The sequence below is a fragment of the Flaviaestuariibacter amylovorans genome (assembly GCF_039541815.1).
In the GTDB taxonomy this organism is placed as follows: Bacteria; Bacteroidota; Bacteroidia; order Chitinophagales; family Chitinophagaceae; genus Flavisolibacter; species Flavisolibacter amylovorans.
The window spans coordinates 115,344-346,029 of the sequence record NZ_BAABGY010000009.1; the positions used below are offsets into that span (position 1 = coordinate 115,344).

194 protein-coding genes, 1 tRNA gene and 1 pseudogene (1 of these 196 running past the window's edge) are annotated in these 230,686 nt (G+C 59.7%); 139 read left to right on the top strand and 57 right to left on the bottom strand.

Annotated features, from left to right (window positions below; genetic code table 11):
• Positions 1-118: 118 nt before the first annotated feature.
• From ABD937_RS15835 to ABD937_RS15860, 6 genes are all read left to right on the top strand, one after another.
• Positions 119-1,312: a thiolase family protein gene (locus tag ABD937_RS15835; protein ID WP_345256741.1), complete on the top strand. Its 1,194-nt coding sequence runs from the start codon at positions 119-121 to the stop codon at positions 1,310-1,312.
• The gene (locus ABD937_RS15840; RefSeq protein WP_345256742.1) at positions 1,312-1,776 is read left to right on the top strand and encodes a hypothetical protein; all 465 of its coding nucleotides are present in this window, start codon (positions 1,312-1,314) and stop codon (positions 1,774-1,776) included. The genes ABD937_RS15835 and ABD937_RS15840 overlap by 1 nt, the downstream gene beginning before the upstream one ends.
• 4 nt (positions 1,777-1,780) lie before the next feature.
• A complete protein-coding gene (locus tag ABD937_RS15845; protein WP_345256743.1) occupies positions 1,781-2,221 on the top strand; it encodes a hypothetical protein in 441 nt (146 codons plus the stop codon).
• 402 nt (positions 2,222-2,623) lie between these two features.
• Positions 2,624-4,255: a DUF4836 family protein gene (locus ABD937_RS15850; RefSeq protein WP_345256744.1), complete on the top strand. Its 1,632-nt coding sequence runs from the start codon at positions 2,624-2,626 to the stop codon at positions 4,253-4,255.
• A gap of 56 nt (positions 4,256-4,311) precedes the next feature.
• Positions 4,312-4,953, top strand: a complete 642-nt coding sequence (locus ABD937_RS15855) for an ATP-binding cassette domain-containing protein (RefSeq protein WP_345256745.1) — start codon at positions 4,312-4,314, stop codon at positions 4,951-4,953.
• Between the two features lie 9 nt (positions 4,954-4,962).
• Complete coding sequence (locus ABD937_RS15860; protein WP_345256746.1) at positions 4,963-6,165, top strand: hypothetical protein; 1,203 nt, start codon at positions 4,963-4,965, stop codon at positions 6,163-6,165.
• A 394-nt stretch (positions 6,166-6,559) separates the two neighbouring features.
• On the opposite strand, the gene hisS is transcribed toward ABD937_RS15860, so the two are convergent.
• Entirely contained in the window at positions 6,560-7,981 is a 1,422-nt protein-coding gene (gene hisS / locus ABD937_RS15865) for a histidine--tRNA ligase (protein WP_345256747.1), read from the bottom strand.
• A 157-nt stretch (positions 7,982-8,138) separates the two neighbouring features.
• Positions 8,139-8,621 (bottom strand): low molecular weight protein-tyrosine-phosphatase, encoded by a 483-nt coding sequence (locus ABD937_RS15870; protein WP_345256748.1) that lies wholly within the window; start codon positions 8,619-8,621, stop codon positions 8,139-8,141.
• Positions 8,622-8,811: 190 nt separating this feature from the next.
• Here ABD937_RS15870 and ABD937_RS15875 point away from each other — a divergent pair, with 190 nt between their 5' ends.
• From ABD937_RS15875 to ABD937_RS16030, 32 genes are all read left to right on the top strand, one after another.
• The gene (locus ABD937_RS15875; protein WP_345256749.1) at positions 8,812-9,624 is read left to right on the top strand and encodes an energy transducer TonB; all 813 of its coding nucleotides are present in this window, start codon (positions 8,812-8,814) and stop codon (positions 9,622-9,624) included.
• Between the two features lie 227 nt (positions 9,625-9,851).
• Positions 9,852-10,100 carry a hypothetical protein gene (locus ABD937_RS15880; RefSeq protein ID WP_345256750.1) on the top strand — a complete coding sequence of 83 codons (249 nt, stop codon included), beginning with the start codon at positions 9,852-9,854 and terminating at the stop codon, positions 10,098-10,100.
• Positions 10,097-11,035: a PstS family phosphate ABC transporter substrate-binding protein gene (locus tag ABD937_RS15885; RefSeq protein WP_345256751.1), complete on the top strand. Its 939-nt coding sequence runs from the start codon at positions 10,097-10,099 to the stop codon at positions 11,033-11,035. The genes ABD937_RS15880 and ABD937_RS15885 overlap by 4 nt, the downstream gene beginning before the upstream one ends.
• Positions 11,036-11,145: 110 nt before the next feature.
• On the top strand, positions 11,146-12,831 hold the full coding sequence (locus ABD937_RS15890; protein WP_345256752.1) for a tetratricopeptide repeat protein: 1,686 nt from the start codon (positions 11,146-11,148) through the stop codon (positions 12,829-12,831).
• A gap of 166 nt (positions 12,832-12,997) precedes the next feature.
• Entirely contained in the window at positions 12,998-13,408 is a 411-nt protein-coding gene (locus tag ABD937_RS15895; RefSeq protein ID WP_345256753.1) for an NADH-quinone oxidoreductase subunit A, read from the top strand.
• Between the two features lie 118 nt (positions 13,409-13,526).
• Positions 13,527-14,111, top strand: coding sequence for an NADH-quinone oxidoreductase subunit B (locus ABD937_RS15900; protein ID WP_345256754.1), 585 nt, complete (start codon positions 13,527-13,529; stop codon positions 14,109-14,111).
• 93 nt (positions 14,112-14,204) lie between these two features.
• Positions 14,205-14,768 carry an NADH-quinone oxidoreductase subunit C gene (locus ABD937_RS15905; RefSeq protein WP_345256755.1) on the top strand — a complete coding sequence of 188 codons (564 nt, stop codon included), beginning with the start codon at positions 14,205-14,207 and terminating at the stop codon, positions 14,766-14,768.
• Positions 14,769-14,893: 125 nt separating this feature from the next.
• On the top strand, positions 14,894-16,123 hold the full coding sequence (locus ABD937_RS15910; protein ID WP_345256756.1) for an NADH-quinone oxidoreductase subunit D: 1,230 nt from the start codon (positions 14,894-14,896) through the stop codon (positions 16,121-16,123).
• A 168-nt stretch (positions 16,124-16,291) separates the two neighbouring features.
• Positions 16,292-16,789 carry an NADH-quinone oxidoreductase subunit NuoE family protein gene (locus ABD937_RS15915; protein WP_345256757.1) on the top strand — a complete coding sequence of 166 codons (498 nt, stop codon included), beginning with the start codon at positions 16,292-16,294 and terminating at the stop codon, positions 16,787-16,789.
• A 12-nt stretch (positions 16,790-16,801) separates the two neighbouring features.
• The gene (locus ABD937_RS15920) at positions 16,802-17,209 is read left to right on the top strand and encodes a VOC family protein (protein ID WP_345256758.1); all 408 of its coding nucleotides are present in this window, start codon (positions 16,802-16,804) and stop codon (positions 17,207-17,209) included.
• Between the two features lie 17 nt (positions 17,210-17,226).
• Positions 17,227-17,661 (top strand): nuclear transport factor 2 family protein, encoded by a 435-nt coding sequence (locus ABD937_RS15925; RefSeq protein ID WP_345256759.1) that lies wholly within the window; start codon positions 17,227-17,229, stop codon positions 17,659-17,661.
• Between the two features lie 248 nt (positions 17,662-17,909).
• Positions 17,910-19,262, top strand: a complete 1,353-nt coding sequence (gene nuoF, locus ABD937_RS15930; RefSeq protein WP_345256760.1) for an NADH-quinone oxidoreductase subunit NuoF — start codon at positions 17,910-17,912, stop codon at positions 19,260-19,262.
• Between the two features lie 83 nt (positions 19,263-19,345).
• Complete coding sequence (locus ABD937_RS15935) at positions 19,346-19,723, top strand: four helix bundle protein (protein ID WP_345256761.1); 378 nt, start codon at positions 19,346-19,348, stop codon at positions 19,721-19,723.
• A 76-nt stretch (positions 19,724-19,799) separates the two neighbouring features.
• Positions 19,800-20,969, top strand: coding sequence for an NADH-quinone oxidoreductase subunit G (locus ABD937_RS15940; RefSeq protein ID WP_345256762.1), 1,170 nt, complete (start codon positions 19,800-19,802; stop codon positions 20,967-20,969).
• A gap of 121 nt (positions 20,970-21,090) precedes the next feature.
• Complete coding sequence (nuoH, locus tag ABD937_RS15945) at positions 21,091-22,143, top strand: NADH-quinone oxidoreductase subunit NuoH (protein ID WP_345256763.1); 1,053 nt, start codon at positions 21,091-21,093, stop codon at positions 22,141-22,143.
• 103 nt (positions 22,144-22,246) lie between these two features.
• Positions 22,247-22,762, top strand: a complete 516-nt coding sequence (gene nuoI / locus ABD937_RS15950; protein ID WP_345256764.1) for an NADH-quinone oxidoreductase subunit NuoI — start codon at positions 22,247-22,249, stop codon at positions 22,760-22,762.
• Between the two features lie 13 nt (positions 22,763-22,775).
• On the top strand, positions 22,776-23,342 hold the full coding sequence (locus ABD937_RS15955) for an NADH-quinone oxidoreductase subunit J family protein (RefSeq protein ID WP_345256765.1): 567 nt from the start codon (positions 22,776-22,778) through the stop codon (positions 23,340-23,342).
• A 31-nt stretch (positions 23,343-23,373) separates the two neighbouring features.
• Positions 23,374-23,694 carry an NADH-quinone oxidoreductase subunit NuoK gene (nuoK, locus tag ABD937_RS15960; RefSeq protein ID WP_345256766.1) on the top strand — a complete coding sequence of 107 codons (321 nt, stop codon included), beginning with the start codon at positions 23,374-23,376 and terminating at the stop codon, positions 23,692-23,694.
• Positions 23,695-23,847: 153 nt separating this feature from the next.
• Positions 23,848-25,740 (top strand): NADH-quinone oxidoreductase subunit L, encoded by a 1,893-nt coding sequence (nuoL, locus tag ABD937_RS15965; protein WP_345256767.1) that lies wholly within the window; start codon positions 23,848-23,850, stop codon positions 25,738-25,740.
• Positions 25,741-25,820: 80 nt separating this feature from the next.
• Positions 25,821-27,296, top strand: coding sequence for a complex I subunit 4 family protein (locus ABD937_RS15970; protein WP_345256768.1), 1,476 nt, complete (start codon positions 25,821-25,823; stop codon positions 27,294-27,296).
• Between the two features lie 3 nt (positions 27,297-27,299).
• On the top strand, positions 27,300-28,676 hold the full coding sequence (locus tag ABD937_RS15975) for an NADH-quinone oxidoreductase subunit N (RefSeq protein ID WP_345256769.1): 1,377 nt from the start codon (positions 27,300-27,302) through the stop codon (positions 28,674-28,676).
• Positions 28,677-28,901: 225 nt separating this feature from the next.
• On the top strand, positions 28,902-30,179 hold the full coding sequence (locus ABD937_RS15980; protein WP_345256770.1) for an ABC transporter permease: 1,278 nt from the start codon (positions 28,902-28,904) through the stop codon (positions 30,177-30,179).
• Positions 30,180-30,343: 164 nt separating this feature from the next.
• Positions 30,344-31,207 carry a MotA/TolQ/ExbB proton channel family protein gene (locus tag ABD937_RS15985; RefSeq protein WP_345256771.1) on the top strand — a complete coding sequence of 288 codons (864 nt, stop codon included), beginning with the start codon at positions 30,344-30,346 and terminating at the stop codon, positions 31,205-31,207.
• A 62-nt stretch (positions 31,208-31,269) separates the two neighbouring features.
• On the top strand, positions 31,270-31,920 hold the full coding sequence (locus ABD937_RS15990) for an ExbD/TolR family protein (RefSeq protein WP_345256772.1): 651 nt from the start codon (positions 31,270-31,272) through the stop codon (positions 31,918-31,920).
• A 30-nt stretch (positions 31,921-31,950) separates the two neighbouring features.
• Positions 31,951-32,502, top strand: a complete 552-nt coding sequence (locus tag ABD937_RS15995) for an ExbD/TolR family protein (protein WP_345256773.1) — start codon at positions 31,951-31,953, stop codon at positions 32,500-32,502.
• 60 nt (positions 32,503-32,562) lie between these two features.
• Positions 32,563-33,390: an energy transducer TonB gene (locus ABD937_RS16000; RefSeq protein ID WP_345256774.1), complete on the top strand. Its 828-nt coding sequence runs from the start codon at positions 32,563-32,565 to the stop codon at positions 33,388-33,390.
• Positions 33,391-33,665: 275 nt separating this feature from the next.
• Positions 33,666-35,051, top strand: coding sequence for a tRNA uridine-5-carboxymethylaminomethyl(34) synthesis GTPase MnmE (mnmE, locus tag ABD937_RS16005; RefSeq protein ID WP_345256775.1), 1,386 nt, complete (start codon positions 33,666-33,668; stop codon positions 35,049-35,051).
• A gap of 410 nt (positions 35,052-35,461) precedes the next feature.
• The gene (locus tag ABD937_RS16010; protein ID WP_345256776.1) at positions 35,462-35,665 is read left to right on the top strand and encodes a helix-turn-helix domain-containing protein; all 204 of its coding nucleotides are present in this window, start codon (positions 35,462-35,464) and stop codon (positions 35,663-35,665) included.
• Between the two features lie 49 nt (positions 35,666-35,714).
• Positions 35,715-36,773 carry a tyrosine-type recombinase/integrase gene (locus ABD937_RS16015; protein WP_345256777.1) on the top strand — a complete coding sequence of 353 codons (1,059 nt, stop codon included), beginning with the start codon at positions 35,715-35,717 and terminating at the stop codon, positions 36,771-36,773.
• Positions 36,774-36,776: 3 nt separating this feature from the next.
• The gene (locus ABD937_RS16020) at positions 36,777-37,424 is read left to right on the top strand and encodes a helix-turn-helix domain-containing protein (RefSeq protein WP_345256778.1); all 648 of its coding nucleotides are present in this window, start codon (positions 36,777-36,779) and stop codon (positions 37,422-37,424) included.
• Between the two features lie 659 nt (positions 37,425-38,083).
• Positions 38,084-39,070, top strand: a complete 987-nt coding sequence (locus ABD937_RS16025; protein ID WP_345256779.1) for a hypothetical protein — start codon at positions 38,084-38,086, stop codon at positions 39,068-39,070.
• Between the two features lie 17 nt (positions 39,071-39,087).
• Positions 39,088-39,591: a hypothetical protein gene (locus ABD937_RS16030; RefSeq protein ID WP_345256780.1), complete on the top strand. Its 504-nt coding sequence runs from the start codon at positions 39,088-39,090 to the stop codon at positions 39,589-39,591.
• 773 nt (positions 39,592-40,364) lie between these two features.
• On the opposite strand, the gene ABD937_RS16035 is transcribed toward ABD937_RS16030, so the two are convergent.
• On the bottom strand, positions 40,365-40,973 hold the full coding sequence (locus ABD937_RS16035) for a hypothetical protein (protein ID WP_345256781.1): 609 nt from the start codon (positions 40,971-40,973) through the stop codon (positions 40,365-40,367).
• A 99-nt stretch (positions 40,974-41,072) separates the two neighbouring features.
• On the opposite strand from ABD937_RS16035, the gene ABD937_RS16040 reads away from it, so the two are divergent.
• The 11 genes from ABD937_RS16040 to ABD937_RS16085 all read left to right on the top strand — a co-directional run bounded on the left by ABD937_RS16040 (position 41,073) and on the right by ABD937_RS16085 (position 54,007).
• Complete coding sequence (locus ABD937_RS16040; protein WP_345256782.1) at positions 41,073-41,636, top strand: helix-turn-helix domain-containing protein; 564 nt, start codon at positions 41,073-41,075, stop codon at positions 41,634-41,636.
• Positions 41,637-41,722: 86 nt separating this feature from the next.
• Complete coding sequence (locus ABD937_RS16045; protein ID WP_345256783.1) at positions 41,723-44,143, top strand: heavy metal translocating P-type ATPase; 2,421 nt, start codon at positions 41,723-41,725, stop codon at positions 44,141-44,143.
• A 79-nt stretch (positions 44,144-44,222) separates the two neighbouring features.
• Positions 44,223-44,432 (top strand): heavy-metal-associated domain-containing protein, encoded by a 210-nt coding sequence (locus ABD937_RS16050; protein ID WP_345256784.1) that lies wholly within the window; start codon positions 44,223-44,225, stop codon positions 44,430-44,432.
• Positions 44,433-44,510: 78 nt separating this feature from the next.
• Positions 44,511-45,077 (top strand): DUF2911 domain-containing protein, encoded by a 567-nt coding sequence (locus tag ABD937_RS16055; protein WP_345256785.1) that lies wholly within the window; start codon positions 44,511-44,513, stop codon positions 45,075-45,077.
• Between the two features lie 67 nt (positions 45,078-45,144).
• Positions 45,145-45,810, top strand: coding sequence for a DUF305 domain-containing protein (locus ABD937_RS16060; protein WP_345256786.1), 666 nt, complete (start codon positions 45,145-45,147; stop codon positions 45,808-45,810).
• Positions 45,811-45,893: 83 nt separating this feature from the next.
• Complete coding sequence (locus ABD937_RS16065; RefSeq protein ID WP_345256787.1) at positions 45,894-46,400, top strand: urease accessory protein UreE; 507 nt, start codon at positions 45,894-45,896, stop codon at positions 46,398-46,400.
• Between the two features lie 72 nt (positions 46,401-46,472).
• Positions 46,473-47,645, top strand: a complete 1,173-nt coding sequence (locus ABD937_RS16070; RefSeq protein WP_345256788.1) for a TolC family protein — start codon at positions 46,473-46,475, stop codon at positions 47,643-47,645.
• 2 nt (positions 47,646-47,647) lie between these two features.
• A complete protein-coding gene (locus ABD937_RS16075; RefSeq protein WP_345256789.1) occupies positions 47,648-49,315 on the top strand; it encodes an efflux RND transporter periplasmic adaptor subunit in 1,668 nt (555 codons plus the stop codon).
• Positions 49,316-49,469: 154 nt separating this feature from the next.
• Positions 49,470-49,670 carry a heavy metal-binding domain-containing protein gene (locus ABD937_RS23910; RefSeq protein WP_425185812.1) on the top strand — a complete coding sequence of 67 codons (201 nt, stop codon included), beginning with the start codon at positions 49,470-49,472 and terminating at the stop codon, positions 49,668-49,670.
• 54 nt (positions 49,671-49,724) lie between these two features.
• Complete coding sequence (locus ABD937_RS16080; protein ID WP_345256790.1) at positions 49,725-50,708, top strand: heavy metal-binding domain-containing protein; 984 nt, start codon at positions 49,725-49,727, stop codon at positions 50,706-50,708.
• Between the two features lie 68 nt (positions 50,709-50,776).
• Complete coding sequence (locus ABD937_RS16085; RefSeq protein WP_345256791.1) at positions 50,777-54,007, top strand: efflux RND transporter permease subunit; 3,231 nt, start codon at positions 50,777-50,779, stop codon at positions 54,005-54,007.
• A gap of 4 nt (positions 54,008-54,011) precedes the next feature.
• Here the strand turns inward: ABD937_RS16085 and ABD937_RS16090 are convergent, their stop codons facing one another.
• Together ABD937_RS16090 and ABD937_RS16095 are read right to left on the bottom strand one after the other, a co-directional pair.
• The gene (locus ABD937_RS16090) at positions 54,012-54,509 is read right to left on the bottom strand and encodes a DUF4411 family protein (RefSeq protein WP_345256792.1); all 498 of its coding nucleotides are present in this window, start codon (positions 54,507-54,509) and stop codon (positions 54,012-54,014) included.
• An 8-nt stretch (positions 54,510-54,517) separates the two neighbouring features.
• Positions 54,518-55,645 (bottom strand): ImmA/IrrE family metallo-endopeptidase, encoded by a 1,128-nt coding sequence (locus tag ABD937_RS16095; RefSeq protein ID WP_345256793.1) that lies wholly within the window; start codon positions 55,643-55,645, stop codon positions 54,518-54,520.
• Between the two features lie 252 nt (positions 55,646-55,897).
• On the opposite strand from ABD937_RS16095, the gene ABD937_RS23915 reads away from it, so the two are divergent.
• The 8 genes from ABD937_RS23915 (at position 55,898) to ABD937_RS16130 (ending at position 66,977) form a co-directional block, all read left to right on the top strand.
• Entirely contained in the window at positions 55,898-56,215 is a 318-nt protein-coding gene (locus tag ABD937_RS23915) for a DUF6660 family protein (RefSeq protein WP_425185811.1), read from the top strand.
• A gap of 71 nt (positions 56,216-56,286) precedes the next feature.
• Entirely contained in the window at positions 56,287-60,603 is a 4,317-nt protein-coding gene (locus tag ABD937_RS16100; protein WP_345256794.1) for a CusA/CzcA family heavy metal efflux RND transporter, read from the top strand.
• A 5-nt stretch (positions 60,604-60,608) separates the two neighbouring features.
• Positions 60,609-61,841: an efflux RND transporter periplasmic adaptor subunit gene (locus ABD937_RS16105; protein WP_345256795.1), complete on the top strand. Its 1,233-nt coding sequence runs from the start codon at positions 60,609-60,611 to the stop codon at positions 61,839-61,841.
• Positions 61,831-62,301, top strand: coding sequence for a Fur family transcriptional regulator (locus ABD937_RS16110; RefSeq protein ID WP_345256796.1), 471 nt, complete (start codon positions 61,831-61,833; stop codon positions 62,299-62,301). Before ABD937_RS16105 ends, ABD937_RS16110 begins: the two co-directional genes overlap by 11 nt.
• A 25-nt stretch (positions 62,302-62,326) precedes the next feature.
• Complete coding sequence (locus ABD937_RS16115) at positions 62,327-62,932, top strand: methyltransferase family protein (protein WP_345256797.1); 606 nt, start codon at positions 62,327-62,329, stop codon at positions 62,930-62,932.
• 84 nt (positions 62,933-63,016) lie between these two features.
• The gene (locus ABD937_RS16120) at positions 63,017-64,969 is read left to right on the top strand and encodes a heavy metal translocating P-type ATPase (RefSeq protein WP_345256798.1); all 1,953 of its coding nucleotides are present in this window, start codon (positions 63,017-63,019) and stop codon (positions 64,967-64,969) included.
• A gap of 134 nt (positions 64,970-65,103) precedes the next feature.
• Positions 65,104-66,243: a three-Cys-motif partner protein TcmP gene (gene tcmP, locus ABD937_RS16125; protein WP_345256799.1), complete on the top strand. Its 1,140-nt coding sequence runs from the start codon at positions 65,104-65,106 to the stop codon at positions 66,241-66,243.
• 17 nt (positions 66,244-66,260) lie between these two features.
• Positions 66,261-66,977, top strand: coding sequence for a DUF5131 family protein (locus ABD937_RS16130; protein ID WP_345256800.1), 717 nt, complete (start codon positions 66,261-66,263; stop codon positions 66,975-66,977).
• A gap of 311 nt (positions 66,978-67,288) precedes the next feature.
• Here ABD937_RS16130 and ABD937_RS16135 read toward each other — a convergent pair whose 3' ends face one another.
• Positions 67,289-67,465, bottom strand: coding sequence for a hypothetical protein (locus ABD937_RS16135; RefSeq protein WP_345256801.1), 177 nt, complete (start codon positions 67,463-67,465; stop codon positions 67,289-67,291).
• A gap of 191 nt (positions 67,466-67,656) precedes the next feature.
• On the opposite strand from ABD937_RS16135, the gene ABD937_RS16140 reads away from it, so the two are divergent.
• The 3 genes from ABD937_RS16140 (at position 67,657) to pulA (ending at position 70,781) form a co-directional block, all read left to right on the top strand.
• Positions 67,657-67,884, top strand: a complete 228-nt coding sequence (locus tag ABD937_RS16140) for a hypothetical protein (protein ID WP_345256802.1) — start codon at positions 67,657-67,659, stop codon at positions 67,882-67,884.
• A gap of 88 nt (positions 67,885-67,972) precedes the next feature.
• Entirely contained in the window at positions 67,973-68,713 is a 741-nt protein-coding gene (locus tag ABD937_RS16145; RefSeq protein ID WP_345256803.1) for a phosphatase PAP2 family protein, read from the top strand.
• A gap of 79 nt (positions 68,714-68,792) precedes the next feature.
• On the top strand, positions 68,793-70,781 hold the full coding sequence (gene pulA, locus ABD937_RS16150) for a type I pullulanase (protein WP_345256804.1): 1,989 nt from the start codon (positions 68,793-68,795) through the stop codon (positions 70,779-70,781).
• A gap of 260 nt (positions 70,782-71,041) precedes the next feature.
• On the opposite strand, the gene ABD937_RS16155 is transcribed toward pulA, so the two are convergent.
• From ABD937_RS16155 to ABD937_RS16165, 3 genes are all read right to left on the bottom strand, one after another.
• A complete protein-coding gene (locus ABD937_RS16155; protein ID WP_345256805.1) occupies positions 71,042-72,055 on the bottom strand; it encodes an LLM class flavin-dependent oxidoreductase in 1,014 nt (337 codons plus the stop codon).
• 339 nt (positions 72,056-72,394) lie between these two features.
• Positions 72,395-74,623, bottom strand: coding sequence for an alpha,alpha-trehalose-phosphate synthase (UDP-forming) (locus ABD937_RS16160; protein WP_345256807.1), 2,229 nt, complete (start codon positions 74,621-74,623; stop codon positions 72,395-72,397).
• A gap of 438 nt (positions 74,624-75,061) precedes the next feature.
• On the bottom strand, positions 75,062-76,390 hold the full coding sequence (locus ABD937_RS16165) for a DEAD/DEAH box helicase (protein ID WP_345256808.1): 1,329 nt from the start codon (positions 76,388-76,390) through the stop codon (positions 75,062-75,064).
• A gap of 144 nt (positions 76,391-76,534) precedes the next feature.
• Between ABD937_RS16165 and ABD937_RS16170 the strand changes: the two genes are divergently transcribed.
• From ABD937_RS16170 to ABD937_RS16195, 6 genes are all read left to right on the top strand, one after another.
• A complete protein-coding gene (locus ABD937_RS16170) occupies positions 76,535-76,972 on the top strand; it encodes a hypothetical protein (protein ID WP_345256809.1) in 438 nt (145 codons plus the stop codon).
• Between the two features lie 113 nt (positions 76,973-77,085).
• The gene (locus ABD937_RS16175) at positions 77,086-77,529 is read left to right on the top strand and encodes a hypothetical protein (RefSeq protein WP_345256810.1); all 444 of its coding nucleotides are present in this window, start codon (positions 77,086-77,088) and stop codon (positions 77,527-77,529) included.
• Between the two features lie 166 nt (positions 77,530-77,695).
• Complete coding sequence (locus tag ABD937_RS16180) at positions 77,696-78,694, top strand: LLM class flavin-dependent oxidoreductase (RefSeq protein ID WP_345256812.1); 999 nt, start codon at positions 77,696-77,698, stop codon at positions 78,692-78,694.
• 587 nt (positions 78,695-79,281) lie between these two features.
• Positions 79,282-80,223 (top strand): NADP-dependent oxidoreductase, encoded by a 942-nt coding sequence (locus tag ABD937_RS16185; RefSeq protein WP_345256813.1) that lies wholly within the window; start codon positions 79,282-79,284, stop codon positions 80,221-80,223.
• A gap of 296 nt (positions 80,224-80,519) precedes the next feature.
• On the top strand, positions 80,520-82,466 hold the full coding sequence (locus ABD937_RS16190; RefSeq protein WP_345256815.1) for a sensor histidine kinase, YfiR-like protein-associated: 1,947 nt from the start codon (positions 80,520-80,522) through the stop codon (positions 82,464-82,466).
• A 124-nt stretch (positions 82,467-82,590) separates the two neighbouring features.
• On the top strand, positions 82,591-84,051 hold the full coding sequence (locus tag ABD937_RS16195; RefSeq protein WP_345256816.1) for a BON domain-containing protein: 1,461 nt from the start codon (positions 82,591-82,593) through the stop codon (positions 84,049-84,051).
• Between the two features lie 195 nt (positions 84,052-84,246).
• On the opposite strand, the gene ABD937_RS16200 is transcribed toward ABD937_RS16195, so the two are convergent.
• Positions 84,247-86,721: a GAF domain-containing sensor histidine kinase gene (locus ABD937_RS16200; RefSeq protein ID WP_345256817.1), complete on the bottom strand. Its 2,475-nt coding sequence runs from the start codon at positions 86,719-86,721 to the stop codon at positions 84,247-84,249.
• Positions 86,722-86,812: 91 nt separating this feature from the next.
• On the opposite strand from ABD937_RS16200, the gene ABD937_RS16205 reads away from it, so the two are divergent.
• From ABD937_RS16205 to ABD937_RS16215, 3 genes are all read left to right on the top strand, one after another.
• Entirely contained in the window at positions 86,813-87,241 is a 429-nt protein-coding gene (locus ABD937_RS16205) for a response regulator (RefSeq protein ID WP_345256818.1), read from the top strand.
• 106 nt (positions 87,242-87,347) lie between these two features.
• On the top strand, positions 87,348-87,548 hold the full coding sequence (locus ABD937_RS16210; protein ID WP_345256819.1) for a hypothetical protein: 201 nt from the start codon (positions 87,348-87,350) through the stop codon (positions 87,546-87,548).
• Between the two features lie 48 nt (positions 87,549-87,596).
• Complete coding sequence (locus ABD937_RS16215) at positions 87,597-87,773, top strand: hypothetical protein (RefSeq protein ID WP_345256820.1); 177 nt, start codon at positions 87,597-87,599, stop codon at positions 87,771-87,773.
• Positions 87,774-87,880: 107 nt separating this feature from the next.
• Here ABD937_RS16215 and ABD937_RS16220 read toward each other — a convergent pair whose 3' ends face one another.
• The gene (locus ABD937_RS16220; protein WP_345256821.1) at positions 87,881-88,099 is read right to left on the bottom strand and encodes a hypothetical protein; all 219 of its coding nucleotides are present in this window, start codon (positions 88,097-88,099) and stop codon (positions 87,881-87,883) included.
• Positions 88,100-88,277: 178 nt separating this feature from the next.
• Between ABD937_RS16220 and ABD937_RS16225 the strand changes: the two genes are divergently transcribed.
• Positions 88,278-88,838 (top strand): HD domain-containing protein, encoded by a 561-nt coding sequence (locus tag ABD937_RS16225; protein WP_345256822.1) that lies wholly within the window; start codon positions 88,278-88,280, stop codon positions 88,836-88,838.
• A gap of 140 nt (positions 88,839-88,978) precedes the next feature.
• On the opposite strand, the gene ABD937_RS16230 is transcribed toward ABD937_RS16225, so the two are convergent.
• The 3 genes from ABD937_RS16230 to ABD937_RS16240 form a co-directional block, all read right to left on the bottom strand.
• Positions 88,979-89,194, bottom strand: a complete 216-nt coding sequence (locus ABD937_RS16230; RefSeq protein WP_345256823.1) for a hypothetical protein — start codon at positions 89,192-89,194, stop codon at positions 88,979-88,981.
• An 81-nt stretch (positions 89,195-89,275) separates the two neighbouring features.
• Positions 89,276-89,497, bottom strand: a complete 222-nt coding sequence (locus ABD937_RS16235) for a hypothetical protein (protein WP_345256825.1) — start codon at positions 89,495-89,497, stop codon at positions 89,276-89,278.
• Positions 89,498-89,625: 128 nt separating this feature from the next.
• Positions 89,626-89,701 (bottom strand) — tRNA-Thr (locus tag ABD937_RS16240).
• A 140-nt stretch (positions 89,702-89,841) separates the two neighbouring features.
• On the opposite strand from ABD937_RS16240, the gene ABD937_RS16245 reads away from it, so the two are divergent.
• From ABD937_RS16245 to ABD937_RS16270, 6 genes are all read left to right on the top strand, one after another.
• On the top strand, positions 89,842-90,981 hold the full coding sequence (locus ABD937_RS16245; RefSeq protein ID WP_345256826.1) for a glycosyltransferase family 2 protein: 1,140 nt from the start codon (positions 89,842-89,844) through the stop codon (positions 90,979-90,981).
• 392 nt (positions 90,982-91,373) lie between these two features.
• Complete coding sequence (gene recG, locus ABD937_RS16250) at positions 91,374-93,458, top strand: ATP-dependent DNA helicase RecG (RefSeq protein ID WP_345256955.1); 2,085 nt, start codon at positions 91,374-91,376, stop codon at positions 93,456-93,458.
• A 51-nt stretch (positions 93,459-93,509) separates the two neighbouring features.
• A complete protein-coding gene (locus ABD937_RS16255; RefSeq protein WP_345256827.1) occupies positions 93,510-97,100 on the top strand; it encodes a DUF7948 domain-containing protein in 3,591 nt (1,196 codons plus the stop codon).
• 15 nt (positions 97,101-97,115) lie between these two features.
• Positions 97,116-98,144: a PorP/SprF family type IX secretion system membrane protein gene (locus ABD937_RS16260; protein WP_345256828.1), complete on the top strand. Its 1,029-nt coding sequence runs from the start codon at positions 97,116-97,118 to the stop codon at positions 98,142-98,144.
• A 241-nt stretch (positions 98,145-98,385) separates the two neighbouring features.
• Positions 98,386-99,810: an FAD-binding oxidoreductase gene (locus tag ABD937_RS16265; RefSeq protein ID WP_345256829.1), complete on the top strand. Its 1,425-nt coding sequence runs from the start codon at positions 98,386-98,388 to the stop codon at positions 99,808-99,810.
• The gene (locus ABD937_RS16270; RefSeq protein ID WP_345256831.1) at positions 99,807-100,463 is read left to right on the top strand and encodes a hypothetical protein; all 657 of its coding nucleotides are present in this window, start codon (positions 99,807-99,809) and stop codon (positions 100,461-100,463) included. The genes ABD937_RS16265 and ABD937_RS16270 overlap by 4 nt, the downstream gene beginning before the upstream one ends.
• Before the next feature lie 282 nt (positions 100,464-100,745).
• Here the strand turns inward: ABD937_RS16270 and ABD937_RS16275 are convergent, their stop codons facing one another.
• A complete protein-coding gene (locus tag ABD937_RS16275; protein WP_345256832.1) occupies positions 100,746-101,282 on the bottom strand; it encodes an LOG family protein in 537 nt (178 codons plus the stop codon).
• Between the two features lie 100 nt (positions 101,283-101,382).
• Here ABD937_RS16275 and ABD937_RS16280 point away from each other — a divergent pair, with 100 nt between their 5' ends.
• The 5 genes from ABD937_RS16280 to ABD937_RS16300 are packed head-to-tail and all read left to right on the top strand — an operon-like array spanning position 101,383 to position 107,057.
• A complete protein-coding gene (locus tag ABD937_RS16280; protein WP_345256834.1) occupies positions 101,383-102,852 on the top strand; it encodes a sodium:solute symporter in 1,470 nt (489 codons plus the stop codon).
• A complete protein-coding gene (locus tag ABD937_RS16285) occupies positions 102,852-103,499 on the top strand; it encodes an O-methyltransferase (RefSeq protein ID WP_345256835.1) in 648 nt (215 codons plus the stop codon). Before ABD937_RS16280 ends, ABD937_RS16285 begins: the two co-directional genes overlap by 1 nt.
• A gap of 51 nt (positions 103,500-103,550) precedes the next feature.
• A complete protein-coding gene (locus ABD937_RS16290; protein WP_345256836.1) occupies positions 103,551-104,735 on the top strand; it encodes a glucosaminidase domain-containing protein in 1,185 nt (394 codons plus the stop codon).
• On the top strand, positions 104,735-105,277 hold the full coding sequence (gene hpt, locus ABD937_RS16295; protein ID WP_345256837.1) for a hypoxanthine phosphoribosyltransferase: 543 nt from the start codon (positions 104,735-104,737) through the stop codon (positions 105,275-105,277). Before ABD937_RS16290 ends, hpt begins: the two co-directional genes overlap by 1 nt.
• 40 nt (positions 105,278-105,317) lie before the next feature.
• Complete coding sequence (locus ABD937_RS16300; protein WP_345256839.1) at positions 105,318-107,057, top strand: vWA domain-containing protein; 1,740 nt, start codon at positions 105,318-105,320, stop codon at positions 107,055-107,057.
• Between the two features lie 184 nt (positions 107,058-107,241).
• Here ABD937_RS16300 and dnaJ read toward each other — a convergent pair whose 3' ends face one another.
• Together dnaJ and ABD937_RS16310 are read right to left on the bottom strand one after the other, a co-directional pair.
• The gene (gene dnaJ / locus ABD937_RS16305; RefSeq protein WP_345256840.1) at positions 107,242-108,408 is read right to left on the bottom strand and encodes a molecular chaperone DnaJ; all 1,167 of its coding nucleotides are present in this window, start codon (positions 108,406-108,408) and stop codon (positions 107,242-107,244) included.
• 68 nt (positions 108,409-108,476) lie between these two features.
• A complete protein-coding gene (locus ABD937_RS16310) occupies positions 108,477-109,028 on the bottom strand; it encodes a nucleotide exchange factor GrpE (protein ID WP_345256841.1) in 552 nt (183 codons plus the stop codon).
• A gap of 238 nt (positions 109,029-109,266) precedes the next feature.
• Here ABD937_RS16310 and ABD937_RS16315 point away from each other — a divergent pair, with 238 nt between their 5' ends.
• The gene (locus ABD937_RS16315) at positions 109,267-110,439 is read left to right on the top strand and encodes a class I SAM-dependent rRNA methyltransferase (RefSeq protein WP_345256842.1); all 1,173 of its coding nucleotides are present in this window, start codon (positions 109,267-109,269) and stop codon (positions 110,437-110,439) included.
• Positions 110,440-110,746: 307 nt separating this feature from the next.
• Here ABD937_RS16315 and ABD937_RS16320 read toward each other — a convergent pair whose 3' ends face one another.
• From ABD937_RS16320 to ABD937_RS16350, 7 genes are all read right to left on the bottom strand, one after another.
• Positions 110,747-111,082: a T9SS type A sorting domain-containing protein gene (locus ABD937_RS16320; protein WP_345256843.1), complete on the bottom strand. Its 336-nt coding sequence runs from the start codon at positions 111,080-111,082 to the stop codon at positions 110,747-110,749.
• A gap of 85 nt (positions 111,083-111,167) precedes the next feature.
• A complete protein-coding gene (locus tag ABD937_RS16325) occupies positions 111,168-111,644 on the bottom strand; it encodes a redoxin domain-containing protein (RefSeq protein WP_345256845.1) in 477 nt (158 codons plus the stop codon).
• A gap of 182 nt (positions 111,645-111,826) precedes the next feature.
• A complete protein-coding gene (locus ABD937_RS16330) occupies positions 111,827-112,762 on the bottom strand; it encodes a hydrogen peroxide-inducible genes activator (protein ID WP_345256846.1) in 936 nt (311 codons plus the stop codon).
• Between the two features lie 300 nt (positions 112,763-113,062).
• The gene (locus ABD937_RS16335; protein WP_345256847.1) at positions 113,063-114,106 is read right to left on the bottom strand and encodes a PorP/SprF family type IX secretion system membrane protein; all 1,044 of its coding nucleotides are present in this window, start codon (positions 114,104-114,106) and stop codon (positions 113,063-113,065) included.
• A gap of 12 nt (positions 114,107-114,118) precedes the next feature.
• On the bottom strand, positions 114,119-118,465 hold the full coding sequence (locus ABD937_RS16340) for a PKD domain-containing protein (RefSeq protein WP_345256848.1): 4,347 nt from the start codon (positions 118,463-118,465) through the stop codon (positions 114,119-114,121).
• Positions 118,466-118,564: 99 nt separating this feature from the next.
• Positions 118,565-118,978 (bottom strand): hypothetical protein, encoded by a 414-nt coding sequence (locus tag ABD937_RS16345; RefSeq protein ID WP_345256849.1) that lies wholly within the window; start codon positions 118,976-118,978, stop codon positions 118,565-118,567.
• A 15-nt stretch (positions 118,979-118,993) separates the two neighbouring features.
• On the bottom strand, positions 118,994-120,472 hold the full coding sequence (locus ABD937_RS16350; protein ID WP_345256850.1) for a carboxypeptidase M32: 1,479 nt from the start codon (positions 120,470-120,472) through the stop codon (positions 118,994-118,996).
• Positions 120,473-120,679: 207 nt separating this feature from the next.
• On the opposite strand from ABD937_RS16350, the gene ABD937_RS16355 reads away from it, so the two are divergent.
• From ABD937_RS16355 to ABD937_RS16365, 3 genes are all read left to right on the top strand, one after another.
• A complete protein-coding gene (locus ABD937_RS16355; protein WP_345256851.1) occupies positions 120,680-121,456 on the top strand; it encodes a TlpA family protein disulfide reductase in 777 nt (258 codons plus the stop codon).
• Positions 121,457-121,483: 27 nt separating this feature from the next.
• The gene (locus ABD937_RS16360; protein WP_345256852.1) at positions 121,484-122,086 is read left to right on the top strand and encodes a hypothetical protein; all 603 of its coding nucleotides are present in this window, start codon (positions 121,484-121,486) and stop codon (positions 122,084-122,086) included.
• A 235-nt stretch (positions 122,087-122,321) separates the two neighbouring features.
• Complete coding sequence (locus ABD937_RS16365; protein ID WP_345256853.1) at positions 122,322-123,206, top strand: MerR family transcriptional regulator; 885 nt, start codon at positions 122,322-122,324, stop codon at positions 123,204-123,206.
• Here the strand turns inward: ABD937_RS16365 and ABD937_RS16370 are convergent.
• A complete protein-coding gene (locus tag ABD937_RS16370; RefSeq protein WP_345256854.1) occupies positions 123,196-124,188 on the bottom strand; it encodes a YitT family protein in 993 nt (330 codons plus the stop codon). The two genes, ABD937_RS16365 and ABD937_RS16370, sit on opposite strands and share 11 nt — an antisense overlap.
• Before the next feature lie 390 nt (positions 124,189-124,578).
• Between ABD937_RS16370 and ABD937_RS16375 the strand changes: the two genes are divergently transcribed.
• Both ABD937_RS16375 and ABD937_RS16380 read left to right on the top strand, forming a co-directional pair.
• Positions 124,579-125,679, top strand: a complete 1,101-nt coding sequence (locus ABD937_RS16375) for a Nif3-like dinuclear metal center hexameric protein (protein WP_345256855.1) — start codon at positions 124,579-124,581, stop codon at positions 125,677-125,679.
• A gap of 51 nt (positions 125,680-125,730) precedes the next feature.
• On the top strand, positions 125,731-126,486 hold the full coding sequence (locus tag ABD937_RS16380) for a zinc ribbon domain-containing protein (protein ID WP_345256856.1): 756 nt from the start codon (positions 125,731-125,733) through the stop codon (positions 126,484-126,486).
• Between the two features lie 5 nt (positions 126,487-126,491).
• Here ABD937_RS16380 and ABD937_RS16385 read toward each other — a convergent pair whose 3' ends face one another.
• Positions 126,492-126,767 carry a hypothetical protein gene (locus ABD937_RS16385; protein WP_345256857.1) on the bottom strand — a complete coding sequence of 92 codons (276 nt, stop codon included), beginning with the start codon at positions 126,765-126,767 and terminating at the stop codon, positions 126,492-126,494.
• Positions 126,768-127,152: 385 nt separating this feature from the next.
• Between ABD937_RS16385 and ABD937_RS16390 the strand changes: the two genes are divergently transcribed.
• A complete protein-coding gene (locus ABD937_RS16390; RefSeq protein WP_345256858.1) occupies positions 127,153-129,111 on the top strand; it encodes an outer membrane protein assembly factor BamB family protein in 1,959 nt (652 codons plus the stop codon).
• 103 nt (positions 129,112-129,214) lie between these two features.
• Here ABD937_RS16390 and ABD937_RS16395 read toward each other — a convergent pair whose 3' ends face one another.
• The gene (locus tag ABD937_RS16395) at positions 129,215-129,496 is read right to left on the bottom strand and encodes a hypothetical protein (protein ID WP_345256860.1); all 282 of its coding nucleotides are present in this window, start codon (positions 129,494-129,496) and stop codon (positions 129,215-129,217) included.
• 23 nt (positions 129,497-129,519) lie between these two features.
• Here ABD937_RS16395 and recN point away from each other — a divergent pair, with 23 nt between their 5' ends.
• The 3 genes from recN (at position 129,520) to ABD937_RS16410 (ending at position 132,397) form a co-directional block, all read left to right on the top strand.
• The gene (gene recN / locus ABD937_RS16400) at positions 129,520-131,181 is read left to right on the top strand and encodes a DNA repair protein RecN (protein ID WP_345256861.1); all 1,662 of its coding nucleotides are present in this window, start codon (positions 129,520-129,522) and stop codon (positions 131,179-131,181) included.
• A 182-nt stretch (positions 131,182-131,363) separates the two neighbouring features.
• Entirely contained in the window at positions 131,364-131,561 is a 198-nt protein-coding gene (locus ABD937_RS16405; RefSeq protein ID WP_345256862.1) for a hypothetical protein, read from the top strand.
• A gap of 14 nt (positions 131,562-131,575) precedes the next feature.
• Positions 131,576-132,397 (top strand): enoyl-ACP reductase FabI, encoded by an 822-nt coding sequence (locus ABD937_RS16410; protein WP_345256863.1) that lies wholly within the window; start codon positions 131,576-131,578, stop codon positions 132,395-132,397.
• Positions 132,398-132,696: 299 nt separating this feature from the next.
• Here ABD937_RS16410 and ABD937_RS16415 read toward each other — a convergent pair whose 3' ends face one another.
• Both ABD937_RS16415 and ABD937_RS16420 read right to left on the bottom strand, forming a co-directional pair.
• Complete coding sequence (locus tag ABD937_RS16415) at positions 132,697-133,461, bottom strand: hypothetical protein (protein ID WP_345256864.1); 765 nt, start codon at positions 133,459-133,461, stop codon at positions 132,697-132,699.
• An 88-nt stretch (positions 133,462-133,549) separates the two neighbouring features.
• Complete coding sequence (locus ABD937_RS16420) at positions 133,550-133,771, bottom strand: DUF2795 domain-containing protein (RefSeq protein ID WP_073045655.1); 222 nt, start codon at positions 133,769-133,771, stop codon at positions 133,550-133,552.
• 356 nt (positions 133,772-134,127) lie between these two features.
• On the opposite strand from ABD937_RS16420, the gene ABD937_RS16425 reads away from it, so the two are divergent.
• Complete coding sequence (locus tag ABD937_RS16425; protein WP_345256868.1) at positions 134,128-135,222, top strand: ATP-binding cassette domain-containing protein; 1,095 nt, start codon at positions 134,128-134,130, stop codon at positions 135,220-135,222.
• A 122-nt stretch (positions 135,223-135,344) separates the two neighbouring features.
• Here ABD937_RS16425 and ABD937_RS16430 read toward each other — a convergent pair whose 3' ends face one another.
• Positions 135,345-135,905: a cob(I)yrinic acid a,c-diamide adenosyltransferase gene (locus ABD937_RS16430; protein ID WP_345256869.1), complete on the bottom strand. Its 561-nt coding sequence runs from the start codon at positions 135,903-135,905 to the stop codon at positions 135,345-135,347.
• A 207-nt stretch (positions 135,906-136,112) separates the two neighbouring features.
• Complete coding sequence (locus ABD937_RS16435; RefSeq protein ID WP_345256870.1) at positions 136,113-136,826, bottom strand: ABC transporter ATP-binding protein; 714 nt, start codon at positions 136,824-136,826, stop codon at positions 136,113-136,115.
• A gap of 161 nt (positions 136,827-136,987) precedes the next feature.
• On the opposite strand from ABD937_RS16435, the gene trpS reads away from it, so the two are divergent.
• The 3 genes from trpS to ABD937_RS16450 all read left to right on the top strand — a co-directional run bounded on the left by trpS (position 136,988) and on the right by ABD937_RS16450 (position 139,305).
• Positions 136,988-137,989: a tryptophan--tRNA ligase gene (gene trpS / locus ABD937_RS16440; protein ID WP_345256872.1), complete on the top strand. Its 1,002-nt coding sequence runs from the start codon at positions 136,988-136,990 to the stop codon at positions 137,987-137,989.
• Between the two features lie 71 nt (positions 137,990-138,060).
• The gene (locus ABD937_RS16445) at positions 138,061-138,696 is read left to right on the top strand and encodes a deoxynucleoside kinase (RefSeq protein ID WP_345256873.1); all 636 of its coding nucleotides are present in this window, start codon (positions 138,061-138,063) and stop codon (positions 138,694-138,696) included.
• Positions 138,697-138,846: 150 nt separating this feature from the next.
• Positions 138,847-139,305 (top strand): energy transducer TonB, encoded by a 459-nt coding sequence (locus ABD937_RS16450; protein ID WP_345256874.1) that lies wholly within the window; start codon positions 138,847-138,849, stop codon positions 139,303-139,305.
• Between the two features lie 368 nt (positions 139,306-139,673).
• Here ABD937_RS16450 and ABD937_RS16455 read toward each other — a convergent pair whose 3' ends face one another.
• Entirely contained in the window at positions 139,674-140,285 is a 612-nt protein-coding gene (locus tag ABD937_RS16455) for a DUF922 domain-containing protein (protein WP_345256875.1), read from the bottom strand.
• Between the two features lie 429 nt (positions 140,286-140,714).
• Complete coding sequence (pckA, locus tag ABD937_RS16460) at positions 140,715-142,319, bottom strand: phosphoenolpyruvate carboxykinase (ATP) (RefSeq protein WP_345256876.1); 1,605 nt, start codon at positions 142,317-142,319, stop codon at positions 140,715-140,717.
• Positions 142,320-142,724: 405 nt separating this feature from the next.
• Between pckA and ABD937_RS16465 the strand changes: the two genes are divergently transcribed.
• The 9 genes and pseudogenes from ABD937_RS16465 (at position 142,725) to ABD937_RS16505 (ending at position 151,198) form a co-directional block, all read left to right on the top strand.
• On the top strand, positions 142,725-144,014 hold the full coding sequence (locus ABD937_RS16465) for an aminopeptidase P family protein (protein WP_345256877.1): 1,290 nt from the start codon (positions 142,725-142,727) through the stop codon (positions 144,012-144,014).
• Between the two features lie 159 nt (positions 144,015-144,173).
• On the top strand, positions 144,174-144,986 hold the full coding sequence (locus ABD937_RS16470) for a CDP-alcohol phosphatidyltransferase family protein (protein WP_345256878.1): 813 nt from the start codon (positions 144,174-144,176) through the stop codon (positions 144,984-144,986).
• An 81-nt stretch (positions 144,987-145,067) separates the two neighbouring features.
• Positions 145,068-145,292 (top strand): annotated as a pseudogene (locus ABD937_RS23920) (Imm53 family immunity protein); the annotation flags it as partial.
• A gap of 66 nt (positions 145,293-145,358) precedes the next feature.
• The gene (locus ABD937_RS16480) at positions 145,359-145,670 is read left to right on the top strand and encodes a hypothetical protein (RefSeq protein ID WP_345256881.1); all 312 of its coding nucleotides are present in this window, start codon (positions 145,359-145,361) and stop codon (positions 145,668-145,670) included.
• 122 nt (positions 145,671-145,792) lie between these two features.
• Positions 145,793-146,032 carry a phosphoribosylformylglycinamidine synthase subunit PurS gene (gene purS / locus ABD937_RS16485; protein ID WP_345256882.1) on the top strand — a complete coding sequence of 80 codons (240 nt, stop codon included), beginning with the start codon at positions 145,793-145,795 and terminating at the stop codon, positions 146,030-146,032.
• A 151-nt stretch (positions 146,033-146,183) separates the two neighbouring features.
• Positions 146,184-146,849 (top strand): 16S rRNA (cytidine(1402)-2'-O)-methyltransferase, encoded by a 666-nt coding sequence (gene rsmI, locus ABD937_RS16490; RefSeq protein ID WP_345256883.1) that lies wholly within the window; start codon positions 146,184-146,186, stop codon positions 146,847-146,849.
• A 33-nt stretch (positions 146,850-146,882) separates the two neighbouring features.
• Positions 146,883-147,332 (top strand): hypothetical protein, encoded by a 450-nt coding sequence (locus ABD937_RS16495; protein WP_345256884.1) that lies wholly within the window; start codon positions 146,883-146,885, stop codon positions 147,330-147,332.
• A 559-nt stretch (positions 147,333-147,891) separates the two neighbouring features.
• Complete coding sequence (locus tag ABD937_RS16500) at positions 147,892-149,820, top strand: M1 family metallopeptidase (protein ID WP_345256885.1); 1,929 nt, start codon at positions 147,892-147,894, stop codon at positions 149,818-149,820.
• Positions 149,821-150,283: 463 nt separating this feature from the next.
• Complete coding sequence (locus ABD937_RS16505; protein WP_345256886.1) at positions 150,284-151,198, top strand: DNA/RNA non-specific endonuclease; 915 nt, start codon at positions 150,284-150,286, stop codon at positions 151,196-151,198.
• Between the two features lie 228 nt (positions 151,199-151,426).
• On the opposite strand, the gene ABD937_RS16510 is transcribed toward ABD937_RS16505, so the two are convergent.
• The 3 genes from ABD937_RS16510 to ABD937_RS16520 all read right to left on the bottom strand — a co-directional run bounded on the left by ABD937_RS16510 (position 151,427) and on the right by ABD937_RS16520 (position 153,400).
• Positions 151,427-151,819, bottom strand: a complete 393-nt coding sequence (locus tag ABD937_RS16510) for a nuclease A inhibitor family protein (RefSeq protein ID WP_345256887.1) — start codon at positions 151,817-151,819, stop codon at positions 151,427-151,429.
• 74 nt (positions 151,820-151,893) lie between these two features.
• Entirely contained in the window at positions 151,894-152,787 is an 894-nt protein-coding gene (locus ABD937_RS16515) for an alpha/beta fold hydrolase (protein ID WP_345256888.1), read from the bottom strand.
• A 25-nt stretch (positions 152,788-152,812) separates the two neighbouring features.
• The gene (locus ABD937_RS16520) at positions 152,813-153,400 is read right to left on the bottom strand and encodes a hypothetical protein (RefSeq protein ID WP_345256889.1); all 588 of its coding nucleotides are present in this window, start codon (positions 153,398-153,400) and stop codon (positions 152,813-152,815) included.
• 103 nt (positions 153,401-153,503) lie between these two features.
• On the opposite strand from ABD937_RS16520, the gene ABD937_RS16525 reads away from it, so the two are divergent.
• On the top strand, positions 153,504-154,034 hold the full coding sequence (locus ABD937_RS16525) for a hypothetical protein (protein WP_345256890.1): 531 nt from the start codon (positions 153,504-153,506) through the stop codon (positions 154,032-154,034).
• Positions 154,035-154,240: 206 nt separating this feature from the next.
• Here ABD937_RS16525 and ABD937_RS16530 read toward each other — a convergent pair whose 3' ends face one another.
• Positions 154,241-156,061: a DNA polymerase III subunit gamma/tau gene (locus ABD937_RS16530; protein ID WP_345256891.1), complete on the bottom strand. Its 1,821-nt coding sequence runs from the start codon at positions 156,059-156,061 to the stop codon at positions 154,241-154,243.
• Positions 156,062-156,394: 333 nt separating this feature from the next.
• Between ABD937_RS16530 and ABD937_RS16535 the strand changes: the two genes are divergently transcribed.
• Positions 156,395-158,395, top strand: a complete 2,001-nt coding sequence (locus tag ABD937_RS16535; RefSeq protein ID WP_345256892.1) for a YVTN family beta-propeller repeat protein — start codon at positions 156,395-156,397, stop codon at positions 158,393-158,395.
• A gap of 150 nt (positions 158,396-158,545) precedes the next feature.
• Here ABD937_RS16535 and ABD937_RS16540 read toward each other — a convergent pair whose 3' ends face one another.
• Positions 158,546-159,721 carry a hypothetical protein gene (locus tag ABD937_RS16540; protein ID WP_345256894.1) on the bottom strand — a complete coding sequence of 392 codons (1,176 nt, stop codon included), beginning with the start codon at positions 159,719-159,721 and terminating at the stop codon, positions 158,546-158,548.
• Between the two features lie 442 nt (positions 159,722-160,163).
• Positions 160,164-161,843: a L,D-transpeptidase family protein gene (locus tag ABD937_RS16545; protein ID WP_345256895.1), complete on the bottom strand. Its 1,680-nt coding sequence runs from the start codon at positions 161,841-161,843 to the stop codon at positions 160,164-160,166.
• Between the two features lie 215 nt (positions 161,844-162,058).
• On the opposite strand from ABD937_RS16545, the gene ABD937_RS16550 reads away from it, so the two are divergent.
• The 4 genes from ABD937_RS16550 (at position 162,059) to atpC (ending at position 166,039) form a co-directional block, all read left to right on the top strand.
• Positions 162,059-162,550, top strand: coding sequence for a DUF4385 domain-containing protein (locus tag ABD937_RS16550; protein ID WP_345256896.1), 492 nt, complete (start codon positions 162,059-162,061; stop codon positions 162,548-162,550).
• A 329-nt stretch (positions 162,551-162,879) separates the two neighbouring features.
• Entirely contained in the window at positions 162,880-163,797 is a 918-nt protein-coding gene (gene uvsE, locus ABD937_RS16555; RefSeq protein WP_345256897.1) for a UV DNA damage repair endonuclease UvsE, read from the top strand.
• A 392-nt stretch (positions 163,798-164,189) separates the two neighbouring features.
• Positions 164,190-165,689 (top strand): F0F1 ATP synthase subunit beta, encoded by a 1,500-nt coding sequence (gene atpD / locus ABD937_RS16560; protein ID WP_345256898.1) that lies wholly within the window; start codon positions 164,190-164,192, stop codon positions 165,687-165,689.
• Positions 165,690-165,781: 92 nt separating this feature from the next.
• Positions 165,782-166,039 carry an ATP synthase F1 subunit epsilon gene (atpC, locus tag ABD937_RS16565; RefSeq protein ID WP_345256899.1) on the top strand — a complete coding sequence of 86 codons (258 nt, stop codon included), beginning with the start codon at positions 165,782-165,784 and terminating at the stop codon, positions 166,037-166,039.
• A 215-nt stretch (positions 166,040-166,254) separates the two neighbouring features.
• Here atpC and ABD937_RS16570 read toward each other — a convergent pair whose 3' ends face one another.
• Positions 166,255-166,806 (bottom strand): YqgE/AlgH family protein, encoded by a 552-nt coding sequence (locus ABD937_RS16570; protein ID WP_345256900.1) that lies wholly within the window; start codon positions 166,804-166,806, stop codon positions 166,255-166,257.
• A gap of 128 nt (positions 166,807-166,934) precedes the next feature.
• On the opposite strand from ABD937_RS16570, the gene ABD937_RS16575 reads away from it, so the two are divergent.
• A complete protein-coding gene (locus ABD937_RS16575) occupies positions 166,935-168,269 on the top strand; it encodes a sensor histidine kinase (protein WP_345256901.1) in 1,335 nt (444 codons plus the stop codon).
• A gap of 105 nt (positions 168,270-168,374) precedes the next feature.
• On the opposite strand, the gene ABD937_RS16580 is transcribed toward ABD937_RS16575, so the two are convergent.
• The gene (locus tag ABD937_RS16580) at positions 168,375-169,577 is read right to left on the bottom strand and encodes an S-adenosylmethionine:tRNA ribosyltransferase-isomerase (protein ID WP_345256902.1); all 1,203 of its coding nucleotides are present in this window, start codon (positions 169,575-169,577) and stop codon (positions 168,375-168,377) included.
• Positions 169,578-169,792: 215 nt separating this feature from the next.
• Between ABD937_RS16580 and mraZ the strand changes: the two genes are divergently transcribed.
• The 17 genes from mraZ (at position 169,793) to ABD937_RS16665 (ending at position 189,758) form a co-directional block, all read left to right on the top strand.
• Positions 169,793-170,266, top strand: coding sequence for a division/cell wall cluster transcriptional repressor MraZ (gene mraZ / locus ABD937_RS16585; protein WP_345256903.1), 474 nt, complete (start codon positions 169,793-169,795; stop codon positions 170,264-170,266).
• A 139-nt stretch (positions 170,267-170,405) separates the two neighbouring features.
• Complete coding sequence (rsmH, locus tag ABD937_RS16590; protein WP_345256904.1) at positions 170,406-171,287, top strand: 16S rRNA (cytosine(1402)-N(4))-methyltransferase RsmH; 882 nt, start codon at positions 170,406-170,408, stop codon at positions 171,285-171,287.
• Between the two features lie 85 nt (positions 171,288-171,372).
• Positions 171,373-171,708: an FtsL-like putative cell division protein gene (locus tag ABD937_RS16595; RefSeq protein ID WP_345256905.1), complete on the top strand. Its 336-nt coding sequence runs from the start codon at positions 171,373-171,375 to the stop codon at positions 171,706-171,708.
• An 82-nt stretch (positions 171,709-171,790) separates the two neighbouring features.
• The gene (locus ABD937_RS16600; protein ID WP_345256906.1) at positions 171,791-173,935 is read left to right on the top strand and encodes a penicillin-binding protein; all 2,145 of its coding nucleotides are present in this window, start codon (positions 171,791-171,793) and stop codon (positions 173,933-173,935) included.
• Positions 173,935-175,401 carry a UDP-N-acetylmuramoyl-L-alanyl-D-glutamate--2,6-diaminopimelate ligase gene (locus ABD937_RS16605; protein ID WP_345256907.1) on the top strand — a complete coding sequence of 489 codons (1,467 nt, stop codon included), beginning with the start codon at positions 173,935-173,937 and terminating at the stop codon, positions 175,399-175,401. The genes ABD937_RS16600 and ABD937_RS16605 overlap by 1 nt, the downstream gene beginning before the upstream one ends.
• 160 nt (positions 175,402-175,561) lie before the next feature.
• Entirely contained in the window at positions 175,562-176,833 is a 1,272-nt protein-coding gene (gene mraY, locus ABD937_RS16610; RefSeq protein ID WP_345256908.1) for a phospho-N-acetylmuramoyl-pentapeptide-transferase, read from the top strand.
• Between the two features lie 96 nt (positions 176,834-176,929).
• Positions 176,930-178,270: a UDP-N-acetylmuramoyl-L-alanine--D-glutamate ligase gene (gene murD, locus ABD937_RS16615; RefSeq protein WP_345256909.1), complete on the top strand. Its 1,341-nt coding sequence runs from the start codon at positions 176,930-176,932 to the stop codon at positions 178,268-178,270.
• Positions 178,271-178,274: 4 nt separating this feature from the next.
• Positions 178,275-179,624: an FtsW/RodA/SpoVE family cell cycle protein gene (locus ABD937_RS16620; protein ID WP_345256910.1), complete on the top strand. Its 1,350-nt coding sequence runs from the start codon at positions 178,275-178,277 to the stop codon at positions 179,622-179,624.
• Positions 179,625-179,626: 2 nt separating this feature from the next.
• A complete protein-coding gene (gene murG, locus ABD937_RS16625; protein WP_345256911.1) occupies positions 179,627-180,727 on the top strand; it encodes an undecaprenyldiphospho-muramoylpentapeptide beta-N-acetylglucosaminyltransferase in 1,101 nt (366 codons plus the stop codon).
• Positions 180,728-180,729: 2 nt separating this feature from the next.
• Positions 180,730-182,172, top strand: a complete 1,443-nt coding sequence (gene murC, locus ABD937_RS16630) for a UDP-N-acetylmuramate--L-alanine ligase (protein ID WP_345256912.1) — start codon at positions 180,730-180,732, stop codon at positions 182,170-182,172.
• Positions 182,172-183,428 (top strand): cell division protein FtsQ/DivIB, encoded by a 1,257-nt coding sequence (locus tag ABD937_RS16635; RefSeq protein ID WP_345256913.1) that lies wholly within the window; start codon positions 182,172-182,174, stop codon positions 183,426-183,428. The genes murC and ABD937_RS16635 overlap by 1 nt, the downstream gene beginning before the upstream one ends.
• 70 nt (positions 183,429-183,498) lie before the next feature.
• Positions 183,499-184,878 carry a cell division protein FtsA gene (ftsA, locus tag ABD937_RS16640; protein WP_345256914.1) on the top strand — a complete coding sequence of 460 codons (1,380 nt, stop codon included), beginning with the start codon at positions 183,499-183,501 and terminating at the stop codon, positions 184,876-184,878.
• Positions 184,879-185,030: 152 nt separating this feature from the next.
• The gene (gene ftsZ, locus ABD937_RS16645; RefSeq protein WP_345256915.1) at positions 185,031-186,914 is read left to right on the top strand and encodes a cell division protein FtsZ; all 1,884 of its coding nucleotides are present in this window, start codon (positions 185,031-185,033) and stop codon (positions 186,912-186,914) included.
• 171 nt (positions 186,915-187,085) lie between these two features.
• Positions 187,086-187,517 (top strand): hypothetical protein, encoded by a 432-nt coding sequence (locus tag ABD937_RS16650; RefSeq protein ID WP_345256916.1) that lies wholly within the window; start codon positions 187,086-187,088, stop codon positions 187,515-187,517.
• 57 nt (positions 187,518-187,574) lie between these two features.
• Positions 187,575-188,048 carry a YciI family protein gene (locus tag ABD937_RS16655; RefSeq protein WP_345256917.1) on the top strand — a complete coding sequence of 158 codons (474 nt, stop codon included), beginning with the start codon at positions 187,575-187,577 and terminating at the stop codon, positions 188,046-188,048.
• 160 nt (positions 188,049-188,208) lie between these two features.
• Positions 188,209-189,096, top strand: a complete 888-nt coding sequence (locus tag ABD937_RS16660; protein ID WP_345256918.1) for a bestrophin family protein — start codon at positions 188,209-188,211, stop codon at positions 189,094-189,096.
• Positions 189,097-189,131: 35 nt separating this feature from the next.
• Positions 189,132-189,758, top strand: a complete 627-nt coding sequence (locus ABD937_RS16665; RefSeq protein WP_345256919.1) for a carbonic anhydrase family protein — start codon at positions 189,132-189,134, stop codon at positions 189,756-189,758.
• A gap of 222 nt (positions 189,759-189,980) precedes the next feature.
• Here ABD937_RS16665 and ABD937_RS16670 read toward each other — a convergent pair whose 3' ends face one another.
• Together ABD937_RS16670 and ABD937_RS16675 are read right to left on the bottom strand one after the other, a co-directional pair.
• Positions 189,981-190,403, bottom strand: coding sequence for a response regulator (locus ABD937_RS16670; protein ID WP_345256920.1), 423 nt, complete (start codon positions 190,401-190,403; stop codon positions 189,981-189,983).
• Positions 190,404-190,408: 5 nt separating this feature from the next.
• Complete coding sequence (locus ABD937_RS16675) at positions 190,409-191,872, bottom strand: sensor histidine kinase (protein WP_345256921.1); 1,464 nt, start codon at positions 191,870-191,872, stop codon at positions 190,409-190,411.
• 124 nt (positions 191,873-191,996) lie between these two features.
• Here ABD937_RS16675 and ABD937_RS16680 point away from each other — a divergent pair, with 124 nt between their 5' ends.
• Positions 191,997-192,935, top strand: coding sequence for a TIGR01777 family oxidoreductase (locus ABD937_RS16680; RefSeq protein ID WP_345256923.1), 939 nt, complete (start codon positions 191,997-191,999; stop codon positions 192,933-192,935).
• A 178-nt stretch (positions 192,936-193,113) separates the two neighbouring features.
• Here ABD937_RS16680 and ABD937_RS16685 read toward each other — a convergent pair whose 3' ends face one another.
• From ABD937_RS16685 to ABD937_RS16695, 3 genes are all read right to left on the bottom strand, one after another.
• Positions 193,114-194,427: a M16 family metallopeptidase gene (locus ABD937_RS16685; protein ID WP_345256924.1), complete on the bottom strand. Its 1,314-nt coding sequence runs from the start codon at positions 194,425-194,427 to the stop codon at positions 193,114-193,116.
• Between the two features lie 19 nt (positions 194,428-194,446).
• The gene (locus tag ABD937_RS16690; protein ID WP_345256925.1) at positions 194,447-195,808 is read right to left on the bottom strand and encodes a M16 family metallopeptidase; all 1,362 of its coding nucleotides are present in this window, start codon (positions 195,806-195,808) and stop codon (positions 194,447-194,449) included.
• Between the two features lie 165 nt (positions 195,809-195,973).
• On the bottom strand, positions 195,974-196,618 hold the full coding sequence (locus tag ABD937_RS16695; protein WP_345256926.1) for a peptidase M10: 645 nt from the start codon (positions 196,616-196,618) through the stop codon (positions 195,974-195,976).
• A 109-nt stretch (positions 196,619-196,727) separates the two neighbouring features.
• On the opposite strand from ABD937_RS16695, the gene ABD937_RS16700 reads away from it, so the two are divergent.
• A complete protein-coding gene (locus ABD937_RS16700) occupies positions 196,728-197,339 on the top strand; it encodes a DedA family protein (RefSeq protein WP_345256927.1) in 612 nt (203 codons plus the stop codon).
• A 700-nt stretch (positions 197,340-198,039) separates the two neighbouring features.
• On the opposite strand, the gene ABD937_RS16705 is transcribed toward ABD937_RS16700, so the two are convergent.
• The 9 genes from ABD937_RS16705 to ABD937_RS16745 form a co-directional block, all read right to left on the bottom strand.
• Complete coding sequence (locus ABD937_RS16705; protein WP_345256928.1) at positions 198,040-199,104, bottom strand: adenylate/guanylate cyclase domain-containing protein; 1,065 nt, start codon at positions 199,102-199,104, stop codon at positions 198,040-198,042.
• A gap of 222 nt (positions 199,105-199,326) precedes the next feature.
• Entirely contained in the window at positions 199,327-201,702 is a 2,376-nt protein-coding gene (locus ABD937_RS16710) for a 3-hydroxyacyl-CoA dehydrogenase/enoyl-CoA hydratase family protein (RefSeq protein ID WP_345256929.1), read from the bottom strand.
• A 471-nt stretch (positions 201,703-202,173) separates the two neighbouring features.
• Positions 202,174-203,064 carry a DUF5777 family beta-barrel protein gene (locus ABD937_RS16715; protein WP_345256930.1) on the bottom strand — a complete coding sequence of 297 codons (891 nt, stop codon included), beginning with the start codon at positions 203,062-203,064 and terminating at the stop codon, positions 202,174-202,176.
• A 111-nt stretch (positions 203,065-203,175) separates the two neighbouring features.
• On the bottom strand, positions 203,176-203,733 hold the full coding sequence (locus tag ABD937_RS16720; RefSeq protein WP_345256931.1) for a YceI family protein: 558 nt from the start codon (positions 203,731-203,733) through the stop codon (positions 203,176-203,178).
• Between the two features lie 138 nt (positions 203,734-203,871).
• On the bottom strand, positions 203,872-204,306 hold the full coding sequence (locus ABD937_RS16725) for an OB-fold protein (RefSeq protein ID WP_345256932.1): 435 nt from the start codon (positions 204,304-204,306) through the stop codon (positions 203,872-203,874).
• Positions 204,307-204,395: 89 nt separating this feature from the next.
• Positions 204,396-204,770 (bottom strand): hypothetical protein, encoded by a 375-nt coding sequence (locus ABD937_RS16730; RefSeq protein WP_345256934.1) that lies wholly within the window; start codon positions 204,768-204,770, stop codon positions 204,396-204,398.
• A 3-nt stretch (positions 204,771-204,773) separates the two neighbouring features.
• On the bottom strand, positions 204,774-205,514 hold the full coding sequence (locus ABD937_RS16735; protein ID WP_345256935.1) for a c-type cytochrome domain-containing protein: 741 nt from the start codon (positions 205,512-205,514) through the stop codon (positions 204,774-204,776).
• A gap of 369 nt (positions 205,515-205,883) precedes the next feature.
• A complete protein-coding gene (gene metG / locus ABD937_RS16740) occupies positions 205,884-208,082 on the bottom strand; it encodes a methionine--tRNA ligase (protein WP_345256936.1) in 2,199 nt (732 codons plus the stop codon).
• A 174-nt stretch (positions 208,083-208,256) separates the two neighbouring features.
• Positions 208,257-209,018 (bottom strand): hypothetical protein, encoded by a 762-nt coding sequence (locus ABD937_RS16745; RefSeq protein WP_345256937.1) that lies wholly within the window; start codon positions 209,016-209,018, stop codon positions 208,257-208,259.
• 682 nt (positions 209,019-209,700) lie between these two features.
• Here ABD937_RS16745 and ABD937_RS16750 point away from each other — a divergent pair.
• The gene (locus tag ABD937_RS16750; protein ID WP_345256938.1) at positions 209,701-210,732 is read left to right on the top strand and encodes a S66 peptidase family protein; all 1,032 of its coding nucleotides are present in this window, start codon (positions 209,701-209,703) and stop codon (positions 210,730-210,732) included.
• Positions 210,729-211,643: a S66 peptidase family protein gene (locus ABD937_RS16755; RefSeq protein ID WP_345256939.1), complete on the top strand. Its 915-nt coding sequence runs from the start codon at positions 210,729-210,731 to the stop codon at positions 211,641-211,643. The genes ABD937_RS16750 and ABD937_RS16755 overlap by 4 nt, the downstream gene beginning before the upstream one ends.
• 371 nt (positions 211,644-212,014) lie before the next feature.
• Here the strand turns inward: ABD937_RS16755 and ABD937_RS16760 are convergent, their stop codons facing one another.
• Positions 212,015-214,060, bottom strand: a complete 2,046-nt coding sequence (locus ABD937_RS16760; protein ID WP_345256940.1) for a KUP/HAK/KT family potassium transporter — start codon at positions 214,058-214,060, stop codon at positions 212,015-212,017.
• 161 nt (positions 214,061-214,221) lie between these two features.
• Between ABD937_RS16760 and ABD937_RS16765 the strand changes: the two genes are divergently transcribed.
• The 6 genes from ABD937_RS16765 to ABD937_RS16790 all read left to right on the top strand — a co-directional run bounded on the left by ABD937_RS16765 (position 214,222) and on the right by ABD937_RS16790 (position 221,240).
• Positions 214,222-215,742: a hypothetical protein gene (locus ABD937_RS16765; RefSeq protein ID WP_345256941.1), complete on the top strand. Its 1,521-nt coding sequence runs from the start codon at positions 214,222-214,224 to the stop codon at positions 215,740-215,742.
• 9 nt (positions 215,743-215,751) lie between these two features.
• On the top strand, positions 215,752-216,735 hold the full coding sequence (locus ABD937_RS16770) for a DUF6427 family protein (RefSeq protein WP_345256942.1): 984 nt from the start codon (positions 215,752-215,754) through the stop codon (positions 216,733-216,735).
• Positions 216,736-216,916: 181 nt separating this feature from the next.
• Positions 216,917-217,591, top strand: coding sequence for a phosphoribosylformylglycinamidine synthase subunit PurQ (gene purQ, locus ABD937_RS16775; RefSeq protein ID WP_345256944.1), 675 nt, complete (start codon positions 216,917-216,919; stop codon positions 217,589-217,591).
• Positions 217,592-217,739: 148 nt separating this feature from the next.
• Entirely contained in the window at positions 217,740-218,192 is a 453-nt protein-coding gene (locus tag ABD937_RS16780) for a protein-disulfide reductase DsbD domain-containing protein (RefSeq protein WP_345256945.1), read from the top strand.
• A gap of 124 nt (positions 218,193-218,316) precedes the next feature.
• Positions 218,317-220,266 (top strand): protein-disulfide reductase DsbD family protein, encoded by a 1,950-nt coding sequence (locus tag ABD937_RS16785; protein ID WP_345256946.1) that lies wholly within the window; start codon positions 218,317-218,319, stop codon positions 220,264-220,266.
• A gap of 383 nt (positions 220,267-220,649) precedes the next feature.
• Positions 220,650-221,240 carry a hypothetical protein gene (locus tag ABD937_RS16790; RefSeq protein ID WP_345256947.1) on the top strand — a complete coding sequence of 197 codons (591 nt, stop codon included), beginning with the start codon at positions 220,650-220,652 and terminating at the stop codon, positions 221,238-221,240.
• A 71-nt stretch (positions 221,241-221,311) separates the two neighbouring features.
• Here ABD937_RS16790 and ABD937_RS16795 read toward each other — a convergent pair whose 3' ends face one another.
• Positions 221,312-222,532 carry a GAF domain-containing protein gene (locus ABD937_RS16795; RefSeq protein ID WP_345256948.1) on the bottom strand — a complete coding sequence of 407 codons (1,221 nt, stop codon included), beginning with the start codon at positions 222,530-222,532 and terminating at the stop codon, positions 221,312-221,314.
• 339 nt (positions 222,533-222,871) lie between these two features.
• On the opposite strand from ABD937_RS16795, the gene ABD937_RS16800 reads away from it, so the two are divergent.
• On the top strand, positions 222,872-230,686 hold the 5' portion of the coding sequence (locus ABD937_RS16800; protein WP_345256949.1) for a beta strand repeat-containing protein. Its footprint extends 4,620 nt past the window's final position; the window shows 7,815 of its 12,435 coding nt (coding positions 1-7,815); it begins with the start codon at positions 222,872-222,874; its stop codon lies beyond the right edge, outside the window.

Here is a 230,686-nt window from a genome sequence, read left to right on the forward strand (position 1 = left end):
GTTTAGGAGGTCTAGAAGGTTCGTTTGCGTGCGCCAATTTTTATCAAGCGCTTTTGTCCGACAGCGGCACAACCTCCTAAACCATCTAAACCTCCTGAACCTCCTAAACCTTGCTTTTATGAACGAAGTATTCGTAATCGATACCCTGCGTACGCCCATCGGTAAATACGGCGGCGCGCTTGCGTCCGTAAGGCCCGACGACCTGCTGGCCGGTACCCTGAAGGCCCTGCTGGCCCGTAACCCGGGGGCCGACCCCGCCGCTATCGAGGACGTTATCGCCGGCGACGCCAACCAGGCCGGGGAAGACAATCGCAACGTGGCCCGTATGGCCGCGCTGCTCGCCGGCCTCCCCGCCACCGTTCCCGGCAACACCGTCAACCGCCTCTGCGCCTCGGGCCTCCAGGCCATCATGGACGCCGCCCGCCAGATCATGACCGGCGACGCCGAGCTCATGATCGCCTGCGGGGTCGAGAGCATGAGCCGTGCCCCCTTCGTGATGGCCAAGGCGACGTCGCCCTACCAGCGCACCACCGAGATCGTGGACACTACCCTCGGCTGGCGCTTCGTCAACAACAAGCTTTCCGATGTTCATTATCCCTACAGCATGGGCGAAACGGGTGAGAACGTGGCGAGGCAATGGAACATTTCAAGGGAAGCGCAGGATGCCTGGGCCCTCCGCTCGCAGGAGCGCTACTTCGCCGCCCTCGAGGCGGGTAAGTGGGCCGGCGAGATCGTGCCCGTGGAGGTCGCCGACGGCAAGGCCACAAAGCTGGTGGATACCGACGAGCATCCCCGCCGCACCTCGCCCGAAAAGCTCGCGACCCTGAAGCCCGCATTCGTGAAGGACGGCACCGTGACGGCCGGCAACGCCGCCGGGCTCAACGACGGCGCCGCCGCGATGCTGCTTGCCTCGGGCGATGCCGTCAAGCGCTACGGCCTGACCCCGATGGCCCGGGTGGTATCGATGGCCGTGGCCGGCGTAGACCCCGCCATCATGGGCATCGGCCCGGTGCCGGCTACGCAGAAGGCCCTGAAGCGCGCCGGACTCTCCGTAGCCGACCTCGACCTGGTGGAGCTCAACGAAGCCTTCGCTGCCCAGGTGCTTGCCTGCGTGGGCGACCTGGGCCTTGACCCGGAGCGGGTGAACGTAAACGGCGGCTCCATTGCGCTGGGGCACCCGCTGGGCTGCTCGGGCGTGCGCCTCAGCACCACCCTGCTGCACGAGTTGCGCCGCCGCGGCGGCCGGTACGGCCTGGCCACCATGTGCGTCGGCGTAGGGCAGGGGGCGAGTGTTATATTTGAAAAGATGTGATGCGTACCCTGCTCCTGATATGGCTCCTGGCAACCGGCTGCGCCGGGCACCGCGGCGGTTTCCACCAGCGTAAGTTCCTGCGCGACGTGAACGGGCAGGAGATCAGGATGCGCGTGCCGGCAGGCTACCTGCGGGAGCTGCTCTACCAGGAGTCGTCCGGCGGCTTCACCCAGTTTTACACCTACCGCAACGGCTCCGTCTTTTACGTGTCGTGGAAAGTGCCGATGCCCGATTTCAATGCCGCCAACATCCGCCGTGCCTACCCCGACAGCGCCGCTGCGGCCAAGCTCGACATCCTCCAGGGCATCGATGCAAGCTCGCTGTACTGGAAGCAGTCGCATGCCGACGACCTGAAGGTGGGTTACCTGAACGTACCCAAGGTTTACCGCAACGATTTCGGCGCGGCGCTGCAGTCGGTGCGGGTACGGAAGCGTCCGTTCGTCCAATTTTTGCCTGCCAACTGATCCCATGCGTTACCTCATCTCCCTGCTCCTGTTACTCTGTGTTGCCTGCTCGCCCTACCGCGGCATGCGGCGCGCCTCCTTTACCTATACGGCTGGCGGCAGCTCCAAAACGGTGCCGATGAAGGTCCCGCGCGGCTGGCGCGACGTGCGTTCCGAGGCAGGAGCCGAAGGCGCGCAGAGCCGCGTGTACCGCTACCGCGACGGCTCCGTTTTCTACGTGCAGTATGCTCCCTCGGGCGGCGACGTGCAGCCCATCGACCGCGCGGCACATATACCCAGCCTACGTGCCAACGGCGATACGAGCTACAAGCAGCAGACCGGCGAGCGCTACTGGCGTGAAGACAAGAAAGGCCTCCTCCGTGCCGGGTACATCAACGTGCCGGAGGGGACGCCGGAGATGCGTTTCGATTCGGCGGTGAATTCGGTGAAGCGGGTGAATGGGTGAGCGGCTGAGCAGGTGAGCAAGTGAATGAGTGAGCGGGTGAGCAGGTGAGCGGTATTAGGACTGTTCCTTTTTTTGAACAGGCTCTGTAAGGGTTCGGCACCACCCCAAAAAAATCAAACCTTTTCCGGCAGCGAATTTTTTGAAACAAAGTGTTCCCCGGTGCACCTCTACTCTGGTGCATGGGACCGCGATTCGCGTCCGGTGGCCGGGCGGTCGAAAGGGAAACGGAATCGCCCGGTGGAGCCATTGCGTCGCCACCGGCGTGCACCCCCATACCCCATGCCCAAAACGTCAAACGGCCCCCCGCTCACCAGCTCACCCGATGACTTGCTCACCGTTCCAAATTTGCCTGTTTCCATAGATTGTCGTTTATTTGAATATCACAACAACCTAAAACTGACAATGAAACGAACGTCCGCCCTCGTTGGATTCGGCGCTGCCCTGATCCTGTTCGCCTCCTGTTCCTCCAAAAACAACGCGCTCCCGATTCCCAAAGACGCCATGATGGTGGTTGAGGTGAACACGGCTTCCCTGAAGTCGAAGCTCACCTGGGAAGAGATCCGCAAGTCGGCCTGGTTCGAGGAAGTTTCCAAAGAAGCCAACGACTCCACCGCCCAGAAGCTGCTCCAGGATCCCGCTACTTCCGGCGTTGATACCGACGGCAACCTCGCCTTTTTCATGCAGAAGCAAGGCTCCGCCAACCTGGGCGTGTTCGAAGGCTTCCTGAAAGACGCCGACGCCTTTGCCAAGTTCGCCGGTAAGGACGCCCCCGTAAAAAAGGACGGCGACCTGTCGTACCTCGATAAGTCGGGCGAAGGCTTCGTGGCCTGGACAGGCAAGCAGTTCATCTGCCTCATGGAAATGCCGAACACCAACCCGATGAACCCGACGGCGGCCCCCGCTCCTAAAGACAGCCTCCGCAAGTGGGCCCAGGCCATCCTCGCCACCAAGGGCTCCGACGGCCTCGCCGAAGACAAGCGCTATGCCGACCTCCAGAAGGAAGAAGGCGACGTGCACTTCTGGATGAACTCCGGTTCCTTCTACAACAACCTCGGCGGCGGCATGATGTCGATGCTGAAGGTCGGCTCCCTCATGAACGGAAACGTCTCCACCTACTCGCTCTCCTTCGTAGAAGGCAAGATCGCTGTGAAGATGAAGCAGTACTACGGTAAAGAGCTCACCGAGCTGATGAACAAATACAAGCCGAAGGAAGTGACCGAGGCACTGGTGAACCGCATCCCCTCCAACGACGTGGTGGCTGCCTTCGCCATGAACTGGTCGCCCGAGGCCATGACCGAGATCATCAAGATGGCTGGCATCGACGGTATGGCCAATGCCTTCCTCGGCCGCTACAACCTGTCGCTTCAGGAGATCGTAGGCGCCTTCAAGGGCGAGATGCTCTTCGCGGTTTCCGACTTCAAGATGGAGCAGAAGCCCCTCTTCGAAGGCTCTACCTACATGACCACCAAGCCCGACGCCAAGATGCTCTTCGCGGCTTCCGTGACCAACAAGACCGCCTTCGAAAAGCTGATCGGCGCCGTGGAGAAGGAAATGCCCGCCGCGGCCGCTACCCAGGTCTCCTTCCAGGTCAACAACGAGTGGTTCGCCGTAGGCTCCGCCAAGGAGCACGTGGACGCCTTCCTCGCCGGTGGCACGCACAAGGTGGCCTTCGCCGACAAGATCAAGGGGCATCCCTTTGGCCTCTACATCGACCTGCAAAAGATCATGAAGGTGTCGAAAGGCGCTACCACCGAGTCGCCCAACGCAGCCGCCATGATGGACGCTTCCCTCGCGGTATGGCAGGATGTGCTGATGATCGGTGGTGAGTACAAGGATGGTGTGCTGACCGCTACCGCCGAAGTAAACCTCGTCGACAAAAAAGGCAATGCCCTCAAGCAGATGAACGCCTACCTCACGAAGCTCCACTCCCTGAAGCCGAAGCGCAACCCCGCACAGGACATGATGGAGCAGGGTGATGTTGCCATGCCCCCGATGGAAGGCATGGACTCCGTTGCCGCTCCCGTTCAGGAATAATGCATCACGAATAAAAAGCCCGGCCCGTTATCGCGGCCGGGCTTTTCTTTGCACCCATGTCGCTCCACCTCCAGCAACTGCTTCCTACCTATTTCGATGCGAGCCGCAGCGAGACCTCCGAAGTGTGGGGTAAAGACCTCCGCTTCGACAAGGGTCAGCGGGTCAAGATCGTGGCGCCCTCCGGCTCGGGCAAGACCTCGCTCATGCACTTTCTCTACGGCCTGCGCCGTAGTTATACGGGTTCCGTCCACATCGGCGGTACCACCCTCGGCAACCTCGATGCCGAAGGGCTGGCGCTCGTGCGGCAGCAGCAGCTGAGCGTGGTGCTGCAGGACCTCCGGCTCTTCCCCGACCGCACCGTGCTCGAGAACCTCGAGATCAAGCGGCAGCTGGCCCCGTATCACGAAGCGGAAAAGATCACTGAAATGGCGGCCCGCCTTGGCCTTTCCGGCAAGCTGGGCGCCCGTTGCGGCACCTGCTCCTATGGCGAGCAGCAGCGGGTGGCCATCATCCGCGCCCTCCTGCAGCCCTTCGATTACCTCCTGCTCGACGAGCCGTTCAGCCACCTCGATAACCGCAATGCCGAGATCGCGATGGGCCTGATGCTCGAAGAGGCCGAGGCCCGGGGCGCAGCCATCCTGTTCGCCGACCTCGAGCGCGTCGAATTCTTTCCCTACAGCACTCTTCTTCACCTCTAAACGTATCGCGTGGCGCTCTCTTTCCAGACCATCCGGCCCCTTTTCCAGACGGGCAGCAGTGCTTCCTCGCGCTGGCTTTCCTATGTTGGCCTCGGCATCGGCGTGCTCCTGCTGCTCTGCTCGGCGCAGATGTTCGTCAACATCCAGCTGCTGCTGCAGCGCAACAACGTCCAGAAAAGCGGCTACGACTTCATCTCCGTCACCCGCACCGTCACCAATGCCACCATGGGCCAACCCGACAAGAACCTGTTTCACGAAGGGGAGATCGCAGAGGTGCGGAAGCAGCCCTTCGTGGAGGGCGTGGCGCCGCTGCTCGCGAACCGCTACCGTGTGCAGATGGGCGCCGGCGCCATGATCCCGATGCGCATCGACCTCTTTCTCGAAACCCTGGAGAACGAGTTCATCGACACGCTCCCGCCCACCTTTACCTGGGCGCCCGGGCAGGAGCAGGTGCCGCTGATCGTTTCGTCGGATTTTCTTGAAGCCTACAACGTATTTGCGCCGGGGCAGGGACTGCCGCAGCTCTCCTCGGAGACCGTTACGACTATTCCGCTGTTGCTTACCTGCAGCGGGCGCGGGCGGCAGCTCCAATTCTACGCGCGCATCGTCGCCTTTTCCGACCGTATTAATTCGGTGCTGGTGCCCAAGACCTTCCTCGACTGGACCAACAACGAGATCGGGGAGGGCCCCGACCAGGGCAGCGCGCGCCTTTTTGTGAAGACCAAGGATGCCAACGATCCGAAGCTGCTGGCCTTCCTCGACGAGCGGGGCTATAAGGTGAACTCCGACAAGACCAAGTTCGGCCGCACCAAGGGCGTGCTGCAGGGCATCTTCACCGGCCTCGGCATTTTTGGATTGCTGGTGGTAGTGCTGGCGCTGATGCTCTTCTCGTTCTACCTGCAGCTCGTGATCGCGCGGAGCCGGGAGAGCCTGCAGTTGCTGCTGACGCTGGGCTACTCGCCAAAGTGGCTGAGCCGCAAAGTGTCGAACCGCTTCGTGCCTGTGTATATCGGCATCGTGCTCAGTACCGTGGCGGCCACACAGGCCATCCAGTGGGCCTTTCACCACCTCGCCATGTACGACCGGCCCGAGCTGCAAACTTTAGTGCACTGGAGCGTGCCTGCGCTGGCGGTGCTGCTGATCGGCGTGTCGGTGCTGACGAACTATCGCCTCGTGCGGAAGCTGGTGGCGCAGCTGGGGGAGGGGGCCTGAGGTCGGGAATCGGCAATCGGCAATCGTGAAAGGGGCAGTGTAGCCGGCAGCGCGCTCCCATCTGGAGACCTGATTCGTTCGGCGTGCGCTGACCATTTCCTATGGTGCAACCGCTCCTCAAAGCTGGCTATTGATCACGTAGCGGCTACAAGCGCAGCCTGCATCCCGGAGGGATGCGCGTTAGCGAAAGATGTTGGAACAGGAGGCATCGAAGTCCCGATGCTTGTATTTCTACGATCAGTAATTTTGGTGCAGCGCGCCCGCAAAAGCCATGCGGGCGCACGATGGTGCGTAAAGAAATACGGCGCTCACGCCGGCCGGCGCAATGCGCACCATCCTGACGCTGACCTTTTCACGATTCACGATTCACGATTCCCGATTCCCGATTCACGATTCACGACCCTCCCAGCCGCTCTGCGAGCGCCGCAAACGGCACCGGCTCCTGCTTGCCCGTGGCGAGCTCCTTCAGCACCACGGTGCCGCTCTCGAGTTCGCGCGAGCCGATGATGGCGATGTAGGGAATGCCCTTCTTCTCGGCGTACTTGAACTGCTTATCCATCTTGGCGGACTCGTGGTACAACTCGCCGGCGATGCCCTCCGCGCGCAGGGCCTGCAGGAGGCCCCAGGCGGCCCGGCCTTCCTGCTCGCCCAGGTTGAAGAACAGTACCTTCGTGCCCTGCGCCACCGTATCCGGAAACAGCCGCAGCTCCTCCAGCACGTCGTAGATGCGGTCGACGCCGAAGGAGATGCCCACACCCGGCACGTCGGGAACACCAAAGAGACCGGTAAGGTCGTCGTAGCGGCCGCCGCCGCCGATGGAGCCGATCTTCACTTCAGCAGGCGCCTTTACCTCGAAGATGATGCCGGTATAGTAGTTAAGCCCGCGGGCAAGGGTGAAGTCGAGCGCGAGGTGGGGGCGGGAGGCTTGAGGGGTCAGGCGTGAGGAGGAGTCTCCGTTACCTGGTGCTTCCTGCATCATCGACCAGACGTGCCGTAATTCTTCAATGCCCTTATTTCCGATCTCGCTTCCTCCCAGCAGTTCTGTTATCGCAGCCAGTTTTTCCTCATTGGAGCCCTCGATCTGCAGGTATTTTTCGATCGTCGCGATCTGCGCTTCGTCGAGGCCGCGGGTCGCAAGTTCCTCCTTTACTTTATCGAGGCCGATCTTATCGAGCTTGTCGATGGCGATGGTGATGTCCATCATCTTTTCCGCGCCGCCGCAGGCTTCGGCGAGCGCCGCTAGCAGCTTGCGCGAGTTGATGCGCAGCTCGTAGCCGCTGAGGCCGAGCCGGGTAAATACGGTATGGTAGATCCAGCACAGGTCCACCTCGTTCATGAGCGAGCGGGAGCCCACCACGTCGGCGTCGCATTGGTAGAACTCGCGGTAGCGCCCTTTCTGTGGGCGATCGGCGCGCCATACGGGCTGTACCTGGTAGCGCTTGAAGGGAAAGGTGAGCTGCCCGTGGTTCATGGCCACGTAGCGGGCGAAGGGAATGGTGAGGTCGTAGCGCAGCGCGCGCTCGGTAAGGTCCTTCGTGCTCTTGCCCGTCAGCACCTTGTCGAAGGCTTCGCGGGAAGCCGCTTCCTTGGCGGGGTTGTCGAGGCCGTTGTTGAGGATCTTGAAAATTAGCTTGTCGCCCTCCTCGCCGTATTTTCCCATGAGGGTGTCGAGGTTTTCCATCGCCGGCGTCTCCAGCGGCTGAAAGCCATAAAGCTCGAACACGGTGCGGATCGTTTGCAAAATATACTGGCGCTTGCGCACCACTTCGGGGCCAAAGTCGCGGGTGCCTTGCGGGAGGGAGGGTTTGTTGGACATTTCTTTTTGTTCAAATCAGTTCTTAAAGGACGAATTCAAAAGTCAAAAGTCAAAAGCTCCACGTGCGCTATTCATCACAGGTCTTAAGAAACGTGCACTTTGGGCGGTAACGGATTCAGGGAAGCATGGCCGTACAGCGGACAACCCTTTTGAATTTTTACTTTTGACTTTTGACTTGCGCAAAGCGCATAATGATGGCATCGCAAGCGGAGTCGATCAGTTTATAGACATCATGATACCCGGGCTCTTCGCCGTACCAGGGATCGGGCACGTCCTGGTTGGAGCCGGCTTCGACCTCGTTGAGCAGCAGGTCCACTTTCGAAGGGTCCCACTGTTTTCCGGCGATGCGCTTCATATCGGTGATCACGTCGGCGGCCATGGCGTAGATATGGTCGTACCGCTCCAGGTCGGCGGCGGTAAAATTCCGCGCACGTTGCTGGCAGATGTCGACGCCATTGAGCCGCGCTACCTTCTGCGACAGCGGGTGCGGGGCCTCGCCCGTATGGTAGCCGTTGGTACCGGCGCTTTCCACCACCCAGTCGAGGCCGGCGGCCGCCGCCTTGTGCTTCAGGATGCCTTCCGCCAGCGGGCTCCGGCAGATATTGCCCAGGCACACCATCAGGAATCGCTTTTGTTTCATCGGGCGCGAAGGTAGAATGTTTATTAGTCTATTGGTCTATTTGTAAAGCGCGTTTCGAAGCCAGTTGTCGGTTGTCCGTAGTCTCCGACTACGCACCCGACTACGGACCCGGCTACGGACGCAAATAAATTTTTTGAAACCGGTATGGAAAAGTGAAACTGCGTTGCATCTCATAGACAAACCGATTGCCATGACGCACACCGACATCCTCCGCGCCTCGCTGCTCGACATCCTCTTCGAGCGCCGCAACAAACAGTACGGTGCCTACACGCTCCGCAAGTACTACCCCCGCCGCCTTTCCGTAGCCCTCCTGGTCACGTTCGGCAGCGTGGCGGCCGTAGTGCTGCTGTCGGCCTTTCTCCGCCCCGCCGAGTTCCGGAATGCAACCGCCTTCTTCGACGACTCCGTCGTGATCAATCCCGTTCACCTGCCGGAAGAGACGATTGAGCCTCCGAAGCCCATAGAGCCGCAGAAGGCGCAGGCCCAGACGGCGACGGTACACGCCACCTCGCGCATTGTCTTTACCCCCAATGAGAGCGACGTGCCGCGGGAGCAGGACCTCGCGCTGGCCGATCCGGGCACCGAAACGAGGGCCGGTCTTCCCTCCGACGGCACTGCCCAGGCGCCCCTTGTGGGCACCGGCACGATTGAGGGGGCGCCCGCTCCCGAAAAGCCCGTCGAAGCGGCCGCGCCTGCAGGTCCCACCATGGCTCCTTCCTTCCCCGGAGGCATGCCGGCCTGGATGCGCTTCCTGCAGGTCAACCTCCGCGAGCCCTCGGGCCTGGAGCCCGGCGAAAAGCGAACGGTGCGCGTACGGTTCTGGGTTGGAGAGGACGGCAACGTAAGCCGCTTCGAGATCGACCAGTCGGGAGGCGCCGAATACGACGCCGAGGTGCTGCGGGTGCTGAAGCGGATGGGGCGCTGGAATCCCGCGCTGCAGAACGGCCGGCCCGTAGCTACCTCCTTCGTGCAACCCGTCACCTTCCTGGGGGCGCAGGACTAGCAGTCGTTTCGAAATTGACCAGTGCTAAAGACATCGTGAGGCGTCAAGCGTGAGGCGTGAGCAGCAGACGCGACCATAGCAAGCACTCACTGCTCAGGCCTGACGCCTCACGCTTCACGAAAAGGACGGGCTTTTAAGTTTGGCGACCGCTTCGATCCCTCCCGGTCGGCTTTTGCAACTTTGAAGCGAAAATTCCTTAATTTGCCCGTCCCCGGTAAAATTTTGACATGAGCGTAACCGAGCAATACGAAGAAAGAAGGCGCCAGCAGCTGGGCAGGGCCCGCTCCCTCATGAATTACGTGATGGGAACGGTGTTCTGCGCCTTCGGCGCCTTCTTCGTCTACGTCTATTTAACCAAAACCAAGATCATCGGACGGCCTTCGACGGTCCTGGACCTCGTGATTGGCCTGCTCGTCGTTGGGTATGGTATTTGGCGCATTTATCGCGGGTACAAGAAGAACTATTTTAACGAATGAACGGGCATTTCTGCAGTAAGATCGGCAAGACGTTCGGCTGGGCCGGGCTCCTGGTGCTGGGTATCCTCGCCAGCTGTGGCGCCGGTGGCGGCAACAACGAGCCCACCGACAGCGCCGACAGCGGTACCATCCATATCTCGGTCGACGAATCGTTCAAGCCCGTGATCGACTCGGAGATCCGGGTTTACGAGGCGCTGCACCCGAAAACGCACATCATTGCCCACTACAAGCCTGAGGCCGACTGCCTGCGCGACCTCGTCGTAGACTCGGTCCGCATGGTGATCGCCACCCGCGGCGCCTCCGAAGCAGAACGGCGGTTCATCTCCGACTCCCTGTTGCTGGACGTAAAGTCGAAAGTGCTGGCCTACGACGCCATTGCCGTAGTGGTTCATCCCGACTCGCCCGACTCGCTGTTTACGGTGCAGGAGATCCGCGACCTGCTGACGGGCACCTCCACGAAAAAGCTGCGCCCGGTGTTCGACGGTCTGAAGGCAACCTCCACCGTACGCTTCGTGATCGACTCGGTACTCCGCGGGGCGCCGCTCTCTCCAAAGGTGACGGCGGCGGAAAGCAGCGAAGGGGTCATCGACTATGTCTCCAAAACGAGGGATGCCGTGGGCTTTATCGGGGTGAGCTGGGTGGGCAACCGGCAGGATACGACGCAGCTCAGCTACCTCAGCAAGGTGCGTGTAGCCTCCCTGGAGCACCCGCTGGTGCCGCGTAAGTTCGTGACGCCCGCACAGTTCAACATCTTTTACCGGCGCTACCCGCTCGTACGCGACCTCGTGGCCTCGCTCAAGGAGCGGCACCGCGGGCTTGGCCTCGCCTTTTACTACTTCCTCAGCGACCAGCGCGGGCAGCTCATCTTCAACCGGGCTTTCCTGATGCCGGCACAGATCGACTTCCGTACCCGGGAGGCAGAAGTAAGGGAGTAAGGATGGGATTAATTAACCGTTAGAAAGCCAACCTTAACAACCCGTAATCAAACTAAAGAACAATTTTTGACCTCTATATCCCAACAAGAAACCTACAAAAAGAAAGGATCATGAAGAAATCAGCCGTTGTTTTGTTTTTCTCCGTCTGCCTTTCGCTGGGCGCGTTCGCACAAACGGTACAAGAGGGGGTGAGCCACCTCTATGCCGAGCGTACGGCCAGCGCTAAGTCGACCTTCGAGAAGATCCTCGCAGCTAACCCCAACAACATCGAAGCGGTTTACTGGCTTGGTCAGACCCACCTCGAGAACAACCAGAATGCCGAAGCCCGCAACGTATACGCGAAGCTCCTCTCTACCAACGGTAATGCCCCCCTCGTGGTAGCCGGTATGGGCCATGTGCTGCTCGCCGAAGGCAAGACCGCCGAGGCCCGCCAGCAGTTCGAGCAGGCCATTACCCTCAGCCGCGGCAAGAAGGGCGACGACCCGGCCGTGCTCAACGCGATCGGCCGCGCCAACGTGGAAGTGCGTGAGGGCGACGTGGCCTACGCGCTTTCGAAGCTCCAGCAGGCTACCCAGCTCGCGCCCAACAACGGCGATATCTGGATCAACCTCGGCAATGCCTACCGCCGCAAGGGCGAGGGCGGCGAAGCCGTGAAGTCCTATATCAAAGCCCAGGCTTCGATGCCGGCTGTGGCCCTCTACCGCCAGGCCCGTGTATACGAAACCCAGCGCAACTGGGACGTGGTGACCGAGCACCTCAACCGCGCCATCCAGGCCGACCCGAAGTTCGCCCCGGCCTACCTGCGCCATTATACGTACAACCTCTTCACGAAGCAGGATTTCAACGCCGCCAACGAGTGGGCGCAGAAATACGTAGCCGTAGCCGACCCGAGCATCCAGAACGACGTGTTCAAGGGCCAGGCCGCCTATTTGCAAAAGAATTACGACGAGGCCATCAACATCGGCAACCGCATCATCCAGGCTTCCGGTAAGGAGTCAGCCGCTCCCGGCGTTTACCGCATGATGGCTTATTCTTACCTCGACGGTAAGAAGGACACCGCTACCGCCCGCCGCTACGCCGATATGCTCTTCGCCAACTCGAAGCCCGACCAGCGCGTGGCCAGGGACTATACCCTGAAAGCGACGATCTATTCGAAGGAAGACCCCACCCAGGTGGTAAATATCTACCTCGATGCGCTGGAAGGCGATACCACCCTCGGTGGCCGCGCCAAGATCCTGCAGGAGGCCATCGACTGGGCCAAGACCAACAACCGCAAGGTGGCTGAGGCCGAGCTCCGTATGGCGCTCTACCGCATCAACCCCAACGCCAACCCCTCGCAGTTCTTCCCCATCGGCCTCGCCTTCTACCAGGGCGGCTCCTACCAGAAGGCCGACAGCGCCTTCCAGGCCTACAGCCGCGCCAACCCTGACTCCGTGTTCGGATACCTCTGGAGCGCCCGCGCCCTCGGCCTCATCGACTCCACCGGCAAGCAGGGCCTCGCCATCCCGCAGTACGAGCAGCTGCTCCGCGTGGCGGGTACCGACAAGGTGCGCTTCAAGAGCTATGGCGTGGAAGCCTCGGGTATGCTGGCCAACTACTACGTAAATGAAAAAGGCGACCGCGAGAAGGGCGTCGAGTACCTGAACAAGGGCCTCGAGTTCGACCCGGGCAACCAGGCCTTCACCACCGCCATCGACCGGCTGACCAAGAAGCCGGCGGCCGCGCCCCGCGCGCAGCAACCGGCTAAGTCGGGATCGGCGCAAGGGTCCAAGACAAAGCCCAAGAGCGGTAAATAACGCATCGATACTACAGAGCCCCGGCCAGAGCGCCGGGGCTTTTTCATGCCCCTTTCTACCGGGTTCCGGAAGCTCCGGAAAAGGGCGCCTGGGCCGCTTTCGGAGGCTGAAATAATTGGGGAAAAGATATTGTAAGTGCTGTATTTTTGCGCCGATTCAACCGCCTATGTTCCACTTACTCCAGACCGATGTGACGCGCCTCGTACAGGATCATTCCGCCGCCGGCTCCTACCTGCCTGTGCTCCTGCAGTTCCTGTTTGCCGCCGGCATGATCGGTACCCTGATGGCCGTGACCCACCTGCTCGGGCCAAAGCGGGCCACGTCCGACAAGCTTGCCACCTTTACCTCGGGCATCGAAAGCCATGGCGATGCACGCCAGCCGATGGCCATCAAGTACTTCCTGGTGGCGATCCTGTTCGTGCTCTTCGACGTGGAAGTGATCTTTTTCTACCCTTACGCGGTTAACTTCCGTGGACTCGGCTGGAACGGATTCTGGGCGGTGCTGATGTTCGTCGGGCTCTTCCTTTGCGGGTTCATCTACATCGTGAAGAAGGGCGCCCTGAAATGGGAAGATTGAATTAAAAAGTCGGAAATCAAAAGTCAAAAGCGGCTGCCAGGCCAGTTCCGCACTGTTTTTGAACGCTTTTGTATGCGGATATCGGTTTTGACTTTTGACTTTTAAATTTTGAATTATTATGGCACGTCCCGTATCTTTTAATATCAACGAAAAGCCCCTCGAGCGCGACATCTCCGTAGTGGATATGCCCGAGGGCTACCAGGGCGAGGGCTTTTTCGCCCAGAAGCTCAGCGAAGCCGTGGGCCTCGCACGGAAGAACTCCATCTGGCCCCTTCCGTTTGCCACCTCCTGCTGCGGCATCGAGTTTATGGCCACGATGGCCTCGCATTACGACCTCGCCCGCTTCGGCGCCGAGCGCCTCGGCTTCTCGCCCCGCCAGTGCGACCTGCTGATGGTGATGGGCACGATCTCCAAGAAAATGGCCCCCGTGGTTCGCCAGGTATACCTCCAGATGGCCGAGCCCCGCTGGGTGATGGCCGTGGGCGCCTGCGCCTGCTCCGGCGGCGTGTTCGACTCCTACAGCGTGCTGCAGGGCATCGACCAGGTGGTGCCGGTAGACGTCTATGTGCCTGGATGCCCCCCGCGGCCCGAGGCCATCATCGACGGCATCCTGCGTATCCAGGACCTCATCGGCAAGGAAAACCTGCGCCGCCGCAACACCGATCAGTATAAAAAGCTCCTCGAGAGCTACGGCATCCATTAATTAAAAAGTCAAAATTCAAAAGTCAAAAACACATTCGACGCCAGATGGTTCCGTTTACGTTTTGACTTTTGAATTTTGAATTTTGACTTTGAAATGAGTAACGAACACGTACAACAGCTGCTCCAGGAGCGTTTCGGCGAAAGCGTCAAAGCTTTCGAGGAGCCTTATGGCATGCTGACCTTCGAAGTGGACCGGGAGCAGAACGTGGAAGTGCTGCGCTTCCTGTTCGAGAACGGCTTTCAGTTCCTGACCGACGTAACGGCGGTGCACTATCCGGCCTATGCCGGCCGCGAGCTCTGCGTGGTGTACCACCTGCACAACCTCGTCGACAACTGCCGCCTGCGCTTCAAGGCCTATGCGCCGATCAGCCAGCCCGACATCAACAGCGCCACGGCGGTGTTCGAGAGCGCCAACTGGCAGGAGCGCGAGGCCTACGACTTCTTTGGGGTCAACTTCGTGGGACATCCCAACCTGAAGCGCATCCAGAACGTGGACGAGATGGACTATTTCCCGATGCGCAAGGAGTTTCCCCTCGAAGACCAGACCCGCGTCGACAAGGACGACGAGATGTTCGGCCGCGGCGGCTCCTTCGACTTCGGCAACCGTAAGGAAGACGGCTCGCCCACGCCGCGTACGATCCCGGCCGGAAATGAGTGATGAATAATGAGTGATGAGCAGCGTTCACCCGCTCACTTGCTCACCCGCTCACCAAATAAAAACCAGTGACCCGTCGGTCGGAATGACCCATTCACGATTGACGATTCACGATTCACGACGATAGAATGGCAACACCAATTTCGCATATCCCGCTTCCCGAGGGAAGCATGGAAAAGGAAACCACCACGATCAACCTGGGGCCCACGCACCCGGCCACGCACGGCGTGTTCCAGAACATCCTGGAGCTCGACGGCGAGAAGATCGTATCGGCCGAGCAGACCGTCGGCTATATCCACCGCGCCTTCGAGAAGATCGCCGAGCGCCGCCCCCTGTACCAGATCACCCCGCTGACCGACCGCCTCAACTACTGCTCGGCGCCGATCAACAACATGGGCTGGCACATGACCTGCGAGAAGCTCCTCGGCATACAGACGCCGAAGCGCGTCGACTACCTCCGCGTCATCATCATGGAGCTCGCCCGCATCGCCGACCACATCATCTGCAACTCGGTGATCGGGGTGGATACGGGTGCCTTCACGGGCTTCCTCTACGTGATGCAGTACCGTGAGCTCATTTACGAGATCTGGGAAGAAGTGTGCGGCTCGCGCCTCACGACCAATATCGGCCGTATCGGCGGCTTCGAGCGCGACTTCAACGACATCGCCTTCACCAAGCTGGAGCGCTTCCTGAAGGAGTTCCCCGGCGTGCTGAAGGAGTTCGAAAGCCTCTTCACCCGCAACCGCATCTTCATGGAGCGTACCACCGGCGCGGGGCCCATCTCGGCCGAGCGCGCGCTCAACTACGGCTTTACGGGCCCTAACCTGCGGGCGGCCGGCGTCGACTACGACGTGCGCGTACACAATCCCTACAGCTCCTACCAGGACTTCGAGTTCAACATCCCCACGGGTACCACCGGCGATACCTATGATCGCTTCCTTGTACGCAACCAGGAAATGTGGGAGTCGCTCTCCATCGTGGAGCAGGCCTACCGCAAGCTCCAGGACATGAAGGGCGAGGCCGCCGGCGTGTACCATGCCGACGTGCCGGAGTATTACCTGCCCGACAAGAAGGATGTGTACACAAAGATGGAAGCGCTCATCTACCACTTCAAGATCGTGATGGGTGAGATCGACATCCCGCCGGGAGAGGTGTACCACTCCGTGGAGGGCGCCAACGGCGAGCTGGGCTTCTACCTCATCTCCGACGGTGGCCGCAGCCCGTACCGCCTGCACTTCCGCCGCCCCTGCTTCATCTACTACCAGGCTTACGAGGAGCTGGTGAAAGGCTCGATGCTCTCCGACGCCATCATCGTGATGTCGTCGCTGAACCTCATCGCCGGCGAGATGGATGCGTAAGCAATGTGCTAATGCGGTAATGTGCTAATGTGCTAAGAGGGATTGTAACGACGCACCATGGGCGTCGCTGATAGAAAAGAAAGGTTGGTTGATGGTGAGGTGAGTGATCGAACTAGAACGACCCTTACCAATAAACTAATAGACCAATAAACTAATAAACCTAAGACCGTGACCTTCTCAGAAGAACGACTGAATAAAGTACGCGAGATCGTGGCCCGCTACCCCGAGGGGAAGCAGAAAAGCGCCTTGCTGCCGGTGCTGCACCTGGCCCAGGACGCCAACGGCGGCTGGCTCTCCGCGGAGGCGATGGACTACGTGGCCGGCCTCCTGCAGCTTACCTCCATCGAAGTGTACGAGGTGGCAACCTTTTACAGCATGTACAACCTGAAGCCCGTAGGCCGCTACGTGTTCGAGGTGTGCCAGACCGGCCCCTGCATGCTGCGCGGGTCGGACGACATCATCGCTTACATCAAGGAGACCCTGAACATCGGGGTAGGGGAGACGACGGCCGACGGCCTCTTCACCCTCAAGCTCGTGGAATGCCTCGGCGCCTGCGGCTACGCCCCCATGATGCAGATGGGCCCGATCTATAAAGAGCACCTGACGAAAGAGAAGGTGGACGCCATCATTGCTGAATGCCGTGCCAACGCGGTTCAAAACAACTAACCAATCCTGCTTATGACACTGACTCCTTACATCATGTTCAACGGCACCTGCGAAGAAGCCCTGAACTTTTACGCCGGCGCCCTCGGCGGCCAGGTGGAGAACCTGATGCACTTCGAAGGCACACCTGCCGAAGGCATGACCGAAGACAAGAGCAAGGTGCTGCACGCACACTTCCGCGCCGGCGAGCTGTTCTTCATGGCCTCCGACGGCGACCAGAACGGAGGCAATCTCTCCAGCGCCGTGCACATGAGCCTCGATTTCAAGTCGGCCGAAGAGGAGCAGAAAGCCTTCGACGCGCTGGCTGAAGGCGGAACCGTGACGATGCCCCTGCAGGATACCTTCTGGGGCGCCCGCTTCGGGATGCTGACCGACAAGTTCGGCATTCCCTGGATGTTCAACTATGACGCTCCTAAATCCTGAGCCAGGCATCTGACCTTATGAAGAAGCTGTTCCTGATCGCAATACTTCTGATCTCCCTCGGGGCTACCGCCCAATCGAAGGCGGAGACCGGCGTACTCGCAGCGGCAAAGGCGTTTCATGAGGCGGTGTTCCTGAACAAGGACAGCGCCGCGCTCGATCGTCTCCTCGCTTCCGAAGTGACCTACGGCCACTCGGGCGGCAAAATCGAAGACCGGGCCGGGATGATCCAGGGCGCGATCCGGAATACGTCGACCTACTCGGGCGTGACGATGAGCCCTGTGCAGGTGCTGCTGAAGGGTAAAACCGCGGTGACCCGCCACGGCATGACCGGCACGGAAAACAAGGCCGACGGAACGAAATCGGAACTGCGGTTGAACATCCTGCAGACCTGGATCAAAGACGGAAGAAGCTGGAAGCTGATGGCCCGCCAGGCGGTGCGGCAGGCGCCCTAAGCCGGGATGGAGGCAACAACGTCAACGGCTGCAAGAACAACCTGCGCGGCTTTGGCAACTACGAAAAGCCGGAGCCGGCCGGGAACGAAGGGCACCTGCAGCCACGACGTAAACGATAAGATCCGTAGGGGTGACCCGAAGGATCCTGAAACCTAATTAAAAAGTAAAAAGTCGAAAATCGAAAACGGGCTGAACCCAACGAACACGGCCTTTTTTGAATTTTGCCTTTTGAATTTTGACTTGATACCATGGGCAGAAAAGTATTACTGGAGAAAGCGCACGTGGAAGGCATCCGCTACTACGACACCTACCGTCGTGAGGGCGGCTATGCCGCTGTGGAAAAGGCCTTCAAGATGGGCCCCGCCGACATCGTGGAAGAAGTGAAGAAGAGCGGCCTCCGCGGACGCGGCGGCGCCGGCTTCCCCACCGGCATGAAATGGAGCTTCCTGGCCAAGCCCGAGGGCGTGCCCCGCTACCTCGTGTGCAACGCCGACGAATCGGAGCCCGGCACCTTCAAAGACCGCTGGCTGATGGAGTTCATCCCGCACCTGCTGATCGAAGGCCTCATCATCTCCTCCTTTGCGCTGGGCTCCAACCGTACGTATATCTACATCCGCGGCGAATATGCCTGGATCGTGGACATCCTGGAAGAGGCCATCGCCGAGGCAAACCGTGCCGGCTTCCTCGGAAAAAACATTCTCGGCTCGGGCTTCGACTGCCAGATCTACGTGCAGCGCGGCGCCGGCGCCTATATCTGCGGTGAGGAAACGGCGCTGCTCGAGTCGCTCGAAGGCAAGCGCGGCAACCCCCGCATCAAGCCGCCCTTCCCGGCCATCCGCGGCCTCTACGACTCGCCCACCGTGGTCAACAACGTGGAGACGCTTGCAGCCGTGGTGCCCATCATCAATATGGGCGGTGAAGAATATGCCAAGATCGGGGTCGGCAAATCCACCGGTACGAAGCTCATCTCGGCCTGCGGCAACCTCAACAAGCCGGGCGTGTACGAGATCGATATGACCATTTCCGTAGAAGAATTCATCTACAGCGACGAGTTCTGCGGTGGCATCCCCAACGGCAAGCGGCTCAAGGCCTGTATCCCGGGTGGTTCCTCCGTGCCCATCCTGCCGGCCAACCTGCTGCTGAAGACGGCAAAAGGCGAGCAGCGGATGATGACCTACGAAAGCCTCGCCGACGGCGGCTTCCCCACGGGCTCCATGATGGGCTCGGGCGGCTTCATCGTGCTCGACGAAGACCAGTGCGTGGTGCGCCACACCTACTCGCTCGCACGCTTTTACCGCCACGAGAGCTGCGGCCAATGCTCGCCCTGCCGCGAGGGCACGGGCTGGATGGAGAAGATCCTGTATAAGATCGAGCACGGTAAAGGCGACATGCGCGACATCGACCTGCTGTGGGACATCCAGAGCAAGATCGAAGGCAACACCATCTGCCCGCTCGGCGACGCCGCCGCCTGGCCGGTGGCCGCCGCCATCCGCCACTTCCGCGACGAGTTCGAGTGGCACGTGCTCCACCCCGAAGAAGCGCAGCATCGCAACTTCGGTTTGGCTCATTACGCCGATCCGATCACGGTGGCAGTGAGCTAAAGCAAAAGTCAAAATTCAAAAGTCAAAAGCCTTCACTGTTCGCACAGTTTTATAGGTTTGAGACATACCAAAATTTTGACTGAATGAACTTTGAAGATCTTTATTTACTGGAAGACGGCGAGAAGCCTTACAATATCCGGCACCGGGCCTTTCATTTTTCGAAAGATCTGGTGTTGTTCATCAAAGGGGCTTCGTACGATCGCATATTCATTTCCATGTTCGATCAGCTGCTTCGTTCGGGAACTTCCATCGGGGCTAACCTGGTAGAGGGAAGAGCCGGAAGCAGCAAGAAGGATTGGAGGAATTATTACGCGATCGCGCTGAAATCTGCTAATGAAACGAAATACTGGCTTTGCCTGATCCGCGACACGCTTGATCAGGATAAAGTCAGATTAAATGAACTGCTCAAAGAAGCCGACGAGCTTTCGAAGATAATCGCCAGCATTATCATCAGTGAGTAGTTCGCATTACAGAACGTTGGCTGAAAAGCGGTGTCTTTGACCTGCTTTTTGAATTTTGACTTTTGAATTTTGACTTATGTCAGAAGAGAAGAAACTCTTTAAGGTCACCATCGACAATATCCAGGTCGAGGTAGAAGCGGGAACAACGATCCTGATGGCGGCGCGCAAAATTGGTGGGGACGTCGTTCCGCCTACGATGTGCTATTATTCCAAGCTCGATAAGACGGGCGGCTACTGCCGTACCTGCCTTGTGCGCGTGGCTGCCGGCTCCGCTGCCGACCCGCGCCCGATGCCCAAGCTCGTGGCCTCCTGCCGCACGCAGGTAATGGACGGTATGATCGTGGAGAACATCACCAACCCCGCGGTGCTCGAAGCCCGCAAGGGCGTGGTGGAGTTCCTGCTGCTCAACCACCCGCTCGACTGCCCTGTGTGCGACCAGGCCGGTGAGTGCGACCTCCAGGACCTCTCCTACGAGCACGGCAAGGAAGGCACCCGCTACGAGTTCAAGCGCCGCACCTTCGAGCGCATCGACCTCGGTCCCTATATCCAGCTGCACATGACGCGCTGCATCCTCTGCTACCGCTGCGTGCACACCGCCAACCAGGTGGCCGGCCAGCGCGAGCACGGCGTGCTCGACCGCGGCGACCACGCGCAGATCGCCACCTATATCCAGAAATCGCTCGACAGCAATATGATCGGCAATGTCATCGACGTATGCCCCGTAGGCGCCCTCACCGACCGCACCTTCCGCTTCAAGCAGCGCGTGTGGTTTACGAAGCCCGTGGACGCCCACCGCGACTGCCCCGAGTGCTCGGGCCGCGTGCGCCTCTGGTTCCGCGGCGACGACGTGCTCCGCGTAACGGCCCGCAAGGACCAGTGGGGCGAGGTGGAGGAGTGGATCTGCAATACCTGCCGCTTCGACAAGAAGGAGAAGAGCGACTGGACCATCGAGGGCCCGACACGCCTCGACCGCCACTCGGTGATCAACGCCGGCCACTATGTGGGCGTCGAAAAGCCGAAGGAAACGTTTAAGGAAGTGATGAACGGCCGCGATCCGAAGCTGCTGATGGACATCCACACGATCTCCGACGTGAACCAGGTGGACCTGCACGGGATCCCCGGTCCGGCCACCAGCGCCACCTTCAACGGCAACCCTACGGCCACCGGCACCAACATCACCGACGTGAAGGAAGGCATCGGCCGCAACCAGCACGGCACGGATTCGACGAACGCGAACACGCCCTAGCGGGAATCGGCAATCCGCAATCGGGAATCGGGCGCTCATTGCCGATTAGCGATTCCCGATTGCCGCAGGCACTTTAGTGAAGCAAACAAAAAAGGCGAACATTCGCCGGTAGATAAAGACCATGTACCTCTTACTGCAAGACTGGGTGATCACCCTCATCGAAAAGTTCGTCCTCATCGCCGCCATCGTAACGATCGCGCTGGTGGTGGCCATGTACAGCACCTACGCCGAGCGCAAGATCGCGGCCGTGCTCCAGGACCGCAAAGGCCCCAACCGCGCGGGTCCGTTCGGGCTGCTGCAGCCGCTGGCCGACGGCGTGAAGCTGTTCATGAAAGAGGAGATCATCCCGAACACCTCTTCGAAAGCGCTCTTCATCATGGGCCCCCTGCTCGCGATGATCACCGCCACCATGACGAGCGCCGTCATCCCCTGGGGTTCCGACGTCACGATCGGCGGCCGTACGATGCCCCTGCAGATCGCCGACATTAACATCGGTGTACTCTACATCTTCGGCGTCGTATCGCTCGGCGTGTACGGCATCATGATCGGCGGCTGGGCCTCCAACAACAAGTTCTCGCTGCTCGCCGCCATCCGCGGCGCCTCGCAGATGATCTCCTACGAGCTCGCCATGGGTCTTTCGCTGCTGGCCGTGCTCCTGATCGTGGGCGACCTCCGCATGAGCGCCATCGTTAACTTCCAGATGAAGCATACCTGGATCGTGCTGCTGCAGCCCCTCGGCTTCCTGATCTTTTTCGTGTGCGCCCTCGCCGAGTGCAACCGCACGCCCTTCGACCTGCCGGAAGCGGAGAACGAGCTCAACTTCGGCTACCACCAGGAGTATTCCTCGATGAAGCTGGGCTTCTACCTCTTTGCCGAATACATCAACATGTTCATCTCCGGGGTGGTGATGGCCACGCTGTTCTTCGGCGGCTACGACATCCCCTTCTTCAACGAGGCGGCGCACCAGGGCACCTGGTGGGTAGGCCTGCTCGGCTTCGCCTGCCTCATGGCCAAGGCCTTCTTCTCGATTTTCCTGTTCATGTGGATCCGCTGGACCATCCCGCGCTTCCGCTTCGACCAGCTGATGAACCTGGGCTGGAGGGGCCTGCTGCCGCTCGCGCTCGCCAACATGGTACTTACCGCCGCCGCCGTGCTGTGGTGGATCAATAAATAACCCCGCGGAACCGGGCCCATGCGCAAAATGGGCTAATTTCGCAGCCGTTAAAATCCAAGAGGAGTCAAACAGAATGCAATCACTAACGAATCGCAATAAACCGATGGAGCGCAAGCCGATGACGCTTGCCGAGAAGCTGTACCTGCCCTCGATCTTCAAGGGTATGGGCATCACCTTCTCCCATATGTTCAAGAAGACCCCGACGATCTCCTACCCGGAGCAGGAGCGTCCCTTCTCCGCCGTGTTCCGGGGCGTACAGATCCTGAACCGCGACGAGGAAGGCCGCGAGCGCTGCACGGCCTGCGGCCTCTGCGCCGTTGCCTGCCCGGCCGAAGCCATCACCATGGAGGCCGCCGAGCGCCAGACAGGGGAGGAGCACCTCTACCGCGAGGAGAAGTACGCCGCCAAGTACGAGATCAACATGCTGCGCTGCATCTTCTGCGGCCTCTGCGAGGAAGCCTGCCCGAAAGATGCCATCTACCTGTCGCAGACCTTTGCCCAGGCCAACTACGCGCGCCAGGGCTTTATCTACAAGAAAGACGACCTGCTTATTCCGAACCCCAAGACCGACCCCGAAGGATTCGCCAAGGCGAAGGGTACGATCCCGCAATCCAAATAAACCAGCACTGCACATGGGCATTACTCAGATACTCTTTTACATCCTCGCCTTCGCGTCGCTTTTCTGCGCCGTGGCGGTGATCACGAGCAAGAACCCTGTGTTCAGCGTGATCTGGCTCATCGCCACCTTCTTCACCATCTCGGGCCATTATATCCTGCTCAACGCGCAGTTCCTGGCGGTGGTCAACATCATCGTGTACGCCGGCGCCATCATGGTGCTGTTCCTCTTCGTGATCATGCTCATGAACCTGGATAAGAACCTCGAGTTGCCGAAGAACCGCTGGATCCGCCTTATCGGGGCGATCTCCGGTGGCTGTCTCCTGCTCGTGCTCATAGCCGCGCTCCGCACTACGGACGCCAACATGACGCAGCTCGGCGGCGGTAACATCGGCCTCATCAAGAACCTGGGCGATGTGCTGTTCAAGCAATACGTAGTGCCCTTTGAGCTGAGCTCCATTCTCTTCCTGAGCGCGATGGTAGGCGCCGTAGTGATCGGCAAGAGCGAGGGCAAGAGCCGTACGCCCGAAGCCGACAAGCGTGTGGCCGCGGCCCGCGCCTCGATGAACGTGAAATCCTTGTAACCGAACCGACAAACCGCCCCGAGGGGTACTTATGGATATCAGATACTACATCTTTCTTTCGATTGCCCTGTTCGTGATCGGCATCGTGGGAGTGCTTACCCGCCGCAACGCGATCATCATCTTCATGTGCATCGAGCTCATGCTGAATGCCGTGAACCTGCTGCTCGTGGCCTTTTCCAAGATGCATATGCTGGCAAAAGGGGGCGCCAACGGCACCGAGGGACAGCTCTTCGTGTTCTTCATCATGGTGGTGGCCGCGGCCGAAGTGAGCGTGGGCCTCGCGATCATCGTGATGCTGTACCGCAACACCCGATCCGTGGACGTGAACTTCCTGAACCGACTCAAACATTAATTCAAAAGTCAAAAGTCAAAAGTCAAAAATGTTTCCTTCGACACATACCGCCCTACAGGCCGCAGCACTCCGACCTACAGAGACGTTGGTACCTGCGGGCGGCGCTGCACGATGAAGGCTTTTTGAATTTTGAATTTTGAATTTTTACTTCTTATGAAGACATTGATCGCATTAATCCCCCTGCTGCCGTTCATCGGTTTCCTGATCAACGGGCTGGGCCGCAACCACCTCCCGAAAGGCCTCTCCGGCCTCATCGGCTCCGGTACGGTGCTGGGCTCCTTTATCATCTCCTGCATGCTCTTCGCTCAAGGCGAGTTCTCCGCCGTGCCGGTGAAATACTTCGATTTCATCAACGTGGGCTCGCTCAAGATCCCCTTCGCCTTCCAGGTAGACCAGCTCTCGACGCTGTTCCTCCTCATCATTACCGGCGTCGGCTTCCTCATCCACGTGTACTCCACTTCCTACATGCACGAGGAGAAGCGGGAGCACTTCGCGCGCTACTTCGCCTACCTCAACCTCTTCGTGTTCTCGATGCTGCTGCTGGTGATGGGCGCCAACTACATCATCATGTTCATCGGCTGGGAAGGCGTGGGCCTTTGCTCCTACCTCCTCATCGGCTACTGGTTCCGGAACGTCGACTATACCAAGGCCGCCAAGAAGGCCTTCGTCATGAACCGCATCGGCGACCTGGGCTTCCTGCTGGCCATCTTCTGGATGATCCAGCGCTTCGGCTCGGTCAACTACTACGACCTCTTCAACCCCAGCACCGGCATCATCGCCTCGCTGAAGACCGTCAATTCCTTCGAGATCGTGGGCATCACCATGCTCCTCTTCCTCGGCGCCACCGGCAAGAGCGCGCAGATCCCGCTCTACACCTGGCTCCCCGACGCCATGGCCGGTCCCACGCCCGTGTCGGCCCTCATCCACGCCGCCACCATGGTGACCGCGGGCATCTACATGATCGCACGCTCCAACCTGCTGTATAGCCTCGCGCCCACCACGCTTTCGGTGGTAGCCATCATCGGCGCCGCCACGGCGCTGCTTGCCGCCACCATTGCCCTGCGCCAGAACGATATCAAAAAGGTACTTGCCTATTCCACGGTAAGCCAGCTCGGGTACATGTTCCTCGCCCTCGGCACCGGCGCCTATGTGGCCGCCATCTTCCATGTGATGACGCACGCCTTCTTCAAAGCGCTCCTCTTCCTCGGCTCCGGCTCGGTGATCCACGCCATGCACCACGAGCAGGACATCCGCCGGATGGGCGGCCTCCGGGGCAAGCTGAAGATCACGTACATCACTTTCCTCATCGGCTGCCTCGCCATCGCGGGCATTCCGCCCTTCTCCGGCTTCTTCTCCAAAGACGCCATCCTGCTCAACGCCTTCCAGCACGACAAGTTCCTCTACGTGGTCGGCCTCATCACCGCCGCCCTCACGGCCTTCTATATGTTCCGACTCCTGTTCCTCACCTTCGGTGGTTCGTTCCGCGGCACCGAGGAGCAGCGGAAGCACCTGCACGAGAGTCCGGCGGCCATGACGATACCGCTGGTGGTGCTGGCGATCCTTTCGATCGTAGGTGGCTTTGTAGGCATCCCCGAGGTGTTCCTGCACGGCGGCGAGCGCCTGACGGCCTTCCTGGGCCCGGTGATCCGCACCGAGCATGCTGCAATCGACCACAGTACTGAATATATGCTGATGGGCCTCACCACGCTCATCGCCATCGGCGCCATCGTGTTTGCCTGGGTACGCTACCGCAACTACCGCGAGGAGCGGAGCGGCGGCTTCGGCAAGGTGCTCGAGAACAAGTGGTATGTAGACGAGCTCTACGACAGCGTCATCGTGAAGCCCGTGGGCGCCCTCGGCCGCTTCGCGCACACGTTCATCGAGAAGAGCGGCATCGACGCCCTCGTGAACGGCGTGGGCCGCGCCGTGAACTACAGCGGCCGCCAGCTGCGCTGGATCCAGAGCGGGCAGGTAGGGTCTTATGTGCTGCTGATGGTGGTGAGCATGCTGCTGTTCTTCGTACTGCAATTCTTCCTGAGAAAATAGGAGGAATGGTCAATGGTGAAGGGTCAATGCCCTTCACCGGTGCTGCTGCTTTTTGACTTTTGACTTTTGAATTGACGTTTATGATCGCATTACTACTGTTCCTGATACCCCTCATCGGCGGCCTGGTGGCCTTCTTCCTGAAGGAAGGCAACGCGGCGCGCGGCTGGTCGCTGCTCGTGGCCCTGGCTACAATGGCGCTCTCGATCGCCGGCATGAAGATGATCAACGACCCTTCGGCAGCTTCCTTCAGCCAGGAGTGGATGGGCTCACTGGGCTCCTCTTTCGCGCTGTCGCTCGACGGGCTTTCGGGACTGCTCTGCCTCCTCACCGGCATTGCCTACCCCATCATCCTGCTCGCCACCTGGCGCTCCACCTACCGCAAGCCGGGCAACTTCTTTGGGCTGATGCTCCTGGCGCAGGCCGGCCTCATGGGCGTGTTCCTCGCTAAGGATGCTTTGCTGTTCTACTTCTTCTGGGAGCTCGCGCTCATCCCGGTCTACTTTCTCTGCTCCGGCTGGGGCGGAGAGCGCCGGATCCCGGTCACGTTCAAATTTTTCATCTACACCTTTACGGCTTCCGTGCTGATGCTGATCGGCCTCCTGTATTTATACCTGCATACGCCCGACCGCTCCTTCTCCCTCGAATCGTTCTACGCGCTGCGCCTCACCAACGACAACCAGAGCTTCGTGTTCTGGCTGCTCTTCGTGGCCTTCGCGGTGAAGATGCCGGTATTCCCCTTCCACACCTGGCAGCCCGACACCTACGAGCAGTCGCCCACGGCGGCCACGATGGTGCTCAGCGGCCTCATGGTGAAGATGGGCGTATTCGGTCTGCTCCGCTGGGTAATGCCCGTGGTACCCACGGCCGCCTATATGTGGGGCGATACCGTAACCAGCATGGCGGTGATCGGAATCCTCTATGCTTCTTTCATTGCGCTGCAGCAAGACGACCTGAAGCGCCTCGTGGCCTATTCCTCCATCGCGCACATCGGCATCATCGCCGCCGCCATCTTCTCCGGAACACGCAGCGGCAACGAAGGCGCCGTGATCCAGATGTTCAGCCACGGCGTCAACATCATCGGGCTTTGGATCGTGGTGGAGCTCATCGAGCGCCAGTTCGGCACGCGGCGGATGTCGCAGCTCGGGGGCATCGCCCAGCAGGCGCCCGGACTCACCATCATGCTCGTGATCGTTTCGTTTGCCAATATTTCGCTCCCGCTCACCAATGCCTTCCCGGGCGAGTTCCTCATGTTCAACGGCATCTGGAACACGGTGGGCTCGAAGTTCTCGGCGCTCTTCACGGTGCTGGCCGGTCTTTCGATCATCCTGGGCGCCGCCTACACGCTCAATATGCTGCAGAAGGTGCTCTTTGGAGCGAGCAACGAGCGCACCGCCGCCGGCTACCGCATCCGCCCGGTGGAGACGCTTTCGCTGGTGCTGGTGGTGGGGCTGATCCTCGCCTTCGGCGTGTACCCGCAGCCGCTGCTCGACAGCGCCTCCGGCTTTGTGGACGGCCTCCTGAAGCAGGCCAATTTTTCAAACCTTGCGACCAAATAACGTATGAACTCCTTAATTCTTTCGGCGCTTAGCGGGATCGTGATGATGTTCAGCGGCTTCTTCCTGAAGCGCAATGCCGCCGTACGCGGGCTCGCCGTTGCCCTGCTGATCGTGCTGATCGGGGCCGCTGTGCTCGACCTGCGCGGCACGCAGCTGTTCCGGGTGAACACCTTCGCCACCATGATGGTCTTCGACCGCTTCGCTTCGCTCTTCATCATCGTGGCGCTCGGCTGCACCCTGGCGTACTTCCTGCTCTCCGGCCGCGACATGGAGCGGGTGGGCAACAGCTACAGCGACTACTTCGCCCTCATCTTCTTCATCCTTGCCGGTGTGGCCATGACGGCCGCGTTCCAGAACCTGCTCATCCTCTTCCTGGGCATCGAGATCATCTCCATCCCGCTGTATATCCTCGCGGGCTCCGAAAAGAACAACCTGAAAAGTAACGAGGCGGGCCTCAAGTACTTCCTCATGGGCTCTTTCTCCACCGGGCTCATGCTGATGGGCATCGCGCTTTGCTACGGCGCAGCGGGCACCTTCGACAACGATGGCCTGGCCGCCGCTGCCGCCAGCTCGCCGGTGCTGATGATCACGGGTATGATGCTGCTGCTCTTCGCCCTTTCGTTCAAGGTGTCCGCGGCGCCCTTCCACTTCTGGACGCCCGATGTGTACGACGGCACGCCCACGGTATTCACTTCCTTCATGGCTACGGTGGTGAAGGCCGCCGGCTTTGTGGCCTTTATGAAGCTCTTTGCAGAAGCTTTCGGCACCATCGCGCCGCAGTGGAAGCTGCTGGTAGGCATCATCGTAGCCGCGACGCTCTTCATCGGCAACATCACCGCGGTGTTCCAGCAAAGCGTGAAGCGCATGCTCGCTTATTCTTCCATCGCGCAGGCGGGCTTCATGATGATGGCGGTGTACAGCATCAACGACGATGCGCGCGAGGGCCTCATCCTGTATGCGGCTGCTTACTCGCTGGCCACCATCGGCATCTTCGCCGTGCTGGCCCGCATGGAAGACCAGAGCTTCGAAGGATTCAACGGCTTTGCGCGCCAGCAGCCGCTGGTGGCCGGCGCGCTCGTGATCTTCGTGCTGTCGCTCGCGGGCATCCCGCTCACGGCCGGCTTCATGTCGAAGTTCTACATGCTGCGCGCCACCATGAGCGGCGGCTCGCTGTTCCTCGCCCTCTTTGCGGTGCTGATGGCGGCGGTGTCGGTCTATTACTACTTCCGCCTCCTGCAGGCCATGTATTTCCGCGAAGGCGGCAGCGGCGGCACCCTGGTGCTGAATTCCGGCTTCAAGGCAACGCTGGTGGCCCTCGCCGCGATCACGATCCTCCTCGGCCTGTTTCCTTCGCTGCTTACCGGGCACCTGTATTTCTGACCTCACCCCCCGGCCCCCTCTCCGGGGAGAGGGGAGGGGAGAAGCCCCGATGCCGATGGCATCGGGGCTTTTTGTTGATACGATATAGCCGGAGAAGCGCGGTCGGGATGCTCCGGATATTTCAGACATCGATGATAGGCGGTGCAGCAATTAGGTGCATCTGCTTGCCTCACATAAAAAAACGGGTGCCTTCGCGGAGGGTGCACTAACTTAGGAGCCGTCTTTATGCGCTTTTTCGACGTTTACTCACTTGCCTCCCGCACCGTACGCGGCAACAAGCTGCGCACCGGTCTTACGGTGGCCATCATCGCCTTCGGCATCATGGCCCTTATCGGCATCATCACCGCCATCAAGGCCATGAACCAGAAGTTTACCGAGAGCTTCTCCACCATGGGCGCCAACGGCTTTTCGATCCGCTACAAGGAGCGCAACATCCGCATCGGCGGCGGTGGCGGCGACGAGCTGAAGGTGGAGAAGAAGAATGCGCGGCGCGAGAAGAAGTCGAGCCTGGGCAAGCCGATCTCGATACAGGAGGCCGAAGCCTTTGCGCAGAACTATGGGTTCGGCGCCGTCGTAGGCCTTTCGACGCTTGCCACCCGCAATGCCATCATCAACTTCGGTACCCGTAAGACCACGCCCAACGTATTCCTGTTCGGCGCCGATGAGAACTATGTAACGCTGAATGCCTTTTCGGTGCGCAGCGGCCGCAACTTCTCGCGCCAGGAGATCCAGAGCGCCGGCAACGTGTGCATCCTGGGCTACGATGTAGCGCGCCGTCTCTTCAAGCCGTCGATGGACGCCGCCGTGAATGCGATGGTGCGGGTCAACGGCATCCCGTACCGGGTGCTCGGCGTGCTCGACAGCCGCGGGTCTTCCTTCGGCTTCAGCCGCGACAATGTGGTGGTGCTCGGATACCGCAACGTGCGCCGCAACTTCAGCCAGAACGGCTCCTTTGCCATCGGCATCCAGGTCAACGACCTGCACCAGGTGGAGGAAGCAATGGGAGAGGCCGAGGGCGTGTTCCGCTCGGTGCGCCGGCTCAACACCACGGAGGAAAGTAACTTCGTGATGGACCGCTCCGACTCGGTGGCGGAGAAGGCGATGAACTCGCTCGGCTTCCTGACGATCTCGGCCACGGTGATCGGGCTCATCACCTTGATCGGTGCGGCCATCGGGCTGATGAACATCATGCTGGTGTCGGTAACGGAACGCACGAAGGAAGTAGGACTGGTGAAAGCGATCGGCGGAAAGAGTCGGACGGTGCGCCTGCAGTTCCTCATCGAAGCGGTGATCATTTCCGTGCTGGGGGCGCTGCTGGGTATCCTGCTCGGCGTGCTCGTGGGCAACGGCTTCAGCATCGTGCTCGAAACGGGCTTCGTCGTTCCCTGGGATTGGGTGGGTTATGGCATCCTGATCTGCTCCTTTGTTGGACTGGCAGCCGGACTCTATCCGGCAGTGAAGGCAGGACGGCTCAACCCGATTGAGGCACTTCGCTACGAATGAGGCCTGTAGCGGGTTCCGACGGATAAGCCCTTTAACTTATTCTTTCCACAAATGCCCAAAAAAAATGCAACACGGTAAACGTTTTATTCTTTTTTTGCTTAGAATTGTGACCTCGTAATCGCTCATTTCATTTTTCATACTTCAAAATCCAAAAAAACAGAATCATGGCAGAACAAAGACCCGCTGCAACTACGACGTCCACCAAGGCTACCTCTGTGCAACCTAAACGTAGCAGCAATGCCATTTCCTGGCTCGCACCGCTCCTGTGCGTTGTAGCCGGTTATATCATCTGGCGCTTCATCATGGGCGATCCCTCCGGCTTCAAGCAGCCCGATCCCAAAGGCGGCTTCTGGCCCCACCACGTAGGCCCCAAAGGTGCCTTCAGCGCCATCTATGAAGGTGGTATCATCGTTCCGCTCCTCATCGCCATGTTCCTGATGGTGATCACCTTCTCCATCGAGCGCCTGCTCACCATCCGCAAGGCCCTCGGTAAAGGCAATATCTCCGACTTCATCCGCAAGGTGCAGTACCACCTCGCCAACCGCAACGTGGACGCCGCTCTCGCCGAGTGCGACAAGCAGCGTGGCTCCGTAGCCAACGTCATGAAGGCCGGCCTGCGCCGCTACAAGGAAATGATCAACGAGACCGGTCTGGACACGGAGCAAAAAGTGATCTCGATCCAGAAAGAAGTAGAAGAGGCTACCGCGCTCGAGCTGCCCATGCTGCAGAAGAACCTCGTATTCCTTTCCACCATCACGTCGGTAGGTACGCTCGTGGCCCTGCTCGGTACGGTACTCGGTATGATCCGCTCGTTCTCGGCCCTCGGTGCTGAAGGCGGTGGCGGTAACGCCGGCGCGCTCGCCCAGGGTATCTCCGAAGCCCTCTACAACACCGCCCTCGGTATCGGTACCTCGGCCCTCGCCCTGATCATGTACAACGTGTTCACGACGAAGATCGACTCCATCACCTACGGTATCGATGAGTCCGGCTTTACCCTCACCCAAAGCTTTGCTTCCCTTTACAAGTAATCGGGTCGCTCTTTGTGGAATCAAGGCAAAAGCCGCATCTCATCTAAAATCACATTCCGAAAATGCCAAGTGTAAAAATTCCCAGGAAAAGCACGGATACGGACATGACGCCCTTCGTGGACGTCGCGTTCCTGATCCTGTCCTTCTTCATGCTGGCGACCAAGTTCAAGCCGCCGGAACCGGTAGAGATCCTGACGCCGAATTCGGTGTCGAGCGATAAGCTCGAGGACGAGAACGCCATGCAGGTAACGATGGACAAAGAAGGCCGGGTGTACTTCAACATGGTTACGACCAACAACGAGTTGAAGCGCCAGCTGATCGACAACCTCAACAAGACCCGTAATCTCGGCCTGACGCCTACGGAGATGAACCATTATATGGGCGCGGGTCCGATCGGTGTTCCGTTCAACCAGCTGAAGTCGCTGCTCGCCAAGTCCCCGGCCGACCAGGCCAAGGTGAAGCAGGACGGCATCCCGGTAAAGGACTCTGCCTCCAACGAGCTCTACTACTGGGTGCGCGACGCCGTCACCCTCATGGCCGGCAACAAGGTAAAGTACTACATCAAGGGCGACAACAACGCCAAGTACCCGGACTTCAAGAACGTCATTTCCGCCTTCAAGCGCAATGACATCTACAAGTTCAGCCTGATCACCACGCCTGAGGACGCCCCGATCGGCTCCCCCCTGTGGCGCAACCAGCAGGAGAAGAAGTAACCCAAGTATTCATTTTTTAAAACCAATCAGATGGCAAGTATAGATAGCGGTGGAGATAGTGGCCATAAGAAAGGCCCAGGCGTCAAGAAAGCCAAGAAACTTTCGACGCGCGTCGACATGACGCCGATGGTAGACCTGGGCTTCCTGCTGATCACCTTCTTCATCTTTACCACCACGATGAGCCAGCCGGCCGCCATGCAGCTGTTCATGCCCAAGGACACCGATAAGCCCGAGGAGCAGAACAAAGCCAAGGAATCCGGCGCCCTCACCCTCATGCTGGGCAAAGGCAACCAGGTGTACTACTACGAAGGTCAGCTGCTGCCCGACGGCTCCAACTTCAAGAGCACGAACTACGATCCCGAAACGGGAATCCGCTCGGTGGTGCTCCGCAAGCGCCAGACGACGCCCCCGGAAGACCTCGTGATCGTGATCAAGCCCAACGAAGACGCCACCTACAAGAACACCGTGGACATCCTCGACGAGATGAAGATCGCCGATGTGAAGCGTTTCGCCCTCATCGACATCACCCCGCAGGAGAATGAGCTGGTACTGGCCACCCAAAAGAACTCGGGTATCCAGTAACTGGTAAGAAAGTTGTGGAATGCCCGGTAGCGGTGCATCTTATTTAAACAAACTGAAATCATGGAAGCAAACAAGATTATGAACGCCGACCTCCTGGACCTCGTTTTCGAGGGCCGGAACAAGGAGTACGGCGCCTACGAGTTGCGCCGGAGCTATAACAAGCGCATCCGTACGGCACTGCTCGTAACGGCGGCCCTCTTCCTGCTGGCACTGCTCCTGTCCTTCGTATCCAACAAGCTCGCGCCTTCGGAGGAAGACAGAACGGTAGAAGACGTGGTGCTGGAGAAGATCGCCGAGCCGGAGCCGCCGAAGGCTGAGCCCCCGCCGCCCCCGCCGCCGAAGACCGAGCCGCCACCGAAGGTGGAAATGACCAAGTTCACGCCTCCCAAGATCGTTAAGGACGAAGAGGTGAAGAAGGAAGACATTCCGCCGGAAGTAGAAAAGCTCGAGGATACCAAGATCGCCGTAGTGAGCCAGGAGGGCGTTAAGGCCGATGTGGCCGTGCCGCCGGTAGACGAAGGCAAGGCTGTGGTAGAAGCCCCCAAGGACGAGACCAACTACGACCAGACCTTCACCAAGGTGGAAATCGAAGCCGAATTCCCCGGCGGTCAGAAGGCCTGGGCCAACTACCTCCAGCGGAACCTCAACGCCGATGTGCCGGGCCAGAACGGCGCTCCCGCCGGTACCTACACGATCCGCGTCCAGTTCATCGTGGACAAGGAAGGCAACATCTCCGAGGTAAAGGCCCTCAACGACCCCGGCTACGGCATGGGCGACGAAGCGGTCCGCGCCATCAAGAGAGGCCCCAAGTGGACGCCTGCCCAGCAGAACGGCCGCCAGGTAAAAGCCTACCGCACGCAGCCGATCACCTTCCTCGTATCTGAGTAACGTATCACTGTATCAAGTTATAAAACCCCTCTACGGAGGGGTTTTTTCTTTGGGTGGGGGAACAAGGAACAGTTGAACAGGGAACGGGAACAGGGAATATCGAATAACGAATATCGAAAGGAGGGCGACAACTGTCGATAGCTCCTCCACCTCCGACGGGCTCCGTGGGGACAAGTGTGCCTTGTGAGGCTGAGCGAAGCCACACCATTTTCCATTACCCCATTCTCCCATTTCCCCATTAGCACATTACCCCATTACCCCATTAGCTTTGCGCCATGTTGAACAAACTCTCCGGGTGGTCGGATACGATCGTGGCGCTTGCTACGCCGCCTGGCATCGGGGCCATCGGGGTGATCCGCCTCAGCGGGCCCGGGGCCATTGGCGTTACCAACCGGCTCTTCCCGTCAAAAGACCTTACCGCGCAGCCCTCGCACACCCTGCACGTGGGCCTGCTGAAGCAGGAGGGCGAAGCACTCGACGAGGTAGTGGTGGCGCTCTACAAGGGGCCGCGCTCCTTTACCGGCGAGGATACCACCGAGATCTCCTGTCACGGCTCGCCTTATATCCAGGGCCGGATCATCGAAGCCTGCATTGCCGCCGGCGCCCGGCTCGCCCGCCCCGGGGAGTTTACCCAGCGCGCCTTCCTCAACGGTAAGCTCGACCTTGCGCAGGCCGAAGCCGTGGCCGACCTCATCGCGTCCAACACCGCCGCATCCGCCAAGACGGCCCTGCACGCCATCCGGGGCGGCTTTTCGGCGGCCCTGCGCCAGCTCCGGGAGGGCCTGTTGCAGTTCTCCGCCCTCATCGAGCTCGAGCTGGATTTTTCGCAGGAGGACGTGGAATTTGCCGATCGCACCCGGCTGCGCGCCTTGCTCGGCGAAGCCCGCACGCTCACGACACAGCTGCTTGATTCCTTCCGGCTCGGCAACGTCATCCGCAACGGCATCTCGGTGGCCCTTATCGGGCGGCCCAACGCCGGCAAGAGCACCCTGCTCAACGCACTGCTCAACGAGGAGCGCGCCATCGTAAGCGCCATCGCCGGCACCACGCGCGACACGATCGAGGAAGTGCTCAACATCGACGGCATCCTGTTCCGGCTCATCGATACGGCCGGCATCCGCAGCCATAGCTCGGATGCCATCGAGAACGCGGGCATCGAAAAGAGCCGGCAGAAGCTGGCCGCTGCCGACCTCGTGCTCTGCCTTTTCGATGCCGTAGGCACCGAGCCCGTAGAACTACAGGAGCTGGAGGAGGAATTGCAGCGCGGCGGGAAACCCTGGCTGCTGGTAGCCAACAAGGTGGATACGGGCGCCTTGCCCGCTCTCCGGGAGAAGTGGGCGCACCGCGGGAACGTCGTCTTTATTTCGGCAAAGAGCGGGACCGGCGTGGATGCCCTCAAACAGGAGATGGTGGACCGCGTGCTTCAGGGCGCCGCCGAAACCGAGAGCGCGATCGTAACCAATGCGCGCCATTATGCGGCCCTGCAGGAGGTGCAGCGCTCGGTGGAAGACGTGTTGAACGGCCTCGACTCCGGCCTCCCCGGCGACCTGCTGGCGCTCGATATCCGGCGCTGCCTGCACTACCTGGGCGAGATCACCGGCGAGATCACGAACGAGGACCAACTTGATTATATCTTCAGTAAGTTCTGTATCGGAAAGTAGCTGCCAGTTTGATGGGGTTCGAGGGGAACCACTTCGTGTCCTCAAATTGCAGGAATAGCCCTTTTTTGTACGATTCACTGGGTTTTTCGAAGAATTTACTGGGATTTGCTACCAATTCACTGAGTTTTTATTTGTACCCGTTTTGTACCTGGTGCGCCAGGTACCGCACATATCCGAACAGATAAGGGAAATTATGCTACATGCCGCAACATTGTGCTACATTTGGCAACAGGTAGCACCACGGTATGAGTTCGAACATCAGAATCAAACGAATATGTGAGCAGTGTGGCAACGAGTTCACAGCACGTACCACCGTAACCAGGTGCTGCTCTGACGCCTGTGCTAAGCGGGCCTACAAAAGGCGGAAGCGAGAGGAGAAGGTACAGGCAAGTGATCAGCAGACCGTGATCATGTCTGCAGTGTCGCTGGCCGACTGGCGTTTACGGGAATACTTCAACATCACCGAACTGACTAAGTTGATGGGAGTAAGCCGCTGGACGTTGTGGCGGGCAATCAAGCGAAACGAGATAGCCGTGGGAAGGATTGGAGGTCGCGTGATCATTGCACGGAAGGAACTTGAAAAATTCTTCACCAACAATAATGCAAATGGTTAGTGTCAACCTGCGTAAACGAGCACTTGCAAACGGAAGAGAGCGACTGTACTTGGACTTCTGGCCGGGAATCCCAAACCCTGCTACCGGCAAGACCACCCGCCGCGAATTCCTGAACCTTGAATTGGTGAAGAAGCCGAAGAACGAGCTGGACAAGGCTTTCAATCGTGAGGTAATGCTGACGGCGGAAACGCTCCTCAACCAGCGCAAACTTCAACTCGCTAACCAGCAGTACGGCTTCGTCGATAAGTCGAAGCAGCGTGCTGATTTCATTGCTTTCTTCAAGGAGCTGGGAGCAAAGCGCCAGCGTAGCACCGCTGGGATCTGGACATCAGCCTTGAAGCACCTGGTTGACTTTGCCGGTGAGACCTACTTGTTCAAGGATGTCAATGAAGTCTGGTGCGACGATTTCAAGGACTACCTGAAAAAGGCGACCAGCCGACGCAGCTCAAAGCATGGGCTCAAGATAAATTCGGCGGTGAGCTACTACGGCAAGTTTATAGCCGCGATAAAACAGGCTCACGCAAAGGGCTTCTTGCAGGTCGACCTGGCCCGGAACCTCACACCTATCAAGGGAAAGGACACTCATCGTCAATACTTGACCCATGAGGAATTGCAGACTGCTGCTCGTACGCCCTGTTCCAACGAGGTACTGAAGCGAGCTGGGCTTTTCTCAGCATTGACGGGGCTTCGGTTCTCCGATATTCAAAAGCTAACCTGGAAGGAGATCGAATTGTCGAATGACGGCTGGGTGATCAAGTTCTGGCATAAGAAGACAACGAATGCCCAGACGCTCCCGATTTCCGAGGATGCATTAAAGCTGCTCGGTGACCGTGCGAAACCTGGTGATCACGTCTTCCCTGGGCTGAAGTATTCAACCAACACGAGTAAGCAATTACGAAGCTGGCTGCGTGCAGCCGGAATACCCAAAGACTGCACCTTTCACAGTTTTCGCCACACAAACGCAACACTGCTGCTGGATGAGGGTGTGGACTTGTACGTTATTTCCAAGCTACTCGGCCACAAGGACATCAGCAGTACTTCCCGCTACACCCAGGTGCTTGATCATCGTCGCCGGGAAGCGGCCAACAAAATCAAAATCAATCTCTGACACATGCGCAAGAGCCAACTGGTAAAGAAGCTTTTCGATGAGTTCAATGAACATTACGGACGGGAGTGGGAGAGCAGTGATGAGATGAAAGCTGCGTTCAGCCGCTTCATGATGGAGCGGCGCGTAAAGTTTTTCTTCAAGCATTACCGGTCGTTCTATCTGTCAAAGGAAGACAAGAACGAACATACCTTCAAAATGAGTTCAAGCTTGAGCAACTACATTGTCGGCTTGAAGCGCGATATCGCAGATCCATATATGAGCGAGGAGAACCGGCGAAGTGATCAGGAAATACTGAGTATCCTGACTGACTTTCATGGCTACGTGATCCAGGTGCACCAAGATTACCGTACAGCGTATCCTATAGGTACAGAGGCAAAGCTGGAACCACTGCCTGAAGAGGTTCAAGAGGATGCGGCAATTGCAATCCACCCCGATGATGACTATCTCAAGGTCGAGGATGTCGCCCAGATGCTTGGGCTGACCGTCGGAACAGTGTACGGCAAGGTGCAGAGACGCGACCTTCCTCATTACCGGCCAGGTCGGCAGATCTTTTTCAAAGCGAAGGACATCCAAGATCACATCGAGCGGTCGAAGCGGAAGTCAACCACCGAGATTCAGAAAGAAGCTGAGAAGCTCCGAAAGCGCCGCTAACCGGCGCTTTTTCGGCTTGGGGCTTACTCGCTGAAGCCTTTTGAAAATTTTTGACCAGACGCTTGGAATTGCGATCGGCGTTTCCTACTATTGTATGGATCACGATTTGATCCGCCGCATACGGCCTCTGCTTCACATTGAAGCTGGCCCGCACGCAGCATGCTGGTCTAACCAGCGGCAGTCGCTACCCAATGGCAGCACTGCTTAGAATAACCCACTGGCTGCCAATGGTCATTGGGACTAATCAAAAACCCCATTCATCAGGGTATTCTGTCGGTAGGGGAGGGGCAATTCCTGCTTCAGCGCAGCACGAGTCTCCAGCGGAACCGCTGAGTTAGGCCCAGCCCGTAGGCTTTGGGAACGTCTGTGAGACGGCTGAGAGTCCTACGACACCTTTCATTGCCGTACACCTCTGGGCGAACAAGCTCGGACTGCAGCGCTCAAACTGCAACTCTGAGAGCGAAATCTGGGAAAAGTTGGTAAGAGCCACTTCCTCATCCAGATTTCAGGTTGACTTTGAGCAAATCCCTACTATTTATAGGCGTAGAGCGGGTTACTCGGATGTGAAAAGAGACCGCCGGCTGCAAATCATCAGAGATGCGGCTTTGACCTTGGTGTGCGCCGACATGCCACAGGAAGTAAACAAAAGGAGGATAACCATGAAGCATATTGATGCAATGATCACATACGACAGAATGAAGCAAATGAAGGAGAGGAAGCCAGAACCAATCATCCAGGTGAATACCACTGATGGACTGGTGTACCTGGACATGACCTCATTCAGCAGGCGGTACAAACGGAGCTATGCGTCTCTGGACAGGGATATTGCCAAGCTACCAGCTGGAACAAAAACGCCGTATTTCATTGTTTTGAACAAGAAGAAGTACCTGAATACTTCCATCCTCAGTACGGCGAATGCTTTCGACCCGACGGATGCAGGACTTGAGGCAGCCAGTGCACACCAGGGGCTAACGATCACCATTGACCAGAAGCACCTGGCGAGCCAGGACCAAAACCAATTCGTACTCACTGGCACGACTGCCGACAATGCGATACTGTACTACGACATCAAAGCATTCAGCAAGCACTTTGAGATTTCGGAGGCAGCCATAAGAAGAGTAATCGCCTGCATCAAAACTCGCTGGCGGTACGAATACTGTCTTTCTTACGGCTATAAGCACTTTGTGTCGCCCATGATCCTACTGCTTCTGAAAAGGCGCCGGAAGGGCCTCAGGAATGCCGAATACGCCAGCTTCCTGCATCGGTACACCTGGTCGACGGTTGGTAGTATTCGCTTCAGAGAGCCGTTCTCAGCTGACCGGTGCAGGGTGATCATGGAGCGCCTGGGAAAGAAGCTGGCAGCTGCCTTTCCGACAGTCGTGAATTACTACTTCTACGTGACCGAAGAGAACTGCGGCAAGGATGGCTTTCACAACCACTTCGTGTACGGCAACCATGCGCTGCCAGAGAATGAGGCGGTGGTTTCCATCGTAAACAGGCACTTGGAGTACTACGGTGGCCGATACGAAAAGAAGTCGGTGGTCGAGAAGATGGACCAGAAGGATTACTTCCTGGAGTACCTGGTGAAGCAGATGCACCGCATGCCAGATCATTACAACTGGCTGCACTCAAATTTATTCAAATAACATAAAATCCAAAACAAATGCAATTACTTGAAATTCAACGCCAGCGCAACATGCATGGTATTATCACTTACCAAATCGAGATGGTGGCTAAGTCAGGGCAATCCAAATTTAGGAGCTTGAGTTTATGGGCACCAGCCTTCGCAGATCTGATCTGGGACTGCAACACTGAACGATTTTCACACGTCGGCGAATCTTACTGGTCAGCAGCTGGCAACAGTGACCTGGACCGGATCGAACGTTGGATCGAAGACGTGTTCGACGATTTTCCGGAAACCGAAGTAGTCCACCCGAATGCCATGATCGAGCATGTCTTTGCTGGGGTTACAGCAAAGGAGAATCAGTTTCGGGCCAGATTCACAGGAGAGTTTAGAAGGTGGAGACGGCTTACTCATATCAAGGGAGTAAGTATTGGAGGCCCATGGTATGATGGCCAGCCTGCATCTGAGTATTTTTCTGAGTTTCAACCAATTCCCGGATACCCTGAACAAGACTGCCGTGGGGTGGACGATTTGCCGTTCTGAGCTGCTGATCATTAAACTAAATTTCAGATGCGGCGATTGGTCCTACTATCGATGTGTTAGCGGGCAATGACCAGCGCCAGGTTCGCGAGATTCATGTTGTTAAGATTGATGACCCCGAAAGGCCCTGCAGAGAAAGGGCCTTTTTAGTGCGTTTTACGGCGGTAGAAGCCACAATAAGGAAGATGTTTACCGAGGTCAGGGCCTGGTCAGGGCTGGTGAACTAAGCGTCAAATGGGCGTTTAGCTGCCGGTGATTCTGACTCCAGCGTTAACGTCGGCTCGCTTTCTGAATTTTTTGGTAAGTATTCCCAATCTGGAATATTTATTCTTATATGAGCACACAAACCAATACTACGTCCGACCCCATGAAGATTCTGCGTGAGTTGGCGAACCCGACAAAGTGGGCCATCTTCCAGTACCTGTCACTGGCCAGATTCGCGTCAGCGCCGGTCATTCAAAAACGATGTATTATACGACAGCCCACAGTCAGTCGCTATTTGAAGTCCATGACCTGTGCAGGTCTTCTGTCCAGAACAAAAGTCGGGTCCTTGACCATTTACGAACTGAATCGTCCAGCGCTGAAGGGTATTGCCAAGAAGTTGTTAGTGGCATAACCCCCCCCCGGTATCCCCGCCGGGGGGCACTCCCAGTGGGGTGGGGGAGGTAGGTTCAATGGTTTTTCTGAAATCGACCCACCTCTTTTTTCTGAAGAGGCACCCTCAAAAAATTCTGGGGAAAATTTCGGCTTTGGAAAATTTGGGTGTTGAACTATGGTCAGTGCTTTATCGTACCGCCCGTCAAGTGTGACACAATGAGCAGCATGATCACGACAATCAAGATGACCAGAACGTAAAAGCTTGCTGGTTTCTTCGCTCGCTGGTCCGAGTTCTGCGGTTTTCGAGCGGTCAGTTTTCCCCAAGGCTTGTATACGGAGATCGTCGTAACAGCCAGAAGCCCCAGGAATGCTGCAGCAGCCTTTTTTATCAGATTGATTACCGACGAAGCCTCTTCTGCCGTACGCTGCGACTGTTCAAGCGCTAAGCCTTCCAGCTGGCCGATTGGTCCCATATGCAAGACCAGAAACGCCGTCATGGCCACGGTAAGCACAAGTTTCACCACGATCCAGTAATGCTTGAAAAGCCCCCACCTCGTACCCAGGGCCTGGAGCATACCAGTTGCCAGTGACGCGAAGCAGAAGGGAACGATAACGTACCGTGTGCTCACATCCATGGCGATGTAAGTAGCACGGGCTACCTGGATGCTATCTGTGCTCAATGCTGTAGTGGCCAGCGCAATGAATACGGCCACAGCTCCGAGCCAACCAACCGACGAAGTAACGTGACCGGTTAACACCAATTTACTGATTCGATTAGGCATCGCCATAGTGTATTGTTTTTCGTGTCGGGCAACCCGCTTGCGGATCTGGAGTGAAGGTACACCTGGTCTGGCCGATAGCGCTACCTTTGGACTCTTAGGATTCTTATGAAGTTGATGATCAAAAATATGGTCTGCCCGCGTTGCATTATGTCGGTAGAGCAGCTCCTGGGCCAGCACGGTTTCAATGCAAAGGCAGTTCGCCTCGGAGAGGTAGATCTGGCCGAGACACCGGAACCTCACCGCTTGCAGCAGTTCTCCGACGCCCTGCAGGCCATTGGGTTCGAGCTGCTGGATGACCAGAAGAAGCAGCTGATCGACCGTCTGAAGACGCTACTCCTGGAGAAAGTGCAAACTGGTTCTATCGAGGAGCACTTCAGTATGTCCAAGTACCTGGCCGGCGCACTTCACAAGGACTACTCCAACCTAAGCCGTCTATTCTCAGACGTTGAGGGTGTGACCCTCGAACAGTACTTCATCTTACAGAAGATCGAGAAAGCCAAGGAGTGGCTAATCTATGGCGAGCATACCCTCAGCGAGATAGCCTGGAAGCTCGGTTATAGCAGCACCCAGCACCTTTCCAGCCAGTTCAAGAAGATTACTGGCATGACCCCAAGCCAGTTTAAGGAGCGCGGCTCACCCCTTCGTAAGTCCCTCGACGACCTCGTCTGACCACAATTAAGTATACAACATAGCCATGAGGATGTAACAGTGAATCCGGTTGCCGGCGTCACCTTTGTGTGATCAAATCCATCGTTATGGCAACAAACACTGATCATACAATCGAACTCCCCCTGGCTGGCGTAGAGAGCGAGCACTGCGCGCTGATCGTCGACAAGGGCCTTGCCACTGTCCCTGGCATCCGGGAACACCATGTGGAACTCAACAATCACAAAGCCATCTTCAAAGCGGATGATGAGGAAGCTGTGGCCAAAGCGGTCACTACCATACGTGGCCTCGGCTACGACGTTGAAACGATCCGCCAAACCTTTCCGGTAACAGGGATGAGCTGCGCTTCCTGCGCTGGCAGCACCGAGTCGATGATCAAAGCTCAGGTGGGTGTGGTGGATGCCGCGGTGAACTTTGCCAACTCCTCCGTGAAGGTGGAATATGTACCTACGGTAGTTACTCCGGAAGCGCTAAAGGCCAGCGTGCAATCAATCGGTTTCGACCTGATGATTGAAGACTCAAAGGAAGCCAAAGAGGCCCTGGAGGATCTGCACCGCGAAAAGCTCCGTTCTCTGCGCCAGCGCACGATCTGGTCGGTGGTACTGTCGATGCCGCTGGTGGTGATCGGTATGTTCTTCATGGATATGCCCTACGCGAACTACATCATGTGGGCGCTCGCAACACCGGTGGTACTCCTGTTTGGCCGGCAATTCTTCATCAACGCCTGGAAGCAGGCCAGGCATCGTTCGGCCAATATGGATACGCTTGTGGCACTCAGCACTGGCATTGCCTACGCCTTCAGCGTCTTCAACACCTTAAACCCAGGTTTTTGGCACAGCCGCGGGCTGCATGCACACGTTTACTTCGAAGCAGCGGCGGTAGTCGTTGCCTTTATTCTGCTGGGCAAACTCCTTGAGGAAGGAGCTAAGGCATCTACCTCGTCTGCCATCAAGAAGCTCATGGGCCTTCAACCCAAAACCGTCACGGTCGTACATCAAGGCGGTCATATGATGGAAATGCCGATCGAGAAAGTGGCTGTGGGAGATACCCTCTTGGTCAAGCCAGGTGAGAAGGTGGCTGTAGACGGTACGGTGACCACGGGTGAATCGTACGTGGACGAAAGTATGATCTCTGGCGAACCCGTCCCGGTAGCCAAGAAAGCGGGGGAGAAAGTGTTTGCTGGTACTATCAACCAGAAAGGGAGCTTCCAGTTCCAGGCCGACAAAGTAGGCGGGGAAACCTTGCTTGCCCAGATCATCCGCGCTGTACAGGATGCCCAAGGTTCAAAAGCACCCGTTCAGAAGCTCGTCGACCGTATTGCCGGGATCTTCGTCCCGGTGGTGATCTTGATCGCTCTGGCAGCCTTCGGAGCCTGGTGGCTTTTGGGAGGCGAGAACGGACTGACGCAAGGCTTGCTCGCCCTGGTGACGGTACTGGTGATCGCCTGCCCCTGCGCGCTCGGCCTGGCGACGCCAACTGCGATCATGGTTGGAGTGGGCCGGGGTGCGGAGCAAGGTATCCTGATCAAGGATGCAGAAGCTCTGGAAGTGGCTCATAAAGTCAACGCCATTGTCCTGGACAAAACAGGGACCATTACAGCCGGTAAGCCGGAAGTGGTGGACACTTTGTGGCTCAACGACGCCCAGGGCCATAGAAACGTCTTATTTAGCCTCGAAAGCGCATCGGAGCACCCGCTGGCTGAGGCCATCGTAAAGAGCCTGAGGAATACAGCCCAGCCAGTTGCGATTGATCGGCTGGAGTCCATCACCGGAGCTGGTGTTCAAGGTGCGTTCGAAGGCAACGTCTACTACGCTGGTACGGCGAAGCTGCTGCAGGATGCCGGGATCGCCCTACCAGAAGCCGCAACTGCCTGGAGTGACCGGCAGCGAGCCGAGGCACGCACCGTAATCTATTTTGCTAAGGCGGGTCAGGTGCTGGCCGTGATCGCCATCGCCGATACGATCAAACCCTCGTCGGTCGCCGCTGTACAGCGCCTCAAAAACCTGGGTATCGATGTCTACCTGTTCACGGGCGACAATCAGCAAACGGCTGCCGCCGTAGCCCGCCAGGTCGGTATCGAGCACTTCAAGGGGGAGGCCCTCCCGCAGGATAAAGCAGCGTTTGTAAAGGAGTTGCAACAGAAAGGAAAGATCGTTGCCATGGTTGGTGACGGCATCAACGACAGCCACGCACTCGCCCAGGCCGACGTAAGCATCGCCATGGGTAAGGGTAGCGACATCGCCATGGACGTGGCCAAAATGACGCTGATCAGCTCTGACCTGGAACGTATTCCGACTGCACTGAGGCTTTCGCGGCTGACCGTACGTACAATCCGGCAAAACCTGTTCTGGGCGTTCATTTACAACCTGATCGGCATCCCGATCGCCGCTGGTCTGCTCTACCCGATCAACGGCTTCCTGCTGAACCCAATGATTGCTGGCGCCGCCATGGCTCTGAGCAGCGTGAGCGTTGTTGCCAACAGCCTCCGACTCAAGTGGGCGCGCCTGTGACCAATAAAGTGTACTTCAAAAACAAAATTCTATAACAATGAGGCTCCAGCTATACAGGAGCTTTGCAAAAACGAAAAAGATGAAACACGAATTCAAGACAAACATCAACTGCGGCGGCTGCGTTGCTGCGGTCACCCCCCACCTGAACGGAGAGAAAGCGATTACCAATTGGAAGGTGGACACACAAAACCCGCAAAAGGTGCTGACGGTTGAAACTGACGACCTGAATGTTGATCAGGTTTGTGCGCTGGTACATAAAGCCGGGTTTAAAGCGGAAAAGCTAAGTTGATATTCGGTTGGAAATGCTTCTTGGCGCTGTCACTGGTTAGAAACTTATCTTTGTTACCCTACCCAATTTGCATTTTCCATGATTCGAACATTATTGCTTGCGCTTGGTTTGTTTTCGTTCTCCGCACCGGCAACTGCCCAGGCCAAGGCCCAAGAGGAAGTATGCTACAACCCGAATAAGGTCAAAGACACAACCAAGAAAAGTCTGAACGCGGTCGCTGTCGGGGTCATCGGTCGGGATAGTCTAAAGATCAGTTATCACTCGCCCGGTGTGCGGGGCCGGATCATCTGGGGTGGACTTGTTCCCTACGACGAAGTCTGGGTAACTGGTGCTCACAATGCAACCAATTTAACTGTGAACAGGGCATTTATTATTGCTGGGAAAGAGATACCCGCTGGTAAATACGCCGTGTTCACGATCCCAGGAAAGAAAGAATGGATCGTAATAATCAACCGCCATTGGGACCAGCATTTAACCAATGAATACGACTCCAAAGATGACGTTGTTCGATTCAAGGTTAAGCCTCGGAAAAGTGCCCACACCGAGCGATTGCGGTACTTCATAGAGCCGGTTTCAGATAGGATAGGGACGATTTCGGTAGTTTGGGAAAAAACAAAGGTGACCTTTCCCGTCCAGCTGAAGTAAGCCTACAGGTGAGCTGTAATCTTTTGCGGTACAGTTTTTATGGCCCAACATCAAACTTCTACGACAAATGAAAAAGGTCTTCTTTACGTTTGGGACGGTGGTTGCCCTGGTTGCCTGTAACAGTGGCGGAGATAATACGACCACCACAACGAGCGATACCTCGACAGCGTCGACCACACAAACAACAGCGCCTCCGCCGGCTGCAGCCCCTGATACGGCTGGCACCGCCGGTAAGTCGATGATGGGCCTCATGCAGGCGAATATGGAACAAATGAAGGCTATGCCCTCAACCGGGAACCCAGATAATGATTTCGCCGGGCTGATGAAGATCCACCACATGGGCGCGATCGAAATGGCCCAGCTGGAGCTGGCCCAGGGCACTGATTCGGAGGTCAAGGCGATGGCGCAAAAGATGCTGGACGCCCAGCAGGGAGAGGTGGCCCAGCTTAATAGCTTCCTTTCTGGTCATAGTGCGCATGGTGGAGGTGAAGCCTTCTACAAGGAGGTGACGGCTGGCATGGGTAACATGAAGATGGATATGGATCACTCCGGCTCTGTGGACAAGCAGTTTGTTCAGATGATGATCCCGCACCACCTGGGCGCGATTGATATGGCCAAAGCCTACCTGAAAAGCGGTGCACATGAGGCTCAACTGAAAACGATGGCCAACAAGATCATCTCCGACCAACAGAAAGAGATCCAAGACCTGCAGGGCTGGCTGGCTAAGCAATAAGCTCAACAATGAAGTTAAATTGGTAATCTCCTGACGGTCGTCAGGCACAGAACTTGGACGGTCTCTATATTTGTAACGCTCTGATGAAGCAAAAACACAAAACATATTGGAAAGCCTTCTTCCTGCTGCTGGTGTTCAGCCTGAACACCGTGGTGAGCTTTGCCTGCTCATTAGGGGGTGTTTTCCACCAGTTGCATCATCAGAGCGCTACTTCTGCTCACCAGCATCCAACGGGCCATAGCCATGAGCATAGCAAGGGGCATTCCCACAGCCATAAGCAAGCGCATGCCGGTGGAAACCAGCACGACCACTCTGGTGCTCATAAGCATGATCACACTTCCTCCTCCAAGAGCGCTGCAGCTGACGAATGCTGTTCCGACGCCGTAGTCAAACTGGAAAAAACAGATAAGGCGACTACGACGGTGATCAAAGTACCGGCCCCGGCGCTGGAAGACGTCTTCCTTGGCAGCCTGGCGTTCTTCCTCCAGTCCGTTCAAGCCCCGAAGTCCATCTTCCCGCAACACTACCGATGGCGCCCTCCTGGCACCATACAAGACCTTCGGATCGCGATCCAGTCCTTCCAGATCTGATTTCTGTAAGCTAAAGGCATTCCCGCTTGTCGCGGGAACAGGTATCCTTTTGTCTTCACAGAAATCCCTTTCATGCTACGTAGTCTTCTCTTATTCTCCTTCCTGACGCTTTTGGCGCTAAGTGCCTCCGCGCAGACAGTCCTGACCCGCGACGAGGCAGTGGCCAGGGCGATCGGTAACCAGCGTAACCTGCAAGCTGCACGCCTCAACGTTACCCAGCAACAGCAACTCCTTCGTGGTGCGGCGGATCTGGCAAGCCCCCAGATTACGGCAGAATTGACACCGTATGAGCCGTTGATCGTTGGCATGCAGCAAACCTTCAACCTGCCCGGTGTATACCGCAACCGGCGCAACCTGCAAAGTGAGCGCATCCGGCTTGCCGAGCTGCAACTCCAGGGCACACAGTATGATCTCAAGCGCGAAGTGCGGCTTAGCTACCTGCAGGCACAGTTCCTCACTGAACGCATCCGCCTGCTTTCCTTTCAGGATAGCGTCTACCAAGCTATCAAGATCTCCTCGCAGCGATTCTTTGCGGCAGGCCAGATCAACAAGCTCGAAGAGCTGAATGCCACGACGCAGGCCGACCGGGTGCGCAATGAGCTGCAGCGGGCGCAAACAGACCTGTCGGCGGAGATGCAGATCCTGCGGTTCTACACAGCCGTAAATGACTCCATCCAGGTAGCCCGCTTCCAGCTCGATTCCCTTGTTGGGATTGCGGATACCGTTGGCGCGAACGTGCAGCAGCAAATCCTGCAACAGCATGTAGGGATTGCACAGCGAGAACTGCAGCTGCAGCAATCGGAACAAGGCCCCCAGTTCTACGCTGGTCCCCTGTTTCCAACCACGCAGAACTACGAGCGCTTCTTGGGCTTCCAGGCCGGCATTTCCATCCCCATCTGGGGCCGACAGAACCGTAGTCGTATTGCTGCTGGCCGAATGGCGGTGCAGGCGGCCCAAGCCCAGCAGGATCTGGAACGTCAGCGGCTGAACGCCCGGTACCGGCAGGCACTCCTTAACCTTACGCGAGAGCGCCAGAGCCTTGATTATTACAACCAAACCGCCCTCCCGCAGGCACAGGCGATCATGGAGGTTTCTCGCCGGCTCTTTCAGGGTGGTGAACTCAACTACATCGAATCCTTGCGGAATCTTTCCACTGCCTTCGACATACAAACCGGCCATCTCGATACCCACCGTGCATACGAAGAAGCATTGATCGAACTCCATTACTTAAACGGAACCTTATAAACATGAAACAGCTAATCACACTCTTGGTACTGATCGTTTTCGGGTTGACTTCATTTGCCCATGATGGCGAGGATCATAGTGCTGGTAAAGCCAAAGGAAACACGGGTACAAAATACTTCAGCGCCGAAGCGCTTTCGGATAAGTACGAAGTGCTCGTCAAGTACGGCGAACTGCAGAGCGGCCAGAAGTCGACATTCCAGCTCTTTCTTTCCAACGCAAAGACCAACCGCGCACTTGACTCTGCTACGATCACTATGAAAGTTGTCGGTCAGCCAGGCATACAGCTCCAGATCTCCCGCGTGGACACAGGTACCTACCAGGTATCTGGTGTCTTTCCTGCCAACAAGATCTATGACCTGCAGGTCAACATCAATAGTGCCTTGGGGCCAGATTTTCTGCAGGTAGCCAAGGTTGAAGTCGGAAAGAAGCTGGAAGCGCCAGCGACCGAAGCGCACAGCCATTGGTATGACAACCCATGGCTGATCGGGACAGCAGGTGTGCTCGCTGGCCTGTTGCTGATGTTTGCACTAATGCGTCGCCGCAACCGAAGGGTGGCCGTTGCGGTACTCACCATCGGGTTACTGGTGCCGACAGCCGTAGTCAATCCTGGCTACGCACACGACGGCGAGGATCATGGGGCAGGCGGCGCTTCCGGCGGGGGCATTTCCAACACGTTCATGGTCGAAAAGGAATCCCAATTCCTGTTTGATATTCTGACCGAAAAGGTTGGCCCTGGCTCGTTTTATAAGACCTCGGAGATCGTCGGCACTGTGACGGCAGCGCCACAAGGCCGAGCGGTGATCCAAACCCCACAGACCGGTAAGATCGTCGCCCTTCGCGTAACACCTGGGCAATCGGTCTCCAAGGGGCAGGTGCTGGCGCTGGTGGAACAGCAAGTAGATGCCGGCACACAGATCAATATCATCTCACAGCGTAACACGCTTAACGCAGAAGCAAAAGCTGCAAAAGTGCAATATGATCGCCTCCAGAGCATCGCGGACATCGCAGCTAAGAAAGACGTTACCGAGGCCCGTGCCCGCTACGAGTCAGCTGTCCAGAACCTACGCTTGTTTAATGCCAACGTCGGGGGCAATCTGGGTAACACGAAGACCATATCCCTGACAGCGCCGATCAGTGGTGTCGTGGGAACCTTTAATTATGCGATTGGCGCCGTTGTCAATTCGGGCGAAACTCTTTTCGAGATCACGAACCTCGACCGCCTCTACGTGGAAACACAGCTTTACGCCGCCGACCTGAATGCCGCTACCCGCAGCGGACGTTTTCAGGCATTCGCGGGGCAGGATACAACTGCCTTCGCATTACGCCTGGTGTCCACAGCGCAGGCCGTAAGTGCTGAGAACCAGTCTCAGCGCGTCATTTTTGAGATGGTGCAGCCTGCCGGCAGATTCCGCATCGGCGAGAACGTGCGCGTGCTGCAGTACGGTTCGGAGCGATTGTCCCAGCTGGTTGTCCCCACAGCGGCAGTAGTCGACATAGGCGGCAAGCCAGCTGTGTTCATCAAGGACCATGCGGAGCAGTACTCAGTCTCCTTCATCCAGAAAGGAGAAAGCAACCAATTGTATACAGCTGTTGCTAAAGGCGTTGAGGCCGGTGAGCGCGTCGTTACCGGTAATGTCTATCAAATGAAGATGATCTATTTAGGACAGTAACAAAACACACCAAAAACCATCAATAATGAGAACAATTAGATTTTTATTGGCCGCACTGATGGCGCTTACCCTCAGCACTGGCGCATATGCGCAGAAATCGAAAACCAGGTCGAAAACCAAGAAGCACGTTCCTGCCGCTGCATACCAATGCCCGATGAAGTGTGAGGGCGAGAAAACCTATGCGAAAGCCGGAAAGTGTCCGGAATGCAGAATGGCCCTGGCGAAAGTCAAGAAAATTGCTGTGGCCTACCAGTGTCCGATGAAATGCGAAGGGGAGAAATCGTATACGACGGACGGGAGGTGCCCAGTATGTAACATGAACCTAACACGCGCAGAAACGAAAAAGAAAGGATAGGTAGTCCAATCTCGACCAAGCAACCATATCTAAGAATAAAACAAAGCAACCATTATGTATTTCAAAACAACCCTCGCATCGGCTGGCCTGCTTTTTCTCTTAGCGGCCTGCAACAATGACGGAGCCACCTCCTCGAACACCAAGGACAGTACCGCGACATCAAAAATGGAGCAGTCGCATGAGCACCGATATGCATGTCCCATGCACCCGGAAGTCGTCGGAAAAGAAGGAGACACCTGTCCAAAATGTGGTATGAAGCTGGAACATAGTGACGCAGCGCCGGACGCCAGCGGCACCTACTTCATGCAGTTTGCCACAAACCCCTCCACCATTGCACCAGGAAAGGATGTTCAGCTTTCACTTACTCCAAAAAAGAAGGCGTCCGAAGGTGACCAGGTAGCGCTTGACGTGGAACATGAGAAGAAGATCCACCTGATTCTGGTCAGCGATGACCTTTCCTGGTTCGATCACATTCATCCTGAGTACACGTCAACAGGCGCGTACACGGTTCCTGCTCGTTTTCCTACGCCCGGCAAGTATAAAGCGTTCGCCGATTACAAACCGTCTGGCGGGTCACACGTCGTAGATAAGATCGACATCGATGTGCCGGGAGCCGCACCGGCAGCGAAGTCATTTACAACCGAAAAGCTCGTCGGCACCTCTGGAGCCTACACCTTCGAACTGCGCCCGGAAGGCGGGAAGCTGGTCACCGGCACACCACTGCATATCGCTGGTGTGATCAAAAAAGATGGCAAGGAGATCGACGCCAACACGCTTGATAACTACCTCGGTGCAAAGGCGCACTTCGTATTAATCTCCATAAATGAGAAGGAGTACCTGCATGTGCACCCTGAAGTGACGGATGGCAAGTTCGACCTGCATACCACCATCGACAAACCAGGCACCTACCGGGGCTGGGTACAGTTCAATGCAGATGGCAAGATCCATACTATTGATTTCACCTGGCTTGTTCAAAAAGGCAGCGGCCAGGCCGCAGCACCTGCTGGCCATGGCGCCGGCGACGGCCACAACCACTAAGATCCGGGCAGGTCGCCCGCCCGGCTGCTGGTCGGACGGGCTTCGGCGGCCTGCTTTAATTCACTTTTATGCTCAATAGGCTCATACAATTTTCCCTGCGGAACAGGCTGTTCGTAGTGGCATTCAGTGCCCTGATCATGGTATATGGCGTGATCACACTCATGAACCTACCCGTCGACGTTCTTCCCAACCTAAACCGACCCAGGGTAACGATCTTCCTTGAAGCAGGTGGAATGGCTCCTGAGGAGGTGGAAGCGCAGGCTAACCTTCCCGTAGAGACCGCACTCAACGGTGCGCCAGGCGTAGAGGCCGTGCGCTCTGTAGCCTCCCCAGGGTTGGGGATGGTCTTCGTAGAATTTGACTGGGAGACGGACATCTACCGTGCACGCCAACTGGTTTCAGAGAAGCTACAGACGGTGGAGATGCCGGAAGGGATCACCCCACAGCTTGGACCCATCTCGTCGATCATGGGACAGATTATGCTGTTGGCCGTAACCAGCGACACTACGTCGCCGATGGACTTGCGCACGATTGCTGACTTCACGTTACGCCGGCGGTTGATGAGCGTGAAAGGTGTTTCCCAAGTAATCCCGATTGGTGGAGAGCGTATGCAGTACCAGGTGCTGGTTTCCCCGCAGAAGATGCGCCAATTCGGTGTTACGATCGAAAACGTAGATGATGCGCTGCAGCTGGCTAACCAGAACACTACTGGCGGCTTTATAAACAACGCCGGTTCCGAGGTTCTGATCCGCAACATTGCACGTACGACGGACATTCGGGATATTGCCAACACGGTCGTTAAAGGTCAGAACGGAACCATAGTGACACTATCGCAGGTGGCTGAGGTACGCTTAGGAGGCGGGTTGAAACGCGGTGACGGATCGTTCAACGGGAAGCCTGCCGTGATCCTGAGCGTGGAAAAACAACCTACGGCCAGCACCGTGACGCTAACGGATGATGTTTTGGAAGCAGTAGCGGAGATGCAAACGACGCTGCCTAAGGACGTGAAGATCCATACCGACGTGTTCCAACAGAAGAACTTCATCGTCAACTCCATCACCAACGTGGAGCATGCGCTCCGGGATGGCTTTATCCTGGTCATCATCATCCTTTTCCTCTTCCTCCTGAACTTCCGCACGACGATCATCACACTTACGGCGATCCCATTGTCGCTGATCATCACGGCGATCGTATTCAAGATCTTCGGGATCTCCATCAACACCCTCACCCTGGGTGGCCTGGCCATCGCCATCGGCGAGCTTGTCGATGACGCGATCGTGGACGTGGAGAACGTATACCGCCGCCTGAAGGAGAACTGGACCCTGCCGCAGGAGCAGCAGCGGCCCCTGATCAAGGTTATTTACGAGGCCAGCAGCGAGGTCCGTAACTCGATTGTGTACGCCACCATTATTGTGGTTCTGGTATTCATCCCACTCTTCTACCTCCAAGGGATCGAAGGACGCATTTTCGCGCCCTTGGGTATTGCGTACATCACTTCCATTGTTGCTTCTCTGTTTGTGTCGCTGACGCTGACGCCAGCGCTCTGTAGCTATTTCCTGAACCGCCGCAGCCACCTGGCACACGTAAACCTGAAGTTCTGGAAACGTCGGAAGGACCCGGACGCAGCCGCCGTGGACAGCAGCCAAATGGCAGTCGATAGCCTATCCCTTCAAACAACCAAAGATGATGAGCACGATAGCCCACTGGTCCGCTGGTTAAAGAAGCAGGATCTGAAACTGTTGCACTGGAGCCTGAAGCGAACCGGACTGGTGATCGGAGGCTCGGTGGCACTGATTGTCCTGTCGTTCGTGCTGGTGCCCTTCTTTGGTACAGAGTTTCTACCAGCTTTCAATGAAGGCAGTTTTACCGTGACCGTGGTGGCTCCTGCAGGTACATCGCTGGAGGAGTCGAATAAGATCGGCACCATTGCCGAGAAGCAGATCCTGAAGGTGGAGGGTGTTGCGCTTACATCCCGCCGCACGGGCCGCGCTGAGCTGGACGAGCACGCAGAGCCACCGAGCTATTCTGAGATCGACGTAGCGCTCACTGACCAGGAAGGTGGTCGGAGCCGGGAGGCGATCCTGGAGGACATCCGCCACAACCTGGACGTCCTGAAGGGGGTAAGCGTGAATATCGGTCAGCCTATCTCGCACCGCCTGGATCACCTCCTGTCTGGAGTACGGGCACAGGTGGCCATCAAGATCTTCGGTAATGACCTGACTGCCCTGCGTTCAACGGCAGGCGCCGTCCGAAACACCATTTCTGGTGTGGAGGGCGTTGTCGATGCCCAGGTGGAGAACCAGGTCATGATCCCCCAGCTAATGATCCGAATCGATCGGACCCGGATTCAGCAGTACGGGCTGCGGGTGGGTGAGGTGGCTAATGAGCTGGAAACCTTCTACAACGGCCGTGTTGCCGGCCAGATCATCGAGGGACAGCAGTCTTTCGACCTGGTGGTACGTGTTCAGGACTCTGTGCGTATGGACCTCGACCAGGTGCGAAATACACCGATCGCAACCGTTGGCGGTGCACTTATCCCTTTAAGCCAGATCGCAACGGTTGACCTGGAGAACAGCATTAACGTGGTGAACCATGAAAACACCCAGCGTAGGATCGTCGTTTCTGCTAACGTCCAGGGACGTGATCTGGGAAGTACTGTAGCAGAAATGCGAGGCACCGTACAGAAGTCCATCAAGCTGCCGCAGGGGTACTTTATTGAGTGGGGAGGGCAGTTTGAAAGTCAGCAGGCTGCATCCCGGCTGATCCTGCTCCTAAGCCTCTTCTCATTCGCGGGCATCTTCCTGGTGCTATACAGCCACTTCAAATCCTGGCAGATCGCGGCGCAGATCATGCTGAACATACCCTTGGCTTTGATCGGAAGCGTGATCGCCGTACTGCTCACCGGTGGAGTGTTCTCAATCGCTACCTTGGTCGGGTTCATCACGCTTACCGGCATTGCGTCCCGCAACGGCATCATGATGATCTCCCACTACATTCACCTGGTGGAGCACGAAGGGGAGCGGTTCGGCGACCCTATGATCATCCGGGGTTCGCAGGAGCGCCTGGTACCGGTGCTGATGACAGCGCTGGTAGCTGCACTGGCCCTAATCCCACTTACCTTGGATGCGACGGCTCCCGGTAAAGAGATCCTCTACCCGGTGGCGACGGTGATCCTCGGAGGCTTGGTCAGTTCGACTCTGTTGGATATTATTGTGACACCCGTTGTTTTCAAGCGGTTCGGTAAGCGGTCCCTTGAAAAGTATCTTTCTTCCAAAAAGGCTGACAGTTTAGTAGATTGATTTTTCAAAAAGTCTCACCAAGCTCCCGGAGCATTCCAATTGGATTGCAGATCTGCACTCCATGCACTTGGCATGCATCTGGGAGCTTTACGCGCTTTTTGCAGTTTGGATCGGGAGTTTCGTGGGTGACCACTTTTAAGCCTCCTGGGTTGGAAAGCGCATAAGCCACGAGCCATGCGTCTGCCTCATCGGCATCAAGAAATTCATGCAACGCCGCAGCGGTGAAATGATCGCTTCGAGAACTTGCCCAGCCGATCACGGTGCCATAATGGCCCAGGTGTGGAGACGTATCGCAAAAGAAGGTATTTGCGAGGCTACCGCTGCACCAATGCTTCAAGGGGTCGTCTTGTCGGTAAATTTCGTTTTTCACCTTGTCTATGCTGCAAACGGCGCCTCGTGCCGCGAGTTCGCCGACTTTGCTCCAGAAGCTGGTTGCAACGTCAAACGGATATGATCTCTGATGAGCTTCGATGAAAAAGTTTGTATCAAGAACGTATACCATTGGCTGGGCTACAGATGTTGAGTGAAAAATGTTTGGAATGTGTCACCTTTCAACCCCGTAAGCCGATACGCGTCTCTGTAAAATAAACTGCCGCTCTTAACGGCTTGATTCACATGCGTAGCGAAAAGCAAGCCTATCCGCTTCTTGGTAGTCGCATAGAAGTTGCCCCCACTGTCTTGCTCCTTCTTTTTGGTGAACTCGCGCAGTATGTATTCTTTGTAGAATGCAAAAAAACGCTGTCTGCTGATCTTCCCAGTGTCAAGAGCACGTCGGGCGATCACCAGCTCGCTCACCTTGAAAAAACGGGCATATCGGGCAAAGCCATGATCTCCATCCCAAACTTCGTTAAAGAGGTCAGTTGGGACAAGGAGTTCTGCCGCAACTGCATTGCAAAAGCTCTCTGTCGGGTCGTCCGCCGGCTGAAGTCTCATCATGTCAAATCCAGCACTTTCACCAAGCCATACGTGCGCAACTTCATGCGCAATTGTAAACAATTGTGCGGCTTTGCTATCTGCATTGTTAACGAACATGAAGGGTGCATACTTGTCAACTAAGACAAACCCTCGACATTCGTCGACGCTGATTGCTCGGTTTGTACTGTTGCCGACCACGCCATTGAAGGAAACGTTTACGCCAGCCCCCTCGATTCGTTGCGTGAGGCGATCAAGAGCATTCTGCCAGTTGCTGCAATAGGACGCCCAGTTTCTCGCTAAGCCAAGGGTTTGCCGTATATCGTCGACCACCAACTGTACGTCTGCGTCAGCTGTGAAGCGTCCCACGAACGGCACTGGTTCAAAATCGTTTTCTTGCAGATAGTCGCTAAGCCATTCTTGGCGCTGCTGAATCATAAGCACCGTGTCATACACATTGATGCTTACTTTCTGGGTTGCCTTCCTGTTTGTTCGGAAAAATGGCATTGGAAGGGCTTCTTTCGGCGGCTCCGGCAGGAGGAGGTAGCCAAACGGTAAGTAGACTTTCTTAGAAAATTCCTCCAACTGCTTCAGAGTCGGCTGCTTTGTGCCGTTGAGCCAATGCTCCAGTTTAGGGTACTTGCCAATGAACTCCTGCAAATCGAAGCCAGCCCGGTCTACCGCCCAGGTCATCATGTTTGCATTAATGTTCAGTCCAGCACTCATAGCAACAGCAAAAGTAAAATTATTGATCGACAGCGATCGAATTTAGTGCGACGTGCTGGGATACAACAATTTATAGAATGTAATACTCTTGTGGGAAAATGCTCAGCCGAAGGAGTGAATTAAATTTCCTACTCTACCGAATAAAATTAAGGAGATACACATCGAGGAGGAGCAAAATCAAAGAGGTCGTCTGCAACGGAGGTTCAATTTTGTTTTGCTTTTTGCTATTCTTGTCTGCTACCTTTGCGACCGATGAGAATTTTTGCTTTTCTAATGGCCGTCCTCGTTCTGGCGCTGAGCATGATGCCCTGCGCTGACAGCGACATCACTGGAAAGCAAGATCCTTCTCATTCCCTGGTGAAGACCAGTGGTGACCATCAGAACGACGAACCAGAGGACAACTGTTCTCCGTTCTGCCAATGCACTTGCTGCGCTGGATTTTTCCTGAACCATGCTACGGCGGCAATCGCCTACCATCCAGTACTTCCACCAGCCAGCCGATTCCCGCATCCTCCAGCGGCAATCCTCGACAGATCGCTACCTGTCTGGCAGCCTCCTCAATTGGGATAGTTCCGTTTGACTCCGTGTGCCCGTATACCAACGGGATCGCTTTCATTTTCCCATTGAAAGGCTAATTTTCTATGCTTGACAAGATCATTCTGTTCAGCATACGGCACAAACTTGCCGTAGGCTTATTTACTCTTTTACTTGTGGTCTGGGGACTTTGGAGTGCATCCAGGCTCGCCATCGACGCCGTCCCCGACATCACTAACAACCAGGTGCAGGTGATCACTACCGCGCCGACCCTTGCCAGCCAGGAGGTAGAACAGTTCGTGACCTACCCCATCGAACAGGCCCTGGCCAACATTCCTGACCTGGTGGAGATCCGCTCCATCTCTCGCTTCGGGCTGTCCGTGATTACGGTTGTCTTTGAAGACAAGGTCGACGTCTACTTCGCCCGCCAGCTGATCAACGAAAAGCTCAAGGAGGCCGAGGAACAGATTCCAGAAGGGATGGGTAGTCCTGAGCTGGCACCCGTGAGCACAGGCTTGGGGGAGATCTTCCAGTACATGATCCACCCCAAAAAGGGTAGCGAGGACAAGTACACCCCGATGGACCTGCGCACGATGCAGGACTGGATCGTGGCGCGGCAGCTTTATGGCACAGCAGGGGTGGCCGAAGTCAACAGCTTTGGGGGGATGCTGAAGCAATATGAGGTCGCGATTGACCCCAACCGTCTCAAAGCCTTGGACGTGAGCATCGCCGAAGTGTACCAGGCCCTGGAGCAAAACAACGAAAACACAGGGGGCGCTTATATTGACCGTAAGCCCAACGCCTATTTCATACGCGGGGTTGGGCTGATCACCTCGTTGGAAGACGTCGCACGCATCGTCGTAAAGAACACCAGCGGCGTACCTGTACTGATTGGGGATGTGGCCAACGTGCGGTTCGGCAATGCAGTTCGCTATGGCGCTATGTCCCACAACGGAGAGCACGAAGTTGTTGGAGGTATCGTCATGATGCTAAAGGGTAACAACAGTGCTGAAGTAGTGGCCCGCGTGAAGGAGCGGCTGGAGACCATCAAAAAGTCCCTTCCAGCCGACGTGGAGATCGAGTCTTTCCTGGATCGCACTTCCTTGGTCAATCGGGCCATGTCCACTGTTAAGCGAAATCTGATTGAGGGTGCGCTGATCGTCATTTTTGTGCTGGTGCTTTTCCTCGGTAACCTGCGGGCGGGATTGATCGTCGCTTCCGCAATTCCGCTGGCCCTGCTCTTCGCGCTCGGTTTGATGAACATCTTCGGCGTCTCGGCCAACCTCATGAGCCTGGGGGCAATCGACTTCGGGCTGATCGTAGACGGCGCCGTGATCATCGTGGAAGCCACCATGCACCACCTGGCGCTGCGCAAAGGTGTCGGTCGGCTAACGCAAGGCCAGATGGATGAAGAAGTGTATGAGTCCGCCTCTAAGATCCGCACCAGTGCCGCATTCGGGGAGATCATCATCCTGATCGTTTATATCCCCATTTTGACGCTCGTTGGCATTGAGGGTAAGATGTTTCGCCCGATGGCCCAAACCGTCGCATTTGCCATCTTAGGGGCCTTGCTGCTGTCCCTGACCTATATCCCCATGATGTGCGCGCTGTTTTTACCCAAAACGCTCGGACACAAGCGGAACCTCGCCGACCGCATGATGGAATTTTTCCAGCGCCTGTATACGCCTGCACTTCGGTGGGCGATCCGAATGAAGTACCTGATCGTGGGCGTTTCCGTAGCCGTGATGGCATTAACGATCCTGGTGTTCTCCAGGCTCGGTGGTGAGTTCATTCCGCAGCTCCAGGAAGGGGACTATGCTTTTCACTGCATTCTCCCGCAGGGTTCCTCCCTCTCACAAAGTATCGAGACTTCCATGCAGGCGTCCAGGATCATCCGTTCCTTCCCTGAGGTGAAGGACGTCGTTGGTAAGACGGGAAGCGCCGAAGTTCCTACCGATCCCATGCCACCCGAAGCCTCCGACCTGATTATCGTGCTGAAGGACATCGATGAGTGGAAAACCACGAAAGACTACGACGAACTCGGTAAATTGATGGAAGAGAAATTGGAGGACATCCCAGGTGTCTTTTTTGAGGTGAACCAGCCGATCCAGATGCGCTTCAACGAGCTGATGACTGGGGTGCGGCAGGACGTGGCCATTAAGATATTCGGGGAGAACATCGATACCCTGGCGTCGCTGGCGCCACGTATTGCCAATGTGATCAACTCGGTGGAAGGAGCCACGGAGCCGCAGATTGAACGGACCGCTGGCCTGCCGCAGATCACGGTGGAATACGACCGCCGACGCATCGCCAGCTACGGCCTCAACATCGCAGAGGTAAACCGAGTCGTCAGTACCGCTTTTGCGGGTGGTACCGCAGGGGTCGTATTTGAAAACGAGCGTAAGTTCGACTTGGTGGTCCGCCTGGACAGCATTCACCGCAACTCCATCGAGGATGTCGCTAACCTTTTCATTCCGACCCCAACGGGCGCACAGATCCCGCTGAGCCAGGTAGCTACCGTTTCATTCAAGGAGGGACCTGCGCAGATCAGCCGCGAGGACGCCAAGCGTCGTGTTGTGGTCGGCTTTAATGTGGAAGGGCGTGATGTGCAATCTGTCGTGCAGGACATCCAGGGAAAGCTCAATCGAAGCAACATCCTTCCTACTGGCTACTACCTGACCTATGGCGGCACATTCGAAAACCTGGAGCAAGCCTCGGCTCGCTTGCAGATTGCAGTGCCTGTTGCTCTGCTCCTGATTTTCGCCCTGCTCTATTTCACCTTCCACTCGCTCAAGCAAGCCGCGCTGATTTTTACTGCGATTCCGATGGCAGCAATCGGCGGCGTATTCGCGCTGGTGCTGCGGGGAATGCCCTTCAGCATATCAGCTGGGGTAGGCTTTATAGCGCTGTTCGGCGTGGCCGTACTGAACGGCATCGTGCTGATCGGAACCTTCAACCAGCTTGAGAAGGACGGAATGACCAATGTGCTGGCCCGTGTGATCGAAGGAACGAAGATCCGCTTGCGCCCCGTGCTGATGACGGCCACGGTGGCCTCCCTGGGATTCCTTCCGATGGCGCTTTCGTCTGGCGCTGGTGCGGAGGTCCAAAGACCGCTGGCTTCCGTGGTTATCGGTGGGCTGGTCACTGCGACCCTGCTCACCCTTTTTGTACTCCCGTTGCTTTATATCATTTTTTCGAAGTCCAGGCCGACGGGTGGCGGCAAGGTCCCCAAGGTGGCCGTATTGCTGTTTGCCCTGCTCACGTCCCCGACACTCTTTGCCCAGGACACACGAATCACCTTTAAGCAGGCTTATGATACGGCCCTGCGGAACAACCTGCAACTGCGTTCATCCGACTTGCAGATCGAGCGCTCCAGGGCATTGGCGGGGTCTGGGTATGCCATCCCGCGCACGGGCATCTTTGCGGAGAATGAAGACATCAACCCTGAAGACCGAAAGGGGATTCTGAAAATCGGGGTTTCCCAGAACCTGGACTGGCCAGGCTTGTACAAGGCGCAGCGAAACCTTTTGCAGCAGCAAGTTGGGGCCGTAGAAGCTGCACGGCGGGTGCGTGAGCTGGAGATCCGCCGTGATCTGCAAGCGGCGTACTACCAGATCTGGTACCTGCAAAGCAAGCAGGAGCTGTGGCGGCGATTGGATAGCCTCTACACGTCTTTCGCACGCGCAGCCTCACTACGCGTCAGGACAGGGGAGAGCGCGGGTCTGGACTCGCTGTCGGCTTCAGCGCGGGCGCGTGAGATCAGCGTTCAGCTCGGATTGCTCCAGCGGGACATCCAGGCGAGCCAGGAGGCCCTGAAGCGCGTCCTGAACACACCAACTTCCTACCTGCCACCGCTGACACCACTGGAAAAGGTGTCGCTGCCAGCCCTGGTCGATTCCCTGGCCGCACATCCGTCTTTACAGGTGCAGACCCAGAACATCAACATCGCCGAGGCAGAGCTGAACGTGCAGCGTCAAAGCAACAAACCGAGCTTTGAGAGCCGCTTCTTCTCGCAGCGCCTCTACGGCGTATCGAATCCTTTTTCTGGGTTTTCGGTAACGGTTGGCATCCCCATCTTCGGGAGGGGGGCTTATCGAAGTAAGGTGCGCGCAGCACAGCTTGAACGGCAGTATCAGGAGTCCGTGTTGGGATATGACCGACTTGCTCTTGCAACCGCCTACAACCAGGCTTTGCAGCAGCTACGGAAAGACCAGGAACTGCTACGGTTCTACGAAGAGTCGGGGTTGGCGCAGGCGGAAGCGATCATCAAGGCGGCGAATCTGGCCTACCGTGGCGGTGAGATCAATTTCAATGACCTGTCGCAGTACCTGACCCAGGCCATCGACATGCAGAAGGCTTATCTCGACATGCTAAACGGTTACAACCAGGCAGCCATTCAAGTAAACTATTATCTAAATCGTTGATCGATATGAAAACACATTTGTTCGTAATACTGATTGCTGGCTTTTTCGCCAGCTGTGGGGGTAAACAGGCTGAACCCGCCAAAGAAGCGGAAGAGCACCATGACGAGGCGCCCTCCAACGTCGTCTCCCTCACAGAGGCGCAGATGAAGACAGCCGCAATCCAGCTCGGCGCCATCGAAATGAAGAACCTCACGACATCCATCAGTGCCAATGGCATGCTCACAGTCCCAAACCAGAACAAAGCGTTCGTGACCGCACTTTACAGCGGCGTAGTCCGCACGCTGACGATTCAGCCAGGTAACTACGTGCGGAAGGGCCAAACCATTGCTACCATTGTCAACCCTGAGATCGTGCAGCTGCAACAATCGCTGATCACCGTCAATGCGGAGATCAGCATGTCAGAGATCGAGGAACGAAGGCAGCAGGAGTTGGTGGAGGGCCAGGCCGCGCCCCTGAAAAACCTGCAACTGGTGCGGACCCGACTCAAAACCCTGCGGGCCGAGCGTGCTGGGGTGCAAAAACAGTTGGCGACGTTGGGTGTTTCTGCTGGCGGTGCGCTGACTTCGACTCTGCGTGTAGAGGCCCCGATCAGTGGTACCGTAAGCACGGTGCAAGCCCAGATCGGATCGAACGTGGATGCATCGACACCTATTGCGGAGATCGTCAATAATTCCCAGCTGCACCTGGACTTGTTCGTCTACGAAAAGGATCTTCCGAGGCTCCACGACAACCAGGTGATCCACTTTACGCTCACCAACAACCCAGGAAAGGAGTACGACGCTAAGATCTACTCTATCGGTACCGCGTTTGCTTCCGCCTCCAAGACCATCCCCGTACATGCTGTGGTAAGCGGCGATAAAGCGGGTCTCATTGAGGGAATGAATATTACGGCGCTGATCAGCATCGGTACAGCCGTTTTGCCCTCGGTCCCTTCGGATGCCATCGTTACGCACGGTGGCCTCGACTACATCTTCGTAAAGACTGCCGCTGCCGCCCCCGTAGAGCATCATGAGGGGGAGAAGGCGCATGCTGGGGAGGAGGAACACAAGGAAGAGGAGGGTCATGCTGAGGCGCCTGGAGTGAGCTTTGAGCGGGTTCAGGTGATCAAGGGTGCATCAGATGTAGGCTACACAGAGATAAAGCCCGTGAAGGCAATTCCGCCTGGCGCACAGATCATCACGAAGGGAGCGTTCTTCGTTCTGGCGAAAATGACAAATACGGGCGGCCATGAGCACTAACAAGCACCACACGGCTCTGGAGCTGGAGCAGCGCCTGAAGGACAAAGGCATCGCTCCAACGGCGATGCGTCTGCTGGTCTTCGAGTTCTTCCTGGATCAGACTTCCGCTCAAAGCCTGGTGGATCTGGAGCGGTATTTCAATCATGCGGACCGCACAACGCTCTACCGAACCCTGAAGACATTTGAAGAGAAGGGACTGATCCACTCCATTGAGGACGGTACGGAGGCCACCCGATATGCGCTTTGTGCCGAGGGCTGCCGTGCGGGTGATCACTATGACTTGCACCTGCACTTCTACTGCTATGGGTGCCAGCGGACGATTTGCCTCCCGCGCCACAAAGTGCCAGAGGTGACAGTGCCAGATCATTTCGCGTTGCAGGAACTGACATTGATCGCAAAGGGGCTATGCGACGCCTGCTCCCAAAACAATGCAATTCAGTTGCACGGGCCTACGAAATAGCTTTGTGACAACAAAAGCAACGGATATGGACACGATCACGCTTCGGTATTTCGCCCCTCTTTTCTTTATAGCCTACTTCGCGGCAGCCTTTGTCTGGCCGAGCCTGCGGGTTTACCGAAAGACAGGGAAGAACCCCGTCACGTTCGGCGGCGCCGATACTGCGCATGACTTCATCGGGACCAGCTTTAAAGTGCTCCTGGCGCTTGTTGCAGGGACGCTGGGCCTTTTTGCTTCTGGTTCCGAGAGCTACAACTATCTCTTGCCAGCCCACTACCTGGAACAGCCTTTTGTACGGTGGATCGGTGTCGGACTTTGCCTGATCTCGCTGGGTTGGACCCTGGTGGCACAGTGGCAGATGGGGAACTCCTGGCGGATCGGCATCGATGAGAAAGATCCAGGCGCTCTGGTCACCCAGGGGTTGTTCGCCCGCTCGCGGAACCCAATCTTCCTCGGTATGCAGGTAACACTGTTGGGATTGTTCCTTATCACTCCCAACGCACTTACCGCGGCAGTGCTGATCAGCGGCTGGCTTCTAATCCAGATCCAGGCAAGGCTGGAAGAGCCGTTCCTGGAAGGCCAGTACGGTCACTCCTACCAGGAATATCGGGAACGTGTACCGAGGTTTCTGTAACCGAAGTTACGGCAGGCAGAATGGCGGGTGCCAGGTATCAGTGGACTAATTGTGACTAATAGGTGGTGCAGAAACAATAAAACAATGGAACAGAACGAATCTACGGTAGGGAGAACGGCTCCAATAGCAAAAGTAATAGGCCATCAGCATGATGACGGTCATGATCACGGGGCGGAGGTGCCAGGCTGGAAAGCTCACTGGGACTTGCTGCTGGCCCTTTTCATCCTGGCGGTACTTCTCACCCTGGAATACGGTTTCGACATTCAGTTGCCGCAGGTAGCTTCGCTGATCGTAAACGCTATTGCTTATCTGCTTGCTGGCAGAGGGGTACTGAAGCTCGCCTGGCGAAAAGCAAGTCGCGGCGACATCTTCAACGAGTTTGTCCTAATGAGCGTCGCCACCATCGGAGCTTTTGCCATCAACGAGTTCGAAGAGGGCGTGGCCGTAATGGTGTTTTACCAGATCGGCGAATGGTTCCAGGATGCAGCCGTAAACCGTGCAAAACGCAGTATTAAGGCATTGTTGGATGTGCGGCCCGACACCGTTATAGTTGCCCGTCAGGAAGGCGACGTGGAGGTCCCTGGAGCTGACGTAGGGGTCGGGGAAACCATTGTGGTGCGACCAGGTGAGAAGGTGGCACTGGACGGGGATCTACAGACGGAGAGCGGATCATTCAATACTGCGGCCCTTACAGGCGAGAGTAAACCCGATACGAAGTACCGCGGTGACCAGGTGCTGGCGGGGATGATCAACCTGAACACGCCTGTGCAAATCAAGGTCACTGCGCGGTTTGCAGACAGCAAGTTGAGCCGCATACTGGATATGGTGCAGGACGCCACAGCACGCAAGTCGCAGACTCAATTGTTCATCTCCCGTTTCGCGAAGGTGTACACGCCGATCGTCTTCTTTCTCGCGCTGGCCCTGTGCCTGGTTCCTTATTTCGTCGTGGACGAATACGATTTTTATACCTGGTTCTATCGCGCACTGGTGTTCCTGGTGGTGAGCTGCCCCTGCGGGCTGGTGGTAAGCATTCCGCTGGCTTATTTCGGCGGGATCGGTCTGGGGTCTCGAAATGGTATTTTGTTCAAAGGCGGTAATTACCTGGACGTAATGACGAAGATTGATGTGGTGGTCATGGACAAAACGGGAACCCTTACGAAGGGCGTATTCAAAGTGCACCAAGTGGTTCCAGTCAGCCTTTCCGCTGGGGAGCTGGTGCGTGTTGCAGCTGCGTTGGAACGCAATTCAACACACCCAGTGGCCTTGGCCATAGTTGCTCACGCAGGTGGCGCAGCTGGCGAGAAGGCAGAGCAGGTCGAAGAGATTGCGGGCCACGGTCTCCGAGGTGTGTTCGAGGGGAAGCAGCTGCTGGCAGGAAACCTCAAACTGCTCCGCAAGTTCAGTGTCGGGTACCCTACGGAAGTTGAAATGGTCGCGGACACCTTGGTTGCCGTTGCCGTAAATGGACAGTACGCAGGGTACATTACCATCGCCGACGAGGTGAAGGAGGACGCACACGCTGCCATCAAAGAGCTTCAACGGCTCGGTATCGGCACAGTAATGCTGTCTGGCGATAAGCAGGCAGTAGTTGATAAGGTGGCTTATGAGCTGGGGATCACGCAGGCTGATGGAGATCTCCTGCCAGAAGGGAAGGTTGAGAAGGTCCAGGAGCTGAAGGATGCTGGTAAACGCGTGGCTTTCGTCGGAGACGGTGTGAACGACGCACCAGTGGTTGCACTTGCGGATGCTGGAATAGCAATGGGTGGGTTGGGATCTGACGCAACGGTGGAGGCCGCCGACATCGTGATCCAGAACGACCAGCCTTCAAAGATCCCTGCGGCTATCAAAGCAGGGCGGATCACAAAACGAATCGTCTGGCAGAACATCGGTATCGCTATGCTGGTGAAGGTTGCGGTACTCACACTGGCCACAGGTGGTGCGGCGAACCTTTGGGAGGCTGTGATCGCGGACGTAGGTGTTGCGCTTCTGGCGATTCTTAACGCCGTTCGCATTCAGCGATCAGACTTGGAGGCGTAAAATGCAACATTTAGAGAGTCACTTCATTTTGGTCTTTGTGAGCTGAACAAGCCGAAGGAGTTCGTATATTGAGATGTGGTACGATCAGCGTAAGTAGGTCGACGCCATGCCTTTCTAAACCAATTCTAACGCATATGGCAGTAAAAGACCTTCACGAGAAACCTTTTGACCAGGGAACAATCGCGAAGCTGGAGATCTTCCAGGACTACGCAAAAGCATGGCTCCCGACTTTTGTAATGCGCAATAGGCCCAAGGTCTGCGTCTTCGACTTTTTTGCTGGGACTGGGTATGACAAAGAGGGAACGCCAGGTAGTCCGATACGAACCCTTCAGACGATCCGAGAGCAGCTTCATGAGATCCTGCCCAAAGGGATTAAGGTTCATGTTCACCTGAACGAGTTTGAGCCTACTAAATCGCAACAGCGCAAGTTCGAGGCGCTGAAACAAGCGTGCGAAGAGTTCCTCGACCAGAATAAGGATCTGCGTCGGGCGACTGTAATCCACTACCATAACGAGGATTGCGGCAATCTTTTCCCGCGGCTGTTGTCAGAAATGAATGAGCACCCTTCCTTGGTGTACATGGACCAGAACGGGGTCAAGTTCTTGGCTGACCAATACTTCCTGGAGCTTGAGAAGCAACGTGAGACTGATTTCCTTTACTTCGCGTCTTCGTCGTACATCTGGCGGCTTGGTGAAACCCCTGAGTTCCAGCAGCTCGGATTCGATGTCGATGAGTTGAAGAAGGGCACATATAGTAGTGTACACCGCGGCGTGATCGAACAGCTTCGTCGGCGTATTCCGCCCAAATCGCCTCTGCGCCTTTACCCGTTCTCGCTGAAGAAGGGAAAGCGTGGGGAAAACGTCTTCGGGATCATCTTTGGTGCCACGCACCCACGGGCCGTCGACAAGTTCCTGGCTATTTCTTGGAAGCGAAACGTCGTGAACGGGGAAGCCGACTACGACATCGACGGCGATGCGAAGAAAGTCCAGACGACACTGTTCGATGTGCAGCCGTTGACCAAGATCCAGAAGTTCAAAGAAAATGTAAAAGCCAAACTGCTTGCTGGTGAGATTACTGATAACTTCGGCCTTCTGGAGTTTGCGTATGAGGAAGGACATATCCCCGCACATGCAGCGGAGGTGGCGAAGGAATTAAAGGCCGCGAAGCGGCTTGATTACGAGGGGACATCGCCACTGGTAACATACGACAACGTTTATAAGAACCCGCGCCCGCAGAAATATGTGCTGGCAAAGGCAAAGACCGCAGCTGTGTAGTTGCAAATTGACCTAATATGGCACAAACAAGTATCGAATGGACCGATGCTACGTGGAATCCCACGACGGGCTGCGATAAGATCTCTGCTGGCTGTAAGTTTTGCTACGCAGAGGTAATGTCGAGTCGGTTGCAGGCAATGGGGGTTGAAAAATACAAAGACGCTTTCGAGGTCCGCATGCACCCCGACGCCCTCAACCTCCCGTATACGTGGCGTTCACCGAAAACAGTGTTCGTGAATTCGATGAGCGACTTGTTTCATGCAGAGATACCACTGGCGTTTATCAAACAGGTGTTCGACGTCATGAATGATAACCCGCAACACGTCTTCCAGGTCCTTACCAAGCGCAGCGATCTACTGCTGGAGTACAGTTCGGAGTTGCGCTGGGGACATAACATATGGATGGGGGTGTCTGTTGAAAACCAGAAAGTGATGCACCGCATCGACCATCTTCGGCGCACTGCTGCCCGTGTGAAGTTCCTGTCATGTGAGCCGTTGATCGGGCCATTGCCGAAAATGAACCTGACAGGAATCGACTGGGTGATCGTCGGCGGGGAGTCTGGCCACAAAGCGCGCCCGATGAAAGAGGACTGGGTACTGGACATACTGGACCAGTGCCAGGCAGCGGACGTGAAGTTCTTCTTTAAGCAATGGGGTGGACGTAATAAGAAAAAAGCGGGCCGGCATCTTCTCGATCAGACCTGGGATGACATGCCTCTTCGGACAGAAATGTAACGATCTCAGAATACAGGATAGTTAGCCCGGTGAGGAGGCAAAAAAACGCTAAAAAAGGCCTTTTTGTACCTTCCTTGTACCTAAGTACAATGAAACCCGCTCCCGTAGCGGGTTTTTACTTTCTGTATCGGAAAGTAGAACCGGCACACCTTTGTTTGCCGGCATTGAGGGCGACCGCCAGTAAAGAACGGAGCTCATTCCCGATGCCCGACTAAGGTGCGCAGCAGATAGCGTCCGTCATTATCCTGCGATCAAAAAACGGCTTTTCTGCGCTGCCACCTGTAAGCCTCTCATTCGCACTTTTGCTGTGTTCAGAAGGCCGCATTGCAGGGCCGCTCACCAAGACAGTGCAGCAGGTGGGTAACGAGTGTTTTCTGCGGGCGCAGCGCTTCCTGGCTGCGTCCGTGCAGTACGGCCTGATACAGCTTCTTGAGCTCCTGCCGGTAAAGCAGCTTTAAGGTTTCCTGTTCGATCTGTTGGGTGTTCATGGGTGGTGTTTGTGGACGCTTCTATAGGTCCGAAAATCATTCCCTTCCCCAGTTGGCCTTTTGTTAAACAGCGCTCCGCCTTAACAGCTCTTCTTTGGTTAGGTGATTCCCAGTACTTTCTTTATTTAGAAGTAGCAGGATTGGCTTTTTTCGGGATATTGCACGACACCTTTTAACCACATTCTTCCCCAATGAACCTCCACCGCTGGTATGAGGGTATGGACCTCCCCACCCTGAAGCTGCTCTTCGAGCACACCAAAAAGCAATTCGACCAGGCCACCTCCGATTCGAAGTCGCATCCCGAGATCACCGCCATCTACCGCGAGCTCAAAGAGATCCAGTACCGGATGAGCATGAAGGAGATCGAGGTGCGCCCGGCCCCCGACCCTGCCGCCGACGCGCTGCGCCAGACAACGTAAGCGCTCGACTCCAGCCTGAATAAACCCTTTCGCTCCGGAAGGGCTTTTTTCTGCCCGGCCCGGCACCCTTTTTTTACACAGGGCGGGCATGCAGAGCAGTACTTCCTTCCTGAAGCGTTATTTGGGCAAGTTGCCGCTCCGCCTGTTGGCGCTCCTCCTGTTGCTGGCAGGTGCCCTGCTCGGCTTTACCTATATCGCCCACACCGTACTCTGGGCGAAGGAAGAGGCAGCCGACAACGCGGTGCTCGCTTATATGGCAACGCATGTGGTGGACCCCGCCTGGACGCCGTTTATGGAGACGGTCACGCACTGCGCCTCCGCGGGCTTTCTGCAGGTAGGGTACGCACTGCTGGTAGGAGGGCTGCTGCTGCGCAAGAACTGGAAGCGGGCGCTTGAGATCGGGGTGGCCGGCCTTGGCGGGCACCTCCTCAATTACGTGATGAAGCTTTCCTTCCAGCGGGTGCGGCCGCCCCACCCGCTCATCGGCAAGCTCGAGAACTTTTCCTTTCCCAGCGGCCACGCCACGTCGGCCTTTATCTTCTACGGCCTGCTGGCCTACCTGCTCTGGAAGACGGAGCTGCCGAAGCCGCTGCGCGTCGCCGGCGGCGTCCTGCTGATCCTTTTTTCACTCCTTATCGGGTTCAGCCGCGTATACCTGCGGGTACACTATCCGAGCGACGTGCTGGCGGGAATCTGCATCGGCTTTGCCTGGCTGCTGCTGGTGATCGCGCTCTTCGAGCGACTCAAGAAGCGCTCCGACGAGGAGCTGCGACAGCCGGGAGCGGAGGGCGCGCACCGGCAGGATATAGCCGAGCGAAGGGCGATGTGAGCGACGAGTGCGGTATGCCCTTTCCGGATCGTCTTCTTATTAACAAGGGGGCAACGGCCCGGCGTATTATCTTTAGCGCATGGACCTCATCCACCGACTCTTTCCCGTAGCCGCGGCCGCCCTGCTCTGCTCCAGCGCCGGCGCGCAGGCCCCCGACTATTCCTCCTATCCTGTCTATAACGGCACCGACCTTGGCCTTCGCTGGAGCCCGCAGCGGGCGCAGTTCCGCATCTGGGCGCCCACGGCGGCGGCGGCGCGCGTGCTGCTCTACCGCGAAGGGGCCGGCGGTACCGCCCTGCGCACCGTAGCGATGAAGAAGGACGCCGGCGGTACCTGGGCCGCCACCGTGCCCGGCAACCTGGAGGGGCGCTACTATGCGTTCCAGGTGCAGCACAACGGCAAGTGGAGCGAGGAAGTGACCGACCCCTATGCAACCGCCGTAGGCGTAAATGGCCGCCGTGGCCAGGTGATCGACTTCCGCAAGACGAACCCCGCGGGCTGGACGGCCGACAAGGCGCCGGTGACCCGTAATCCTACGGATGCGGTACTGTATGAGCTGCATGTACGCGACGCATCGATACATGCTTCTTCGGGCGCCAGCCATAGAGGTAAGTTTCTCGGGCTTACCGAGAGCGGTACCCGCAACGCGGGCGGCGCCGCCACCGGTATCGACCACCTTGCCGAGCTCGGCGTGACGCACGTGCACTTGCTGCCTTCCTTCGATTACAACTCGGTGGACGAATCGCGTCCCGATAAGGTGCAATACAACTGGGGATACGACCCGCTCAACTACAACGCGCTGGAGGGTTCTTATGCCACCAGGGCTGACGACGGCGCTGTGCGCATCCGCGAATTCAAGCAGCTGGTGCAGTCGTTTCATAAGAAGGGACTCAAGGTGGTGATGGACGTGGTCTACAACCACACGGCGAAGTCGCACAACTCCAATTTCAATATCCTGGTGCCGGGGTATTACTACCGCCAGAAGGCAGACGGCTCCTTCTCCGACGCCACTGCCTGCGGCAACGAGACCGCCTCCGAGCGCCCGATGATGCGCAAGTTCATGATCGAGTCGGTACTGCACTGGGTGAAGGAATACCACGTGGACGGCTTCCGCTTCGACCTCATGGGTGTGCACGACATCGAGACGATGAACCGTATTGCTACGGAGCTGCACAAGGTGAAGCCCGACATCCTGCTTTACGGTGAAGGCTGGACGGCCGGCGCCTCGCCGCTGCCCGACGCGCAACGGGCACTCAAAGCCAACGGCATGCAGCTGCAAGGTGTGGCCGTGTTCAGCGACGACATCCGCGACGGCATCAAGGGCTCCGTATTCGATCACCACGACCGCGGCTTCGCCTCGGGCAAGTCGGGCATGGAAGAGAGCATCAAGTTCGGGATCGTCGCATCCACACAGCACCCGCAGGTCGACTACAGTAAAGTGAACTATTCGAAGAAGCCCTATGCGGCATCGCCGGCCGGTACCGTCACCTATTGCGAATGCCACGACAACCACGCGCTTTGGGATAAGCTCGCCATCTCCGCTACCGATGCGTCGGAAGAAGACCGTGCGCGGATGCAACGCCTTGCCAACACCATCGTGCTTACGTCGCAGGGTATTCCCTTCCTGCACGCCGGCACCGAGTTCCTGCGCGGGAAGAAGGGCGTCGAGAACTCTTACAATTCACCCGACTCGGTGAATGCGATCGACTGGTCGCTGAAGACGAAGAATAAATTCACGTTCGACTATATGCGTGCGCTCATTGAGCTGCGCAAGGCGCACCCGGCTTTCCGGATGACCAGCGCGGCCGATATCGCGAAACACCTGAAGTTCGAGTCGTCGGCGCCGGGAACTGTGGTGTACCGTATCAATGGGGCCGCGGTAGGAGATAGCTGGAGTACGATCCTTGTGGCGTTCAACGGCACGGCCGGCCCGGTGGCGGTACCGCTCGGCGAAGGCTCCTGGGCCGTTGCGTTCGACCACAACGGCCGCTACCTGAAGCGCGACCTCCGGCATACGTCGGTGCAGGTGCCTGCTTACAGCGCGGTGATCCTTTCCCAGGGCAAGTAGAACGGGTATTGGTCTATTTGTCTATTGGTAAAAAGTAAAGCCTGATAACACGAAGAAACGTACGGCCTGAAACAGATCTGAGATCAATACATCGGAGATCTGAACTCAAGGCAAGTACGTAGAAGAAGTGTTTATCGGTCTGTTTGATCAACGATACATCGTACGGCCTGATAACATTAGGAGCCCTTCGACCTGAAACACATCTGCGATCATTACATCTGACAGCTGAGATCAAAAAGCCCCGCATCAGCGGGGCTTTTTCATTGGGGCTTTTTGAGTGTGGCAAAGAGCTCGATGGAGCGGAGCACGTCGGCGTGGGCGATGGGACCGATGCTCATCTGGGCGAGGAAGCGGGTGTGCCCGAACAGCTCCTGCTGGTAGGCGATCTTATCGGCGACCTCCTGTGGTGAGCCTACGAGGAGCGCGCCTTTGGGACCGCAGGACGCGTCGAACTGGGCGCGGCTCATGGGTGGCCAGCCGCGCTCACGCCCGATGCGCCGCATCACCTCTGCATAGGGCGGCCAGAAAATATCCCGCGCTTTCTGCGAGGTTTCGGCCAGGAAGCAATGCGAGTTGATCCCCACCTGCAGCTGCGCGGTATCGTGGCCGGACTTTTCATACACTTCCTTGTACAACCGGATGTGCGGGGCGAACTGCGCGGGCTGTCCGCCGATGATGGCAAGGGCAAGCGGCAGCCCGTACTCACCGGCGCGCACGATCGACTCGGGCGTGCCGCCAACCGCGATCCAAACAGGGAGGGGGCGCTGCACAGGGCGGGGCCAGACGCCACGCTCCCGGATGGTTTGCGCGTGCGTTCCCTTCCAGCTGACCATCGTTTGCTTCCGGATCTCCAACAGAAGGTCAAGCTTTTCGGAGAAGAGCGCATCGTACAGGTCAAGGTCGTAGCCGAAGAGCGGAAACGATTCGATGAAGGAGCCGCGGCCTGCCATGAGCTCGGTGCGTCCGTTCGACAGTAGATCTACGGTGGCAAACTGCTGGAAGACACGTACCGGGTCGTCGGAGGAGAGTACGGTGACGGCGCTCGTCAGGCGGATCTGCTTCGTTTGCACCGCAGCTGCCGCCAGCACGGTGGCTGGCGCCGATACGGCGTAGTCGGGACGGTGGTGTTCGCCAACACCGAACACGTCGAGCCCCGCTTCATCGGCCACCCGTATTTCTTCGAGAAGATCGCGCAGGCGTTGCTGTGGGGATAGGTGCGCGCCGGTGTCGGGGTGCGTGCCGACGTCGCCGAAGGAGTAAAGGCCTAATTGCATACGTTCAAAGCTACGCACGGCCCCTGTCCCCCAAAGGGGAACTTTGTTCGGAAATTCTTTTCGCAACCGGGCACCCCTGTCCCAGGGGGGGGACTTAGATCGCAGTGTTTGCACCTTTACAGCCATTGCTTCACATCGTAAGTATAATTAAGCCGTACCATGGGTTTGTGCGCACGCGGGAATTAGCGGGCAAAAAACTGCTTCGCGTAAATAAACCAGATATCCAGTTTGGTAAAGAATCAAAACCTAATGGACACTTGCCCGAACACAAATCTGAAATCACAAATCACACATCACAAATCCCATCTGAGATCCTCGATCACAGGTCGGAGATGCTCTTTATCCGTTGATCGCGGCCATCGACTTCAGGATGTCGGCCGCCCAGGCGTATACGTTTTTGCGCATGACGGTGCGGCGCAGGCCGCTCATCGTTTGCTGCTGGCGGGCTTCGGGCATCTCGAGTGCCTCGTAGATGGCCGCCGCACTGCCTTCGGTGTCGTAGGGGTTCACGATGAGCGCGCCGTGAAGGTCGTGGGCGGCACCCGCAAACTGGCTCAGGATCAGCACGCCGTCGTTGTGCTGCCGCGTGGCGATGAATTCCTTGGCCACGAGGTTCATTCCGTCGTGAAGCGAGGTGACGAGGCAGAATTTCGCGGCCTGGTAGAAGGGCAGGATTTCTTCGTGGCTGTGGTGCTTCTTGAGGAGCAGGATGGGCTGCCAACCTTTCGTCTTCAGCTTGAAGTTGATGCGCTCGGCCTCGGCGTCCACGGCACTGATGGTGTCGGAGTAGCTTTTTAGCAGCGACCGGCTCGGCGCGCCGATCTGCACGAAGGTGAAGCGTCCGATGTACTCGGGATGCTGGGCGAAGAAGCGCTCCACGGCAAGGAACTTCTCGGTTAGACCCTTGGTGTAGTCGATGCGGTCCACGCCAATGCCGAAGCTTTCGGCGCTGATGCCATATTGCCGCAGCAATTCGGTGGCTTCGGTGCGGGCGGGGCCCGACTCTGCCTCGAGGTCTTTGAGTGTAAAGGCGATGCTGATGGGAAAAGGCTTCACTTGCGTCAGCCGCGAGCCGATCTTGACGGCGAAATGCTCCCAGATCACCCGCGACTCCAGCGACCCGTTGACCGTTTCGAGGAAATTGTTGCAATGGTACTGTGTATGGAAGCCCACCAGGTCGGCGCCCAGCATGCCCAGGAGCAGTTCTTTCTCCCAGGGACAAATGCCGAACGATTCCGGATTGGGCCAGGGGATGTGCCAGAAGATGGCGACGCGCGCATCGGGACGCCGCTCCTTGATGAGGCGCGGCAGCAACGCGAAGTGGTAATCCTGTACCAGGATAAACGGCTCCACTTCACCTTCGATCTCCTCGAGCACGGCGGCGGCATACTGCTCGTTCACGGCGCAATAGTGCTCCCAGTCTTCCTTGCGGAAGACAGGCCTGGTATGTGCGATGTGGCACAGGGGCCAGAGTCCCTCGTTGGAGAAGCCATAGTAGAAATGCTGTTCCTGCTCCTTCGTGATCCAGATTCGGCGCAGCGTGTATTTACCCTCCCCGGGCGGCACCAGCACCTTATCGTGCGCGTCTACCGTCTCACGGTCGGCATCTCCGGAGCCTGAGGCGATCCAAAGGCCACCGCAGGCCTTGAGAATAGGCTCCAGCGCCGTAACCATACCACTCGCGGGCATGATGCATTTAATTTCCTTGCCCTGCCGGATGTGCATGTAGGGCTCCCGGTTCGACACCACGATCAGCTTTCGGTTGCGCAGGAGGTGGCGCATCTCTTCGTTGAGGCGCTCGGGTGTCCATACGGCTTCGGCGGAGGTGCGGAGGCGTGCCTCCTCGCGTGCCTGTGCCTGTGCCTCGCGCATCGCGTGGGCGATGCCGGTGATCTCCTGGTAGAGGGGAGAGAGAAACGAGTTGGGTGCCGTTTGCTGCAGTTCCGATACGTTGCCCTGGCGGGCGGCGCGCACCCAGGCTATGACGCGGTTCACCGGCAGCAGCACGCCGCGCCGCACGATCAGGAGGGTCACCACCGAGATGAGGAGCGCCTGGATGAACCAGCGGGCGAAGTTGCGCATCCAGATGCTGTTGATGATCCGGTCGATGTAGGAAGCGTCGGTGTAGTAGGCGATAGCAATGGGTGGGAGCGAGTCGCGGCGCACTACCTTGATGTATTCGAACAGCGAGCCCCTGCCTCCTTCGGTGAGGCGGGTGAGCGAGGAGTCGGCGCTCAGGGCAAGGTCGATATGATCGCTGCCGGGTGTGGAAACCGGGATGGTGGGGGGCTTGAGCGGGAGCATGCTGTCGGGGCGGTGGTACAGGAGTACGGCCTCGAAGGAGTACGCCCCGGCCAGCGAGTCGGCACGGTCCTGCAGCACGCTGTCGCGAAGCGCGAGGCTGTCGAGGTGGAGGCGGTAGAATTCGTCGCCGTTGCGCACGGCGCGCGCCTGCAGCTCAGTGTTCAGCTTTTCGCGCTCTGAGGAGATCTGGAAGGCGGTGAAGCCGAGGGCAACCAGTCCCACGGCAACGATGATTGCCAATACCAGCGCCAGGTTGATCTTCATGCTACACGGTTTGCTTGGCTCAAAGTTCCAGCGAGGCCGTTGCAGCAGGTGTTAAGGAGGATTAGAAGGCAATTATGAGGATGTTAGAATGATATTAGCGGCCCCCTGTCCCCCCAAGGGGGCACATAGGTGAAGCATTCGTTCCGGTAGCAATCCTGTTGCAGGTTACAGAACCCCGTCTGCCTATCGTCGCATTGCCGCCTGCATTGGAGTACCTCTCTGACACTCGCTCTCGTGATAAAAGGGCGTCGTAAGTGCATCGCTGGCTTCTCCCTCGGCCACTGTCCGGGTGGAATGAATGTTCTAATCGGAAGGGATCCGAGTTTCGATAGTTGAGATCAGATATCAAAAGTCCCGCGTCAGCGGGACCTTTTCTTAGCGAATACCTTAGCCTCTTCTTTTCTTAGCGGTAAGAATCACTTCTTTCCCTTCGATGACTTATTTCGCGATATCGATCTTCATCTTCCTGCCCTTCAGCTTATGGTCTTTGATGGCCATGAGCACGGCGCTGGCCTTGCTTCTGCGGATGGCTACGAAGGAGAAGAAATCCTTCACCTCGATGAGGCCGATGTCTTCGGATTTGAGCTCCCCCTTCTGCGCGAAGAAGCCCACGATGTCAATCTTGTTCACCTTGTCTTTTTTGCCGGCGCCCACAAAGAAGGTGGTCCATTTGGGCTTCTCGGGCAGGCCCATGTCGGTACGTATTTCTACGGGCTCCACGGGAGCGGTGATGTAGGCGGGCACTTTCTCTTCCGGACCGAGGATGAGGATGGCGGTACCGGAGGCGTCCATACGGGCGGTGCGGCCGTTGCGGTGCGTAAAGGAATCTTCGGTGGGAGGGAGGTGGTAGTGGATGATGGCGCGGATGTGCGGGATGTCGAGACCGCGCGCAGCAAGGTCGGTGGTGACGAGGAAGGAAGCCGAGCCGTTGCGGAACTTGGCGAGGGCCACTTCGCGGTCGCGCTGCTCCATGGCGCCGTGGTACCACACGTGCGAGATGCTTTTCTCGGTGAGGAAGGCGCCGGTGCGCTCCACGCTCTCGCGGTGGTTGCAGAAGATGATGGCCGGCCCGCGGCCCAGGTTGCAGAGGAGGGCGAACAGGGTCTCGAGCTTGTCGGCCTCCGTCGACGTTACCGACTGCAGCAGGAGGGCGTCTTTTGCCTCGCCGTCCTCAGGCAGGAAGTCGAGCGTATGGAGGTCCGTGGCGCCCACGAAGTCGGGCACCTCTTCGGCACGTGTGGCCGAGGTAAGATAGCGGCGCTCCAGCGAAGGGATCGAGCGCACGATGAACTCGAGCTCCTCGCGGAAGCCGAGCTCGAGCGATTTGTCGAACTCGTCGAGCACGAGGGTGTGGATGCCTTCGGGCTTGATGTTTTCGCGGCGCAGGTGGTCGCCGATGCGGCCGGGGGTGCCTACGATGAGTGCAGGGGCCTCTGTGAGGCTTTGCTCTTCGATCTCGCGCTTATGCCCCCCGTAGGTGGCCGTGACCTTGAAGCCCGTGCGGAGCTTGCGGTACACCTCCTCGATCTGCAGCGCCAGTTCGCGCGAGGGCACCACGATGAGGGCCTGCGTGCCCTTCTTGCCTTTTTCGAGCGTGCGCACGAGGGGGAGCAGGAAGGCGAGGGTTTTGCCGGAGCCGGTGGGCGACAGCAGCTCCACATGGGGGTGCTCCTCCGTAGCGGCGAGCATGGCCTCCTGCATGGGGTTGAGGGCGTCGATGCCGGCGGCGGCGACAAGGGAAGGAAGGTCGAAAGCGGGTTGAGACATGGGGCAAAGGTAGCGGAAAGGGTTTTGGGAGGTTTTGCAGGGTTTTGATGGTTTGACCTGGCCGGTCCGAGTGCGTCGCAAGTCGGGTCATTGGTTCGTTCCCAAAGCATTGGGTGGCTCCGCCCGCTGCCGTATCTTGCCCCTATGTTCCGCACCCGCTCCCTCCTGTTTTCGTTTCTTGCCTTTATCGCCGGCATCGGTGCTTCCTCGCTGTTGGCGGCAGCCGGTTTCGTGCTCCTCACCCGAGGCCTCGGCTGGGACGAAGCGCGGATGGAAACGAACTCCGGCTGGGCAGCCTCCTGCGCCATCATGCTGGCGGGCCTCGCGGGCGGTGGCGCCCTCGGCGCCCTCGTGGCGCCCCGGTGGACGGTGGCCGGGTCGCAAAGCGTTTTCTACGTGGTGCTGATCGCCATAACCTATGGGTTCAATACGGCAGAGCCCGGCGAGTGGATAGGGATTTATGCGTTGGTCATCGCCGGTCCCCTGCTCGGGCACTGGCCCGTATGGCGCCGCCAACGCCGCCGCCTGCAGGCGGCGGCCCCGCCGCAGGACTTCACCTTCGAGCACACTCCCCGCCCGTAGATCTACGGTCGGCGCCCGCTGCGAGTCGGTGGCTCCACCCGCCCAGCTCCATTGCACCGATCCCCTAAACCCCCTAAACCTCCTTTTCCCCCGCTTGCCGTAACTTCCGGGTCATGTCCGCTCGTCGCGATAGATTGTATTCGCGCCTCTTCCGGCAGGGAGGGGTGGCGGTGTTCGTGGGGCTCCTGGTAGCCGTGCTTTCCTTTGTCGCCCTGGTGCTCCTGTCGCCCGATGACGGCTGGCTGGCAACGCTGCCGCCTGTTCTGCAGGTACCGCTTTGGCTTGCGCTGCGTCAGGGCGCCTTTCTCGTGGCGGCCCTTGCCGGCGGAATCGCTACCGCCCTTCTCTGGCCGCGCCGCACGGCCGCCTGGGTCCTCGCCGCTGTGCTTCTTGCGGCCTATGCCGCGCTCTCCTTCTTCGTCGGGCGTTGGCCCCTTTACACCCAGCTCATCGCCTTTGCCGGCCTCGCCGCAGGACCCCTCCTCGGGAACCTCGTCGTGCAACGCCTCCGCCTCCGTCGCGCCCGTCGTAGAAAAGAGTGCTTCTCGTGGGAATAAGGCAAACAGGTGTCCGCTTGCCCGCCACTCCTTTCTCCTTTCTTATTTCGTGTGGATGCAGCTTTCAGGAAGAACGCCAAGGCTATTAGCCTTTGATTTTTGACTTTCCAATCGGAAAAGTGAAATGACTGTTCCGTGATATGCCCCCTCAGTAGCTTTGCACTTCATGCAACCTATGTCCTCGCCCATCCCGCTTTCCGTACTTGATCTCGCTACCATCGTGCAGGGCGCCGATGCGGCCGATGCCTTCCGCCGCAGCGTGGCCCTCGCGCAGGCGGCTGAGCGCTTCGGGTACACCCGCTACTGGTTTGCCGAGCACCACAATATGGAGAGCGTAGCCTCCGCTGCCACCAGCGTGCTCATCGGTCACGTGGCCGCGCAGACGTCGGCCATCCGCGTGGGCGCCGGCGGCATCATGCTGCCCAACCACGCCCCGCTCCTCATCGCCGAGCAGTTTGGCACTCTTGCCGCGCTGCATCCCGGCCGCATCGACCTCGGCCTCGGCCGCGCGCCCGGCACCGACCCGGTGACCTCGCACGCCCTCCGCCGGAGCCTGCAGGGCGCCGACGATTTTCCCCGCGATGTGCAGGAACTGCTCGCCTACCTCGCTCCGCGCGACGCCTCGGCACGCGTGCGTGCGATCCCGGGCGAGGGTTCGGAGGTGCCGGTGTGGATCCTCGGCTCCAGCACCTACGGCGCGCAGCTCGCAGCGGTGCTTGGACTGCCGTTCGCCTTTGCGTCGCATTTCGCGCCAACCCACCTGCAGGAGGCACTGTATATCTACAGGGAGCGGTTCCGCGCCTCGCGCTACCTCGCTGCGCCCTATGCGCTGGCCTGCGTCAACGCCCTGGCGGCCGGCACCGATGCCGAAGCGCAGCACCTCGCCACGTCCTTCTACCGCCTGATCCTCGGCCTCGTGCGCAACCACCGCCAGCCGCTGGCTCCACCCGTGGTTTCAATGGACGGTCACTGGAACGATGCGGAGCGCGCCGCCGTGCAGCACATGGCCCGCTATGCCTTCGTGGGTAGCGCCGCCACCGTGAAGGAGGGACTGGACGACTTCATCGCCGAAACGGGCGTGCAGGAGGTCATGATCACCACTAACACCTTCGACCTCGATGCGCGCATCCGGTCGTATGAGTTGATCGCGGGAATAATGGGGTAATGGGAGAATGGGGTGATGGGATGATGAGGTGGCTTCGACAGGCCTTGCCTGAGAAGAGACACTTGTCATCCGGAACTTGTCGAAGACGCGGTTGCTCGTACGAAAATGGAGACGATTCGATGGTACACTCAGCGGCCGATGCGCGCAGTCATTGCGAGGCCTCCCACGCCGCTGGCGGGCAACAAAGTTTAGTCATCCTGAGCTTGCCGAAGGGTCCCCGGTTACGCATGAGGCCGGGACGAAGCAGCCCACTGCATCCCATAGCATTGGCTCTACTAACTATTCCACTTTCGCATCCTGCGTAACGCAGGTTTCTCGAACACACCGTGTAACGGGGGCGTTTGCCCCGAGGCTTCGGGACGCTGCGCTCGCGATGACGTGCACTCCGCTTAACCCATGAATCTTTGCGTCTCTGCGACTTTGCGTCTCCGCGTGAAACCCGCGTCCTGCTTTGAAGTATGCCAGGCGCTTGCGCCGGGAAGAATCCTACCGTCACCGTCCTGTCAATAAACGTTATCCAGCGACAACCGGCTGCACCTCCTTCTGGCCCACTGTTACTTTTGTCGCACACATCCAAAAGCATCAGCATGAAAGCGATCCTCCTCGCCGGCGCCGGCGGCACCGAACAACTACAATACACCACGCTGCCCGTTCCCGAGCCGGGCCCCGGTGAAGTACGCCTCCGCGTGCGGGCGCTTTCCGTCAATCCCGTCGACGTGAAGACCCGCAAGGGCGGCGCCTTCTTTTCCAAATTGCAGGAAGCGCCCCCGGCCATCCTAGGCTGGGACGTATCCGGAGTAGTCGATGCGCTCGGCGAAGGCGTTGCCGGCGTGGGTATAGGCGATGCGCTCTTTGGTATGATCAACTTCCCGGGCTCCGGCCGCTGCTATGCGGAATACGTGGTGGCGCCCGTTGCGCACCTCGCGCGCAAGCCGGAAGCCATCACCCATGAAGCCGCTGCCGCCACAACCCTTGCCGCGCTCACTGCCTGGCAGGTGCTGGTGCACGAGGCGGGCCTGCAGCGCGGGCAACGCGTGCTGGTGCATGCCGCAGCCGGCGGCGTGGGTCACTTTGCCGTACAGATCGCCCGGCACCTGGGCGCCACGGTGGTAGGAACCGCCTCCACCGCCAACCAGGAATTCCTGCGCACATTGGGGGTCGACGAGCCTGTCGATTATTCGGCCGTAGATATACGGGATGCTGTAGTGCCCGTGGACGTGGTGCTCGACCCGATCGGTGGCGATACCACGCTGCAGTCGCTCCGGTTGTTGCGGCCCGGCGGCATACTCGTTTCGATCGTGGGCGGCGCAAAGGAGCCGGTACTGGCTGCTGCCTCCGAAAGCGGCGTTACGGCAAAGAACTACCTCGTGCACTCAAGCGGCGCCGACATGGAAGCGCTGGCCGGCCTCCTGAGCAGCGGTGCCCTGAAGCCGCAGGTGGAAAGCCGGTTCCCATTTGAAGAGATGGCCGCCGCGCATGCCCAGATCGAAACCGGCCGCACGCGAGGTAAGGTGATCGTACTTCCCTGACGGAGCACGGCATCAGGAATACCCTTAGCGGGTCTAAAAAGGAGTGTCCGAACACGGCTTTGGAACACTTTTGTGTAAGTGGAGGGCGAACCGCCAAAACCCGACGAAATGCCCTGGCACTCCTTAACTCTGCCGCCCCGGTCCGGGGCTGACGATACCTTGCCCGCAACTACCGGAACGGAAGCGCAGGCCTGTACCGTAGAACTACAAGCGTTCTTCAAAAGATGCGAAGCGACGCGCGGTCGCCTGCGTGGTATCACCTCCCGGCGCTGCCGCCGGGGCCAAATCCTCTGCTGATGCCGGAACGCTTTACCCCCATTCAACACAAGCTGCGCCGGGTGATCCTCCTCACCTGCGGCCTCGTGCTGCTGCTGACCTGCACGGTACTGTCGGTGTATGAATTCCTGACCTACCGCAGCCTGGCCCAGCGCGAGCTCGGCGCCCTCGGCCGCCTGCTTTCGGTGAACAGTACGGCTGCCCTCGCCGCCAGGGATCAGCAGGCGGCACAGGCCGTGCTCCGGTCGCTCCACAGCCAGCGCAACCTTGTAGAAGCACGGCTCTACGACGCCAAGGGCCGCCTGTTCGCGCACTATCCTGCGGATCATGCCGTAGACATCCGTTTTATCGCCAACCCGCCCGCCGAGCAGTACCGCTCCGGCCCGCTCTCGGTGGAAGGCTACCTGCCGGTGGCCGGCGGCGGGCAGCGCAACGGTACCCTGTACCTGCGCACGCACCTGCAGCCGGTATACGAGCGCCTCGCCCGCTACCTGCTCGTGACCCTGCTCGTGAGCGCCGTGGCCGTGCGGCTCGCGGTGCTCTACTCGCGGCGCCTGCAGCGCTCGGTGTCGGTGCCGATATTGCAGCTTGCGGGCACGGCACGTGCGGTATCGGAGCGCCGCGATTACTCCGTGCGGGCCACCGCGCACAGCGGCGACGAGATCGGGCTGCTCACCGATGCCTTCAACGGTATGCTGGCGCAGATCGAGCGGCAGAACGAAGAGATCCGCTCCCTCAACCGCAACCTGGAGCAGAAAGTGACCGAGCGCACCGCGCAGCTCGAAGCCGCCAACGCCACCCTCCGCGCGCAGAAGGAGCTTACCGAGAACATCATCGACTCCTCCGTTGATCTGATCGCCGTGCTCGACAGCGAAGGGCGCTACGTGAGCGTCAACCGCCAGTGCGAGCTCGTATTCGGAAAGGGGCGCGACGCGCTCATCGGCCGCCGCCTCGACGAGCTATTTCCCGGCATGAAAGGCGACCGCGTGCTGGCGCTGCTGGATGCCGCGCTGCAAGGCCGATTGCTGCGCGAAGAAAGTCACCGCTCCGCGCTTTCGGGGCACTACTACGAGCACTTCTACATCCCGCTACACAACGATGCCGGCGCCGTAGACAGGGTGCTGCTCGTGAGCCACGACATCACGGGCATCATGGAGAGCAATGCGCGCCTTACTGCGCTCAACCGGGCGCTCGGGCAGTCGAACCGCGAGCTCGAGCAATTTGCCTACATCGCCTCGCACGACCTGCAGGAGCCCCTGCGCAAGCTCGTCACCTTTGCCGACCTTTCGAAGCGCCACCTCCACGAGCCGCCGCTGCTGGAAGGCTACCTGCAGAAGATCATCGCCTCGGCAGGCCGCATGAGCGCACTCATCCGCGACGTGCTGCAGTACAGCCAGGTTTCCGGCAGCGGGGCCGAATGCTGCGCGGTGGACCTTAACGAAGTGCTTGCACACATCCGCGAAGACCTCGAGCTGCTCCTCCAGGAAAAGGGCGCCCTGCTTACCGCTATGCCGTTGCCGGTAGTGATCGGCAACCGCCTGCAACTGGGCCAGCTGTTCAGCAACCTGATCAGCAATGCACTCAAGTTTTCGGAGGAGGCGCCGCGGGTCAGCATAGCCGCCATAACGCATGGTGCCGATGCGGTGCCGGCAGGCGGCCTCGAGGCTGGTACCCGCTATGTTGAGCTCGTGTTCACCGACAACGGGATCGGCTTCGAGCCTTCTTTTGCCGACAAGATCTTTTCGCTGTTTCAGCGCCTGCCGCACGGCGCAGACTATCCGGGCACCGGCGTGGGTCTCGCGCTCTGCAAGAAGATCGTGGACTACCACCACGGTGCCATTACCGTGGAGAGCACACCCGGCAGAGGTACCCGCTTCCATGTGTTCCTCCCGCTGCCTTCACTCGGGCCCGTGCCCTCGCTTCAGGCACCGGTGATCACCTTGCAGGCTGCCGATGGGCGCCTCTGATCGGTTTGCCGGACTCCTTAACTACAGCCCCGTTAGCGCCTCTTCCATACGATGGTCGGGTGCAAAATTTGCTGTGCCTCCTTTTACGATTGTCTTCTATTCAACCATCGTAAAAAAACAATTTATGGCAGAAAGAAACCAATACCCCGAGGGGTATCGTCCCGGGCAGAGCGGGGGCAGCGACCCTTACCGCAACCAGGACCAGTACAGCCAATCAGGCGGGCAGGGATTCCAGGACAAATGGATGCGCGGCGAAGAGGACCTTCCCGACTCCAACGAGTACGGCGGCCAGCAGCGTACCGGCGGGCGTACGGTGCGCCAGTTCGGCGATTCGGGCGAGCGCTATGTGGGCGGCGGGCAAGGCAGTGCCGACGACCAGCGCTTCCGGCACCAGGAGCGCGGGCACAGCAACCCGGGCGATTCGTACAGCAATGCGAGCCAGCAGGGATCCGGCTACGGGCAGCAGCAGCAATACGGCGGCTCCCGCGACCTTCGCTATACGCCCGACAACAACGACAACGAATATTACGGACACCAGCACAACGGTATGCAGGAATTCCGGCAGCAGCACGCCTCGGGCGACTACCGGCATCCCGAACTCCGCCACGGGGGCAACTACCAGCAGTCGGGTCAGTACGGCGGCAGCCAGCAGCAGGGGAACTACGGGCAGCCCGGCAACCGCGGCGCGGGCCACGACTTCAACCCCGGCGGGTACGACCGCTCCCGCGACCAGGGAAGCTTCGGCGGCCAGGTGCAGGGCAACTCCTCCTATGGCCAGCAAGGCCAGACGGGCAACGGCCGCAACGAGCATGGCTCCTACAACCAGTCGGGGCACCTCAACTACGGGCAGCAACAACAGCAATCCTGGGGGCAGCAGCGCGGCCAGGAAGGCATGAACCCACATAGCGGGTACCCTTCGCCCGGCAGCAACCAGCAGGGCGGCTGGCAGCAGTCGTCGGACCGCGGTCATGGCGCCACCATGCCGTATGGGCAATCAGGCTCCCATCAACAGTCGTCGCCGCAAGGCTTCCTGGGTGGGCACCGTGGCCGCGGCCCCAAGGATTACTGCCGCTCGGAAGACCGTATCCGCGAGGATATCTGCGACCGCCTCACCGACGATGATCATGTGGATGCTTCGCACATCCAGGTGCAGGTAACGGGCAACGAGGTGATCCTGATGGGCACCGTGGAGAGCCGCGAGGAGAAGCGCCGCGCCGAGGACGTGGTGGAGTCCATCTCCGGTGTGCGCCACGTGGAGAACCGCCTGCGGGTGAACCCGCGCAGCACCGGCGCCAGCGGCTACGAGCGGCACATCGACCAGCACCAGTATACGGGTGTTTCGGATGCGCCGGGTGGCATTGGCAACGAGTCAGGTACCACGGTGGAGATCATCCGCAATATGGGCACCCCGAACAATGCCGGTATCGATCCCAACACCAACGCAACGGGCACGGGCCGTCGTAGCCGTGGCGAGGGCGGCAGCGCCCGCGCGGCGCGCAGCAAGGACGGGGGCGCAACCGAGCGCAAGGTGCGCGGCGACCGCACGCCCCGCACCGACGGCGGCAACGCAGAGCGGGAAGAATGATGCTTCCTTCTCGGCATAAAAAAAGCGACCTGGTGGTCGCTTTTTTTATGCCATTTTCCCTCATGAAGACCCCCTTCAATGCGTGAGGCGTGAAGCGTCAGGAGCAAGCCACAAATGGGGGCGCTCGCCCTCGCGCCTGACGCCTGATGCCTCAGGTCACGATGCGGAGTAACTCATTCAGAGACGACCTCCCGGCTATTCGGGCTGCCGCGCAGGAAGCGTGATGTCGAACCGGGCGCCTATGTTCTCTTCGCCGGAGGCGGTGATGCTGCCGTGGTGCAGGTCCACGATCTTCTTCACGATGGCGAGGCCTACGCCGGTGCCTTCGTAGCGGTCGCGGGTATGGAGGCGCTGAAATACCTCGAAGATCTTTTCGGCCTGCTCGGGATGGAAGCCGATGCCGTTGTCTTCGTATTGAAAGCGGTAGTGCAGCTCGTCGCCCGCCTGTAGTGCTACAACCGTCAGGCTGATCCGTGGCGCCCGGTCGGGGTGAGCGAACTTGAGCGAGTTGCTGAACAGGTTCTGGAACATCTGTCCAAGTTGCAGGGGAATGCCGTCTACCACCGGGAGCGGCGCGATCTCCAGCACGGCGCTCTTCTCGCGGATGGGGAGCTCGAGGTCTTCGAGTATGCCTTTTACGAGTCCGTTGAGGTCAACGGGCTCGAATGCAGGCCGCAGGTGCGACAGGCGGGAGAAGGAGAGGAGGTCGTCGATAAGGCGGATCATGCGGTCGGCAGAGCCGATGATGTTGTTGAGGTAACGCTGGTTGCCGGTATCGAGGCCGCCGCCGATGCGGTCGAGCAGGAGCCGGCTGAATACCGAGATCTTTCGGACCGGCTCTTTGAGGTCGTGCGAGGCGATGCTGGTGAACTGCAGCAGCTCGTAGTTGCGCTTCTCGAGCTCTACGGTGCGCTCGCGCACCTTTTCCTCGAGCAGGGCCATCGCTTTCTTTTCCTGGGTGCGCAGCTCCTCCTGAACGCGCTTTTCCTCGGTCATGTCGCGCACTTCGATCACGGTGCCCTTGGGTACCCCCTTCTCGATGATGGGGCTTGCGATGAACGCCACGGGGAAGAAGCGGCCGCTCTTGTCGATAAATACCTCCTCGCCCTGCGTCTGGCTCTTGGTAGGCAATGCCCGGTCGATGGCGCATTCCTCGATGGGAAAGTGCCGGCCGTCGGGGTGCGTATGGTGAATGTAGTAGTGGAGCGGCTTTTCCTGTACCTCGTCGATCCGGTAGCCGGTCATCGCTTCGGCCGCAGGGTTCATATAGGTGCAGAACTGGCGATCGTCCATCAGGAAGAGCGCCTGCAGGGTATTGTTGGTGATGGTGTTGATGAGCACGTTGCGGCTCTCGAGGCGCTGTTCCGTAAGCTTGCGTTCGGTGATGTCGGTAACCGAGCCGGCATAGCCGCCGAAGGAGCCGTCGGGCTTGTAGTAGGGGCTGCCGTGGCTCGAGCACCAGCGCTCTTCGCCGTTGCGCCGCTGGATGCGGAAGTCCATCGAAAACACCCGCCGCGCTGCGAAGGCGTCTTTGAAGGTGGCCCTTGCCCGGGGCAGGTCGGCGGGCACCACGGAGTTGATCCAGCTATAGTCCGGATCGCTGTTTGCGCGCTCGCCCACCCAGTCGAACCAGGTCTGGTTGATGTAGATCGTCTTCGGCTCGTCATCGGTCATCCACAGCGCCACGGGCGACACGCTCGTAATGACCTGGGAAAGTGTTTCGCTGCGCTCGAGGGCGGCGCGCACTTCCTGGGTGTCCGTCACGTCGCGCACCATCGACAGCACGTGCGGCTTGCCGCGGAAGATGAAGTCGGTGCCCTTGAACTCGGCGGTGAAGATGCTGCCGTCCTTTCGGATGCGGCGGTTGGTGCCTGCGTATTGCCTGCCCGAAAGCGCGATCTCCTTGAGCACCCGGAAGTCGTCGGGATTTTCAAAGAGGAGGGCTGCCGGCTTGCCGATGAGCTCTTCGTAGGCATAGCCGAAAATGCGGCAGGCGGAAGGATTGGCCTCGGCGATCGTGCCGTTCTCGTCGTAGATTATCATCGAGTCGGACGTGGCGTTGAAGATGCTGAGGTATTGCTCTTTCTGCTCCACGAGGCGCTGCTCGATGGCCTTTTTCTCACCGAACAGGCGGGCGTTGCCGACGGCGATGGCGGCCTGCGCGGCGATGCCCTCCAGCAGGCGCTCGGCCTCCTCGGTGAAGACCCCCACGTCGGGGTGCCCGAAGAAAAGCCCGCCGATGGCTTCCTGCGTAAATGGGTTGACGACCGGCGCCGCCAGGTAGCTGCGCACCGGCAGGTGCCCGTGCGGCATGCCGTGGTAGGGTGGGTTCTGGGCGTAATGGGGCTGGGCCGTCACATCGTCGTAGCGCACGATGCCCCTGGCGGCAAAGGTGGGCTCGAAGATCTTGGTGTTGCGCGGCATCGGGAACTTCGAAAAGGCTTCGCGCGAAACACCGGAGATCGTGTACAGCACGAAGGCTTCGCCGCTGGCATTGATGACGTTGTAAAAGAAAGCCCCGAAGCGGGCGCCGGTGAGCTGTGTGGCGATATCGGTCACGCGCTGCACCACCTTTTCCAGCTCCACCTCCGAATTGATGGCTTTGCCGGCCTCCAGTAGGAGCTCGAAAAGGGTGCGGGAATCCAGCGGGGCAGGTTGTGTAGGAATCATGGTTAAGGAAACGTAAATCTACTCTACAAACACGATACCCTGCCGGGCCGCGGAAAAAAAAGTGGTCTGGCATTCCCCTACTTTTGACGGGATGGAAAGAACTGCCGGAGCCGGAAAGGAGCTCAGGATCATGCTGGTGGACGACGATGCGACGGATCGCGAGTTGTTCGGGGAAGCACTGCAAGGTAATAGACCCGCCTGTACGCTCACGGAGGCAGGCAACGGGGTGGCCGCGCTCGACGCGTTGCGGGCTGCCACCCAGCTCCCGCACCTCATCGTGCTCGACCTCAACATGCCGGTGATGGACGGCCGCGAAACGCTGCGCGCCCTTCGCGCTGAGCCTGCCTGGAAACACATCCCGGTCTGCATCCTCTCCACCTCGAGCGCCCACTTCGATGTACGCAATGCCTACGACGACGGCGCCAACCTCTTCCTCGTAAAACCCCTGGACTTCCGCTCGCTGCAAGAGCTGGCGACCTGCCTGCTGGCCCTCTTTGGCAAGTATTCCGGAACGGTATAGCCAAAGTTTTCCCACGTTCGTTTTTTCTTCCGCTTACAGAGCGCTCCGCAAGCTCTGGTGAAGGTGTTTTGGCACCATTCTTTCGGCCGGTACAGAAACTTTTTCTATGTCAAAGAAGAACAGGGAGCGTCATACAGACCTCGAGCGCGGACGCCAGCAGGGCGGCGACCGCAGCATCGGTAACCAGCAGGGCACCACGCAAACCGGCGGTCAGAGTGGCGGCGGGCGTGGCACGGCCAACCAGGACAGCCGCAGCAATAACCCGAATGAGTCGTTCGGGAAGCGCAGTAACAACCGCGAGCGCTGAAGCCGGCCGTAGGAATACGGATCTTTTCACTCTTTAAAACGGGAACACATGGCAAACCAGAAAGGCGACAAGCCGCAGCACGGCAGCCAGCAGTCGGTAAACAAGGACCGCGACCGCAAGAACGACCCCGAGCGCACTTCCAACCAGGGGCGCAAGGAAGCGTCGGGCGGCCGCACCGATACCAACAACCGCGGCCACGTCAAAGGCGGCAGCGAGCGGATGTAGGGGCAGCGCCCATGATCCCGGGCGGGATCGGACCGTATTAATACGGTCGCAGGAATAAAAAAAGAAGCAGCGGTCAACACCGCTGCTTCTTTTTTCCGCGTGCCGGCTCAGGGCTGAATGCCGTCAGTACCTTCCTCGCGGATGTCGGTACGGCCTCCGTCTTCTGCTTCCTGCCGGCGCTCGCGCTGCTGGGCGCTGCGCTCGTTGAATTCACTCTGCTTCGAGCCACGGATGTGCCCTTCGCTATCTTGCCCGGCTACGGTCTTGATGCCCATATCGCGGTGCCTGCCCGCCTCGGCGCCCTCGTTCCATTTTTTCTCGTCCATGTTTGTTTTTAAAAGAGGGCGGCAAAAATGTAGCCGGAAGCAAAGGTTTAGAGGGTTTAGGAGGTTTAGGAGGTTTAGAAGGTTCAGGACCTAACAACCAACTTCCTAAACCCTCTAAACCTCCTAAACCTTCCTCCTCCGGCCTGCTCTTTGTCCCCTTCCGGTTATGGATCCGGTATTGGAACGCATTCGTGAATTTGCCGACCGCGCACATGGCGGGCAGCTGCGGCGCTATACGCCGGAGCGCTATATCGTGCACCCGGTACGCGTGATGGAGCGCTGCGCGGAGCAGGGTGCCACGCGCGCGCAGCAGGCGGCGGCTTTGCTGCATGACGTACTGGAGGATACGCGGGTGGATGAGGAGGAGCTGCTGCGGTTCCTGCGATCGGTCATGGAGGCGGGGGAGGCGCAGCACACGCTGGCGCTCGTGGTGGAGCTTACCGACGTTTATACTACCGCGGCATACCCCAAATGGAAGCGCCGCCGCCGCAAGGAGGCCGAGACGGAGCGCATGGCCACGATCTCCGCGGAAGCGCAGACGGCGAAGTACGCCGACATCCTCGACAATGCCCGCGAGATCGTGCGGCACGATCCCAACTTCGCGCCGAAGTTTCTGAAGGAGTGCCGCCAGGCGCTGCGTGTCATGAAGGAGGGTGATGCCGGGCTGCGCGCCGAGGCGCTGCAGGTGGTGCAGGGCGGGCTGGACGCCTTGCCACGGCGCAGGAATGAATCCAGCTGAGCAGAACGTAGAAATACGGGATACCGGAACCGGTGCATCCAGGTTTGGAAGAAGTCACTCTTCGGCCGCAACGGATCGCAGGCTGAGCGCACAATCCGGGCAAGGTCAACTTAGAAATGCCCGCAGTGCTGATCGGTGGCTCAGGGTTCCAGCTCCAGCAGCTTCGACTCGAGCAGCTCCGGTATGCCGGTGACATCCCAAAGCGTGGCTTCCACGTTGAGGGACTTGAAGTATTCGTAAGCCTCCTCGAGCAGCGGGAAGGTGTGCGCCGTCGCCGCCCGCACTTCGAAGGTGCCGATCGTACGGTGGTGCGTGCGGACGCCATGGCCGGAGGTAGCGCGGAGGCGAAGGTTCATGAGCAGTGGTTGCCGGTTTAGATGAGACCCCATAAAGGTGCATCATCGGGTCGCCAACCTTGTTGTAAAAGAGGTCGCTGCCTACCGGGAGCCGCCCGAAGGGGCGCTGCGCCCGTCGGGGCCCTCCTCTTTCTCCTCCAGTTGCGCCCCGAATTCGCGCTGCGCGAGCTCGAGCTGGGCCTCGGTGAACTCACCGAACGTCGATTGTGTACGCATCTTGCTGTAGGTGCGCTCCGGCACGCCGATGGCGTCCAGGTACTGCCGCAGGTCCTCTGCCGAGGTAAATCGGAGTTTTGCTTTCATATGCTTCGGATTGATGGGAGGACGGCCGCGGTGGATGAGAAAGAAGATCCTTTGAGCCACTCCAAAAATGATGCTAGTCGCGCACGGCGGAGTCAAAAAAGAAAGGCTTCCGGTTGCGCGGAAGCCTTTGGAGCCAACTATCAGATTCGAACTGACGACCTATTCATTACGAATGAATCGCTCTACCAGCTGAGCTAAGTTGGCGTGGGGAGGGCAAATGTAGGGATTTTTGGAAAAGTACGCGTGCCGTGGCTCCGTGCTGCCGGATTTTTTTCGGCGCCGGTGGAGCGGGCAGGAGCGCGGCTGCCGGCCGGTTCGGAGATTCCTTCCGATATTAGCGCCCCATGGGCGGGATCGAGTTCTTCTTCTGGCTGCTGCTGGGTGGCGTTTTCTTTACCTATGCCGGCTATGCCGTGCTGCTGCTCCTGCTGCGCCCCTTCTACCGTCGCTCCCGCGCCGCCGCTGTTCCCACAGCACCCATCACCCTCGTCATCGCCGCCTTCAACGAAGCCGGTATCCTGCCCGAGAAGATCAGCAACACCCTGGCGCTCTACGACCCGCACCGGCAGCTCCGGGTGCTGGTCGTAACCGACGGCTCCACCGACGGCTCGGAGGCATTGCTGCAGGCCTTCCCGGTGCGCGTGCTCCACACGCCCGAGCGGCGCGGCAAGGCGGCGGCGCTCAACCGGGCCATGACGCACGTGGATACACCGCTGGTGGTTTTCTCCGACGCGAACACGCTCCTGAACCCCGATGCCCTGCAGCGGATCCTCGCGCACTTCGCCGACCCGGGCGTCGGAGCCGTAGCGGGAGAGAAGCGGGTACAGCACGGCACGGGCGTCGGCTTTGCCGAAGGCCTTTACTGGAACTATGAATCCTTTCTGAAGCGCCTCGACGCCGGTTTCCACAGCGTGGTGGGCGCCGCCGGCGAGCTCTTTGCCCTCCGCGCGGCCCTATACGCCCCGCTTCCGGAAGATACCCTGCTCGACGACCTCGCCCTTTCGCTCCACATCGGCCAGCTCGGCTACCGCATCGCCTACGAGCCGGGCGCTTATGCCCTCGAGGCGCCGAGCGCCTCCCTCGCCGACGAGGAGAAGCGCAAGGTGCGGATCGCCGCCGGCGCCTTTCAGCTGCTCGAACGCCTCCACTGGCGCCGCTTGCTGGCGCGGCCCGCGCTTGCCTTCCAGTTCGTGGTGCGCCGCTGGATGCGCTGGGTGTTCTGCCCGCTGGCCCTGCCGGCGTTGCTGCTGCTGAACACACTACTGGTGCTCGGCAGCGCCGGCCCTCTCTATAGCTGGCTGCTCGCGGCACAGATAACGCTCTATGCGCTGGCCCTGCTCGGCGCGGGGCTGCTGCGCCACAACCGCTCCTTCATGCCGGCCACGCTGCCGTTTTACTTCCTGTTCATGAACTGGTGCATGCTCGCCGGCTGGCGCCGCCACCGCCGCGGGGCGCAGTCGGTGCTCTGGGAGAAAGCGAGGTGAGTTTGAAATTTGATGTTGCGCATCGGTGTTTCGTGGCAGCCCTCCCGAATCCATCCTCCAGCGAGGGAGTGCCCGCTAACGCCCGCTTGCGGGCGTCCCTTGGCACTCTTGAAAAAAGACGTTTGCTGCCGGAGTCGTCGCTACCGTTGTTCCGAAGTTCGCGCTTTGAGCGACCCTAAGCGTATCCTCTCGGCGCCTTAGCGTTTAAAAAAGACGCCCTCATCGCCCAGTGCTCAGAATTATTGGCGCGGGCCGGTTGCTTACCCTTCGCAAATGCCCGTTAACGAGGTGAAAAACAACGCTGTTTCCCGGGAAAAGAACCACTCAGCCATGGCGCCCCGCCCGTAATTTTACGCGAAATCGCACGCGCCATCGGAACCACCCCCAACATACTGGCAAACCCCATCGAATACCTGAAGGGCGTAGGCCCGCAGAAAGCCGACCTGCTCAAGAAGGAGCTCGGCATCTTCACGTTCAACGACCTGCTCCACCACTTCCCGTACCGGCACGTCGACAAGACGCGCTTCTCGGCCATCATCGACCTGACGCCGGCCAACGAATACGTGCAGGTGCGCGGCATCCTCACCTACAAGGAAACGACGGGGGAGAAGCAGGGGCGGCGCCTCCTGGCTTACCTGCGCGACGAAACAGGCACCATTGAGCTTACCTGGTTCAAGGGGCTTACCTGGGTCGACAAGCTCCTGCGCGAGGGCGAGCGCTATACGGCCTTCGGCCGGCTCACCTTCTTCCTCGGCAAGCCGCAGCTGACGCATCCCGAGATCGAAGCCTTCAACCCGAATGCGGTGCCCAACACGCTCGAGCCGGTGTATTCCACCACCGAGAAGCTGAAGGCCCGCGGTCTTGGCGGGCGGCCCATCGGCAAACTGGTGCAGGCCCTGCTCGAGCTCGTACGACCTTCCGACCTGCCCGAGAACCTGCCGGAGCCCATCCTGCGAAAGGGCGTGCTCATGGGCCGCTACGAAGCCTACCGGGGCATCCACTTCCCCCGCAACCCGCGCGAGTGCAGCCTCGCGCTACGCCGCCTCAAGTTCGAGGAGCTGTTCCTGGCGCAGGTGCGCCTCGCGCGCGTACGTTCCGAGCGGCACCGGCTGTCGCGCGGTGTCATCTTCAACGAAGTAGGGGAGCTGTTCAACACGTTTTACAAGGAGCACCTGCCCTTTTCGCTCACCGGGGCTCAGAAAAGGGTGTTAAAAGAAGTGCGCACCGATACGGCTTCGGGCCACCAGATGAACCGGCTGCTGCAGGGCGACGTAGGCTCGGGCAAGACGATCGTAGCCCTCCTTGCAATGCTGCTGGCCGTCGACAACGGTTACCAGGCCTGCCTCATGGCGCCCACCGAGATCCTCGCGCAGCAGCACTACCGCGGCCTTTCCGACCTGCTCAGCGCTTTGCCCGTTCCGATCCGTATTTTAACGGGTTCGACCAAAACTGCCGAACGAAAGGAGATCCTGCGCCAACTATTGGCGGGGGATATTCGTATATTGGTAGGAACGCATGCGCTCATCGAGGAAGTGGTGCAGTTCCGGAACCTCGGACTCGCCATCGTGGATGAGCAGCACCGCTTCGGCGTGGCGCAGCGGGCCCGGCTCTGGAAAAAGGCACCCATCCCGCCGCATGTGCTCGTGATGACCGCAACGCCCATCCCGCGCACCCTGGCCATGACCGCCTACGGCGACCTCGACTGCAGCGTGATGGACGAACTGCCGCCCGGCCGGCAGCCGGTGCTCACGGTGCACCGGCTCGACGACCAGCGCTCCCGGGTGATGGAGTTCATCCGCGGCGAGATCGACAAGGGGCGGCAGGTGTACGTGATCTTCCCGCTGATCGAGGAAAGTGAGAAGCTCGATTACGAGGACCTCATGAAGGGCTACGAGAATATCAAAGCCTACTTCCCGGAGCCGCGCTACTGGATCTCCATGGTGCACGGCCGGCAGGCGCCCGACGTCAAGGAGACCAACATGCAGCGTTTCGTGAAGGGAGAGACTCATATCATGGTGAGCACCACGGTGATCGAAGTGGGCGTGAACGTGCCCAACGCTTCGGTGATGGTCATTGAAAGTGCGGAAAAATTTGGACTATCCCAGTTGCACCAGTTGCGTGGCCGGGTGGGGCGCGGCGCCGAAAAGAGCTACTGCGTCCTGATGACCGGTCCCAAATTGAGCAACGACGCACGCGAGCGGCTCCGGATCATGTGCGCCACCAACAGTGGTTTTGAAATTGCAGAAAAAGACCTGGAGCTGCGCGGTCCGGGAGAAATAGAAGGAACCCGGCAGAGCGGTACATTAAACCTGAAGCTGGCCGACCTGGTCAAAGACAAGGCGATCCTGGATGCGGCCCGTGCCTTTGCCGAAGCGCTGATCGAGACGGACCCCGAACTGGAGGCAGAGGAGCAACAGCCACTGAAGCACTACCTGATGTCACTACAGGGCAAGACACCCTGGAGCCGCATATCTTAACACTTTCATGCACAATACATTGTTGTGTATTATAGTTATCTTACCTGAGCTTTGAAACCGAAGAACCTGATACTGTCCGCACTCTGCACCCTGCTCACCTTTTCGCTCTTTGCGCAAAGCCGGGAACCCCTCAGCTTTACCGAGAATAAAGGCCAGTGGGACGCCCGTGTGCGTTACCGCGCCGAAGTTCCGGGCGGTGCCCTCTTTCTCCACCAGGATGGCTTTACCGTGCTGCAACATAACGACCAGGACCTTCTTCAGCTGAAGGAGGAGATCCACAACCGCACCGGGAACGCCAAACTCAGGCTGCGCTCGCATGCCTACCGCGTTACCTTCGAAGGTGCCTTTGCGAAGGCCAGCATCGAGGGCGACAAGGTGCAGGCAGCCTACTCCAACTATTTCATCGGCAACGATCCCTCGAAGTGGGCCGGCAACTGCCGCGAGTTCCTCGCCGTCAACATCCGCAACCTGTACCCGGGTATCGACATCCGCTATTACTCGGAGAACGGCACCCTCAAGTACGACCTCCTCGTGCATCCCGGCGCCCGCGTCTCCGACATCGCCCTCCGCTACACCGGCGTCGACGGTATCTCGGTGAACAAGGAGCAGCAGCTCGAGATCCGCACCTCGGTGGGTACCGTGAAAGAGCTCGCGCCCTATTCCTTCCAGTACAACGAAAAGGGCCGCCAGACGGTGAACGTCAGCTACCAGGTGAAGGACAACGTGCTGCGTTTCCGCGCAAAGGACTACGACCCCAATACCCTGCTCGTGATCGACCCGACGATGATCTTTTCTTCCTTTACCGGCAGCAAGGCAGAGAACTGGGGCTTCACGGCTACCTACGGACCCGACGGCGCCTTCTTCGGCGGCGGTATTGTACGCAGCGATGGTTTCCCCTTCTCCACCGGTGCCTTCGAAGACAATCACCAGGGCGGTGAATGGGACATCGGTATCATGAAGCTGAACTCGTCGGGTACCAACCGCGAGTACGCGACCTATATCGGCGGCTCCTCTATCGAGCAGGCGCACAGCCTTTTCTGCGACCCGGCCGGCAACCTCGTGATCGCCGGGCGAACCAACTCCGCAAACTATCCTACCCGGGGCACCCAGGCGCTTCCGGACGGCGCCACCAACACCGGCTACGACATCGTGGTGACGAAGCTCAACGCCAGCGGTTCGAACCTGATCGGCTCCATGCGGATCGGCGGCAGCGGCGAAGACGGGGTCAACATCTCCTCGGGCCGCGCGCGCAACTCCCTGCAGCATAACTACGGCGACGACGGCCGCAGCGAGGTGATCCTCGATGCCGCCGGCAATATCTACGTGGCCAGCAATACGCGCTCCACCGACTTCTTCGTCCGCAACGCCTTTCAATCCGTTTCCGGCGGCCTGCAGGATGCCGTGCTGCTGAAGCTTTCCCCCGACGTATCGACCGTGCTGTTCTCCAGCTACCTGGGCGGCGATGGCAACGACGCGGCCTACGTGCTCGCCCTCGACCCGGTGAGCGGCCGGCTGTACGCCGCCGGTGGAACCGAGAGTTCCAACTTCCCCACGATCGGGGCGGGCATACCCGGGCTCACGCGCGGCGGCATCGACGGGTTCGTGGTGGCGCTCCCTTCCAGCGGCGGCGCGCCTGTATACTCCAAGTACGTGGGCACCCCGCAATACGACCAGATCTTCGGCATCCAGTTCGACCGCGGCGGCTTTCCCTACATCATGGGACAAACCCTGGGCACGTGGCCGAATGTCAACGCAACCTATTACGTCAACGGCCGCCAGTTCATCGCCAAGCTGCAGCCCGACCTGAGCAGCTTCGTCTATTCCACTGCCTTCGGTACCACGAGCGCTACCCAGCCCAATATCTCCCCGGTGGCCTTCCTGGTGGACCGCTGCGAGAACGTATACGTATCGGGCTGGGGCGGCACCATGTCGCTGGGCGCCTCCAACACCTTCCCTTCGGCCGGCACCGGCGGCCTGCCCACCACGCCCGACGCGCTCGTGATGAACCCGCCGTACAGCTCGCCCTCGCAGACCGACGGCAAGGACTTCTACTTCTTCGTGCTGAAGCGCAACGCCACGCAGCAACTCTATGGCGCCTTCTTCGGGGAGAACGCACCGGGCCCCGGCACCATCCCCGACCACGTGGACGGCGGCACGAGCCGCTTCGACGCCAACGGCGTTATCTACCAGGCCATGTGCGCCAACTGTAACAGCAACCCCAAACCTTATTTCCCGACCACGGCCGGCGCGTGGAGCCGGATCAACCCCGCCCAGTGCAACCTGGCCATGGTCAAGATCGCCATGAACCTCGCGGGCCTTTCCTCGGGCGTGCAGTCGGCCATCGACGGCGTGGTGCGCGACTCCGCAGGCTGCGTGCCGCTCACGGTGCAGTTCCGCGACACGGTGGCCAACGCCCAGACCTACGAGTGGGACTTCAACGGCGACGGCATTACCGACCAGACCACCACCTCCGCCAACGCGCAGTTCACCTTCAACAGCCTCGGCACGTTCCGGGTGCGGCTTATCGGCGTCGACTCCAACAGCTGTAATATCCGCGATACCTCCTACGTCAGCATCCGCGTGGGCAGCCTGGAGGCCCGTCCTTCCTTCTCCTTTGAGAAGCTCAATCCCTGCGACTCGCTCCGCTTCCGGTTCACCAACACCTCGGTGGCCCCGCCCAGCCGGCCCTTCGCCAATAATTCCTTCGTGTGGGACTTCGGCGATGGCACGCCTCCCGTGACCGCGGGCGCCGGCTCGGTGACCCACGATTTCCCGGCACCGGGCTCCTATAACGTCAAGCTGACGATCGTTGATACCAACTATTGCAATGCCCCCGAGACGCTCGACTCCGTGCTCAACGTGGCCGTGCTGGTGGATGCTTCCTTCGTGACCCCACGTACGGGCTGCGCACCCTACCCGGCCTACTTCGAGAACACCTCGGCCGGCGGCCAGACCTTCAGCTGGGACTTCGGCGACGGCGTGGGCACCTCCACGGAGAAGAGCCCGACCTACACCTACCTGAATCCCGGCAAGTACACCGTGCGCCTGCGCGTGGTGGATTCGGGCACCTGTAATATCGTGGACAGTACCTCCTTCGAGATCGAGGTGTTCAACAAGCCCCGCGCGGCCATCGGCAACGTAACCCCGCAGCCGCCCGAGGTGAATACCCCCATCACCTTCCAGAACAACTCGCAGGATGCGGTGCGCTACAAGTGGTTCTTCGGCGACGGCGACTCGCTGATCACGACCAACCAGCTGCCGGTGACCCACGACTACAACGAGACGCGCAGCTACGAGGTCATCCTGGTGGCATACAATACCAACGGGTGTCCGGACACCGCGCGGCGAACAGTGCAGACCCTCGTGGAGGCCGCCGTGGACGTGCCCAACGCCTTTACCCCGCAGAGCGGCGACATCAACAGCGTAGTGATGGCGCGCGGCTATGGCATCGGCCGCATGCGCTTCACTATCTGGAACCGCTGGGGACAGAAAGTATTCGAGACCGAGAACCGCAAGACCGGGTGGGACGGCACCTACAAAGGAAAGCTGCAACCGATGGACGTATACGCCTATACGCTGGAGGTAGAGTTCATCGACGGCAAGAAGGCGACCAAGAAAGGCGATATTACCTTAATCCGATAAAAAGCGAGGGTGACCATGAAGCGAACTATAACCTATTGGAGCGTACTGGCAATGCTGCTGGGCGCAAACACCGCAAGCGCGCAGGACCTGCATTTCTCGCAGTTCTTCAACTCGCCCCTGACCACCAACCCGGCCAATACGGGCTTTATCCCCGACGGCGACTACCGCCTGGGCGTCAACTACCGGAACCAATGGTCCTCGGTGATGGCGGTGCCTTACAAGACGATGAGCGCCTTCGGCGACGTGCAGTTGATGAAGGACCGCTTCGAGACCGGCTGGATCGGGGTTGGCGGCGCCATCCTCAAAGACGTGGCCGGCTCGGGCAACCTGAGCTCAACGAAGGTCTACGGGTCGGTAGCATATCACCAGATGCTGGGCTACTCGAGCCTGCTGAGCCTCGGCTTCAACGGTGGCTATGCCAACAAGCAGATCAACACGTCCAACCTGAAATTCCCTGACCAGTTCGACGGCCACTTCTTCGACAGCAAGCTGCCTACCTCCGTGATGCTCTCGCGCAACAACATCTCGTACTTCGACCTCAACGTAGGGATGAATTTCGCGTACTTTCCGACCGGCAATATCTACCTCAATGGCGGCTTCGCGGTGCAGCACATCAACCGCCCGAAGGAAACGTTCTTCCAGAACGATGAGGAAAACCGCGTGCCCATGCGCTCCACCGCGTTCCTCAACGGCTCCTTCAAGGTCAACGATCAGTGGATCGTGAACCCGAACGTCTATGTGACCATGCAGGAAGGCGCCTTCGAGGCCGTGGGTGGGTTCAATGCCCATTACAACCTCTCCGGCGACGGCGAGCAGCTCCTCATCGCCGGCCTGTATTACCGCCACAACGAAGCCATCATCCCCATGGTTGGCCTCGGCTACAATGATTATATCCTGAGCTTCACCTACGACGCCACGATGTCGCCGCTGAAAGCCTATAACGGTGGCCGCGGGGCCTTCGAGTTCTCGCTCATCAAGCAGGGCGTCTTCGACCAGTTCAAAGGGAACCGCCGGCAAACGATCTGCCCCTCGTTCAAGAACTAGGGTTTATTAGTTTATTGGTCTATTAGTTTATTGGTAAGGGTCGCCTTGGGGCGGCCTTTCTTGTTATCCGAACCATCCGAACCATCAGAACACTCAGAACCTTAAGAACCTTTAGAACCCTCAGAACCTTAAGGACCCATAAAAACCATCCAAAACCCTTGAATCCCCAGTTTAACACATTGCCCCGTCCGCCTTTCCGATTTTGCCCGAACTTTAGGGCCTTACCAGAGTCCCATCGTTTATGCTTTCTGTTGAACAAACCCCGCCCGTACTGCAGCAGCTCGAAAGCTTCCGCGGCATCGTCGGCGACGCCCATGTGTACGTAGATCCCGAAGTGCTGTCGGCCTATGCCTCCGACGAGACCGAGGACCTGCATTACCTCCCCGACGTGGTGTTGAAGCCACGCACCCCCGACGAGATCTCCCGCATCCTCCGCATCTGCAACGAGCACCGGATCCCGGTGACGCCCCGCGGCGCCGGCACCGGCCTTTCGGGTGGCGCCCTGCCGCACCTCGGCGGCGTGCTGCTCTCGCTCGAGCGCATGAACAGCATCCTTCACATCGACGAGCGCAACCTGCAGGTGACCACCGAGCCAGGCGTCATCACCGAGGTGCTGCAAAACGCCGTGCGGGAGAAGGGACTCTTCTACCCGCCCGACCCGAGCTCGCGCGGCTCCTGCATGATCGGCGGCAACATCGCCGAGAACTCCGGCGGACCGAAGGCCGTCAAATATGGTGTGGTGAAGGACTACGTACTCAACCTCGAAGTGGTGCTCGCCTCCGGCGAGATCATCTGGACCGGCGCCAACGTGCTCAAGAATGCTACCGGCTACAACCTCACGCAGCTGGTGGTGGGCTCCGAAGGCACCCTGGGCATCGTGACCAAGGTGGTGCTGAAGCTACTCCCGCACCCGCAGCTCGACCTGCTGATGCTCGTGCCCTTCCGCTCGGCCGAAAAGGCCTGTGAAGCCGTAAGCGCCATCTTCCGCGCAGGCTATACGCCCTCCGCCCTCGAGTTCATGGAGCGCGACGCACTCGAGTGGGTGATGCGCTTCGTCGACAACAGCATCGTACCCATTGAAGACGACGTGGTGGCACACCTGCTCATCGAGGTGGACGGCAACGATATGGACGTACTCCTGAAAGACATGGAAGGCATCGCCGCCATCGTGCAGGACTACGACTGCAGCGATATCCTCTTCGCCGACGACGCCCAGCAAAAGGAGCAGCTCTGGAAGCTCCGGAGAAGGGTAGGAGAGGCGGTGAAGTCGAACTCCGTATACAAGGAAGAAGACACGGTGGTGCCCCGCGCCGAGCTGCCGCGCCTGCTGAAGGGCGTGAAGGACATCGGCAATAAATACGGCTTCCATTCCGTTTGCTACGGGCATGCCGGCGACGGCAACCTGCACGTCAACATCATCAAGGGCGACCTCTCCGACGAAGCCTGGAACGGCTCACTGAAGGAAGGGATCCGCGAGATCTTTATTCTCGTGAAGGAACTGGGCGGCACCATCTCCGGCGAGCACGGCATCGGGCTCGTGCAGAAGGAATACCTGCCCCTCGTGTTCGACGACGTGCAGCTGCGCCTCATGCGCCAGATCAAGCAAATCTTTGACCCGAAAGGCATCCTCAATGCCGGAAAAATCTTCGACTCCGAAACACTATGAAACAAGTACTCGCATCCCTCGCGCTCCTGTGCGCGCTGACGCCTGCCTTTGCCCAGCAGGCGGCCGAAGCCCCGAAGACCGGCGGCTTCCAGAAGGACCGGCTCTTCACCGGTGGCTCGCTTTCGCTCGGCTTTGGCACGGGCTATTTCCTCGGCGGCGTCAACCCGATGCTCGGCTACCGCATCACCAACTGGCTCGAAGGGGGCATTGCTGTCAACTACACGTTCACGCAGATCAAGAGCATCGACTTCAACACCGGGCAGCGCACCGGCGAGAAGGCCCGCCAGACCATCTTCGGCGCCGGCGCCTTTACCCGTATTTACCCGGTACGCTTCCTGTTTGCACACGCCCAGTTTGAGCGCAACTTCATCAACTTTACCTATGACCCCGGCAGCGGCGGCGAGCTCTATAGAGAGAAGCGCCAGGCCAACTCCTTTCTCGTAGGCGCCGGCTACACCTCGGGCCGCGACCCCGAAGGCGGTAGCCCCTACGGCTTCCTGTCGGTGCTTTGGGACGTGCTTAAGGAAGAGAACTCTCCCTATGTCGATGCCTACGGCCGCATGACCCCGCAGGTGCGCGCCGGCCTCATCATCCCGCTCTTCCAGGGACCCCGGAACCCGGCCTTCGATAGGGGCGGGCCGCTCAAGCGTTGATGTGGCCCCCTGTCCCCCCAAGGGGGCACTTAGGACGATGCTGCTTTTTGCACTTTGACCTTTTCTGAAAGCACTGTTTTGCAAAAGCCCCGACGAAGTCGGGGCTTTTTAATATCAAAATGTTTGATGCTTCATATTCAACGCTCATTACTCAAAGGGAAAGACCTGTTGGAATATTGATTATGTAGCGCTGAAGGTGTAGCATTTTTCTTCAGGAACTATATTGGCTACTGAAGGAACAGCCCCGGCCTAAGTTCCCCTATCGGGGGGCAGGGGGCAGGATCATAAATGCTGTTCCATCTCTTCCGGCGACGCGAGCACAATCACCTGCTCTTCGATGTTCGTATACAGGAAGCCTTCTTCCTGCATGGTGCGCAGGTGGGCAAGGAGGTGGTCGTAAAAGCCGGCGCTGTTGAGGAGAAACACCTTTTTGTTGTGTAGCGAGAGCTGGTTCCAGGTGAGGATCTCGAAAAGCTCGTCGAGGGTGCCGAAGCCGCCGGGCAGGATGAGGGCCGCATCGCAGCGCTCGTACAGCGTGCGCTTGCGCACGTGCATATCCTCCACCACCACGAGTTCGGTAATGTCGTTGTGCTGATGCTCCCACTGCCGCAGGTGCTGCGGGATGATGCCGTGGACCTTGCCGCCGGCGCTCATCACGCTGTCGGCCGCGGCGCCCATGAGGCCGTTGCGGCCGCCGCCGTAGATGAGGGCCACGCCCCGTTCGGCAAGCATCCGGCCAAGTGCCTGCGCGTGTTGTACAAAGAGCGGATTGTTGCCATTCTTGGATCCGCAAAAGATCGCCAGGGAGCGGAGAGACATAAGTGGAAAAGCGGTTTAGATGGAGCCAAAGGACGGCAAATTTTGCTAACTTACCCGAATACTATTCGTAATCTTGCCCGCGTATACAAAAAAATAACGCATGTCGCCAGAACTGCTGTTTGCGATCGTCATCGCCTATTTCCTGATCCTTCTCTTCGTGGCCTGGATCACCGGCCGGAAGTCCAATAACGAGTCTTTCTTCATCGGCAACCGCAACTCCAACTGGATGCTCGTGGCCTTCGGCATGATCGGCACCTCGCTCTCGGGCGTCACCTTCGTGAGCGTGCCCGGCGCGGTGGGCAAGGAAGGATTCGCTTATTTCCAGATCGCGATCGGCTATATGATCGGCTACCTCACCATCGCCTACGTGCTGCTGCCGCTCTACTACCGCCTCAACGTAACGTCGATCTACAACTACCTGCAGCAACGCCTCGGCTTCGTGTCGTACAAGACCGGCGCCTCCTTCTTCATCCTCTCGCGCACGCTGGGCGCCACGGCCCGCCTTTACCTCGTGGTCAACATCCTGCAGGAGGCGATCCTGAGCTCGCTGGGCGTGCCCTTCTGGGCCACCACGGCCGTCATCCTGCTCATGATCCTGCTCTATACCTTCGAGGGCGGCGTCAAAACCATCGTGTGGACCGACACCCTGCAAACCACCTGTATGCTCGCAGGCCTCGTGATCTGCACCGTCTATATCCTCAACCAGCTCAACCTCGGTTTCGGCGAGAGCATCTCCGCGATGGGTGAGCGTGGCTTTACGCAGGTGTTCTTCACCGATCCCGGCTCCAAGCTCTTCTTCCTGAAGCAAATCCTCGCCGGCGCCTTCATCACCATCACCATGACCGGCATGGATCAGGAGATGATGCAGAAGAACATTTCGGTAAAAACGCTGGGCGATTCGCAGAAGAATATGATCACCTTCTCGATCGTACTCACCGGCGTGCTGCTGCTGTTCCTGTTCCTCGGTGGCCTGCTGCACCTGTATGCGGCCGCACAGGGCGTGGGCGCTACCGGCGACAAGCTGTTCCCCACGGTGGCGCTGCAGCACATGCCGCCGGCCATCGCCATCATCTTCATCATCGCCCTCATCTCGGCCCTCTTCCCGAGCGCCGACGGCGCCATCACGGCCCTGACCTCGTCCTTCTGCATCGACATCCTGGGCATCAAGCGCCGCAAGGACCTCGACGACAGGCAGCAGAAGCGCCTGCGCCAGTCGGTACACCTCTCGTTCGCCGGCATCTTCCTGCTCTTTGTGATGGTCTTCTATTGGATCAACTCGGGCTCCATGATCGGCGTGATCCTGAAAGTGGCTGCCTATACCTATGGGCCGCTGCTCGGCCTTTTCGCCTTCGGGCTGCTGACGCGCCGCGCCGTCGACGACCGCAAGGTGCCCTATATCTGCATCGCTGCTCCCCTCATCTGCTTCCTGCTCGACAAGTACCAGAAGCAGATCCTGCCGGGCTTCGAGATCGGTCCGGAGCTGCTCATCCTGAACGGGGTGCTGGTGTTCGTCGGATTGTTGCTGCTGTCGCGGCCGGCGAGCGTAGCCCACGAAACGACTGCGCTCTGATGACGGGGGAGATCGACTACGACAAGGCCCACGCGTACGCGGAGCGCTTCAGCACCCCTGATGACGAGCTCCTGCAGGAGGTGATCGCTTACACCGCGGCGCACCATCCGAAAGCCCACATGCTCAGCGGGCACCTGCAAGGTCGGTTCCTGCGGATGCTGAGCCACATGATCCGGCCCCGGCGCGTACTCGAGCTCGGTACCTTTACCGGCTACTCGGCACTTTGCCTGGCGGAAGGTCTGACCCATGATGGCGAGCTCCATACGGTAGAGTTGCGGCCCGACGATGCGGCCGTAGCGCAGGGCTTCTTCAAAAAAAAGAATGTTAAAGGCATAATTTCTCATATCGGCGAAGCGTTCGAAATCATCGGTGAACTCCGGGAATCGTGGGATCTGGTGTTCATCGATGCCGATAAGGTGAACTACACGGCGTATTTTAAGGCGCTTTTGCCACAGGTGCGGCCAGGAGGTTTTATCTTAGCGGACAATACGCTCTTTCACGGCCAGGTGCTGACCGACGACATCCGCGGCAAGAACGCCAAAGCCATCCAGGAATTCAATGACTTTGTGCGGGATTGTCCCGAAGTGGAGCAGGTGCTGCTCCCGGTGCGCGACGGCCTCACCCTGATCCGGAAAGTAGCTCCCTAACCTATTGTACATCCATTCCCGCACCGGCGGGAGAAAACACTGCCACGTCCGATGAAAAAGCTGTCGATTATCCTGAGTCTTACCCTGGCATATACCTGCTCCTACGCGCAGCCCCTTTCTGCAACCCGGGAATACATCAACCGCTTCCGCGACATCGCCATTGCCGAAGAGCAGCGCACCGGGGTTCCGGCCGCCATCACCCTCGCCCAGGGCATCCTCGAGGCCGAGGCCGGCAAAAGCGACCTCGTGCGCCGCTCCAACAACCACTTCGGCATCAAGTGCAAGACCGAATGGACCGGCGAGCGCGTCTACCATGACGACGACGCCCGCGGCGAATGCTTCCGCAAATACGACAACCCCGAGCAATCCTACCGCGACCATTCCGACTTCCTGCGCACCCGCGCGCACTACTCCTTTCTCTTCAAGCTCGACCCCACCGACTATGAAGGCTGGGCGTACGGACTAAAGCGGGCCGGTTACGCCACCAACCCGAAATACCCCCAACTGCTGATCCGGCTCATCCGCGAATACGACCTGCAGGAGTATACCCTGATGGCCCTCGGCCGCAAACCGATCCCGGAGTCGGGCAACGTGGTGCGGCTCGAGTCGGGGTCCCAGAACAATGCCGTGCACACCGTGGCGTCCGCCAGCACTGCCGCTACGCCTGCCGCGCCGGCCTATCCCCAGGGCGTGTTCCAGATCAACGGCACCAGGGTGGTCTATATCAGCAAAGGCACCTCGTACCGCAGCATCGCCCAGCAGCACAACCTGTCGCTGGAGCATCTTTACGACTTCAACGATATGGAGCCCGCCGAGGCGGCCGACGCCGACCACCTGCTGTTTCTCGGCCGCAAGCGCCGCACCGGGGCTACCGACCTGCACCGCACGGTGGAAGGGGAGCGCCTCTTCGACGTGGCGCAGCGCGAAGGCGTTCGCTTCGAGGACCTGCTGACCTACAACGGCCTTGACGACGACCGCACCTTCATCGCCGGCGAGCTCATTGCCCTCAGCCCGAGTGCCTCGAAGCCCAGCTTCTCGCCCCCTCCCGGCAGCGCACCGGCGCCGGTAGCCCAGCCCGCCGTGACGGCGTACCTGGTGCACCGCGTGCAGCCCAAGGAAACGCTTTACTCGATCGCAAAAAAGTACGGCGTGCGTACGGAAGATATCCTCCAATGGAATAACTTGCCCACCTCCGGGCTCAAGATCGGCCAGGAGCTCCGCATCAATAAGAAATAATGACCCAGGTAACGCTGCACGACAAGACCTTCGATCCCTATCTCAACGAAGCCACCATCCAGGCCCGCATCGGCGAGCTCGCCGCGGAGATCAACCGGGAGTATGCCGGCAAGCAGCCCCTGTTCATCGCCATCCTCAACGGGGCCTTCATGTTCGCCTCGGATCTCTTCAAGCAGCTGACCATCGACGCGGAGATCTCCTTCATCAAGCTCGCGTCCTACAAGGGAACCAACTCCACCGGAACGGTGATCACCGCTATTGGCCTCGACCAGGACCTCATCGGCCGCGATGTGATCGTGGTGGAAGACATCGTGGATACCGGCAAGACGCTCGCCGAGTTCCTGCCCAAGCTGCAGCACCACCAGCCCACGTCGGTGCGCATCGCCACCCTGCTGCACAAGCCCGAGGCCACGAAGCACCCGCTCACGCTCGACTACGTCGGCTTCTCGATTCCCAACAAGTTCGTGGTGGGCTACGGCCTCGACTACGACGGCCTCGGCCGCAACCTGAAGGAAATCTACCAGCTCGCGGAAAACGCCTGAGCTTCTCGTTTTTTCTCCGTATCTTTTGATCCGATATCCATTGAAAAGAGCGCTGTCCATAGCGATCCTGTTGCTGCTGTATGTGAACGCCCGGGCCCAGAACTACTACTTCAAGGGCGAAGTGCGCGACGAGCAAGGCAATATCCTGCAGAACGCCGCTGTGCTGCAGGCTTCCACCGGCTATTTATTCCATACGGGCGTTGAAGGCACCTTCATGCTGCGGACACACGTGCCCAAAGACTCGTTGCTGATCTCGCTCGACGGCTTCGAGAAGCGCACCTTCCTCGCCGACGATAAATCCTACCTCAAGGCCACGCTCCGTAAGGCGGTGTACAAGCCACTCTACCGGCTCTCTTCCCAGACGAAGGACCTGCCTTTCGGGCAGCAGCAGCAATGGTTCAACGGCGACGAGACCTATGCCACCACGGTGGAGAACGGTTTCGTAGCCGCCGAGAAGTTCCCGGCCACCGGCATCACCCTCAATGTGGACCGCGCCTCTTACAGCAACGTGCGCCGCTTCCTCAACTCGAAGACGCCCGTGCCGCCCGACGCCGTGCGGATCGAAGAGCTGCTCAACTACTTCAACTTCGACTACCAGGAGCCGCCGCCCGGCAAGACCTTCGCCATTACGCCCACGCTCGCGGCCTGCCCCTGGAACGAGGGCAGCCAGCTGCTGTTTGCGCATATCCGCAGCCGCAAGCTCCCGCTCGATCACCTCCCGCCCACGCACCTCGTGTTCCTCATCGACGTATCGGCCTCGATGGATGCGCCCAACCGCTTGCCCCTGCTGAAGGCGGGCTTCAAGGGCCTCGTGCAGAACCTCCGTGCGCAGGATACGGTGTCGGTCGTGGTGTACGGCGGCTCGGTGGAGCTCTACCTGCAGCCCACCGGCGGCGACCGCAAGGCCGAGATCGTCCGCGCCATCGACGGTATTACGTGCGGGGGCTCCACGCCCGGCGCCTCGGGCATCCGCCTCGCCTACGAGGTGGCGCGCAGGCACTTCCTGCCCAAGGGCAACAACCGCGTGATCCTGGCCACCGACGGCGACTTCAACGTAGGACTACGGTCCGAGTCGGAGCTCGAAGACATGATCGCGGAGGAGAGCAAATCGGGCGTATACCTCACCTGCCTCGGGGTGGGCATGGGCAACTACAAGGATTCCAAGATCCAGGTGCTGGCGCGCAAGGGCAACGGCAACTTCGCCTATATCGACAATTTCAGCGAAGCGCACAAGGTGCTGGTGAAGGAGTTCAGCGGCACCCTGTACGCCGTGGCCGACGAGGCCGTGTTGCAGGTGGCCTTCGACCCTGCGTATGTAAAAAATTACCGCTTGGTCGGGTTCGACAACGTGATGGGCGCGATGAAGGACCGCGCCGCCCAGCTCGAAGGCGGCGAGGTGGGCTCCGGCTTTTCGCTGCTGGTCGCTTTCGAGATCGAGCCGGTGGCCAGTGCTGCCACAGCCGCTGCGCCGGCGCGCTTTACCCTGAGCTATAAAGAGCCGGGAAAGAGCGAGCCCTGCGAAGAGGCCGCCGCGCCGGTACTGCACCCCAGGTCCTTTGCGCAGCTCGACAAGCCTTATCAATTCGCTTCCGCCGTGGTGCTCTTTGGGGCCTTACTGAAAAACTCGAAGCATATCAAGGAGAAGGGCTGGAACGACCTCCTGCCCCTCGCCACTGCCGCCGTTAACCCTGCCGAAGCGGAGCAAAAGGAGTTCGTGCAGCTCGTGGAAAAAGCAAAGGCCTTCTATGGCACCCGCAAAAAGAAGAAAGGGATCTTCTAATATGCTAATGGGTTAATGTGCTGATTGTTGAGGACGTCCCGTCATCGGAGACACATCGAATAAAGAAGGCCGGTCAATGACCGGCCTTTGAATCTTATGACGGGCTGCTGCACGCTACAAATCTGAAATCACAAATCAAACATCTCAAATCAAAGATCCGAGATCACCGATCTGAGATCTCAGATCAGCTAAACATCTCCCGCATCTTGTCGAAGAAGGATTTCTGATCTTTTTGCGGGGCGGGCTTGAAATTGGACGAGCCCTGCATCTTTTCGAGCATCGCCTTTTCGTCGGAGCTCAGGTGCTGCGGCGTCCAGATGTTGACCTGCACGAGCTGATCGCCCTTCTCGTAGGAGTTGACGGCGGGGAAGCCCTTTCCCTTGAGGCGGAACACCTTGCCGCTCTGCGTGCCCGGGGGGATCTTGATCTTGGCGCGTCCGTCGATCGTGGGTACTTCCACGGTGGTGCCGAACACGGCCTCGGGGAAGGAGAGGTGCAGCTCGTAGGCTACGTTGAGGCCTTCGCGCACGAGCTCCTTGTGGGGCTCTTCCTCGATGAGGATGACGAGGTCGCCGGCCATGCCGCCGCGCTCGCCCGCGTTGCCGCGGCCGCTGATGTTGAGCTGCATGCCTTCCTGTACGCCGGCGGGAATGTCGATCGTAACGGTTTCCTCACCGTACACGCGGCCGTCGCCCTTGCAGGCGCCGCACTTGGCGGTGATGGTGCTGCCTTCGCCGTTGCAGGTGGGGCAGGTGGTTACGGTCTGCATCTGGCCGAGGAAGGTGCTGGTGACCTTGCGTACCTGGCCGGAGCCGCCGCAGGTGCCGCAGTTCTGCACGGAGCCTTTGTCTTTGGCGCCGGAGCCGCTGCAGGTGGCGCAGGGCACGTATTTCTTGACCTTGATGTTCTTGGTGACGCCTTTGGCGATCTCCTCGTAGGTGAGCTTCAGCTTGATGCGCAGGTTGGAGCCACGCGTGCCGCGGGCCCGGCGCTGACCGCCTCCGCCACCGCGCTGACCGCCGAAGAAGGAGCCGAACATATCCTCGCCGAAGATGTCCCCGAACTGGCTGAAGATGTCTTCCATGTTCGAAGCGCCGCCCCCGAAGCCGCCGCGTCCGGCGCCGGAAACGCCGGCATGCCCGAAGCGGTCGTATTGCGCCCGCTTGTCCTGGTCGCTCAGCACCTCGTAGGCCTCGGCCGCTTCCTTGAACTTCTCCTCGGCGGCTTTGTCGCCGGGATTGCGGTCGGGGTGGAACTGCATCGCCACCTTGCGGTAGGCCTTCTTGATATCGTCGGCACTCGCGCCCTTGGCTACGCCCAATATTTCGTAATAATCTCTCTTGCTTGACATGGATGTGATTCGCTTGTTTTTCGGTCGGCGCGGTCAGGTACACTGACCATTCGCCATTGACCATTCACCTATTTGCCGACTACCACTTTGGCGAAGCGGATGATCTTTTCGTTGAGGTAATAGCCCTTCGTTACTTCGTCCACGACCTTGCCTGCCTGCTCTTCGCCGGCGGGGATCTCGGTGATGGCCTCGTGCAGGTCGGCGTTGAACTCGGTGCCTTTGGCTTCCATCGGCTTCAGGCCGCGTGCCTGCAGGGTGCTGCGCAGCTTCTGGAACACGAGGCGGATGCCTTCGCGAATCTGGCCGAGGTCCTCGGTCTTGTCCATCTGCCCTTCGGCGCGCGCGGCGTCGTCGAGCACCTCGAGGAGCGAAACGATGACGTCCTTGCCGGCGGTCTGGATCAGTTCCACGCGCTCCTTGGCGGTGCGGCGCTTGAAGTTGTCGAACTCGGCGGCGAGGCGGAGGTACTGGTCGTTCTTCTCTTCGAGCTTCGTTTTGAGGGCTTCGAGCTCGCTTTCCTCGGTCACCGGCTCGTTGAGGTGCTGGTCGCCCGGGGTGTTCTCGTCGGTATTGATATTGACAGGCTCCTGGAGGTCCTGCGGGTCATTTTGTCCGTTCATGTGTTCTTCGGTTTGCTTCATATCGCTACAAAATTGGCTGCAAAGGTAGGGGCGCAAGCATTGCGCCAACGGGGTTTTAAGGACATTTTGTCGGTCGTTGAACGTGAATCGTGAATCGTCAATCGTCAATCCGCGATGCGTGGCGGCCTAGAACGATCGGCTTGGAGTTCCTCCCTGGCAGGCTCCAGCATTCACGATTCACAATTGACGATTCATGATCCGTTACCTTTGCCGACTTATGCAGAAAGTTCATTTGCGCCGCAAGATCGCCCCGCGCGTAGCCAACGGGCACCCCTGGATCTTCGCCAACGAGGTGGAGAAGGTGGAAGGGGAGCCGACGCCGGGCGCCATTGTCGACGTGTTTTACTATGACGGCAAGTTCGCCGGCAAGGGCTATATCAACCCGCAGTCGCAGATCCTGGTGCGCCTCCTCACCCGCAACCCGAAGGACACGATCGACGCCGCCTGGTTCCGCCGCAAGATCGAAGCCTGCTGGGCCTACCGCCAGAAGATCGGCTACACCGAGAACTGCCGCCTCGTGTTCGGCGAGGCCGACGGGCTGCCGCAATGCATCATCGACAAGTTCAACGACTATTTCGTGATCCAGACCCTCGCCCTCGGCACCGACCTCTGGAAAGGGGCGATGGTAGAGGCGCTCGAGGCCGTGTTCAAGCCAAAGGGCATCTACGAGCGCAACGATGTACCGGTGCGCGAGCTCGAGGGCCTGCCGCAGCACAAGGGCTTCCTGTCGGCGCCCTTCGACACCAATATCATCATCAACGAGAACGGGCTCAAGTTCCACGTCGACATCGAGAACGGGCAGAAGACGGGTTACTTCCTCGACCAGCAGGACAACCGCCGCCATATCCAGCACATCGTAAAGGGCCAGGACGTGCTCGGCGCCTTTACCTACACGGGCACCTTCGAGATCCATGCGGCGCATTACGGCGCCAAATCGGTGCTGGGCCTCGACATATCGCAGGGCGCCGTGGACCAGGCCAACCGCAACGCGGCGCTCAACGGGCTCCAGGATATCGTGAAGTTCGAGCAGGCCAATGCCTTCGACGTGCTGAAAGCCTGGGGTAAGGAAGACCGCCGCTGGGACGTGGTGATGCTCGACCCGCCGGCCTTTACGAAGAGCCGCGCCAATATCCAGAAGGCAATCACCGGCTACAAGGAGATCAACCTGCGGGGCATGAAGCTCATCAAGCCGGGCGGCTTCCTCGTCACATCCTCCTGCACCAACCTCGTACAGCCGGACCTCTTCCTTGAGATCATCCAGATGGCTGCCAAGGACGCCCGCCGCTCCATCCGCCAGGTCACCTTCCAGAAGCAGAGCCAGGACCACCCGATCGTCTGGGGCATGGAAAACACCGAGTACCTCAAGTTCCTGATCGTGGAGGTAGGATAAGGATCTCAGATCTCGGATGTGATGATTTCAGATTTAGAGCACTCTCTCCGCCGGTTGGCGGAGGAACTTAGGCCGAGGCTGTTCTTACGGGTTGCAGCCATTCCTAAAGATGATATTTAAGTAGAAAGCCCCCGCAATGCGGGGGCTTTCGTATAAAGTGCTTTGTGAGAGGCTTCAATCGTGAAGTATGACCGACCTAAGTTCCCCCTACGGGGGAAAGGGGGCCGGGGACAGTGCCCGGCGTAGATCAGGTTACCAATAAACTAATAGACCAATAAACAAATGCCCCGCAAAGCGGGGCATTTAACTATTTCGATACCTGGAACTTTCCGGATTCGATCATTTTGCCTTTTCCGTCCCAGAGCTGGTAGATGTAGACGCCGCGGTTGTAGTCGGTGAGGGGCAGCGTCGTGCGCTGGCTCACGTTGGCGCCTTCGTACATTTTCCGGCCCAGGAAATTATAGATCTGGATGGTATAGCCCCGCTCGAAGGAGCGCCCGAAGTCGAACGTTACCTGCGTGGTGGCGGGGTTGGGGTAGAAACGCAACAGCGTACCCGGGTCACCCAGCCCCGTACGGGCCTGCGCTCCGGCAGTGCCGGCAACAGAAAGGGCGATCAATAAAGTAAGTAAAGGTCGCTTCAACGCTATTTCTCCTTTTTTAGTGTGATGAAATTAATCCTTCTCCTGAAAAAGAGCAAAATTATTGCCGGAAATTGATAAAGTTTTATCAAGACGCGGCCGTTGTTTCGCCGAGGGCGGCGCGGATGGCGGTAAAGTCGGGCTGTTCGCCGGCGTTCTCCAGCACCTCTACGTAGCGCAGGATCCCCTCCGGGTCGATCACGAAAGCGGCCCGCTTCGACACGCCCTTCATACCAAAGACGAAGTTTTCGTACAGGGCGCCGTATGTAGTGGACACTTCTTTGTTAAAGTCGCTCAGCAGCGGGAAGTTGAGTTCCTGCTCCGCCTTGTAGCGGGCCAGCGTAAAGGGGCTGTCGACCGAGATGCCGAGCGGGTAGGCGTTCATGCCTTCAAAATCCTTCAGGCTGTCGCGCACCGAGCAAAGCTCGGCCGTGCACACCGAGGTAAACGCGGCGGGGAAGAACAGGAGCAGCACATGGCGGCCGCGCAGCGAAGAGAGGGTCACTTCCTGCTTGTCGCTGTCGAAAAGAGTAAAGTCGGGTGCGGGTTGTCCGGGTTGGAGCATAGCTGGTTTTTTTAGTGGAACAGATAAAGGGTGATAAAGTTGGAAAGATAGACCAGGGAGGTTCAGGTGGGTTCAGAAAGGTTCAGGAAGGTTGCTTTCGCCCCAACCCCTCTAGCCCTTCTGAACCCTTCTAAACCTTTCTGAACCGTTCTAAACCTTTCTGAACCTTTCTGAACCATTTTCTACAGCGGGATCACCTCCGATCCTTTGTCTTTACCCAGGATGGGCGCCACGCTGGCACAGATGGCTTTCTCGAACACCTCGAGGAGCTTCTTCTTGACGAAGTGGCGGTAGGTGACGAGCGAGATCTCGCGGGCCGGCACCGGCGGGCGGAAAGCGCGGAGGCGCTCGCGGTGCTCCGGGGAAAGGCGGCGGGTGGCGAGCTCCGGCAGGATGGTGATGCCGCCGTTCATCTCGGTGATGTTGATGAGGCTTTCGATAGAGCCCGCCTCGTAATCGAGGTTTTGCGCGCGGGCTTGGCGCTGCTGCAGTTCGCAGAGGTTCAGCACCTGCGAGCGGAGGCAGTGCCCTTCCTCCAGTAGCCAGAGCTGGTTCACGTCGAGGTCTTCGGGGAGCAGGAACTTCTTGCGCAGGCTTTTGTCGTCGTTGGCCACGAACACCCGGAAGGGCTCGCGGAACAGCGGGGTTTCCTTCATGCCGGGGGCGGCGAGCGGCGTTGCCATGATGCCTACGTCGAGGGCATCGGTGGCCAGCAGGTGCAGCTGCTGCGCGGTGGTCTGCTCGGTGATGCGGAGGTGCACCTGAGGGTAGTCTTTGAGGAAGCCGGGGAGAAAGAGTGGCAGGAGGTAGGGCGCAAGCGTGGGGATGATGCCCACCCGGAGCTCGCCCTGCACGCCGGAGCGCATCTCACGGGCGAGCTGCGGGATCTGGGCCGCCTCGCGGAGCGTGGCGCGGGCCTGCGCGATCACCTGCACACCGGCCTCCGTGGGCACGATGGGTGCCCGCGACCGGTCGAAGAGGACGACGCCCAACTCCTCCTCGAGCTTCTTGATCATCATGGAGAGCGTGGCCTGGGCCACGAAGCAATGGGCGGCGGCTTTGCCGAAGTGGCGGTGCGTATCGAGGGCGGTGATGTATTCGAGCTGCTGCAGGTTCATTCGATCGACGGGGTCTATGGAGCCGCAAATGTAATCGAGGGAGAGGGTTCTTAGGGTTTTGGGGGTTGGGGGCTCGTTCTGAAGGAATGCTTTCGGTTCATAAGTAGGAAGCGTCAAAAAGCCCCGTCATCCATGATGCTGGGGCTTTACTATTGACTCGTCGATTTTCGTATCGTTCGGTTTTAAGTTCCGTTCCACCGAGTCACCCCTCCCTTCCGGACAACCAAGCGAACGCGAAGGCTGCGCGCGAAGCGCTGGCCTGGGTGGGGGCATTCACGATTGACGATTCACGTTTCACGATCAATACTTCGGACAGAAGATGACGCCCTTCATTTCCTCGCGGCGCTTGTTTTTGCCGATGAAGGAGATGCCGAGCTCGAAGCCGCCGCGGCCCAGCGAGGAAGTCTTGAGCTTCGAGATGTTGACGTCGTAACTGAACGACACCGAGAAGGGACGGTAATCGAGCTTGATCACCGGTACCACCGCGTCGTTCACCCGCACGAAGGCGCCGCCATGAATGAGGTAGCGCGGGTCTTCGAGGTCTTGTCCGAGCTTGAGGCCCCACAGGAAGCCCATGATCGCCTGCTGGTACTGGCCCTGCTTCGTGAAGTCGCCCTGGATGTTGAAGTAGCTCCACTCCGTGACCGAGAACTTGACGCCGCCCGACACCACGAGCTTCGGGTTCAGCTCCGCGCCCGCCGAATTGTAGAACGAGCGCCGCGGGCGGTTGATGTGGTGATAGCCGACGCCTACGAAGACGTTGTTGTCGGGGTTGCTGTTCAGCTGCGTGTTGAACGAGATGCCGGTCGACATATCGAGGTAGGTATGCCCGTTCGAGGGGAAGGTTTCGCCGTCGGAGCCGGTGGTATAGCTCGAGGCCGTCTGCATCTTGCTGCGGTCGAGGCGGGTCTGCACCGGGCCGCCCATGAAGCCGATGGAGAGGTAGCGCGGCACCTCCTTACTCAGCGACTTATGGTAGTTCACCGCCGGCAGCAGGTGCGTCGTCTTCCAGGCTACGGTTCCTGCCTGGTCATAGAGTACCTGCAGGCCCGCGGTCAGGAAGTCGTCGGCCTTGCCGATCGGCATCTTGTACTCGCCGGAGAGGGAGGTGGTGCGGTAGGCCGTAGTAATACTGTTCCACTGGTCGCGGTACACGCCCTGCACGCGGATGTCGCCGGTGAAGAGGCCGGCCATTGCGGGGTTGCGCAGCAGCGGGGTTTCGAAGAATTGGGAGAAGTGCAGGTCCTGGGCCCGGCCTTCGAGGGTGCCGGCGAGGCAGGCTGCGGTCAGGAGCGCACTCAGCGCAATACGGGTGTTCATCGTCGGTCGGGTGTTTAGGTTCATGGATCAGCCGGGTTACCGGATGAGGGCTACGTTGCCTTCGGTCCGGATCACATCGCTGTTCTCACAATAGACTTCCAGCTGGTATATATACACATCTGGTGCCGCTTTTTGTCCTTTGTAGGTGCCGTCCCAGCCGGCTCCCGCGTCGTTCACCGGGAAGTCGCGCCGCTCGAACACCACCTCGCCCCAGCGGTTGAACACACGGAGCGATTTCACGCGGGCCATGCCGCTGCCCTGGATGCCGAATACGTCGTTGGCCCCGTCGCCGTTGGGCGAGAAGGTGTTGGGCACAAAGATCTTGGCGCCCTGGCAGAGCACGATCAGCTGTATGGAGGCCGAGTTGCGGCAGCTGTTGGAGTCGGTGGCCGTAACCGTGTAGCGCGTGGTGAACTTGGGCGTTGCCACCGGCTGCGGGCAGTCGGTGCAGTTGAGATCGTTGGCCGGCGACCAGTTATAGGTCTGCACGCCCGACGAATACTGCGCCGGCAGGATGGCCGGCACGCCCACGAACTTCGAAAGCGTTTCCGGTAGCGTGATCGTCGGCAGGTCGTGCACCATCATACTTTGTATTACCGTGTCTCTACATCCGCTGAGCGGGCTTACGGCCGATAGCCGCACCTGGTAGGATCCCGGCGTCTTGTAGACCTGCGGCGTCGGGTTCTGCTGGCCGGAGGTGCTGCCGTTGGGGAACACCCAGTTCCAGTTCCAGGTCGCGGTGTCGCTGTTGAGTGGCTGGCCCACATAGGTCACCCGTGCATCGCGGCAGATAGACGTATCGGCCTGGATGGCGAAGCGTGGCGTCTCGAACACCCGCACCGGACCCTTGCGCATGGTGTCGGTACAGCCTGCTTGCGTGCGCACCGCCATGATCACCTCGTAGGTGCCGGGCTCCGTATAGTTATGCGTGGGCGCCTGCGTCGTGTAGGGAGCGGACCCGTCGCCAAAGGTCCAGCTGTATTGCACGATCGGGTCGTTGGAGGTGGTGGAGTCCGAGTTGGTGGTGATCAATCCCCGGTCGCAGAACTGCATCGTATCCAGGGTGAACTCGGCATGGGCTCCCAGTAGCGAGATGATCTTCGTGCCTTCGATCAGGATCACGCAGGTGCCCGTCGCTTCCTTCATAATGATCTTGGGGCGGAAGTCGCCGAAATCGGTATACCGGTGCACGAGCGCGTTGACCGTGGTGTCGATCACGTTGCCGTCGCCGAAGTCCCACACGAAGCGGGCCGAGTCGATCGGGGCAAAGGCATTGAAGTTCACATTGAGCGGCGTACAGCCGTTGAGGGGCGCATAGTCGAGCGTCGCATCCGACTGGTCGCGCACTTCTATGTTCTTCGTAACAGAGTCCTTGCAGCCGCCATGGGCCGTGATCACAAGCTTCACCGGGTAAATGCCGGGCTGCGTATAGTAGGTATACGGGTGATAGAGGTCGGAGGTGCCCTGGCCGGGGCCGAAGTTCCAGTGCGCGCCGTAGTAGAATTCGGATTGATTGGTGAACAGGGCCTGGAACGGGGTGCAATAGGTCGTGAAGGCGTTGGCCGTGAAGTCGGCCTTCGGGGTCCGGATGTGGAAGCTGTCGACCGTGAGCGAGTCTTTGCAGCCGAGCAGGTCGGTTACCGTCAGCGTCACGCTGTAGTAGCCGGTGTCGCGGAAGGAGTTCCGGGCGTTGTAGTCGGTGGAGGTCTGTCCGTCGCCGAACTGCCAGAACGAGGTAAAGGGCAGGTCGCTCTCGGTGAGGTTGGGGAAGTAGAGCGGCGCGCGGGGGCAGTACTCCGTGAGGGCCGTAAAGTTGGCCGTCAGCTTCGAGGTGCGCACCAGGCCGCGGATCATGAGGCTGTCGCTGCAGCCCGCGGAGTCGATCACCACCATCTTCACGTCGTAGTCGCCCACGGAATCGTAGGTATGTGTAAACGGCGGTGCAGTGTAGGTAACGCGGGTGCTGTCGCCGAACTCGAAGATCCAGGTGCGGATGCTGCCGCCGTTGCTGATCGACGAGTCGGCAAACTCGACGGTGCTGCCGGCGCAGCCACGCGGGTTAACCGCCCCGAATCTGGCGATCGGGCCGTTCACGCTCACGGCGTCGGGTCGGGTCAGCTCGTAGCGGCAGCCGCTCGTGTCGATCGCCACCACCTTCACGTCGTAGGTGCCGGGAACGGTATAGAGGTGGCTGGCCGTGGCGCCCTGGCTCGTGTCTACCGGTGAGCCGTCGCCGAAGGTCCACTGGAATTTGCGGAACACGCCGGGGTTATTGCTCTCGGCACGGAACGACGCATTGAAGGGGCGGCAGCCGGCGGAGTCGTCTGCGAAAAGCCGCGGCGTCGGGTCGGTCACCAACACATTCTTCGTGAGCGTATAGGTACAATTTCCGTTTGTGGTGGTAAGCTTCACCTGGTAGGTGCCGTCAGCGGCATAAGTGTGGGCCGGGGGCGTGGTGCCCGTGTACGGGGCGGTGCCGTCGCCGAAATCCCAGACGGAGGTCTGCGCGCCGAGCGACTTGTTCGTAAAGATGATCTTGCGGTAGTTGTTGCAGTCGGTACGCCAGATGAAGCGCGATACCGAGGGCTGGATATAGACGTAGCGGCTTTTCGTGATGGGCTCGCGGCAGCCGTTGTTGATGGCGGTGAGGGTGATGTCGAAGTAGCCGGTGTCTGCAAATACGTGCACCGGGTTGACCTCTGTGGAAGAGGTGCCGTCGCCGAAGTTCCAGCTGTAGTCGGTGGCGCCGGTGCTCTGGTTGGTAAAGGTGACGCCCGGATCGGCGCAGGCGGTAAGCGGCGCGCCCACGAATTCGGGGATCGGCTTGGTGCCCACCCGGATGGCCTCATTCAGCGTATAGGTCTCCGTACAGCCTTCCGAGGTGGTGATGGTGAGCGTGACGTTATAGGTGCCCTGCTGGGTGTAGATATGGGAGGTGGAGTCCTGCGTGGAGGTGGCGCTGCCGTCGCCGAAGTTCCAGAGCCAGGAGGTGACGGTGCCGGAGGTCTGCACGTCGGCTTTGAAAGAGGCGGTGTCGGGCACGCAGCCGCCGCGGGGCAGGCCTATGAAGGAGATCTTCGGGCGCTCGATGCGGATGAGGCCCGGCCGCCGCAGGGTGTCGGAGCAGCCGGTGCTGTCGGTGCCGATGAGCGTGACGTCGAACGCCCCGTAGTCGCCGTACGTATGCGACGGGCTCGCTTGCGTGGAGTTTGTGTTATCGCCGAACAGCCAGGTGTAGCCCGTGGCGCCGGTGGAGGTATTCGTGAAGTTGACGTTGAGCGAAGGCTGGCAGCGCGTGCTGTCGGATACCGTAAAGCCCAGCACCGGGCCGTTGCCTACGGTAAAGGTCCGCTCTACCGAGTCGACGCAGGTCTGGTAGTTGTTCACCAGCTTCACCGTGTAGGTGCCGGGCGCATCGAAGTAGGCCGTAGCGTTCGGGAGCGTGTCCACGATGCCGTTGGAGAAATACCAGCGCGAGGAGACGGGCCTCGGGTCGGAGGCGTTCATGAAGGTCGTACTGGTGCGCGGGCAAAGCTTGTCGGGGATGGTGAGATCGGTGTTGACGAGGCCCACCGGCACGCTCTGCACCATGGAGTCGGAGCAGCCGAGGGAGCTCGATACCACGAGCGTGGCCTGGTAGGTGCCGTTGGTGGAGTAGGTATGCGCCGGCGATTGGGCATTGGAGGTAGTGCCGTCGCCAAAATACCAGGTGTGGGTGAGGGTGCCCGGTCCGAACGAGGTGTTGTTGAAATTGACCGTGGCGGGGGCGCGGCACACGCCGGGGTCGGTGTAGGTAAAGCGGGGCGCCACGCCCGGGTTCACGTTGATGTAGTTGGGGCGCGAATACAGCTTTTTACAGCCGGCATTGTTGGTGATGGTGAGCGTTACGGTAAAGGAGCCCGCCTGCCGGTAGGCGTGCTGCACGTTGGGGCCGGTGGCGCTCTGGCCGTCGCCGAAGTCCCATTGCCAGTTGGTGATGGTGGTATTGCCCGGTGTGCTCGACTGGTCGGTGAAGTTGATCACGGCTGGCGAGCAGCCTTCGGTGCGGTCGGCCACGAAGTTGGGTTGCGGCTCCGTCAGCACGGTAATATAGGCGGTCTTGGTAACGGTGTTGGTGCTGGCGCCGTTGTTATTGGTCACCGTCAGCTTCACCGTGTAGGTGCCGGTCGTGAAATAGGTGGCCGACGGGTGCTGGAGGGTGGAGGTGGAGCCGTTGCCGAAGTCCCAGCTCCAGGTAGTGGGGTTGCCGGTCGATTGGTCGCGGAAATTTACCACCACGGGGGAGCAGCCCTGGGTCACATCCGAGTTGAAGTTAGCCGTCAGCTGGGCCGCGCCGCTGAGGGCCGGGAGCAGGAAGGCGAGGAGGAAGAGAAAACGGTTCAATGGTGTCGGGTTTAGGGTGCGCGCGGCCGTTCCGGCGATTGTGGAAACAGCGCGCCAGTTAAGGGGGTTGCAAAAACTGCTCCGTAAGGAGCAGGGCCGTTAAATTTTGTCGAGATGCAGCTTTCGCTCCTGCCCGTTCGCGTTTAAAGTAGCGTCGACGGTGGTGGTGGTGCTGGTGGTGATGATCCACGTGCCCGTCAGCAGCCGGAGTGCCGGGATGGGCCTGGTGAAGCTGGAGAAGATCGATCTTGCGGAAACATTTACCACCCAGGTCCCCGTTTCTTCCAACAAGGTGCCGTTGTAGGCCTCTACCGTGCCGTTCTCGCGGAACTGGAAGCTGTAGTTGGTGAAGTGGCTGATCGAGTCGGCGCCATCGACGGTGAACGTGGACACCTTCCAGCGGCCGTTGGTCACGATCTCGAGCGCGGCTTCTTCCTGTTTCTTTTCAATGAATTTCTTGCAGCCCCCGAGGAAGGAGGCGGCGATCAGGAGTAAAAAGAGGTGGCGGTTCATAACGATTGTGGCGGTTTAGGACAGGCCGTACTTCTGCCGTACGTACCCGATGAAAAAGTCACTACTCAACGATTGTGCCGATATCTGCCGGCAAAGGTCATCCGAGGTAAAATAGCGTCCGTGGCGGTGCACCTGCTCCCGCAGCCAGCCCAGCAGTGCGGCGGTTTCGCCCCGGCCGATGCTTTCGGGGAGGCCGGGAAGCTCTTTTTCAGCGGTGGCAAAAAACTGGGCGGCATACAGCGACCCGAGGCTGTAGGTGGGGAAATAGCCGAACGAGCCATGGCTCCAGTGCACGTCCTGCAGCGCGCCCTGCCGGTCGTCGGGCGGGGTGATGCCCAGCCATTTCCGGTAGGCCTCCGCCCAATAGGCCGGGATGTCTTTTACCGACAGGGTCCCTTCGAGCAGGGCCTTTTCGAGCTCGTAGCGGATGTACACGTGAAAGTGATAGGTCACCTCGTCGGCCTCGGTGCGGATCAGCGAGGGCTGCACCTTGTTGACGGCGGCAAAGAAGGCTTCCGGCGTTACGCCCTTCAGCTGCCCGGGGAAGTAGCCCTGGAGCACGGGCAGGTAGTGCCGGCAGAAGGGGAGCGAGCGGCCCACGTTGTTCTCCCAGAGCCGGCTTTGCGACTCGTGGATGGAGAGGGAAGCAGCCTCGCCGAGCGGAAGCCCGTACTGTGCCACCGGCAGGCCCTGCTCGTAGAGCGCGTGGCCCACCTCGTGGATGGTACTCCAGGTCATGTTGCCGAGGTCCTGCTCGTCGATGCGGGTAGTGATGCGGGTATCCTGCGGTGAGAAGGAGATGGAAAACGGGTGCTCGGAGCGGTCCTGCCGGCCGGCCTCCGTGTCGAAGCCGAGGTCCCGCATGAGCCGGAGGCTCCATTGCCACTGGGTGTCGCCGTCGTAGTGCTGCTTCAGGAACGCATCGTCGGCGGATGGCTTCGCGAGCAGCTCGTCGAGCAGCCCTTTAAGCCGGGGCAGGAGCTCGCCGAATACCGCGTCCAGCCCGGCCACCGTAGCGCCCTTCTCGTATTCGTTGAGCAGGGCGTCGTAGGGATGCCGGGTGTAGCCGAGCACGCCGGCTTCCTCTTTTTTCAACGCCACCATGGCCGCGAGGTCGGCTTCGAAAACGAAAAAGGCGTTCTGCCGGCGCGCTTCGATCCAGGAATGAAAGGCCTTGTTGGTGGCATCGGAAAGCCGCCGTACGAGGTCGGCCGAATACTTTTTGTTCTTCTCGTAGTCTTCTCGGCTCAGCTCCACGTTCCGGCGCTGCTCCCCGCTCAGTGTCGCGTCGGCCAGGAGCTCGTTGAGCAACTGCCCGAGTGCGGGGTCGGTGAATTCGGCGTGGGCGATCTCCGAAAGGGTGCTGAGCTGTTGTCCGCGGAAGTGCGCCCCCTTGGGCGGCAGGTAGGTCTCCTGGTCCCACTGCAGCAGGGCCGAGGCATTGCGGATGTCGGCGATGCGGCTCAGGCGGCGGGTATATTCGGCGTAGGACATTGGTCGATTGGTCTACTGGTAATTTGGTAAGCCGTTGCCGGCAACCGGTTGGTGCACTGTTCCTGCTCTTTCGCACATGCAGGCGCATCCGAAGTCTAAGATAGGCTCCTTCTGCCGAACTACATAGCACACCGGCCGAGGTGGTGCCCGGTCCCGGATGCACCGGATACCGTATCTTCACCGGCCATCCCTCACCAAAGCTTCCGCATGCGCCTCCGCTCCGCTATTTGTCTCCTGCCGCTGCTTGCGCTGGCCTCCTGCGGCCCCGCAGAAGTGAAGGGCAGCCGCAGTGCCGCTCCGTCGCCCGACTCCCTGCAGCGCAACTTCCGCACCTGGTACGCCTATGCCACGAGCCGGACTCCCCTTGGAAGCGACTTCCGCCCCCTCAGCGCCGAAGGTGTCCCGATGGCGCGGAAAGCGTTTCTCGAAGCCCTCGGCACCGGCCGCTTCATCGCCCTGCGCACCGGCGACGCGCCCGAATACCGTCTGCATCCGCTCACCAGCCCCGACAAAGACATCCGGATGGTGGTGACGTCGCTCGCCCGCACGCAGCTCGCCCACGATGCGCGGATCGGCAAGCCGCTGCCGCCCTTTTCGTTCACGGACCTCGAAGGCCGTAGTTATACAACTGCTTCTACAAAGGGAAGGTACCTGGTGGTCAAATGCTGGTTCATCGGCTGCACCGCCTGCGTGGCCGAGTTTCCCGAGCTGAACAAGCTGGTGGAGGAGTGCCGTGGCCGCACCGACGTGCAGTTCCTGAGCCTTACCCTCGACAAGAAGCCGGCCCTGGAAGGGTTCCTGAAGTCGCTCCCGTTCCGGTATGCCGTGGTGGCCGAAGCGGAATCCTACGTCACCGGCCCGCTTGGCGTAGACGCCTACCCGCACCACCTGCTCGTAAGCCCGGAGGGCCTCGTGCTCCAATCCACCAACAGCCTGAAAGACCTGCTGCCCGTGCTGCGTGCACACCTGCAGTCCAAAGGATAATCCCCGAGAATCAATAAGCACCCATCGATGCCGAAGGACAAAATGACCTGGAAAGAAGAGCGCCTGCTGCTGCTGATCGGCTGCATCGCCTGCTCGCTCGCCGCCGGGTACATTTTCCTGTTCCTCAACCGCGAGGCCACCGACCTGCTGCCCGGCGACCTGAAGCCCGTGCCGGGGCTCGTGCTGGCAGCGGAGCCCGAGTTCCGGAGCAACAAGGGTAAGGAGAACGTGGCGTTCCTCTTTCGTGGGCATAACAAGGAGTTCCTGGTAAGCGGCTACGACAGCAATCCCGATGCGCGCGCCGCGATCCGGGCCGGACTGCATACGGGCGATACCGTAGATATACTGGTGACGCCGGAGGAGTACGCGGAGCTGGGGGAGGACGGTTTTTTCGAGGGCACCATCAACCTGGTGGGGCTGCGGCACAACGGGCAGGATTTCCTGAGCCTCGAGCGCCGCAACGACCAGGCCTTCCGTGGCAACCGCGGCGCCCTGCCGGCCTTTATCTATGCCGCCGTCATGTGCTTTATCTTCTGGAACATGCCCCACCGCCCGAAGCGCGTCAGTCCCACGCTCGTCATCAGCCTCGGCGCCCTGCTGGTACTGTTCATCAGCATCCGGTTTTTCTGATCTCAGATCTCTGATCTGTGATCTGTCTCCGGCCGACCATTCCTTACACCCTGGAGGTGGCTGGAGAATCAGAAGAAAGTACCATTAGCAGCGACTCCGATCTAAGATCACCGATCTGCGATCTGAGATCCTCCGGTGTGCGCCAGCCATAGATCTGACATCTGCGATCACAGATCTGAGATCCGGTTCAACGTTTCCTTCACATCCTCCTGTTGCTCCGTTCCGTACATCGGGCATGAGCCGATTTACGATCCGTGACCTGGCAACGCTGAGCGGCATCCGGGAGCATACCATCCGCATCTGGGAGCAGCGCTATGCCCTCCTCCGGCCGGGCCGCACGGGAAGCAATGCCCGGCTGTACAGCATCGGGGATCTGGAGCTGCTCCTGCAGGTGGCTGCGCTCAACCGGAACGGCTATCGCATCTCGCAGCTGGCGGCACTTTCGGTCCCCCACCGCAATGCCGCGCTGGCCGCGCTGCCCTACGACGAAGCCCGGCAGCTTGCCGTGCTCCATAACCTGCTCCTGTATTTCTACCGGTTCGATACCGCGGCCTTCGAAGCAGAGCTTTGTGGCGCGCTCGGGCGCTGGCCCTTCGAGGTGCTGCTCCCCGAGGTGCTGCTTCCCTTCCTGTTGCGCACGCGGCTCCTCTTTGGTGCTGCGCCGCCGGCACAGGGATGGGCAGGGGTGCGGCTGCGGCAGCTGCTGCACTGGGCCATCGAATCGCTTCCGCCTGCCTCCGCGGCGCATGCGCCGGTGCTCCTTTTTTCCGGTGCCGATGGGTGCGCCGATCATCCACTTCTGTATGTGCAGTACCATCTGAAAAAGGCGGGGTGTCCGGTGTTGCCACTCGGCAGCCTGGCAGGCACGGCGGAGCTGGAAGCGGTGCTGTCCCGCAAGGTCCCCGACTTCCTGCTGACGGTGCTTCCCGCGAAGCCGGTGGCCACGCTGGCGCGGCTGTCGGCATTGCTGCTGCGGCTGGCACCCCGTGCGGAGCTGCTCGTACTGACCCCGGAACAGCACAAGGTGCCGCTCGAGCTGCCCTTGCGGGCGCTGTCGATGGAAGAAGCCCTGCGCACCCTCCTGGCGGCGCCTGCGGTGGCAGAGGGGGCTACCCGGTAGGTCCGGCGCCTTTGATCTTTTTGAGGGGCATCTTCTTGACCATGCCGCCGTGGGTGTCGCGGATGGAATGCATCACGATAAAGGCGGTGCGGTCGATCCGTTCGATGGCATTGCGGAGGCGGCTCACCTCGAGGCGGCTCACCACGGTGAAGATGATGTCGGTGGTGGCGCTCGATTCACCACGCTTACCGATGCCGCGCTTGCCCTGGTAGATGGTGAGGCCGCGGCCGAGCTCGTTGCGGATCATGTCGGCGATCTGCCCGCTCTTGACGGAGATGATGGTGACGCCGGTAAACTCGTCGATCCCTTCGAGGATAAAGTCGACCGTCTTGGAGGCGGCGAGATAGGTGAGCACCGAGTAGAGCGCTGTTTCCACGGAGAGCAGCCAGGCGGCCACCGAGAAGATCACGATATTGAAGATAAGGATGAAGTCGCCCACGGAGAGGTGACTGCGCCGGGTGAGGTAGATGGCCAGGATCTCGGTGCCGTCGATCACCGCGCCGCCGCGGATGGTCATGCCGATGCCGGCGCCGAGGAAGAATCCCCCGAATACCGACACCAGGATCTTATCGTTGGTGACGGCCGGGTAGGGGATGAAGGTGACCGCGAGGGCGAGCAGTGTGATGGCGCCGATGCTGCGCAGGGAGAAGCCGCGCCCGATCTGCCGGAGGCCCAGCAGCAGGAAGGGGACGTTGATGCCGACGATGAGCAGCGCCAGCGGCAGGCCTGTTTCCCCGCTCGTGAGCAGCGAGATGCCCGTGACGCCGCCGTCGATAAAGCCGTTCTGGAGCAGGAATCCCTTGAGCCCGAAGCCGGCGGACAGCACGCCCAGCAGGATCTGGAATCCGTCCACGGCCCGGTCGCGCCACTCGCGCCGCCGCTGCCGCCGTTCTTTGGCCGCGCGGATCGCTTCCGAGTTGCGGCCCCGGTCCGCCCCCTTGAACAGCTGTTGCAGCACCCTGCGGTGGAAGGATTCAGACATGGGGTGAAGTTAGGGGGCTTTCGAGAAAGGTTTAGAAGGGTTCAGAAGGGTTCAGAAGGTTCGGAAAACCAGCCCACGGCTTCAGCCGTGGGTTTTCGAGATGCACCAGCCCATGGCTTTAGCCATGGGATCAAGGGAACAAGGGAACAAGGGAACAAGGGAACAAGGGAACAAGGGAACAAGGGAACAAGGAACAGGGAACAAGGGAACAAGGGAACAAGGAACAGGGAATACGGAACAAGGAATAACGAATATCGAAGGGAGGGAACCTCAAAATCTGAAATCCCAAATCTGAAATCCCAGATCCGCGATCCGAGATCCGCGATCCGAGATCCCTTCTGCTGTTCGATATTCCTTGTTCCTTGTTCTGCGGTTCTATACCTTCCGGCCATGAAGATCCAGGACATCCTCTCCGTGCTGGAGCGCTTTGCGGCGCCCGAGCTCCAGGAAGACTACGACAATTCGGGCCTCCTCACCGGGCAGCGGGGCTGGGATTGTACCGGCGTGCTGTGTACCCTCGATGCTACGCCCGACGTGATCGCCGAGGCGAAGGAGCGGGGCTGCAACCTCGTGCTCGCGCACCATCCCATCGTGTTCAAGGGCCTCCGGCGGCTCAACGGGAAAGATTATATCGAGCAGACGATCATCGCGGCCATCAAAAATGACATCGCCATCTACGCCTGCCATACCAACCTCGACAACGTAGCCCTGGGCGTCGGCCACATCATGGCCCAAAAGCTCGGGCTGCAGCACACGCGCGTGCTGGCCCCGAAGCCGCGGCAGCTGCGCCGCCTCATCACCTTTGCGCCTATCGACAAGGCCGCCGAAGTGCGCGCCGCCATCTTCGCCGGCGGAGCGGGCCATATCGGCAATTACTCGGAGTGCAGCTTCAACACCGAGGGCACCGGCACCTTCAAGGCGGAGGAAGGCGCCGACCCCTATGTGGGCAATGTAGGGGAGCAGCACCAGGAGCGGGAGACCAAGATCGAGATCGTGTTCCCCTTTTACCTCGAGGACCAGGTGGTGAAGGCGCTCATCGCGGCGCACCCCTACGAAGAGGTGGCCTACGACATCTTTACTATGGAGAACGTGCACTTCGGCATCGGGGCGGGCCTCATCGGGAAGCTGCCTGCGCCGGAGCCCGAGGAAGCCTTCCTGAGGCGCCTCAAGGCGGCCTTCGGGCTGGAGGTGATCCGGCATACGCCGCTCCGCGGAAGGCCGGTGGAAACGGTGGCCCTCTGCGGCGGGGCGGGCTCCTTCCTGACGAAGCGAGCCCTGGCGGCCGGCGCCGATGCCTATGTAACGGCCGACGTCAAGTACCACGAGTTCTTCGACGCCGAGGGACGCCTCGTGCTGGCCGACATCGGCCACTGGGAGAGCGAGCAGTTCACGATCGACCTCCTCCATGACTTGGTAGCCGGGAAATTCCCTACCTTTGCCGTCCTTAAAACGTCGGTCCGCACCAACCCCCTGCGCTATTTTCTGGGCTGAGGGAGGGGCGCCCGGCGCCTAATTCTGTAACATTAAACAGGACCCGCAATAATGGCAAACGTAAAAGAATACTCGGTCGAAGAGAAGCTGGCCGCCCTGGTAAACCTCCAGAAGATCGATTCCAAGCTCGACGAGATCAAGATCCTCAAGGGTGAGCTGCCGATGGAAGTGGCCGACCTCGAAGACGAGATCCAGGGCCTGCATGCCCGCCAGCTCCGCATCGAAGAGGAGATCAACGGTATCACCGAGTTCATCAACCAGAAGCAGGAGGCCATCCAGACCGCCGAGGCGCTGGTGAAGAAATACGAGAAGGACTCCGAGAACGTGAAGAACAACCGCGAGTTCGAAGCCATCAACAAAGAGATCGAGATGCAGCAGCTCGAAGTGAAGCTCTGCGAAAAGCATATCAAGGACGCCAAGGAAGAGATCTCCGAGAAGGCCATCTCCCTCGACAAGGCCAAGAAGGCCATCGCCAACAAGGAAGGCCTGCTTTCCGGCAAGAAGGGCGAGCTCGAGAAGATCATCGCCACCACCGAGAAGGAAGAAACGGAATTCCTGGAGAGCGCCGGCAAGGCCCGCACCCAGGTGGATCAGCGCCTGCTCGCCTCTTACGAGAAGATCCGCTCCTCCTACCGCAACGGCCTCGCCGTGGTGCCGGTAGAGCGCGACGCCTGCGGCGGTTGCTTCTATGCCATCCCGCCCCAGAAGCAAAGCGAGATCAAGCAGCGCAAGAAGGTAATGGTGTGCGAGAACTGCGGCCGCATCCTCGTCGACAACGACCTGAACGACGCCGTAGAAGCCAAGTAAGCAACTTAAGCGAAATAGTTGAAAAGCCCCGACGGAATCGTCGGGGCTTTTTCGATCGCAGGTGTGTGATCGCGGATGTCAGCTCTTTTGGGGCGGAGCAGCCGCGAAGTGGCTCCTGGCATTGGGCAAACAAGGAACAGGGAATAATGAACAGGGAACACGGAAGTGGCGCTGTACTTCTTAACGGCAGTCAGCGCCTGCGAAGCGAACACCGGGGAGAAGGAACGCCGATAAAACGGGTTTGATACGATGAGCGCGGATGATTGCTTGCAGCGCTTCACCCTCAACGTTTGCTATACCAAGTTGCCGGTACGATTTTTCAGTACGGTAAAGCGTGCCGCACAGAAACGCCCCCTTATGCCGGCGTTTCGGCCGGCATCCCGGCAAGCTTCGCGTCGCCGTTACAAATAACCAATAGACAAAAAGACAATCCCTCCTTAGCGAAAACCTTAGCTCTTTCCGTGCCCTTGTCATCCTGAGCTTGCCGAAGGATCTTAGCGGTAAGAAAACCCTTCCTCTCCTCCAACTGCCTTGCCCATCTCCAAAAAGCAGCAGCAATCATTCCCCCATTACCCCATTACCCCATCACCCCATTCGAATATACCGTTGCCACGGTATTGACAAAGGCCCCCGGCGCCGCTACTTTCGGTAGCTAAACCAACACACATGCTACGCTCCCTGCTTTCCCTCTGCCTGCTGCTCGTGCTGGGCAGCGCCTCGGCCGCCGACGGTCTGGGTACGCCACCCGAAAAGCAACTCTGGAAAAAGAAATTCGCCGGCGCCGTCAAGTGGTTCCGGAGCACCGACGCCGGCATGGTGGTGGTGTGCACGGCTGATGCCCTCTACGGCATCGACCCCGCCACCGGTGAGGAGAAGTGGAAGAACGAAGGACTCCGCAACATCCAGGAAGACAACTACGACCCTATCGAGGCCTCGCCGATGATCGCCATCGTGGACCGCGGCATAAACCCCGCGCACATCGTCATCGACGTGTTCACCGGCAAGGTCATCATCGACTCGAAAGAGGCCGGCCTCGCCGCCGTGCAGAAGCGCTTCGCCGACCCGGACCTGCAGGGCCTTTTTTTCTACGGCACCAACAAACGCGGCAAGCCCATGATGTTGCTCGCCGACGCAGCCTCCGGCACCAAGCGCTGGGAAGCCGAGAAGATCTTCGACAAGGCAACCGAGCAGATCGTGGCTGCGCCCTATGCCGTGAGCAAGGACGCTTTTATGATCGCCACCACGAAGGGCGTGTACAAGATCTCGCTGGCCACGGGCGACGTGCTCTGGGAAACGAAGATGAAAAATGAGGCCGTGGAGCTGAAAGTGGCAAAGGGAGGGTTCAACATGTTCAAGAGCATGAACAAGACCGCTAATGCCAACGCCACTGCCACCAACGCGCGCTTCTTCGCGCTGCAGCAGCAGCCCGACCTGGTGTATTTCTACAGTAACGATCAGTTCACCGCCTTCCAGATCGCCGACGGCAAGGAAGCCTGGGAGCGCGTGAAGCTGAAATCGCCGGTGACCGACGTGCTCTACGACAGCCACGGACTCCTGCTCGCCACCGCCGAAAACGACGACGACGAGAAGCAGGGCAAGGGCATGTTCGGTAAGCTGGTGAAGGCTGCCACCGACAAGAACAAGGCCCGCCTCATGTGCCTCGACTATCGCAGCGGCAAGGAGCTCTGGAAAGATCATATCGGCATTGCCGGCGACGTGGTGTATTACAAGTATGCCGACGTCAATACCCTCATCCTCGCTACCGCCAACGAGAAGGGCCGCAACCGCATCGACGTCATCGATCTGAACGCGGGCAAGTCGAACCTGAAGAATCCATTCAAGGTGGACGGCGACATCCTCGACATCCGCATGGTGCCGCAGGGCCTTCTCTACCGCACCACCGACGAGCTCAATATCCTCGACCTGAACACGTACAAGGATGCCTGGTCGAAGTCGCTGAAGTTCAAGACCGGCTCCATGGGCGTGGACAAGGACAACGATACGTATATCTACGGGGACGGGAAAGTATATCGCTTCGACAATGCGAAGGGCGACTATGAGCAGCTTTGCTCGGGCCTCGACTTCAGCGGCGGCGAGCGGCCGGCGAAGGCCGAGCTGCGCGCCAACGGCATCCTGTTCTCCGCCGAGCAGAACATGGTGCTCGTAGACTTCACGGGTAAGAAGCTGTACCAGGTATACAAGCGCGCGCCGGGCAAGAGCGCCGCCTCGCTCGTGTTCCTGAGCGCTATCGCCACCGTGAGCACCATGGCCATGGCCCGCGAGTCGTTCACCTCCGGTTACGCCCGCGGCAAAGGAGCCACGAGCGCCGCCGAATACCACGAGCGCCAGGCCTCCAACTGGGGCGACCTTGCCACCGCCTCGTTCAAGGAGATGGGCAAGCGCTTCAAGGCCACCGCCGATGCCCAGGAATTCCTCTCGGTGCTCACCCGGACCTCCGACTCGGACGAGAGCGGCATCGGCATCGTGCTGCTCCGCAAAGACAACGGGCAGGAGGAAGGGGCCATCGTACTGCGCGACAAGAAGCCGGAGTACCAGCTCGACGGCGCCACGCACCGCGTTTTTTACAAAAGCGGGAGCGACGAGCTCACCGCCTACTCTTTCTAGAAGTTGTTTGAATTGATCGATGGGCTGGCTAGGCCGCAAGCGGCCTGTGTTACGCGACGACGCAGCGAGTGGCGGCGCAGCGAAGCTTGCAATGTGCTGAAAGTTATTCCTTGCATTTTATCGTCGCGCCGTCGCGTCGTTGCGCCGTCGCGTGCCGAGGCCGCTTGCGGCCGACCAATTCAAAGTCTCCAGGAAAAGCATATTGATTCAAAAAGCCTTTAGGTTTCGCTGTTTTTGTTCTTTGGTAAGGGGCCGCCGCAAGGCGGCCTTCTTGCTGCCGAAAACCGCGGCGTTGCCCTGCGGGAACCAGGGCGGGTGCCGGCACCGCCGGCTTGCTAAAAAATTTGTCATTTTTTGGGCTTCGGGCGACGGGCGGTAGCGGCATTTTCCGTTATTTTGTTCACCCGTATGCTTTCCCGACTTGCGATACAGAACTACGCCATCATCGACCAGCTCGAGGTGGATTTCTCCCAGAACCTGAACATCATCACCGGTGAGACCGGCGCCGGCAAGTCCATCCTGCTGGGTGCGCTCGGCCTCATCCTGGGCCGCCGGGCCGATGCGGGCGCCCTGCTCCACCGCGACCGCAAATGCATCGTGGAAGGCTTCTTTTCCACCGACGCGCTCGACGCCGCTGTGCTGCAGTTCCTGCAGGAAGAGGAGCTCGATGTGCAGGAAGAGCTCGTGGTGCGCCGCGAGATCACGCCGGCGGGCAAGTCGCGCGCCTTCGTGAACGATACGCCGGTGAACCTGTCGCAACTCAATCAACTGAGCTCCCTGCTCGTGGACCTCCACCAGCAGTTCGATACCCTCGAGCTCGGCGAAAGCGACTTCCAGCGCCAGGTGCTCGATGCCCTCGCCGGTAACCGCGCCGGGCTCAAGGAGTATAAAGGCCTGTTTGTGCAGTGGCAGGAAGCGCGCCGCCGCCTCACGGCCCTCGAAGGACAAAAGGAGCAGTTCGCCCGGGAATTCGACTACCACCAGTTCCAGTTCAACGAGCTCGACGAAGCCGGCTTCAAAGAAAACGAGCTCGAAGACCTCGACCAGCAGCTGAAGGTGCAAACGAATGCCGAAGGCATCAAGAATGCATTAAGCAAGGCCTATTACGAGATCGAGGAAAGCGAGACGCCGATGGTGCGCTGCCTGCGCAGCATCACGAACGGGCTCCAGCCCTTCCGCGACCTGCATCCCGACCTGCCCGCCCTCGTGCAGCGCATCGAGTCGGCCTACATCGAGCTGCAGGACATTGCCGACGAGGTAGACCGCATCAACGGCCACGTCAACTCCGATCCGGCCACCATCGAGCAGATCAACGAGCGCCTCTCGCTCGGCTATAAATTACTGAAGAAGCACGGTGTGAAAACGACCGCCGAGCTCCTCGACATACGCAATGCGCTCGGCGGGAAACTCCAGGCCGTGCTCAACATCGACGATGCGATCGCCGCCGCGGCAAAGGAAGCAGAGGCATTGCACGGACGCGCGCTGGCGCTAGCGCAAAAGCTTTCTGCCGCGCGTAGCAAACAGGTGGCGCCCCTCGAGAAGAAGGTGAACGCCATGCTCGCACAGGTGGGCATGCCCAATGCACGGCTGCAGGTAGTTGTAAGTGCCGGCACAGGGCTGCAGGAAACGGGCATCGACGACATCGAGTTCCTCTTCGACGCCAACCGCTCCGGCCAGTTCCAGCCGCTGCGCAAAGTGGCGAGCGGGGGCGAATTGAGCCGCCTCATGCTGTGCATCAAGTCGCTCGTGGCCACCTCCATGGACCTGCCTACCCTCATCTTCGACGAGATCGATACCGGTATCTCCGGTGAGGCTGCCAAGCAGGTGGGCATCATCATGAAAGACCTCGCCGGCGCGCGCCAGGTGATCTGCATCACGCACCAGCCCCAGATCGCGGGCAAGGGCGACCGCCACTTCTTTGTCTATAAGTCCGTAAATGCGGATACCGTAAAGACCTCGGTACGTATCCTCAACACCGACGAGCGGATCGTGGCCATCGCCAAAATGCTCAGCGGCGAGAAGCCCACGGCTGCGGCGCTCGAGAACGCCCGGGAGATGGTGATGAATTGATCGCAGATCTGTGATCGCGGATCTTAGATCTCGGATTTCAGATGTGTGATTTCAGATTTCAGATTTATTCTTGGTACGTGAAGATGCGGGTACGATAAAGAGTAGCCGTCTACGGTTGGAACTGTTGCAGAGAAGCGACCTCACCAATAAACTAATAGACAAATAGACTAATAAACGGTTCTATGGGCCTGCTTCTCCTGATCGTTGTTGTTACGGTGCCGGCCTGGCTCTTCAACCAGTGGCTCCTGCGCCGCCTGCGGCCGCGCGAGTCGTTCCGGAAGTTTTTGCTCTACCTGGCGATAAGTCTGCTCACCGCGTTTATCTATACGTTTATATTTGTGTGGCTGATCGGGCGGTACCTTCCGGCCCGCCCGCATTAAACCTTCAACTCTTTATGGCAAACAACCTCCTCGCCGGCAAGAAAGGCATCATCTTCGGCGCGCTCGACGAAAAATCCATCGCCTGGAAAACGGCACTCAAGTGCCACGAGCAGGGCGCCCAGATCGTGCTGAGCAACGCACCGGTAGCCCTGCGCATGGGCGAGATCAACAAGCTGGCAGAAATGATCGGCGCGCCCGTTATCGGTGCCGACGTCACCAATATGGACGACCTGAAGAAGCTCTTCGAAGAGTCGCAGGCGCACTTCGGCGGTAAGATCGACTTCGTACTGCACTCCATCGGCATGGGCATCAACGTGCGCAAGGGCAAGCACTACACCGAGATGAACTACGAGTGGCACCAGAAAACGCTCGACATCTCCGCCACCAGCCTACACCGCGTGCTGCGCACCGCCTGGGACATGGACGCCCTCTCCGAGTGGGGCTCCGTAGTGGCGCTCTCCTACATCGCCGCGCAGCGCGTGTTCCCCGACTACAACGAGATGGCCGACGCCAAGGCCCTCCTCGAAAGCATCACCCGCTCCTTCGGCTACCACTACGGCGTACGCAACAAGGTGCGCGTGAATACGGTTTCGCAGTCGCCCACCCGCACCACGGCCGGCTCCGGCGTGAAAGGCTTCGACGCCTTCGTAGACTATGCCGAGAAGATGAGCCCGTTGGGCAACGCCCTCGCCGAGGACTGCGCCAACTACTGCGTGTTCCTGTTCTCCGATCTCTCGCGCTACATTACCATGCAGAATCTCTTCCACGACGGCGGCTTCTCCTTCACCGGCGTGAGCGAGGCGATCGTGGCCGGCATGACCCCTCCGGCGGAATAACGACGGCTTGCTGCAACTCAATAAAAAGCCCCGACGCTCTGTCGGGGCTTTTTCGCAGGCAGTGGTCAACCAAGTAGTCCGGCAATGATCTCGACGAGTCCGGCTATGACCTCGACGAGCATCGACACGCGATCTCCGCCGTTTTTTCCTGTTTGTTCCATAGTCTGTGATTTATATCGTGGCCTCCCGTATAACTACGGGGGCGGGTCCGGCTTTTTGGAACGGGCTCATTGCTAAGGTGCCGCAAAAAAGCCGCCCCGGAAAGGGGCGGCGCCTGCTTTAAGAGTTTTTTCACAGCCTTACTTCAGCTGTCCTTTCTCGTAGAAGAACCTGAAGAGGCGCTCGAGCGGCGTGCTGCTGTTGTAGAGCAGGCTGGTCTTTTTGCCGTCGGCGAAACCGATGGCCCAGTCGGCGTCGGGATTGCCCTTGACGTGGGTGGCGGTTGCTACCTTCTGGTCGTTGCTGGCATAAACGTCCACGATTTCGACACCGCCTTCCTCACGCTGTCGGTAGGAGCCGATGGCCTCGTCGTTGTTATAAATACGGTTGTTCTTCAGCGCGATGGAAGCGGTCGCCGGCGCGGTTGCCGCAGGCGCAGATACGTTTACTACCACTGGCTGCTCCTTGGTGCGGAATGTGCCGTTGTTGGCGGCGATGAACCGGCGCTCCGCTTCTTCCGTGAGCTGGTCGTTTTGGAGCAGCCGTGCACGGGCCACGATCGTGGCGATGATCTTGTAGGAGTTGAAGCTGACGATCGGCGTAGTGGCGAGGCAACTGTTGCCCGTTGCCGGAAAGGTAAAGCGCAGTTCGTTGTCGGGTACGTATCGACGGGCGTTAGGTTCGTAGTGCTCGCCGACCTTTTCCCAGGTCACGAAAGCGATCTCTTTTTTCTGAAGGTTGGTGACGGAGAAATCTTTGCCGGGCCCAGACCCGATCGTGACAATATAAAAGGCATCGGCGCCGTCGACCTTTACCAAACCGGACTTTTTATCGACGTCCACTTTCTGGGCAGCCGTAACGAGCGAGAACAAGAGTGTGAAAGCAAGAAGCAAGCGTGTGTGCATGTAGGGAAGCCCTTTGATGGCCGGGAAAGATAGAAGGAGAAGCAGAAAAGCCATCCGTGTGGATGGCTTTTCTGGAAATTCTTTTGCTTTAGTACTCGTCTTCGTTGAAGAGGAAGTCTTCCTGCGACGGGTAGTCGGGCCAGATGTCCTCGATGCTTTCATACACTTCGCCTTCGTCTTCGAGCTCCTGCAGGTTCTCCACCACTTCGATCGGTGCGCCGGAGCGGATGGAATAGTCGATCAGCTCGTCCTTGGTGGCAGGCCAAGGAGCGTCTTCCAGGTAAGAGGCCAGTTCGAGTGTCCAGAACATGGGTATAGCGTTTAATCGGTAGTGAATACGTTTCTCTAAGCGGACTAATTTCTGTGCCAATCAGCCGGTTACGGCGCGCGACGGGCCCGGAAATTCCGGCAAATGTAGGGGTAATCCGGAATTTTCCAAATGAGCTCCCGGGCGGGCGGTTTTTAAGGTTCTTTGGGTTCTTAGGGTTCTTATGGTTCTGATGGCCCTGTGGCCGTGTGGCAGTAATGTGGACACCTATCGAACGCTTAGGATCTTCACAACCCGCAAACCCCCCCAAAACCTCCAGAACCCGTAGAACCTTAAAAACCCTAAGAACCCTTTCCTTCCGAACGTAAACAACAACCCCCAAACCTATCTTTGGCGCCATGGCGATTCTTTCGGCACGGAACATACACAAGCGCTTCGGTCCGCTGGAGGTGCTCAAGGGGGTAGACCTGGACATTGAAAAGGGCGAGATCGTGAGCATCGTAGGTCCTTCGGGCTCCGGCAAGAGTACGCTGCTGCACATTCTCGGCACCCTCGACCAGGCCGACGGCGGATCCGTGTCGATCAGCGGCGTGCCCATCTCCAACCGCAGCCAGGTGCTGCGCCCCGCGCCCTGGTGGAAGCGCCTCATCAACCTCCTGGTGGATGTGCCGCTTTCGTTTGCGCTTGCTGAAGGCCTTTCGCGGCTGTTGCACCGTTCCGGCGCGGATCTGGAGCCCGGTTCGCCGCAGCGGGCACTGCTCGGTGGCGGGGTTATCGTAGCCTATTTCCTGCTCTTCGAAAGCTTCACCGGCCGCACGCCGGCCAAATGGCTCACCGGCACCAAAGTGATCGCCGGCAACACGCCGGTGCGGCCCTCCTTCAGCGCCTGCTGCCTGCGCACGGCGGCCCGCCTGCTCCCGTTCGGCTTGCTCGAGAGCCTCAGCTTCGTTGCGTCCCGACCGGTGGGCTGGCACGACGCCCTGCCCGACACCGTGGTCACCGACAGTAAGCTACCCTACTTGCCGCGCGGTACGCAAAGCCTCGAAGGGAAGGCCCTTGCCGACTTCCGCAACCAGCGCATCGGCTTCGTGTTCCAGTTTCACCACCTGCTGCCGGAGTTTACGGCCCTTGAAAACGCCTGTGTGCCTGCCTGGATCCAGGGTAAGGGCAAGGCCGCCACACGCCAGCGCGCTACCGAGCTGCTGACACTGCTGGGCCTCGGCCACCGCCTCGAGCATAAGCCCGGCGAGCTCTCCGGGGGCGAGCAACAGCGCGTAGCCATCGCCCGCGCCCTCATCAACAATCCCGATATCGTGTTCGCCGACGAGCCCACCGGCAACCTCGACTCCGCCAATGCCCGCGACCTCCACGAGCTGTTCTTCAAGCTACGCAAGGAGCTCGGCCAGACCTTCCTCATCGTCACGCACAACGAGGAGCTCGCGCAGCTGAGCGACCGCGTAGTGAGCATGAAGGATGGGAGGGTAATTAGTTAATGTGCTAATGAGTTAATGTGCTAATACGAACAAAGCCGGGACCAAGGTCCCGGCTTTGTTTTTTTAATGGCCAACTCCAAATACGTTGACGTCTCCTGTTAGCACATTAACCCATTAGCACATTACACCCTCGGTTTCCACTTGATCTCTTCCACGCCGGAAAGGTGGGCGGCCCAGCGGGCGAGCACGAAAAGGTAGTCGGAGAGGCGGTTGAGGTATTGGAGGATCAGGATCTCGAGGTCGCCGTCGACCTCCTGCAGGGCCACGCAAAGGCGTTCGGCGCGGCGGCACACGCAGCGCGCCACGTGCAGGAACGAAACGGAGGGCGCGCCGCCGGGCAGGATGAAGGCGCGCATCGGCTCGAGGGTTTCGTTCATGCGGTCGATCTCCCGCTCGAGCAATTCCACATCGGCCGTCTTGAGGTCGGGGATCTTCAGCTTCGGCTCCTTCTCGGGGTCGCAAGCAAGGGCCGATCCGAGGGTGAACAGGCGGTCCTGGATCTCGCTGAGCGTGCTGCGCGAAGCTTCGTCGCCCAGGTGATCGCGCACGACGCCGATCCAGGAGTTGAGCTCGTCGACAGTGCCGTAGGAGTCGATGCGGAGATGACTTTTCGGAACGCGGGTGCCGCCGATGAGGGCCGTAGTGCCTTTGTCGCCGGTCTTGGTGTAGATCTTCAGGGCCATTTCGTTTATTGGTTTATTGGTCTATTCGTTTATTGGTACAGGTCGTTTCTGTGCTGTAGTCGCTATACCATTTGCCAGCAACCCCCTGGTGTGCATCGGAGCGCGAGCGTAAACAACTATCTTAAAGTAAGGTTGGACTAAAGCAGGGTGTTTTCGCCGGTAGGTCCTACGAATAAACAAATAAACCAATAAACAAGTAAACCGCCGCTAGTGGGTGTTTTGCGGAATGGATGAAACTTCGTTGCGGCGATCGCTTTCGATGACCCCGTCGCGGAGGCGGATGACGCGGTGGGCGTGGTTGGCGATGTCTTCTTCGTGCGTCACCAGCACCACGGTGTTGCCGGTGCTGTGGATCTTCCCGAAGATGTCCATGATCTCGTAGGAAGTCTTCGTATCGAGGTTGCCGGTGGGCTCGTCGGCGAGGATCATGGCGGGGTCGTTGACGAGGGCGCGGGCGATGGCCACGCGCTGGTTCTGGCCGCCGCTCATCTCGTTGGGCTTGTGGTGCGCGCGGTCGGCGAGGCTCACCATCTCGAGCACGTGGAGCGCTCTCTCGAGGCGCTGCTTCTTGGGCACGCCGGCATATACGAGCGGCAGGGCCACGTTCTCGAGGGCGGTGAGGCGGGGGAGGAGGTTGAACTGCTGGAACACGAAGCCGATCTCCTTGTTGCGCACCTCGGCGAGGTCGTTGTCGGTAGTGCGGCTCACGTCCTTGCCGTTGAGCACGTAGGTGCCGCCCGTGGGCGTGTCGAGGCAGCCGAGGATGTTCATCAGCGTGCTCTTGCCCGATCCCGAGGGTCCCATCAGCGCCACGTACTCGTTCTTAAGGATGTCGAGCGACACGCCCTTGAGCACTTCGATGACCTGCTTGCCCATATAGTAATTCTTCCGGATGTCTTCGAGGTGGATGATGCCGTGCATGCGATAAAGATAAGAGAAAGGTTTAGGAAGGTTCAGACGGGTTCAGATGGGTTGGGGCTAACGAAAAGGCGGGACCCGCAAGTAGCTTGCACGGGGAGCGGCCATTACCAATAAACCAATAGACCAATAAACATTTACCTTCGCGCTCCCAATCGTTTTTTATGAGCAAACCCATCGTTGTCAGCGGGATCCGGTCTACCGGGCAGCTGCACCTCGGCAACTATTTCGGCGCCATGCGCAACTATGTGCGGATGCAGGAGGAATATGAATGCTATTTCTTCGTGGCCGACTGGCACGCCCTCACCACCCACCCCGACACGAAGGAGCTCGAGAATTCCGTACTGGGCGTGCTCGCCGAGAACATCGCCGCGGGCCTCGACCCGGAGAAGGTGACGCTGTATTGCCAGAGCGCCGTGCCCGAGATCGCGGAGCTGTACCTGCTGCTCAACATGCTGGCCTACCAGGGCGAGCTCGAGAAGACGACCACCTTTAAAGACAAGGCCCGGAACCAGCCCGAGAACGTCAATGCCGGCCTGCTCACCTACCCGGTACTGATGGCGGCTGACATCCTCATTCACCGCGCGCTCTATGTGCCTGTGGGTAAGGACCAGGAGCAGCACCTCGAGATGGCGCGCAATTTCGCGCAGCGCTTCAACCACCGCTACGGCGAGCTGTTTCCCGGTCCGCAGGCCTTCAACTTCGGCGCCGAGCTCGTAAAGGTGCCTTCCCTCGACGGCGCCGGCAAGATGAGCAAAAGCGAGAACCAACTGGCGACCCTCTACCTCGCCGACGATGACGACCTCATTCGCAAGAAAGTGATGAAGGCCAAGACCGACAGCGGCCCCACGGAGCCCAATTCGGAAATGCCGGATTATATCCGGAACATATTCGGGATCATGAGCCTCGTGAGCCAGGAAAGCACAGTGGAGAAGTTTCGCTCGGATTTCAACAACGCCTCGATCCGCTACGGCGACATGAAAAAGCAGCTGGCCGAGGATATGGTGGCCTTCATCAGCCCGATCCGTGCCCGCGCGCAGGAGCTGCGCCGCGACACCGACGGCCTCCGCCGCATCATGGAGCGGGGCGCCGAAGCCGCCCGCGAAAGCGCACAGCGCACCATTAGGGAGGCACGCCGCCTCGTAGGGCTCGAGTACCTCAAATAAATTCTTTTATCCGGACCCAAAGCAATAATTTGGGCCCCGCCGCCCGCACCGGGCGCGCCTTTGCTTCCGTTATGCCTAAAGACAAACAGCCCAAACATATCGCCATCGCCGGCAACATCGGCGCGGGCAAGACCACGCTGACGCAGATGCTCAGCAAGCATTACCGCTGGATCCCTCAGTTCGAGGACGTGGACGACAACCCCTACCTCAACGACTTCTACGAGGACATGCCGCGCTGGAGCTTTCCGCTGCAGATCTACTTCCTCAATGGCCGCCTGCGCCAGCTCCTCGAGATCCAGCGCGGCACCGAGACCGTGATCCAGGACCGCACCATCTACGAGGACGCGCACATCTTCGCGCCCAACCTCCACGAGATGAGCCTCATGACGAAGCGCGACTACGACAACTACTTCACCTTCTTCCAGACGCTGAAGATGATGGTGCAGCCGCCCGACCTGCTCATCTACCTGCAGTGCTCCGTACCGACGCTGGTAGGCCAGATCCAGAAGCGCGGCCGCGAGTACGAGGAGAACATCCGCCTCGACTACCTGAAGCGCCTCAACGACTACTACAATAAGTGGATCGAAGGCTACAAGGAAGGCCCGCTGCTCATCATCAACGGCGACGAGAACAAGTTCGGCGAGCGCGAGGAAGATTTTGGCAAGATCATCAACCTCATCGATGCGCAGCTCTATGGCCTGTTCTAGGGGAAACAACCGAACAAGGAACAGGGAATAAGGAACAAGGAAGTTTGGAGCCCCCGACGAAGTGATCCGGGGGCTTTTTTGTGCCATGCTTGGAGCAATGACCGCAATGGAACGGCATTTGTCTTACCGGTAGTAGCTAACCTACTACCAATGAAAAAAACACTACTCCTTTGCCTCCTGGTCGGCTTCGGCCTGGGCGCCGGCGCGCAGACCACTTCCCTGAAGCAGAAGCTCGAGCATGAGCGCGCCTTCCTCGCTACAACCGATTTTGTGTATCCCTACATCGATACCCCGCCCATGTACCCCGGTGGCGACGACAAGTGGGCTTCTTATGTCAACAGCAACACGCTCTTGGCCACGGCCGGTGAGGAGGCAGCCCGCGAAGGGCTCGCTACCGGCATCTACCAGGTGATCGTGCGCTTTGCCGTGAACAAGGACGGCTCCGTGTCGGACATCAAGACCACCGGCAAGCCCATCGGCTATGGGCTTGAGGACGCGGCCATGTCGCTCGTGAAAAACAGCGGCAAGTGGACGCCTGCCCACATCGAGGGCGAAAACACCCGCTCCTGGATGAACCTCGCGATCCGCTTCCGGGTGACGAAGGACTAGGTCCGGCCCCGGCCCCGGCCCCCTGTCCCCCGAAGGGGGAACTTAGGTTGGAGCTGTTCCTTTCTTGCCTGGACATTCTTGGTGTTGGGAGTGGAGTAGGAATACGTGAACAAACGAATACATGAGCAAATGAAGAAGAACGCATGGCGGCGCCAGCCCACCTCATTTGCTCAAATGTTCGTGTATTCAAATGCTCGCTTGCGCTATCACCACCCTCAAAGGCTCTACCCTGTTAGTATAGAAAGCCCCGACGGAGTCGGGGCTTTCTATAAACAACTTTGAGAAAAGTACAAATGAAGAAAGGAAAGATCGGCCTAAGTTCCCCCTTCGGGGGACAGGGGGCGGGGAAAGGGGCCTGGGCCGGGGCCTTACGGATACTGTGCGTAGGGAGCCGTCTCCTCGAGCATGCTTTCAATGCGCTCTTCCCACTCTTTCTGGAGCTTGCGCTTGCGGCTGTGGTCGGTTTCGCCGTCGTACTGCTCCTGCAGTGCTTCCTTCTTGGCCACGATCTCGTTGTAGATGCGGGTAATGTCCTGCTTGTAGGTGCCGCGGTTGTAGGTGTACTCCGACAGGGCCTTGTAGAGGTAGCGGGCACAGAGCTCGGTGATATCGAAATGACCCTGCTCGTGGGCGAGGATGTAGTCGTTCTTCAGCATGCCCCAGGACTTCGTCTTGGAAAAGGTGCAGGTGATCTCGTAGCTGAGCTTGCCGCCACGAAGCTGGTAGGAGAGGCCCAGCGAGGTATTGGTGGAGGCAACGGCCTCGGTACCCATCAGCACGGGGCCCTGGAAATCTTCCCAGCCCACTACCCGACGTACCGACCAGGGGATAAGTTCCATATTCTCTTCCTTGCCGGGAACCTCAGCTGCGATGGCCGGGGTTGCGGTTAAAGAAGCAGCGGCGCGGTCGCGGTCAATGCTGGCAAAGCCAAATCCGGAGCCGATGAGGAGGAGCAGGGCAGGAAAGAAGGTCGATTTCATAGTGTAGGGGTGGTGATATGCTGGTTTCAAATCCTCTTCTAAATTACCGGCACCCCCTGTTAAACAGGCTGAAAAAGCGGCGAACGGGCATTCCACGAAGGTGAAACGGGGAGAAGCTTCTGTGGAGGGGAGCGCCCCTCCGGGGCAAGAAGAACAATAGAACAGGGAATAAGGAACAAGGAACCGCAGAAATGGCCAGACACTTGTGATGGTCAGCGACTTATGTAGCGATTAGAAAAGGTATTTGTTAAAGGACGAAGTATTCAGTCCCGTGTTGCGCTCACTTCCTTGTTCCTTGTTCCCTGTTCCTTGTTCCTTGTTCTCTGTTCCTTGTTCCTTGTTCTCTGTTCCCTGTTTTCCCCCAAACAAAAAAGCGCCCCTCACAAGGAGGGGCGCTGGAATCGTATTCTCAGTAAAGGGGAAGCGTCATCAGGCCTTCGGGGCGGCGGCGAGCACATCAGCGCTCACACCCGAGGCATATTTTTCGAAGTTCTTCACGAACAGGCCTGCGAGGAACTTGGCTTTTGCGTCAAAAGCGTCCTTGTCGGTCCAGGTGTTGCGCGGGGTCAGCACATCCGTGGGCACACCCGGCACCTCTTTGGGCACGGCCACGCCAAACACGGGATCGGCCACGGTTTCGACGTCGTCGAGCTTGCCTTCCAGAGCCGCGGTGATCATGGCACGGGTATGGCCGAGCTTCATACGGTGGCCTTCGCCGTAGGGACCACCGGTCCAGCCGGTGTTGATGAGCCAAACGTTCACCTCGTTCTCTTCCATCTTCTGGCCCAGCATCTCGGCGTATTTACCGGGGTGCAGCGGCAGGAAGGGTGCTCCGAAGCAGGCCGAGAAGGTCGGCTTGGGCTCGGTTACACCGGCTTCCGTACCGGCTACCTTGGCCGTGTAGCCGGAGATGAACTGGTACATCGCCTGCTCCTTGGTGAGCCTGGAGATCGGGGGCAGCACGCCGTAGGCGTCGCAGGTGAGGAAGAAGATATTGCGCGGCAGGTTGCCCACGGAGGGGATCTGTGCGTTGGAGATGAAGTCGAGCGGGTAGGAGACGCGCGTGTTCTCGGTGATGGAGGCGTCGTCGAAGTTGATCTTGTTGGTGCCTTCGAAGAACTTGACGTTCTCCACGATGGCGCCGGGGCGGATGGCGTTGAAGATTTCGGGCTCCTTCTCCTCGGAGAGGTTGATGAGCTTGGCGTAGCAACCGCCTTCGAAGTTGAAGATGCCGTCCTTGGTCCAGCCGTGCTCGTCATCGCCGATGAGCTTGCGCTTCGGGTCGGCGGAGAGGGTCGTTTTACCGGTGCCGGAGAGGCCGAAGAACACCGCGGTGTCGCCGTCGGCGCCCATGTTGGCGGAGCAGTGCATGCTCAGCACGTTCTCTTCGTGGGGGAGGATGTAGTTGAGGATGGTGAAGATGCCTTTTTTCGTTTCACCCGTATAGCCGGTGCCGGCGATGAGGATCGTCTTGTGCTTGAAGGAAACGATGGCGCCGTTGTGCTGGCGGGTGCCGTCCGTGGCCGGGTCGAGGCGCAGGCCGGGGGCGGAGAGTACGTGCCACTCGGCTTCGAAGTCTTCGAGCGCCTCTTCTTCGGGGCGGAGGAACATGTTGTAGGCGAAGAGGTTGGTCCAGGGCTTCTCGGTCACCACGCGGATGTTGAGGCGGTAGCGCGGGTCGGCGCAGGCGTAGCAGTCGCGCACCCAGAGCTCCGGCTGCTCGTTGAGGTATTCGAGGATCTTGGTGTGAACAATGTGGAAATATTTCTCGTCGATGGGGATGTTAAAGTTGTTCCAGTGCACCGAGTCGGCCGTCGTTTCGTCCTTCACCGTGAATTTATCCTGCGGGGAGCGGCCGGTGAACTCACCGGTGTTGATGGCCAGGGCACCCGTGTCGGTCAGCACGCCTTCGCCGATGCGGAGCGTGTCCTGCACCAGTTCTTCGGGCGTTGATTGGTAATGAATGCTTTCCGTTCGCGATAGGCCAAGGTTCACCAGCTTCCCGGTGGGAATTGAAATTGTTGGTACTGACATAAGAAGCAATCGTTTATTTAGGCGACAAAGGTAAACCGTTGTGCCATTACCGAAGCGCGGCCGTGTGAATGGTACACATTAAATCTTTTTGAGGGTCAAGAGGTTGAAAGCGGCTGTGGGCTTACGGTAGAGCTTGTTGGAGCGGTGAGCAAGTGAGCGGGTGAGCCGTGAACGGCGGTGCGGCTACTGCTGCGCCGTCATTGCGGGGAACGAAGCAATCTCCTTGGTGACACGGAGTGAACGCGAAACAAAGCAGTCTGGTCAATCTCGCCGACAGTGCAGGAGATTGCTTCGCTGCGCTAGCATTGACAAGCTGGCTACATGACCTCCTCACCCGTTCACCCGCTCACTTGCTCACCCGCTCACTTGCTCACCCGCTCACGATTCCTCCTTACATTGCCCCTCATGAAACACTTGCCCCTCAACCCCGAGCTGTTCATCAGCAACCGGACGCGCTTCGTGGAACGGATGAAGCCCAACTCGATCGCCATCTTCGTGTCCAACGACGAGGTGCAGAGCAATGGCGACGCCCTTCATTCCTTCCGGCAAAACTCCGACCTCTACTGGCTCTGCGGCATCGCGCAGGAAGACACGATGGTGATCCTCTTCCCCGACAACCCCGATCCGAAGTACCGCGAGGTGCTCGTGCTGGTGCGGCCTACGGAGCTGAAGGAGAAGTGGGAGGGCAAGCGCCTCCGCCGCCACGAGGCCACGGCCCTTTCCGGTATTTCTACGATCGTATGGCTGGATACCCTTGAAGGACTGCTGCAAGCCTGGATCCACCTGGCCGATAACATTTACCTCGACACCAACGAGAACGACCGCCGCGGCGGCCATGCCGACACGCGCGACTACCGCTATGCCCGCGAGCTGCAGGGGCGCTACCCGCTGCACCGCTACGAGCGCGCCGCGAAGATCATGCGGGAGTTGCGTGCGATCAAAACGCCATACGAGATCGAGGTGACGAAAGAAGCCATCGCCATCACCGCGAAGACCTTCGACCGCGTGTGCAAGTTTGTACGTCCCGGTGTGATGGAATACGAGGTGGAAGCGGAGGTGGTGCACAGCTTCCTGTCGCAGCGCGCCACCGGCGAGGCCTACGGGTCCATCATCGCCTCCGGCGACCGGGCCCGCACCCTGCACTACGTGAGCAACAACGGAGAGTGCAAGGACGGCGAGCTGTTGCTGATGGACTTCGGCGCTTCCTACGGCGGCTACAATGCCGACCTCTCCCGTACGATCCCGGTCAACGGCAAGTTCACCGCGCGTCAGACCGAGGTGTACAATGCCTGCCTGCACCTGCACAACTACGCAAAGAGCATCCTGAAGCCGGGGATCTCGATCCTGGAGTACACCGACAAAGTAGGGGAGGAAGCGACCCGGCAATTCATAAAGATCGGGCTGCTGAAGGAGGAAGAGGTGAAGAACGAGGACCCCGAGGCCCGCGCCTACCGCAAGTACCTCTACCACGGCATCTCGCACCACCTCGGCCTCGACGTGCACGACCTCGGTACCCGCCACGAGCCGATCCGGGAAGGCATGCTCTTCACGATAGAGCCGGGCATCTACATCGAGGAGGAAGGTATGGGCATCCGTATCGAGAACAATTTCTGGATCACTGCGGACGGCAACATCGACCTGTTCGAAGGCATCCCGATCACGGTGGAGGAGATCGAAGCCGCGATGAGGAAATAAGGTTTTTAGGGTTTTAGGGTACTTAGGGTTACGCAAGCTACGCCGGCTTACTAAACCTTAAGAACCCTCAGAACCTTTAGAACCCTAAGAACTATCAGAACCTTCAGAACCCTCAGAACCCGCTATCCTATATTTGCCCGTACTAACCCAAACGTTTTCATGAAGCAGATCCCGAATTTCTTCACCTTGCTCAACCTGCTGTGCGGCTGCATCGCCATTGTGCTGACGCTCCAGACCGGCGAAACCATCGCCACGATGGACAACGAAGGCCTCGTGCGGGCGATGCTCCCGGAGCGGATGACCTGGGCGGCGCTCTTCCTCTTTGCAGCCGCCGTGGTCGACTTTCTCGACGGCTTCCTCGCACGCCTGCTGAAGGCCTCCTCCGCAATGGGGGAGCAGCTCGACTCGCTGAGCGACATGGTGAGCTTCGGGGCCGCGCCGGGGATGATCCTCTGGCAATTCCTGCGCATGAGTTTCGCGCGCGAAGAGGGCGGGCTCGATACGACGATGTGGGCGCTGCTGCCGGCCTTTCTCTTCACCGGCGCCGTAGCCTGGCGCCTCGCCAAGTTCAACATCTCCACCACGCAGAAATACAGCTTCGAAGGCGTGCCCTCGCCGGCCGGCGGCCTTATGGTGGCCTCGCTGCCGCTGGTGTATTGGTACGGCGAAGAATGGGTGCGCGACCTCCTGCTGAACCGCTGGCTCCTGTACGGGCTCATCATCGCGCTCGCTTACCTCATGACCTCGCGCCATACCTTCATGGCCATGAAGTTCCGCGACTTCTCCTTCCGCAACAACCTGCTCAAATACGTGTTGCTGGCGCTCTCCCTGGTGGCCATCGTGTGGCTCAACTGGACGGCGGTACCGGTGATCTTCCTGCTCTACATCGTGCTGTCGTTTTTCTCGAAAGAGGATGACCACATCATCGTCGGCGACCGCCCCGAGCGCGAGGAGCCGGATATTACCGTTTGATCGTTTATTCGTTTACTGGTTTATTCGTTTATTGGAACGAACGAGTGCCGGCTCTGCTGATTCCGGGTAAAGAATTTATTTATGGAAGCTTCCGATCCTTTGGCGCGCTTGCAGCATTGGTACCTCCTCAACTGCGATGGAGCTTGGGAACATGATTACGGGATCCACCTCGAAACGCTCGATAACCCCGGATGGTCGCTGCGTATCGATCTTGAAGGCACCGCGCTGCAGCACCTTGAGTATGCGTCTGAACGACAGCACCCCGAGCGGGCGCACGATTGGTGCTTTCTGCAGGTCGGGCACCGGCAATTGCGGATTGATTGCGGTCCTTTGAATCTTGGCGAAGGCATCCGGATCTTTCTTGAGGAGGTATTGCCGAAGCATGCTGACCCCACGTTTCTATACGAGGTGCAGGTGCCTGTGCGTGGGCTCGCCGCCGAGCGCTTTGTAACCGCGCAGGGCCGACTCATTGACGAGGCTACCATTGAGCTCGTAAACGTACCCCTGCCGTCGGAGCGTGAGTTGTCGGTTTGGTCGGAGTTCGTCGGGCTCGAGCCGGGCGGCAGGCCGGGGGATGTGCTGCCGCTGTTCGAAGCCGGCCAACAGGTCACCCTCCAACTCGAGGGCGAAGGCTCCGATGTTGCCCTCGTAGCCCGCGGCTTGTCCGATCAGGGCTGGCATTGATCAAATTTCCGCCTCGGAAGGAGGAACGTTCCGCTTTCAGGTTTCTTACTAATAAACGGATCGACCAATAAACCAGTAAACCTTTCCCCCGTATTTTGCAGCCCGAATCAACCATCCCCGCCATGACCTATACCATTTCCGTAAACGTGATGCCCCTGAAAGACCTCCTCGACCCGCAGGGAAAGGCCGTGCTCAACGGGCTGGGCAACCTGGGCCTCAAGGGCGTTTCCGACGTCCGCATCGGTAAGCGCATCACCCTGCAGATCGACGCCGAGTCTGAGGAGGCCGCCCGCGCCCTCGCCGAGGAAGCCGCCAAAAAGCTCCTCGCCAACCCGGTGATGGAATACTTTGAAATTGGGTAATGGGGTAATGGGATAATGGGGTAATCAGGCTGTGGTTGATCAGTTGCGGCCTGCCTGATAAAAAAGTTTCCCGGTAGGCGGCAATCCTCCGAAACAAGCCCCTTCTTTGCGATTCTCCCATTCCCCCATCACCCCATTCCCCCATTCGATTATGCTCTATCTCGTTCCCACCCCCGTCGGCAACCTGAAGGACATCACCCTGCGCGCGCTCGAGGTGCTCCAGGAGGTGGACCTTATTCTCGCCGAGGATACGCGCACGTCGGGTAAGCTGCTGCAGCACTACAACATCCAGAAGCCCGTCACGCCTTACCATCAGCACAACGAGCACAAGGTGCTTCGCCACCTCGTAGACCAGCTGCTCACCGGCCGCAAGATGGCCATCATCACCGACGCGGGCACACCCGGCATCTCCGATCCCGCCTTCCTCCTCGTGCGCGAATGCGTCCGTAACGACATCCGCGTGGAATGCCTGCCCGGCGCCACCGCCTTCGTACCCGCCCTCGTCAACAGCGGGCTGCCCACGCAACGCTTTGCCTTCGAAGGCTTCCTGCCGCTCAAGAAAGGCCGCCACACCCTGCTTACGCAGCTCTCCGAAGACGAGCGCACCCTCATCTTCTACGAATCGCCGGTGCGCCTCGTAAAGACGCTGGCCGACTTCATCCAGTACTTCGGTGCCGACCGTCCGTGCTCGGTAAGCCGTGAGCTCACCAAGCTGTTCGAAGAGAACGCGCGGGGCACCTTGCAGGAAGTGCACGACCATTTTCAGCAGAAGGGCGTGAAAGGAGAAATCGTTATTATTGTAGCCGGAAAGCCGTAATTTCCAATTGCTTATAAAAACCAAAAACTGATTATGTTTCGCCACCTCCTCCTCGCCGCCGGCCTTCTCGTTGCCGGCAGCGCCTCCGCCCAGCTCGGCAAGATCCCGGTAGCTGTTACGGCTGCTTTTACCAAGCAATACACGAACGCCGCGCAGGTCTCTTATGAAGACAACCTGAAGGATTATCGCGTGTCGTTCCGCGTCGATACCAGTGATTACGTGGCCCACTATTCCAGCAAGGGCGAATGGCGCGGCACGGAAAAGACGATCCCCTTTGCCGACCTCTCCAACGACGTTAAGGACGGCTTCCTGAAAAGCAAGTTCTCCGACTGGCAGGTGGTGAGCGTGCTGCACCTGTTCCTCCCCGACAGCCAGGGCGGCGGCGAGCAGTTCCGCGTGAAGGTGAAGCAGGGTGAATTCAAGAAGCGCTACCTGTTTTTCAACCGCGCCGGCAAGCTGGTGCGCGATAAGATGACGCTGTAGCGGCCCCGGCCCCCTGTCCCCCGGTAGGGGAACTTAGGTCGAACTACACCTCTTATTAAAACCTTTTCTCAAAGCTGTTTTATACGAAAGCCCCGACGGAGTCGGGGCTTTCTACTTTAAGAGGGTAGAGGGGTGGAGGGAAGAGGAGGAACAAATGAGTAGATGAATATATGAGCAAATGAACAAATGAGGGGCTGACGCCGGCTACAGTTCTACCTCATGTAATCATTTGCTCACTTAATCAAGTACTCCCACATCGTCCATACCTGCTTTAACTAAAGCTTACCACCTGTACAGAAAGCGGCGATCCGGGTAGTATAAAACGGAGGCTCAAATTCCATGGTCTGTTGGTGCTCCCTACGATCCGACTTATTGGGGCGTTGACCTGAAACCGGCTGTAAAATCCGGACACGGCAGAGCTGAAGGCGTCCCTAGTGCGCCATTTATCAAAAAAACGTTTAAAAAGCGCTTAGAATCGGGCCGATGCGCATCCTTTTGCCGGCCGGGGGCGGTCTTTTGTGTAACTTGTCCGCCTTCTAAAAAACGCATCCGAACACTGATGAAACTAAGAACCTCCCTTTTCTTCCTTACCCTTTCGGTCGCCCTGTCCGCCGCCGCCCAGCCCGACCGCTGGCAGCAGCGCGTGAAGTATACGATGGACATCGACATGAACGTGCAGACCAACCAGTACGCCGGCAAGCAAAAGCTCGAGTACTGGAACAACTCGCCCGATACCCTGAAGCGCGTATTCTACCACCTTTATTTCAACGCCTTCCAGCCCGGCTCCATGATGGACACCCGCAGCCGCCGCCAGGGCACCGTGGTGCTCGCCTCCCGCAACGGACGCGACATGGTGGACTGGGATGACCGGGTGCGCGACCGCATCCAGAAGCTGACCCCCGAGGAGCAAGGCTACCAAAAGATCGCGAGCATCAGAATGGACGGCCGCGTGCAGAAGACCCGCCTCCATGAAACGATCCTCGAAGTACAGCTCGACCGCCCCATCCTCCCGAAATCCAAGGTGACCTTCGATATGGAATGGACGGCCCAGGTGCCGCTGCAGATCCGCCGCTGCGGCCGCGACAACCCCGGCACCACCGTGCGCTACACCATGACGCAATGGTACCCCAAGCTCGCCGAGTACGACTACGAGGGCTGGCATGCCGATCCCTACGTGGCGCGCGAGTTCTATGGCGTGTGGGGCGACTATGACGTTACGATCCGCATCGACAAGAGCTATCTCCTCGGTGGCTCTGGTACCGTTGTGAACGGCAACGAGGTAGGCTTCGGCTATGGCGCCAACGGCAACGCGGCCGGCGCACCGGTGAAGGGCGACAAGCGCACCTGGCGCTTTGTGGCGCCTAACGTACACGACTTTGCCTGGGCGGCCGATCCCGGCTACAAGCACATCACGCGCAAGGTGCCTAACGGTCCGCTCGTGCACGTGCTGTACAAGACGCCCGGCGGCGCCAAGGACGAAAAGGACTGGAACGACCTCGCTAACGCGGCCGTGATGGTGTATCCCTACATCGCGAAGCATTTCGGCGAGTACCCCTATAAAGACTATTCGTTCATCCACGGCGGCGACGGCGGGATGGAGTATCCCAACGCCACGATGCTGGCCGACGCCGGCACCGGTGCCGCCTTCCACGAATGGATCCACAACTGGTACCAGGGCATGCTGGCCTCCAACGAGGCAGAGCACGCCTGGATGGACGAGGGCTTTACCCAATGGGCCGCCGAGCGGGTGGAAGCCTATTTCGCCACCGAGCTGCGCAAGACGCACGTGACCGACCCCGTAGCACGCCGCAAGGCCGACTCCACCACTGCCGCGCGGGTACACGCCGGCATCTACGGCGGCTACTACAGCCTTGTGCGCAGCGGCCGCGAGGAGCCCCTCGGTACCCATGCCGACCAGTTCAACACCAATATGGCGTACAGCAATGCCGCCTATACGAAGGGTGGCGTGTTCGTGGAGCAACTGGGCTATATCGTGGGCGCCGACGTGCGCGACCGCATCATGCTCGAATACTACCGCCAGTGGCGCTTCAAGCACCCGAACCCCACCGACTTCGTGCGCGTGGCCGAAAAGGTGAGCGGGCTGCAACTGAACTGGTACCGGATCTACTGGGCCAATACCACCAAGACCATCGACTATGCCGTGGACTCGCTCTGGACCGAAGGCGCCGGCGCCCGCATCCGCCTCCGCAACGACGGTATGCTGCCGATGCCCCTCGATGTGAAGGTCACCTTCAAGGACGGCTCTTCGGAATGGCACTACATCCCGCAGTACCTCATGTTCGGCGAAAAGCCGGCCGAGCGCGGGCAGGAAGGCCGCAAGGTCTACGAATCCTGGCGCTGGACGCATCCCACCTACGAGATCGCCACCGGCCGCGCCCTCACCGAGATCACGAGCGTGGAGATCGACCCGAGCGGACGCATGGCCGACATCAACAAGAAGAACAACAAGCTCGAGATCAAATGGTAACAGCGGAACCCAGATGTCGGATGTAACGATGTGAGATCTGCTTGCCGACGATCTATAAGAAAAGAGGCGCCCGGATGCGGGCGCCTCTTTTTTTGTACTGCGTATCCGCGCCCATCCGCCGCATCCGCCCGATCCTCGTTCCTTCTCTCTGCTGCCCCAATCCGGAGCGCGGCGCCCAACCGTAGATTTACGGTATCGCCGGCGCCTGGCGTGCCGGCTTGTCTATGGCAGAGCTGTATAAGGGTTCTTTTGTATGGGGATAAATCGGGGATTGCTGGGCCGTCTTTTTCAATAGCTTGGCGTCTCCGATCCGTGTTGTGCCCGGTCTTGTGTGTCCTTATCCGTCCTGATTCCTGCCTGTACCAAAACACCCCAAGACTTAACTGTTTGTTCATCCGCGCCGGCCGCCCGGCGCTGCACCCTGTTTCATCTTTACACACACATACAGAAAACAAACACACACATGAAAAAACAGTTCCGCTCGCTTGCCTTTGTCCTGGGCCTTGCCCTCTTCGTGGTCGGTTGTAAGAAAGAGACCGTCTCCGAAAGTCCTGAGTCGACCCCCGGTGTCGCCTGGCACGACCGCCAGGATGTATCCGACCCCCTTTCTTCTGCCCGCAGCTCCACCGAGAACATGACCCTCGGTAACCCTAGCGGCGCCACGACCAACACGGCCTACCCCGACAACTACCTGATGACCAAAACGCAGTATTCGCTGAGCTATAACCGCAGCCGCGCCTGTCCCAACTGGGTGAGCTGGCACATCGACCCCACCTGGCTCGGCTCCGCGGCACGCCAGGATGATTTCCGTGCCGATGCCACCCTCCCTACGGGCTGGTACCGCGCGGGCAGCACCTCCTACAGCGGCTCCGGCTTCGACCGTGGGCATAACTGCCCTTCGGCCGACCGCACCTACAGCACCTCCGACAACAGCGCCACCTTCCTCATGACCAATATGATCCCGCAGGCGCCCACCAACAACCAGCAGACCTGGGCCAACCTGGAGAACTACTGCCGTACGCTCGTTAGCCAGGGCAACGAGGTCTATGTGATCATGGGTGCCTACGGCATCGGCGGCAGCGGTACCAATGGAGCCGCCAACTACATCGACGGCGGCCGCATCACCGTTCCCAACCGCATCTGGAAGGTGGTGCTCGTGCTGCCGCGCGGCACCAACGATGTTGCCCGCATCACCTCCAGCACCCGCGTCATTGCCGTGAACACGCCCAACAGCAACAGCATCTCCACTTCCTGGGGCACCTACCGCACCACGGTGGACGCCATCGAATCGGCCACCGGCTACAACCTGCTCTCGGCCGTTTCTTCTACCCTCCAGGGCACCCTCGAATCGCGGGTAGACGCCGGACCGACGAATTAATGTGCTAATGAGGTAATGTGCTAATGTGCTAAATAGAGCGTACCCCAGTGGTAGCCCACTTCATTGCCGGAATCGTTCAACTGATAACAAAAGCGCCCTCCAGGGAGGGCGCTTTTGTTCGTTACTATTGCTTCGTAAGCTTAAAGACGGATGCAATCAATGACGTATACGCGCATGTAAACGACCCCAATTACCCCATTAGCACATTACCCCATTAGCACATTACTCCTACGTTTCCACCAGCTTTGTACGAAGGCCGCCAACGGTTCCGTCGGGGAGGCGGCCAAGGATGAAGGCGTCTACCTGGACGCTGCCGAGGCGGTACACGGCGACGCCGGCCAGTGTTTTCTCGAGCTGTTGCTGCAGCGAGCGGAAGCGCCCGGCACGGTGGCTGAGTTCGGGGCCGCCACCTTCCTCGGCCCGCACCTGGTTGCGGAAAAAGTGGGTCAGTTCCACCCGTTCGGGTGGCGTGCCGGCCGGCGCATCGGAAAGCGCAGGGAGGGCTGCCTCGGGCGCCACGCCGGTACCGTCCAGCTCGAAAGCCAGCAGCGGCGCGTCGGTTTCGCTCAGGTAGAGCAGGCCCTGTGCGGCTTCCTGCAGGCGGAGCAGTTCGGGATGCATGGAATCTTGTTTAGAGGACACTTGCGAATTGGGGGCCAATCTCAATGGCGCCGGGTGGGGCATTGATCCGGTCCTTATTTCAAGGAGGGAAGTGGCTCGTTTTGCAGGAAGGCGGCCAGCAGGCGGTTGAAGTCGGCCGACCGCTCCAGGTTGATCATATGCGCCGCGCCGGTGAGCAGGGCTTCCTGTACGTTCGGCAGCCGGGACTTCAGGTAGGCGTGCACCTTCAGCACCTCGGGCATGTCGATCGTCCCGGTCAGTAGAAATACGGGTATCCGGAGTGCGTCGAGCCGGTGCACGGCCGTCGGCGTGGCAAACTGGGGCCAACCGGTCACCCGGTGCTCCTTCATGTTGCGCAGCGTGGTGCCGTAGCCATAGTCCCACAGCATTCCCGGGATCGAAGAGCGCTGCCGCTCGGGGCCCACGTACCAGGCCCGCACGAAGACGTCGGCGGCGGTGGCCGTGTCGTTCCGCTCCAGCGCGCCGAACAGGTCGCTGATATACTGCTTCGTGGTGGTGTCGAGGGCCTGCACCTCGTCCCAGCCCGGGAGGCCCGGTGCAGCCAGCACGAGGCGTTCCACGCGCTTCGGGAACTGCACGGCGAAGTCGAGCGCTACGGCGCTGCCCATCGACAGGCCTACGATCGGGGCGCTCGGAATGTTCAGGCTGTCCATCAGGGTGCGGAGGATGTCGGCGGCAAAGGGCCGGGCAGGGCCGCCCGTGGTAGCGCCATGCCCCGGCAGGTCGAACACGATGACCTCGTATTGATTCATGAACGCATTGACCTGGTCGCTCCACATCGTATGGTCCTGGAAGCCGGCGTGCACCAGCAGCAGGGGCTTGCCGCTACCATAGCTGCGGCAGGAAATGTGGCCGCCGTTGAACGGGATCTGCCGTACGCGGCCGGGGCGCTGTGCCGGCGCATACAGGCCGGCGGTGAGCAATAGGAGCAGCAGGAGGGATCGCATAGTTCAAGATACAGCCTTCCGGCGGTTAGCAACAGTTGTAATACAGCACTACTTTCTTTCGCTTCTTCGACCAGGCAATGCGGCGGCCGTCTTCCTCGCCGAGGAGGTACGAGAAGCCGGTGGCAGAAGGATCGCTGCGGATCTCGTCCCAGTCGGGCTGCCGCTCCTCGTCGCCCTGGAGCTGCTCGCCGGGCTTCACCGCGGGCCGCAGGAACTGGCTTGGTGCGAAAAACGAATCGAGGCGCTGCCGGATAAAGGCCTCCTTGCCTGCGGCGCTCGTGTCGTCGAGCGCGGCATAGCTCAGGAGGTCGGTTGCCCGAAAGGTTTCCTCGTGGATGAGCTGCCCGTCGGGATCCTGGATCGTGAAGCGCACTTTGGAATCGAGCAGCGGCCCGCCCTGTAGCTCGAGGCGGAAGCGGTCGGGCCGGCGCGTGTCGGAGAAATAATCCGTGCGTTCTACAAAATAGTTCGCAGCCAGCGGGGTCGCTTTTTTGCCGGCGCTGTCGGAGGTTGCGGCAGTGCGCTTGCCGCCAGGCCGGGAGCCGGGCTGGGAGGAGTTACACGCAAATAGGGCAACGACCAGGCAGGTATAGGAAAGACATCGGAGTAGCATACTTCCACGGTAAAAAAAATATGCCCGGTGTGGCTGTCCGTTATTTTTTCAAGGCGCTGCAACGTTGCGTGCCTGTTCGGGGTCAGGAAGAAAAAGCCAAGCTATGAAGCAACTCACCACGATGCTTATGGGAGCCCTGTTGCTCCTCGCTGCCTGCAGCAAAAAGGACAAGCAAAAGGACGACATCGGCTGCGCGCCCGCGCCCGTTTCCTGCAACATGCCCGAAGTGTACGCCGCCAATGAAACGAAGCGCACGATCACGCAGGGCCTTTGGGGCACGCTGGCCTTCCAGGAAGGCAACTGCATGCCGGTGCAGGATCCGAACAATACTACCTGCCGCACTTGCCCCGTACAGCGCAAGCTGCGCATCTACCCGTACACCATGCTGCAGCACGTGCTGCCGGTCAACGGTTCGTTCTACGACGGCTTTCCCAACAGCCCGGTGGCTACCGTAGTGCCCGACGCGCAGGGCTTTTTCCAGGTGGCGCTCCCCGACGGGCAATACAGCGTGCTGGCCGAAGAGGACGGCCGGCTCTATGCCTTCGGCTGGGACGGCCAGGGCGGCGTGAGCCCCGTAACCGTATCGGGGGTAACGAAGTGGAACCTGACCTTCAACTATAAGGCGACCTTCTAAAAGCGTGAATCGTGAATCGTCAATCGTGAATGGTGTCCCAGAGAGGTTTACCTCCAGTTCTGGCTGCTCATCCAGCGACCATTCAAATGGTGACCTGACAGAATAAGTGTGGTGATCACGAATAGAAAAACAGCGGCATCATGCCGCTGTTTCCTGTAGGTAATCTCCGTACTGTAGTACACCCGTTCACGATTCACGGCTCACGCTCAATAATCCAGCTCCAGCCGAAGGCGGTCCTTCAACTCTTTCACCAGCGGGTACTGCTCCGCCATCTTCAGGAACTGGTCGCGCGCGGTGAGGGGCATGTCGGAAAGATCGATGGGCGTCTCCGTTTCGTTGAGCACGATGAAGAACTGCAGCAGGCGGTTCTGCAGGTGCTGCTGGAGGTAGGAGCAGGCCTTGTTGCGCTCGGCGAGCAGGAACTTCTGGTTGATGTTGTTGGTGACGATGGCTTCGAAGGAGGCTTCGTCCTTCACCTCGAGCTGTGCCATGTCGAAGGAGCTCCAGGCCGGGTTCTTTTCTTCCTTCAATACCTCGATAAAGGACTTCCAGCCTGCCTGCAGGCGCTCGATGTCGAGCGGCAGGTCGGTGACGACGTTGGTCATCAGGTCGGCGCTCACTTTCTGGCGGATCGCATCGAGGGAAAGCCTGCCCTTGCTGGCGGGCGGTGGTGGCGCTGCGGCCACGGCAGCCGCCTGGGGCTTTGGCGCGGCCACCGGTTGCGGAGCGGGCTTCGGGTGCCCGGGCGCCTCCGGCACAGGCGCCGTTTCGATGACGAGCTTCGCTTCCTGCGAAGGCCGCGGCACGGGTGCTGCCGCCGGCTTCCCGGTCTTCTCCGGCGTCATCCCCTTCAGGGCGCGGAAGTTGAGGCTGCGCGCTTCTTCAACTACTTTTTTTTTATCGACCGTGTCCCCGGTGGCGGTGAGCTGCAGGGCCTGGCGCAGGTAGCAGAGCTTGATGAGCGCCAGTTCCACGTGCAGGCGCTTGTTGCGCGCCGAGCGGTAGCCGATCTCGGCTTCGTTGAGCAGGTTGAGTGCGCTCACCAGGTAACCGGTATCCACCTTTTGCGCGGTGTCGGCGTAGCGCTTGCGGAAGCTCTCCACCACCTCGAGCAGTCCGGCCACGCGGGCGTCCTTGCAGATGAGGAGATTCCGTAGAAACTCGGCAAACCCGTTGAGCACCGAGTCGCCCTCGAAGCCTTTCTTGTTGATGTCGTCGAAGAGCAGCAGCGCGCCGGCAAGGTCCTGCTCCAGCATCGAGTCTACGAGACGGAAGTAGTAGTCGGCATCGAGGATGTTGAGGTGCTCGAGCGTATTGTTGTAGGTCACTTCGCCGTTGGTGAAGGACACGATCTTATCGAGGATGGAGAGCGCGTCGCGCATACAGCCCTCGCTCTTTTGCGCGATGAGCTGCAGGCCGGTCTCCTCGGCGCGCACGTCTTCCTTCTTCGCGATGCCGGCGAGGTGGTCCACCGTATCCTGGAGGGTAATGCGCTTGAAGTCGAAGATCTGGCAGCGGCTCAGGATGGTGGGCAGGATCTTGTGCTTCTCGGTGGTGGCGAGGATGAACTTGGCGTAGGACGGCGGCTCCTCGAGGGTCTTGAGGAAGGCGTTGAAAGCCGCCTGCGACAGCATGTGCACCTCATCGATGATATACACCTTGTAGGTTCCCGCCTGCGGCGCAAAGCGCACCTGCTCCACCAGCGCCCGGATATCATCTACCGAGTTGTTGGAGGCGGCGTCGAGCTCGTGGATGTTCATGGAGGTGCCCTCGTTGAAGGAGGTGCAGGAGGAGCAGGTATCGCAGGCCTCGCCTTCTGCCGTCTGGTTCTGGCAGTTGATGGTCTTGGCGAAGATCCGGGCACAGGTGGTCTTGCCCACGCCGCGCGGTCCGCAGAAGAGGAACGCATGGGCCAGGTGGCCCGTTTTGATGGCGTTGCGGAGCGTGGTGGTGATGTGCTCCTGGCCCACGACGGTGTCGAAGGCCTGAGGGCGGTACTTGCGGGCGGAGACGATGAATTTTTCCATGGGATTCAGGCGTGCAAGATACGGAATCGGGGTGGCAGCTAAGTGTGAAGAAATGGCAGGGAGCGGGCCGCCATAAGGTCCTTTGGCACACAGGCCGGCAGCACCGCGGGAGCCCCTGCTGCGGTGCCGGACGAACGGTTCCGGAGCGGGCCTGATGGCAACGTGAACGTCCGGCTTTTACCGGCTCCGTCAGTTCAGGCAGGTGGATGCCCAACTCATGGCAGCAGGGCTTTGTGGCGGCGCCTTGGGGAGAGAATATTGCGAAGGCCTCGTGGCACCAGCCGGAAGGCCCTGGCCGCTGAACCCGTTTTATCACGAAACCTAGCAACACCGATGACCCCTTTCTACACTTTCCGCCGCAGCACACTCCTGCTGCTTGCCGGCACCGCACTCGCCTCCTCCGCCATCGCCCAGGGATGCCCGGCTACCGTGGCCCAGCCGCCGAGCCAGGCCGTCTGCGCCGGCGCCACCGCCACCGGCTACCAGTTTGCCGGCACCGGCACCGGTTTTACCTGGACCAACAGCACCCCTGCCATCGGCCTCCCGGCAAGCGGTAGCGGCAACGTCGCTCCCTTCGCCACGGTGAATACCACCAACAGCCCGCTCACCGCCACGCTCACCGTAACGCCGCAGAGCGGTGCCTATGCGCCGAACCCGTATGCGTATGTGCCCAACAAGGGCAACGACAACGTATCGGTCTACAACACCGCCACCAACACGGTAGTGACCAGCATCGCGGTGGGCGACGAGCCGCTGAGCGTGCAGGCCGCGCCCGACGGTATGCGCGTATACATCGCCAACTCGGCCTCCGATAACGTATCCGTGATCTCCACCTATTCCAACACCGTCATCGCCACGGTGGATGCCGTAGACGCGCCGTACGGGATGGCGCTGACGCCCAACGGCCAGGTGCTGTATGTGGCCAACCGCGACGATCATTCCATCTCCGTCATCAACACCATCACGTTGCAGCCGGTAGACACGATCTACGTAGGCCAGGAGCCCGTGGGCCTCGCCGTATCGCCCGACGGCAGCCGGCTCTACGTGTGCAACAGCGGCTCCAACTCGGTGTCGGTGATCAATACGGCCGACGGATCGGTGCTGACCACGGTGGCCAACATCGGCGGCGCTCCCGAAGTGCTGGCCGTTTCACCCAACGGGCAGCGGGTATACGTGAGCAACCTCGCTACCGACGAATTGACCGTGATCGACGCAACTACGAATTCGGTGCTGACGCGTATCGGTGTCGGGATGATGCCCTTCGGGATCGCGATCAGTGCCGACGGCGCGCGCGTGTACGTCACGAATTTCAACTCGGCCAACATTGCCGTCGTCAACTCCGGCAACAACACGGTCGATCGCTTTATTGCGCTGCCGGGCAACTCCAGCCCCGCGGGGATCTCGATCAGCCCCGACGGCAGCCGCCTGTTCGTAACCCTCGAGAACAGCGGCTCGCTGGCCACGGTGCTGACCGCCAACGACCAGGTGGCTGCGAACGTAACCGTGGGCGCCATGCCCGTATCGCTGGGCACCTTCGTATTCACGCCCCTGCAGCCCTGCAACGGCACGCCGCGCACCTTCACCATCACCGTCAACCCGACGCCGCGGATGGCCGCACCGGGCAACAGCAGCGTATGCCCCGACGATGCCGTGGCGGTAGCCTTCAACGGCACACTGCCCGGGAGCACCTTCGCCTGGACCAATTCGGAGACCGGCACCGGCCTCGCTGCGAGCGGCACGGGCGACATTGTCTTTACCGCGGTCAACAGCGGCAGCGCCGACCTCGTGTCCACCATCAGCGTAACGCCGCAGGCCAACGGATGTAACGGGCCCGCGCAAAGCTTTACGATCCGCGTCAACGACCGCCCCGCCGCCCCCACGCTGACCCGGCAGGGCGCTACGCTCGTTTCGTCGGCCACCACCGGCAACACCTGGTTCGTTGATAACACGCAGATCCCCTTTATCGGTACGCAGACATTTACCCCGACGTCCTCCGGTGTATACTCGGTGCGCGTCAACAGCAACCCCTGCCCGAGCCTTTTCTCCAACGCCATCAACTTCGTGGTGACGGGCATCAACGACCCGGTGCTCGAGCGCAACCTGAGCCTCGGCCCCATTCCGGCCGGCGACCTGCTCTACCTGCGCACCGGCGGCCTCACCGGTCCCTTCGACCTGCGGGTGCTGAACACGGCAGGCGCCGAGCTGCGTCCGCGGCAGCGCATCACGGATAATACCGCCATTGGCCTTGCGGGTCTTCCGGCCGGCACCTATATCGTAGAAATACAGCAGGTGCGCACGCGTGCCCGGTTTGTGAAGACGGTCGTCAAGCGCTAATGGGAGGAGTTTTTCGATTTCAGATTTCTGATTTCAGATTTAATGATTCCCGAGCGGCTTGCTGCGTTACTGTAAAGAAGCCTCCACTTGAAGCAATCTGAAATCAAAAATCCCAAATAGAAAAAGCGCCCGTGAAGGGCGCTTTTTCCGTTATGCCAGCACCGGGTGCGGCTTAAATTCTTTGGTGCGGTCAAACAGGTAACGGTAAGTGGTGAGCTTGCGGCTCACGAAGGTGTTGTCGGCGATGTTCTTCGCCACGTTGATCATTTTGGGATTGAAGTCGCCGATCCACTGCATCTCGTATTCTAGGTATTCGATGTGCTGGATCACCTTGCCGGTTTCCGCGATGAGGTAGGCGTCGAGACCCTTGCCCTGGAACTCCGGGATGATGCCGAACACGAGACCGGTGGCTTTCGTACACTTCTTCGTTGCTTTCACCCACAGGAACTTGAGCTTCTGCAGGAGCCCGAACTTGCCGTGCAGGTGGCGGAACCACTGGTTCAGGTCGGGCAGGTTTACAAAGATGGCCGCGGGCTTGTCGTGGTGGTACACGAACCAGATGATGCGCTCGTCCATCACCGGTTTCATCTTTTTGAACATCAGTAGCACCTGTTCCTTCTTCAGTTCCTTGAGCCCGCCGTGGCCGGCCCAAGCCGCGTTGTAGACCGTCGTAAAGTCGACGGCGTATTTTTCGAGCTTGCTCTTTTCGATGTGCCGCGCGCTGAAAGCAGGATCTTCCTGGTAGGGGCGGGCGCGCTCGTGGATCTTTTGCGTAAGGGGCACTTTGAGGTGCATGCCGAAGCAAACCTGGTTATAGAAGGGGCGGAAGCCGTATTGCTCGAGCAGGTCCTTGTAGTAGGGCAGGTTGAAGTTCATGCCGTAGAGCGGCGGGGCGAAGCCCTCCACCTCCACGCCCCACCAGCGGTCGCGCTCGCCGAAGTTGATGGGCCCGTCCATGGCTTCCATGCCGCGCTGCAACAGCCAGTGCTTCGCCACGTCGAGCAGCATGTCGGCGGCCTGCTGGTCGTTGATGCAGTCGAAGAAGCCCATGCCGCCCACGGGCACCTCGTCGCCCTTGTTCTTGTACTTTTTATTGGTGAACGCCGCAATGCGGCCCAGCAGCTTTCCGTCCGGGCCTTTCAGCACCCAGCGCGCCGCCTCGCCGAATCGATACGTCTTGTTCTTTTTCGGGTCGAACACGTCGTCGACGTCCTTGTCGAGGGGGCGGATATAATTCGGGTTTTCCTTGTTCACCGCTACGTTCGCCATCAGGAAATCCTGTGCGAGGGCGGGTGTGGTCACCTCCAGCAGCTGCAGTTGGCTCATGGCGGCAAAAGTAATGTGCTAATGAGTTAATGTGCTAATGTGCTGATCAGGCGGCGGACAATTGGCCGGTGTTGGTAGGAGTGGACGGTGTCTGTACTCTAGAATCATGGCATTGGAGGGGTGAAGTGGCCCTACTCGGTAACGCCAAGGCGCGGAGTGATCAGGAGCGCCAAGAGGGCGAAGGACGCTACGTAGTGTTCTTACTTTGGGGGTGTTCATTTTTTTCGGGCAGCATCCTACCGGTCGTAAGGCAAAGCGTCCCGCCGGGGCGGGACATGCGCGGAGGCCGCACACAGCCGGCGGCGCTTTCTCCGGTGCGATGCTGCTTCGGGGTTTTTCAACCGATGGGTGGAGACAAGCGCGTTGGGCACAGCTTAAAAAGCAAGAGCCCCCGCGGAAGCAGGGGCCCTTTAGCACATTAACTAATTAACTCATTAGCACATTAACGCTTCGCGGTCTGCGCGTTGCCGGCGAACATCTTCCCGGCGAGGTCGCGGTCGTGGCCGTAGATGTCGTCGCGGAAGTTGAGGCGGCCGCGCTCGTCTACCCAGGCGGTGTAGTAAGTGATTACCACGGGCACAGGCTTCTTCAGGCGCACGTATTTCTCGGTGCCGGAATTCATGGCCTCTTCAATGCGGTCGGGCGTCCACGACGGGTCGTTGCGCAGCAGGTACTGGGCCATCTTCTCGGGCTCCTCGAGGCGGATGCAGCCGTGGCTGTAGGCGCGCTTGTCCTTGGAGAACAGGCTCTTCGCGTTGGTGTCGTGGAAGTAGATGTTGAACGAGTTCGGGAACAGGAACTTCACACGGCCCAGCGAGTTGTCGGGGCCCGGGCGCTGGCGGATCCGCGGCAGGCCGCCTTCGTCGTTGCCCACCTGCTCCATGTTCTGCCCATCGAGGTACCCCGGGTTGGAGGCCAGCTTCGGCAGGATCTCGTCGCGTACGATGGAAGGCGGCACGTTCCAGTAGGGGCTGAACACCACCTGGTTGAGGTCGCCGTTGAACATCATGGTGCTTGAGCCTTCCTTGCCCACTACGATATTCATGTCGAAGGCCTTCTGCTTACCCTCGTATACGTGGAGCACGAACTCGGGGATGTTGGCCACGATCAGGTTGCCCGACTCCTCGGCCACCGGCATCCAGCGCATGCGCTCCATGTTCATGAGGAGCTGCTGCAGGCGCACGGTAGCGGGCACGTTGAGGTCCTTGAGTTGTTGCTCGGTGAGCTGATCGGTAGGGGTGTAGCCCATGCGCTCCTGGAAATTGCGGATGCCGGCCAGCAGTGCGTCGTTGAAGAGCGCGGTGGTGTCGCCGGGTGCCATGTCGCCGGAGAGGGCGAGGCGTTGCTTCAGCACTTTTACCACGGCGGTGGAGTCGCCGGGCTTCAGGCCTTTGAGCGGGCCGCTCACGGTGGGCCAGCCGCCTTTTTTCACGATGTCGGTGTAGCGCGCGAGCTCCTTCTTGAGCGCGGCATAGGCCGTATTCACATCCTCGTAATATTTATTGTCCTTGTGCTTCTTATTGAGCAGCGAGTCGGCGAGGTAGAGTGCCTCCTCTTTTTTCCGCGGCACGAAGCGCTCCATCTCCTTGCGCTTCACCTGGCCGTCGGCGTAGTACTGCGTCATGTAGCGGATGAAATGGTCGGTGAGCTTGAGCTCGGTCTGCAGGGCGTTCTTGTCGCCGGCCGCGAAGCGCAGCTTTTCCTCGCTGGTGAGGGCGTTCATCCGCTTCAGGAGGGCCTTGTCGCGGAGCGTGGTGTCGCCGCGGTGCTCAACGGTATAATCGAGCAGGTTCCAGAAGCCGCGCGCCTGCTCGGTGAGGCCGTCGGTGGCGAACCACGCAAACTGGTAGTTGCGGGCATTGTAAAAGGAAGTGATCCGGCGCGCGACGGAATCCGATACTTTGTTCTCCGCGATGTACTGCACGACGGCGTTGCTGTCGAGGAACAGGTCGGTGTAGGCGTTTTCGCGGGTGATGCTGACGTCGCGCCGGGAGATCTTCTTGCTCGTGCGCGCGGCATCTTCGTTGCCGCTGTCCTCGGCTTCGTCGGCGCCGGCGCTTGAGTTGCAGGCAGCCGCGAACAGCGTACCGATGAGGGTGGTGTAGAGGAGTAGCTTCTTCATACCCCAGAATTTTACAAAACCTGTGCCCGTAGTGCAGAGATAGACGGGGCGCGGTGCTTTGGGTTTTTATTGGCAAAAAATGGGGAACCGGAACGGGGTTTTCAGCGGTTTGGGACGGTTTTGAGCGATTTTGAAGGGGCGGCTGCCGACGAACAAGCGCCTTGCACCCGTCTGCAGCTTCGTCAATTGGTTCGCCGTTTGTCGTGGTAGCCGTTATGAAGGGCTTTGATTATTCGCTTGATTTCAAAAAGACCGACTTCCGGAAACACCCGGAGCTGTACCGCATGGGCAAGGGCGAGCAGGGCGTGCTGCTGGTAGAGCCGTACAAGAGCGAGCTCCTGCCGCACTGGCGCTTCCGCACGCCCGAGGTGGCAAGGGCTTCCGCGGCGAAGCTGCTCGCGCTCTTCTATGCTTACCGCGATGCGGCCGACTTCGTGGGGATGGATATGGCCCGCAAGTTCCTGCAGATGGGCTATACGCGAAGCCGCCGCTATGCCAACCACGCTTCGGGGCAGAAATACAAGGGCGCCGTGCCGGCCGATAAAAAGGGCCAGAGCGGCGCCCATGGCCGCCCGCAGCTGCCCCTCGATCCCGACCCGGTAAAGGCCGAAAGCGCAGCCATCTTCTGGGACGCCTGGAAGGAAGCCGCTGCCGACCCGGCGTACGTGGCGGCGGTAGCGGAACATAAGAGGAAGGTGAGCGAGTGATCTCAGATCTCAGATCTCAGATTTCAGATTTAGGCTGACGCACGCCAGGGGGATCTCAGATTCAGAGATGCGGCGGGGCGGATGCCTGTTACTACCCGTCATTGCTGGGGCAGGCTGCCGGAGGCAAGCCTGCGACGAAGCAATATGCCGCTGTCGGGTACTGCTGCTGTTGGCGAGTACTCCGCGTAACGCAGGAAATTACGTCGCTGCGCCCGCAATGACGACCCGCTCTTGTCATCCTAAGCTTGCCGAAGGACGACCCCTTACTAATAAACAAATAGACAAATAGACTAATAAACGAATGGCCTGATTTTCGAGCCTCTTACCACATGATGAACCTGGGTTATGCCTGCATCAACATGCAGCTGGCGGAAGAGGGGGTCACCACCAACAAGGGGATGATCAAGCGCACCTTTCAGGAGAAGGGGGTGGTCTATGCGTCGCAGCTGGCCCTGCAGAACGTGCAGGCGCTCTTCCGCATCCTGCAATGGAACCTCCGCAACGGCATCGGCGTATTCCGCATCACCTCGGAGCTCTTTCCCTGGGCCTCGGAGTACCCGCTCGAAGACATGCCCGACTTCCCGATCATCAAACGCACCCTCGAGGAATGCGGCAAGCTGCCGATCCGCGTGAGCACCCATCCCGGGCCGTTCAACAAGATGGCCGGCACGGGCGCCACACTCGAGAACACGATCAAGGACCTCGAGATCCATTCCCGGCTCTTCGACCTGATGGGGCTCACGCCCTCGCACTGGAACAAGATCAACATCCATGTGGGCGGCGCCTACGGCGACAAGCAGGAGAGCATGCGCCGCTTTGCAGAAAACTTCGCCCGGCTCTCGCCCAACCTGCAGCAGCGCCTGACGGTGGAAAACGACGACAAGCCCGGGCTGTACACGGTGGCCGACCTGCGCTACCTCCACGGGCTCATCGGCATCCCGATCGTGTTCGATTATTTCCACCACCGGCTGCACCCGGGCGGCCTCGGCGAGGAGGAGGCCTTTCACCTGGCCTACGACACCTGGGATGTGCGCCCGGTATTCCATTATTCGAGCTCCCGCCGCGAGTACGAGGACCCGAAAGCCCCCAAGGAAGCCCATGCCGACTACATCTACGAGCCCATCAATACCTATGGCAAGGAGGTCGACATCGTGCTCGAGGCCAAGATGAAGGAGGGCGCCCTGCAGCGGTATTACCAGCAGTTCGGGACGCCCCCTGTCCCCCCAAGGGGGCACTTGGTCCGGTGATTTCTTCTGGTTGCGGTACTTCTCCGGAACCTGAGCGTAGCTATCCAGGGCAAATGCCTTGTCGCGGATTTCGATTGTCAATACCAATTACTAATGCCTTCTTTACCGCTCCTGGCCTGGAATGCGGAAGGTCAAACCTAACCCAAGTATCCGGCGGGTGAGGTAAACGAATGGTGTGAAAAAGTAGGCCGCCGGCAGGCCATGCGCCCCAAAGTGCTGTCTGAAAAGACCGTGATCGTGAAGTCGGATCGACCTAAGTGCCCCCTTGAGGGGACAGGGGGCTTTTTCCTTGTTCGCTTGGCGATATTCTACTACCTTTGCCGCCTGAAAACGGGAGGGGCCCTGCTTGCAGCCTTCCCATCACCCCAAAAAACGCTATTTAAACGCTTTTTATGGCCAAAGTCGGTAAGGTAAAACAAATCATCGGCGCCGTCGTGGACGTTCAGTTCGAAGGCAGCCTCCCCGAGATCTACAACGCATTGGAAATACAGAAAGAGAACGGCGACAAGCTCGTGCTCGAAGTGCAGACGCACCTCGGTGAGGACAGCGTGCGCACGATCGCCATGGACGGTACCGAAGGCCTCACCCGCGGTCTCGCCGTAATCGATACCGGCGGTCCGATCATGATGCCGGCTACCGACGCCGTGAAAGGCCGCCTGTTCAACGTGACCGGCGACCCCATCGACGGTCTGCCCCCGGTGCCCAAGGTCAACGGCCGCGCCATCCACGCCAAGCCCCCCAAATTCGAAAACCTGTCGACCGCTTCCGAGATCCTCTTCACGGGTATCAAGGTAATCGACCTCATCGAGCCCTACGCAAAGGGTGGTAAGATCGGTCTCTTCGGTGGTGCCGGTGTAGGTAAGACCGTACTGATCCAGGAGCTCATCAACAACATCGCAAAAGCATACTCCGGCCTTTCCGTATTCGCAGGCGTGGGTGAGCGTACCCGCGAGGGCAACGACCTCATGCGCGAAATGATCGAAGCCGGTATCATGAAATACGGCGAAGCCTTCAAGCACTCCATGGAAGAAGGTGGCTGGGACCTCAGCAAGGTAAACGCCGCCGAGCTTGCCGATTCGAAGGCGACCTTCGTGTTCGGCCAGATGAACGAGCCCCCGGGTGCCCGCGCCCGCGTAGCCCTCTCCGGCCTCACCATCGCCGAGTACTTCCGCGACGGCGACGGCACCGGTAAAGGCCGCGACATCCTCTTCTTCGTCGACAACATCTTCCGCTTCACCCAGGCAGGTTCCGAAGTATCGGCCCTCCTCGGTCGTATGCCCTCCGCCGTAGGTTACCAGCCCACGCTGGCCACGGAGATGGGACTCATGCAGGAGCGCATCACCTCTACCAAGAACGGTTCGATCACCTCCGTACAGGCCGTATACGTACCTGCGGATGACCTTACCGACCCCGCTCCGGCTACTACCTTCGCCCACCTCGACGCCACCACGGTACTGTCGCGTAAGATCGCCGACCTCGGTATCTACCCCGCGGTAGACCCCCTGGACTCGACCTCGCGTATCCTGATGCCGTCGGTAGTAGGCGACCTGCACTACGACACCGCCAACCGCGTGAAGCTCATCCTCCAGCGCTACAAGGAGCTGCAGGACATCATCGCGATCCTCGGTCTGGACGAACTTTCCGACGAAGACAAGCTGACGGTATCCCGCGCCCGTAAGGTGCAGCGCTTCCTGTCGCAGCCCTTCCACGTGGCCGAGGCCTTCACGGGTCTGAAAGGCGTGCTCGTTCCCATCGAGGAAACGATCCGCGGCTTCAACATGATCATGGACGGTGAAGTGGACGACCTGCCCGAGGCTGCCTTCAACCTCGTAGGTACCATCGACGACGCCATCGAGAAAGGTAAGAAGCTCGTTGCACAGGCACAAGGTTAATGTGCTGATGGGGTAATGGGGTGATGGGGTAATCCTGTTGCTCGCAAGCATTACCCCATTATCCAATTATCCCATAACCCCATTCGATTATTATGACACTTGAAATATTGACTCCCGAGCGCAAGCTCTTCTCCGGTGAAGTGTACGGCGTGCAGATGCCGGGCATCAGCGGCTCCTTCGAGGTGCTCGACAAGCACGCGCCCCTCGTGAGCGCGCTGAAGGCCGGCCGTGTGAAGGTGCTCCGCGACCGCCAGAATCATAGCGACAGCTATGACATCCAGGGCGGCTTCGTGGAAGTGCTGAACAACAAGGTGACCGTGCTCGTTGAGGGCGCCACCGCGGTGGAGTAATGGATCAGACTATTGGAGAGGCCGCTTCGTAAGGAGCGGCCTTTTTCGTGAGCGAGTGAGCGGGTGAACGAGTGAGCGCGCAGCAGTAAACAACGAGCGGAGGCCTCAGGCCTCCGCTCGTTGTTTTTATTTGGATCGGTGTCTGATGCACAAGTATCTTAAGAAGGCGCTCACTTGCTGACTCGCTCACCCGCTCACCCGCTCACCCGCTCACCCTAATTCAGCTGCGGGTCGATCGGGAAATTGATCATCATCTCGTACTCGCCGCCAAGGTGCTTCAGGGCGTCCTTCCAGATCTCTTCCGCGTTTTCGTGGAAGACGAGCTTGCGCGTGGCGTCCACGGTGAGCCAGGTCTTCTCGTCGAGCTCCGCCTGAAGCTGTCCCTCGCTCCAGCCCGAGTAGCCGATAAAGAAGCGGATCATCTCCGGGTCGGCGGTGCCGCTGTTGATGAGTGCCACCACGGCGTCGAAGTCGCCGCCCCAGTATACCCCCTTCATCACCTCGATGCCACCCGTGATCTGCTCCGGGTAGCGGTGGAGGAAGTGCACGGTATTCATCTGGACGGGACCGCCATAATACACCGGCAGCTTGTGCCCCTCGATCTCGGGAAGCAGCTCGTCGAGCGTGTTCTCATATTGCCGGTTGATCACGAAGCCGATGGCGCCATCGGCGCGGTGCTCGGTGAGCAGCACCACGGTGCGCATGAAGTTGGGGTCCTTGAGAAAGGGATCGGCGATCAGGAGGGTTCCGGGGGCAGGCGCTACCATGGTTAAATGTACAGGTTAAGGGTCAAACAGGATACGTTAAACCTGTGTTGCTAACAAATTGATGCCATGAGTGCCGGCCCCGGGACCTATTTTTGCCGCACCGGATCTTTTTCCGCATTTTTCAGGAAGTGAAACGAATTTTCCTCGCCATATTCATTCTCATCACGTTGTCTGTGGTCGGCATCATCTGGATCCAGATCTCCTGGGTCAAGAACATCATGCTGGTACAGGAGGAGCAGATCAAGCATAATGTGCAGGACATCACCAGCCGCGTGGCCGATGAGCTCGGTGCCATCAAAGGCTCGCAGCAGCCCACGAGCGTGCGGCCCTTCCCGCTCGAGAATGCGTTTGAGATGCCGCAGAACTACGCGATCGCCCAACGCTTTACCGCCCAGGAGCTCTACGAGAAGATCCGCCTCCAGTTCATCGCCCAGAAAATGGAGAAGGTGCCCTTCGAATTCGGCATCGCCCGCATCGGAAACGGTTTCTGGGTAGAGCGGCGCTCCAACAATTTCAACGAATGGAACTCCGATACGGCCAACTATTACCGCTATGTACGCCCGATCGTGGCGCCTTCGGCCTCGGCCATGGAAAGCCTCGTGCACGACGAGCTGCTCATCCTCGTCATTCCCAGGGTAGATGAGCTGGTGAATGTAGGCGTACGGCCGAAGATCGCGATCGCGGTGATTTTTACCCTCATCATCCTGACGGCCTTTTTCCTGACGGTCAGCACCATTTACCGGCAGAAGAAGCTCTCCGAGATCAAGAACGACTTCATCAATAACATGACGCACGAGTTCAAGACGCCGATCGCCACCATCTCGCTGGCGGTGGACGCGCTCCGCAACGAGAAGGTGCAGTCGGACCCGAAGAAGCTCTCGTACTTCAGCGAGATCATCAAGGAAGAAAACCAGCGGATGAACCGGCAGGTGGAAACCATCCTGAAAGCCGCCCTGCTCGAGCGCCAGGAGATCCAGCTCAACCGGAAGGAGCTCGACGCCCACCAGATCATCCAGGACGTGGCAGACAACTTCATGCTCCGCCTCCAGGAAAAGGGTGGTACCCTCGAGCTGAAGCTGGGCGCCGGCAATGCCCTCATCCATGCCGACGAGGTGCACTTCTCCAACCTCGTGAACAACCTGATGGACAATGCCGTCAAATACGGTAAGGAGAATGTGCCGCCCAAGATCTGCCTCTCTACGCATTCCGACGAGAAGCGCTTCTTCCTCCGCATCGAAGACAACGGCATCGGCATGAACCGGGAAACGCTGAAGCGCATTTTCGAGCGTTTCTACCGGGCGCACACCGGCAATATCCACAATGTAAAAGGCTTCGGCCTCGGCCTCTCCTACGTGAAGAGCGTCATCGACGCCCACCATGGCCAGATCCGCCCCGAGAGCACCCTGGGCAAGGGAAGCGTCTTTACCATCGAGCTTCCGCTGCATGATAAGGAGAAAGCGTGAGCAGGTGAGCGGCAGGCCCTGCCAGCAGTACAGAAATATTACGTGAATGCGAAAAGGCAGCTAATAGGCTGCCTTTTCGCATTCACGGCTCACCTGCTCACTCGCTCACCCTTCACGGAAGAGCAAGCTGCTGTCCCCATAGCTTAGGAAGCGATAGTCGTTGTCGAGGGCATGGCGGTACACTTTTTCCCACCCGGGGCCGATAAAGGCGGCCACGAGGAAGAGCAGGGTGGAGCGCGGCTGGTGAAAGTTGGTGACGAGCGCATCGGCCGAGCGGAAGCGGTAGCCCGGGCGGATGAGCAGGCTCGTGCGGCAGTGCAGCTCGGAAGCGCCCGTGGCGTCGAGGCGGGCTTCCAGCACCGAGAGGGCCTCCGCGTAGGAGCGGTCCCCGTCGAGGTCGTAGGCCTCCCACTGATCGAGGTTCCCGTCGAAGCCGGTGCGGCCTGCATTCTTGACGCCGAGCCAATACAGGCTTTCGAGCGTTCGCAGCGTGGTGGTGCCCACGGCCACGAGCGGGCCTTCGCGGCGCAGGTCCTGCAGCGCGGCGCGCGTCACGGTAAAGTGCTCGCCGTGCATCACGTGGCCGGAGATCGTATCCGCCTTTACCGGCTTGAAGGTGCCGGCACCTACATTGAGGGTGATGTAGCGGGGGCGGATTTCCCGGGCTGCCAATCCTTCCATCACTTCGGGCGAAAAGTGCAGGGCCGCCGTAGGCGCTGCCACTGAGCCTTCTTGCCGGGCGAAGATGGTCTGGTAGCGCTCGGCATCGGTTTCCGCGGCCGCGCGCTTGATGTAGGGCGGCAGGGGGATATTGCCCGCTACGTGCAGGATCTCGGCAAAATGATGGGAGCTGTTCCAGCGCAGCTCAATGATAAAGTCTTCCGGCTCCTTGCTGATAAAGAGCGCCTGAAGCCGCACTTCCACGCCGCCTACGGTGAGCGGCTTTTCCAAAACCAGTCCGTGCTTCCACTTGGAGGCGCCGCCCACGAGGCAGCGCCAGCGCACGCGTCCTTCGGCTCCGAGCGCCGCTGTCATTTCGGCGGGCTCGTAAGGCTCGAGGCAAAAAAGCTCGATGATGCCGCCGGTTTCCTTCTGGAAAAAAAGACGCGCCTCGATAACGCGCGTGTCGTTCAGGAAGATCCGGCCCCCCGGTGTCAAAAAGTGGGGGAGTTCGGTAAAGCGGCTGTCCGTGATCGCGCCGTTGCGGTATACCAGGAGGCGCGACGCGTCGCGGCGGGAGAGGGGCTGAGCGGCGATGCGGTGGTCGGGGAGGGGATAATCGTATTGTTCGATCAGGAGATCTTCCATGCGGGTGGCGGGTTTCAGATGGTTATCCACATTTTCACATCGGTTATCCACGGCCTATTCACGTACCGGTGGCGGCTAAGCGCACTCCGGGGGCGTGGAACGGAGTGAAATCGGGCTTAATGGGCACTCCGTCGCTGTGGAAAAATTAACGACCGATCCTTTGCCAGGCAAAAGTGGTAAAAAGTGTTATTTTGTGTCAATCTCTAACTCAATCTATGGCAATCAGCTTTCTCGGTGAATATGAAGCGACCCTTGACGCCAAGGGTCGATTCCTGTTGCCGGCGGGCTTCAAGCGTCAGCTGCCGGAAGGCGAAGCTACGCGATTTGTCATAAACCGGGGTTTCGAGAAGTGCCTGACGCTGTACCCCGTACAGAGCTGGCAGCCGCTCTTCGACCAGATCGCCACCCTCAACGATTTCGATCCCAAGGTGCGCGAGTTCCGCCGCTTTTTCCTCAATGGCGCCATCGAGGTCGAGCCCGATACGGCCGGCCGCATCCTGGTGCCCAACAACCTGAAGGAATATGCCGGCCTGGGCAAAGACATCGTGCTCGTGGCCGCCGTCAACAAGATCGAGATCTGGGAGCAGACCGAATACCAGAAGTTCTTTGACTCCGTATCCGCCAAGGAATTCAGCGCCCTCGCCGCTACGGTGATGGCGCCGGTAAAGCCGGGAGGGATCAATGGGTAAAAAACGGGAATCGGCAATCGGGAATCGGGAAACCGATCGTCCCGAAAACGAAGCGCGCCCTTCAAATCAGCAGGGCGCCATTGCCGATTCCGGATTGCCGATTGCCGATGTTGTTCCCAACGCCGGATACCACATCCCCGTGCTCCTCAGCGAGGTGCTCGAAGGGCTGGCCATCCGGCCGGAAGGCACCTACGTCGATTGCACCTTCGGGGGCGGCGGCCACAGTAGCCACATCCTGAAAGCGCTTGGCCCGAAAGGCCGCCTGCTGGTGTTCGACCAGGACGCCGACGCGGCCCGCAACGTACCCGACGACCCGCGCGTCACCTTCGTGCCGCACAACTTCCGCCACCTGAAGCGCTTCCTGCAGCTCCACGGCGCCCCCGTGGTGGATGGCCTCCTCGCCGACCTCGGCGTGAGCTCCCACCAGTTCGACGAGGCCGGCCGCGGCTTCTCGACCCGCTTCGAGGCAAAGCTGGACATGCGCATGGACCAGCGCCAGGGCAAAACGGCGGCCGACATCCTCCAGACCTACAGCGAGGGCGAGCTGCACAAGCTGCTGGAGCAGTACGGCGAGGTCACGAATTCGAAAACGCTGGCCCGCACCATCGTAGAAGTACGGAAGACGACGGCGATGGACACGACACTGGCCTTCCGCAACGCGGTGAGCTCCGTGGTCAAGGGCAACCCCAATAAGTACTTCGCCCAGGTGTTCCAGGCACTGCGCATCGAAGTCAACGACGAGATGGGCGCGCTGAAGGAGCTGCTGGAAGCGGTCCCGGCGGTGCTGGCTCCCGGAGGCCGCGCGGCGATCATCACCTTCCACTCGCTGGAAGACCGGCTGGTGAAGGTGTTCTTCCGCAACGGCACGTTCGAGGCCGAAGAGGAGCATCCCTTCGAATCACGAAAGCGCGACAACCCGCTGCGCCTCGTGAACAAAAAGCCGATCGAAGCCACGGCGGAGGAACAAAAACGGAATCCGAGATCTAGGAGTGCAAAACTGAGAGTGGCAGAGAAGCTTTAGCGACAGGTTCAGAAGGGTTCAGGAGGGTTGGTAGAGAGCAGGATACTAATAGACTAATAAACAAATAGACCAATAAACAAAATACTTGGAACAAGTACAGAACAAGAAGGAGATCGAGGTGCGCTTCCGGTGGAAGCGGATGCTGAACTACGCGAGCGTGGTGAAGCAGATGCCGTTCTTCCTGTTCCTGGCAGCGCTGGCGGTAGTGTATATCTACAATGGCCACCTCGCCGACAAGCTGAACCGCGACATCGCCCGCACGGCGCGCGAGCTGAAGGAGCTGGAGTACGAGTACAAGACCGTGAAAGGCCAGGTGCTGTTCCAGAGCAAGCAAAGCGAGCTCGTGAAAGCCGTAGCGCCGCTGGGGCTGCAGGAGATGAACACGGCCCCTGTAGTACTGGCGGAGGAAAGTAAAAAGTAAAAATTCAAAAAGCGTAGTACAGGCATTTTGACTTTTGACTTTTGAATTCGGATCAAAGAAAAGCAACACACTAAAAGAACACGTGGATATTAAGAAAGACATACTGTGGCGCGTTTACCTGAGCTTCATCTGCATCGTGGTGCTGAGCCTCGTGGTGATGGGCCGCGTCTTCTATATCCAGCGGGTAGAGGGGCCGCACTGGCGCGCCCTGTCCGACTCGCTCCACCAGAAATACGTGGAGCTCGACGCCGAGCGCGGCACCATCTACAGCGAGGACGGCCAGATGCTGAGCACGTCGATCCCCTATTTCGACGTCTATATCGACTTCGGTGCCGAAGGCCTGCGCGACAAGAACGGCAAGCGCTTCAAAGAGAACCTCGACTCCTTCGCCTTTGCGATGTCGACCTACTTCGGCGCCCGCGACTCCTCCGGCAAGGAGAAATCCGCCGTTGAATACAAAAAGGAACTGCGCCGCGCCTACAACCAGGGCAACCGCTACTATGCGCTCCGCAAGAACCTCTCCTTCGAGGAATACAAAGCCTTTCGCTCCTTCCCGCTCGTACGCCTCGGCCGCAACAAAAGTGGCGTTATCGTAGAGACCAACACGCGCCGCCTCAACCCCTTCGGGCTGCTCGCGCGCCGCACCATCGGCCTCGCCCGCGAGAACGCCCAGAACGTGGGCCTCGAGCGCACCTACGACTCGCTGCTCCGCGGCAGCACCGGCAAGCGCCTTGTGCGCTTCATCTCGCACGGCGCCTATGTGCCGGTAGAGGGCTACGAGATCGACCCCGAGAACGGAAAGGACATCATCACCACCCTCGACGTCAACATCCAGGACGTAGCCGAGAACGCGCTCATGAAGATGCTCACCGAGAGCGGTGCGCAGCACGGTACCTGCATCGTGATGGAAACGAAGACCGGCAAGGTGAAGGCCATCGCCAACCTGGGCCGCCGCCCCGACCCGGCACGGGCCGGCTTCCGCTACGACGAGGATCTTAACTACGCCCTCCATACCACCGAGCCCGGCTCCACCGTCAAGCTCGCCACCCTGCTCGCCGTGCTCGACGCCGGCGCCGTGTCGGTCAACGACCACGTGGAAGTGGGCACCGCCGGATCGCAGTACGTGGCCGTACGCAACATCAACGACGCCGAGCGTTCGCCGAAACCCGTGCTTACGGTGCGCGAAGCCTTCGCCCACTCCTCCAACGTAGGCATGGCCAAGCTCGCGCTGAAGGCCTTCGGCGAAGACCCCGACAAGTTCAAGGGCTACCTCCACCGCTACCGCCTCGACCGCCCCGCCGGCGTAGGCCTTGTAGGCGAGGAAAAGCCGATGATCCCGAAGTGGAAGCGCAACAAGGAAGGGCTGCACGCGATGCTCACCATGAGCTTCGGCTACGCCATCGAGGTAAGTCCGCTGCAGACGCTGATGCTGTATAACGCCGTGGCCAACGGCGGCAAGATGATGAAGCCCTACCTCGTGAGCGCCATCCGCGCCAACGGCAGCACGGTGCGCACCTTCGAGCCGAAGGTGCTCGACGAGCAGATCTGCAAGCCAGAAGTAGTGAAGGCCGCCCGCTCCTGCATGGAGGCCGTGGTGACCGAAGGCACTGCCAAAGAAGTGTTCAAAGACTTTCCGTTTACCGTTGCCGGCAAAACCGGTACGGCCCACGTGGCAGGCGGCAATATCCGCTACTCCGATGGGGTGTACCAGGCCTCCTTCGTAGGCTACTTCCCCGCCGATGCGCCGGAGTATTCCTGCATCGTAGTCGTGAAGACGCAGCCGCACGCCGCCAAGCACTTCGGCGGGCAGCTCGCCGCACCGGTGTTCAAGGAAGTGGCCGCCAAGCTTTTTGCCATGAACGTGCAGCAGAAGCGCAACGGCGTGATGCCGCTGCCTGCCGACTCTGCCCGTTACCTCTATGCCGGCTATGCCCCGGGCATCAAGGACATCTTCTCCTCTTTCGGCTTCCGCGTCCGCGACTCGGCCAAGGTCGACGACTGGGGCCGCTTCGACGCCTCCTTCAACGGTGCTATTGCGAAACCGGTATCCGTTCCGAAGAAATCGATTCCCGACGTGCGCCACATGACGCTCCGGGATGCCCTCTACGTGCTTGAGAACCTGAACGTGAAAGTGGTGGCCAAAGGCCGCGGCAAGGTGCTGATGCAGGACCTCGCGCCGGGCACGCCGATCACCAAGAATGTAACCATCAACCTCCTGCTCAACTAGTGAAAGCATTAACCGACATATTATACAAGGTGCGCCTGCGGGCGGTCAACGGCGACTCCAACGCGTTGGTGGCCGACGTGCAGATCGACTCGCGAAAAGTGCAGCAAGGCTCCCTCTTCGTGGCCGTGAAGGGCTCTGCCTCCGACGGGCATGCCTTCATCGCGAAGTCCCTGGAACTGGGTGCTGCCGTCATCGTATGCGAAACGCTGCCTTCCGAGCTGAAGGAAGGCGTTACCTACGTACAGGTCGAAGACAGCGCCGAGGCAGTGGGCCTCATCGCCCACAACTTTTACGGGCAGCCGTCCGACCGCGTAAAGCTTGTGGGGGTTACGGGCACCAATGGCAAGACCACCATCGCCACCCTGCTCTACAAGCTGTTCACGAAGCTCGGGTACACCTGCGGCCTCGTGAGCACCGTGGAAAACATGATCGCCGGCGAAGTGATCCCCTCCACGCACACCACGCCCGATGCCGTAAGCCTCAACGCGCTGCTGGCGCAGATGGTGGCCGCGGGCTGCACGCACGTCTTTATGGAAGTGAGCTCGCACGCGGTGCACCAGCGTCGCATCGCCGGCCTGCACTTCACGGGCGCGCTCTTCAGCAACATCACCCACGATCACCTCGACTACCACAAGACCTTCGACGAATACATCAAGGCCAAGAAAGCCTTCTTCGATGGCCTTACGGCCGACGCCTTTGCCATCACCAATGCCGACGACAAGCGCGGCGCCGTGATGCTGCAGAACACGTCGGCCACGAAATATGCCTACAGCCTCAAGACCGTGGCCGACTTCAAGGGCAAGATCCTCGAGAACGCGCTCACGGGACTCGTGATGACGGTGAACGAGCAGGAAGTGCACTTCCGCCTCATCGGCGAGTTCAACGCCTACAACCTGCTGGCTGTATACGGCGCGGCAGTGCTGCTGGGCGAGGAGAAGCAGGAGGTGCTGCAGGTACTCAGTAATAGTACGGGTGCCGAAGGCCGCTTCGACTATATCGTGTCGGCCAAGGGACGCGTGCTCGGCATTGTAGACTATGCCCATACGCCCGATGCGCTCGAGAACGTGCTGAGCACGATCAAGAAGCTGCGCAAGGGCCACGAGCAGGTGATTACGGTGGTGGGCTGCGGCGGCGACCGCGACAAGACGAAGCGCCCCGTGATGGCCGAAGTGGCCTGCAACGGGAGCGACCGCGTCATCCTCACCTCCGACAACCCCCGCACCGAGGACCCGAACGCGATCCTCGCCGACATGGAAGCCGGCCTCAACACGGCAGCAAAGCGGAAGGCCATCACCATTGCGGACCGCGGACAAGCCATCAAGACGGCCGTGAGCCTCGCCGGCCCCGACGATATTCTCCTCATTGCCGGAAAGGGTCATGAGAAATACCAGGACATCGCGGGCGTAAAGCACCACTTCGACGACAAGGAAGTGCTTCGCGATATGTTCGAACAATTGGATAAGTAGGTGAATGGTCAATGGTGAATGGTCAATAGCCTTTCGCCACGGACCGGGAGCCGGGAAACATAAACGTAACAGGAATTAAAGACAGGAACTAGAGAATGGGAGCGGGGTCGAAGTGAAGACATTCACCATTGACCATTCACCATTCACCAAAAAAGCCAACATGCTCTATCACCTCGTACACTGGCTCGAGTCGAACGGGACGCATATTCCCGGCAGCGGCGCCTTCCTGGGCACCACTACCCGCGTGATGCTGGCCGTGCTGCTGTCGCTGTTCATCACGACGGTATACGGCAAGACGCTCATCCGCTACCTGCAGAAGAAGCAGATCGGCGAGAGCGTGCGCGAGCTGGGCCTGGCGGGCGAGAACCTGAAGAAGGGCACCCCCACCATGGGCGGCATCATCATCATCCTCGCCATCCTCATCCCGACGCTGGTGTTCGCCAACCTCGAGAAGGTGTATGTGCGCCTCATGATCTTCTCCACCATCTGGCTCGGCGTCATCGGCTTTATCGACGACTACCTGAAGCTGCGCGCCAAGAAGATGGCGCAGGCACAGGGCGGCGCCTATAAGAAAAGCGACAAGGACGGCCTCGCGGGCTGGTTCAAGATCTTCGGACAGGTAGCGCTCGGCATCACGGTGGGCGCCACGCTCTGGTTCAACGGCTCGGTGAAGACCTGGCGCGAGTACCAGGGCAGCAACCCGCCGCCAGGGCATCACCAGACGCAGATCAACGGCAAAGACCGGGTGTACGTGGATGCGAAGGAAGTGATCACCACCATCCCCTTCGTGAAGGGCCACGAGTTCAACTACGGTCGCCTGCTTCCGCGCGGACTGCGCGAATATGCCTGGGTGCTGTACATCGCCATCGTGATCCTGATCGTCACGGCCGTTTCCAACGGCGCCAACCTCACCGACGGCCTCGACGGGCTGGCGGCGGGCACCTCGGCCATCATCTCGCTCGCGCTCGGCGTCTTCGCCTACGCGTCGAGCTCGCTGCTGGTGGCCGACTACCTCAACATCATGTATATCCCCAACCTGGGCGAGCTGGCGATCTTCATCGGGGCCATGATCGGGGCCTGCGTGGGCTTCCTCTGGTACAACTCGTTCCCGGCGCAGGTGTTCATGGGCGACACGGGCTCCCTCACGCTGGGCGGCCTCATCGCGGCCCTCGCCATCATCGTGCACAAGGAGCTGCTGATCCCGATCTTCTGCGGCGTGTTCCTGGTGGAGAACCTGAGCGTGATGCTGCAGGTAGGCTACTTCAAATACACGAAACGGAAATACGGCGAAGGCCGGCGCATCTTCCTCATGAGCCCGCTGCACCACCACTACCAGAAAAAGGGCTACCACGAGGTCAAGATCGTGACGCGCTTCTGGATCGTGACGCTGCTCTGCGTCGTGTTCTCGATCGTCACCCTTAAGCTACGTTAGAAGGTTCAGAGGGGTTCAGAAGGGTTTAGAAAGGTTTAGGAAGGTTGGTAGGTAACAGGTTACAAATAGACCAATAAACAAATAGACTAATAGACATTGAAAAAGCATCTTGTCATACTGGGCGGCGGCGAAAGCGGGGTGGGGGCAGCATTGCTGGCCCGCCAGCAAGGCTACGACGTGTTCCTGTGCGACGAGGGCACGCTGAAGCCGATCTACCGCGCCGAGCTCGAAGCGGCCGGTATTCCCTTCCAGGATGGGGGCGCCGACGAAGCCCGCGTGCTCGCCGCCGACGAAGTGGTGAAGAGCCCCGGCATCCCCGAGAAGAACGAACTCGTGAAGAAGATCCGCGCCAAAGGCATCCCGGTGATCTCCGAGATCGAGCTCGCGTTCCGCTATAAGGGCGACAGCACCATCATCGCCATCACCGGCTCTAACGGCAAGAGCACCACCACGGCACTGATCTACCACATCTGCCGCACGGCCGACCTCGATTGCGCCCTCGTGGGCAATATCGGGTACTCCTTTGCCAAACAGGTGGCGGAAGAGCCGAAGCCGCTCTATGTGCTCGAGATCTCCTCCTTTCAGCTCGACGACGTCGTGACGTTCCGTCCCGACGTGGCGCTGCTGATCAACATCACGGAAGACCATCTCGACCGCTACGACTACAAATTCGAGAACTATATCCGGAGCAAGTTCCGGATCGCCATGAATCAGACCGCCGATGATTACTTCATCTACAATGCAGACGACGAAGTGATCCTCGGGCACCTCGACCATATTCACAACCCCGTAAAAAAATTAGCTATGAGCATGAAGCAGAAAGCAGAGCCCGGCGCGTACATCCAGAACGATGAGCTCAACGTGAACGTACCCGGCGCGGAGCAGCAGCAGATGAGCGTGTACGACTTCGCGCTCAAGGGAAAACACAATCAATACAACACCATGGCAGCCTGTGTAGCCGGAGCCACGATGGACATCCGCAAGAACAAGATCCGCGAGGCCGTGCAGACCTTCCAGAGCCTGGAGCACCGCATGGAACCCGTGGCCACCGTACGCGGCGTCGAGTTCATCAACGACTCGAAGGCCACCAACGTGAACTCCACCTGGTATGCCCTCGAAAGCATGACGAAGCCGACCGTGCTCATCCTCGGCGGCATCGACAAGGGCAACGACTATACGCTCATCGAGGAGCTCGTGGCAGAGAAGGTGAAGGCGATCGTATGCATGGGTACCGACAACTCCAAGATCGTGGCGGCCTTCCAAGGCAAGGCCACCGTGGTGGAGACCGGCTCCGCCGCTGCCGCCGTGCAGGCTGCCTACGCCCAGGCCGCTCCGGGCGACGCCGTACTCCTGAGCCCCGCCTGCGCCTCCTTCGACCTGTTCAAGAATTACGAAGACCGCGGCCTGCAGTTCAAAGAGGCCGTCAAGAACCTGTAAGCTGATGCCGCAACAAGCCGACATATCGTTCGCGGAGCTGGCGCAAAACGCCAACCTGCTGAAGAAGACCCGTGGCGACAAGGTCATCTGGGCCCTCGTGGGGCTCCTGGTGCTCGTGTCGCTGCTGGTCGTCTACAGCGCCACGGGCTCGCTCGCCTACCAGAAATACAAGGGCAATACGGAGGTGTACCTGTTCAAGCAGATCGTCTTCATCGCCCTCGGCTTCTGCGTCATCTACTTCGCGCACCGCGTCAACTACACGCTCTACTCGCGCGTGGCCAAGGTGCTCTTCCTGCTGTCGATCCCGCTGCTGGTGTATACGCTGTTCTTCGGCGCTACCATCAACCAGGGCAGCCGCTGGATCCGCCTGCCCATCATCAACATGACGATGCAGACCTCGGACCTCGCGCGCCTCGCCCTCTTTATGTACCTCGCGCGCCTCCTGAGCCGCCGCCAGAACACGATCAAGGATTTCAAGAAGGGCTTCATTCCCGTGATCCTGCCCATCGGCATCACCTGCGCGCTCATCGCCCCGGCCAACCTGTCGACTGCCCTGCTGCTCGGCGCCACCTGCATGATGCTGCTCTTCATCGGGCGCGTATCGGGCAAGCACCTGCTGCTCGTGGTCGGCGCCGCCGCCATCCCGGTGTTCATGCTCGTGTCGGCCGCCATGATCAAGCACAAGACGGGCGGCGAGGAGGAAGAGGCCACCGTAGCGCAAACAACGACCTCCTCCAACCCGCTCACCCGCCGTGTATCCACCTGGGTGAGCCGTGTGGAGAACTATATGTATGGCTCGAAGGAAGTGCTGAGCGACGACTCCTACCAGACCGACCAGGCCAAGATCGCCATCGCCCAGGGCGGGATCTTCGGCGTGGGACCGGGGAACAGCACGCAGCGCAACTTCCTGCCGCAGGCCTATAACGACTTTATCTACGCGATCATCATCGAGGAATACGGACTCCTCGGCGCCGCGTTCATCATCTTCATCTACCTCGCGCTGCTCTTCCGCTGCATCCGGCTGTACAAGCGCTGCCCGTATGCCTTCGGTGCCTTCCTGGCGCTCGGGCTCTCGTTCACGCTCGTGTTCCAGGCGATGGCCAACATGGCGGTCAACGTCAACCTCTTCCCGGTAACGGGGGTGACGCTGCCGCTGGTGTCGATGGGCGGATCCTCCTTCCTCTTCACCTGCCTCTCGATCGGGATCATCCTGAGCGTTGCGCGCAACGTGGAGCAGCACGAAGGCAAGGAGCGGCTGAAGGAAGAGCGCGCCCAGCGCAAGGCCGAGGCCGATGCGGCCGGTGCCGAAGACGAAGAGGCGATCATTGAAGAAACAGAAGGAGTAGTGGTATAAGCATGGCAAAGAAGATCATCATAGCAGGCGGCGGCACAGGCGGGCATATCTTCCCGGCCCTGGCCATCGCCAATGCGCTGAAGCAGCTGGACCCCGGGGTGGAGCTCCTCTTCGTGGGCGCCCGTGGCAGAATGGAGATGGAAAAAGTACCGCAGGCCGGCTACCCGATCAAGGGGCTCGACATTGCGGGATTCAACAGGAGCTCTTTGTTAAAGAATATCGCGCTGCCCTTCAAGCTCATCAGGAGCTTCTTCCAGGTGCGCCGCATCTTCAACGACTTCGCTCCCGATGCCGCCATCGGCGTCGGTGGCTACTCCTCGTTCCCGGTGCTGCGCCTCGCGCAGGCTCGTGGCATCCCAACCTTCATCCACGAGAGCAACTCGTTTGCAGGCCGGGCCAACCAGATGCTGGGACGCAAGGCGGCCGCCATCTTCGTGGCGGGTGAAGGCATGCAGCAGTTCTTCCCGGCTGAGAAGCTGGTGCTCACGGGTAACCCGGTGCGCCCCGGCATCGTGAAGACGGCCGGCATCCCGAAAGGGGAGGCCCTGCGCTTCTTCGGGCTGCAGGAAGGCAAGCCCACCGTGCTGGCCGTAGGCGGCTCGCTGGGCGCGCGCTCCATCAACGAGGCGCTGGCGGCGGGCTTCCAGGAGCTTGCCGACGCTGGGCTGCAGCTCATCTGGCAAACCGGCAAGACCGACGCCGCCCGCTGGAAGCAGAAGGCCGACGGCAGCCGCGGGCTCTGGGTAGGCGACTTCATCACGCAGATGGAGCAGGCCTATGCCGCGGCCGACATCGTGGTGTCGCGTGCAGGCGCCATGGCGGTAGCCGAGCTCTGCGTGGTAGGACGCCCGGTGCTCTTCGTGCCCTATCCCCATGCGGCGGAAGACCACCAGACGGCCAATGCCCGCGCCCTCGTGGAGCAGGATGCCGCCCTGATGGTGCCCGACGCCGAGGCGGGCGCCCGCATCGTACCCGAGCTCATCGCCCTGGCGAAGAGCCCGGCAAAGCAGGAACAGTTAACTCGAAATATCAAGAAGCTCGGCGTCACCAACGCCGACGAGACGATTGCACAAGCCATTTTAAACAGAATCGCGAACAGCTGAACATGAGCAACGAACCACAGGTACCGGCAGCGCCACCACTCGCTACGGTCAAAGACATTCGTACCGTGTATTTCATCGGTATCGGCGGCATCGGGATGAGCGCCCTGGCGCGCTATTTCAAGGCCCGCGGCGCCGCCGTGAGCGGCTACGATAAGACTGAGAGCGAGCTCACGCAGGCCCTCGTGGCCGAAGGCATCACCGTGTACTACGACGAGAACGTGGAGCGCGCGCCCAAAGCCGCGCAGCTCGTGGTGTACACGCCCGCCGTTCCGAAGGAGCATGCCGAGCTAGTGTGGTACCAGCAGAACGGCTACCGCGTGGTGAAGCGCTCCGACGTGCTCGGCGCCATCACCAACGACCAGTTCAACATCTCCGTGGCCGGCACGCACGGCAAGACCACCACCACCACCATGGTGGCGCACATCATCCGCCACGCCGGAGAGGGCGGCAACGCCTTCCTGGGCGGGATCTCCGTAAACTACGGCACCAACTTCTGGCAGTCGTTCAACGACCTGGCCATCGTGGAGGCCGACGAGTACGACCGCTCCTTCTGGAAGCTGAGCCCCGACATCGCCATCATCACCTCCATGGACCCCGACCACCTCGACATCTATGGCGATGAAAAGACGATGCAGGACGCCTTCGTGACCTTCGGCAACAAGATCAAGCCGGGCGGACGCCTCATCCATAAGTTCGGCCTTGGCCGGGCGAAGGAGATCACGGTCGACAACAAGTGGAGTTACAGCCTGCAGAACGATGCGGCCGACGTATACGCATCGGACATCCGCGTGTCGGAAGGCGGCTACGAGTTCGACGTGCAGCTGCCCGATACTTCCATATACGACGTGCGCCTCAACATCGGCGGCATGCACAATGTGGAGAACTGCATCGCGGCCATCGCCGTGGCGCACTGCCTGCACATCCCGTCGGACCGCATCCGCAACGCGGTGGGGGATTTCAAGGGGGTGAAGCGCCGCTTCGAGTACATTGTTCCGCCATTGAAAAAGGTGAAGGGTGCGTACGTGCAGCCGGTGCTCATCGACGACTACGCGCACCATCCGGAAGAGCTGAATGCCCTACTGAAGAGCGCCCGGAGCCTCTTTCCGCAGCGTATAATTACGGTGGTCTTCCAGCCGCACCTGTTTAGTCGAACAAAAGACCTGTTTCACGGATTTGCCAAGAGTTTGGAATGGGCGGATCGCATAATTTTGCTGCCCATCTATCCTGCCCGCGAGCTGCCGATTGAAGGCGTCACGAGTGAAATGATCCTTACCGAAATCGACCGGGAGGACAAGCACGCGCTGACGAAAGAGGAGCTGCTCTCCTGGGCAAAAACCCACTCAAAAAAGCTAGACAAGGAGTTCGGAGAGGTCATCATCACGGCTGGCGCCGGTGATATCGATGCCCTTGTGCCCGCGCTCAAAGAGATATACGCAAACGCCTGATGACGAAGAAGCGCCTCATAGCAAAGATCCTGACCCTGTTTTTCTGGGTACTCTCCGGAGCGGGGCTGATCACGCTTTTGGTTGCGGCCAACCGCCGCGACGCGGGCCATGCCGTGCGTGCCGTGAAAATCTCCATCAAGGGCGACGGCGAGCAGTTCTTCATCGACAAGGCCGACATCCTGCAGCTGCTCACCAAAGCACAGGGTGCGCCGGTAAAAGGCCGCCCGCTCGAGCAGCTCGACCTTGCCCGCCTCGAGGTAAGCCTCGAAAAGGGCGTCTGGATTCGCAATGCCGAGCTCTGGGTCGATAGCCGCGACGTGCTGCACGTGCAGGTAACGGAGCGGGAGCCCGTAGCCCGTGTGTTCACCACCGCCGGCACCTCGTTCTATATCGACTCGTCGGGCCAGCGGATGCCGCTGCTCGAAAAGGAGAGTGCCCGCGTGCTGGTGGTGACCGGTTACCCCGAGGGCCCGCGCTACAGCCGTGCCGACTCGGTTCGGATGCAGGAAGTGAAAACCATTGCAGGCCGGGTGGCAGCCGACGATTTCTGGAAGGAGCAGCTTGCCCAGCTCGACCTCGTGCCGGGTGGCTACGAGGCCGTTCCGGTGGTCGGCAACGGGCTGATCCGCCTCGGCGATGCCGGCGACCTCGAGCGCAAGCTCGCCCGCCTGCACCTTTTCTATAAGAATGTGCTCGCCAAAACCGGCTTCGACCGCTACGCCGTTGTGGACGTGCGCTTTGCCGGCCAGGTAGTAGGCGTACGCCGCGGACCCGTTTCGGCAGTGGACTCGATCCAGCTGCAGAAGAACATCGAGGAGCTGCTGGCCCGCTCGCAGGCGCAGATGCTGCACGACTCCCTCGCTGCCGTGGAGCAGCTGGCCGCCGCCGCCGAAAGCGCGCATGCCCGCCAGACGATGCCCCTCGACTCGATCGGGAACCGCGCCGAACCGGGCTACCGCAACGAGCCGCCCGCGGCACCCACGGCCGACAGCGCCCGCCGCCCGCCGGCAGTAACGCCGGTAGTGACGCCGCGCACAACGACCGGGCCGGCTACCCGCACGGTGCCGGCGGCAACCGTGCCGGCGCGCAACAATGGAGCAAGGCCGGCCGTTACCCCGGCAAATCGCGCCGCCGCCACCCGCAGCACCGCCACACCGCCGAAGGCCACGATGCCGGCCCGGCGAAACAGCGGGCAGACGACGCCGCCGAAGCCCGCCCCGCGACGGACTACGACGGCACCCACGAATGAGTATTAAGAAAAACCAACGGATATACACCCTTTGACCCATCGAAACCAGGAACAGCAACTAAAAACAACCTAAAGACATGAACAACGAGCAACCAATCATCGTGGGGCTGGACATCGGCACTACCAAGATCGCGGTCATTGCCGGACGAAAGAACGAGTTCGGCAAGCTGGAGATCCTGGGTTTTGGCCGCTCCAACTCCAATGGTGTAAAGCACGGGCAGGTGCTGAACATCGACGAGACCATCAAGGCCATCCGGCAGGCACTCGACAACTGCTACTCCTCCAACCCCAACCTGGAGGTGAATGAAGTGTACGTGGGCATCGCCGGCCACCACATCAAGAGCCTGCAGACGCGGGGCGACATTGTACGCCACAACACCGACGACGAGATCTCCCAGAAAGAGATCGACCAGCTGATCTCCGACCAGTACAAGACGTACATCCCGGCCGGCGACCAGATCATCGATGTGATCCCGCAGGAGTTCACGGTGGACAATTTTCAAAACATTCCCGACCCGATCGGCTACAGCGGGGTGAAGGTGGGCGCCAACTTCCACATCATCACCGGCGACAAGAACGCCATCCGCAACATCAACCGGTCGGTGGAAAAGAGCAACCTCATCACCAAGGACCTCGTGCTCCAGCCCCTCGCTTCCTCGGCGGCCGTCATGGCGCAGGAAGACCTCGAGGCCGGCGTGGCCATCGTGGACATCGGCGGCGGTACCACCGACCTGGCCGTGTTCTACGAGGGCATCCTGAAGCACACCGCGGTGATCCCGTTTGCCGGTGAGAACATCACCAACGATATCAAGACCGGACTCGGTGTGCTGAAGACGCAGGCCGAGCAGATGAAGGTGCAGTTCGGTTCCGCCCTCTCCAACGAGGCGAAGGCCAACGCCTACATCACGATCCCGGGCCTGCGCGGCATGCCCTCCAAGGAGATCTCGGTGAAGAACCTCGCCAACATTATCCAGGCGCGCATGAGCGAGATCCTCGACTTCGTGACCTACCACCTGAAGCAGGTGGGCCTCGACAGCCGCATGCTCAACGGCGGCATCATCCTCACGGGTGGCGGCTCGCAGCTGAAGCACCTCATTCAGCTGACCGAGTATGTGACCGGCCTTAACGCCCGCATTGGTCTGCCTACGGAGCACCTCGCCTCGGGGCATATCGAGGAGCTGGCGAAGCCCACGTACTCCACTTGCCTGGGCCTCATCCTGAAGGGCTACGACGACTACGAGCACAACCGCAAGCAGTTCGAGCACGACTACCGCCGCGTAGAGGTGCCCGACACCCTGCGCACGGAAGAGCCCGTACCCACGCAGCACGAAGGTCACCTGGTGATCCCGGCCGCTACGGCAGCCACCCGCACCAAGGGCATGACCAACGGCTTCTGGGGTAAGTTCAAGAACAGCCTCATCGACATCTTTAAAGAAGAAGAGGACCACCAGCTGTGATGCCGGCAATCGGCAATCCGGAATCGGCAATGCGTACTCTGTATCTCAGACGCATTCCCGATTAGCGATTCCCGATTCCCGCAAGCCACCATCGTTCGACCACCATTAATACGCTTCACCGCATTTCTACGGAAACGCACTAACTATATACTATGATCCACTTTGATCTGCCCAAGGAGAAATCTTCCATCATAAAAGTCATCGGCATCGGTGGCGGCGGCTCCAACGCCGTGAACCACATGTTCACCCAGGATATCGAAGGCGTGAACTTCATCATTGCCAACACCGACGCGCAATCGATCGCCCAGAGCCCCGTGCCTAACAAGGTGCAGCTCGGGCCCCACCTGACGCAGGGCCTCGGCGCCGGCGCCAACCCCGAGATCGGCCGCCAGGCCACCGAGGAAAGCCTCGAGGAGCTCAAGTCGATGCTCGAGGTCAATACCAAGATGGCCTTCGTAACGGCCGGCATGGGTGGCGGCACGGGCACCGGCGGCGCGCCCATCATCGCCAAGATCTGCAAGGACCTCGGCATCCTCACCGTGGGCATCGTAACGACCCCCTTCGCCTACGAAGGCCGCAAGCGCCAGCTGCAGGCCGAGGAAGGCATCAAGAACCTGAAGAACTACGTAGACACGCTGCTCGTGATCTCGAACGACAAGCTGCGTCACCAGTTCGGTAACCTCAAGATGCGCGAGGCATTCGCGAAGGCCGACAACGTGCTGGCCACGGCTGCCAAGTGTATCACCGACGTCATCAACAGCACCGGCCAGATCAACGTCGACTTTGCCGATGTGTGCACCGTTATGAAGAACGGTGGCGTGGCCATCCTCGGCAACGCCGCCTGCGACGGCGACGGCCGTGCTCAGCGCGCCATCGAAGAGGCCCTCAACTCGCCGCTGCTCAACGACAACGAGATCCGCGGCGCCAAGTGGATCCTCATCAACATCAACTCCGCCGAAGGCGAGCACGAGTTCACGATGGACGAAGTGGACATCATCCAGAACTACCTGCTGTCGCAGGCCGGCGAGCACACCGACGTGATCCTCGGTCTTGGCTACGACAACTCGCTTGGCTCCAAGCTGGGCATCACGCTCATTGCTACGGGCTTCGAGCACAAGGATCCCTTCACGGTGCGCAGCACCACGTCGCAGCAGGCCACGGCACCCGTGGCGCCGCGCGAAGAGAAGATCGTGCTGACCCTCGGCGACACGCCGAAGCCGAAAGCGGAAGCACCGGCCCCGCAGCCCCCGGCCGACCCGCTGGCCCCCCAGCTGGTAGACGAAACCGCGCTGCCGCCCCTGGAGCTGCAGCCCGAGCTGCCCCTGGTGCATGCGTTTACGCAGGAGCCTGCCGACGACGACGCCCCCGTGCTGCTGCAGCTGACCCTGCGCGACGAGGCCGCCGAGCGGGAGCGCGAGCGCCTCGAACTGGAAGCACAAAAGCGGCAGCTGGACGATAAGTTCGAGCAGCTCCGTCAGAATATTATCGGCAATGCCGCCCCCCAGCAGGGAAGCGGCGCCGGCAACGCTACCCAGCCGTCTGCAGCGGCCGGGGGTTATCTGGCCAGACCGTCCAATATCTACGCAGATTCCAGACCGGATGTATCCACACCCAGTTCTGCAGGAAAGCCCGCCCCGGGACCTATTGCATCCAATGAAGACGAGGAAACCTTCAATATGCAACTGGTGATCCGTGGTGAAATTCCAGCGGCGGATGTAACCGCGCCTCATCAAGCTCACACGCCAAACAACCTCCCGGCCGAGGACCCTGCACCGCAGGACGTGGCTGGAGACGAGAAACGTAAGGCGGCCGAACGTTTGCAGAAATTGAGAAATCTGTCATTCAACCTCAATTCGGCCGACCCCAATAACGAGTTTGAATCGGTACCGGCTTACATCCGCCGCAATATGGAATTGCACAACAATTCCAGCAGCGTCGAAAACTTCTACAGCAATTATTCCGTGCGTCCGGATGGCAACAACGGCGCATCGATCTCTACGATCAATACCTTCCTGGACGGCAAGAAGCCGGACTAAAATCGGTGCCTGGTCTGCCCGGCCAGGTTTCCATTCCGTTGAAAACAGCCTTTGGGCTACTGTTTTTAGTTGTGAGCCCCCGGCCTCGTGCCGGGGGCTTTTTATTGGTACTGCCGGCTTCCCGGGTTCAGGAAAGTTGTATCTTGTTTGTACCAAAACCGTATTAATACAATGACTGCCTTCGACTTCAACGATTTGGTGAAACAACGCCCTTCGGAGGAACTGCTCCAGGCTGTGGTGAGTCCGGACAACTACCAGGAAGCATTCGTGGCTGCCGCCGAAGCGGAACTGGGGCGGCGTGGTACGGACCTCGAGCCCTACCTGCGGCAACGCACGCACCGGCAGCGATTCCTGGACGGGCTGCGTAAGCCCGAAGAGGCGGGCAGTGAGCCGCTCATCGCCGCGGGCTTTATCTCGGCGCTGCTGGGCGGGCCGGTCGGGATCCTGATCGGCTATCACTTCCGCTATGCCCGGCAACGGATCGCAGGCGTCGAAGAAGGGTATCGATACCGGCAGCGCACCCGCTCACTGGGCGAGGTCATGATGGTGATCGGGTCGGTCGTGTTCTTCGCCTTACTCGTCTCTAGGTTTACCGGCGCCTGAAGGCTGCTTCGGGTCCGGTGCTGTATCTTCACCGTCGCGAACTAAAAGATCCTGCTTATGACTCCTGTTCTTTCCACCTTCCGTAGCCTGTTGCTTGGCCTTTCTCTTCTTTGTGCGGCCACTACAGCCGCCCAGACGAAATCCGCTTACGACCCCAAACTGGCCGACTCGCTCGGCGGTGAGCCCAACGGCATGAAGCAGTATGTGCTCGTGATCCTCAAGACAGGGCCCACGGTGGAGAACGACAAGGCGAAGCGCGACTCCCTGTTCAAAGGCCACTTCGCCAACATGGAGCGCATGGTGGCCCAAGGGAAGCTGCTCGTGGCGGGACCCATCCAGAAGAACGAGCGCCAGTACCGCGGTATCTTCATCCTTAATGTAAAAACGATCGCCGAAGCCGAGGCACTGGTGGCCAACGACAGCGCTGTTTCGTCGGGCGTGCTCGCCCCGGAGTATTACCTCTGGTACGGGTCGGCGGCCCTCCCCATGTACCTGCCCTATGCCGACAAGGTAACGAAGCCGAAGAACTGATGGTGCCAATCGTCGTCGCCTGGTACCGCCGGGGCTTTTTTCTGCCTGCCCTGGAACAAGGCCGCCGTTCGATGCGCGCGGGAACGGTCGAAAGGATGGGAGCCGTTTCACTGGCACGGTTCTTTTGCCCGGGTTGCGCACGTAGCTGAACGAAGCATCTATGATCGTCGAGAAGAAAGTTCCTTTTTCGTACATCCTCAACAAGGTCCGGTACGACCTGCTCTTCGTGTTGGCGTTGAGCATCCTGATCAACCTGGCCGCCAACCGGTTCACCAACCGCATTCCCGAAATGCCGCTCTCGGTGGCCGCCTTCCTGGGTACGGCCATTTCCATCCTGCTTTCCTTCAAGCTTTCCCAATCCTACGACCGTTGGTGGGAGGCCCGCAAGGTATGGGGTGCCATCGTCAACGATTCGCGTAGCCTCATCCTGCAACTCCAGCAGTTTGCCGGCACCGACGCGCCGCTGCAGCGGCTTGCCCACCGCCAGATCGCCTGGTGCTACGTGCTCGGACGCAGCCTCAGGGGGCAGCCGCCGCTCGACGGCATCGGCGACCTGCTGCAGGAAGCGGAGCTGGAGCGCGTGGCCACGCACCGCAATATGCCGCTTGCGCTCCTGAGGCAGCACGGCGCCGATCTGCGCGCGTTGCAGGAGGCCGGACAGCTCTCCTGGTACGGACAGGTGCAGCTCGACGCTACCTTGGTGCGGCTCACCGATGCCATGGGCAAGGCGGAGCGGATCAACGGCACGGTGTTCCCGGTCACGTACCGGCTTTTTCTTCACTATGCCATCTACCTCTTCGTGGTGGTGCTGTCCATCGCGCTGAAAGACGTGGCGCCGGTGTTCGAGATACCGCTGCTGGTGCTCATCGCCTCCGTGTTCTTCCTGCTCGAGAAGTCGGCTTTTCACCTGCAGGATCCATTCCGGAACCGGCCCAGCGACATTCCCGTGACGGCCATCGCCCGCACCATCGAGATCAATATCCGGCAGCTGATGGGCGAGGCGGACATTCCCGGCCCCGCAACCCCGGAAGGTTTTTATTTGTTGTGACCGTCACCGATATTCGCAGTAAATCACCGTTAGCTATGTATACGCATTCGAAAGAAACACAGAGCCAGTTGACACCCGAGCTGGCCTTCGATATCCTCAAGGAAGGCAATCAGCGCTTCGTTAAAAACCTCAAGGCCAACCGCGACCTGCTGAAGCAGGTGAACGAAACGAAAGAGGGGCAGTTTCCGTTCGCCACCATCCTGAGCTGCATGGACTCCCGTACGTCGGCAGAGCTCGTCTTCGACCAGGGCCTCGGCGATATCTTCAGCATCCGGATCGCGGGCAACGTGCTGAACGAAGACATCCTCGGCAGCATGGAGTTTGCCACCAAGGTAGTGGGCACCAAGATCCTCCTGGTGCTCGGCCATACGCGCTGCGGCGCCATCGTGGGCGCTTGCAACGGCGTGCAGCTCGGACACCTCACGGGTGTGCTGGCACGCGTGCATCCCGCCATCGAGGCCGAGGCCAAAGAAGGCCATACCGGCGATGGTAAGGACCGCGAGTTCGTGAACCGCATCACCGAGCGCAACGTGCGCCTCACCATGGAGCGGATCTACAACGAAAGCCCCGTCATCAGGGAGCTCGTAGACGCCGGAGCCGTGAAGATCGCGGGCGGTGTTTATGCCGTGGAGACCGGTGAGGTTACCTTCTTCGAAGACTGATCCATAGTCAGGAAGTGGTGTCTGAACCCGGAAGCCCCTGTTTCCCGGAAGGCGTGAAGCGTCAGGCGTGAGCGAAGACGCGTTACAGCCGGGCACTTACTTCTATCGCCTCGCGATGAACCAAGGGAAGGTCATTATACAGACGAGTGCTACACACGTTAATAAAGCGCCCGGTGCAGACGATGTCTGCCGCCGGGCGCTTTTCTTTTCGGTTGACCCCGCTTAGCCGCGCATATTCATCAGGTCGATCATCAGGTTGAAGGAATCCATCGAGCTCGGGTTATTGACCTTGAACGGCTTTACGATATAGCCCGATACGCCGAGGGCCTTGGCCGACTGCCGGTCGAAGGGCTCATCGGAGGTGGTGATGATGAAGCACCGGAGCCCTTTCCAGCGCTCGTCGGCGCGCAGCGCCTGCAGAAACTCCAGCCCGTTCATTTTGGGCATATTGATGTCGATGAGCGCGATGTCGGGCTGCACCGACGGCTCTTCGCCGGCGAGCTGGCCCAAGAGGCGCAGCCCTTCCTCCCCATTGCGGGCATGGTGCAGGTGGTACACGATCTTCATCTTGTCGAGCGTGCGGCGGATGTCCATCACGTCGAGCGGGTCGTCTTCCACCATGAGGATGTTGATCACTTTTGACATGGTTGCTATTTTTTCCAGGTAAACGAAATGGTGGTGCCGCTGCCGGCCGCCGATTGTATTTCTACGGTTTCCTGCCGGGCGTCGAGGATCTTCTTCACAATGGCCAGGCCCACTCCCGTGCTCTCGAAGCTCTCCTTTTCCTGCAGGGTCTGGAAGATCTGGAAGATCTTCCGGTGGTAGGCCGGGTCGATGCCGGGGCCGTCGTCGTTCACGAAGAACACGAATTGCTGCTCGGTTTCGCGGTGGTACACACGGATATGCCCTTCCGTCTTGTCGTGGTACTTGACGGCGTTGCTTACAAGGTTGGCGAACACCTGGTACAGGGGCAGGCGCTCGGTGAAGAGGAGCGGCAGGTTGTGGGCGAACTCCACGCGGAGGCCGGGGCGCACCGGCTGGTTCTCGAGCACTTCCTCGAGCAGCTCCCGCACCACCACCGTCTCGCGCGCCTGCTGCTCGCGCCCGATGCGGGCATAAGTGAGGATGCCGCTGATGAGGTGCTCGGCGCGCTCGAGGCGCCCCTTCACGAGCGCCATGTATTCCTGCACTTTGGGGGGCAGCTCTTCGTGGTGGTCTTCCTCGATCCAGGATACTACGTTGGAGATGCCCCGCAGCGGCGATTTGAGATCGTGCGACACAATATGGGCAAACTGGTCGAGCTCCGCGTTCTTGCGCTTCAGCTCGGAGAAGTTGGCATGCAGCACCTGCGCCATGTGGTTGAGCGATCCGGCCAGGCGCCCGAGCTCGTCGCGGCCCGTGTACGCGACCTGGCTGTTGTATTGTCCCTCGGCAATGCTGTTGGCCATGCGCACCATCCGCAGGATGCGCGTGGAAACATGGTAGGAGAGGAAGCCGGCAATGACGAGTCCGATCACGATGGAGACAAGGGTCAGGGTAAACGAGAGGCGCCGGGTGCCGGCGATCGATTCGGCGAGCTGCGTCTTGCTTTCCTCACGGCGCCGGTATTCGGCATTGATGAAGTCGCGCACCTCGCGCTGCAGATCGGCTGCCACCTCGCCCCGCACAAGCTCGGGGAATTCGTTTTTATAAAGAGCGGAAAGCGCCTCCGGGCTGCTGTCGGCTGCGCTGCTTTGCCGCGCAGCCGCCAGGATCCGCGTAAACTCCGCGTTCCAGCGCTGGTTGAGGACATTGATCTTTTCGACAGGTCTCCGCTGCACGGCATCGGCGGCCGAGTCGAGCTCGCGGATGATGCCCCGGTTCTCGAGCATCGCCGAGTCGAATGCGGTGAGGAAGGTGCGCTCGCCGGTGAGGAAGTAGGCCCGCATGGAGCTCACGATGTTGAGGATATTGCGCTGGAAGCGGTTGCTCTGGCGCACCACGTTGGTGGAGTGGGCGAAGAACTCGGTGTTCTCCTGCACGCGCTCCGACTGCCGGAAGTTGATCCAGGTGGTGGCCGAGAACAAGAGCAGCACGACCAGGAAGCCAAAAAATACCAACTGCGCGATCTTCATGGTAGGGGTTAAGGAGGATGCAAATTAAGCATTGAGCGGCCGGTGCACATTAAAGCCGGTTTAGAATCAGGGCCCTGCCCCGTGCCGATGCCAACCGGAATCTACGTTTATTTGTTGAACCATTATGTCTACAGTGCTTATTACCGGTGGTACCGGGCTCGTCGGCACCGCCCTCTCCCGCGCCCTTCGCCAACAGGGGCACTCCGTGATCGTGCTGACACGTAATCCCTCGTCGGCGGTTCCCGCTCCCGGGCTCCGCTATGCCGCCTGGTCGGTGGAGAGCGGCTCCATCGATGCCGGCGCCCTCGCCGACGCCGACGTCATCGTGCACTTGGCCGGCGCCAACGTAGCCGGCGGCCGCTGGACGGAGCGGCGCAAGCAGGAGATCGTGGAAAGCCGCGTACGCTCCGGCGAGCTCCTGGTCAGGGCCCTCGGCACCTTGCCCAACAAAGTGCATACGGTACTCTCCGCATCCGCCATCGGCTGGTACGGTCCTGATCCGCAGGTGCCCAACCCGAGGCCCTTCGTGGAGGAGGATCGGGCCGACGGTGCTTTCCTGGGCCGCACCTGCGCGCAATGGGAAGGGGCCATCCGCCCCGTAGAGGCACTAGGCAAGCGCCTCGTCATCGCCCGCATCGGCATCGTCATGAGCCACGAAGGCGGTGCCTGGGCGGAGTTCCGCAAGCCGATGTCCTTCGGCGTCGCAACCATCATGGGCAGCGGCCGCCAGGTGGTGAGCTGGATCCATATCGACGACCTCGTGCGGTTCTTCGTGGAGGCGGTCAATACCCCTGAGATCGCGGGTGTGTACAATGCCGTGGCGCCCGCGCCGGTACCGAACGCGGAATTGGTCAGTGCCATGAAGGAAGCAAAGGGCTTTGCCGTTACGGCACCCGCGCCCGCCTTTGTGCTGAAGGCCCTGCTGGGCGAGATGAGCATCGAGGTGCTCAAGAGCGCCACCGTGAGCAGCCGCAAGCTGGAGGCAACGGGTTTCGCGTTTCAATACCCCGATATACGTGCCGCCGCGCGTCAACTTGAAAGTGCTTACCGCGGGGGCAAATGAAGTCAAAATTCAAAAGTAAAAAGTCACAAGCGTTTGGCGCTACCAACACTAAAACTCTGGCCCTATGAGCATTTTTGAATTTTGACTTTTGAATTTTGACTTTTGAATTTTTACTTGCCCCCCCAATAAAGAAGCCCCCGTACAATTACGGGGGCTTCTTGTATTGAAATAAAGCCAATCAGAAGGTCTTGGCCGGGGTTTCCTTCTGCTTGAACAGGTTCGGGTCGGCCTTGGAGGGGTCGCCCTGCAGCACCCAGCTGATGTTGGTGACGTACTTGTTGAAGACGCGGTTGAGGTCGGCCAGCGACACTTTCTTCATGTCGTCGGCAATGGTGAGCGCGCGCTTCCAGTTGCCGTGCACGGCTTCGTTCTGCGCAAGCGAGGCGGCCTGCTCGGCGTTCGTTTCCTGCTTGTACCAGGTGCGGGTGAGGTAGCCGGTCTTCATGTTGCGCAACTCGTCGTCCGTAAAGCCTTCGCGGCGGATCTTGTCGATCAGTTGTCGCGCCACGGTGATGTACTTGTTGGGCTCCGTGGTGGAGGCGAACAGGTTGGCAAACGGGGTGAGGCCGCCGCTGAACCAGGTGGCCGGCGCATACGAGAGGCCGTTGTTGGACCGTATTTCTACGAAGTGACGCGTATAGAAGATGCGCATGGCCAGCACAAAGGCATCGTAGTCGGGCGAGCCGGGCTGGGGCGCCGCGGTGATGCCCTGCACGTAGTTGGTGGCGAGGTCCTTCTTCACCGGGAGGAAGCTGTTGCCGGTGGCGGTGAAGCTTTGCTTCTGCAGCTTGATCTGCGGGCCCTCCGGCACCTTGTCGAGCAAGGATTTTACGGCGGCTTCGAGCTCGGTGCGGTCGATGTCGCCCACGATCACCACCGCAATGCGGCCGCGGTGGAGCAGCTTCTTGTAATATGCTTTGGTGGCCGCGGGTGTAAGCTTCGACACGGTGGCCTCGGTGCCGATCGGCTCGCGGGCATAGGCTGTGCCGGCAAAGGCGGTGCTGCGCGCAAGGCGGTCGGTTTCGTTGTCGGGCTGCGAGGCCATGGAGCGGATCTGTGTGATGAGGTCCTGGCGGATGCGGGTGAACTCTTTTTCGTCGAAGCGGGGCGCGGTGAGGGCCTCCACATATAGCGGCCACACCTTCTTCAGGTCGGTCTTGATGCAGTTCATGCGGAAGGTGGCGAAGTCCATCTCCGTCCAGCCGCCTACCTGCGCCGACACGGCGTCGAGTGCGTTCTTGAAGCTGTTCTTGTCCATAGAGGCGGTGCCGCATTCGGTGAGCGCACTGAGGGCCAGCGACTCGATGCCGGCCTGCTCGTTGGAATAGTTCTGCACGCCGCCCTTGATGATGGTCCGTATTTCCACGATGTCGTTGCCGCTCGGCTGCACGATCACCTTGACGCCGTTGATGTTCATGTCGTAGGCCTTGCCCATTTGCGCCAGCAGCGCCGCCGGTGCCATCAGGCAAAGCACGAGGAGGATCTTTTTCATATCGATCGGTTTGGGTGCTTTAGTTTTTGAAGAAGGTTTCAGGTTGCGTGGCTTTGGCGGTTTCCTCGTTGAGGATAAGGCCGGCCACATAGGGCTTCCCGATGATGTAGCGCTGCGCGTAGCGGGCGAGGTCGTCGCGGGTGACGCGCATCAGGTTGGCCTCGTAATCGGTGTAGTATTCGAAGGAGGTGCTGGCCCACTGGTACGACAGCTGCATCGGGAGGGCGGATGGCTTCTCGCGGCTGCGCACCTCGTTGCGGCGGATCACCTCGCGGGCAGTGCGGAGCTGCTCGTCGGTGAAGTAGTCGGGGTTGCCGAGCTGACGCACCTGGTTCAGCACTTCGGTGTAGCACTCCTTCAGCTTCGTGGGGTTGGGCATCACCCAGGCCTCGATGGGTCCCGTGAAGTGGTTGGTGGTATAGCTCATGTCGGCCCACGTAGCAAGCCCCTTATCGACGAGGGCCTGCTGCCATTTGGAGGCGTTGAGGCGCATGACGGCGGCAAAGACGTCGGCGATCACCGTACCGGCGGAGTCTTCCTTATACGAAGGTCCCTGCCAGGCAAACACCATATAGGGCGTATTGGCAATGGAGGATTGCTTGATGAAATAGTCGGTGCGCTCCAGTGGCTTGAAGGCCGGGATCGGGTATTTCTCGATCGGGTCGAAGCCGCTGTGTGCCCAGTCGCCCCAGACCTTCTGCGCATACGCGAACGCTTGCGTGGGTTGCACGTCGCCGGCGATGATCAGGAGGGAGTTGTTGGGGTGATAGTATTTGTCTTTGATCACCATCATCTTTTCGGGTGTGGCCGTGTTGATCACGTCGTGCTCGCCGATCGGGTTCTTGCGGGTAAAGAGTTCGCCCCAGAGCCGCTTGTGCGTTTCGTGCCAGATGAGAAAGCCGGGATCGCTCTCCCCGCGCTGGAACTCGCCGTCTACCACGGGCCGCTCCTTGGCCATGTCCTCGGTGCGGTAGATCGGGTAGCGCATCGCGGAGTTCATGAAGCGCAGGCCGGCCTCGAGGGAGTCTTTGTCGAAGGTGAAAAAGTAGTTGACGCGCTCCACGTTGGTGGTGCCGTTCCAGATGGCGCCGAGCTCCTCGGTGCGGCGGAGGAACTTCTCCTGGTCGGGGTAGTCCTTGTTGGCTTTAAAGAACATGTGCTCAAAGAGGTGGGAGAGGCCGCTGTATTCCGGCCCCTCGGTGTAGGCCCCGTTCTTGACGGCGATCTCGATGGTGGCGAGCGGCACCTTGTGGTTTTCGATCACCACTACTTCAAGGCCGTTGGCGAAGCGCTGGTAGTGGTAGTTGGGCGGAAGCCGGCGTTGCGCATGCGCGCCCAGGCTGGTGGCTGCCAGCAAAAGGAGAAGCCATTTCTTTTTCATAAAACGAGGTTTTGGGTCTCTAAAAGGTACGGCGAATTTTCCGCTCGCCCGGAGAATTTGCGGCAGCGGAGAAAGGTTTAGGAGGTTTAGGGGGTTTAGGAGGTTCAGGAGGTTGCGTGCGCCAGCCAACTCTCTAAACCTTCTGAACCTCCTAAACCTTGCTGTTTACTGGTGCGGCCAATGATACACGTTGCTGAAGTCGCCCACGATGGCGCGGCCGCGGTGGAAGCGGAGGCGGTCGAGGCGAAGGGCTTCGATGTCGGCGCGCTGCACGCGGCGGTGCATCGGGTGCATGGTGCCGCCGGTGACGCCGGCGGGCTTCTCCGGGTCGTACTGGAATTCGGGGTCCACAAGGGTGCCGCGCGGGTACATGATGCCGGGTACGCCCCGGCCGCGGAGGTCGAGGAGCGCCGGGTGGTCGAGGCCGAGGGTGTGCCCGAATTCGTGAGCGGCCGTGGTGGAGCCGGCATAGAGGTTCTCGAGCTTGAAGAAGCCGCTGTTGCAGCCGAGCCCGTCCACGAAGGAGATGTTGCCGCGCACGTACTCCTCGATGCGGAAGTAGTTGTTGCGCGGATCGGTGTTCGCCAGCACGTCCACCTCGTCGAGGTCGGGGCGGAACGCGGCCGTGATGGTGAAGCGGAGGCCTACGCGGCCTTCGCGCAGGAGGAGGGGCACGTCGGGCTCGTTCCACATGCGCTCGATCTCCTCCCGGATCCGCTCCGTGAGTTCCGCAGTGGCTGCCCCGCCATAGGTAACGATGTGCGCATGCACCCGCAGGATGCCGTTGCCGTCGAGTTGTGCTTCACCCATCCCGTAAAGCTACGGGCGACACTTTGCCGGGCAGTTCATGGACGGCATGTTTTTTACTTCAGTTGCGTAAGGCAGGACTGCCGCCGGCGTCCACCTGCTGATCACAACTATGACCTTGCTCTTCGGAACATCGGACCTTATTGCCTGGGGCGGCGTTTTCCTGATCGCGCTGCTCATCTATGCGGAGACGGGCCTCCTGCTGGGCCTGATCGTGCCTGGCGGCGAAACGCTGCTCTTCTCCGCCGGCATCATCGCCTCTGCCGATGGCTTTGGCATGCGCATGCTGCCGCTCCTGTTGCTCCTGATCGCCGCCGGACTCCTGGGCGACAGCTCCGGCTACCTGATCGGCCGGAAGCTCGGGCCGAAGCTGTACCACAAGAAAGACACGTGGTATTTCAAGAAGAAACTGCTCCATAGTGCCGAGCGCTTTTTCCGGGAGCACCGCACCACGGCCCTGTTCCTGGGAAAATTCCTTCCGGTGGTTCGGCCGTTCATGCCCCTGCTGGGCGGCATCACGCGGGTACGCCCCTCGGTGTTATTGCCCCTTTCGTACGCAGCCGTAGTGTTGCATATCTGCTTCTTCTTCCTGGGCGGTTATTACCTCGGCGGACGCTTCCCGGGTATCAAACAGCACCTGAGCTGGATCCTGCCGGTAAGCCTGGCCGTGCTCCTGATCCCGGTAATCGTGCAGGTGCGGAAGAACCGGTCGGAAAAAGCATAGTTCTGTTGCCTACGGATGAGCGCCGCTCTTGCAGACGCCCTGTTTCAACTTCCATTTGCCACCTGATAGAGTGTAGCTCAATCAATTGGCGGCCTCTGTCGAGGTGTTCATATCGCCTTCTGACCGCTTTGTTGACGCATATATCTCTTCTGCTGATTCATATATGTCGCCAGCTCACCCATAAAATGTAAACCGTTGCCCCATATGAGCGCGTTACTGGCGCATAAACGCTAAATGTTGGCGCATATATGCTATTTGCCGGGACATAAGTTGAGCTTCTGGCCGTAACCGGTATTGCATCGGCTGATAAGTCACGCTTTATCGAAGTGGTACGTGCGGAACTGGCTGCGCTTCATGAAGGAAATATTGCGCGTTACCGGATCACACCCGGGCAATTTGCGCGGTGGTCAGCCGTGTACAGGAACCTATAGTCCGTCCTGGAAATCGTCTCAAAGAGGCTGTTTGGGTGAATAGATAGGCTGGCGAGGCCGCAAGCGGCCTATTTCACGCGGCGACGCGGCGGGTAGCGGCGCAGCGAAGTAGCAACGGGCTGAAAATTCTTCCCTGCATTTCATTGTCGCGTCATTGCGCCGTTGCGTGCCAAGGCCGCCCGCGGCCGTCCATTTCAGCATTTCCGGAAAGTACATTAATTCAAACAGCCTAACGACACGGCAGGGTGACCAATGTTTGGAGACAGCTTCTACTCAAACCGCATCCGGTACAGCTTCACCCACTCCACCTTGCCCTTGAGCTCGATGCGGCCGATGGCCTTGATCCAGTAGCCGTGGGGCCGCTCCATATCTTTCATGAAGTCGCCCGAGAGCACGAACGACTCGTCCACGTCGTGGCACACGCTGCGGATGCGGGCCGTGGTGTTCACCGTGTCGCCGGTATAGAGCAGGTCCTTTTTGACGACGCCCACGAAGCCGGCCGTGACCTCGCCGGCATGCACGCCCGCCTTGAAGCGGGGCTGGTAGCCGAAGCGCGCCTCGTACTCATGGGCCTTGCGTTCCATCAGGAAGTATGCGTGTCGGAGGAACTTGAGCGCGCGCAGCTTGTTGTCGGGCGTGTTGGGCCAGGTGATCACGAGCTCGTCGCCCACGTACTGGTAGATCTCGCCCTCCGAGGCGAGCACCGGCATCGTGATATCGGCGAAAAACTTGCGCAGCATCCGGAAGTACCGCTCGTGGCCGAGGGTTTCGGCAATGGAGGTGGCCTCGTTGATGTCGAGGAAGATGAAGATGCGGTTCTGCACCACCGGCTGATTGTACTCGCCGGAGAGCATGCTCCAGAACATGCCGGGGCCGTACTTATCCTTTACCTCCAGGATCGAGATCGACATCACGGTCATGAGCGCCATGTCCACGATGAAGATGATGAAGGTGCGGGTCTTCACGATCTTGGTAAAGAAGGAGTCGAGAAAGTGGCCGAAGTGGAACTGCTTTTTGTAAAGGAAGAGGTAGTAAAGCAGGAGCAGCAGGAACGTGATGACGAAGAACAGCACGAGGGTGAACAGGAGCTTGTACATGGAGGCCCGCCACACCGGGTGGTGGCTGAAGGCCGGCTTCAGGTAAAAGATCATGGTGCCGGTGATGAGGGCGCCGATAAGCCCGAAGGCCACCGAGAACTGGTAGAGGTTGACGCGTACGCCGAGGTCGTTGCAGTTACGGATGAGGTTTTCGAAAAACACCACACCAAAGAGGACCCATATCAGCGAGATCATGGCCAGGGACCGTAGGTGCAGGTACAGGAGGCGACGGGGCATACGGCTGAGGCAATGCAAAAGTTATGCAAGGGAGGGAGGAGGGCAGAAAGGGGAGGAAAGAGGGAAGTACTTGAGTAATTGAATACATGAGTACGCGAATGCCCGAGGGTGGGGCGAATGAAAAAGGGCGAGGGTTAAACCTCGCCCTTTCCCTCAGGTATTCAAATGATCATGTATTCGATTGCTCAAGTATTCCCGTTCTACATTCACCCCTCTTCACCGCTAGTTCCTCACTGGCTTCCCGGTCTTCAGTACGCCTTGGATGCGCTCCAGCGTTTTGCGCTCGCCGCAGAGCGAGAGGAAGGCCTCGCGCTCGAGGTCGAGGAGGTACTGCTCCGTTACGAGGGTCTGCTCGGAGAGGTCGCCGCCGCACATCACGTAGGCGAGCTTGCGGGCCACAGTGGCGTCGTGCTCGGTGGCGTATTTGCCTTGCACCATGCCGTGGATGCCCGCATAGAGCGAGCCGAGCGCCGAGCGGCCCAGCACCCGGATGTCGGAACGGGGAACGGGTTGCACATAGCCCGCATCGTAGAGGTCCACCACGCTCTGGCGCGCCTGGGCGATCCGTCGGCCCTGGTTGATCACCACTTCGTCCAGCCCTTTCCGGTAAACGCCGATGCCGAAGCCCTCGAAAGCCGAGGTGGCCACCTTGGCCGTGGCGATGGTTAGAAAACGGTTCTTGAGGGTGATGGTCTCGGGCTCATCGTCGTGCATTTCGTCGGAAGCGCGCAGCACGAACTCCTTGGTGCCGCCGCCGCCGGGGATCACGCCCACACCGAGCTCCACGAGGCCGGTATAGGTTTCGGCTGCCGGGCAGCACTTGTCGGCATGCAGGCTCATCTCGCAGGCGCCGCCGAGGGCGAGGCCATGCGGGGCCACCACCACGGGGATGGCCGAATAGCGCACGCGCATCATCGTATTCTGGAAGGCACGTATGGCGAAGTCGAGCTCGTCCCATTCCTGCTCCACCGCCAGCATGAAGATCATGCCTACGTTGGCGCCGGCCGAGAAGTTGGGCCCCTCGTTGGCGATCACGAGGCCTTTATAGTCTTTTTCGGCCAGTTCGATGGCTTTCGTGATGCCTGCGAGCACGTCGCCGCCAATGGAGTTCATCTTCGACTGCCACTGCAGGCCCAGCACGCCATCGCCAAGGTCTGCGACCTGACAAGCGTTGTTTTTCCAAACCTGGGTATGGTGGCGCAGCACGACGAAGTCGCCGCCGCCGGGTATGGCCTTGTAGGTTTTGGTAGCCGGGTCGTACGATTGCCGCACGCCGTTCTCGACTTTATAAAACGTCTTGTGGCCCGCGGCGATCATCTCTTCTACCCAGGGCGCCACGGCATAGCCGGCTTCCTGCATCTTCTTCACGGAGCGCTCCACGCCAAGGGTATCCCAGCTTTCAAAAGCGCCGATCTCCCAGCCAAAGCCGGCCATCATGGCGTCGTCGATGCGGTAGACCTCGTCGGAGATCTCGGGGATGCGGTGGGAGATGTAGGAGAAGAGGCCGTAGTGGAAATGCCTCAGGAACTCGCCCGCGCGGTCGGGCGCCGCGGTGAGCATTTGGAGGCGCTGCTTGAGGTCTTCTACCGGCTTGGCCGCATCCACGGAGCTAAACTTCGGCTTTTGGCGCGGGCCGTATTCGAGGGTCTTGAGGTCGAGTGTCTGGATGTCCTTTTCTCCGTTGGGGCCTTTCACTTTCTTGAAAAAGCCCTGGCCGGTCTTATCGCCGAGCCAGTTATTTTCCGTGACCTTGGTTAGCCAGGAAGGAATGTTGAAGACGTCGCGCTGCTCGTCCTGCGGACAGTTGTCGTACACACCTTTGGCCACTTTCACGAGGGTATCGATGCCGACCACGTCGGCGGTGCGGAACGTTGCGGACTTAGGGCGGCCGATGAGCGGACCGGTGAGCGCGTCCACCTCGTCGATGGTCATGCCCATTTTATCAATAAGGCCGAAGATGGCCATCATGCCCCACACACCGATGCGGTTGGCGATAAAGGCCGGTGTGTCCTTCGCGAGTACGGTGGTCTTGCCGAGGTAGCGGTCGCCGTAATCCATGAGGAAGTCCACGATGGCGGGGTCCGTGTCGGGCGTCGGGATGATCTCCAGCAGGCGCAGGTAGCGCGGCGGGTTGAAGAAGTGCGTGCCGCAGAAGTGCTTTTTGAAGTCGGCGGATCGGCCTTCGGAAAGCAGGTGGATGGGGATGCCCGAGGTGTTGGAGGTGATGAGCGTACCGGGCTTGCGGTGCTGCTCCACGCGCTCGTAGAGCGATTGCTTGATGTCGAGGCGCTCCACCACCACTTCGATCACCCAGTCGCAGGCGGCGATGTCTTTGAGGTTGTCGTCGAAGTTGCCGGTCGTGATCTTTTTCGCCACGTCTTTGGTGTACACGGGCGAGGGGTTGCTCTTGAGGGCCGCCCCCAGCGCGTCGTTCACGATCTTGTTGCGGAGGGCCTTGTTGTCGGACTCCTTCGCGTCGTTCGGTACGATGTCGAGGAGCAGAACGGGTACGCCGATGCCGGCGAAGTGAGCGGCAATGCGGGATCCCATGACACCCGAGCCGAGGACGGCTACTTTCTTTATGATGCGCTTGTTCATAAAATTAGTTAGTTATGCAACTATTAGGGTGAAGATAAGGCAAAAACGGCCAGAGGATGTCAGATCACAGATCTCGGATCTCAGATTTGCTTCTGTGGGACATTTCCTACGGGCTGCACCGGTCGTCTTCTAAAGGAAAAGAAGAGATTTTTACCGCTAAGAAAAGAAGGGGCTAAGGCCCTTCGACAAGCTCAGGGTGCCAAAAGCTGTTAAGGAGGGAATGTCTATTGGTCTATTCGTCTATTGGTAAGGAGTCGCTCCTGTGCGGCACACTTTATCGTACCTGAAATCTTATCTGTCGGAGGCTTGCGGACGGTGAACTGTATCGCAGTAAAAAATCCGTACTTATCGTATCAAATCCGTTGAATCCGCGTTCTTTCTCTCCCCGGTACCCATCGTTTCACCCCTGCCCATAACAAAGGAGGACCGCCTGGCCCTCCTTCGATATTCTGCAGTTCCTTACTCTCCGGTTTATTTCTTTTTCTTGTGCCCGATCTGGAACGCCCTTGAGATATTGAACCCGAACTGCACGTCGCCTTTGCCCCAGCTGTTGGGTGTTTCGGAGAGCATGGTGCGCTCGTTCATGCCGAAGGCGTTGGTGAAGTGGAGCTGGAACACGTGGCCGCCGGTCTCGATGTCGAAGCCGATGGAGAAGGGGTGGTGGAGCTCTTTGCGGGGCTGGTTGGCCACGTATACGTAGTCGGCCGTGAGCGAGATGCGGCGCGATAGGCCGATGCGGCCGCCGATGGCTACAGCGTAGAGGTCGTGCGGGTCCGACTTCAGCTCCGTAAGATTACGGTGCAGGATCGTGGGCGCCACCTGCAGCGTGAGCTTGTCGGAGAACTTGCGGCCGATGATGGCCTGCGCATAGTACGCCATGCGCGAGGTGAAGTAGTTCTTCCGCGTCGGGTCGGCCCAGGGCGCGGTGCTCAGGGTGCCGCCGCCCACGAGCACGAGCGAGAAGGGGAGTGCCTTCGGTCCTTTGGCCTGGTGGATGACGCGCCATTTGGCGAAGCCGTCGAGCTCCTGCTTGTACTTGCTGCGGCCGATGCCTACCGTGAGGTTGTTGGTGACGCCGTAGTCGAGCCCGAGCCGGATCCAGGCCTCGTCGAGGCCGTAGAAGTTCTTGGCACCCTGGTTCAGCTTTCCGAAGCGGTGCAGGATGCGGAAGTCGAGCACGCCGGGACGCAGCAGCTCCATCGAGTGCGTCATGATGACGCGCGACGACTTGAACGCGTTGTACACATACTCCTTCTTCGGCGCTTCTTCAAGACCGGCCAGCAGGTCGTCGTCCTGGGAAAAGGCCTTGCCGGCGCACAGGGTCGCCAGCAGGGCCAGGAGCATCGGGCGGTTCGTGTTCATAGGAAGCAGTTTGAAATCTGTTTGATGTTTGAAGTGGTAAGGAGCTGCGTACATCCGTAGCATCCGTCTCATCGGCGTTCCTTCTCTCGGTGCGCCGCCCGCCGACGGGGGTTATCCTTTGAGGGGATCGAGTTTCGTTTCCACGGTGATCTTGATGTTGTTGGAGATCTTCTCCTTCACCACCGCGGGGATCTGCACGTTGTAGTCGGAGAGCTGGATGGTGAAGCCGGAGGATGCCTTGATGCCGTCGGCGCCCACGGTGATGGTGCCGGCCGTTTCGATCTCGCGCGTAACCCCATGGAGGGTGAATTTGCCTTTTACCTTAGCCGGGTAGGTGCCGGGCTTCGTATAGGCGATCTCGCCGTTGTTGACCACGCTGCCTTTGAATTCGGCCTTCGGGTACTTGTCGCTCTCGACGTAGTTTTCATTGAAGTGCTCCTGCATGAGGGCCTTCTCGAACTCGAAGCCTTTCATCAGCACGGAGAACTGGAGGGCGCCGCTGTTGATGTCGAGCACCGCGGTAGCGGTCTTGTTCACGGCCTCGATGTCTTCCATGGATGCCTTGGAGTTGAACTGGATGCGGCCGCTCTTGGTGAAGTAGCGGGTCTGGGCGGAAGCGGTGCCGGCGAGGCCGAGGAGCAGGGCGGCGGCAAGGAGGGTCTTTTTCATGTGTATTTGCTTTTAGTGTTTAATGAGGCATTGGGTGCGTCAATCGTGAATCGTGAATGCTTTTTACGAAGCGATTGCTTTAGGAGCCGGATCTGCCTGCTGGGAAGGGGAGTTTATTCACGATGGACGATTCACGATTCACGGTACCAGTACGCAGTTCTTCAGGCTGACGTCGGTGCCCAATCCCATATCGGACACTTCGCCGCCGGTGCACTGGCCCTTGATCGTGACGATGCTGCCGGCCGTAATACTACGGTACGTGGCCGCATGCGCGGAGTCCATCGAGCAGCGCACCGACGACATGCCGTCGGCCGCGCCGAGGAAAACCACTACCGGGTTGCCGGCTGCGTCGATGCTTTTGACGGGACCGCTTACGGCCAGGATCTTATCGACGTATTGTTTGTTGGCCGCGGCCGTGTCTTTTTCGAAGGCAGCGATGAGCGCCGTTGCGTCTTGTGTATAGTGGGCCTTCGCATTACTTAGGTCGGCATTGGTGCGGTTGTACTCACGCCAGCCATAGATGGCGCCGCCGGCAACGGCAAGTGCGATAACGGTGAGGATGATCTTTTTCATGTTCGGGTCTTTTACTTTTTGGGATGCGGATAGCGGCGTCATTGTCTTCACGTCCCGAAGCTTCGGGCGACGATTGACGATTCACGGTGTCAGTTGTTCGGTGCGCCCGCGGCGGCCCATCTTCGGATCTTGTCGATATCGCAGGCGCTCATTTTGGGGGCGCCCTGGGGCATCGGGGCAAACCCGGTGGCATGGCTGATCGCTCCTACGAGCCGGCCGTCGTCGATCCTGGTTTTTACGGCCGCCCAGTTGTTCAGCGACACGCCGCCCGAGGGGCCTGTGGATCCGTGGCAGCCCGTGCACCCATGCGTCGTCAGCAGCGGGGCGATGGTGCCCGAATACGTCACGGCGGTGGTATCTCCGCAGTTTCCGGCTACCGGGTAGAGTTCTTCCTCCACATCATAGTAGCAGCTGCCAAGTGCGAGCGCAGACAGTAAGAATACAAGTATCGGTGTCTTCTTCATGGCTTAGTTGTTGGGTGCGCCGGCGGCGATCCATTTCCGGAATTGGGTAAGCTCGCAGTCCGACAGCTTTGCGCCGCCGCGGGGCATCGGCTGGAACCCGGCGCTGTGGTTGATGGCACCCCAGAGGCGGCCGTCGCTCACCTTGGCCAGCACACCGGCATGGGTGGAAAGGTTGATGCCGCCAGAGGGCGCGGCCCCGCTGTGACAGCCCTGGCACTTGGTGGCGATGATCGGCTTCACCGAGCCGCTGAAGGTGACGTTGGCGCTGTCGCAGCTGGCATTGACACAGGAGTTGTTCTTCGCGCCCTGCTGGATCCAGCGACGGATGGTTCCGATCTGGCTGGCGGACAGTGGCGTGCGGCCGAGGGGCATGCGCTCGCTTGGGTCGGTTTCCGTGATCATCTCGTAGAGGTCGGAGCCGCCCGGGTTGCCGGGCCGGATGCCGCCGGTGGTCATCACCGTGTTGTAATTGGTCAGCACCACGCCGTCGCGGGCGGAGGCCACGTCGTGGCAACCGCTGAAGGCGCAGTTCGACACGAGGATGGGCAGCACCTGCTGCACGAAGTAGGCCGTGTCGGGGCTGCAGGACGCGGGCGGAGCACTGGGGCCGCCCCCTGTACCGCCGCCGGTTCCACCCGTGCCGCCGCCGCTTCCGGCGGGCGGTTCAGGCAGGGGGTGCTTACAGGCGTGCAGCACGAGCAACGCGCTGAACAGAAGGCCGGTAATGGTAATTAACTTCTTCAAGACGGTCGGTTTGAAGAATAGTAACCGCCGGGAGAGCAGACGTAACCATGGAGCGGGGAAATTATTTCTTTGAACCGGAGGGGCCCCCGCAACGCGGGGGCTTCCGGTCATTGCGAGCGAAGCGAAGCAATCTCCCGCACTTTCGTGATGACCGTTCAGGGAGGTTTCTTGCAGCCACTCCACGTAACGCAGGAGATTGTCCCGAGGCTTCGGGACGCTTTGCTCGCAATGACTGCCGGCGCCTCGCCTCGGTTATTCCATTATTCATGTATTCAATTACTCAAGTAATCCTCCTCCTGATTCCATCCTCTACTCTCCATCAATAAGAAAAGGCCCGCAAGGGGCCTCTAAAAAAATCACCTGATAAGGTCAACGCACGCCAGAGCCCGCCAGGGTGGCTTCATTCGGGCCAACCAAGATCAGCTTTCCGTCGGGTTGCTCCGCGGTGAGGATCATGCCCTGGCTCTCGATGCCGCGCATCTTGCGGGGGGCGAGGTTGGCCACCACCATCACCTGCTTGCCCACCATCGATTCGGGCGTAAAGTGCTGGGCGATGCCCGATACAATGGTGCGTACCTCGTTGCCCATATCCACCGTCAGCTGCAGCAGCTTGTCGGCCTTGGGTACCTTCTCGCAGGCCGTCACCGTGCCGATGCGGAGGTCGATCTTGGCAAAGTCATCATACTGGATCTCGGATTTCACCCCCGGCCCCTCTCCAAGGGAGAGGGGAGCGTTCGCTGCGCCCGATGGCGTCGCTGCGGTATTGCCGATTGCCGATTGCCGATTCCCGTTCTCTGCTTCCATAGCGGCTTTTGCTTTTTCGAGTCCTGCTTTTAATTTTTCGACCTGGTACTGTACTTCCTCGTCTTCGATCTTGCGGAAGAGGAGCTCGGGTGGGCGGAGCGAATAGCCCACCGACAGGAGCTTCAGGGAGCCGGCGTTCTTCCACTCGAGCATCGCATCCACCACTTTCATGAGGTGGCACATCTTCTTTGCGGTGTTGGGCAAAAACGGATTGATGAGGATGGCCAGGTTGGCACATAGCTGCAGGGAGAGGTGCAGGCAGTTGTCGATTTCTTTTTGGGCGGCTTCCGTTACCTTTCCTTCCGCATCCACCTGCTTCACCTTTTTCCAAGGCTCGTTCAGTTGCAGGTAGCCGTTGCCCAGCGTCGCCAGCGCGATCACTTCGCCCAGCGCGTCACGAAAGCGGTAGCCTTCGAGCAGCTCCTCGATCTTCGCCTTTGCGGTCTTGATCTCGGCCATCAGCACGTTATCGCGCTCCGTTACGATATCGGCGTGCCACTTCGGTACCTTGCCGCCCGTGAGCTTGTGCATCAGCACCATCGTACGGTTCATGAAGTTGCCGAACTTGTTGAGCAGCTCGCCGTTCACCGCATCCTGGAAGCCTTTCCACGTAAAGTCGGAGTCCTTCGTTTCGGGTGCGATCGCCGTCAGGTAATAGCGCAGGCAGTCGGCAAGCGCGGGGCCGCCGTTCTCCTTTTTGATGAAGTCGTCGATGTAGTCCTGCATGTCGAGCTTCCAGGCACGCGAGGTACTCATCTTGTCGCCCTCGAGGTTGAGGAACTCGTTGGCCGGCACGTTTTCCGGAACGATGTAGTCGTGCAGCTGAAGCATCAGCGGGAAGATGATGCAGTGAAACACGATGTTATCCTTGCCGATAAAGTGCACCAGCTTTGTTTCATTATCGAGCCAATAGGGGCGCCAGTCCTTGCCTTCGCGCTGTGCCCAGGTCTTGGTAGCGGAGATGTAGCCGATGGGCGCGTCGAACCAAACGTAGAGCACCTTTCCGGCGGCATCAGGCGTATCGAGCGGCACTTTGACGCCCCAGTCGAGGTCGCGGGTAACGGCGCGGGGCTGGAGGCCACCGTCGATCCAGCTTTTGCATTGGCCGACCACGTTGGCGCGCCAGTCGTCCTTATGGTTTTCAAGAATGTACTCGCGGAGCCAGGCCTCGTGCTGGTCGAGCGGGAGGTACCAGTGCTTGGTGGCGCGCTTCACCGGCGGGGCGCCGCTCAGTGTGCTCACCGGGTTGATCAGCTCATCGGGGGAGAGCGCGGTGCCGCATTTCTCACACTGGTCGCCGAAGGCGCCCATGAAGTGGCAGTTCGGGCACTCGCCTTTGATGTAGCGGTCGGCAAGGAATGTGCTCGTGGCCTCATCGTAATACTGCTCGCTTTCCTTGGTCACGAGCAGGTTGCGGTCGTTGAGGTAGGTAAAGAATTCCTGCGCCGTTTCGTGGTGCACGGGCGCCGAGGTACGGTCGTATACGTCGAAGGAGACCGAGAGGTCGTCGAAGTTCTCCTTCATGATCGTGTGGTACTTGTCGATGATGGCCTGCGGCGTGGTGCCTTCCTTCATGGCCTGGATGGGGATGGCGGTGCCGTGCTCGTCGGAGCCGCACACGAACACTACATCGCGGCCCTGGGCCCGGAGGTAGCGTACGTAGATGTCTGCCGGAATATAGGCGCCTGCGAGGTGGCCGATGTGCTTGTGGCCGTTGGCGTAGGGCAGGGCAGAGGTAATAAGGTATCGTTTGGGCGTATTCATGTCCGGGCAAAAGTACCGGAAATCAATGTGCTAATGGGATAATGGGGTAATGTGCTGATGGGGTAATGGAACAGGGTTTTAGAGGTTTTGGAGGTTTTATGGGTTTTAAGGGTTGGGAGCGACTGAACCAACTCCCAGAACCCCCAGAACCCTCAGAACCCCTAAAATCTCCTCTTATTTGCCGCCGTTCGCCCGGAGATCCCTGCGGCAGGCGGCGCAGAGCCTGGGAAGGGGCTTTTGCAGCAGGAAGGTCGGCGACTCCTCCGTGTCGATCAGGTAGTACATGAGGCACCTGCGGTTGCTGCAATGCTTGCCGTGCGCGGCATCCTTGTGCTCGCTTTGCAGCGGGGTACCGACGTTCACGAGGCCCATCAGGTGGCCGAGCTCGTGCTGGAGCACCTTCGTTTCGAGGTCCGTGCGCGCCGGCCTGCGCCGGGTGTTGCTGTTCTCGTGGAGGTTCTTGCCGAACACAACGGCCGAATTACTACGGTAGGCATAACCCAGCATCTCCGGCTCGATGAAGACGCCGTTGGTATACAGCAGGTAGACCACGGCATCGCCCTCCTTGCTGTAGCGGGTGCGGTACTGCTTTTCAATGGCGGCCACCTCCTCCAGGCTGTTGAGCGTGTCTTTTGCCGGCGGGATCTCCGTAATGACGGTGCGGATGCCGGCCGGCTTGTGCACGTGGCGGAACAGGAAGCTGCGCAGGTTGCCGAGGGCGGCCGAGTCGGGGGCATAGCCAGTCATGTATTGTACCTCGAGCGTCAGCGAGGTGTATATGCTGTCGGAGAGCAGCTCGCGCGCGGCGCGGCCCACGGGGCGTTCCGCGTCGTGGGTCTGCACCGGTACCTGCTCCGGCAACACCGGTTTCCTGCACGCCTGGGCCAGCAGGATCAGCAGGAGCAGGCAGAGGCAGTTCGTTCGCGGTGTTTTCATAGGACGGTGAGGGTGCTTTTTCAAAAGTCGGCAGAAGCAAGCCTCAGGTAACCTGTAGTTCTGTTAAATGACAGCGCACCACATTTATGAATTCCTGCCGGCAACCCCTTGGATCGCCAAGGCGCAAAGGATTATCTGGACGCGAAGGGAGCAAAGAGAACAAAGAGGGATTGTCTGGTTGGCCCTTTCCTCCAAGTGCCTGTCCTCTTGGTTTTTGTAAGCGGAGCGTCCCGCAGGGCGAAGCATGCGCGGAACCTCTCTGAAAGCAAGACGTGCCTTTCTTTTTTCGACAAAGCCATCCGTACGATAAAAATGAACCGATCGGCAACAGAGCAGCACCACCCATGAAGAATGATGAACGGAGTCGGGATGCCTCCGCGCATGTCCCGCTGGCGGGATGCTCCGCCTACGAAGGGCGGAACCAACACCGATACAGTAAGCTGGCCGCTTTGGTCGGGTACGTAGCGCCCTTTTCATTCTTTTGCGTCCCAAATTTTCCTTTGCGCCTTCGCGTTATGTGTTCTCGCATGATCATCCCAACCTTTCTGAATGCCGGCGCTCCGGCCGGCATCCCTCCGAAGCTTCGGAGCGAAGCGGCGGGACCCGGCTAAACCCTCCTGAACCTTCCCCCCCGCCGTCATCCTTAACATTCACGAATCGCCCCTTTGCCTATCTTGTCGGCATGATGCGCCGCAAGCATTTCCTCTCTTCCGTTGCTGCCCTCGCCGGCGGGGCCCTGCTGCCCGCCTGTGCGGCCGTTCGGCCACAGGCAGCGCGGGAGCCGGCCGTAAAGCGGCCGCCCTGGTTAAAGCCGGGCGATACCATCGCCATCACCTCGCCCGCGGGCGCCATCACCCTGGATGCCCTGAAGCCCGCCACGAGCTTGCTGGAGAGCTGGGGCTACCGGGTCCGCATCGGGGAAAGCATCGGTAAAAAAGACTTCTCCTTCGGCGGCACGGATGCCGAGCGCGGCGCCGACCTGCAGGCCCTGCTCGACGATCCTTCCGTCAGCGCCATCCTCTGCGCCCGTGGCGGCTACGGCTCTGTACGCATCGTGGACGGCCTCCGCTGGGAGCGCTTCAAAAAGGCACCCAAGTGGGTCATCGGGTTTTCCGACATCACGGTGCTGCACAGCCATATTCACCGGCATTGCGGGGTGGCCACGCTTCATTCCAAGATGTGCAACTCCTTCCCGGACGACTGGGTAAATACGGATCCGGTACGCCGCGCCACCATTCTTTCCATCAAGGCCGCCCTCGAGGGAGCGCCGATGGACCAGCAGGCGCCGGCGCACCCGCAGCACCGGGCCGGCACCGCCGAAGGCCCGCTCGTAGGGGGTAATCTCCGGATCCTGGAGAACCTTGCCGGCACGCCCTCGGACATCAGCACTATGGGCAAGATCCTTTTTGTGGAAGACACCGGTGAATACTTATACAGTATCGACCGCATGTTCGAGAACCTGCGCCGCAGCGGGAAGCTCGCCGGCCTGGCGGGCCTCATCGTGGGCGGGATGAAGGTAAAGCCCGACGACGCCGGCGAAGAGTTTGGCCGTACGGTGCCCGACATCGTGCTCCAAAAGACAAAAGATTATTCTTTCCCCATCTGCTTCGATTTCCCCGTTGGCCACCAGCCTGCTAACTTCGCCCTGAAGTGCGGGTTGCCGCACCACCTGACCGTAGCCGCTGACGGCACCCGATTAACTGACCTACCATGAGCAAGATCCCTCCATACCTGCAGCCGGGCAGCACCATCGGCATCACCGCCCCTGCGGGCTTCATGGCCCTCGAGAAGATGAGCGCCTGCATCGACACCCTGCAGGAGTGGGGCTACACCGTGCGCCTCGGCGACACCACCCACAGCAACTCCGCTACGTATTTCTCCGGTACCGACGACGAGCGCGCACAGGACCTGCAGCGCCTGCTCGACGATCCCACGGTAGATGCCATCCTTTTTGCCCGTGGCGGCTACGGCCTCAGCCGCATCGTCGACCGCCTCCACTTCAAGGCCTTCAAGAAACATCCGAAATGGCTCATCGGCTTTTCCGATGTGACGGTGCTCCACAGCCACATATGGGAAGAATACGGCATCGCCTCGCTGCACGCGCCCATGGCCGCAGCCTTCAACGAGGAAGGCCCGGGCAGCCATTTCGTGAATACCCTCAGGGATGCCCTTGCAGGCACGCCGGCCGACTACCGCGCCGAGCCGCATGTGCTCAACCGCCCCGGGCAGGCCGAAGGCCCGCTGGTGGGCGGGAACCTGAGCCTCCTGGTGCACAGCCTCGGCACACCGTCGGAGTTGCGGACCAAGAAGTCGATCCTGTTCCTCGAAGACATCGGGGAGTATTTATACAGTGTCGACCGCATGATGCTGCAGCTGAAGCGCAGCGGCAAGCTCGAGCGCCTGGCAGGCCTCGTGGTAGGCGGCTTCACCGACATAAAAGACACCGAGCGACCCTTTGGCAAGAACGTCTACGAGCTCATCGCCGACCATGTGAGCGGCTACGAGTACCCGGTCTGCTTCGGCTTCCCCGTCAGCCACGGCAAGGAGAACGTTGCCCTGAAACACGGGGTCGAGCATAAGCTGCATGTGGACCGTGGAGAGGTGAGACTGACAGAGGACGAATAGGGCACGGTGAATACGCGGAAAACGCGGAAATCGTAGGGATACTTTCCTTTCTTGTTTTATCTGTCATTTATCTCGTCAGGGCTGCTTGTGTTGCGCTCCGCTAAAAGTGCAATATGCTCTATGTCCGCGAGTACCGGATAAAACGCGGAAGTGAGCTGCGCTCACAAGTCCTCACTCATTACAGGGATGCCCTATTCAAGGGGCTTCGTTTACAAAGCCTTTTCCGCGTTTTAAAAAATGTTGCACCGCCAACAAGGCGCAGACTTTAAGCGACTACGCATAGTAGCACCAGTATCACCAGCCTGCAAAAAAAAATGCGGAATACCTGCCCAAACAAGTATTCCGCGTTTTCTGCGTATTCCGCGTGCCATTTACTCAACGCGACGAAGTTTCAAATTGGTGACGGGGGCGACAATCAGCGGGAACTTTTCTACCGTTACGTTGCTCACGTCGAGGCCGAAGCCGCGCTCCTCGGAGAGGCTCGCCTCTTTGAGCCAGAAGTGGAACTTCATGATGAGGCGCTCGAAGATGGGCAGCTCGTTGTCCTGGCTCAGGTATTTTTCCATCACGATGAACTGGAAGTCGCCCACTACCTTGCTGCGCTCGAGGCTCTCGTAGCGGCTCGTGATGTTCACCTCCCGGTTGGCCACGAGGTCTTCCACCACCTTGCGGAACATGAGGTTGATGCGCGGCTCCACCCGGAAGCCGAGGCGGAACTCGACGCGGATGATGTCGTTGGGAATGATATGGTCCACCTTGTACTCCATCGTATAGGGGTCGTCGAGCGTATCCACGTGCACGAACCAGTAGATGTCGGCGCGCTTCGGCTTGCGGTTGAGGATGGAGTACACGATCTTATGCTCGATCTCGCGCGGGTTGTCGGCCGAGGTGAGGTACACGAGGTGGGTCGAGAACTTGGGTACCGTGCGGTCGTTGCTCAGCTCCTGGATCTTGGGGATGTAGTGGTCGAGGCGTACGAATTCGATGTAGCGGTTCTTGATCTTGCGGGCCTTGAACCAGTCGAACATGATGAAGAACAGGAAGCCGCCCACGATGAGGGCCACGAAGCCGCCGTGCGGGAACTTCTCGGCATTGGCGAACAGGAAGCCGAACTCGATGGTGAGGTATACCGCCAGGTAGAGGTAGATAAAGGCCGGCTTCACGCGCCGGAGCACGAGGAAGTTGGCGAAGAGGATCGAGGTGGCGATCATGCAGAGGGTAATGGCGAGGCCGTAGGCCGCTTCCATGGCCGCTGCTTTACGGAAGTAGAGCTCGATGCCCACGCAGCCGATGAACAGCATCAGGTTGACGCCGCCGATATACACCTGCCCGCGCTCTTCGGTGGGGTACTTCATCTGGAGCTTCGGCCAGAGGTTGAGGCGCATGGCCTCCGAGATGAGCGTATAGGAGCCGGAGATGAGGGCCTGCGAGGCGATGATGGCCGCGGCCGTGGCGATGGTGATACCGAAGTAGAGGAACCACTCGGGCATCAGCTGGTAGAAGGGGTTGAAGCCCGATTCGATGAGCTCCGGCGTCACCTTGGTGCCGAGGTTGGTGACCCAGCCGTATTGTACCTCCCCGTTCACCACCACTTCCTTGCCGGCGCGGTGCAGGATTTCCTTGTGCTGCCCGGCGAGGAGCCAGGCGCCCTGCCCGAGGTAGTTGAGGATGAGGCAAGTCTTGACGAAGATCCAGGAGTAGCGGATGTTCCACTTGCCGCAATGGCCCAGGTCGGAATAGAGGGCCTCGGCCCCGGTGGTGCAGAGGAACACGCCGCCGAGGATATAGAAGCCGCGGGGCTCCTCGATCAGCAGCCTGATGCCGTACCAGGGGTTGAAGGCGCGCACGATGCTGACGTCGTCGAACAGGTGGTAGATGCCGAACGTGGCGAGCATCAGGAACCAGACGGTCATCACCGGTCCGAAGAAGCGGCCGATGAAGGCCGCGCCGAACTGCTGGATGAAAAAGAGGACCGAGAAGATGCCCAGCACGATGTACACGATGGTCCACTGGCTGATGTTGTGCAGGGCCGGCACCTGCTTGAGCCCCTCGATGGCGGAGGTGACCGTTACCGGCGGGGTGATCATGCCGTCGGCCAGGAGCGCCGCGCCGCCGATCATGGCCGGGACCACGAGCCAGCGCTTGCGCCGCCGCACGAGGGCGAAGAGCGAGAAGATGCCGCCTTCGCCCCGGTTGTCGGCCCGCAGGGTCAGGATCACATACTTGATCGTGGTCTGCAGCGTTAGTGTCCAGATGATGAGGGAGAGGGAGCCTACGATCAGGTCTTCGGTGATGGTGCGGCCGGAGGTGATGGCGTTGAGCACGTAAAGCGGGGAGGTACCGATGTCGCCATAAATGATCCCCAGGGCGATGAGCAGACCCCCAAGGGTCGCCTTGCTGTTATGGTGTGAAGGCATTGTTCAGAACGATTAAGCGGATCGCTTTAAGTAGGTAAAGGTAGCGGAATGCGTTATACACTCGTTAAAAAACGGGCGCCGCACCGGCCGGGCCACCCCGGGGCATTTTTTAGCGTCTCCATAGGGGCGGAAGCCCTAATTTTAAAACGTAAAATCTTTTCATGCACGTGACGCGTTTCTTTCTATTTCTGCTTGCTACCCTGCTGACCCTGGGCGCCGGGGCCCAGAAGATCGTTTATTCCGAGGCCGACCGCGACGACAGCCGGCGTACCACCTTCGAGGTCATCGGCAAGGTTGGGGGCAACTTCCTAGTCTATAAGAACAACCGCAACCGCAGCACCGTGACGGTGTTCGACAACGATATGAAGCAGATCGCCAAGGAGCCGCAGGCTTACCTGCCCGAAGACCGGCTGCTGAATATCGACTTCTTCCCTTACACCGACTTCTCCTGGGTGATCTACGAATACCAGAAGAAGAACGTGGTGTACTGCGCCGCCGTGAAGATCGACGGGATGGGCAAGGCGCAGGGCGAGCCGCTGTCGCTCGATACCACCCATATCGGCTTCAACGGGAGCAACAAGATCTACTCGGTGGTGTCGTCCGACGACAAGAACCAGCTGATGGTCTTCAAGATCAACTCCCGCAACAAGTCGCGCTACGTGCTCACCACGATGCTGCTCAACAAGGCCCTCGCCCTGCAGAAGCGCAGCACCATGACCATCGACATGACGGAGCGCGACGACCACCTCGGCCAGTTCCGCCTCGACAACGACGGCGACCTCGTGTTCGTACGCTACACCCGCGTCAACAACGACAACCTGTCGAAGGCGGCGCTGCTGTACAAGGCGGCCGCGGCCGACACGCTCGAGGTGGTGAACGTGGAGCTCGGCACCAACTTCCTCGACGAGATCCACATCAAGACCGACAACCCCAACAAGCGCATCTTCCTCACCTCTTTCTACTACAAGCAGCGCCGCGGCAACATCGAGGGCTTCTTCTTTTATGTATGGGATAAGGTAAGCCGCACCGTGCGCCTGCAGAACGCCCTGCCGCTCGGCGAGGAGCTGCGCCGCGAGGCCCGCGGCGACGCCGGCACCAAGAACGCGTTCAACGACTACTTCATCCGCAACATCGTGGTGAAGAAGGACGGCGGCTTCATCATCGGCTCGGAGGCCTATTACACCACCTCGCGCCTCAACAACTGGAACCGGTGGGACTACCTCTATGGCTCGCCCTACAACTCCATGTACGACTATTACTCGTATTCGCCCTACAGCTCCTGGTACTGGCGCAACCGCTTCAACTCCAACCAGGCCGTGCGCTACCATGCCGACAATATCACGATCCTTTCCTTCGACCCCACCGGCAAGCTGCAATGGAGCAACGTGGTGCACAAGTCGCAGTTCAACGACGAGTCCGACGACGGTCTTTCTTACCAGGTGATGAACACGGGCGGCGCGCTGCACTTCCTCTTCAATATGGACGAGAAGCGCGTAAACCTGCTCAACGACTACGTGCTGCAGCCCGACGGGGCCATGGCGCGCAACCCGACGCTCAAGAACCTAGACCGCAACTACGACTTCCTCCCGCGCTACGGCAAGCAGGTGAGCGCACGCCAGATGATCGTTCCGTGCTATTACCGCAACAATATTTGCTTTGCTAAAATCGAGTATAATGGCTAGTCTTGCGCTGTGTTAGCCCTGTTTAAACAAAAGGCGCCCGGCACGATCGCGATCCTGTTCATCACCGCGCTGCTGCTCAAGCTTCCGCTGTTCAGCAATCCGGCCCTGGTGCGCACGGCCACCGACGGCCCCTTATTCCGTTCCCTTGCTGCCTGGCTGCAGGCCGGCTCCCCGCTCTACGCCGGGATCCTGGCCTTTTTGGCCCAGTTTGTAGGCGCGGTGATGATCAACCACGTGGTGAACGAATACCGCATGACGACCCGGCAGACCTTCCTGCCCGCGCTTTCCTTCCTGCTCATCACGTCGCTCGTACCCGAATGGAGCCTCTTGTCGGCGCCCCTGCTCGCGTCGCTGCTGCTCCTGGGGGCGTTCAGCCTGTGCCTGCACCTGTATGCCGCCACGAAGGCCAACGGACGGATCTTCAACATCGGGCTGCTCACGGGCCTGGCTGCCTTTTTTTATTCGCCTTCGCTCTTCTTCGTAGCGCTGGCCCTTATCTGCCTCATGGTGCTGCGGCCCTTCCGCGTCAACGAGGTGCTGATGCTGCTGCTCGGCGTGCTCACGCCCACGTATTTCTATGCCGTGTACCTGTTCCTGACCGATGCCTTCAGCTGGAAGGCCCTCGTGCCCGTGCTCGACTTCTCGGTGATCGACCGGCGGGCAAGCTATACGCTGTTGGCGTCGATCGTGCTGCTGCTGACGCCCTTCCTGCTCGGCTCGTATTACGTGCAGGTGAACCTGCGCAAAATGCTGATCCAGGCGCGCAAGAACTGGAGCCTCCTCCTCTTTTACCTGCTGCTGGCCTTCGGGATGCCCTTCTTCAACAACGCCGGCCAGTACACCGGCTGGGTGCTGCTGGCTCCGCCGCTTGCCGCCTTCCATGCCTGCGCCTACCTCTACCCGCCGCGCCGCTGGTCGCCCCTGCTGCTGTTCTTTGTGATCCTGCTGTACATATTGGCGTTGCAGTACGGGATCGGGATGATCAAGAAATAAGGTTTAGGGGGTTCAGGAGGTTTAGAAGGTTGCGTGCGCCAGCCAACCCCCTAAACCCCCTAAACCCCCTAAACCTCCTAAACCTCCTAAACCGTTGTCCTCGCCTGTGGGAAAATTGTGTTTTCCGTAGGCCGCCCGCCCCTGGCGGCTGCCGTATCTTTGCGCTCTCAAACACCCTTCTATGAAATTCGGCGTTGTTGTTTTCCCGGGCTCCAATTGTGATCGCGATATGTACGATGCGCTCGTGCACGACCTCGGCCAGGAATGCGTAATGCTCTGGCACAAGGACAGCGACCTTTCGGCCTTCGGCCCCGAGGATTGCATCGTGCTGCCGGGCGGCTTTTCCTACGGCGACTACCTGCGCACCGGCGCCATCGCCCGCTTCAGCCCCATCATGGGCGCCGTTATGGAGCACGCGCAGAAGGGCGGCAAGGTCCTGGGCGTCTGCAACGGCTTCCAGATCCTCTGCGAGAGCCACCTCCTGCCGGGCGCCCTGCTCCGCAACACCAACCAGCAATACATCTGCAAGAACCTGTACATCCGGAACAGCGAAGGCGACAGGTTCCAGATCCCGATCGCCCACGGCGAGGGCCGCTACTATGCCGACGAGGCCACCCTCGACCGTCTCGAGGCGGCCGGCCAGGTGCTGTTCCGCTATTGCGACGCCGAAGGCAACGTGACGCCCGAAGCCAACCCCAACGGCTCTGCCCGTAACATCGCCGGTATCTGCAACGAGGGCCGCAACGTGTTCGGCATGATGCCGCACCCCGAGCGCGCCTGCTCCTTCGCCCTCGGCAACACCGACGGCCGCAAGATCTTCGCGGAGCTGTTCGCTTCGCTGGGAGAGCTTGTGTAAAAGGTTTTGGAGGGTTTGGGTGGCCGGAGGCGCCAACCCCGGAACGGAGACCGAACACCAAACAACCCTTGAGGCCCGGAAACCGTCTTTCCTTTTTAACATCCTGCAAGCAGGCGACATCCGAAATTTGAAGCTGAAATCATCCCGTATGAAAAAAATCTTCGCTACCCTTTCTTTCCTGGTGGTCCTCGCCATTGGTGCGGCGGCACAAAGCCCCGTATCCTGGTCGTTCTCGAGCAAGAAGATCGACGACAAGACCTACGAGCTGCACCTCACGGCCGCCATCCAGGGCGGCTGGCACCTCTACGCGCAGAAGCAGCCCGCCGACGCCATCGCCCAGCCCACCACGTTCGCTTTCAACAAGAGCCCCCTGCTCAACTTCGAAGGCAAGGTGAAGGAAAGCGGCAAGCTGGAGAAGTATACCGATAAGGTGCTCAACGTTTCCGCCAACCAGTACAGCAACCGCGTCGACTTCGTGCAGGTGGTGAAGCTGAAGGCGAAGGCCAAAACGGCCGTCACCGGCACGTTGGAATACCAGACCTGCAACGACGAGAAATGCCTCCCGCCGAAGTCGGTCCCGTTCACCATTGCGCTGAATTGATCGTGAACCCTGCGCCGTGAACCGTGAGCACCGTCACCGCTCACGCTTCACGCTTCGCGCCTCACGTTTTTATCCTTGCTTTGCGAACGGATCCGGTTGGATCCGTTTTTTGTAAAACCACCATATGGCCACCGTCCGCCGACTGCTCCTCAGCCTTTCGCTCTTTTTCACCGTCTGCTCACTCGCCGCACAGGATTCCGCCGTGTTCCGCTGGGAGGTAAGCGCCCGCCGCACCGGCGAGGGTGCCTACGAGCTGCAGTTCAAAACGGCCGGCGCGTCCGGCTGGGAGCTTTATGCCGCGGGGCAGGACCTCTTGGGAGTGCTCACCACCGAGCTGAAGCTCAACGACTCCAGCATCCGGGTCGGCAGCTGGTCGGCCGGCAGCGGCGTGGCCCCCACCAAAAGCGCCATCTTCGAAGGCCTCACCGTTGGCCTGCAGCGTGGCCCCGCCACCTGGACCGTGCCGGTCACCTTCGGAAGCCCGGCGCCGGCATTCCTCAAGGGCACCTTATTATATACCTATGGAAAAGGGGAGGAGCTCTACCCCGGTACGGCCCTGCCGTTCTCGGTGGCACTGGAGGGTGGGGTCTCCAAAACTTCCGATGCAACCATCCTGCGACCGGCAATCGATATCCGGAACCCGGTGGCCCCCTGCGGCGACGAGAGCACCGAAGACCAGAGTATCTGGAGCATCTTCTTCATCGGCCTTGGAGCCGGACTGCTGGCCCTGCTTTTTCCCTGCATCTTCCCGCTGATCCCGCTCACCGTTTCCTTCTTCACGAAGCGGGCGCCGACGCGCCGCCGCGGGGTGCGCAACGCCTTCTTCTACGGCTTTTCGATCTTCGCCATCTATACCGCGCTGAGCCTGCCCTTCCACCTGTTCCAGCTGCGGCCGGAGGTGCTCAACAACATCTCCACCAACGTGCCGCTCAACCTAGCCTTCTTCCTCGTGTTCGTGATCTTCGCCATTTCCTTCTTCGGGGTGTTCGAGATCACGCTGCCGAGCGGCCTCGCCAACAAGGTGGATTCGAAGTCGGGCGCGGGCGATATCTGGGGCATCTTCTTCATGGCGCTCACGCTTACCATCGTTTCCTTCTCCTGCACCTCCGGCATCCTGGGCGCGCTCATCGCCGGGTCGCTCAGCGGGTCCAACGCGGCCTGGCAGCTCACCGCCGGTATGGCGGGCTTCGGCCTCGGGCTCGGGCTGCCCTTCGTGCTCTTCGCCCTCTTCCCGGGCTGGCTGCAGTCGATGCCGCGCAGCGGCGGCTGGATGACCGAGCTCAAGGTGGTCTTCGGCTTTATCGAGCTCGCCATGGCCATCAAGTTCCTTTCCAATGCCGACCTCGTGAAAGACTGGGGCATACTGCCGCGGGAAGTGTTCCTCGGCCTGTGGATCGTGATCGGGATCTGCACGGTAGCCTACCTGCTGGGAGCCCTCCGTAAAGGTCCGCGTCCGAAGATGGGGGCCGTGCGGGGGTTCTTCGTATTGATCTTCGCAGCCACCACGCTGTATATGATCCCCGGGCTGTTCAACGTGCGGTCGGCCGGCCTCACGCTGATCAGCGGGTTCCCGCCGCCGCTTACGTACAGTGTCTATAAGCCGCACGCAGCGCTCGCCGACGCCGTCAAGCCCCTGCACAACGACTATGAGGGCGCGCTCCGCCGGGCGCGGGCCGAAGGGAAGCCGGTGCTGATCGACTTTACCGGCAAGGCCTGCGTCAACTGCCGGAAGATGGAGGAGCGGGTATGGACCGACGAGCGCGTGTCCGGGTATATGAAAGACAGCTTTGTCGTGGTTTCGCTGTACGTCGACGACCGGAGCAAGCTCCCGGCCAATGAGCAACAGCAATACAAGTCGAGGCGTGGCGACCTGCGCGACATCATTACGGTAGGCGACAAGTGGGCCACGTTCCAGTCGGAGAACTTTTTCGCCGTGTCGCAACCCCAGTACGCAATCCTGTCGCCCGACGAGAAGGCGCTCACCCGTCCGAAGACCTATACCGAGGACGCGGCCGACTTCCGCGACTGGCTCGACTGCGGCCTGAACGCCTACCGATCGGCCGGGCCACGGTAAGGGTTTTTCTAAGTCGATCAGAAACGCAGGTCCCCGGACCTGCGTTTCTTATGGGTGCCGACCCGGAAAAAGCTGCCTTGACCGGGTAATTAACCGCGTTCGACTGCAGGGGCGCTAAGGTTTACCCTTAGAATTGCCGCGTTCGTCTATGAAAAAACCCTTACTGTCGGAATGTTAAAGGAATCCCTGCCTGGCCCTATTACTTTTGACTGGTCAAACGCAATCACCCAAGTTCTTTAAAAGACCAGCACTTCGAAAAAAAGAATACACGTAAGAAATCTAAAAGAAAACCTTTTACGTACTTAAGTGGATTTACCTAGTTTCGCAGTCCAATACGGAAAGCCGCCTTTTAAAAACTGCTTCAACGCAAAAAACCAAACAAAATGAAAATCGTCCGTCTCCTGACCCTCGCCCTCTCCGCTGCTTTCCTCATGACCAGCTGCGCCAAAACCGACATCCGTAATCAGGAAGCTGCCGCTGACGCTCCCCAGAGCCGCGCCATCTTCGACCAGACCTCCGGTACCTGGCAGAACGTAAGCGCTTACGCTGTAGCGCTCGAAAGCAAGGTGGACAATGGTAACGGCACCTGGACCTGGACCTGGAGCATCCGCAACACCAACCCGGGCAATGGCAATAACGGCACGATCCAGAACCTGAGCCACTGGAACATGACCCTCGGCTCCTGCGTCAACTTCGCCGACATCGTGAGCGCCTCCACCAGCTACAACGGCATCAGCTACAACTCCTTCCAGCCCACCCTCGCTGTGGACCCGAGCCAGAACTGCGTGGTTACCCCCGTCCTGAAATTCAATGTAAGCACCAGCGGATCGACCAAGACCTACTGCCGCCTGGTAGTAAAGGCTGACTATGGCGTAGACAACGGCGCTGTAGGCTTCTACAAGAGCGGTGCCCGCACCGGCTGCGGCCCCCTCTGGTTCCAGGGCATGGGTTGCCTCGGTGGCTTCGACAACTAATATTCTTTGTTAGGCAATGAGAAAAAGGCTTCACGCAGGTGAAGCCTTTTGTTTTTTTCGGGCCGGCCGCTTCAGGAATGCTGTTGGGCGGAGGGGAGGAACACTTCGATGGTGGTACCCCGGTTGCCGAGCCTGCGTACTTCTTTATGTCCGCCCCGGGCAAAGATGAGGTCCTTAACGAGGGCAAGCTCTACCGGGAAAGGCTTGCCGCTGAGGTGCTCGAGGCCGAGGGTGAGGGTGTCGGGCAAAAAGCGCTGCAGTGCATCCACCAGGTTCTGCTCCGGCAGGTTTACGAGAAACTCCACACCGCCGTTGCGGGGCTGCGCGGCGAAGCTGATGGGAGTGCGGGAGGCAGCGCCCAGCAGGGCGCCGAGGAGGGTACACAAAATGAACCGGACGAGTGCCGGGTCTTCGTGCAGGGTGAGGTCGGCCGGAATGAACGGGCTTACCTGGTTGCCGCTGGCCCGCACCAGGGGGGCCAGCTCCTCGAACAGCTCGCCCATCAGGGCGGGGATCCGCACCGGCTCCGCCGGCCCCGTGCGGCCGCTGCGCACGGCATCCAGGAAGGAGAGTGCTTCGTTGAACCGGCTCACCTGGGCCCGGTGCTCGCGGGCGCGGGCGCCGATTTCCATCAGCTCCTTCTTGGTAAAGCGTCCGCTCACGAGCGCGTCCATCCCGTTGTCGAAGAAAGAGGCGAGGTTCTCGTTCTGCAGGTGGGAGAGGTGGGCGAGGCGGCTCCAGTGGCCGGAGCGGGTTCTTGCTTCCGACTCCAGGAGCGCTACCTGCCGGGTGAGGCGCTCGGTCTGGCGGCGTTGCTCGCGCAGCTGGATGAGGTTCGTGGCCTGGCGCGCCAGCTTTCCCAGGATGGAGGCTTCCTTCCAGCTGAGTTCGCGGGGCTGCGTATCGATGATGCACAGTGTTCCGAGCTTGTGCCCGTCGGGGGAGTGGATGAGGGCCCCGGCATAAAAGCGGATATTGGGCTCGCCGGTGACGTAAGGATTCGCGGCAAAGCGCGCATCGCTGGCCGCATCGGCCACTACGAAGATATCGTCTTGCAGCAGGGCCTTGTCGCAAAACGCCACGGAGCGCTCGGTTTCGGTGAGGTCCATGCCCACAGCGGCCTTGAACCACTGCCGGTCTTCGTCGATCAGCGTCAGCAGGGAGATGGGCGCGCGGCAAAGGTCGGAGGCGAGCGTAACCAGGTCGTTGAACTCGGCTTCTGCGCCGGAGTCCAGCAGGTCAAGGCGCCTGAGTGCGTCGATCCGTTCCTGTTCTTTTGGTGAGACAGTCATTTCCGGAAAGTTACTTCATTTCAATATTCAGGTATTTGCTCTTATTCCCGCAATGCGTTCCCGGTGCTCAGGAGAGGCAGTGCCGATACTTGTGGATAATCCATCCCGGCATTTCGTTAAATAAGTGTTTTCAGGTATTTTAAAGGAGAGAATACGGATTTTAACCGACAAATTACTGGTTTCGTCTAAACCGGATTCCCCAAATGGGAGGGGTAAATAACTTTGTGCTAAGTAAATAATCTTAGTCAAAAAATGTTTACCGCCCCAAAACCACGAGCCGCGTTCTTTCGTAGATACGCCCTGCGCCAAAACGTATCCCTCCCCCACCTCCTCCGACACATGAACCACCTCTATATGCACCAGCTGCTTTCCGCCCTCCGTCCTGCGAAGGCCCTCACGCTCGTACTGCTGCTTTCTCTTGCCGGCCTTTCGGCGTTTGCGGAAGGCACCCCGCAGGTAATGCCCAACTCCGCAAACGGGGTGGGCCTTTATGTGAACCCGAGCCTATCGGCAGGTCCCTACCGCAACGCCAACTCGGAAAACCGGATCCGCTTCCTCATCAACGACCACACCGCCGAAAATTTCTATTTCGGCGTCCGGTTCTATAACCGGGCGGCCACACCTGCCGAGGTGCCGGTCTATTTCCGGATCCTCAACTCAGCAGGCGTAGCCGTAGCCGGCCCGACCCAGCTGTCGACAGCCCCCGGCTCCGCCGGCCGTATCGAGACCTATGCCCAGGCGGTAGCCGGACCCAACTACGGGTCGTTCACCGGGGGCTATACCCCGCGCACCTTCGACCCGACGGTGAACGGAGAGTACTCGATCGAATTCTACGAGAGTAACGACGCGGGCGCTTCGGCCCTTGCGTCGCAAGCCAACTTCTCCATCTTCTTCGACCTTACCGTAGGCAACGCCACGCAGCGCCTCCTCGGCCGCGTGCACTCGCAGGCCTGGAGCCTTATCACCTACAGCTACAACGCCAGCAACCTGCCCGTTCCCGACCTGAACGTGCCCATGCAATCGACCTTTTATGGCTATACCGACGACCAGACCGTTTCGAAGGTGACGTTCAACGACGGCTTTAAGCCGCTCGCTGCCGTTATCGCCATGAACCGCTACGGCGCCGTATACAGCGCCTCGGCCACCGAATGGTATGCCGGCCGCCGCTCCCAGAATACCGGCGCCACCGCCCCCACGTTCGCTAATGGGTACAAGCTCTTCCTGACCGTTCCCTCAAACGTGTACCCCCGCTCCGCGGCGCCCTCGACGCCTACGGTCAACAGCATCACCGGCTGCCCCGGCGCCTATACCATCAACTACACGATCTCCGCTACCGGCGACGTAGCCGTACTCCTCGACCTCAACGGCACCGACGGCTACCAGCACGGCACTTCCGACCGCATCCTGAACGATACCTCCCGCACCGCCGGCACCGGGTCCATTGCCTGGGACGGCAGGGACGGTCTTGGCAACTTGGTCTCGGCCGCCTCCGCCGAGGTGACCTTTTACCTCCGCCGCGGACGTACCAACCTTCCCATCTTCGACGCCGAGCAGAACGTGAACGGCTTCTCCGTAACCGGTCATGAGCCGGTAGTATATACCCCCCGCCTCTTCTGGAACGATACCATCCTGGTGTCGGTCGGCAACTGCTCGATCAACAACGGCACCGAGAACAATACTTCGAACACCACCGGCAAAGGGGTGGACAGCTCCGTTAACGGCATGGCGCAGGTGAACCTCGCGTCTTATGGCTTTGTGGGCCGCGGCTGGAACGGCTCCGGCAACACCGGCCAGGTGCCCTCGCCTGCCAACGGCCTTGGCACCGCTACGTCCAACAACACGCTTTGCGACGACTACGGCAATATCCGTACGCTCAATACCTGGTGGTGGGCCAACGAAACGAGCTCGGGCGAGAGCAGCTACGCCCTGCCCGATTGCCGCTACATCGCCGGTACCGTATTCAACGACGTGAACGCCGGCACCATCGGTGGCACGGCCATCAGCACGGCCTCCGGCACGCAGCTGTATGTATATATCGTGAACACCGTAGGGAACACCGTGGTGGCCAAGCAGACGCTCACCAACGGCTCCTTTGCCTTCGGCGCCCAGGACGGTGTGAACACGACCACCTCCACCTACCGCCTCGTGCTCAGCACCGTTAATGTGAACGTTGGCGCCGCCACGCCTGCCTCGACCCTGCCCACCGGCTGGGTGAGCACCGGCGAAGGCCTACGCAACAGCAGCGGCGACGGCACCGGCAACGGCGTGTACACCATCGGCAGCGCCATCTCGAACTATACGTATTTCGACTTCGGTATCGAGGCCCTGCCCACCCCGACGGCCCTGACCACCGCGGCTTCTCAGTCGAACCCCGGCGGCACCAACACCGTAACGATCCCCGCAGCCACTTTCTCCGGCACCGATGCCGTAGATGTGAGCGGCGGACAGATCTCCTATATCCATGTCACTACCTTCCCGACTAATACCACGACGATCAACTTCGCCAGCGCCGCCACTACGGTGAACGGTGCCCCGGGCGCCCTCTCGTACAACTCCGGCAACTTCCCCGCCGGCGGCGTTTTCGTGGCCACGAACACCGTGGGCAACCCCACGAGCGCCATCACCGTAGACCCGGTGAACGGTGGCGTGAATGTCGACATCACTTATAAGGTGGTCGACCAGGCCCTGCAGTCGAGCACCGGCACCGGCATCGCCCGCCAGCCCCTCACCGACATCACGATCTCGGGCAGCGTCTACAACGACCCGGCGGCGGGCACCATCAACGGCACGCTGATCTCCAGCGCCGGCGGTCCCCTGTTCGTAAACCTCGTGAACACGGCCACCAACACGGTGGTCAGCTCCAAGCCGGTAACGGGCGGCACCTACTCCTTCAGCACGGCCGATAACCTGCAGAACAACGTAGCTACCTACCAGCTCGTGCTCGCCGGCTCGGCCACGGCTACCACGGGCACCCTGCCCTCCCCCCAGTGGGTGAATACGGCGGAAGGCCTCACCGGCACCACCGGCGACGGCACCGCCAACGGCGCCTATAGCTTCGGCGCCAACGTAACCGCCAATACCGTGGTCGACTTCGGCCTCGACGCTCTCCCGGTGCCCACGGCACTGACGACGGCTACGAGCCAGACGAACCCCGGCGGTACCAACAGCGTAACGGTTCCTGCCGCTACCTTCAGCGGTACGGACGCCGATGCGGCCAACGGCGGTACCCTCAGCTACCTCCGCGTGACCGCGCTGCCCACCAACGCTACTTCCATCACGCTCACCGGCTCCACCACCATCGGCGGCCCGGTGACGACCTCCACCTATAACTCCGGCAACTTCCCGGCGGGCGGCGTGTACGTAGCCGTGAACACGGCCGGCAACCCGACCACCGCCGTACTCGTTGACCCGCTCAACGGCGCGGTGAACGTCGACATCTCTTACCGCCTTATCGACAACGCCGGCAAGGAAAGCACTACCTCGGGTGTCGCCCGCCAGCCCCTGGCCGAACTGCAGATCTCGGGCAGCGTCTATAACGACCCCGACGGCGGCATCATCAACGGTACGCTCCGCAACAACGCCGGCGGTCCCCTTTTCGTCAACCTCGTGAGCGGCGGCTCCATAGTGGCCTCCAAGCCCGTGAGCGCAGCCGGTACCTATAGCTTCACGACGGGCGACGGCCTCCAGGGCAACGTGGCCACCTACTCGCTGGTGCTGACCAGGGATGCCGTCACCGCAACGTCCATTCTTCCTTCCGCTGCGTTTACCTATACGGCTGAAGGCGTTGCGGGCACCACGGGCGACGGTACCGCCAACGGCGTGTACACGTTCGGCGCCAATGTGACCAACAATGCCGCCATCGACTTCGGTATCGACGCCCTTCCGACCGTGACCGCGCTCAATACCGCTACCTCCCAGGTGAACCCGGGCGGCACGACTGCGGTAACGGTTCCGGCCACGACCTTCAGCGGCGCCGACGCCGGCGACCTCTCCGGCGGCCAGGTGAGCTTCATCCGCATCACGGCCTTCCCCGCCAACGCCACCACGGTGAGCTTCGCTTCGGCGGCCACCACACTCGGCGGCGTTGCCGGCCCCCTCAGCTACAACTCCGGTAACTTCCCGGCTGGTGGCGTATATGTAGCCACCAACTCCTCGGGCAACCCGCTCACCGCCATCACCGTAGACCCGGTGAACGGCGCCGTGAACGTGGACTTCACCTATGCCACGATCGACAATGCCGGCAAGCAGAGCGCCGCTACGGGTACCGCCCGCCAGCCGCTCACCGACCTCACGATCTCCGGTACGGTGTACAACGACGCCAACGCCGGCATCATCAACGGCTCGCCGATCTCCAACGCAGGTGGCCCGCTCTATGTAAACGTGATCAACACGGATAACAACACGGTGGTAGCCAGCCAGCTGCTCACCAACGGCACGTTCTCCTTCGGCACCGCCAACGGCCTGCAGAGCAACGTGACCACCTATGGCGTGGTGCTGACCACTTCGGCGACATCCACCACGGCGGCCCTGCCGAACCCGAATACGTATGTGAATACGGCAGAAGGTGTATCCGGTACCACCGGCGACGCCAACGCCAACGGGCGCTATCTCTTCGGCGGCGCGCTGACCTCCGGTGCCGTGATTGACTTCGGCATCGACGCCCTGCCGACACCGGCGCCCCTCACCACGGCCACGAGCCAGGTGAACCCCGGCGGCACCGCTACGGTAACGATCCCCGCCACCACGTTCTCCGCGACCGACAACGTCGATATCAGCGGCGGCCAGGTGAATTATATCCATATCATTTCCTTCCCGACCAATACCACGACGGTGTTCTTCGCCAACGCCGCCACTTCGGTGAACGGCACCTACGGCGCCCTCTCGTACACTTCCGCTACCTTCCCGGCCGGTGGTGTGTATGTGGCCACCAACACCGTGGGTAACCCCACGAGCGCCATCTCGGTTGACCCCCTGAACGGCGCCGTGAATGTGGACTTCACCTACAACGCGATCGATAACGCCGGTGCGGAAAGCAGCACCAGCGGCATCGCCCGTCAGCCCCTCACGGACCTCACGATCTCCGGCTCGGTATACGACGACGTGAACGGCGGCACCATCAACGGCGACCTCATCTCGAACGCCGGCGGACAGCTGTACGTGAACCTCGTGAACACGGCAAACAACACAGTGGTGGCTTCCAAGGCCGTCACCAACGGAACCTTCTCGTTCTCCACGGCCGATGGCCTCCAGAACAACGTAGGTACCTATAACGTGGTGCTCGCCGCTTCGGCTTCCGCGACCACGGCTTCCCTGCCCACGACGGGCTGGGTGAACATGGCGGAGGGCATTACGCCTGCCGGCGACGGCGCTGCCAACGGCACCTATACCTTCGGCGCCAATGTAACGACCTCCCAGGTGGTCAACTTCGCCATCGAGGCGCTGCCGGTTCCGGCTACGCTGACCACCGCCGCGCCCCAGGTGAACCCCGGCGGCACCAACACGGTGACGATCCCCGCCGCTACCTTCTCCGCTACCGACAACGGTGATATCAGCGGCGGCGCGGTGAGCTATATCCATATCACGGCCTTCCCGACCAATACCACGACCGTGAACTTCGCCAGCGCCGCCACTTCGGTGAACGGCACCTATGGCGCCCTCTCGTACAACTCCGGCAACTTCCCGGCAGGCGGCGTGTATGTGGCCACCAACACCGTGGGTAACCCCACGAGCGCCATCACGGTAGACCCGGTGAACGGCGCGGTGAACGTAGACTTCACGTATACGGCCATCGACAACAGCGGCAAGGAAAGCGTTGCCAGCGGCATCGCCCGCCAGCCGCTGACCGACCTCACGATCTCCGGGACGCTCTTCAACGACGCCAACGGCACCAAGGACGGCCTCATCAACGGCACCGCTACCGGCAACCCCGGCGGCACGCTGCACTACGCCAACCTCGTGAACACCGCTACCAACCAGGTAGTGGCTTCCCAGGCCCTCCCCATCGCGGGCGGCAGCACCGGCACCTTCTCCTTTGGCTCGGCCAACGGCGTAGAGTCCGGCACCTCCTATGCAGTAGTGATTGCTACGACAAATACGGCTACCACCGGCTCCGTTACGACGGGTTGGGTGAATACGGCCGAAGACCTCAGCGGTAACGCCGGCGACGGAACGGCTAACGGTATTTATACGGTAGGCGCCATTACGATGCCTGTTGTTGTGAACTTCGGCGTCAATGCCCTGCCCACGGTAACGAGCACCACTATCACGGCACAGGCCAACCCCGGTGGCAACACCCCGGTGACCGTGCCCGCGGCCTCCTTCGCCTCCGCCGACGCGGACGCCAACGGCGGCATCGCCTACGTGCGCCTCACGGGCTTCCCGACCAATGCCAACAGCATCACGGTCATTGGCTCGCTGACCGCCGGCGGTCCCGTCATCACGGCCACCTACAACTCGGGTAACTTCCCCGGTAGCTTCTATCTCGCAACCAACAACAGTGGTAACCTGCTGCCCGTCGATGCCCTCAAGATCGACCCGGCCGATGGCGCGGTGTCGGCCGTGTTCCCGTACTCGGTGATCGACATCGCCGGCTATGAGAGCGCCACGACCGCGAACACGACGGTACCCTTCATCACGGGTGCCATCTCCGGAACCGTGTACAACGACTTCAATGCACTTGCCGATAACCTCATCAACGGTACCGGTACCAACCTGGCCGGCCAGCTGTACGTGAATGCCCTCAACGGCTCCAACGTAGTAGTGGCAACCGCCGTGGTGGCTGCCGACGGCACCTATGTGATCACCGGCCTCGGCAACGGTACCTATACCCTGCAGCTGAGCAACGTACAGGGCACGGTAACCGCAGCTGCCCCCGCTACCACCCTTCCCTCGGGTTGGGCCTACGTAGGAGAGGGTACGGCAGCAGCCGGCGACGGCACGCCCAACGGCCTGCAATCGGTGACCCTCACCTCCAACGGCGTGGCCGGTGCCAACTTCGGCATCGACGGTAAGCCGGTAGCCAACAGCCTGGTTGCCGCAACGCTGGTGAACCCGGGCGGCACCAACCTCGTAACCATCCCCGCCGCTACCTTCAGCGGCTCGGACATCGACGCCGCCGCAGGGGGCGAGATTGAGTACGTGCGCATCACGGCCTTCCCCACCAATGCCACCACCATCACCGTGACGGGCTCGCTTTCGCCCGGTGGCCTCGTAACGACCACGAGCTATGACGTGAATACCTTCCCCGGCAGCATCTACATTGCCACCAACGACGACGGCTCCCTCGCCAACGCCAACGCCTTCCGCGTAGACCCGGTGAACGGTGCGGTAACCGTGGTGGTGTCGTTCAAGGTGATCGACAATGCCGGCCAGGAAAGCAATAACACCGCTACGGCTTCGCAGCCGCTCAGCGACCTCCTGATCTCCGGCAACGTTTATAACGACGTGAATGCCGGCATCATCAACGGCACGCTCATCTCCAATGCCAACGGACAGCTCTTTGTGAACCTCGTGGATACCACTGCCAACACGGTAGTAGCCAGCAAGCTGCTCACCGACGGCACCTTCGCCTTCGGCACGGCCAACGGCGTACAGAACAACGTGGGCTCCTACAAGCTGGTACTCGCTGCTACGGCGATCGCCACAACACCTGCCCTGCCGAACGCCGGCTGGGTAAATACTGCCGAAGGCATCTCCGGTACTTCCGGCGACGGCGCGGTGAACGGCGCCTACAGCTTCGGTGCAGTGGTGACGACGTCGCAGACGATCGACTTCGGCATCGACGCACTGCCCACGGCGGTAACGGCTGTGGCTGCGTCCCAGACCAACCCCGGCGGCACCAACAACGTGACGATCCCGGCCACGGCCTTCTCCGGCACTGACGCCGACGCGGCCAACGGCGGCATCCTGTCCTACGTGCTGCTTACCGGTTTCCCCACGAATGCCACCTCCATCACCGTTACCGGCGCCACCAGCATCGGCGGCACGGTGACCACGACGACCTATACTTCCGGTACCTTCCCCACGGATGGTATCTATATCGCTACGGCTGCCAACGGCAACCTTTCCGCCGCCAATGCGGTGCAGGTTGACCCGGTGAACGGCGCCGTGACCGTGGTGCTTCCCTATGCCGTGATCGACAACGCCGGCAAGCGG

What these genes read in the sequence shown, in the direction of transcription:
- ABD937_RS16525 (WP_345256890.1), top strand. Translation starts at nt 153,504, where the DNA reads ATGAAGCAACTCACCACGATGCTTATGGGAGCCCTGTTGCTCCTCGCT.
- purS (WP_345256882.1), top strand. Translation starts at nt 145,793, where the DNA reads ATGACCTATACCATTTCCGTAAACGTGATGCCCCTGAAAGACCTCCTC.
- ABD937_RS16140 (WP_345256802.1), top strand. Translation starts at nt 67,657, where the DNA reads ATGAACCTCCACCGCTGGTATGAGGGTATGGACCTCCCCACCCTGAAG.
- ABD937_RS16035 (WP_345256781.1), bottom strand. Translation starts at nt 40,973, where the DNA reads ATGGCGATGCCTAATCGAATCAGTAAATTGGTGTTAACCGGTCACGTT.
- ABD937_RS16375 (WP_345256855.1), top strand. Translation starts at nt 124,579, where the DNA reads ATGAAGATCCAGGACATCCTCTCCGTGCTGGAGCGCTTTGCGGCGCCC.
- ABD937_RS16425 (WP_345256868.1), top strand. Translation starts at nt 134,128, where the DNA reads ATGGCGATTCTTTCGGCACGGAACATACACAAGCGCTTCGGTCCGCTG.
- tcmP (WP_345256799.1), top strand. Translation starts at nt 65,104, where the DNA reads ATGGCAGTAAAAGACCTTCACGAGAAACCTTTTGACCAGGGAACAATC.
- rsmI (WP_345256883.1), top strand. Translation starts at nt 146,184, where the DNA reads ATGCTCTATCTCGTTCCCACCCCCGTCGGCAACCTGAAGGACATCACC.
- ABD937_RS16445 (WP_345256873.1), top strand. Translation starts at nt 138,061, where the DNA reads ATGCCTAAAGACAAACAGCCCAAACATATCGCCATCGCCGGCAACATC.
- ABD937_RS15980 (WP_345256770.1), top strand. Translation starts at nt 28,902, where the DNA reads ATGCGCTTTTTCGACGTTTACTCACTTGCCTCCCGCACCGTACGCGGC.
- dnaJ (WP_345256840.1), bottom strand. Translation starts at nt 108,408, where the DNA reads ATGTCAAGCAAGAGAGATTATTACGAAATATTGGGCGTAGCCAAGGGC.
- ABD937_RS16170 (WP_345256809.1), top strand. Translation starts at nt 76,535, where the DNA reads ATGTTCCGCACCCGCTCCCTCCTGTTTTCGTTTCTTGCCTTTATCGCC.
- nuoF (WP_345256760.1), top strand. Translation starts at nt 17,910, where the DNA reads ATGGGCAGAAAAGTATTACTGGAGAAAGCGCACGTGGAAGGCATCCGC.
- hpt (WP_345256837.1), top strand. Translation starts at nt 104,735, where the DNA reads ATGACCCAGGTAACGCTGCACGACAAGACCTTCGATCCCTATCTCAAC.
- ABD937_RS16550 (WP_345256896.1), top strand. Translation starts at nt 162,059, where the DNA reads ATGAAGGGCTTTGATTATTCGCTTGATTTCAAAAAGACCGACTTCCGG.
- ABD937_RS16070 (WP_345256788.1), top strand. Translation starts at nt 46,473, where the DNA reads ATGCTACGTAGTCTTCTCTTATTCTCCTTCCTGACGCTTTTGGCGCTA.
- ABD937_RS16260 (WP_345256828.1), top strand. Translation starts at nt 97,116, where the DNA reads ATGAAGCGAACTATAACCTATTGGAGCGTACTGGCAATGCTGCTGGGC.
- ABD937_RS16690 (WP_345256925.1), bottom strand. Translation starts at nt 195,808, where the DNA reads ATGAAAAAGAAATGGCTTCTCCTTTTGCTGGCAGCCACCAGCCTGGGC.
- ABD937_RS16200 (WP_345256817.1), bottom strand. Translation starts at nt 86,721, where the DNA reads ATGATTCCTACACAACCTGCCCCGCTGGATTCCCGCACCCTTTTCGAG.
- ABD937_RS15995 (WP_345256773.1), top strand. Translation starts at nt 31,951, where the DNA reads ATGGCAAGTATAGATAGCGGTGGAGATAGTGGCCATAAGAAAGGCCCA.
- ABD937_RS16650 (WP_345256916.1), top strand. Translation starts at nt 187,086, where the DNA reads ATGACTGCCTTCGACTTCAACGATTTGGTGAAACAACGCCCTTCGGAG.
- ABD937_RS16510 (WP_345256887.1), bottom strand. Translation starts at nt 151,819, where the DNA reads ATGCATCCCGAACTGCTCCGCCTGCAGGAAGCCGCACAGGGCCTGCTC.
- ABD937_RS15920 (WP_345256758.1), top strand. Translation starts at nt 16,802, where the DNA reads ATGACACTGACTCCTTACATCATGTTCAACGGCACCTGCGAAGAAGCC.
- ABD937_RS15990 (WP_345256772.1), top strand. Translation starts at nt 31,270, where the DNA reads ATGCCAAGTGTAAAAATTCCCAGGAAAAGCACGGATACGGACATGACG.
- ABD937_RS16220 (WP_345256821.1), bottom strand. Translation starts at nt 88,099, where the DNA reads ATGGACGAGAAAAAATGGAACGAGGGCGCCGAGGCGGGCAGGCACCGC.
- ABD937_RS16245 (WP_345256826.1), top strand. Translation starts at nt 89,842, where the DNA reads ATGGGCGGGATCGAGTTCTTCTTCTGGCTGCTGCTGGGTGGCGTTTTC.
- ABD937_RS16110 (WP_345256796.1), top strand. Translation starts at nt 61,831, where the DNA reads ATGAGCACTAACAAGCACCACACGGCTCTGGAGCTGGAGCAGCGCCTG.
- mraY (WP_345256908.1), top strand. Translation starts at nt 175,562, where the DNA reads ATGCTCTATCACCTCGTACACTGGCTCGAGTCGAACGGGACGCATATT.
- pulA (WP_345256804.1), top strand. Translation starts at nt 68,793, where the DNA reads ATGGACCTCATCCACCGACTCTTTCCCGTAGCCGCGGCCGCCCTGCTC.
- mnmE (WP_345256775.1), top strand. Translation starts at nt 33,666, where the DNA reads ATGTTGAACAAACTCTCCGGGTGGTCGGATACGATCGTGGCGCTTGCT.
- ABD937_RS16715 (WP_345256930.1), bottom strand. Translation starts at nt 203,064, where the DNA reads ATGAACACGAACCGCCCGATGCTCCTGGCCCTGCTGGCGACCCTGTGC.
- hisS (WP_345256747.1), bottom strand. Translation starts at nt 7,981, where the DNA reads ATGTCCAACAAACCCTCCCTCCCGCAAGGCACCCGCGACTTTGGCCCC.
- ABD937_RS16030 (WP_345256780.1), top strand. Translation starts at nt 39,088, where the DNA reads ATGCAATTACTTGAAATTCAACGCCAGCGCAACATGCATGGTATTATC.
- ABD937_RS23915 (WP_425185811.1), top strand. Translation starts at nt 55,898, where the DNA reads ATGAGAATTTTTGCTTTTCTAATGGCCGTCCTCGTTCTGGCGCTGAGC.
- ABD937_RS16680 (WP_345256923.1), top strand. Translation starts at nt 191,997, where the DNA reads ATGTCTACAGTGCTTATTACCGGTGGTACCGGGCTCGTCGGCACCGCC.
- ABD937_RS16315 (WP_345256842.1), top strand. Translation starts at nt 109,267, where the DNA reads ATGCAGAAAGTTCATTTGCGCCGCAAGATCGCCCCGCGCGTAGCCAAC.
- ABD937_RS15910 (WP_345256756.1), top strand. Translation starts at nt 14,894, where the DNA reads ATGGCAACACCAATTTCGCATATCCCGCTTCCCGAGGGAAGCATGGAA.
- ABD937_RS16090 (WP_345256792.1), bottom strand. Translation starts at nt 54,509, where the DNA reads ATGGTATACGTTCTTGATACAAACTTTTTCATCGAAGCTCATCAGAGA.
- ABD937_RS15850 (WP_345256744.1), top strand. Translation starts at nt 2,624, where the DNA reads ATGAAACGAACGTCCGCCCTCGTTGGATTCGGCGCTGCCCTGATCCTG.
- ABD937_RS16275 (WP_345256832.1), bottom strand. Translation starts at nt 101,282, where the DNA reads ATGTCTCTCCGCTCCCTGGCGATCTTTTGCGGATCCAAGAATGGCAAC.
- ABD937_RS15840 (WP_345256742.1), top strand. Translation starts at nt 1,312, where the DNA reads ATGCGTACCCTGCTCCTGATATGGCTCCTGGCAACCGGCTGCGCCGGG.
- ABD937_RS16040 (WP_345256782.1), top strand. Translation starts at nt 41,073, where the DNA reads ATGAAGTTGATGATCAAAAATATGGTCTGCCCGCGTTGCATTATGTCG.
- nuoK (WP_345256766.1), top strand. Translation starts at nt 23,374, where the DNA reads ATGGATATCAGATACTACATCTTTCTTTCGATTGCCCTGTTCGTGATC.
- ABD937_RS15970 (WP_345256768.1), top strand. Translation starts at nt 25,821, where the DNA reads ATGATCGCATTACTACTGTTCCTGATACCCCTCATCGGCGGCCTGGTG.
- ftsZ (WP_345256915.1), top strand. Translation starts at nt 185,031, where the DNA reads ATGATCCACTTTGATCTGCCCAAGGAGAAATCTTCCATCATAAAAGTC.
- ABD937_RS16420 (WP_073045655.1), bottom strand. Translation starts at nt 133,771, where the DNA reads ATGTTCTGGACACTCGAACTGGCCTCTTACCTGGAAGACGCTCCTTGG.
- nuoL (WP_345256767.1), top strand. Translation starts at nt 23,848, where the DNA reads ATGAAGACATTGATCGCATTAATCCCCCTGCTGCCGTTCATCGGTTTC.
- ABD937_RS16435 (WP_345256870.1), bottom strand. Translation starts at nt 136,826, where the DNA reads ATGCACGGCATCATCCACCTCGAAGACATCCGGAAGAATTACTATATG.
- ABD937_RS16495 (WP_345256884.1), top strand. Translation starts at nt 146,883, where the DNA reads ATGTTTCGCCACCTCCTCCTCGCCGCCGGCCTTCTCGTTGCCGGCAGC.
- ABD937_RS16160 (WP_345256807.1), bottom strand. Translation starts at nt 74,623, where the DNA reads ATGAAGATCAACCTGGCGCTGGTATTGGCAATCATCGTTGCCGTGGGA.
- ABD937_RS15940 (WP_345256762.1), top strand. Translation starts at nt 19,800, where the DNA reads ATGTCAGAAGAGAAGAAACTCTTTAAGGTCACCATCGACAATATCCAG.
- ABD937_RS16730 (WP_345256934.1), bottom strand. Translation starts at nt 204,770, where the DNA reads ATGAAGAAGACACCGATACTTGTATTCTTACTGTCTGCGCTCGCACTT.
- ABD937_RS16470 (WP_345256878.1), top strand. Translation starts at nt 144,174, where the DNA reads ATGAAGCAGATCCCGAATTTCTTCACCTTGCTCAACCTGCTGTGCGGC.
- ABD937_RS15875 (WP_345256749.1), top strand. Translation starts at nt 8,812, where the DNA reads ATGACGCACACCGACATCCTCCGCGCCTCGCTGCTCGACATCCTCTTC.
- ABD937_RS16745 (WP_345256937.1), bottom strand. Translation starts at nt 209,018, where the DNA reads ATGAAAACACCGCGAACGAACTGCCTCTGCCTGCTCCTGCTGATCCTG.
- mraZ (WP_345256903.1), top strand. Translation starts at nt 169,793, where the DNA reads ATGGCAATCAGCTTTCTCGGTGAATATGAAGCGACCCTTGACGCCAAG.
- ABD937_RS16360 (WP_345256852.1), top strand. Translation starts at nt 121,484, where the DNA reads ATGCCGAAGGACAAAATGACCTGGAAAGAAGAGCGCCTGCTGCTGCTG.
- ABD937_RS15985 (WP_345256771.1), top strand. Translation starts at nt 30,344, where the DNA reads ATGGCAGAACAAAGACCCGCTGCAACTACGACGTCCACCAAGGCTACC.
- ABD937_RS16580 (WP_345256902.1), bottom strand. Translation starts at nt 169,577, where the DNA reads ATGGAAGATCTCCTGATCGAACAATACGATTATCCCCTCCCCGACCAC.
- ABD937_RS16065 (WP_345256787.1), top strand. Translation starts at nt 45,894, where the DNA reads ATGAAGCAAAAACACAAAACATATTGGAAAGCCTTCTTCCTGCTGCTG.
- ABD937_RS16790 (WP_345256947.1), top strand. Translation starts at nt 220,650, where the DNA reads ATGAAAATCGTCCGTCTCCTGACCCTCGCCCTCTCCGCTGCTTTCCTC.
- ABD937_RS16365 (WP_345256853.1), top strand. Translation starts at nt 122,322, where the DNA reads ATGAGCCGATTTACGATCCGTGACCTGGCAACGCTGAGCGGCATCCGG.
- ABD937_RS16620 (WP_345256910.1), top strand. Translation starts at nt 178,275, where the DNA reads ATGCCGCAACAAGCCGACATATCGTTCGCGGAGCTGGCGCAAAACGCC.
- ABD937_RS15855 (WP_345256745.1), top strand. Translation starts at nt 4,312, where the DNA reads ATGTCGCTCCACCTCCAGCAACTGCTTCCTACCTATTTCGATGCGAGC.
- ABD937_RS16655 (WP_345256917.1), top strand. Translation starts at nt 187,575, where the DNA reads ATGACTCCTGTTCTTTCCACCTTCCGTAGCCTGTTGCTTGGCCTTTCT.
- ABD937_RS15900 (WP_345256754.1), top strand. Translation starts at nt 13,527, where the DNA reads ATGGCACGTCCCGTATCTTTTAATATCAACGAAAAGCCCCTCGAGCGC.
- ABD937_RS16530 (WP_345256891.1), bottom strand. Translation starts at nt 156,061, where the DNA reads ATGGAAAAATTCATCGTCTCCGCCCGCAAGTACCGCCCTCAGGCCTTC.
- purQ (WP_345256944.1), top strand. Translation starts at nt 216,917, where the DNA reads ATGAAATTCGGCGTTGTTGTTTTCCCGGGCTCCAATTGTGATCGCGAT.
- ABD937_RS16405 (WP_345256862.1), top strand. Translation starts at nt 131,364, where the DNA reads ATGGGCCTGCTTCTCCTGATCGTTGTTGTTACGGTGCCGGCCTGGCTC.
- ABD937_RS15905 (WP_345256755.1), top strand. Translation starts at nt 14,205, where the DNA reads ATGAGTAACGAACACGTACAACAGCTGCTCCAGGAGCGTTTCGGCGAA.
- atpC (WP_345256899.1), top strand. Translation starts at nt 165,782, where the DNA reads ATGACACTTGAAATATTGACTCCCGAGCGCAAGCTCTTCTCCGGTGAA.
- ABD937_RS15955 (WP_345256765.1), top strand. Translation starts at nt 22,776, where the DNA reads ATGGGCATTACTCAGATACTCTTTTACATCCTCGCCTTCGCGTCGCTT.
- pckA (WP_345256876.1), bottom strand. Translation starts at nt 142,319, where the DNA reads ATGTCAGTACCAACAATTTCAATTCCCACCGGGAAGCTGGTGAACCTT.
- ABD937_RS16535 (WP_345256892.1), top strand. Translation starts at nt 156,395, where the DNA reads ATGACCCCTTTCTACACTTTCCGCCGCAGCACACTCCTGCTGCTTGCC.
- ABD937_RS16120 (WP_345256798.1), top strand. Translation starts at nt 63,017, where the DNA reads ATGGAACAGAACGAATCTACGGTAGGGAGAACGGCTCCAATAGCAAAA.
- ABD937_RS16660 (WP_345256918.1), top strand. Translation starts at nt 188,209, where the DNA reads ATGATCGTCGAGAAGAAAGTTCCTTTTTCGTACATCCTCAACAAGGTC.
- ABD937_RS16795 (WP_345256948.1), bottom strand. Translation starts at nt 222,532, where the DNA reads ATGACTGTCTCACCAAAAGAACAGGAACGGATCGACGCACTCAGGCGC.
- murC (WP_345256912.1), top strand. Translation starts at nt 180,730, where the DNA reads ATGAGCAACGAACCACAGGTACCGGCAGCGCCACCACTCGCTACGGTC.
- ABD937_RS16635 (WP_345256913.1), top strand. Translation starts at nt 182,172, where the DNA reads ATGACGAAGAAGCGCCTCATAGCAAAGATCCTGACCCTGTTTTTCTGG.
- ABD937_RS16280 (WP_345256834.1), top strand. Translation starts at nt 101,383, where the DNA reads ATGTCGCCAGAACTGCTGTTTGCGATCGTCATCGCCTATTTCCTGATC.
- metG (WP_345256936.1), bottom strand. Translation starts at nt 208,082, where the DNA reads ATGAATACGCCCAAACGATACCTTATTACCTCTGCCCTGCCCTACGCC.
- ABD937_RS16195 (WP_345256816.1), top strand. Translation starts at nt 82,591, where the DNA reads ATGGCAGAAAGAAACCAATACCCCGAGGGGTATCGTCCCGGGCAGAGC.
- ABD937_RS16705 (WP_345256928.1), bottom strand. Translation starts at nt 199,104, where the DNA reads ATGCCCCGTCGCCTCCTGTACCTGCACCTACGGTCCCTGGCCATGATC.
- murG (WP_345256911.1), top strand. Translation starts at nt 179,627, where the DNA reads ATGGCAAAGAAGATCATCATAGCAGGCGGCGGCACAGGCGGGCATATC.
- recN (WP_345256861.1), top strand. Translation starts at nt 129,520, where the DNA reads ATGCTTTCCCGACTTGCGATACAGAACTACGCCATCATCGACCAGCTC.
- uvsE (WP_345256897.1), top strand. Translation starts at nt 162,880, where the DNA reads ATGATGAACCTGGGTTATGCCTGCATCAACATGCAGCTGGCGGAAGAG.
- ABD937_RS15870 (WP_345256748.1), bottom strand. Translation starts at nt 8,621, where the DNA reads ATGAAACAAAAGCGATTCCTGATGGTGTGCCTGGGCAATATCTGCCGG.
- ABD937_RS15885 (WP_345256751.1), top strand. Translation starts at nt 10,097, where the DNA reads ATGAACGGGCATTTCTGCAGTAAGATCGGCAAGACGTTCGGCTGGGCC.
- ABD937_RS16695 (WP_345256926.1), bottom strand. Translation starts at nt 196,618, where the DNA reads ATGGGTGAAGCACAACTCGACGGCAACGGCATCCTGCGGGTGCATGCG.
- ABD937_RS16430 (WP_345256869.1), bottom strand. Translation starts at nt 135,905, where the DNA reads ATGGCCCTGAAGATCTACACCAAGACCGGCGACAAAGGCACTACGGCC.
- ABD937_RS16230 (WP_345256823.1), bottom strand. Translation starts at nt 89,194, where the DNA reads ATGAACCTTCGCCTCCGCGCTACCTCCGGCCATGGCGTCCGCACGCAC.
- ABD937_RS15890 (WP_345256752.1), top strand. Translation starts at nt 11,146, where the DNA reads ATGAAGAAATCAGCCGTTGTTTTGTTTTTCTCCGTCTGCCTTTCGCTG.
- ABD937_RS16215 (WP_345256820.1), top strand. Translation starts at nt 87,597, where the DNA reads ATGGCAAACCAGAAAGGCGACAAGCCGCAGCACGGCAGCCAGCAGTCG.
- ABD937_RS16105 (WP_345256795.1), top strand. Translation starts at nt 60,609, where the DNA reads ATGAAAACACATTTGTTCGTAATACTGATTGCTGGCTTTTTCGCCAGC.
- ABD937_RS16675 (WP_345256921.1), bottom strand. Translation starts at nt 191,872, where the DNA reads ATGAAGATCGCGCAGTTGGTATTTTTTGGCTTCCTGGTCGTGCTGCTC.
- ABD937_RS16355 (WP_345256851.1), top strand. Translation starts at nt 120,680, where the DNA reads ATGCGCCTCCGCTCCGCTATTTGTCTCCTGCCGCTGCTTGCGCTGGCC.
- ABD937_RS16285 (WP_345256835.1), top strand. Translation starts at nt 102,852, where the DNA reads ATGACGGGGGAGATCGACTACGACAAGGCCCACGCGTACGCGGAGCGC.
- ABD937_RS16080 (WP_345256790.1), top strand. Translation starts at nt 49,725, where the DNA reads ATGTATTTCAAAACAACCCTCGCATCGGCTGGCCTGCTTTTTCTCTTA.
- ABD937_RS16350 (WP_345256850.1), bottom strand. Translation starts at nt 120,472, where the DNA reads ATGTCCTACGCCGAATATACCCGCCGCCTGAGCCGCATCGCCGACATC.
- ABD937_RS16235 (WP_345256825.1), bottom strand. Translation starts at nt 89,497, where the DNA reads ATGAAAGCAAAACTCCGATTTACCTCGGCAGAGGACCTGCGGCAGTAC.
- ABD937_RS16050 (WP_345256784.1), top strand. Translation starts at nt 44,223, where the DNA reads ATGAAACACGAATTCAAGACAAACATCAACTGCGGCGGCTGCGTTGCT.
- ABD937_RS16265 (WP_345256829.1), top strand. Translation starts at nt 98,386, where the DNA reads ATGCTTTCTGTTGAACAAACCCCGCCCGTACTGCAGCAGCTCGAAAGC.
- ABD937_RS23910 (WP_425185812.1), top strand. Translation starts at nt 49,470, where the DNA reads ATGAAGTGTGAGGGCGAGAAAACCTATGCGAAAGCCGGAAAGTGTCCG.
- ABD937_RS16085 (WP_345256791.1), top strand. Translation starts at nt 50,777, where the DNA reads ATGCTCAATAGGCTCATACAATTTTCCCTGCGGAACAGGCTGTTCGTA.
- ABD937_RS15880 (WP_345256750.1), top strand. Translation starts at nt 9,852, where the DNA reads ATGAGCGTAACCGAGCAATACGAAGAAAGAAGGCGCCAGCAGCTGGGC.
- nuoI (WP_345256764.1), top strand. Translation starts at nt 22,247, where the DNA reads ATGGAGCGCAAGCCGATGACGCTTGCCGAGAAGCTGTACCTGCCCTCG.
- ABD937_RS16310 (WP_345256841.1), bottom strand. Translation starts at nt 109,028, where the DNA reads ATGAACGGACAAAATGACCCGCAGGACCTCCAGGAGCCTGTCAATATC.
- ftsA (WP_345256914.1), top strand. Translation starts at nt 183,499, where the DNA reads ATGAACAACGAGCAACCAATCATCGTGGGGCTGGACATCGGCACTACC.
- ABD937_RS16130 (WP_345256800.1), top strand. Translation starts at nt 66,261, where the DNA reads ATGGCACAAACAAGTATCGAATGGACCGATGCTACGTGGAATCCCACG.
- ABD937_RS16155 (WP_345256805.1), bottom strand. Translation starts at nt 72,055, where the DNA reads ATGCAATTAGGCCTTTACTCCTTCGGCGACGTCGGCACGCACCCCGAC.
- ABD937_RS16210 (WP_345256819.1), top strand. Translation starts at nt 87,348, where the DNA reads ATGTCAAAGAAGAACAGGGAGCGTCATACAGACCTCGAGCGCGGACGC.
- atpD (WP_345256898.1), top strand. Translation starts at nt 164,190, where the DNA reads ATGGCCAAAGTCGGTAAGGTAAAACAAATCATCGGCGCCGTCGTGGAC.
- ABD937_RS16190 (WP_345256815.1), top strand. Translation starts at nt 80,520, where the DNA reads ATGCCGGAACGCTTTACCCCCATTCAACACAAGCTGCGCCGGGTGATC.
- ABD937_RS16060 (WP_345256786.1), top strand. Translation starts at nt 45,145, where the DNA reads ATGAAAAAGGTCTTCTTTACGTTTGGGACGGTGGTTGCCCTGGTTGCC.
- ABD937_RS16270 (WP_345256831.1), top strand. Translation starts at nt 99,807, where the DNA reads ATGAAACAAGTACTCGCATCCCTCGCGCTCCTGTGCGCGCTGACGCCT.
- ABD937_RS16780 (WP_345256945.1), top strand. Translation starts at nt 217,740, where the DNA reads ATGAAAAAAATCTTCGCTACCCTTTCTTTCCTGGTGGTCCTCGCCATT.
- ABD937_RS16500 (WP_345256885.1), top strand. Translation starts at nt 147,892, where the DNA reads ATGAAACTAAGAACCTCCCTTTTCTTCCTTACCCTTTCGGTCGCCCTG.
- ABD937_RS16370 (WP_345256854.1), bottom strand. Translation starts at nt 124,188, where the DNA reads ATGTCTGAATCCTTCCACCGCAGGGTGCTGCAACAGCTGTTCAAGGGG.
- ABD937_RS16515 (WP_345256888.1), bottom strand. Translation starts at nt 152,787, where the DNA reads ATGCGATCCCTCCTGCTGCTCCTATTGCTCACCGCCGGCCTGTATGCG.
- ABD937_RS16390 (WP_345256858.1), top strand. Translation starts at nt 127,153, where the DNA reads ATGCTACGCTCCCTGCTTTCCCTCTGCCTGCTGCTCGTGCTGGGCAGC.
- ABD937_RS16025 (WP_345256779.1), top strand. Translation starts at nt 38,084, where the DNA reads ATGAAGCATATTGATGCAATGATCACATACGACAGAATGAAGCAAATG.
- ABD937_RS15835 (WP_345256741.1), top strand. Translation starts at nt 119, where the DNA reads ATGAACGAAGTATTCGTAATCGATACCCTGCGTACGCCCATCGGTAAA.
- ABD937_RS15935 (WP_345256761.1), top strand. Translation starts at nt 19,346, where the DNA reads ATGAACTTTGAAGATCTTTATTTACTGGAAGACGGCGAGAAGCCTTAC.
- ABD937_RS16455 (WP_345256875.1), bottom strand. Translation starts at nt 140,285, where the DNA reads ATGAAATCGACCTTCTTTCCTGCCCTGCTCCTCCTCATCGGCTCCGGA.
- ABD937_RS16685 (WP_345256924.1), bottom strand. Translation starts at nt 194,427, where the DNA reads ATGAAAAAGATCCTCCTCGTGCTTTGCCTGATGGCACCGGCGGCGCTG.
- ABD937_RS16520 (WP_345256889.1), bottom strand. Translation starts at nt 153,400, where the DNA reads ATGCTACTCCGATGTCTTTCCTATACCTGCCTGGTCGTTGCCCTATTT.
- nuoH (WP_345256763.1), top strand. Translation starts at nt 21,091, where the DNA reads ATGTACCTCTTACTGCAAGACTGGGTGATCACCCTCATCGAAAAGTTC.
- ABD937_RS16545 (WP_345256895.1), bottom strand. Translation starts at nt 161,843, where the DNA reads ATGAAGAAGCTACTCCTCTACACCACCCTCATCGGTACGCTGTTCGCG.
- ABD937_RS16330 (WP_345256846.1), bottom strand. Translation starts at nt 112,762, where the DNA reads ATGAACCTGCAGCAGCTCGAATACATCACCGCCCTCGATACGCACCGC.
- ABD937_RS16765 (WP_345256941.1), top strand. Translation starts at nt 214,222, where the DNA reads ATGCACGTGACGCGTTTCTTTCTATTTCTGCTTGCTACCCTGCTGACC.
- ABD937_RS16180 (WP_345256812.1), top strand. Translation starts at nt 77,696, where the DNA reads ATGCAACCTATGTCCTCGCCCATCCCGCTTTCCGTACTTGATCTCGCT.
- ABD937_RS16010 (WP_345256776.1), top strand. Translation starts at nt 35,462, where the DNA reads ATGTCTGCAGTGTCGCTGGCCGACTGGCGTTTACGGGAATACTTCAAC.
- ABD937_RS16325 (WP_345256845.1), bottom strand. Translation starts at nt 111,644, where the DNA reads ATGCTCCAACCCGGACAACCCGCACCCGACTTTACTCTTTTCGACAGC.
- ABD937_RS16755 (WP_345256939.1), top strand. Translation starts at nt 210,729, where the DNA reads ATGAGCAAGATCCCTCCATACCTGCAGCCGGGCAGCACCATCGGCATC.
- ABD937_RS16045 (WP_345256783.1), top strand. Translation starts at nt 41,723, where the DNA reads ATGGCAACAAACACTGATCATACAATCGAACTCCCCCTGGCTGGCGTA.
- ABD937_RS16415 (WP_345256864.1), bottom strand. Translation starts at nt 133,461, where the DNA reads ATGCACACACGCTTGCTTCTTGCTTTCACACTCTTGTTCTCGCTCGTT.
- ABD937_RS16145 (WP_345256803.1), top strand. Translation starts at nt 67,973, where the DNA reads ATGCAGAGCAGTACTTCCTTCCTGAAGCGTTATTTGGGCAAGTTGCCG.
- ABD937_RS16100 (WP_345256794.1), top strand. Translation starts at nt 56,287, where the DNA reads ATGCTTGACAAGATCATTCTGTTCAGCATACGGCACAAACTTGCCGTA.
- ABD937_RS16075 (WP_345256789.1), top strand. Translation starts at nt 47,648, where the DNA reads ATGAAACAGCTAATCACACTCTTGGTACTGATCGTTTTCGGGTTGACT.
- ABD937_RS15975 (WP_345256769.1), top strand. Translation starts at nt 27,300, where the DNA reads ATGAACTCCTTAATTCTTTCGGCGCTTAGCGGGATCGTGATGATGTTC.
- ABD937_RS15845 (WP_345256743.1), top strand. Translation starts at nt 1,781, where the DNA reads ATGCGTTACCTCATCTCCCTGCTCCTGTTACTCTGTGTTGCCTGCTCG.
- ABD937_RS16135 (WP_345256801.1), bottom strand. Translation starts at nt 67,465, where the DNA reads ATGAACACCCAACAGATCGAACAGGAAACCTTAAAGCTGCTTTACCGG.
- ABD937_RS16345 (WP_345256849.1), bottom strand. Translation starts at nt 118,978, where the DNA reads ATGAACCGCCACCTCTTTTTACTCCTGATCGCCGCCTCCTTCCTCGGG.
- ABD937_RS16185 (WP_345256813.1), top strand. Translation starts at nt 79,282, where the DNA reads ATGAAAGCGATCCTCCTCGCCGGCGCCGGCGGCACCGAACAACTACAA.
- ABD937_RS16760 (WP_345256940.1), bottom strand. Translation starts at nt 214,060, where the DNA reads ATGCCTTCACACCATAACAGCAAGGCGACCCTTGGGGGTCTGCTCATC.
- ABD937_RS16395 (WP_345256860.1), bottom strand. Translation starts at nt 129,496, where the DNA reads ATGCCGCTACCGCCCGTCGCCCGAAGCCCAAAAAATGACAAATTTTTT.
- ABD937_RS16465 (WP_345256877.1), top strand. Translation starts at nt 142,725, where the DNA reads ATGAAACACTTGCCCCTCAACCCCGAGCTGTTCATCAGCAACCGGACG.
- ABD937_RS16720 (WP_345256931.1), bottom strand. Translation starts at nt 203,733, where the DNA reads ATGAAAAAGACCCTCCTTGCCGCCGCCCTGCTCCTCGGCCTCGCCGGC.
- ABD937_RS16020 (WP_345256778.1), top strand. Translation starts at nt 36,777, where the DNA reads ATGCGCAAGAGCCAACTGGTAAAGAAGCTTTTCGATGAGTTCAATGAA.
- ABD937_RS16115 (WP_345256797.1), top strand. Translation starts at nt 62,327, where the DNA reads ATGGACACGATCACGCTTCGGTATTTCGCCCCTCTTTTCTTTATAGCC.
- ABD937_RS16700 (WP_345256927.1), top strand. Translation starts at nt 196,728, where the DNA reads ATGACCTTGCTCTTCGGAACATCGGACCTTATTGCCTGGGGCGGCGTT.
- ABD937_RS16505 (WP_345256886.1), top strand. Translation starts at nt 150,284, where the DNA reads ATGAAAAAACAGTTCCGCTCGCTTGCCTTTGTCCTGGGCCTTGCCCTC.
- ABD937_RS16540 (WP_345256894.1), bottom strand. Translation starts at nt 159,721, where the DNA reads ATGAGCCAACTGCAGCTGCTGGAGGTGACCACACCCGCCCTCGCACAG.
- ABD937_RS15895 (WP_345256753.1), top strand. Translation starts at nt 12,998, where the DNA reads ATGTTCCACTTACTCCAGACCGATGTGACGCGCCTCGTACAGGATCAT.
- ABD937_RS16570 (WP_345256900.1), bottom strand. Translation starts at nt 166,806, where the DNA reads ATGGTAGCGCCTGCCCCCGGAACCCTCCTGATCGCCGATCCCTTTCTC.
- ABD937_RS16095 (WP_345256793.1), bottom strand. Translation starts at nt 55,645, where the DNA reads ATGAGTGCTGGACTGAACATTAATGCAAACATGATGACCTGGGCGGTA.
- ABD937_RS16785 (WP_345256946.1), top strand. Translation starts at nt 218,317, where the DNA reads ATGGCCACCGTCCGCCGACTGCTCCTCAGCCTTTCGCTCTTTTTCACC.
- ABD937_RS16725 (WP_345256932.1), bottom strand. Translation starts at nt 204,306, where the DNA reads ATGAAAAAGATCATCCTCACCGTTATCGCACTTGCCGTTGCCGGCGGC.
- ABD937_RS16205 (WP_345256818.1), top strand. Translation starts at nt 86,813, where the DNA reads ATGGAAAGAACTGCCGGAGCCGGAAAGGAGCTCAGGATCATGCTGGTG.
- ABD937_RS16380 (WP_345256856.1), top strand. Translation starts at nt 125,731, where the DNA reads ATGGCAAACGTAAAAGAATACTCGGTCGAAGAGAAGCTGGCCGCCCTG.
- ABD937_RS16000 (WP_345256774.1), top strand. Translation starts at nt 32,563, where the DNA reads ATGGAAGCAAACAAGATTATGAACGCCGACCTCCTGGACCTCGTTTTC.
- ABD937_RS16410 (WP_345256863.1), top strand. Translation starts at nt 131,576, where the DNA reads ATGGCAAACAACCTCCTCGCCGGCAAGAAAGGCATCATCTTCGGCGCG.
- ABD937_RS16290 (WP_345256836.1), top strand. Translation starts at nt 103,551, where the DNA reads ATGAAAAAGCTGTCGATTATCCTGAGTCTTACCCTGGCATATACCTGC.
- ABD937_RS16665 (WP_345256919.1), top strand. Translation starts at nt 189,132, where the DNA reads ATGTATACGCATTCGAAAGAAACACAGAGCCAGTTGACACCCGAGCTG.
- ABD937_RS16055 (WP_345256785.1), top strand. Translation starts at nt 44,511, where the DNA reads ATGATTCGAACATTATTGCTTGCGCTTGGTTTGTTTTCGTTCTCCGCA.
- ABD937_RS16450 (WP_345256874.1), top strand. Translation starts at nt 138,847, where the DNA reads ATGAAAAAAACACTACTCCTTTGCCTCCTGGTCGGCTTCGGCCTGGGC.
- trpS (WP_345256872.1), top strand. Translation starts at nt 136,988, where the DNA reads ATGAGCAAACCCATCGTTGTCAGCGGGATCCGGTCTACCGGGCAGCTG.
- ABD937_RS16670 (WP_345256920.1), bottom strand. Translation starts at nt 190,403, where the DNA reads ATGTCAAAAGTGATCAACATCCTCATGGTGGAAGACGACCCGCTCGAC.
- ABD937_RS16750 (WP_345256938.1), top strand. Translation starts at nt 209,701, where the DNA reads ATGATGCGCCGCAAGCATTTCCTCTCTTCCGTTGCTGCCCTCGCCGGC.
- ABD937_RS16710 (WP_345256929.1), bottom strand. Translation starts at nt 201,702, where the DNA reads ATGAACAAGCGCATCATAAAGAAAGTAGCCGTCCTCGGCTCGGGTGTC.
- ABD937_RS16175 (WP_345256810.1), top strand. Translation starts at nt 77,086, where the DNA reads ATGTCCGCTCGTCGCGATAGATTGTATTCGCGCCTCTTCCGGCAGGGA.
- ABD937_RS15925 (WP_345256759.1), top strand. Translation starts at nt 17,227, where the DNA reads ATGAAGAAGCTGTTCCTGATCGCAATACTTCTGATCTCCCTCGGGGCT.
- ABD937_RS16335 (WP_345256847.1), bottom strand. Translation starts at nt 114,106, where the DNA reads ATGAACCTAAACACCCGACCGACGATGAACACCCGTATTGCGCTGAGT.
- ABD937_RS16165 (WP_345256808.1), bottom strand. Translation starts at nt 76,390, where the DNA reads ATGTCTCAACCCGCTTTCGACCTTCCTTCCCTTGTCGCCGCCGCCGGC.